The sequence below is a fragment of the Bacteriovorax sp. PP10 genome (genome assembly GCF_035013165.1).
GTDB lineage: Bacteria > Bdellovibrionota > Bacteriovoracia > Bacteriovoracales > Bacteriovoracaceae > Bacteriovorax > Bacteriovorax antarcticus.
Map to the genome: position 1 here is coordinate 519,044 of NZ_JAYGJQ010000001.1, position 230,686 is coordinate 749,729.

Below are 230,686 nucleotides of genomic sequence, written 5' to 3' on the forward strand. Positions count from 1 at the left end.
TGGAAGCAACTGGAGTGACGCCAGGTGGATCAGCTCCATCAATTACCTATACGGGAAATTACAGAATGAAGAGTGGAGTCGGGGGAGCGCAGACTTTCTCTTTAACTCCATCTTGCGGATCAACGACTAATTATTACTATTCCATCAGAGGAACAAATGCCTCAGCAAAAATATCGAATGTCGTGAGCACTCCGGCCTGGTCTTTCTGGGAACCGACATGTATGGGAACTGGACTTGCGATGTGGTTGGATGCAATGGAGACAAGTACGATCACGGTCGCAACAGGTGTTTCGAATTGGACGGATAAATCTACTAACGGAAGAACTGTGACTCAACCTACAGCTGGAAGACAGCCGGCCTACTCATTAACAGCATTCGGAACTGGCCTTCCAGGTGTCACATTCGATGGTGTTCAAAATACAACCAACGGAGACACTCTTACTCGTGCTTCTTTTATCTACGCTCAAGGTGGAGCAACGGTATTTTCAGTTTTAAAAGCAGCAAGTAATCCTGCCAGTAGATTTGTTTTTGGAGAAGGTGGAACTTCAGCAAATACAACTTATGCTCCTTTTGCCACCACAACTTCTAATACACTTTCAGGTCAAATTATTAATACGGCAGGAGCAACTGAACTTCCTCTTCCTGCAAGTACTGGAACATTATTTGATGGCTCTATTAAGATTGGAGCGATTGAAGATGCAGGGAATTCTTATGCATCTTATGTGAATGGATTATCTGCAGTCGCAGCGACAGGCTATACAAGAGGAGCTTCAACAATCACTCAATTTCGTTTAGGTGCCAGATATAGAAATGCTGATGTGGGATGGATGAGCGGAACGCTGGGAGAGTTTATTGTCACCAATGGTGTTGCGAGCACGCTCAATAGACAGCGCCTTGAAGGATACTCTGCTCACAAGTGGGGAGTAAGTACTAACTTACCGGCAGGACATCCTTATCTTACGACTCCTCCTTAATCTTACCCGACTAAAACATTTGTCCAAGAGGTTATCCTTACCGCATAGGAAGTCGTCTCGTATTAAGCTAAAATTGTCCTATGAAAAAGATCCTATTCACTCTGACATTTTTCATTTTCTCTCAAAATTCATTTGCCATTGATTTTGAAGATGCCATATTTCCTGAACTCGCAACAAGCGGGCGTGCACTTGCTATGGGAAATGCTTTCATCTCTAAAGTCGATGATTCATCGGCCGTGTTTTACAATCCAGCAGGATTGGGAACAGTCAGAAACACTCACTTTCATATTTCAAATTTTCAACTAGAAGCGAATAAAGGAATTTTATCATCAGGTGCTGGTGGAAAAGTTACAGACGCTTTTGGAAATATCACTAAGATGTTTTCTCTTGATGGAACCAGAGAAGTTTTAAATAAACACGTTGGAACCATTGCTCATTCTCGCTTTCAAATGTTACCAAACTTTACAACAAGATATTTCAGCGCTGGTTATTTACTGGCAAAACGCACTCGCGCCGTAGTGGAAGATGAGTCGGTTACAGGTTTTGAATACGCTGACAGATTAGATCACGGTCCATACGCAGCTCTGAATATTTCACTTTTTGGTGGTGTATTTAAAGCGGGAATTTCTACAATCTTTTTAAATAGAAGTGAAATTATCGGCGTAGCAGATCCGGCCGCAACACTGACAGTGAGTGATAGCTCATATAAAAAAGGTCGCGCTTTTATTTCAACGGTTGGAGGAAAAATCACTCTACCAATAGTCTTCCTTCCAACATTTTCAGCGACTATGCACAATGCTTTCGACCAAGAGTTTGGTAGTGGAAGAGGAGCAGGGGCACCGGATAAAATCAAACGAAGTGTCGATATTGGTTTTTCAGTGACTCCACAAATGGGAAATGCGAGCAGAATCCATTTTGAAGTTAACTATAAAGATTTATCAAAAGAATTTGAAAACGTTTCTTCGAAAAGAAGAATTCTTGTTGGTGCTGAAATCGATTTATCACGTGTCTTTTTTATCCGCGCTGGATATGGAGATGCATTCGGATCATTCGGTTTGGGTGTGAAAACAAAAAAACTAGAATTCGATATGACGACCTACGCAGTTGATACGACAACTGACAAGATCAGAGGTTCTGAGGATCGTCGTTTTGTCTTAGGTGTATCGAGCGGTTTCTAATCCAAATTTTCAGTACTTACTCATGCGCTCTGCGTATAAAAACACCCCCAAATTTAGACATTCAGGACAGTTTTAGGTACAGTCGTAAGACTTATTTTATAATTATTAGGAAGGACAGAATGTTGGGAAAAACATCTAAATCAAAGGGACCAGAAAAAGCAAAAGGATCATCTACAAATCCGATTGCAAAAAAACTGGAACTCGCAAAGAAATACAATTTAGGTAAAAAAGAAATGCTTGAGATGCTCTCAAACATTTATACATCAAGAAAAACTGACGACGCCGAAATTTCAATGAAGAAGCAATCAAAAGCATTCTTCCAAATTTCTGGTGCTGGCCATGAAGGAATTTTAACTGCAGCGGCAATGGTATTAAAACCAAAGCACGACTGGTTCTTACCTTACTACCGTGACCGCGCTCTATGCTTAGGTCTTGGAGTCACTCCATATGAAATGTTATGTCAGGCCAATGGAAACATGGGAGATACAGCTTCATACGGACGTATGATGCCAGCTCACTGGGGTAACAAGCCACTAAACATCGTGAACAAATCATCTTGTACTGGAACTCAGTTCCTACAAGCTTGTGGTCTTGCTGAAGCGGGTATCTGGTTTAAGAAACTAAGAGACGAGCATAAAGTAGACGTATCTGGAATGGACTTTCATGATGACGAAATCGTTTACGTTTCTACTGGAGACGGGACAATCGCTCAAGGTGAATTCTGGGAAGGGATGACTACTGCATGTGTAAATAATCTTCCAGTTCTATTCATGGTTGAAGATAACGGATTTGCGATTTCAACTCCGACTTCTGTTCAATACCCTGAAGGATCAATTTCAAAAACTCTGGCAAACTTTCCGGGTTTAAAAATCTTTAACTGTGATGGATGCTGCCCGATCGATTCGTATGCAACGATGACAGAAGCTGCAAAATATATTCGTACGACTAGAAAGCCTGCTCTTGTTCACGCAACTGTAACAAGACCATACTCTCACTCACTGTCTGACGATCATGGTATGTACAGAACGAAAGCTGAACTTGCTGAAGAAGGATTAAGAGATGTTTTCAATGCATTCCCAAAATTCTTAATTGAAGCAGGAGTCATTACTGAAACTGAGCGAGCAGACTTACTTAAAAAAGTATCTGCTGATCTTAAAACAGCAATGGATAAAGCGATCACAACTGAATGGCCGGCACTAGATACGGTTATGGATCACCTATATTCTGAAGAAGTAGACATGACTGGATCTAACTTTGAAACAGCGGCTGACTTCACTGGAAAAGATGACGTTCCAATGGCCTCTTCAATTAACAAAGTTCTTCGTACTGAATTTCATAAGAACCCACTTCTAAGAATGTGGGGAGAAGACGTTGCAGACTTTTTTGATAAAGCAAGACTGGATAACCCTGAACTAAAAGGGAAGGGCGGAGTTTTCAAACTTACAGCAAACGTTCAACGTGAATCAAAAGACGGACAAGTATTCAACTCACCACTTGCTGAAGCCAACATCATTGGTCGCGCAATCGGTATGGCCATTCGTGGAATCAAGCCAGTTGTTGAAATCCAATTCTTCGATTACATCTGGACAGCTTATATGCAACTTAAAAACGAAATGGCGACACTTCGTTATAGATCAGGTGGAGACTTCAAGTGTCCGATGGTCGTTCGTGTTCCAATCGGTGGTTATTTAAAAGGTGGAGCGATTTATCACTCTCAGTCTGGTGAATCACTATTTACTCACGTTCCAGGTATCCGCGTAGCATTCCCATCTAACTCAGCAGACGCTGCTGGATTATTAAGAACAGCTATTAAGGGTGATGACCCGGTTATGTTCTTAGAACACAAACATTTATACTACCAAGGTTACAACCGTGCCGCTGATCCAGGGGATGAGTACATGATTCCTTTTGGTAAAGCTCGCATTGCTCGTGAAGGGAAAGATGCAACGATTGTTGCTTGGGGAGCTCTTGTTCAGAAATCTATTGAAGCCGCTAAGAAATTAGAAGCTCAAACTGGAAAAACTGTAGAAGTTATCGACCTAAGAACTCTTGCACCATACGATTTCGAAGCGATCAAAAAATCGATTTCAAAAACATCTCGCCTGATGATTGCTCATGAAGAACACAAAACTTCAGGGTTTGGTGGAGAGATCACTGCTAGAGTTAACGAAGAGTGCTTCGAGCTTTTAGACGCTCCAATCTTAAGAGTAGGGGCCCTGGACGTTCACTGTGCTTATAACCCGGCCCTTGAAGACTTGATTTTACCTCAGGTAAGTCATGTGGAAGAAGTTCTGGCCAAGTTATTAAGCTACTAATTTCTGCTAATTCGCTATTTAAAAGTTAGATAAGATTAAGGTCCTCGAAAGAGGGCCTTTTTTTTTGCTTTAACTCGAAAAAGATTATAGTTTGACCCCAATTATCCAACGGACTATGGGAGTCTCTATGATCGTTAAATGTTTAAGTATTCTTGCTGCTGTCTTTGCTATGAGCACATCTCACGCAACAGTTACACCGAGTGATGGAAGAGTAGATATCTGGCCGACAATTCCTTTTACAAGAGGTGCTGATCTTTGCCGTTACACTGATGCTTACGGGCAGACTCGCATGCAAAATTTAAATCAAATGATGAAGCTTGCTAGCGGACGTGATTCAGCTGGTGCTGGAGCTTTAATTGCTTTCAATGAGCTTTACGAAAAGAATATGGCCCTTGCAACTCAGACTTCTTTTGAAGTGACTCTCGAGGCCACTCTAAAATCATACACTGACAGCTACTTCAGAAATCTTCAACCAAAAGTTAAAAAGCTTAGTTTCACTGGAACAAATGATATTTTATCAGTCATTCGTACTGCCCAAGCGGGAACAATTCCAGAGCTTGATAGAGCAACTCTTAATCGTATCGACTATGTTGCTTACGGAACATATGCCTTAGCTCCAAATTGCCAGGGTGATGTGCAAGTGACTCTTCAATTAGTTGGTCTTGATGGCCAGACTGAATCATTCGTAGCAACTGGAAGGGTTGATACGGTCATGAGTCAGATCGCTTCAGAAATTTTTGTTCGTTTTCAACGTACTCAATTCCCTTCAGCTGTTAAGGTTGGAGCTAATTGGTTAACTCTAGTTGGTGGATTCAATAATTCTGTTGATCACGCACCAACAAGTAAGATTGCCGAAGAAGCGTGCTCGACTTTAGATGCTCGTCTTCCTACTTCAAGTGAACTTGAAATCTTAAATGTGTACGGTGACTGGTCAGGTGGAGTAAGTCTGAATAATAAAGTGTGGGCATTAAGCGATGGTTACGTATATGTTCCTTACATGAGAAATCCTTCGCCGGTAAGAAGACAAACTGAAATGACTCTTTCAGATGATGTCCTTTACTATTGTGTAAAATAATTTTAAGTCACAGATTTTTTTTAATGGGGTCTTAATCATGACCCCATTTTTTTGCCACAACTCGAATCACTTTTCATAGGTAATCACATTTTTTCTAGATGATATTTTTTAGATAAGAAAAAAATTATTTTAGTGTTTTTTGAAATAAAATATTCAAATAAACTTTTCAAAAGTTAAGATATTTCCATCAATGTAAATACTAAATATTTAGTTCGAGAATCTCTTATTTCTCCAATGAGAATCGTTATTCTGCAACACGAGCATGTTTGCAACAAAATCACACGTGAGTATTCATAATTTGTATTCAAGACATGCTCAAATCTTTTGCAAATCTTAACCTTAAGACTCTTCAAGTGAGCTTAATATAATATTAATTTTGTATTCGCCTATGAATAAGTTAATATTTGCGTACATTGAATTAGTTTATTGGAGTTTTCCTTGGGTCACATTCTCATCATCGAAGACGAAGAAAATGCTAGAAGCTTTCTTCGTGATAACATTTCTTGCTACGGCAACGTTTCTACTATCAGCACACATGAAGAAGTGGATAGCGAAATCTTAAAACGCAAATACGATTTAATCATTGCTGATTATTATTTAAGAGATAAGAACTGCTTTCAGTTTCTTTCAGAGTACCGCTACCACCTTGGCCCGGTTCCACTTATTTTAGTTTCAGGAAGACCATCTGTAGAAATGCTTTCGGAAGCTCTAGAAGAAAAAATCTATGCTTTTATTCAAAAGCCGATTGATATCCAAAAACTAAAACGCAAGATAGAAACATTTTATACATTCAATCCTGATTTCGAATTAAGCGGACACAAGTTCGTTTTATTCCAAGATGAATGGAGTGTGAAAGTTGATGAAGAGTTAATCGAGTTGACTGAAACAGAATTTAAAATTCTAAGATACTGCCTTGAAAGAGAGAATCAGGTTATTGATCGTCAGGAGCTGATTCTTTATCTATGGGGGAATTCAAAATCTTCCCGTAATAAATTAGATACACATTTAACAAACCTAAAAAACAAAGTGCAGTTCGTTAAAGAACATTTGCAAACAATCCCCAGAGTCGGGTTCAAGCTCAAATAATGGAAGCCAACTTTAAGTACCGTAAGGCATTTTTAATCATTGCCTACGGTGTTCTCCTACAGTCTTTAATTCTTCCTTACATCGAAATTTCTGCTCTCGATGACGCTCAATTTAGACAGTACATTGTATGTAAAGGCTTGATCATGGCCTTCTATATTTTTTCAATTTTTTGTCTGCACACGAAAAGACTGCCTCGTTACTGGGTGGCATTTTTTCACATTGGTTGTTTCAGTTACACGCTTATTGGCCAGTATTTTAATCCAGGTTATCACTACGCTGTTATGCAGTTTATGTTTGTGACAGCTATTATCTTTGAAGGGTTTCCAGTCATGGCAACACTCCTGATGGTTGCTTATATTGTCGAATATGCCATGCTGCCGTTTTCTCATTCAATATTTCCGGCCTATCAGTTCTTTCATGTGAATGTTTATAATGCGCTTATTTCAACATGGATTGCTTGCGTAGCTCTTGAGCGTTATGTGAATCGTGTGAAGTATAAAAAGGGGTTTTTAGACCGCAAGCTACGTTATAAAGGGATCAAGACCGATCTTTTTTTACATGACCTTAAAAACAATCTACAGCCGCTTGTATCGCTTTATCCGGACCAGGAAGACTTTAGAAAAATCGTTAAAACGATTCAGGACTTTAACTCGTTTAACGATGAGGAAGATATTTTGTTTTCTGAAGTAGTAAACAGGACGAAAGAAAAATTTAATATCCAGGGTGAAGTGACTTTTACTGGTAGCGAAGATTTTTTTATTGATCAATTGGACCTGCAGACTATTCTTTGCAACCTGATGACAAACTCTCATAAAGCAGCAGCTGCAAAAAAAATAGAACTTGAAATGCATATTAGAAATAAGTTCAGTGGCTTTAGTTATGAAGATAATGCCGGTGGAATGACTGATGAGCAGTATAAATTTTTTAGTCAGAAAGACTTTAAGCCTTATTCGGGTCATGAGAAAAATGGTCTGGGGCTTTTATTGATTAAGAAGCTTGTGGAACATCAGGAAGGAAAATTTTTTATTAAAAAAATTCCCAATGGGACGCGCTTTGAAATTACTTATTAGAAACAGTTGATCGAATGAAACTCGTTACCGTCCTGAACATAACTCAATAAACAATTCTCTTTCGTTTTCTTTCCGTTATTCACATTGCGGATTCTCGTTTTAGCAGAAACTAAAATGTACTCAGCACTTTCAGAGTGCACAAATTCCATTCTATCGATTTTTGTAAGCTCCCACTCACCACCAGCCTGGTAGTAGCTTGCGATATCTTCTTCGACGCTAGAGTAAAGTTCTTTTCCAGCAGTAGCAGCGGCTTCAGCATCAGTTGTATTGCTAAGAATGAGAAGACACGCAAGAAAGTAAGCTAATAATTTCATAAGATCTCTCTAGGACTAGTGGAGTTTGTGACGTCGTATTTGTACTGAGTTTCGGCCTACCGGTCAAGGTAGATTGGTGAAATTGTGTATTAATTTTATAAGCACTGTTTAGTTCGGAGAGTAAATGACCGGATTCATGGCCGTGTTGGTGTGCAGAAACAATAGCAGGCAAAATCCAATATATTTTCTAGTAGAGGCCTTGTGAAACATGAGCATCCAGATGGCCAGAATTAGAAAGATTGAGGAGCTGGTGAAGCTGCCGTTTAGAAGCTTTGAGGTGACCTGGATACTACTTATATAGAGCTTTAAAATAGGTTCGACCCAGTTGATTGGGATGAGCCAAAAAGTAAGAAGAAACAAAACAAAAACAGGGAAGAGAAACGTAAAAAGAAAACTTCCAAAAAGACCACATGGAATAGATAGTAATGAAACTTTGTCTCCCATAAAAAGAGCGAGAATAAGTTGAGTAGAAAATAGTCCTAAAATTAAAATGATCTTAGAGTTATGTCTCAATGAAAAAAAAGTTCCTAAAAAAGCGAAGCTGAAAATAAATCCTAATGGTGAAGCTTTGTATTGCCCGAAAATAAAAGACAAAATAAAAGTTAAAAAAAAGATGATCTCCAATGAGATTTTCATTTTTGATAAGAATTTAATTTGAAATAAAAGTCGCAAAATTCCCAGTCTTTTTAAGGCCTCAAAATTTGGAAAAAAGAAGACAGAAGAAACGATACCGGCCTTCGTGAAATAACGAATCCATTTAATTTTGATCTTCTTCAAAAAGAAAGCGACAAAAACAAAGAGCGCAGAAAAGTGAATTCCAGAAGGGGATAAAAGAAAACTAAGGTTGAGTTTCTTAAAAGCTTTTTTAGTATATGGAGAAATTCCATTTTTATTTCCCGTAATGAAACTAAAAAGAATATTAGCATTTTCAGGTTTTTTGAAATGATCTTTGATGGTTGATTTATACCTGGCCAGGAAAAGGGGAGTTGCCTTGGGTGCAACAGGCGTCTTTTGAAGACCAAGCTGCATGGTTATTCCCAGTAAAAAGGCCGTAATAAAGCTGACAAAAAGGAAGAATTTCATACTCTAACTACTTGAAAACTAAGATGCCTTACAAAAGACTTAACTCTTTGAGACTACAGGGGTAAAAGGGTTACGATGAGTTAAATTTGAAGGGACTATCGTCACTTTTTGAAAGGTATTTATGAGTTTACAGACACTAGGTTTTGAATCGGACTACGCACGTTTTTTTGCAGAAGATGATTTGCAAGGAAACGCTTTTTACTTAAATCAGCTCCCAACAGATGAAGTTGAGTGCATTTTAAAAATTAAAAGTGATGTGCGCTTATCTGGCCTTCCATATTTCGTTGGTGCCTTTAATTATCTTGGTGCCAAATTAGATTACAAAAATTTCGAACAATACGAAGGAAAGAATTATAAAAAAGGTGAAGTGATTACTTTCAAACTTCCTTTTGCCATTGCTTTAAGTGGGGAGCGCATTGCTCTTAACCTTCTTCAGCAATCAACACGCATTTCAACTTTCACAGAAAAGTTCGTGGCGATCGCTGCTAACAAAAATACAAAAATCCTAGATACAAGAAAAACAACTCCAGGGCTTCGCCAACTGGAGAAATATGCAGTGAGAGTAGGTGGGGCACATAATCACCGTTTCTCTCAGTCAGATGCATGGATGATTAAAGACAACCACAAAACATTTTTTGGTGGTTTAGAAGGTGCATGGAAGTATTTTCAGTCAATGCAGACATTTTATCAAAACATCATTGTTGAGATTCATTCACTTGAAGAATTGAAACTTGCTTTTGATTTAGGTGTGAAGAACATTATGCTGGATAATTTTTCACAAGATGATCTTCGTAGTGCCATTGCTATGAAAAAACCTGGCGTGACTTATGAAGTTTCAGGTGGCGTAAAGCTGGAAACATTAAACGACTTTTTACTAGATGGTATTGATGTCATCAGTATCGGGGCCCTGACTCATAGTGCGCCTCATATCGATCTCTCGATGAAAATCAGGCCGGTGGGATAAAATGAACTTTGAATTTGATGTATTAATTATTGGAACGGGAATCGCAGGACTTTCGGCCGCAGCAGGCCTTGCTGAGCGCGGACTAAAAGTTGGTATCGTCACTCGTGAAAAAGATCCATCAACAACTAATACTGTGTGGGCGCAGGGTGGAATCATCTACGCTAAAGGTTCTGAAGAATCTTTGGTAGAAGATATTATGAAAGCAAGTTCGGGAACATCTTCACGTGAGGCCGCAAAACTTGTTGCCTACGAATCAAGTTCTATCCTGGAAGATTTATTAATTCACAAAGCGCATTCAAACTTTGAGCGCGATGAAAGTGGAGAACTTCTTTTCACTAAAGAAGCTGCTCACTCGATGCCAAGAATTCTTTACCGTGGAGACTACACAGGTAAAGATATTCAGATCACTCTTCTAAATTATTTAAGAGACAATTTTAAGAATGTCACATTTTTTACCTCTCATACAGCAATCGATCTTCTGACAGCTCTTCACCATGGTGTGACGATTCAGCAGAGATACGAAGAAAATAAAGTTTTAGGTGCCTACGTTTTCAATCAAGAAACTCATTCAGTTGAAAAAATCCTGGCGAAATATACTATTTTAGCTACAGGTGGAATCGGTGCTCTTTATCTTCACCATACAAACTCTGAAGGAGCTCGTGGTGATGGTCATGCAATGGCAAAGAGAGCTGGAGCTGTTTTAACAGATCTAGAATTTATTCAATTTCACCCGACAAGTTTTTACGGTGGAGCGACTCATAGACGCTTCCTTGTTAGTGAAGCTGTTCGTGGAGAAGGTGGATTACTGATTAACTCTCAAGGTGTTCGTTTCATGGCGAAGTACCATCCGGATATGGAGCTTGCTCCTCGTGATGTTGTGGCCCGCGCGATTGCTGAAGAAATTATTGAAACAAGAAGTGACTGCGTTTATCTAGATATCACTCATAAAGACCCAGAGTGGATTAAAAATCGTTTCCCGACAATTTACAAACACTGCCTAGAGCATGGTGTAGATATGTCGAAAGAGCGCATTCCTGTCGTACCTGCTGCTCATTATACATGTGGTGGAGTGAAGACTGATCTTAAAGGGCAAACGACGCTTAAAAATCTTTACGCTGTTGGGGAAGTTGCTTGTACGGGACTTCACGGTGCCAACCGTCTGGCATCTACATCTCTTCTGGAAGGAATGACATTCGGTCACTTTGCCGCTTTAGATATTTTGAAAAATGTGGATAAAGAGACAATATATTCAAGTGATAAAATTAAAGACTGGATTGATGGAACTGAAGAAGTTGATAACGCTTTAATTCACCAGGATTGGATGACATTAAAACAAACAATGTGGAACTATGTGGGATTAACGAGATCAAAAGATCGCCTATCTCGCGCAGAGGCCATGTTCAATGAATTATCTGATGAGATTAACCGCTTCTATAAAGATGCTAAGTTAGTTGATAGTTTAATTGGTTTAAGGAATGCTGTTGAAGTTGGGCATCAGGTGCTTTTAGCTTCGAGAAGAAATACTCAATCAGTTGGATGTTTTTACAGAAAGTCGTAAGTGTAAAAAAAGAATGAGCTCCGGTAAACCAGAGCTCAGTGGTAGGGTTGTGACCCTTATAATCTCGCAATCCTTTGCAAAATTAAAAGTATAAAGATATTTCCCTCTGCAATTCATTGATGAAAGTAGAGATCCGTGAGGGAGGTCCGTGATAGCTCTCTCTTATATAAAATCATTATTTAAAATTTTAATTAAAGGCTGCTTAGAGATAAAAACTCAGCTAAGCATGTAATCGTGTGGCTTCCAGTCCCAGATGATTCGAAAGCCACGTTATCTTTGATGTCGTTCGAGCTTAAGTCTGAATCCTTCATACTGCTCATTCCCCAAATGCAATTTTCCCAAGATGTCTGTTCAAAATTGCAATCTGTAAATCGTGAGAATTTGAACTTGCAATTAATAAACAGGCAGTTAATAAAGATGCAATTCTCGATTTCAGTCCCGAAAAAAGTACAGTTATCGAAGATAACGTCTTCGTAAACCATTTCCGAAAGCTTGCTTCCTGAGATCGTTGCATCTTGATAAGTTACTGAAAGAACAGTCTTATTTTCAAGTGTCTGATATGACGTCTCACCTAATTTTTCTTCAAGCTCTGTGTACAAGTCGTTGATAAAATAAGTAAGTGTTTGCATATTGGACCCTTTGTTTAAAGACTTCCCCGTGCTCTTTCCTGGTCTCAGAATAGCTTAGTTGACCATTTGCGTCAAGGAATAAAATTGCATCAAGATATTTTTTTGCAATCCGATAATGCTTTTAGGGATTTACGACAAAGGAAAATTGCATGGCAGAATTCAGAAGATCGAAAGTTGAGATGTTTCTAGGGGTTACACGAAAGTACATGCAAGTGCGAGGTGCAATGTCGCAAAAAGAGCTGGCAGAACAGACCGACGTAGGGATCTCTACAATGAGCCGTTTCCTCTCGCAGAAGTCGACCGAGTTAAACCCTCAGCTCATTGCTAAAATCACTGCAAAACTCAATATACCTCTCCATGAAATGATTGATTTTGTCGAAGAGGACTTTGCTGACCGTTTTATTAGATTGGTGAAGTTCTATAAAGACGAGTTGAATGAAGATGAAGTGACTCCCGAAGAGATCACCGATTCAGCACCTGATGTGGCCACGCAAAAGAGTGAGAACAAAACGACCACTACTGAGAGAAGGCTTACAGCAGAAGAGCGCAGAGAAGAAACCAGAGAGATCATTAAAGAAGAAAAAACTTCTTCTAAAGATCGAGCAGATAAAAGTATTAGAGAAAAACTTGAAAGCCTTACTCCAAGACAGAGAGCTTTTATGACAGAGTTTTTAAATTTAAAATTAGAAGAGCGAGACTTGATCGTCGATCTTGGGAACAATATGTTTCAGTACTTCAAAATGAAAGGTATGGATTTATGATTAAACTCACGACAGCGTTTTTAACTCTATGTTTGATTCCAACGCTGACGTGGGCGACTCCGCAAAAAATTGAAATGATTTTTTTATCTCCCGCAAAAGTTTCAATGCTCCTTGAGCAGTTAGATAAAATGGATACAACGAAGATGTCGAAGTATGTTGCTCAGGCAGATATGGAGCATTGTGTGCCGATGGGAGATGGATGTTTCCATCCGCAGTACGGTTATATGGAAAAGAAACCCGATAAAAAACCAGATGCAAAAGAAATTGCAGAACGCAATGAAGAAAAAGCAGTAGAGCTTAAGAACTTTAATGCGCTTGAAACGAACATGGTTAATTGTGATAAGAACAATTACTTTGATATTTTTTGTGGCAAAGAAAAACCAAATGCAGCTCCAGCTGAAATCGAAGTCTGGTTTGATGTTTCATCATCACTGAAGACGGTTGATTACAATAAAGACCCGGATCATTGTGCAAGAAGATCGTTTATCGAGAAAGTGCAATTGGCGTGTAAGAGTAAAGTGAATGTTTCCGTTTACAATACTTCTATTAAACAAGTCGGGGAGAACTCGAGTGTTTGTATGGCCTATGGGATGAATGATCAGGCGAGAATTTTGCGTTGGATGAAAGATTCGAAAGCTAAACATTTATTGATTGTGACAGATATTGATGAAATGTCGGCGGAAATGAGAACTTTCTTGGAAAGCAATGGCGCAAAGATGATAGGCGATGGCGTTAAAGCATTTACTGCGAATGATCTGATTGACTATGCGAAGGAATTTACTAAAATGTGCAGATAATGGCACATACACTTTTTTCAAATCTCATTACGTGGTCCGAGTCTCAATATTCTCATCTACCATGGCGAGAGAAGAGAACTCTTTATAAAACTCTAGTTTCAGAAATCATGCTTCAGCAGACAACTGTTGGAACGGTGTTAAATCACTTTGAAAGATTTCTCGTTGAGTATCCAACTATTTTTGATCTGGCGAAATCTACTGAAGAGCAGGTTTGCATTTCATGGAAAGGCCTGGGGTATTATAGACGAGCAAGAAGTTTAAGAAATGTTGCTATTCAAGTTGTCGAAGAATTCAAAGGACAAATTCCAACTAACATTGATGACCTGCAAACTCTAAAAGGTATCGGGCCTTATACGGCCAATGCTATTGTCGCAATTGGTGCTGATAAAAAAGCTTTAGCAGTGGATGCGAATTTAGAAAGAGTGTTGGCACGCTTTTATGGTGTGGATGTAGAGAAAGGTCCGAAACTTCAAAAGAGATTGTGGAGTGACTTTGCTCATAAGAAAATTATGGCCGAGATGGATGGGCTCTCAGCTCGAGCGATTAACGAAGCCATGATGGATCTGGGAAGAATTATTTGTCAGGCGAGAAAGGCCTCATGTGTTCTTTGTCCGCTTGCTCCTAAGTGTAAAGCAAAAGCGAGTGGTGATCCGCTTCAGTATCCAGTTGAAGGGGCCAAAAAAGAGTCAGAAGAACTATTCATTAGGACTCTAAGAGTTGTCGTGAAAGAAAAAAAGAAAATTCTGGTTTATCAAAAAGGTGCAAAGGAATGGCTTTCCGGACAATGGGAATTGCCCACATTCATTCTTGAGACCAATGATGAGAAGTTAAAGCAGTACCCCCATATCAAAATTAAACAAAATTATGAGAAACTACCGTATGTAAAAACGGGAATCACTAAATACGATATTCATAACTACATTCTGGAAATGTCTTTGGAAGAATTTGAAAAGATGACTAAAAAGATCGAGATTGTGTATGAGTTCAAAACTAATGATGAAAAGCTCAATATGTCGACGGCCACACAGAAAGTTTTCAAAATACTCAATAAAGCAAAATAACTTTTTACAATACTTCGAACTTACATCAACTGTGGACTTATCTGATTTTGTATTGTGCCGATAAGCAGATATGACTCAAATTCTAATCATTGAAAATGATGAAACATTAAGAAAGATCATTAAGTTGAACTTAGCCAAAACTCTTGGTTCAGACGTTGTTGAAATGAGTTCTTCGAAAGAAGCTATCGAGCTTTTAAAGATCTTGCCGGAAATGGATTTAATTATCTGTCGCGAGATCATTAAAAACGATAGTGCCGGATTTAATCTTGCTCAGTATCTCATCAGCGAAAAATTAAAAACTCCATTGTTAGTTGTTGGAAATAACGTTTCAATTTATAAGCACTCATTCCAGGTCGAAGGGAATGCAGATTGGAGAGCTATTGTTGAAAAAGTGAATCAGATTTTGAAAGTCGGAGGATCGGACGCTTTTGCCAAGCTTCCAGAATATGTCCCTGTCAGTATTTATTACTTCATGAACATTAATACGATTATGTCTGGCTGTGATGTGTTCATCAGAGTTAAGAAAAATGACAATGAATTTCAATATGTAAAACGTCTTCATGCCGGGGACCACTTTAGCAGAGAAGATATTCTTAGGTATTATGAAACAGGACTTCATGAGTTCTTTATCGCTAAAGAAAATTTCACACAGTTTGTAAATTTTGTTACGAAAGATTTAATAAAAAAATTAAGTGATCAAACGATCTCTGGCAGCAAGAGAATCATTCTTTCTTCTGATGCTTATAGAGTCACTCAAGAACGTATCAATTCCATTGGTGTTGATGAGCATACAGTAAAGCTGGTAGAGGAGAGTATTGCTTCAATGACAGCTCTTCTAAAAGAGCAGAATATTCTGGCGACATTTCTAAAAGCACTTAAGGCAAACGAGTGTTCGTACGCTTATGCTCATTCTTATTTGTGTTGCTTGATTCTTCATCGAATCATTTCTAAGTTTGATTGGCAGTCACCTCAAATTAGAGAGAAGCTGGCCTACATTGCTTACTTTCATGATATTTCACTTAACGGATCGGATCTGACAGAAATAAATGCGCTGGAAGATTTTAATAAAACTGAATTAAGAGATGAAGAAAGAAAAAGAGTTGAAAGTCATGCGCTGGAGTCTGCAAAAGTGGTGAGTAAGTTTGATAACATCCCTCCTGGGGTTGATACGATTATTAAAGAACATCATGGATCTAGAACAGGGATAGGGTTTGTCGAGAACTATAGCGCGACTCTGATGCCTTTAAGTATGATGTTTATTGTGACTGAGAGTTTTGTGGATGAACTTCTAAAAGTAGGAGGGAGCCCGAATTCTGCTGATATGAAAAATATCTTTTCTAAACTTCAATTGCGATTTAATAAATCGACTTATGGGCAGACATTAACCGCACTTCAAAACATGGTCACGGCGACGAAGAAGACTTAAAGGAAAAAACCGAGAAGAGGTTTAAGCCGGATCCTGTATTAAATCATCATTCATCTAGGCCATTAGTTACCCAATGGCTCGAGCACTCTACCCGCTTAGCATCGGAAGTGGTCCTTCCTAGTCGACCGTGTTACCGGGAAACGCCTAAGCCTATTTGAGCTTGCACCACGTAGAGTTTACCTGGTTTCACTACAGCATTACCTGTACATACTTTCTGTTGCACTTGTCCTCACCTCGCGATGGGCGGACGTTATCCGCTACGTTACCATGTGGTGTCCGGACTTTCCTCCCGTCTCGATATTGCTATCAAGGCCAGCGATGATCTCCTCTTCTCGGAATAGCGGTTATCTATTTTTATGGAAGTTTCGTCAAGAGATGTGAAATTTTAATCTGCCAGAAATGGGAAATTAACTTTATTCGGGTAGAAACCCTGAAGGTTTTTGAAGACATTTTTAGCGTAATTCACTTTAGCTTCGCCCTCTTCACCATTATAGATTTGAAGTGCTCTGAAATAGATTTCGCTCGTAGGAAGATTAACTTCTTCACCATCGGCGCGATTATTTTTAGTGTCTACGAAGGCCACATATGTTTTTAAAAGAATGGCCCCGTAAGTAATGGCCGTAGGAATGTCTCTTTTAATTTCTTCTTTAAGTTGTCTGTAAAATTCAGGATCTGTTTCCGGCAATTCAACTCGAACCCATAAATCTACCCAGCTAGGATCGATGCAGCTTCTGATTTTTGAATTGAAATAAAGTATAGCGTTTTCAGTCGCAGCTTCGCGCCCGCGGAAACCAAGTTGATCGTTAACTTCTTTGAGTCCACTTGACGTGAATTGAGTTAATCCCGCAGCGTTTGTCTGGCTGACAGCATCTTTGTTGAATGAAGATTCTTTTTGAATCAGACCTGTAAGAATCCATGGATCAATTTTAAAACAATCTGAGACTTTTAAAATATGGTGAGCGATTTCTAAGGCCTGGGCCTTTGGAATTTTGTAATTGATTTTTACAATGTGAGAGGCCAGAGAGTGTTTTTCTGGAGTGAGTTTCATTAAAGTGAAATCTTTAATAACCGTTTCACCAGGAAGGCGATAACCCTTATCAATACTCTCTTCAGCAAAAGCTGAAAGAGTGACTAGGGAAAACATAAATAGGGCTACTTTGGCGTAAATCATTCAGGCTATCTACAGAAAAACGCAGCCTAGTACTAGAGGGTGTATAATTTATACTTAATAAATACGGGCCGTATCGGGGATAAGCAGGCGAGAGCACGATGGGCAGGTCTCCAGACTTCTTCCTTCGTCCAGAGAATGGGCCAGAACGGAATCCACCTGCATGTGGCAGGCCGTGCATTTGCGGTCGATTAAAAAGCTTACAGCGGCCTTAGGAGCGAAGCGCTTTTCCAGGTCGAGATAAAGAGTTTTTAAACTGGGATGACATAAGTCAGTCAGAGAATCGATACGCTTTTTACGGTTTTCGATGATGACTTCTTCTTTGGCGATATTTTCTTTTACTTCTTTTTTTATTTCTTCAAGCGTGTTCACTGAGCCTTTCATGAACTCATTATTTTCTTGAATGAGAGCAAGAAACTCTTCGCTTTTTTCTAAGTTTTCGAAGTATAGCATTTCTAATCTTTCAATTTCATCTTTAACAATTTTTATTTGATTCTCGAAGGCAATTTGCTCTTTTTCGGTAACTGCAAGAGACAATTGTGAAGTTAATTTCGAAAGACGCAGCTGCAAATCTTCAATTTGATTTTGTGACTCGGTAAGCTTTAAACTTTTTTCTTCTAAGGTTAAATTTTCATTCAGCACCAGGGTCTTTTTACGACGCTCTTCTAAGTCGGATATTCTCTTGTTTTCACTGGAGATTCGCAGGGAATTTTGCTGATTTTCCTTCTTAAGGGCTTCAATTTCGATTAAATGCCTAAAGCTGTCGAGGAACATGACCGATCCTTCCTTGTTAATGCCTAGTGCTTTTGAGTATAATGGTGATCATATGCGTGGAAATAGCTTTGGTAAAATGTTTTCTTTAACGAGCTTTGGTGAGTCTCACGGACCTGCCATGGGTGTTGTTATTGACGGAGTTCCCGGAGGACTAAGTGTCTCTCTTGAAGATCTTCAAAGAGAACTCGACCGACGTGCACCTGGAAAAATTGCTGGAACTACTTCAAGAAATGAAGATGATAAAGCAGTGATTCTCTCAGGGGTGTTTGAAGGGAAGAGCTTGGGCACACCAATCGCAATTATAGTTCATAATACAAATCAAAAAAGTTCTGATTATGACAAAATAAAAACTGAATCTCGTCCCGGACATGCCGATAAAACCACGATCCTGAAATACGGGATTCGTGATCATCGTGGAGGCGGACGCTCTTCAGGAAGAGAAACACTTTCTCGAGTTGTGGCCGGATACTTCGCAGGATTAATTATCCCGCAGGTAAAAGTTAAAGCTTATGTAAGTTTACTCGGACCGTTCGAGTATAAAAATATTTTACAAGACTTGGATTCTGATTTATCACCATATTCTTTTCCTGAGGTGAAAAGAAATGATGAGATCAAAACTTACCTTGAAGATTTAAAAACTCAAGGGGAGTCAGTTGGTGGAAGAGTTCGCATTGTTGTGGATAATTCTCCAGTGGGATTAGGTGAGCCGGCCTTTGATAAATTGAAAGCTGATTTTGCAAAAGCTCTTCTTTCAATTGGTGCAGTGGTTTCTTTTTCATATGGGCTAGGTGAAGACATGGCCACGATGAAGGGAAGTGAGGTTTCAAGCACTCCAAACGCTTTTGGCGGAATGGAAGGTGGGATTTCAAACGGTGAGCGCATGGTGATGACTATCACTTTTAAGCCAACATCTACTGTTGGTGATAAAGCAAAAGAGGGTCGTCATGATCCGTGTATTATCCCGAGAGCAATTCCTGTCGTGGAAGCGATGGTGAAAGTTGTTTTAGCGGATCATTTTTTAAGACAAAACGCATATCAAGTTAAATAAAAATATAAAGAGAAAAAAAGAGTGGGCATGAAGACAGAAATTAAGCACGTAGAGCTAGAGAACATTATTTCAGAAATCAACAAGCTTCAAACTGATACGGTATTAGTGATTGCTGATCACCAGGTATGGAGTCTTTACTCAAAAGATTTACTGTTAGAGCAAATCGAAAACAAGAAAGTCCTTTTCTGGAAAGCTGCTGATGGTGAGAAAGTAAAAAATATTACTGACTTCCAGAATGCAATGGAGTTTTTCTTAGATAAGGGTATTCATAGAAATGCTCATTTAGTTGTTATCGGTGGTGGAGCTACATCTGACTTCGGTGGATTTGTTGCTTCAACAATTCTTCGTGGTATTCCTTGGAGTATCGTTCCGACAACTCTGTTATCGATGGTAGACGCTAGTATCGGTGGTAAAGTTGCCATCAACTCTAAGTCTGGAAAAAACCTGATTGGTGCTTTCCACCTTCCAACAAATGTTTGGATCTGTCCTAAATTTATTGAAACACTTCCTGCTGTTGAAAAAAACAGTGGTATGGGTGAAGTTTTAAAATACAGTTTCCTTGATTATTCAATCTACGATCTGGTTATCAGAAAAGCAGAAATGTCTCAGATCATCGATGCCTGTGCAAAGTTCAAAGAGAAACTTGTTACTGAAGACTTAAAAGAAATAGGGATCAGAAAGATTTTAAATCTTGGTCACTCTTTTGGTCACGCAGTTGAGTTCATCTACAATATCCCTCACGGTGAAGCTGTGATGTGGGGAACGGCCCTTCTGTTTAAACTTTTTGGTACAGAAAAAAACCTGAACGATATTGCTGCTCTTAAAAAAGCATTAGAAATCCCAGGGGATCACGCACCATGGTTCAATAAGGAATTCCCAATTGATAAAATCATGATGTACTTATCAAAAGATAAAAAAATCAGTGCGCTAAGCTCACTTGATATGGTTATCATCAAAGACATCGGTAATGCTGAAATTGAAACGAAGTCTTTCGATGAAATTCAAGCGACATTGGAAGCAAATAAAGATGAACTTAGAAAATTCACCATTTAAGGTTCAGCCTCTTTTAACTTTCGATAAAGAAATTACTATTCCTACCAGTAAGTCTCACTCTAATCGCGCTCTTATTTTAGGCGCGGTTAGAGGAGAGAATTTCAAAGTCCGCAATCTTTCTGATTCTACTGACGTTACAAATCTTTTAAATGCTTTTAAAAAAATTGGATTGAAAATTGAGCAATCAGGTTCAACTGTAACTTTTTTAAATTCGTTTCCTGATTGTGAAAAAGACTCTGTTGGCAATGTGATCGAGCTTCACACTGGTGACGGTGGAACGACAAATAGATTCCTGATCGCACTTTTATCTCGTGGAAAAAAAGAATACCAAATTTTTCCGACAGAGAAGATGAGTGAGAGGCCAATAGAAGATCTTATTAACCCTTTAAAGAAGTTAAGTGTGAACATTGTTCACAACGTGTCGGGGGATTCTAAAACCCCTTGGATTACGCTAAAAGGGCCCGCTTCAATGTACAATACAACGAAGCTGGAGATTGACTGCAAAAAGAGTACGCAGTTTGCTTCGGCCATGATGCTGGCGTTTTCTAAAATTCCACTGCAGTTTGAGTTCATTAATCTGCATGCTTCAGAAGCTTATTTAAAAATGACTTCGATGGTGATTAAAAAATCCCTGGAAAGTAATTCATATACTATTCCTGTTGATTTCAGCTCTCTTGGTTATCCTGCTGCTCTTGCCGCTTTAATGGGACGAGTGCTTATTACCAATTGTCATGAACTTGATATGTATCAGGCCGATTCTGTTTTTATTGAAGTATTAAAAACAAGTGGAGCAACGTGTTCGTTTACAGCAAATGGATTGGAAATAAAAAAAGGTGATAAGTTAAACCCGGTTACTTTTGATGTCTCAACTGCGCCTGATTTATTCCCAACACTGGCATTTTTTGCAGCCCATGTAGATGGTGTGAACCATTTTTCTAATATGGAGATTCTGAAATTTAAAGAAAGTGATCGCCTTCAAGAAATGACGAATTTAATGAAGACGTTTGGTGTAGAAATGCACTATTCCCCAATAGAAGACGTATTAACTATCACTGGATCGAGTCAAAAGAAATACCAACAGAGTACTATTAAACCAGCTCGTGATCATCGAATTGTCATGGCCGCAGCGCTTTTTATGACAAAAAATGCCGGGGGCGAACTCTTCGAAACTGACTGTGTTGAAAAGTCCTTTCCAAAATTTTTTACGTTGTTAAAATAGACCTAAGAGGTCTATATGAAAAAATTAATCCTTATTGCTACTCTTCTCATTTCATCAAATATTTTTGCCAAAGAAGTTGTGACCAACTGGTACGACATGGAAGTCTATCAACGCTATACACTTAGACAAGATATCGTATTTGAAAATGGAATGAGTTTTAAGGCCGGTGAACAGTTTGATATGTTCGATTTTATTTCAGGTGGTGTTCCTAATGCTTATTTTGGATTACACCAGGTCAACTGTAAGGATCCATACCTAACAGCAGGGTTATCGATTGTTGAAGTTCCGACAAAACCGAAAATTCAAAAAATTGGAGCTGAATTAGTTGAAGGATGTAACCTTGAGCTTTACGTCGAGCTAAGAGACTTTTTCAAAGACAGCATCTTCACTGTAAACGAATAAATTATTTTTGGATTTGAGCTTTCATTAAACGTGCGAGCTCAAATACATCCGTACATCTGAAATAATCATTGCCCACGCCACGACCGATTGGTTTTAACTTCGAAGTGATGATTCTTCCACCTTCTAAAACATCTTCAGAAATATGCACGCGGACAACTTCACCGGTAATGATCTGGCCAGAACCTGGTTGGTCTCCATAGTTAAGTCTGTCGCGGAAAATGCATTCGAAGTGAATGCGGCTTTCTTTCACTCTTTTTGCTTTAATTTTATCTGAAGCAATAGGAGTCAGTCCTGAAAGAACAAACTCATCTTCACCGTATGGAAGCTCAGTTGAGCACATGTTAACTTGCTCAAGAATGTCTTCACTCAAAATATTAATAACAAATTCTTTTTCGCGTAAGATATTGCGGGTTGTATCTTTGATTTCACCAGTACTTGATCTAATCATTGGAGAAAAAGCGATGATCATAGGACTTGCTGAAACGGCAGTAAAAAATGAGAAAGGTGCAAGATTGTTTGATCCGTCTTCATTTAAAGTTGACACAACTGCTATTGGGCGAGGCAGGATTGATCCAATTAGAATTTTATAGTTGTCGGCAAACGCACCATCAGTATCAAACGATTTCATTGTCACTCTAAACCTCAATTTTTAAATAATCCTAATACAACTCTAACAAAGTTCTACCAGATATATAACAGTCAATTGTGAAATCCTTGTGATTTAATCTTATTAATATCTTACAAGGGATGTTCAGTTGTTGGATCTAGAAACAAAGTTTCTTTCGTCTTACGTTAATCAGATTCGATTAGAGGGTCTTGATTTTCTCGAGCAACTAGTCGAAATCGACTCTCAAACTCAAAATATTGAAGGTGTGAACCGCGTTCAGAAATTACTGGCCGCGAGACTCTCGCATTTGGGCTTTGAATGCACTTTTGTACCAAATCTTGAGATGCAGACAGGGGATTTACTTTACGCCGTTAAAAAAGGAATGAGCTCCGATCAGATCAGCTTTATTGGCCATGCTGATACAGTTTGCTCACCGGGAAAAGAGCTGCGATTTGAAATTAATTTTAATTCTCAGACTGTGACAGGACCTGGAATTGGAGATGATAAAGGCAGTCTGGTCATGGCGCTTCAGTCATTGGAAGCATTCTTAACAAAAAATCCAGAACATCATTTCACTTATGTTTTTATTTCATCGCCATGTGAAGAGACAGGATCAATTGGTTTTCATCCACTTTTTAAAGAAGTTGGTGAGAAGTCGGTTGCTGTTTTAGGACTGGAGCCTGCTTTATACAATGGATCGCTGATCACTTCGAGAAACGGCAACCGCTGGTACAAAATAAATATCATTGGAAAATCAAGTCATGCTGGAAGATTTGGTGAGCCATTTATCAATGCTGCTCACCATGCAGCGGAGTTTATTTATAAACTCAATCCACTAAACGACATTCAAAATAAAGTGAAAGTGAATGTTGGTTCAATGACTGGTGGAATGGACCGCTATAACGTTATTTGTGAATCAGTAGAAATCAAATTAGACGCAAGATTTCCTACTTTAGAAAAGAGAGAAGACATTGATCAGGCAATTAAGAGTTTGATTGATAATTCTTCGGTTAATTGTTTTTATACGGGCGATTCATGTAAGACAACGATTGAAATTGTCGATGATTGCCCGCCTCTTCCATTGCAAGATCAACTTCATCCTTTAGTCGGTCGTTACCTGAATATCATTTCTCAACTTGAGGAAACAGAATGTCTTGCTGAGCACTCTGGTGGAGCAGCAGATATTAATTACTTTTCTCGTCCGGGACTTATTTACATTGATGGATTGGGGCCAAAGACAAAAGGGATGCATACTTCGAATGAAGTGATGGATCTTAAGAGTTTTTACTCCCGCCAATACGCTTTAACAGAAGTCTTAGAATTCTTAAATAAAGAACCAACATTCTTAACAGGGGCCGTATATGACTGCTAGTTATCAGATTGCTTGTATTAATTCTGACCACAAGTTACATGATGAATGGATGCTTTATATTTCTCCAAGATTCTTAACTTACACACCCAAACATCCACTTTTCATCAAGACTCAAAATTACACTTTAAAAACGGCCAATCATATTTCTGAACTCGTTGAGTTGTTCAGAATGAGGCACCATATTTTCTTTAATGAAACTGGAATCACTGATGACCATAATCTTGACCTGGATCAATTTGATTCTCTTTGTGACCATTTGGTTATCCGCTCAAATGAGACGGGAGAGATCTGTGGAACTTACAGAATGCTCTCAAGTGAGCATACTTCAAAATTTTACTCACAAGGTGAATTTAGTCTTGATACATTTTTAAATGCTCCAGGTGTGAAATTAGAGCTTGGAAGAGCGTGCATTCATCCTCAACATAGAAATGGTGCGGTGATTGATCTTCTTTGGAAGGGAATCGGCGAGTATGCAAAGAAAACAAATGCTTCATATTTATTCGGTTGTAGCAGCATTATGACAGTCTCTCCTGTTATGGCCAAGGCCATCTTTAAAACAATGACAAATAACCAAATGACGTCGGAAGAGTTTGGAATCAGACCGAGATCAAAATATAAGATGAGTTTCTCTAAGGTAACTGGTGAAGATCTTTTCGAAGAGAAGTTCCTGATGGGGCAAATTCCATCGTTGTTACGCAGCTATATTAATGCAGGTGCAAGAGTTTTTGGGAAACCGGCCTTAGATAAAGAGTTTCAATGTATCGATTTTTTTACTATACTTAATCTCAAAGAACTTAGTTCTTCTTATGAGAAGAGATATTTTAAAAAACTGGATACTTAATGTCCCAAGTCCGACTATTGATTCGAACGTTCATTTTTGGAGCAGCTATTGTCTGCTACTTAATCGTATCTAGTTTGGTACTGCTGTTTTGTGGATTTAATTTCAATCGTGCGCGTCCATTTTTGACTCAATTAATTTCTGTAACATGTAAATTAGGTCTAAAGATTTTTAATATTAAAGTTAGAAAGAATTTTGCTCCAATTGATTTTGATTCTAATTATTTGATTGTTTCAAATCATCTTTCTTATCTGGATATTTTAATTATCAGCTCATACATGCCAACGTGTTTTGTCACTTCTAAAGAAATGAAAGAAACTCCATTTCTAGGACAACTATGTCTGTTAGGTGGATGTTTATTTGTTGAGAGAAGAAGCAAAGCGGGGATTATGGGAGAAGTCAAAGAGCTCTCAGACGCTCTTGATGATGGTCTTAACATTGTGATCTTTCCTGAGGCCACAAGTACCAATGGTGAGTCGGTTATTCGCTTTAGACGTCCACTTTTTCAAGCGGCCATTAACTCACACTCAAAAGTCCTTCCGGTTTGCCTGAACTACAGAACCCTTGATGGTGAAAAGTTAACTATAAAAAATCGCGATAAAGTTTTCTGGTATGGAGATATGGGATTTTTAGGTCATGCACTCGCATTGTTTAAACATAAAAACATTGTGGCCGAGTTTACGATTATGCAGAGTTTGAAAGCGACAGATTATGCAGATAAAAATGAATTAAGCGATGCCTGTTACAAACTGGTGAGTGATGAGTTTGAAGTCATCACTCACGCCGTCTAAATTATAGCCAAGATTTCCAGTAGTTTTTATTTTCGTTATTGCTGAACCATTCACTTGGGATCAGTGGTCTTTTAGCATCAATCATCACCGCAAATTCATCGGTACGAGTCTTGGCTACGCTGTTTTTAAAAGCTTTCGGGTGTGGCCCGTGGTGAATCCCTTGTGGGTGGAAAGTAAGAGCTCCTGCATCGATATTATCGCGCGAGAAGAAGTTTCCTTGGTGATAGAAAAGCACTTCATCAAAATCAATATTTGAATGATAGAAAGGAACTTTAAGAGCGCCAGTTTCATGTTCTTCTAATGGTCTTTCAACAAATGAGCAGATAACAAAGTTCTTCGCGACATAAGTCGTGTGCACACTTGGTGGCATATGGTAGCGATGGCTTGTCACCGGACAGAAATCATAAATTGAAAGTTTAGTCGGGTAGACTGAACCTTTCCATCCTGAAACCGTTAGCGGGTTATGTGGATAAGTCACAGTTGTGATTTTTCCCAGGCGCTTGATTTCAACTTTGTATTCTTTTTTATCTTGTTCACTTCCATGAGCAGCTTCTGGAGTGACGATTGCTGTTTGATCGTAAAGAGCGTTTGGCCCAAGCATTCCACGATCAGGTTGCTCAAATTCAGATCTTGATTCAACTTTTAGAATTTTTGTTTCAGTCGTCAGGTACAATTTATAAGTTGTCCCGCGAGGGATGATAATATAGTCACCTTTAGTGTATTCAAGTGGGCCGTATGATGTTTCAATTCGTCCTGTCCCATCGTGAATAAAGAACAACTCGTCAAAGTCTGCACTTCTATAAAAATTCTCAAATGATTTAGTGTAAAAACCAATATTGATAACAAGGTCATCGTTAGAAAGAATTGGCTCGAACTTGTTTCTTTTTAAATTGTCGTTAAACATCGGAGGTTGGCACTGAGGTTTCAGGTCGCCTTCAATATTCGTCCATGTCACAGGCGCGATGGCGTGATATAAATGAGAAACTCTACCGAAGAACCCATTTCTTCCATGCTCTTCTTCGAAGTGACCTTCGGGAATTTTTACGTGAGCTTGTTTTGTAAAAAGTCCTGATGATTTAAAACTTTCCATATAAATCCTCTTTTATGATTTAGCTTTGTTTCCAACTTTATTAATTAACTTTCCGATCTGTTCAATTTCCAGCTCGATGATGTCACCTGACTTAATCCACTGATCAAGTTCAAGTCCACAACCAGTTCCAACAGTTCCTGACCCGAAGAAGTCCCCAGCTAAAACCCATTCATCGCGAGAAGTATGCTCAAGCATTTGTCCCCAAGTGAAGTGTGCATCTCCAGAGCGTCCTCTCGACCATTCTTTGCCGTTAATTTTTGCTGTCATTAGTAGATCAGGATCAACAGAATCAAATTCATCAGCAGTCACGATCACAGGCCCCATGACAGAGCAGAAGTCTTTTGCTTTTGCAGGCCCCAGGCGAACAGTCATTTCTTTTCTTTGAATGTCGCGAGCTGAAACATCATTTAAAATAGTGAAACCAAAAATATGTTTATGAGCGTCTTTAGCTTTGATGTTGTATCCATCAAGACCAACAACCATTCCCAATTCTAATTCATAATCTAATTGATCAGTGTATGACGGCCAAAGAATTTCTTCTTCGTGTCCGATAAATCCAGCAGTCGCTCCTTTGTAATACACAGGAAACTCAAACCAAGCTGGAGGAATAGGCTCATTTCTTTTTTTGAATCCCGTTGCCACATGTTTTTCATGAACAAAGAAATCGCGGTATGTTTCGATTTTATCAAGTGGTGTCGTCAGGGAAATGTGTTTTGATCTCTCGATTAAATAGCGAGTGCCATCCTTCATTTCAAAAGTTCCGCACTTCTCTAAAAACAACATTAATCCCCAGGCTTCGTGAAGAATCTCTAATGGATTTTCTCTTAAGCGAAGAAGTTGATGAAGTGAAGAAGGGCAGTGAGCATTAGCACGTTCGCGAGCATTGAAGCGGCCTTCTCTTTCGAAGTCGCAAGCAAAGGCAAAGTTAGGATCTAAGATAGAATTGTCACTTACGAGAATCCCTAAACGTTTTTCAGTTCCAAGAGCGTGACGGTGTAAGTAGGTTACGATCTTCATGACTTTGGTCTCCCGAAACGTTTGTTGTATTCAGGAAGAATATCTTCCATTGCTTTGAAGAAGTGACTCATTTCACTTTTCTTACCAAGAGACACGCGAACATAATCCGGCATTTCATTAGCTTTAAGCTGGCGAATAATCACTCCGTGATCAAGAAGTTTATCAAACATATATGTTGAAGCTTCATTTGATCCGGTTTTAAAAGCGATAAAATTTGCAACCGATTTAATTGGATTGAATTCATGTTTCGTTAAGAACTCAAAAGTTTCTTTATAGCGGCGTTGATTGTTAAGAATCGTTCTTCTTAAATGTGGTTTATCGTGAATAGCACCTGCTGCTCCCATTTGAGCAATCAGCCCTGGCTCGAAAGGAAGTTTTACTTTGGAAAGGTTGGCAATTAAGTCTTCATGTCCAAATCCATAACCAATGCGAATTCCAGCAAGGCCATAAGCTTTAGAAAAAGTTCTAAGAGTTAAAACGTTGTCGTAACGATAGTCCATTGAGTTTGGATAATCTTCTTTACCTGCAGCGAATTCAAAATACGCTTCATCAAGAATAACGAGAACGTGATTCGGAACATGGGCCATTAAAACATCAAATTCTTTTTTAGTGATGTAAGTCCCAGTTGGATTATTTGGATTGCAGATATAAATAACTTTCGTCTTTTCAGTGATGCTGTTTTTCAGTCCTTCAACATCAAAGCGGTAGTCTTTTGTTAGTGGGACAGTTTTTAGAGTGGCCCCCACACTGCGGATAATAATGCTAAACCCGATAAAAGAGTTCTGGCATGTTAAAACTTCTTGCCCTGGTTGGATAAAGGCACGGGCAATATAGGCCATGATTCCTTCAGAGCCATTTCCAAGAATAATGTTTTCATGCTTAAGTTTATAGAGTTTTGAAAGAGACTTCTTTAACATGTAAGCGTTCATATCAGGGTAGCGATGCACATCCCATAGGGCATTAGTCATTGCTTTAATAGCAAATGGTGATGGCCCAAGTGGATTTTCATTACTCGCGAGCTTAGAAACACGAGTTAAACCCTTTTCACGAGTTAACTCATCAATAGGCTTTCCAGCTTGATAGACGGTTAGGTTACGAACATAGTCAGGTACTAGCGTTTGAATTTGATCAGAAATTTCCGACATAACAATATTTCCATAAAAATGTAGAATAGATTCTTAAGAAGATTAAGATAACAACTTTCTCACACACAGGCAAAAAATGAGTCAATTTGATCAGTCCCATTTGGAAGTTATAGAGCAGGGGATCCTTCTCTTTAATGTCCAGAAATACTGGGAATGTCACGAAGACTTAGAGCACCATTGGCTGGAAGAGCCGGGACCCTTACGAAATGTATATTGGGCAGTGATTCAAGTGGCCGCAGCGATGATTCATTTTCGCGAAAGTAACCTCGTGGGTGCCCGTGGTCTGATCTATAAAGCAAAACAAAAATTCGATCGTTGTGAGCAATTCAATGTTGAAAGTGATCTTCTGCGCTCCGAGCTTTCATGGACAGAATTGAAGGCGCTAGTGAGAGCTGTTCCCGCTGAGCCCGTATTAAGTGATTTTGAAAAATTATATGCGTTTCGTTTTAAGGACCCAAGTTTATGGACATGGAAGTTAAAAAACTCTTAGTTAAATTCCCTAGAGTCAAAGAAGATGTGATGCAGTGTCTGCCTTTCATCGTCACTCTGAGTGAAGAATTTCCCAAAGCGGAAATCAATATTATTGTCGAAGAGGGCTGCTCTTTGATTTTAACTTTTTTACCTTTCAAGGTGAAAGTGTTCGAGCGCCCTGCAACCAAACTTAGTTTAATTGAAACTCATCACTACTGTGCGAATATGCACGATATTTTTAACATAGATTTATTTTTAGATTTAGAAGGCTCGCTTAATTCTGCTTTTATGGGATTTAACTTCAGAGCAAAAGAACGAGTTGGTTTTGAAATTAAGTGGAATAAATACCTACTTACGAAAAAATTTCCAGAGCCAACGAATCTTTCAGTGGAAAAGAAAGCGATGAGACTTTTAGAACTTTTTTTAGGCAAAGACCTAAAAGATGTTCGTATCGCAAAAAATAGAGAAACAGGACAGCCCATTTCAAATATTGAAAAACTTTTCCAAGAACCAGAGCCACCAAAATTTATCATGATTATGTTGGATAATTTCGCCAACGTTTCAAAGCAAATTGATACATGGAAATACTTCTTCGATAGTTTCCAGAAACAAAAATTCGTTATCTGGAGCTTAGAAGACGAAGACGTTATTTCTGATTTGTTCGCTAGCATTGACTTAGGTCACAATGATTTATTCATGCAGCGAGGATCGAATATCAAAGAGATGATTTATCTTTTTACAAAAGTAAAAGGAGTGATCGTGAATAACATATGGGCCGAAGGTCTATGCAACTATGTTGCAGTAGACACTTTGTCTTTCTTTGATAAAAAAGACAAATGGCCGAGTTACGATTTTTTTAAATACCGCCCACAAAGAATACTCTTCACACATGAAGCACCAATAAAATACTTTGTCATGGATGAAGTAAGAGAGATGTATGAGATGAATCAGGTCGTCGATCAGATCCACCTCAACTTTAAGTTATAGGAGTTACTATGAAAAAGTTATTATTAATTTCTGCGATTTTACCAATGAGTGTTTTTGCTGTTGATACAAAAGACCGCTTGAGCATTACACCAATCATCGGATTAGAGCGTGTTCAGAAATTTCAACCTACAACTTCTATGAAGACTCGTGCCATTTATGGTGTGACTGTTATTTATAAATTTCCTATCAGTGCACTTGAGACTGAATACACTCATGCTCAGGATACGAGCTCTGATAGCGTTAATAATACTGAATATAAAGACAGTGAAGATAAACTGCGTTTAGGTTTACGTGGATCTTTTACGATGACCAATTTTATGAGTTCATATCTTCGTGGAGGAGCTCAGTATAGAAAAAATAAAACGACTAAGACGGTGAACGCGACGACGACAACTGAAGATACTCAAAGTAAGGTTCAGCCCTATGTCGGAACAGGTGTGAGTTTAAGTTTAGGAAGATTTCTGTCAGTGTCTGCCAACATTCTTGTGACTTACACACCAACAGATGATCCTAATTTAAAAGATTATGAACTTCAGCCTTCTTTAGGATTGAATCTAAAATTCTAAGCATCCTTTTTAATCTCTTCTTCCTGGGATTCACGCATCCCTTGCTTGAAATTTTTGATGGCCTCTCCCATGCCTTTACCAAGCTCGGGAAGTTTTTTACCACCGAAAAACAAGATTGCTACACCAGCGATAAGAAGAGCTTCTGTAAAACCGATTCCCATATTCATTCTCCGGTTAAATTAATTAAGGAATTTGCCATTCTGGAGTGATACATAAAGTGAGGAATACATTCCTCCACTGATCTATAGCAGATGTTTCAGCATCGGCGACACAAATTAAAGCATTGGTTGTGTCTTCAGAAATGGGATCAGTTGGATAAAATAAATTATGAGCATTTATGAAATCCTGTTTGAATGGGTAAGGGATACTGGCCGTAGAGATGCTTTGATCTCCAGTAGCATTTCTGATCGCATTTAAAATGAAGGTATTGGATTTAGCAATGTCTTCACACACGCGGATTGTTGTGGCCAATCGTATTGGGTTCAAAGGCCCTATGACATCGGTATTTGGAGTCGTATTGGCCGCTATGAGCGCATAACCCTCAGGAGAAGTATTGATGACTTTAGAACTTGTAAGATCATCTCTAACCAAATCGTAATTATCGAAATTCCCACCGAATACAGTATTAAGGGAATTTATAGAGTAGGCCGTTCCCAGGACTGATGATCCAAAAACTTTGCTTAAAACAGAAAGAACGTAATACCTCTCTGCAAAACGAATATTGACATTTTTAGAGGCAAGCCATCTTCCATTCGCAGTTGAAGATTTTGCTTCAATATTTTTTTCAAGAGTCGCAATGTCACAAGTTCTAGTTGGACGTATTGTTTTGTTAGTGATTAATGGAATTGAAATATATGAAAAATTATTTCCATCTATTTCACTTGTAGTTGTACTGCTTCCGACAACTGAGAGACCACTATAGACTCCATCGACTAAAGAGCCATCGGCCAGAGTTTTAACCACTTTCTTTTCAATGTAAGTCTTTCCTGCTTTAAGGTAAGCATTCACTGTAATTTCAGACCTGATTCCATTTGAAAAAGAGATAGAGCTCTTTGGCCCAAAATCACTAATGGCTTCGGTAAAGACAAGTTTGTTGGCATCTATCACATAGGTACGGTCTTTGACTGCGAATGTATTATCGGCCTTTGAAAGTGTTTTTGTTTTTTGAACGATCGTTGAAACACCATCTTTATACGCACCCGTTGTTGTTATTGTCGTTTCAATTTTATTGATCTCAGTTGTTTTAGACACCGGTAAATCGGTTAAAGCAATGGCACCTTTTGTATTAACACCTGTATTTAAATTCAGATTATGAATCTGATTTAAATTGAAAGTCAGCCCATCAACGCCTGTGAATAAAACTTTCTCTTCTAATTTTAAAATCTTATTTTTTACTGACGCAATAAAAGTAGTGCTTGCTTTGTATTTATCCTTGGCCATTTCTGTTGTTAAATTTTTTATCGAGTCAATTGATTCAGCAGTAATGTTCTTGGAGTCTTTCTCCGCAATTGTTAAATTTGATTCAACTTTACCTGGCATTAAGACTTTAAGAGAAGTTGCACTTCTAGTCGTCGTAGTTGTTGTATACGTTGTAATCTTTTGATCAATCGTTGCATCAGCAGTTTTTATTTGTTTACTTGCTTCTTTCACGATTTCTTTTTCAGCAAGACATTCATAATCAATCGACTTGATCCATTCTTTTAACGTGGCAAGATCAGTTTCAGAAACTGCTGGCATTGAGCCACCATAATTAGATAATTTAGTTAAAATCAAAGATTTTTTTAATTCCAGTGGATTAATAAGATTGCCTTCATTCATGACTCCCTTTTTTTCTAACATTTCTTCAGTCGAAGAATAATTTAAAAGAGCGTACCCTTTCGATGAAGAGTTATGACAACTTAAACACGAGTTGCTATTTAGAACTTCTTTTGCTTTTTTAAAATGTTCGTTGATGACAGTAGGATTCTTGAGCTGCCAGCCATTTCCGCAAGTGGCAGGATTGATTTTTACAACTTGTTCTGATTCGAGAGCATCGGGTGACTCCACATCCGGAGAAACTCCAGAAGCAGGGGTTCTGTTTGTGCTTTCATTGACCTTGAATGCAAGATCACTCTCTTTTTGAGACTGCATACATCCAACAAGTAGAAAACAAATCAGAATAGAATGTGTGAAAAATATATTTTTCATTTTCAATTCCCTAAGCTGCATTTTTAGGTTTATCTTTTGGGATCATAACTGTTTTGTTTGCCCCAAGTGTAACAAGAGATGAATCGTTTTGCGCAGGTGTAGGCAAATCAAAAATAGAGCAAATGGTAGAGGCCACATTTCCTAAATTAATTTTTCGATTACCAAGGGCACTATTGTCAGCTGCATCCCCCCAGGTCCCACGTGAGGATGAGTTCTGAGAGATGTTTCCTACAACCAGAGTCTGCTTAATTCTTCCGGAAAAAATACTAGTCGCACATCCGCTGAAACCATGGTCAGCTCCACTACCATCAACTCTTGGAATGCGATTAAAATCAGTCGTTGTGTGAATTAAGGTCTGGTCATAAATATTTTTAGCTTTCAAGACAGTCATAAATTCATGAAGGCATGTTGCATAGGCATGAAAATGGCGTGTGAACAAAATAAGTGCAGGGAAAGCTCCAGTTGTGTGAGCGTCTGAACTTAAAGCTCTAGGCTTAGATGCACTTTCAAACAGGTCATACTTTTGAGTTGCTGGATTGAATGAATTGTAATTCATAATATCGAAATTATTCCAAAAACCAAGATTGGCGACAACGGATGAACTTAAATTTTTTGTAATTAAAAATTCGGCCAGAGCAAATGCGTGGGCAAATGCCGGGTTTGGTAAAATATTCTCAAAACCAATGCGGATGTCCCCGGTTTGTGCTGTCGCTTGTACTCCTGGATTATTCTCACTAATCAGAACATTAAAGCGACTATCACCGGCCTTTGCATAGATCGGTGCTGTCGTTACGCCAGGAAGAGGCATCTTTGATGCTGCGATGATGAGGGCCTGGTACTTATCATAAAGAACCTGATAGTCAGCATCAATCGTGGCAAAGTCACTTGATAAAAGCTCCATCGCATTATCACGGTTGGCCTTAATCGCACTCATGTAAGGTGAGTTTGTCCCTTGAGTTTTTTGAATTGATTTTATAGCAGCTTCAATAGTTCTTTGGGCCATATCGCGGCGATTGAAACTTTTTGGATTTGTTGTTTTAAATGAGTTGAAAGAAGAACTTAATACCTTTAAATCTGTTCGATAATTAAATGGTATGATGGCCTTGTTTTTAGCTGAACGGTGCTCAAAATTATTAGCACTTGTAGCAGCTGGAATTGGAGTTTCACCAGTGTCAGCAAAGAGACCGCTATAAGTCAGTCCTCCAGGAACCGGACTATTTTGTCTTAACAAATTAAATTCGTGCCCATCAAGACCCTGGTCTACGCCTCTAATAAAAAGACCACTGGATGCAAGTTCATTTAATTTTCCCACTCCACCATTACTAAGAGGAATAGAGTAGCTCCATAAAAGAGGCAGATAAAAATCTCCCATTTTTGTATGAGCATATTCTCCAATTGGATTATTATCGCTTCCCATTCTCATGGATGTAATAACTTGCTTATTGGCCACATAAGGATCATTTCCATTCGGTGCAATGGGAAGATCAAAATACCATCTGGGAATTCCACCTGAAGTTGTAAAATTCACGTAGCGAAAGTCAGAGAGCATGCCTGGAGCGGCCTGGGCCGAGCCAACAAAACTTTCGACAATTTGATCAACCATACGCTCTTGCACTAAGCTCATTGCACAGACCGCACCTAGCCCCTTAAGGAGATCTCTTCGCGAAAATAAATCTTTTTTATCACTCATAAAAGCATGCCTTGTTAATCTAGTTTTCCTGGTGTTATGTAGAGCGGAGAAGCAATGATTTCTTCAATTAGTTTATTTAAACTCTGGTGCTTCTTTAAATTTTTTCCTAACTTGATAACTAAATTTCTATACTGAATTTCATCTGCAGAGTCAGTGACAGGAGACATCGGATCGTTGTAATCACGAATGTCAACGTTGACTCCGGTTAAGAATCGATAATATCTGCTGGCAGCGCAAACATAGAGATCGTCTAGTTCACTGATGGCCTGTCCAACTTCTTCGGTACCTGTATACTGCTTATTTATAAAAGCACCTTCAAATGTTCTAAAAACTAAGTTAGCAGTTGCTGGGCGCTTGTAAAAATTTAAGTCACTGTCACTTTTTTCCAGAAATGTTTCAGGAGCTTCAGTGGCAGGATAATTATAAGTGAGTATCGTGTGTACGTTTGTTGCTCCAGTTTGAAGATCAGTTCCAGTTCTAAGAACACTCTTATTTCTTACGGCACCGGCCAGTCCATCAATTGAAAAATGGCATTGCAAACATGAGTTTCCATTTCTAAAAGGTAAATCAGATGAAGGCATCTTTTGTCTTAAAAAAGCGACATCGGAACTGCGAATAACCGGTATCTCTCTGCAAAGTACATCTTTGTAAATATATTTACTCCATCTTCTATAAGTGGCCGCACCACCATTTGTTTTTACACGCAGGTTGCGTCCCTGATTAAGCATAAAAAATGGATTAGATCCGAGAACTCCACCACCACTTGGAAGTTTGTATTCAATATTGCTTTGTTTTAAATCTACAAGATAAGGAATTTCGTCAGAGTTCATTGGCCTGATACCAATTATATTTCCAACTTCAATTCTTTCAGAAGGTGTCCACGGCAAGCGTTCCTGAGCAGGTCCGAGATACTCATATTTAGAAAAAACTGAACGGGAGTAAACATTGTTACTAGGATTTGATCTGATGGCCTCAAAAGCATTTTCAGATGTAACAATTGTTGAATAAGGAACATTCGTATTGAATAAGGCATTAGTCATTAACAATGCAGGTTCACCAGAATAGAATAAGTCATATGTTCCACGATAAGATCCGTTCAGATTGGTAGCGGCATCTGCCCAGTTATGATTTGAAAACCAGCTCATGTGAAATTTTTGAAACGTACTTAGGATTTGCATTCCTTCAAGATCATTATCACCACTTGCATTTGTCTTGATACGTCCTGATGTATTAAGCGCCGCTTTTTTTAGAAGATCCATACAGGCCTGCACACCAGTCATTTTTTTAGTTTTGATTAGTGCAATTCTAGGATCGTTGTAAGGGATAGCAGCTCTTGTGAATTGAGCGTAACAACGGTTATAACGTTTTAATTCGACATCGAAAGAGTAAGTAGGAGCTGAGCAAGAAACTAATTTTTTATTAGCATCTCTCTGTTCTACATAACCAGTAATACAACCACAGCCATCGGTCATCGCTGGATTGACTTGAGAAAAATTTGCAGTACATGTAATCACGACTTGCTTGCGACATTCAGTAAGAGCTCCGGCCGTCGTTCTAATATCATCATATCCAGTTGAGCAGTTGCAGCCGTCACTTTTTGTATAATCAATTTTAGAATTTGTCAGAGGACAGCTTAACTTAACCTGATCGATCCATAGCTTTAAAGCAGACAGATCTTTTTCGGATAATTTAATTGAGGCCATTGCGGTTGGTGTATTAGAAGTGAATACCGTTAATAAACGTGAATTCGCACTGTTTCCTGGAACGATCAGAGTTGAATTAATCCATCCAAGAGTTGTTGTATGATTAAGCTTTGTATTTGATGGAGATGAGTGACATGCAAGACAGCTATTATTAATAATGGGAGCTACTGTTGGAAGTTTAGAGTCTGTTACAGTTGCTGTTACTTCTGACAATAATAGAAACATAAAACTCAAAGTTAAGAAAAAGTAGCGAGTCTGTCGTTTCATAAAAACCAATCCCATTTTGAAGCATTCCGTAGAGTTATCGGTTATGTCTAACTATAATAAAGTAAAACGCTGTATTTTTTTTGGAATAATGGATAGTTGAATACTTAGGTCAGACTCTCGAGATTTTCAGTGCCGTATCTTTGTGGATGATAAAAAAATCAGATAAAAACTATTTCTTTTTGTTTAAAAAATAACTATCGGCTATCATAAAAGTGTATACAAATTAGCCACTTAATTAAGGAAATCCATGAAGATAGGAAACCGCCGAAAGGTCTTTCTCATTAATCCACGACTGCAATATAGTTTCTTAGGATTTTCGCTATTAATGTCCTTAGTAAGTATTGCCGTTTTTTACCTGGCAACACTTTATCTTTTTTGGAATTTTGAACAAACAGGTTATTCCGTAGGGATACCTGAAGGACATATTTTCTTTAGATTCATTGCTGATCAAAGATCGCTGATGAATACAATCTTATTAATTGCTGCTCCTATTATCACTCTGGTGACTTGCTATATTGGAATCAAACTTTCACATCGTGTGGCAGGGCCGATTTATAGAATGACAAAACATCTCGAAGAATTAAATGAGAAGGGTGAGATTAAAGAAGTAAAATTCCGAGAGAATGATTATTTTCTAGAGCTGCAAAATGAATTTAATAAATTTATTAAGGGTAGTGAAAAATAATGAAAATAATATTCTTATTTATTTTCAGCTTAACTTTAGTTTCTTGCGTGAAGAAAAAGATGGTCCAGAGAACTACCAATGAATATACAAAAGAAGAATTGGTAGTCATTGAATTCGCCACCAGAATGGAAGAGCAGGAACACAAATATGAAGACTATCACAAAACTGAAAAATGAAAAGGCCGACGTAATGTCGGCCTTTTTTTTGGTGTGTGCTATGAGGAGACTTCTTATCTGAAGTTGATAGCTATTCTATCAATATCAATCATCCCCATTCTAACTGATAAACTTAGTTCAATTAATTTTGCGTAATTTAGTGAGCTCAATCTGATCACTTGCATACCTGGAGTTACCATTGAGTTCGCTCCACAGTTAACAGTTGGGTATGGCCCTGAGTTCAGTACTTGCTGACATAATTTTAAATTTACTCCGTAGTCACTTCCTCTTAAAAAGATTTCAACTGAATCAACAATTCTATCTTCATGTCTTCTATCGATTCTCATTAGTGCTGTTAAGTTAACTCCACTTGTATCGTAAATTCTTTGGTTGATTGATTGTTCAATTCTTCTTTCTAATATTGGCCCTGGTCCTGGACCTGGGATTGATCCACCTTTTTCAAATTCAAGAGTCACTTCTTCAACGACCAGGTATCCTCTGAATTGAAGTCTTAGACCTTGGATTTCTCTTCCAATTCTTTGTCCGCTTAAATCAAAAGTTAGGCGAGTCGAAGATGTTCCAATTGATTGCGCTTGCCCTGAACCTTGATCGTTAATTAAAAGTTGCCCTTGTGCGTATCCGCTTTGAGATCTTGCTAGTACAGAAATTCTTCTAACAGCTTGCCCTTGTCTTTCTATTCCAAGATTAAAATTTCTAAAAAGATTTAACCCACCTTCTTGATTGATAACTTCATTGAACTGTTGTCTAACAACTTCAGTTTGTGGCTGAGATGGTATCCCAGGGCCAGGGTTAACAGGACCGCTATTTTGAACAAGACCAAAGACAACTTTCTCAACATAAAATCTTCCTCTCATCTCAAGTTCTAATGTTCTTAAACCTTGATTGATTGAGTTTGCAAATGGATCAACTGCAAAAGTGTAGCGGGCCATTTGGCGTGCGATGATTCTTGGTTGTTCTGAGGATTGTTGATTAACTAGTAGTCTTGCTTGTCCATTTCCTGCTTCTGTTGAAGCCGTGATTGTGACTTCTTTTATGCGTTGACCTTGAAGTTGAGAGCGAGTGTAGGCGTCTTGTAAAAGATCTAAGCGTGCTTGTCCTTCGAAGTAGCGGCCAACTTGAAGTTCTACGTCACGGATGCTGCCTTGATTTCCCCAAGGGTCTTGTTGATCGCGTGGAGTTGTTGGGCGTGTATTCCAGGGATCGCGTTCAGGAGCTCTTTCTCCGCGTGCATGTAATGATGTTGAAAGAACGAGCAGTGTTGAAAGCACTAGTCTTTTGAAATTCATTTTTCCCCCTCAGAAAAAAGCCGGAAGAACACCAGCATAAACTGAGTTGCAAAGGGGATGCCTAGTGATTTGGTCGGAATTGGAATCGGATTGACACTTTTTATCGGGTTTTCGAATAAAATGGTGTCATTATGGCAATAGCATTTTTAAGGATTTCGATACTCCGCAATCCCAAACAATAAATTCTGAGCATAAGAAAAAATAACAGAATTTCTTCCTTCATGATAATAAAGAGAGCTTCCAGCACAAGTCATACTCGCTAGCGGAAGAGGTAAGTTTGTTTCAACCCCAGAAGTCACATTCTTCTTATACAGCTTCCCATCAGTCCCGCAGTAATAAATCATCGGGTTGATACCATCATTGAAAATATCAAATGAAGTGATGGTACTTGAAGTCGTTGTTGCATAAAGTGACAATGTACTACTGCCACTGGCCGGCATTGAGTAAATCTTATTAGTACTTTTCGTTGTCACTTTCCAAGTAGAGTCATGCGTATCAAATGGAACTCTTGTTAACATAAGATTGCTTTGAATAACTCTCAAGTTAAAAGATAAACCGTCACAAGTATTTAACTGGGTTGCAGTAACAGGATCCCAGCACAAGCGTAAATCTGATGCCGGTGTTGAAGTATCACTTGGTGGGCCATAAATACGAGACGTAGCTAAAGCGCTAGTGTCGTATAATACAAAGATTGCAGAAGAGACGAATGGAGTCGTGGTGTATCCTCTGTATCCAAAGATCTTATTATCAGCAGGATTAATTCCCAGAAGATTTGCTGAAACTCCGCCCCCGCTAATTACATTTTGTTGCCATAGTCCTGTATTTAAATCGACATAGGCCGGAGCCGCAGCTTGTCGCCCGAAATATAAACGATTGTTTAAATCATCGACTTGGATCATGCATGAGTTACTCCATCCGCAAGAATCTGTTAGTGGTTGAGTTGTTGCTGCTGAACCGAAGGCAAAAGTACCAGCAGCTGAGTTTCCTGCAACATGAGTTACACTTCCACCATTTAAAGAAAACTTAGTGATTTTTCTTTCGTTCGTATTCATAACGTAAACATCGTCACCATTAAGAGCGAATGAATTTAAGAGTGAGAAGCGAGAAGATAGCGGCGAATACCCAGTACCAAAATCTCTTCTTTGACCGAATAGAGTTTGTATCTTTCCGTTTGCATCGACATAACGGACGACACCCATATCCATTACATATAAAGTTCCGAATGAATTTACGAAGGCACTCATGAAAATACCATTGCAAGAAAGAGCTGGAGTACCATCTGCACATCGGCCAGGGTTTCCTGATCCCAAAACTGTCACCCAAGCATTGGTGGCCTTGTCATATTTTTTGATGGTTGTTCGACCATGCCACAAACCATAGATTTGACCATTTAATCCTGAGAAAAGGTCAGTTCCCCAGTTCGTCGTTGGGGGATGAGGAGATGTGCTTGTACCTGTGGCAGGGTTAAGACTGGCAACAGCTGATGCGGCACTGACTTGGCTTCCGCAAGCAGCATTTGTTGTCTGACCAAAGCGTGAAATGATTTTTTCAACGACACTCGTTGAAATATTAAATGCAATAGCACGTTCTCGGACAGCACAATAGGTAACATCAAAATTAGGATCTTCTGAGCCAACACTTGTAGCACCAAGTCCGTTAAAAGTTGAAACATAATGAACTAGGTTGTCTGAGTAGTCGTAATAGGAAAGAACTCTACCGTTAAAGAAATATAATCTTCCGTTTGGTGTTGCTACTGCTGGCGACAATCCACCACTTAGAGTAACAGCAGTCGGGCTAAGAGTGTGGTTCGTTGCACTACTTAAAGTTGCTCCTCCACCCAGTAATGTCGTTATTTTCCATGGAGTTGAGTGCAGATCAACTTTTCTTATTCTGTCGCTATTAAAAATAAGTAAATTGTCTTGATGATCAAGACTCAAATAACTTTTACTTTTTATTGTTGCATTAAAAACTGATCCACCATCACCAGTGTCAGCTCCCGTTTTTTTCACTAAGAAATTAACAGCTCCACTTATTGGATCAACATAGAGAATTGAATCATCGAAAGCAGAACGAATAAAAGCAAAACCATTTTTTGTGACAGCTAATTGTCTGTCGTCAAAATAATCATTGTAGCCAGCTTCTTCATATGAGGTAAAGATAGCAGAAACCGCCGATCCGCCAATTCCATGATTTGTATTTCCTGCGAGGAAATTAACAGCATTGGTATTAAGAGGATTTGAAACTGATGATGAATCATTATCACCATCATTGGCGATGATTTTAAATCTTAGAAAACTACTTGATGGAGAAGCGTTAGTTAATTGATAACAACCAGAGTAACCAGCATGAACAGTACATCCACCATTCGCGCCATTGGTTAAGTTGCTTGTAACATCAACAAAAACTGAATCATTCGTAGTGTATTGAATTTTAATAGCATTGGCCGGAAGTGCAACGTTGTCACTTGCATACCACTGTATGTAAATAGTCGATCCAAGAGGTGCAACTTGTTCTTCTGGAAGCGTTGGGATTGAAGGAGCATCAACATTAACGGCCAATACATTTGAAATAGTCGGTGCAGGGTTTGAAGTATAATCTAGTGTTAGAAGATCAACTCCATTTGTACCGTTACCCGAATTTGATAAAGTGGAAATCTGGTTTGATTCATCACGTACGAACCCATTAACCGTATACGTTCCAGTAATCGTCCCTAACTGAAGTGGGAAATCTGTAATCGTGATATTTTTTGCATTTGAAAGACCTGCAATGGAATCTAGGCTCACCCAGCAAGTGTCATTCGCTGCAGGTTGAGCATTATTGTTAACTCTAAAACAAACTGAAGTTAATTTTGTAAACGCATCACTTGCCGTCATTGAAACAAGCACGTTTCGATTTGAAATAGTTGTGACATTATTTGCAATTGTGATTGTGTTCACTGATGGTGGAGCTGAATCAACAGTAAAATTATTCGATACTAAAGTCCTGACGTTTCCAGCTTTATCAGTCGCTGTAAGTTTTAAAGTGACAGTGTCACTGTTAATGCTTGGAATGGCCCAAGAGTAAGCTCCACTATTGGCAACATTACTAACTAGTGCGGTATAGTTTGATCCATCAATTGAATAAGCAATTGAAATCGGCGTAGTTGTGATATTCGTATCACTCGCTGACCATGTAATATTTTGAGTGGCCCCACCTTGATAAAATCCACTCGTATTGAAGCTGGTTAAAGCTAACGTTGGCAGAGTTGTATCTAAAAACATTGTCACATTTGCTGACGCAGAAATATTTCCTGCAAGATCGCGAGTAAAGGCATAGATCGTTTTTGTGCCATCAGCGGCCCCGGTTGTAAATGATTTGGTTGCACTACATGCTTCCCAATTAGGATTTACAAGTGTTGGAGTGCTTGCGGTTTCAGTGTAGAGAATCTGTTGGTAGTCAGCAATACATGTAGTACTAATTGCCACCACGTTAGAAGTCGTGAACTGAGCACTTGTTCTGGCAATTGTTGGTGCAGTAGGAGCAGTACTATCTATAGTGAAAGTTGTCGAATAAACCGTTGATGTGTTTCCAGTTGTGGCATTATCAATGGCCTCTAATTTTAACTTTGCAGTAGCTGTATTGTGAGCTGGAGCTGTCCACGTATAAGAAGTTGCACTTGTCGCAAGATTATTGACTAGAGAGTAAGTCGCTCCATCATTAGCATAATACAATTTTAATGAAGAGAGTCCGTTGATATCTGTTTTTGTAAAACTCAAGGCAACGCTATCTCCGCCTTTGTATAAAGAGGCCAGAGTTGTTGATAAGTTTAGGGTAGGGTTAGTCGTATCATAAATCATTGAAGCAGCAGTTGATAATGAAATGTTTCCAACCGCATCTTTAGAATAAACGTAAAGATCGTGATTCCCCTGAAGAACCGGGCCAATCAAAGTGTAAGTCATAGCTCCTGCACCAGTCCCACAGGTTTGCCAATTGGCGTCCCCGGCAGATGGCGCAAGAAAAGATTCACTGATGAGAATACTTGGACGATCCAGGCAACTTGCAACAGTAAATGAAACTGTTGTTGAGCTGCTGATACTAGCACTGGCAAGACTTGAAGCTGGGGCACCTGGAGCAGCTGTATCTAAAGTCATTGTCACATTTGTAGAGCTTGAAATATTTCCGGCCGAATCTTTCGTAAATGCATAAATTGTTTTTAGGCCATCGCCTGTCGTTGTCGTAAAGTTTTTTGTCGCATTACAAGTCTCCCATGCAGAATCAGGTATTGCTGGTGTCGTCGCAGTTTGTGAGTAAAGAATTTTATCATAGTCTGCATTACAAATAGCGCTGATCGCTACAATGTTTGAGTTTGAACTAGCACTACTTGTTCTGGAAATAGTTAGGGAGGAAGGTGCAGTTGAATCGATAGCAAATTGATGTGAATAAACAGTTGTCACTGAAGTTGTTAAGTCAGTAGCTACCAATTTGAATATCGCATTTGTTGTATCAATAGCTGGAACACTCCAGCTATATGATGTATCCGTAAGATTTAAGTTTGAAAGTAATGAATACGATGTTCCGCCATTTGATGAAAAATACAGATCTAATGAGCTTAATCCAACTCCGGCATCGCTACCACTTAATGAAATATTTTGAGTAATCCCACCGCGAATAATAGTCGGTGAAAAGCTTAAATTTGCAACTGGAGGTAGAGTATCCAGAACAACATTGAGTGTTTTTGCACTTGAAATAGTTCCTTCACTATCCATGGCCCAAAGATAAAGAGTTCTATTTCCATCAGCTGATGAAAAAGTCACACTTTCAGTTTGAGTTCCTGAAGTCGTACATTCGATATTAAATTGCATTACACTTGGGGCCGCTGGAGTATCAGTAACAGCTAAATGAGAAAATGAATTACAATTAGCAAGTGATACACCTGTCGCAATATTTACTAAAAGTGTATTCGAGTTAACCGGTGACGGATTACTCGCATTTAAACTCCAGTTCGGAGGAGTTGGTAAAACGTTATTATTAACAGAGACAGAAAGTGTTTTAGAGTAAAAAGGCTTAGTCGTATCAATGTTGCCTGACCCATCATTTTTCCCAACATAGACATCAATCTGATGGGTCCCCTGACTATCGGCCGTAGGATTATAGGTCCATGAGCTGCTTGCAGATTTTACAACACCATCAAGCTTCCACTTATAGGCAAAACTATAATTAGGATCAATGTGAAATGTTTGAAGGGTAAAAGTCGATGGCTGCAATTCATTTAGGTTCAAATAGGATTGGGCCATGGACACTTCAGGTTTTGAATCCTGAATCGTCATAGGAGAAACACCAAAAATCTGAACGAATTTATCTACGTTTATTGAATCAGTTGTTAAAGAAGCGATAGCACTCGTTGGATTAGAGCCGCCTACAGAGTTAATTAATGACTCTATCGACTTTCTATCGGCTTCATTTAGCTTATTAAGAACTAAGCTATTGGCATTAACAACTTCAGCAATAACAGTTGTTCTGGCATCAATGTTTTGAGAGTTATCATTGTTAGTGATTGGTCTCTTATAGACATCACCATTACAACCTTCGGCCTTAACAACATATTGAACCGTTGAGGCCAGGGTTTCTAAACCTAGAGCTTTTAAATCAAAAGTATACCTGGCGTCTGCACCAATTAATTGAGTTGCGATTGGAGTGCTATCATCAAGGGACCCGTCAGCTTTGATCACAAATAATTTTGCATAAACCGGTTCTGCACATGATGTAGCGACAGCACTTGAAAAAATATAATTAGAGTAAGTTGAATCTTGTGAAATTAAACCAGCGAAAGGAGAAATGACCCCAGAGATTAAACTTTTTGTTGAGAATGATTTTGATGAAATAGATAAACTAGACCCAATCTTGAATTCACAAGATGAAAATAAAATTAATAAAGTTATTAATAATAAATGTTTAATCCACTTCTCCCTATCATTTACGCCTGACCTTAATCATCGGCTGAGTCGGGGAATTATTAATTGCTAGAAGGGGAAATATTAAAAGAATGCATTCTCTTGAACATTTAAGGCGCAAAAAGTGGTGCTGTTTTTCTTGTGGTGCTTTTTAATTACCAGAGGATTGCCAATGATAATGGTCTTCTTATAAACAAAAAAAGGGCCTTCTAAATAAGAAGGCCCTAAGAGTTATTTTCTAAAAATCTCAAATGTATTAACCGGCCTATCTTCATCCAGGTAATAACGATGCCCACCCAAAATCCCAATTGTTCTATTATCCATCTTAAACACTTGTGAGAATCCTTTGCTTTCTTTCAAGTATCTCCCAGTATGTCTCCAAGTCTGATCCTCAAAACTAAACCCATAAATATGCGACACATATTCATAATTCATTTCACCAGTCTTAAACATCCCACCAAAAACAAATAGCTCATCACCAATTGTTTCAGCAGCAGGAGCAAACGTAGCAAAAGGAAGTTTCGGAAGTTCAGTAGCAATCCCAGTCTTCGGATCCATCAACGTCACATTAGAAATAAGTTCAAAGTGGCTAGACCCAACTCCAAGACCACCAACTAAAAGAATCTGATCTTTATATTCAACACCAGTAAACGCACGTCTTAATGGAAGTGGCATCTGGTAAGGAGCAACCGACACAGTTTCAGTTTTTAAATCAAATACATCAACTGAAGAATGAAATGTTCCTTCAAAATCATTCGGCGCTTTAGGAGTTGCGTCCCATCCACCAACCAGATAAACCTTATCACCAACAGTCGCAGCGATGTTAGATGAACGAGGCTTGCTTAGTTTACCAATCGTCGTCCATGTGTTCGTGCGAACATCATAACGATCAATCGTATCAATCGATTTCCAAGCAGGTTTTGTTCCTTCGTTGTAAGCAAATCCACCGAAAGCATAAATATAGTTTCCGTGGGCCGCTAGTGTATAACCATGTGCCTTCGCTGGACGAGGAGCAAGCTCTTTCCAGTTATTAATTCTCTTATCATAGACGTTGAAATTATCCGTGAAAGACTCTTTCGGGTAAGTGTGTTCTGGCCCTTGATGTCCACCACACATGTAAAGCAGACCATCGTGAAGAATCGTTCCAAAAGATGATCTCATCGGTTCCATAAATGGAGCACGAACACCTTGAGTGAAAATTGTCTCTCCAGAAAATTGAGGTGCATAATCATCAGCGTTCGCAACCGCAGTTAAGCGAACCCATTCATCATTATCTAATTGGTAAAGTTGAAAGTTACCTGATTTGCTTGAAGCAAATACAATCTCATTGTTTGGCATATATGTTGGTGCCATTTCATCTGCAGAATCATCCATAGTTTTACGTGTGACTTTTCCTGACTGACGATTGTATTCGTAAATATCCCAAGACCCGGCTACTTTAGAAGAAAAAGCAATTCGTGTTTCATCAAAAGAAAGAGCTGGACTCATCCCTTGAGCAATCACAGTTTTTTTATCTTCAAGGCGATCGAATAAAACAACTTCGCGATTACCATTGATATTTCTTTGGTAAACAACAAAATTTCCATCTGAAGATGGGCGAGGGAAGTAAGCTTCATCTGCAGATAATGCTGTCGCAGAAAACTTCAATGTTGTGATGTCACCATTTGTGCGAAGAAGATTTGTTCTAAATTTACTTGGCTCAAAGTAGAAAACTTTATTTTTAGGAGATGGAGCAGAAAAGAAAATAAACTGACCGTTGCGAGAGTACTTAGGATGAAGAATCATTCCTTGTAAACCATCGGCCTGCCATCTTTCAGTCTTCTTCGTTTCAAGATTCATCGTTACCAGATAAAGATCTTGAGAACCTTGATCTGTAATTTTTCCTTCAACGTACACAACATTTTTTCCATCTGGAGAAATGTCTGGATATAAATGCATTAAATCACCCGAAGTGATTTGTGTTGTCACTCCGTCGTTATTTTTATGCATGATATGTTTTTGTGAATCCGATTCGCGCATGAAAACCATGTCGGCCATGGATGCGCTTGAGACAATTATTAATGTCAGAGCTGCGATCAATTTCATTTTTAAAACCCCTTTTAAAAAGATAAAATGCGAGAAGCTTTCGAAATCTTAGTATGAGTATGTTTGATTAATCAAACTTTTTTATTTGGACAAAGTGTTAGCTGAGGAATAGGATGTTTTTATGACAAAGATCAACTTCACAAAATTCAATGCAACAGGAAACGATTTCATCGTCATCGATAATCGCGACCTGATTTATAAAGCAGAAGATAAAAGCAAATGGGCCGCACTGTGTTCACTGAAAACAGGAATTGGTGCCGATGGAGTTTTACTTTTAGAAAAGAGCTCTACTGTTGATTTCAAAATGCGTTATATAAATGCAGACGGTGGCGAAGTTGAAATGTGTGGGAATGGTGCTCGTGCCATTACAGCATTTGCTAATGAAGTCTTAGATTCAAAAAAAGAAACATATAAATTTGAAACAATGAATGGTGTGTATGAATGCTCGCTTGATGCGAAGTATGGCTACCGTTTAAAAATGACTGAGCTTTATGATGTGGGAAAGATCGAGTTAAAAGATCTCGACTCAAAAGTTCACGCAAAAAAATCATTCTACATGAACACAGGTGTTCCTCACGCTGTGTTTGAAATCGAAAAAATTAAAGAATACCCAGTCTACGATAATGGCCGCATGGTCCGTTACGATGAACGCTTCCCTAAAGGCTCTAATGCCAATTTTTACGAAGTCACATCAGCAAACCATATCAAGATCAGGACATACGAACGAGGCGTAGAAAACGAAACGTTATCGTGTGGTACAGGTGCTACGGCAACTGCACTGGTCGCTGCAAAATTTTATGGTTGGAAAGATGAAGTTGTTTTAGAAACAATGGGTGGAATCTTAGCTGTGAAATTTTCTGAAGATTTAAAAGACATCTATCTTTGTGGAAAAGTCGAAAAAATATTTACGGGAACAACTCTGTAGTCATCCCCGTAAACTTATTCTTATTAAAAGTTATTAGCAACTGAAGCGATCATTCTAAGTTTGTTTTGAACTTTACCATCGTAAGCATTCTTGAACTTTTTAGTTCTTGAGTGGTAAGTCGCGTACCATTTAGAGTCTTTTTTCTCATGACGCTTTTTTAAGATTGAAAGAATTTTCCCCATCTTATTAAGAGCGTATGCTTCGTCTTTCTTTAAAAGCTTCTTATCAATTTTACCAAGACCTAAACGATTAAATTCAACATCCCAAACCTTAGTGTTGATCTGAGCAAGTGAAAGGTCCCCTGAAACAGAAACAGCTGCATTGTTAAAATCACTTTCTGTAGAGATGATCGCAATCATTAGTTTTGGATCAACAGCATACTTTCTAGAAGCCTGGTAAAGAGAAAGTGCAACTTGCTTTCTTTTCTTCTCGTTCATTTTTGGTTGAACTACCTTAATCATCTCAGCGATTACAGAAGTGTTGTACTTATAGATCTCTGCTTTAGTGAACGATTTCGGCATTACATTCGTTGAAATCATTGAAAGGATCAGAGTAAGAATAATTGTTTTTGTTGTTTTCATTTTAAGCCCCCGCTTACCCTTTAAAGTGCATTGTTTGGGCCAAAAACTATAAGGTAAGTACTTGAAAAACGAGAAGAAAATCGACCAAACCATGGCCACTGTTGAACATTTTGACAGGCCCTGAAATGTTTACTTGGGCTTACCCGCTTGGCCTTAAAAAGGCCTACGATAGAGCTATCTATCTAAACTTTGGAGCACTCTATGAAAAACAAATCGTTACTATCGTTGCTGGTATTTTCATCACTTATCCTCCCTACAATGGTAAATGCTGGATTAGTTAACGAGAGAGTTAAGCTTCAGGGGAATTTATCCATCAAGGGTAGTGAGACCATTACAATAGCTAAGGGGTCTTCAAAAGGTATCCAGCTGAATAGAGGTCTAGTTGATATTCAAATGGAAACACTAGAGAACCCAATTTCAATGCTTATGCCTCGTTTGTATATCGAACAAAATGGACAGACACTGTCGATAAAAGTTCCACCGTCTAAATACTTGAATGCTGATGAGTTTGAATTATCAGCTGATTCTTCAGGGCTTAACTACGATATCTTAATGGAAAAAGAGATATCTAACAGTGATAGTTTTCAGAAGACCGAAGATCAGGGATGTACCTACTATAAAAACGATAGCAGCAGAATTCAATTCGGAGTTCAGAAGGTTCTGAACACTTATGTTGATGTGAAGGAAACGTATAAACTTACGCTTAGTAAGGACAAAGTCGTAGGTGCTAAAATTACTTCGACAAAGTCACACATGGAAAAATTACACACAAAATTAATTGATATTTGCAAATAGCTTTTTTCGCAACACTTATGTTAGAACTCCTCAAATTCAAAAACTGAGGAGTTTTACATGAAAGCACTTATCGCATCGATCGCTCTTTTCTCTTCTCTAGCAGCAATGTCAGCAGAAACAGTTACAGGTCCACTAAAAGTTTGGTCTGATAAAAAAGACGTAGTGGTAGTTCAAATTCAAGGTCCAGCTGCTCAATTACTTTTCAATAAACTAACAAACGCTATTGAACAAACTGTTCAAACAGGAAGCCTAACAAAAACAGTTAGAGTTGGACGTGATGTAACTTGTGAAACACAAGCGGCATTCGTTGTTAACTATTCTTGTACTGTGAAAGTTGATAGCACAGGTGCTGTAGTTAAATAATTTAAGTCAAAAAAAAGCCTCCGTAATGGAGGCTTTTTTATTTTAGAATTCTTTAAAGTAGTTCACTCGTCCAATCCCATCGCTATTAATGATCTTGTTTACGACTCCAGAGTTTTTATACTTCTGTTTCATCTCAACTAGTTTTTCAGGCTCAATCGGGCAAACAGCGTGGCCTTGACTATCCACATACCCTCGTCTGATAACAGACGCTCTAAACTTCTTAATCGCCTTTGTACCAGCGAATTTAGAACAATTGATACTTTCGTCCATCGAAGCGTCGATGTAGTTTTTAAAGTCGATTGGGTTCTTCTCGTTCACTGCCCATTTTTTATTCTGGCAAACAACGTAAGGTCCCAGGTTTTGGTCAGCACCTAAAATATCATCATTTTTCTGAAGCATGTGATTCCAAAATCTCATACCGTTGAAATTAGCTGAAAGGTCACCGTACGAAAAAACACCAGTGGCAAAAACGTTTCCACCGAGGATCGTTTTCTCCATGGCACCACCGTAATTTAAAACGATCTTAATATTTCTTCCTTTCGTATAGTGCTTAGTGAAGTAATCAAACCCCATACCAAACATATGCTCGAATTTATCAACACCAATGGCCTGGTCACCAATTAGAATCACTGGGCTTAAAGCAAGTGGGCTAGTCGCCGCACTCTTTTTCCCAAGCAGGTATCCATCGGGCACTTCCCAATTTTCATAAACTGATTTTTTAATGGGAAGAGAATAGATAGGCACAGCACTCTTATAAAGAATGTCTTTGGTTAATTCACCTGAACTATGGTTAGCGAAAACTTTTCTTAATTCAGTATAAAGGGCCTCTTCATTACAACCGCTGCCCGCCAGATTGTTAATGGATGTCTTTAAGTATTTGTTGGCAAGAGTGTTTACCTGTTCGCTAGCGTCCACTAATGGAAGCTGACGGGCGGTAAAATTATCCGATTCCGCGGCAAACGAGTTGTGAGTAAGCACTAATAGAGCTGTTAAAATTGTTGTTTTCATAATGCGAAATCATAGCAGATGCTGAAATTCTAGCTACTAGGCCTGTAGAAAGTTCAGGGTGAGGGATTTAGTAGGAGATAGGAAACAATTTTACCGCTTGGTAGAGTTTCTAAACGTGATAAATTATTAGCATGGATAGTTTATTCTTAAGAGCATACCAAGGCCTCTACCGTTTTGTGGCCAAGGATAGAATTGCAAAAAAAGATCTCCCCGAGAGATACATTCACACTCATTTAGTGTGCGTACTTGCGACTGGAATTTTAATGTGGGCCTATGCTTTTGTGGCCTACTTCACTATCTCAGATCCTACTCCCGCTATCGTAGGCCTTGTGGCCAGTATTATTCACGCACTTTCTCCATTGCTTTATCGTTTGAACAATAATCGTTTCCTGAATTCTAATATCTTTATTGGCGCTGGAATTGTTCACCAATCAACCTTTGGGTATTTCTGTGGAGGATTTCACAGCAATATTATTGTGTGGTTTGGGATATTGCCTTTACTCGCAGGACTTATCTGCGGACGCAGAGGGATTATTACCTGGCTTACGATTGGAACGCTTGTCTTGATTGGATTTCTATTACTTGAAGTTATGGGAATCAATGCTCCTTACTTAATTTCTCCTACTGGCCTTTTAATTTCTCAGGCCCTGGTCACATTCGGATGGATTTTCACTAGTGCTATCGTTATCTGGTTTTTCCTTATTTCTGTTGAAGCTCACCAAAAAGAAATTGAAAAAAAGAAAGAGGGAATTCAAAATCTTATTTGTGTTATTACCCATGATATTTCAACTCCGATTTCCGTTATCATAGGGCGCTCGAGCATGCTGAAGAAGTTCGAACTTCCAGAAGAGGCGAGTGTATCCATCAATAAAATTATTGTCGCGACTACTAATATGACAACGATTGTGAATAACGTGAGAAATCTTTATGCAATGGAGTTAGGGAAAAGTGCTATTCCCATTGAATGTATTAATTTAAACCGACTAATGCCAATGCTTCAGGATAATTTTGCAGAAAAATTGGAAGCAAAAAGAATTAAGTTCATTGTAAATAATGAAGTAGGTGAGTTAGAGATTAAGGCGAATGCTGATTTATTACTGCATCAGATTCTTGGAAACCTGCTTTCCAATGCGATTAAGTTTTCTCCTGAAGGCAGTGAAATTCACATTACAATAAAATTGAAAGATAAAAACGTCGTCATTGCGATTACTGACTCAGGAATTGGAATTCCTACAGATTTAATTCCACGCCTTTTTGAAATGCACTCTGCAACTTCCAGGACGGGAACTTCTGGAGAGAAGGGAACTGGTTTTGGGTTGCCGATAGTGAAAGCTTATGTCGAAAAACTGGATGGGAAAATTTCAGTATTTTCTAAGACACTAGAAGATGCCGGATCAAAACATGGGACAACTTTTGAGTTGGAGTTCTTAACTTAATTGTTTAATGAATTTCTTAAACTTAAAAATTCTCTTATAGAAGTAACGAGCAATTCTATCAATCCATGAATTTTTAGAAGTCACAATCATGTCTCTATTTGACCTGATAAAGGTAACGATAAACTTCACCTCGTCTTTATCTAGTCCATTTCTTTCAAAAATTTCTTGAAACCGATCTACGACTGTTTCGAATTCATACTCAGTGACCTTCATATGTTTATGAACAATCTGGATATTTCCACCTTTGTACATTGGAGGACCACCAATGGCCTGGCATAAAAACTGAGCTTGCAACATTGAGAGTTTTCTCAGGTCTACACCAAAGAAGTGGTAGCTGATTTCGATATGATCAAAAAGTTCGATGTAGAGTTGGTAGATGGTGTTGTGAAAGAAATCAAAGCCACCGTATTTCTCGTAAATTGTTATGTTACTCATAAACAAATTTTAGCAGGTATGGCGAAAAATCAAACTAGGCAAAAAAAAAGGCTTCCCGAAGGAAGCCTTATTATTTTTTAAAGAACGTTACATCTTTTAGCTGCATCAACTGCATCGTCGTGTCCGAATGCTTTAGCATCATTTAACATTGCTGTTACTTCTGCTTTCGTTAATTGCATGTAGATATCGCTGTTGTAAGCTTGAAGAGAGTCAGCAACACACTGAGCTTCTTTATCAGTTAATTGTTGAGCTTGTGGTCTGCTTGCCACCATTACTGCATCGTCATGCCCGTAAGCATTTTCATTTTTAATCATGCTATCAATTTCAGATTTTGAAAGAGACATATAAACGTCACTGTTGATTGCTTGAAGTGACTCAGAAATGTATTGGTAGTTAAGTTCAGATGCGTTTGCTTGAGTCCCAAGAATTACTGTACAAAGAGATGTGAAAATTAATGCTTTCATTGATTGCTCCTTAAGTGGTGACTTATGCGCAATATAGCAGGAATTCCCCAAAAGAGATTGTCAGGTTTAAGTTATTTGTAAAAGTTATAGCAGAGGAGGATGCCTATTCTTTGGCATCAATCTTAAGGTCTAACGTTGAACATTGGGCCAAGGGATAAGTCTTTTCTTTAAAAGCTCGCATTAAGTGTTGAACTTCACGATCAACTGTCGACATGTAGCGAGGCCCACGGCAGCTATAGGTTCCGGACGTTGAAGCGACCGGTGCAACAAAAGACTCATCGCCAAGCATCGGTTTGATATCGGCCATGTCTTCTTCGGTCCAGCTAGTGATGGCCGAAGGCTCAACCATAATGGCGTCACAGCAGTTCTTTTTTAACAGTCTGATGATTTGAATGGGTTTTAATTTGGAGAGTCTTTTAGCAGTAATGACTTCAGTAAATCCAGCTGGAGAGCTGTTATAGAAATCTTCTCTTCTTCTGTCTTCAAGAGTTCCGCAACTAGTAAGCGCCACAAGAGAAATGAGAAATAATACTTTTATCACTTTTATTTTTTACCTTTTAATTCTTCAGTGAGAGCTTTGATGTGTTCAGAAAAACCTTGGACGGCAGTTCCGTAACCAACTTTATTATCTCCACCTAATTGCATAGCAATGGCATTTAATTTTAAATTCAAGCTTGCAAGCATGAAGATTTGCTTGGGATCTTCCAGGTCACTTCCCTTGGCCTTTTCAGTTTCATCGTAAAGATAATTGGAAATCACGTTTAATGAATCGAATAAATTTTTCTCTGCTCGTTTAGAAAGTGGCTGATCACTAAGAGTTGTCGACTCCAGGCATTTATCAAAATTATCAACATCTCTTATGGCCGTCATAATTTCTTTAGGAGTGTTTTGTTTTGCCAGGTATTCTTCCATACTCATGCATCTGAAGTAAGAAGTAGAAAAATCACAATTAGCACTTGGGTCCATTTCATTTTTGCGGCACTTGGGATCTTTAGGGACTGTGTAAACATCCATCATAATATTGGTTGAAAGAATCATGTAAGGATTTTCTTTTGCTAAACCATTTTTTGAATAAACAAGATTATCAGAAATATAAATGAAGCCATGGTATTCACCTTGGTCGACTCCTGAAGTTTTTCTAATAGCACCAACGTCCCCTGGAATTTTAGGTTCACCATTTTTTATCTGGCGGCAAAGGGGAGAAGACATATAAAAGGCCATCTCTTCGTTTGTCGTATGACGAAGCGCTGGAAGAATATTTTTCATGACTAGGGCAAGGTTCCAGCAATTAGGCCCATTGTACTTAGGTGAAACGCCACCATATTTTATCACGTGATCAGGAAGACAATCAGTGACATCATAACTACATCGATTATTTTTTTGAACAGGACTTTGGAAATTCACTGGACATGATTTTTTTTCATGTGAGTTTTTTGTCCATTGATCAAGGACCTTCGTATTTTTGATTAATTCATCACAAGATTCGTGTGACAAAAGTAATCTATTGTTTGCATCTCTCTCCATCTGCAACTCAGCTAGACTGAGCTGACTATAAAGAGAAACTAATAAAAATAATAATAGTCTTTTCATTTATAAACTATATCACAAGGAGGACTGTTGGTATTTTTTGCCCGGCCAATTTAGAACTTATAAGCTACATCTACAAAGGGAGTTGAAGAAGTTGAGTCAGGGAAAAAGAAAATTTTTCCACCAACTGTTGCCAGCCATTTTTCTTGAACAATACTTATTCCAAAATCCATTTCATGATAGACGAAGTTTGACTCACTTGAAGGAACTGAAATCAGGTCGTCTTTATCATCTGATGAGAGGCCAGCGAAATCCCAGTGAACATAACTGATTTTATAAGCACCAAAAACTTCAAAGACATCGTCCCTGTAAGAAACAATTGGTCCCAGGTAAGCAGATTTGCTGTCACCAGCTCCTGTCCCATAACCAGCTCCAAAAATGGCAGCAGATGAAACACCTTTCTCGCCTTTATTTTCAATGCTGTATTTTCCGAATACGTGGGCCACAGTGCCCATTTGACTTTCAAGTCCCACACCCAGATCGAAGCGATCATTGATTCCTCGTTCGTACTTTACTCCTACGACTGGAAAACTTCCTGTGACCTGATTGTTATCAGTCCCGAGAGTTCTCGCAGTTGTTGCCGTGTTCATTGGGGCAACAGAGCACCCAGCAAGGATGGCGATAAGAGAAATAAGCAGGATTGAAGATTTCATAATGATCCTAGTTAGGGCGTAAGAAGTTTATAATTAAGATATTAAAGTAATTTGGTTGGAACTCAATGAATTATTGAAGGCAATGACCGAGAAGAAAGATCAACTTAAAAGCGAACTTCTCCCATAGAAGAACTTACTTTGTTCTTTTTGAGGTCAATCATCATGAAGCTTATGTCTTTGGCCTTTTTATCAAGGATGACTTCGCTTTCTAGTAATAAAGAATTTTGCAGAATGATTTTTAAACTTTTCATGTCGTAAGACACCCGGCGAGAGTAGAACTTTCCAACCAGTTTTCCCATTTTCCAAACTTCGACATCAGCATCAAAGAATCTATCAGCAAAATAAATCTTTTGGTTGCACATGGCCGCTGAGCTGATTTTAACATTAACTTTGTTGGGAAGTGTAAGCATAACAGTGGCCCCTTCGATAGAGTAAGGACAGCTCTCTGCTGCACTTACTCCAAAAGAAAGAACTGAAAGAATAATCAATAAAAGCCACTGTATGTTTTTCATATAATTATTTAATTACCGTTTTAAATTTAGAAATTAAGTCACCATTTGGAATGATTCCACCAAAAGTCTGATCTGCAACATCTACAGCTCTTCCTTTTGAATCAAATTTTGTAGGTAATAACTCTTGAAGACTTGAAACTCTCGAGTCGATTAGACCTCTAAGGTTTACATCAACTAAAACTTCTTCATTGTTTGCATCGTATCCAATTAGTACCGATTTAGGGCCAACAACGAACATTAAAAGTTCATTGATTTTATCTGCACTAGCTTCAGTCACACATACGTTAGAAGCAAGGTTCTCTTTTCTGTCTTCAGCACCACATACTTCTTTTGAGATTTTTGAAAAATCGATTAGATCATTCATCACTTCTTCAGTGTGATCAAAAATGTCTTTTAAATCTTCTTTTGATCCATCAATTTTAAAAAGATTTGGTTGAGTTCTAATTGCTGCAATAATTTGTTTATCAGTTTTTGCTGAAGTGGACTTAATTTTTGCTGCGACTTCTTCAAATCCAGTCAGACCGATTGAAGAGGCGATAGTTAAGGCATTTTTTTGAGATTTTAAAATAATCTTTAAGGCCTTGATGTCGTAGTTATCAACAACAAATTGCTTGTTAGAGACTGTTGAAGCATGCTCAACTTCTCTTTCGATGGCAGCGTCGTCCATCGTTCCTCTCGATTCTGAAGTTGTGACAGAGTAAGAACGTGATATATCGAGGTAACTCAATACTGTCTTTTCTGCTTTAATATTCTCAAGCTTCTTAATTGAAGCGCCAAGTTCTTGAACATATTCCTGACGAATAAATTTACGAAGATCTTCAGCGTTTTTAGCAGATGCCTTTCCAGCAGGCATCACTAATGCCAACTCAGTAAATTCTTGAACATTCATCTTCGCAAGTTTTTCTTTTGAAGCATTAATATCCGTCTTTGCCTCTTTTTGAAGTAGATCTCCAAAACGATTTAAGAATCCTTTCGTAGTTAGTAATGGGCTTAAAACAGAACTATAGATATTGGCCTTACCATCATGAGCATTTAATTCTAAAGATTTTTTGAACATTGCCTGAGCGTGAATAATCCCTTCAGGTTTCGATAAAAGGATCTCGCCAATGCGTGAGTACATTTCTGCAGCTTCAGCTTTCTTTCCTAATTCTTCTAGTTTATTGGCCTCTGTCTTAGATAGCGGCGCTTTTTTTCCATCAGGCTCACTACAACCAGTTACTAATAGTCCTAATGAAGAAAGTACAAGAAGGTTAAGAACCATTGTCGATTTTTTAGTCACTTTAGGATCCTTTGTAGAGTATTTGGCCATACTAAATTATTAAGTTGTTAAACTTGTTCATATACTTTTGTTTAACAGTTAATAGTGCAAAGGGGTGGCCAGAAGTGGTTTGGGAAATGGCCCTGAGCAAACTTATTTAATGAGTTAGATCATATACATATCAAGTATTAGTTCTAAGATGAGTCTAAATAACATTTTACCAGGTATGAGAAAAATGAAAGTTAAGAATTTATGGATAGGACTCTTTACAGTAATTTTCTTATCATTTGTTGTATTATTGTATTATGGGAAAGAGATTTATTTTAATGCTCCTCCTGTTCCAAATAAAATCATCACATCCAACGATAAGGTACTCTTCACCAAATCTGATATTCAGTACGGACAAAATATCTGGCAGGCGATGGGTGGTCAGGAAGTTGGATCTATTTGGGGGCATGGAGCTTATGTAGCACCTGATTGGTCAGCCGACTGGCTTCATAGAGAAGCTATTTTTATTCTCGATTTATGGGCACAAAGAGAATTTCACACTACTTATATTTCTTTGAACGAAGAACAAAAAGCTATCCTTCAAACACGCCTGGCCTTGGAACTAAGAAAAAATTCTCTCGATAATAATGGGGACATGCATGTCAGTGCAGATAGAGCATTGGCAATTGAGTCTGTAGAGTCTCATTATGTATCGCTCTTTAGTGATGACCCGGCCTTACATGAATTGAGAGAGGCTTATGCATTACCTAAAAATATTATTTCAGATAAAGAAAAAATCAAAAAACTAACGAAGTTTTTCTTCTGGAGCTCATGGGCAGCTTCTACTAATCGTCCTGGTGATAATATCTCTTATACCAATAACTGGCCTCATGAAAAACTAGTCAATAATGTCCCGACCAGTTCTTTAATTATCTGGACTGGTGTCAGTGTCATTGTCTTACTAATGGGGATCGGTCTTCTGGCCTATTATTATGCTCATGAAGAAAAAAATGAATTCACAGAGGAAACCCTTCCTGCCGTAGATCCGTTTTTGAATCTCACACAAACACCTTCCATGAAAGCAACTTTGAAGTATTTCTGGATCGTTACTGCATTAATGGTTTTTCAGATTATCATGGGAATCGTCACAGCACATTTTGGTGTTGAGGGAACGGGATTCTATGGTTTTCCTCTTGCTGATTATCTTCCATATGCGGTCACACGTACATGGCACATTCAAGTTGGTATTTTTTGGATAGCGACTTCATGGCTTGCAACAGGTCTCTATATTGCTCCAGCTATTTCAGGGTATGAACCAAAATTTCAAAGATTGGGCGTTAACTTTCTTTTTATAAGTCTTTTGATCATTGTAGTGGGTTCATCTACCGGAGAGTATCTGGGTGTAATGGAAAAAATGGGTGTTGATGTAAACTTTTGGTTTGGTCATCAAGGTCTGGAATATGTCGATCTTGGAAGATTCTGGCAAATATATTTATTCATCGGCCTGTGGCTTTGGTTTGCTCTCGTTTTAAGGGCCATTCTTCCTGCAATCAAAAAAGATGCAGATGGAAAAAATCTTTTAATCCTATTTCTAATCTCATGTGGTGCCATTGCTCTATTTTACGGAGCAGGACTGATGTGGGGGAAACATACAAATTTAGCTATCATCGAATACTGGCGCTGGTGGGTTGTGCATCTTTGGGTAGAAGGATTTTTCGAAGTTTTCGCTACCGTTGTCATCGCTTTTTTATTCGTGAGAATGAAGATCCTGCGCGCCTCAATGGCCACTGCAACAGTTTTATTTTCTACGATTGTTTTTTTATTTGGCGGAATACTTGGAACTTTTCACCATCTTTATTTTTCAGGAACACCTATTGGAGTTTTAGCAATTGGATCAGCGTTCAGTGCACTTGAAGTTGTTCCATTAGTTTTAATCGGTTTTGAAGCTTATCAAAACGTAAGGCTGAGCAGGTCTACAAACTGGCTTAAAGATTATAAGTGGCCGATCTATTGTTTTATCTCGGTAGCTTTTTGGAACTTTTTAGGTGCAGGAATTTTCGGTTTTGTTATCAATCCTCCGATCGCTCTTTATTATATGCAAGGATTAAATACTACACCTCTTCACGGGCACACAGCTTTGTTTGGTGTGTATGGGATGCTTGGAATAGGGCTGATGTTATTTTGTCTTAAAACAATGGGCTTTAAGGCCAATTGGGAAAGTAAGTTACTTGGTTCATCTTTATGGATGATCAATATTGGTCTATTCCTGATGGCCTTTTTAAGTCTATTGCCAGTAGGAATGTTGCAGACCATTGCCAGTGTTGAACATGGATTATGGTACGCTCGTTCAGCAGAATTTATGCAAACTGATTTAATGAATACACTTAGATGGTTGCGCGTGCCTGGAGATACAATTTTTGGAATTGGTGCGTGCACGCTGGCCTATTTTATCACGACACTTAGAAGGTCGTAGTAAGGATAGATATGTTTGACGATTCTTTTAAAAAATATATTGATGAGCCTTACAGAGTTCTATTCCCCTTAGGAGTTCTATTTCTCCTATGGGGAGTGCTTATCTGGTTGCCACAGATATTTAGTGCAGATTCTTATCCAATACTTGCTCATCGCTATTTAATGCTCAATGGGTTTAGTGCTTCTTTTATTGCTGGTTTTCTCATGACGGCAGTTCCTAAGTTTTCTCAAACAAAAACTGCAAACATCTATGAAGTTTTATCGTTTATAGTCGTCACATTGATAGGTTTAGCTTTTGCTTATGCAGACAAAGAAAATATCACATTTATTTTATCGTCATTGCAGGCCACTTTAATAATCCTGTTTTTATTCAGCAGGATTATTCATAGAAAGGTGAATCCACCTTATTCATTCATTTTTATTTTTGCAGGTCTCGCCCTATGGATAGTCTCAGGAATTATGAGTGTTGTTTCAGACAGTGAAATTTATAAGATACTTCATTATGAAGGCTCGATTGCAGCTATCATTTTGGGAGTCGGAAGCAGATTAATTCCCGGCATTCTCGGACACGTTGAAATCGTCCAGACTCAAAGAAAAAAGTATGAGAACGAAAAACCTTTTCTTCTCACTGTACCGTTACATTTTTTTATGATGATTTTGGTTTATATCGTGAGCTATTTTTTAAGTGAACCTTTGGGGATTTATCTTAGAACTCTAATCGTTGCTGGTATTGGATTTTATTATTGGAAGCTCACCACACTACCAAAAAATAAAAGCGCCTTAACCTGGTGTATATGGATGTCATGTTGGTTAATCGTATGTAGCTTCGTCCTGAAGGCGTTTTGGGTTCAAGGCTTCATTCATGCTAGTCATGCATTCTTTTTCAGCGGAATCCTATTGCTGACCATTCTTATTGCAACGAGAGTTTTGCAGTCTCATGGCCCGAAAAACAATCAACTTGAAGATTCTAAAGTTTTGTATTTTGTTACTGCTATGATCATTCTCGCTGGTGCAACCAGAGTCAGTGCTTTTTTAATGCCAGAGCATTATCTCCGTCATTTAGGTTATAGCTCTTTCATCGTTACAATTGCTGTATGCGTTTGGAGTTTTAAATATTTGAGATATGTGAAAACAAAAGTTTAAAAAGACTTTCTAGGGAAATTCTTTTCTACCAAATTAAACTTAGGCCTTACCTGCATAATATGTTTTTTAGGATTCACAGCGATTGAATGAATGAAGTCCATTAACCACTTCGCTTCAGAACCAGTATTGGTCGCATAATTTTCACCAGTCCATCCGTACCAGTCCCAACATCCATTCGGGTTATAAGGAAAATTATTTTCTGTAATCCATGTTTGCGGAAAAAGAATCATAAGATCATTTTCTTCGGCGTAGTCGGCATAACCAGAATCGAGAACAAACTTTAACAGGCCATAGTTATTTGTCTTGTCTTCAATCACCGGCAAGAATGGAAAAATCGCCGTTTTTTTGGATCTCATACTCACCATTTTATATAAGAGTACTTGGTTTTGATATTGAGTTTGAAAATCGTCGTTAAAACTATCAGTCATCTTGCAACCATGAAGGGCCACATGCATATGGCAGCTTTTTGGATTAGCAAGGCACTTGTCGTTTGCATAGAGGTAGCCATAAGGCGCGATACTTGGAACTGGTGTTACCCAATCAGTTTCTTTTTTTGATAAATTCAAAAAGTTAGTTGTTTGATCAACGACATATATATGGCTCTTATTTATTTCAGTGCGAATCATTTTATCGTCAAAGAGATGGGCCAGTAAGATTGAAGCAAGATTTAAATCACAAGAAGCGATATAGGGAACCTTCGATTGATTACAATCAATCCCATCTTGGCGATCTGTAGGGAAGTTATGACTTCCTTTTCCTGTTAGAGTCGCAATGTTGGATTCCTTCACTCCCACAGACAAATAGTAACTTTTTAAACGCTCCTGCATTTGAACTTTAACAGTAGAATCAGACTGACCTTGATAAATAAAAACTTTTTGATCACTTAAATGTGAAAGAGGATCGACGAGTTTCTTTTCTGCATTGGCCTTTAAATAGTTATTAGGAAGAGAGGCCTCTTCAGGACTTTCCATGCAAATTGAGGATTGATAGAGAGGATTACCTTTTTGTGGAACAAACCAAGGAGGAGTTCCAATCGGTCTAAAGAGAAAAAGATTTCCCGTACCAATTGTTGAAGCGTCTTTTTTTATTTGTTTCGGCAGGTAGTCCTGGGCGCAGTAATAAAAGCCGCCGGCAACAGTTCCCACTCCACTAAACTGAGAAGAAAAAATAGTGGCCATCTGATTGGCCATGAAGCCACCAGACGAGATTCCTGAAATCGTGTATTTGATTTGGTCATTAGAGTGACTTGAAAGTGAAAAACTTAAAGTAACTAGAATGGTAAAAAATATTTTCTTCATTGAATGCTCCCTAATTGCTGCGAACAGTAGCGCAACTGAGGGTGAATCACCAGAAATAAGAATGGGCCGAGTTGGGGTTTTGATCGGGTATAGGGAAATAAAAAAGCCTCGTTAAAAACGAGGCTTTTTTGAATGGTGGGTCAAACAAGACTTGAACTTGTGACCACCCGGTTATGAGCCGGGAGCTCTAACCAACTGAGCTATTGACCCTTTAATTCAAGCATCAGTTATATCGTCAAAATATTTTCTTTTCAACGATAAAGTGATTGTGTGGATACCACTCATCCTTTAAGATTTTAAAATGAGAATTTTAATTGCTTTGATGTTCGTTGCATTCACTGGTGTTGCTGAGGCCAAAATTGGTCTTAAAGTAAGTCTTATTTATAAAAAAGGGATCGGAAAGGGTTTCTTTTTATCCACAGAACAGCACTCGATTCAATCAGTTGATGAAAAAGAGCATGTATTAATTCAGATGAAAAACGGCATCAAGGCCGATATTTCTGCCTTCTATGTTCAAAGTGTTCATGAGTACGGCCCATCGGGATTCGTGAGAATCAAAGGTGACCTTTATAACGTGAATGGCAAAATTGTTAAAACTTTCAATGAGCCGAACCTGGATATCTATTTAGGTCAGAGCAAATCAATAAGCCACATTGAACGCAACGAAGAGCAAATCGAAATCATCATCACTCCAGTATCACTATGAGCAAAGACCGCGTAGACAAAATGTTGGTAGAAGCGAAGCTGACTGCAACGAGGTCACAAGCGCTACTGCTGATTGAAGAAGGCGTGGTTTTCTATCAAAATAAATTAGTCGAAAAAGCATCTCAACAAGTAACCGCCGAGGGTTTGGAAGTGCGAAAAGAAATACAGTATGTATCTCGTGGGGCCCACAAAATTGAAGGAGCATTAGCTCGCTTTCAAGTGGACGTTAAAGATCTGGTTGTCGCTGACGTAGGAGCTTCAACAGGTGGATTCACTGACTACGTTTTAAGAAATGGAGCAACTAAGGTTTACTGCCTTGATGTTGGTCATGATCAGCTGGCCCAGTCTCTCAGAGAAGACCCTCGTGTGGAAAATCACGAAGGCGTAAATATCAAGTTTCCATTCGAGATTAAAGAAAAAGTAGACCTGGCCGTAGTCGACCTATCTTTCATTTCTTTAAAGCTCGTTCTCAAAAATATTTTTGATCTGGTTAAACCAAAAGGAAAAATCGTCGCACTTCTAAAGCCACAATTTGAAGTTGGTCAGAGTGGATTAGATGGTAATGGAATCGTGAAAAGTGAAGGGCACAGACTCGTCATGCTTCATGAAATTAAAGAATGGTGTAAAGCTCAGGGATTTGTTTTAGTTGATCAATGTGAATCACCGATCCTTGGGAAAAATGGAAATAAGGAATACTTTTTCTATTTCGATAAGGGACGTTCATAATGAAATATCTTTGTATCTTCTGCGGATCTGCTGCAGGGAAAACTTCAAAATACGTAGAGCTTGGATCTAAGATCGGAGAGCTGCTTGTAAAAAATAATGTAGGCCTGGTTTACGGTGGAGCTTCCATCGGACTCATGGGTGCCATCGCTGACAGCGTTTTAAAAAATGGTGGAAAAGTTATTGGTGTGATCCCGCAAGCGTTAGTGGATTATGAAGTGGCCCATAGTGGACTGTCACAATTGCACGTCGTAGATAATATGCACCAAAGAAAACAGCTGATGTATGACAATGCCGATGCTTTTTTAAGTCTGCCAGGTGGTATGGGAACGCTGGATGAAATGTTCGAAGTCCTGACTTGGACTCAATTAAAATACCATCAAAAACCCAGCTACATCTTTAACTTCGAAGGTTTTTATGACTCACTGCTGTCATATTTAAGGCACTCGAATGCGGAAGGATTCATCAAGGGCGAACATTTAGATCTACTTCAGGAAATAAAAGACCTGAATGCGCTAGAAAAACTTCTTTTGCAAGGCATATAAAATTGCCAAGTTTTTTTAAATGCCCTATAATTTCAGACTCAAAGAATATTTTTTTCCTAAGGTCTAAGGCGGGAGAGTCATGACAAGATTGATCGTTTTTTTAAGTGTAATTACAGCATTGGTATTAGCACTTGTTCTTTTTTCATACAAATCTCTTCCCGTATCAAATGATAAATTCAATCTTCATGCGACTACAGAGTCTTATGAAAAACAAGAACACCTTGTTGAAACTCTACTAGCTCCAAAAGAAAAAGTTGTAGAAGTAGAAGTTGAAGTAAAAGAATACGCACCAGTTGTAGATTTAAATACTCCTCAACTAGTTGCTGGTCACAAATTATTCACTCAGTGTATTTCTTGTCACGGTAAAGGTGGAGAAGGGAAAACTTCTCAAAAAGCTCCTTTCATCGGTGGACAGTTCGACTGGTATATCGAGAAACAACTTACAGATATGAAAGCTGGAACTCGTGTAAACGCAGTTATGAATCCAATCCTAAAAGGTCTTAACCCTCAAGACATCAAAGATCTTGCAGCTTACGTTTCTCGTCTTCCATGGAAAAAACCTGTAGAAGGTGCTCCAGCGGAAGCAGCAGCAGCTCACTAAGATGCCTTTATATTCCTTCCAGGGAATTAAGCCTCAATTCGATAAAACTGTTTTCATCGCTCCCAGTGCGGACGTGATTGGAAAAGTTATTCTCGGTGAAAATGTAAACATTTGGTATCAATGTGTGGCCCGTGGGGATGTTAACTACATTCGCATTGGGAAAAACACTAACGTTCAAGATCTAACGATGCTTCACGTGACGAAAGACTTCGCGCTTACGATTGGTGAGAACGTGAGTATCGGCCATAGTGTCACTCTTCATGGATGTACGATCGGTAACAGTTGTTTGATCGGTATGGGAGCTATCATTATGGATGGCGCTGAGATCGGTGAGAACTGTGTTGTTGCTGGTGGAAGTGTGGTGCCGCCTGGGAAGAAGTATCCTCCGCATAGTATGATCATGGGGAATCCTGCGGTGGTTAAACGTGAGTTAACTCCGGAAGAGAGATTGCAGTATGGGAATCATTATAAGGCGTATGTGCTTTATAAAGATGAGTACCTGGATCCGAATCAAGTTAAGCTTTTGTAGGGCTTTATAAAACCGCACCATTTTTAATATATAAAGAATACCCATTCTTACCAGTGAATTTGATAAGCTGTTAATATCCCTCCTATATGAAAACTCCACAAATTTTACTGATCTTATGCAGTCTTGCCCTTGCGTTTAACGTGAGCGCGAAGACCGTTTGTTCAATGACATTTAACTCTGTCGATGAAAAGCAATTATTCAGTAAACACTTATCACCAATTGGATATGAGCAGGTAGAGCTGGTTCCAGACAGCAAAGACCCAAACTGGTTTAAGAAAGCATGCGCGAGTGATGTGAGTTGTGACATCCTGGTTGTCTCAGGACATTTCGGTGGACTCTTTTTTGGAGAGAGTGCTTCAACGATTTCACTGGCCGAATTAATCAGCGCCAAAGAAAAATCTCTTTGCCCCAATATTCTAGATAAACCAAAATCTGTTTTTCTTATGGGGTGTAACACTCTTGCTTCAAAATCTCCTGATCACCGAAGTGTGAATGATTATTTATATATTTTAGTCGGTGACGGATTCCCACTGAACTTAGCAGAGGAAGTGGCCGCTTCAAGGTATTTGGATTTTGGTCAGAGCATGAGTGAGTTCATGACATCCATTTTTAATAAATCACAAATGGTCGTAGGGTTTGATAGTACTGGTCCCTTAGGTGCTCAGGCCGCTCCGAGACTGGAGAGAGCTTTTAAAGAGACTTCTCTTGCTGATAAAAATACAACGGGGATTTCCAAGACAGCTATTCTTACTGCTTTCAAAGGAACTAATTTAAGAGTGGTCACTCCGACGATTAAAAAAGCGGATCTTGATAGGACAGAAGCGCTTTCTGGGAATAATCCAGCTGCTTTACTTGCGTGGAAAAACATTCTGGCAAACCAGAATATTTCAAAGCACTATGACTTCATTATTAAGAATAAAACTAACCCTCAGTTAAAAAAAGTATTGAGTGAAGATCTTGTTTTAGGAAAATCTGTTTACACGAAAATGTTAAAGATTTACCAATCAGCAACTGGCCTTAGTTCAATTCAGGTCAACGTGATTGAATTTTTAAAATATCACAATCTGGTAGATCATTATATTTATCAGGATGCGCTGATTTATATTGGATCAAATCTTTTAGTGCGCGAACTCGATTACATTAGCGCTGATCAGTTATGTACTCTACTAAGAGAGCATAGAGACCTGGACTTACTATCAAAATTCACTGATGCCCAAAATAATAAAATTGAGTACAGCTCTTATGGAAATTACCTGCGTAAATGCTCAGGGATTATTCCTCAAAAAACAACTTACTCAAAGTCTTATCATTGCCTGATGAATGAAACGACTTATGATTGGGCGTGCTTGACAGAGAATCAACCAGACCTGGATATTGATTCGTGTGCACTGGCAAAAAGCAGAAATCCAGACATCGAAAATGGCGACAACATGATGTGGTACTGCTACTCAAAAATGATCGATCAAGGACGCCTAAACAAAGCAAGTTGCCTTGAGCTTACACACCACTTTTCTATACTGGGAAATCAGTTGAAGATGAATTGGAACTGCATGAACAGACTGTCTTATTAATAGACAGGCCGTTAAGTAATTAATCAACACCTTAGCGTAAGGCCTTGAAATCCTCTCCCTGAAAGAGGCATCCATCTTGCTTTAGTTAGACTTGAATTTCTATGTTCAAGTTTGAAGAGGGTAGTCATGGTTAATATAATCATCTCTTTTGTTATCGCAATTATCGCAGCAGTAACTCCGTGGACGGCGTTCTCGGCCGATATTGACCTTGCGAGAGCTGATCAGTTGATCAAGAAGTATAATGCCGTTTATGAGCGCCCAAAATCATGTCCTTTAGAATCAAAGAAATTCTCTGATCTTATTGCTAAGACAGAAGCGATTAAAGACGTCTTAAAAGGAAACTGCTTAAAGAGCGAAGATAGTAAGATGAGTGAAGTGCTTGATTCAATCAAATCGCTTCAAGACAGCTTAAAAGAAAATGCAGTCATCACAAATAGCCCGACTTTGTCTGAGGTTGTGAGCGATACTGATCAGAAATCAAATGCCATTAGTGGGCTTAAGTTTTCAGCGGTGTTTTCGAACATCAATAACATGATCAAAAAGAACCAATGTAATATGGAAGATGGGCGCGTTCTTGAAACGGCAGCTGATCTTATCTATAACTCAACTCAGTTGGGAGTATTATCAGGTAACGCTGTTGGATTAATCGTGGCCGGTGGTGGATTTCTTATTTCATCAGCACTTCGTTTAATTGATATGATTATTAAACAACGTTTTGATTTTGAAAAACCAGCAGACCGCCAGACATTCGTAAAACTAAACTGTTCATTTTATGAAATTAGAAGAGAGCTTGATACTCAAGGCGCTCTTGATATGGAAAACAGCTTAACTCGCGATGATTACCGCGACACTAAAGCTTTAGCTGACGAATTAACACTTGAATTAAAGAAACTTGAAACTGATAAAGTGAATATCTCTAAGGCCAATGCGGAAATTGACCGCACAACTTTCGCTGATAATGTTGGTGACTTAACTGAATTAAAGAAGACATTAACAAAAATTCAAAAATACCTGCAACCTGGATTAAATCAGGCGCTTGATATCCCAACTGAAACACAAAAGCTTCTGATGATTTCTCAATTGGCCCAAGACTACGACCTGCTGGTTGGGCAAATTAAAATCTATAAAGAATTAAATATCAGCTCAATTCCTATGCTGGATGATTTATTTATTCAGGAAATGAAGAAGTTTGATTCTCTGGATATCGCGGGCTTTACAGAGGCGATGAATATCTCAGGTAAAGACTTCAATGAGAATCACCGTGCAAAAATCCTTTTCCATATTATTAGAATTGGAAACGATATTACGGCAAAAGAACAAAAAGTTTTAGGTAAAGGCGAAAAACAAAAGGCCATTCTGGCTTCAGGGATGGAAAAGAAAAAAGATGAATACCTTTCACGTTTAGTGGAACTAAGAAAGATTGAAACTCGTCTTGGAAACCTGGTAGCTCCAAAAGAGTACTCTGGCCTTGATGATGGATCAGATAATATGGTGGCGATTATTGATAACCACAATAAGATTACTTCCCAGCTTTACGGAGAGTGGGGAGATAAATTCTTAAAGTACACGACGACGAAAAGCTTTGAAGAAGTGACAACATTTAATGAAAGACTATTCTCATTCAATACAAAATACGCTTCTATTTTAAAAGATGGAAAACTGGATAAGATTAAAACAAGTTACTTTTGTCAGGATGCTCAGAAGCTTAGATTGATGTTTAAGCATGCTGATAGCGTTGTTCAGGAAGGATACGACTTTATTGCAACCAATAAAGACCTGATCTATTCAGACGTAAAAAACTATTACAATGGAACACTTAACGAAGAAGAAGATCTAACGTCGGGTGGATCGGTTGAGAAAGTTCAACGCCATTATAAGTCAGTTCTTTTTGCCTTGAAAAAAATCAAGGGAGATGAAGTGGCGAAAGAAGATTCAAAAAGATACCTGGAGAAAACTTTATTTGGTAACTACTTCATTGGGAGATCAATGGTGGAAGTGACGAGATCAAAAGGGCGCGCAAAAAACATCCAGGATGTTTATGAGCAGTTTGCTTGTCAAAAAAGTTTATCAGCTGATATCGAATTCTAAGTTTTGAAGTGAGATTTAGCAATTTCTTCACCTTCGTGCAGGCGTTTTGCTATTTCAAGAGCAACGAGATCAAATTTTTCCTTGGTGATTGAGTCATCAATAAAAAATGGTTCGCCTAAAGCGATCACAACACGACTAAAAGGTTTTGGGATTCTAAACTGATCCCAGCTTTTTTTGATAACCCAGAATCTGTCTGTATAAGGTGACATGGGAAGAATCGCACATTGAGCAAGACGAGCGAGTTCAATAACTCCAGGTTTAACAACATAAGCAGGACCTTTCGGGCCATCAACTGTTAAAGCACCAGGGATACCACTCTTAACATTCTTAACCATTTCGATTAGTGCTTTTTTCCCACCGCGAGTGGAACTTCCGCGCGAAGGTTTATGACCTAACTTTTCACAAGTCACGGCCACGATCTCTCCATCTTTTGATTCAGAAATAATCATCGTGTACTGTTCATCACCGTGAGCAAGGATTCCCGGGATCAGATTTTGATGCCAGATCGCGAAGACAAAAGCTCCTTTAGGATGATAAGCACGTGCCTTTTTTTTGTTATCCAAACCAACAAACTCATATCTGTAAGTCAGATTGATTAAACGGATAAAATAGTAAATCAGATAAGAGATGAATTTTATTTTCATAGTGTGTTTCTAAACCATCCAGTAAGAGAAAATCTCTCACTTTCTGTTGGGAGTACTTCATGATAAATTTGATTGCTTAAAAAGCAAACAAAACTTCCGGGTTTTGGTGTGATAACTTGTTCAATGACATCGGGTTTTTCGCGGTTATAGATAACCAGCTCTCCGCCCTTTTGAGGTTCATTCAGATAGAGAATACTGCTTATAACTCGTGCTTTGCTTCCCGTGTGCTGATCTAAATGCTTTTTATAAAATCCGGCCGCGCTATATTGAGCAAAGTGGCATTCGTATTCTTTTAATCCCAGATAAAGTTCTTGATTCAGAGTTTTCATCAGGTCATTCATTTGCGTTAGGTAATTTTTTTGAGCTGCTGTAGCGCTTTCTTCCTCAATCCAGACGATTGAATCAGATCTGATGCTAGTGGCCTCTTGTTTTTTGTCGCCTTTGCCAATTTGTGCCTGTTTCCACTCTAAATGGCGTGCCTCAGCTAATAACTCTAGGCAGAAATTCTGCTCCAGAAAATCCTCTTGATGAAACCATCCTTTTTCAACAAGCATCTCTATGAGCATTTCTTTTTTCATATGGTGAAAGCTATCTTATAATTTTTTAGTTTTCAATCAGATTGATGTTATTAGGTACTATTAAAGGAGTTGTTTTTGGAAGCACAAGTGTCTTGGTGGATAGGATTTCACGTTTTTGTTTTGGCCATGCTGGCCCTCGATTTAGGTGTGTTTCATAAAAAGAATCACGATGTCTCAGTTAAAGAATCGCTGATCTGGACAGGTGTATGGATTACTCTAGCGATGATTTTCAATTATGGTGTTTATCACTTTATTGGAGAGCGCGAGTCTTATGAATTCTTAACGGCCTATGTTTTAGAAAAAAGTTTAAGTGTGGATAACATTTTTGTTATGACATTAATTTTTACTTACTTCAAAGTAGAACCAAAATACCAACACCGCGTTTTATTCTGGGGGATCTTAGGGGCCCTGGTGATGAGAATCCTGTTTATCGTCGGTGGAGTCGCGCTTATTCATCATTTCCATTTCATTTTATACTTCTTCGGAGCATTCCTGGTTTATACCGGAATTAAAATGCTGGTCTCTGGTGGAGATGAGGAAATGAATCCTGAAGAGGGATTCATTTATAGAATGGGGAAAAAGTATTTCCGCATGACTGAGAAATTTGAAGGGGAGAAGTTTTTTGTTATAAAAAACGGTATTCGCCACATGACTCCGTTATTTTTAGTTCTTTTAATTATTGAATCAACTGATTTAATTTTCGCAGTCGACTCAATCCCAGCAACATTATCAGTCACAAAAAATGCTTTCATCGCTTACACGTCAAACATTTTTGCGATCCTGGGATTAAGATCACTGTACTTCGCCTTTGCAGGTGTCGTTCAGCTCTTCAGATTCCTATCGTATGCATTGTCAGTGGTATTGATTTTCATTGGGGTAAAGATGCTGATAGAGGCGTGGTACATTATCCCTACGTCATATTCCCTGGCCTTCGTATTGGGAATCATTGCTCTATCAGTTCTATTGTCAGTGGCCATTCCAGAAAAAGATAAAAAAGAAAATTAAATATTCTTCATCAGTTTAGAGGCAATTGGGTTATCGATCGTTCTTTTTGAACCGATAATCCAATACTCTTCTTTAATGTTCGGCAACGTTGCAATCTTATAAAGCGTCCCGTTTTGAACCAAGTCCTGAGCTGCAATATCCGGCAGTGCTGCTAGGCCTGCTCCCTGGGCCGCAAAAATCTTCATTAAAGCTGTATCTTGAGTTTCAAGTTCATTGATGATTTTGATTTTTTTTGATTCAAAGAAAAAATCCAGGTCATGGCGAAGTTTCGAATGGTGAGTGGGAAGAATCATGGGTTTTCCAATCAGCGATTTTGGAAAGTTAGTTTTACAATCTAAAAATTCTTTCGCTCCATAAATTGAAACAGAAGCTTTCACGAACGATTTAGAGTTCATGTTTTTATCTTTAGAAATATCCCCAGAGTAGTTAGAGATAAAGCAGTCAATATTGCGGGATAGAAGTTCATTCGTTAATTCTTCCTGATCTCCTTCCACAATACTTACGAAACAGTCGCCATAACTTCTGGCCTTCTGAGCAATCTCCCAGACGATTTGTTTTGGAACGCTATCAAGAGCTCCAAGACGAAATAATGTTTTGCTGTTTGAGTAAGTTTTTTCTTCGATAACTTGTAGTAGTTCTTGTCCAAGATGGCCGATCTCATTGGCGTATTTTAAAACAACTTTTCCAGCATCAGTTAGAATCAGTTTTCTGTTTTTTCTCTCAAACAATTCGATATCGAGTTGTTCTTCAAGTTGTTTCAACTGAGCACTCAGTGCAGGTTGTCCGATAAGAAGTTTTTCAGAAGCTTTCGAAATACTGCCTTCGTTGGCAATTTCTTTGAAGTAGATCAGATGGTGATAATTAAGCCATTTCATAATATCTCCTAGTTACCTCACTAGTATAATAAGTTATTCGTAAAAAACGAACTATTATTGCTTAAATATCAATTTTATTAAAACGACGCTATGGACTAATATGACGGTATCTAATAGTCCAGGGAGGATGTATGAGAGAGCTTTCTGTAAAAGATTTAAATATACTGAACGTATCAAGTAAAGGTCCGATGATTTCACTTTACTTGTCTAAAGATATGTCGATTTTAGACAACAAGACGATGGAAGAAAGATGGAAAGAGCTTTTGCTTAAAGCAGAGTTCTATTTATTAAAAGATTACACTCGCTCTTATGTTGATCAATTTATGAAAACACTATGGGAGAAAAGTTATCTTGATAAACTTGAAGCACTCGATCGCGGTGTGGTTGTTTTCCACTCTGAAGAAGGCTTCGAAGGCGACACAGGTTTTATCCGCGTGCAGTCTTCAATCTCAGACTTAATCATTGTGGCAGATAGTTTCCATATTAAGCCACTTATCAGAATCAAAAATAACGTAAGAGGATTTTTCATCGTAACGATGAGTTCACGCGCTATCAATGTCCTGATTGAAAACAGCGGACACCTGATCAAACTTGATTCATACAGAAATGAGCCGGGGATTGATGGAACAAATAAAAAGGATTCGAAAGACTTCTTTTTAAATGCATCTCAAGAGTTAAATAAGCTCTTCACTGCTTACCGCCTGCCGATTATCTTGGCCGGTGTAAAAGATCACATTGGACATATGAAAAAGCTCTTGAACCAATCAATGTTAATGGGTGAATCTATTGTAGGAAACGTCGAAAAAATGAAATCGGCCGAACTGCAGGAGAAGGTTTATAAAATCCTTGCTCCTTATTATGAGCAGCAAGAGCTTGGCGCTTTAAGTGAGCTTGAAATCGCCATGAGCAGAGACCGTGCGGTGACTTATCTTGAAGATATTGCTATCAGCGCAGTTTACGGTAAAATTCAGAAGCTCTTTGTTGTCGAAAACAGATACGTCTGGGGTTCGATTAATAAACAAACAGGTGAAATTTTTATTACACCAAGACAAGTTAATGCTCACGACGACGATGTTTTAGATGATCTTTGCCAATTGGTGCTCTCAAAAGGCGGAGAAGTGGTCGTTGTAAAAGAGATTAATAATTTCAAAGGACACTACGCGGTTGCCATTGTATCCGATAGATCTCATCTTTATGAAGCAGAGATTGATGACGAGGCAGTTCAGGCAGCTGTAATGTAAAAGAATAGGCAGTTTTATAATAGGCAAGTTTTTAGGAGTAGAAGAGAATGTTTGCAGTGCACTCAGTTTGGGAATGGTTAGCGTTTTTCGCTATTATTGGTTTTATGTTGGTACTCGATTTGGGTGTGTTTCATAAGAAGTCTCATAAAGTTTCGATTAAAGAATCTTTAGCGTGGACCGGAGTATGGATCTCACTTGCGATGCTCTTCAATGCGTGGGTCTATTACAAAATGGGTCACCAGAAGGGGATTGAGTTTTTTACCGGCTACATTATAGAGAAGGCGTTAAGTGTGGATAACATTTTTGTTATCTCTTTAATTTTTACTTACTTCAGAGTTCCGGCCCAATACCAACACAGAGTTTTATTCTGGGGGGTTTTAGGGGCGTTGTTCTTTAGAATTATCTTCATCTACGCGGGTGTTGCTCTTATCGCCAAATTCAACTGGATGATTTACGTATTCGGAGTCTTTCTTGTATACACAGGTATCAAGATGCTTAAAGACGAAGAAAAGCACGTGGAAGTTGAAGCGAATCCGATGATTAAGTTCGTTAAGAGATTTTGGAAAATTTCTCCAAACTTTGACGGTGAAAACTTTAGAACAACAATTAACGGAGTAACTCATTTCACTCCGCTATTTTTAGTTCTCGTGATGATTGAAACAACAGACATTATCTTTGCAGTTGACTCAATCCCGGCGATCTTAGCGATTACTCCGGATCCATATATTGTTTTTACGTCTAACGTATTTGCGATTTTAGGTTTGAGATCTCTCTACTTCGCGCTTAACGGAATTATGGAAATGTTCGAATACATCAACTACGCTTTATCAGGGATCCTGGTTTTCGTAGGGATCAAGATGATTGTGGCGGGCTGGTATCATATCCCAACAATTATTTCGATTAGCGTCATCTTAGGTCTACTGATTCTGTCGGTTGTTGCGTCGATTTACTTTCCACGTAAACATAAGAAGTTACCCAAAGCTCCGGTATAAATTACCCTATTATTAAATATCCCGAGTTTGATTAGAATCATAAGATCAAACTCGGGGGACTTTATGAAATCGATTAGACTATCACTGTGTATCTTATTTCTTTCATTCATGTCTTTCACCGCAAGATCAGAAGTTAATCTCAATATTAAAATCGCACAAGTCATTGGTTCAAAAACTATTGAAACAGTGAAAACTATTTCAGCAAATTACAATCAAGACATCGTGATTATGCAGGAAGGATTGAAGAATAAAATCGTCATCAATCTTAAGAAGTTTAAAAATGTTCTGGTAAACGGATCAAAAATCAATCCAGTTCAAATTGATATGAAGATGGTAGACGCTGCTAAGAAAATTATTGGAAAACCACAAACGATTACATCGTTTTATAATAATGAAGCTCAGTTTAATGTTCAAAATAGTGCGACATCAGATAGTGGTGCTATGAATTTGTCTTTGAACTTCCAGGAAATCTAGTTAATCAATCCCTTTAAGAAATTTTCAAAGCGATCGAACACTGAGTTGTTTAGTCTTGCTGGTTCGTTCTTGCAGATCTTTATTGAATAACAGTTTTCATCGCGGGCAATATCGTCAATGAAGTCCATTAGGACGACATAGGCCGAAATGCCTTGGTGATGCATTTCCTTAATCTCCAGGACTTTTCCCAGACTCGGACATGGTGTGATTTTGTAGCTGATAGTTCCAATGCAGTCGTCGTTCTTGAAAATTCCAACGAGCTTTAACTTTTGATGATTCTGATACAAGTCGTGCTTGAGTGTGTACTCATAAAACGACAGAGGGTATTCTCTTTGATTGAGAATTCCATACGCCTTTTCAAAGTCTTCCTTGACTGTGATTAATCGAATATCCATATATACATTCCATCCTAGGGGATACTGGAAAATTTACAAGCGGATTTGAGCATCGAGATTAAAAAGAAACAAATTAGTCGGAAATAATTAAATAACCTGGACTGTTTTTTTCGAAATACTTGCTGCTGTCGAGCGGAGTTTTCTAATACTTGCAATGAGTTCAGTCATAGTGTCAGTCGATCGTCTCATTCTCTCCAGAGCAGACGCTATGTCTTTAGGGGGAGAGTCCTGAAGGGATTCAATAGTCATCGACAGAATTTGTAGGGGATTAGACAAGTCGTGAGTGATTCTTTTTAAATTACTGTCGTTTGATTCACGCAGTTCTGCGATTAAAGACTCATAGTTTTGAATCAGCTCATAAGCGTGATCCAACTCTTTTTTGAGCTGCAGATTTTTTTCTCGTAATCCATTTGTGCTAAGTAAGTTGTCCATTATTTGATTATATATGAGGCCCATATTTTTCGCGCTCGGGTAAGAACTTCCATCAGCTTAAGTAAGGTTTAGGATACTTCTTTCCCTAGCTCAAAACCGATGATTTCATTCATAATTGAGTGGAATATTGATACAAAATAAATGAGAATATTAAGAACTTCTCAATAGGAAGATTTATGGAAGCTCCTTACATTATTGGTGTTGCTGGCGGTAGCGGGTCTGGAAAAACGTTCTTTGCCAGAGAGTTACAAAAAATCTTAGGTGACGCCCAATGCACCATTTTATATCAAGACAATTATTACATCGATCAGTCACACCGCTTTGATGGCGATGGTGGATCAGTTAACTTTGATCATCCCGAGAGTTTAGATTTTGCATTGCTGGCGAAGGATCTTTCCGCTTTAAAAAAAGGGAAGTCTATCAAAGTTCCTATTTATGATTTTGCGACTCATACGAGAAAAAAAGAAACATTGGACTGCCATCCTAAAAAAATTATTTTAGTCGATGGAATTTTAATTCTTGATTCTGCTCTCGTCAGAGAAGAATTAGATGAAGCAATCTTTTTCGATACACCCGAAGAGTTGAGATTCAAGCGTCGCCTTGAACGCGATGTTCACGAACGTGGAAGAACGGCCGAAGGTGTAAAAAAGCAATTCGACTTACAAGTTAAACCGATGCATAACCAATTTGTAGAACCATCTAAAAGTTATGCTCAAACAATAGTCAAAGATTTTGGTGACTATCACGAAGCGATAGAGTTTTTTACCAAAAAATTGACATAGAATTTCTTTAGGACACATTGATCATGAAATTAAAATTAGGTCTAGTTTTAGGGCTGTTAATTATTAGCACCTCTGTCTTTGCATCAACTCACATTCTTTTTTTAGGTGACTCTCTCTCTGAAGGTATTGGCCTTGATGAAGAGCAGTCTTTCCCAAGACTTGTCGAAAGAAACTTAAAAGCTAAAAAGCATGATGTGATTGTCACGAATGGTGGAGTGAGTGGATCGACATCAGCGAGTGGTCTGACAAGACTTAAATGGCATTTAAAAAAACCAACAGATATTTTAGTTTTAGAGCTTGGGGCCAATGATGGTCTTCGTGGTTTAAAACTTGAAGAGACAAAAAAGAATCTCGTCGCAATTATCAAAATGGCAAAAGAGAAAAAAGTGAAAGTTTTATTACTTGGACTTTTAATGCCACCAAATTATGGAAAGAAATACACTGATGAGTTCGAAGCAATGTACAAAAAAATTGCATCAACTGAAAAAGTTCCTTTTCATCCTTTCATTTTAAAAGATGTGGCCGGTAAGGCCGAGTTAAATATGCCAGATGGAGTTCACCCGAATGCAAAAGGGCAAGAGCTGGTTGCAAAAACTGTAACTGAGTTCGTGGAGAAAAATTTATGAAAATATCAGTAAAAAATCTTAATAAGCATTTCCTTCAGGGAAAAAATACCATTAACGTTTTAAACGATGTGAACCTAGAGATTAAAAGTGGTGAAATTATCGCTCTTTTAGGTAAATCGGGAAGTGGTAAAACGACAATGCTCTCAATGCTGGCGGGCCTCGATCGTCCGGATCAAGGAAGCATCATCGTTGATGATCAGGACCTGACAAAACTTTCTGAAGAAGCATTATGTGAATACCGTGCTAAAAAATTAGGAATCGTTTTTCAACAATTCCATTTGATCCCGCACTTAACTGCTTTTGAAAACGTTTTATTATCTTTTGAAATTAATGGCCATGAAGATAAAGAGACGGCCATGAAGTGGCTGGAGATGGTGGGATTAAAAGACCGCGCTGATCATTACCCGGCCATGTTATCGGGGGGAGAGCAGCAACGTGTGGCCATTGCACGCGCACTTTCATTTGGACCACCAGTACTTCTAGCAGATGAACCAACTGGAAACCTGGATGTTGAAACAGGAAAGAGCATTATTGATATTCTTTTCAAGATGGTACGCGAAAAGAAAATAACTATGATTCTTGTAACTCACGATGATGAGTTAGCAGCTAAGGCAGATCGCATTGTTCGTCTGATAGGTGGAAAATGCCATTCTTAAAATTCTTCTGGAAAGATTTTAAATCTGACCGCGCGTTTAACTGGTTTTATGTTCTATGTTTAACTTTGGGAATCATCGGTCTTTTATTAGTTGAGTCCTTCAAAGTTGGTATTGAAGAGAAGATTGCCAAAAACGCTAAAAACTTTATTGCTTCCGATTTATCTATTTCAACCAGGCGTGCTCTTGAGCCATCAGAAATAAAAAATATCGAAGGCTTCCTTGTCGAAAAAAAATATCCCTATGCCAGATGGACTGAAACTTATTCACTAGTCATGAAAGTCCATAAAGATAAGAGTGAAACTTTATCAAAGCTTGCTGACTTAAACTTTGTGAGCACTGAGTTTCCTTATTATGGAAGTGTGGTTTTAGAAGACCAGGGAAGAAAAGGCCCGGGGGACTGGAATCCCATTCACGAAACACCAACTGCCTGGATGAGCCGCGATTTATCGTGGGAGTTAGGAATTAAAGTCGGTGATGAAATTAAAGTTGGTGAGGCCATCTTTAAAGTCGGAGGAATTATTTTGCAGGATCAATTCTCTTCTTTTAGAGGATTCAATCTTGCTCCCAAGATTTTTCTTTCATACAACTTCCTTCCACAAACGGATTTAATTAAATTTGGTTCAACGGCGACTTATAGTTATGCCATAAAGTTACCTTCTGATATTCCTGCAAAGGCCGTTCAAAAAGAATTAAGAAAATTAGTGATTGATAAGAGTGTGAAGATCGCAGGACCGGAAGAATCAAGTCAGCAGATCTCAAGATCCTTAGGACTTCTAAGTGACTATTTAAGTTTAATCACATTGATGACTTATCTTCTGAGTTTAGTAGGGCTGTATTATTTCACTCAGCACTTTCTGTCGAAGAAGCTTAAAACATTTTCCATCTATAAAGCAATGGGGATTAAAACGTCATTTCTTTTCCGAGTGAATTTTGCTCATCTCATTCTTTTAACATTTGTTTCAGTCTTAATTTCTACAGGGCTTGTGACAATCGCACTTCCTTATATTGAAGGATTTTTCTCGAAGCTTGTTGGTGAAGAGCTGATCTTCAGATTAAGTGCACTGTCGTTACTGCGTATTCTTGGATTATCTTTTGGTGGAAGTTTATTAGCTTTGGGCCCTCTATTCTGGGGAGCTATGCAAACTCCAGTGGCCACAGTCTTTCAGGATCTACCATCAGAGCTAAAACGCATTAAGCTTTATTACTTTCTCCCGCTCTTGATTTATATCATTATTTTGGCAATCCTATTGGCCAATTCATTTAAGGTCGGATCAATTTTCTTAGGAGCTCTAGGTTTAATTATTATCCTGGCAGCAGTCTGCTTTAAAGTGTTCACTTACTTGTTAGATCGTTTTTCAGGCAGCATGAAGCTCGTCAATCGCCATGCTTCAAGGACATTGAGCCGTTACTTCACTTCATCATTCACAATCTTCATTTGTTTATTGATGGGGATGACTCTCACAACATTCATTTTTCAATTAGAGAGTTCACTTCGTCAGGAGTTCACTCAAACTTATGGCGATAGAAGACCAGATCTTTTCATCTTTGATTTACAAGACACACAAGCAGAGGAATTCGAGGCCATCACAAAGTCTGAAGGATGGAATCGCACGATATTTGCACCAATGATCAGAGCAAGACTCATTAAAATCAATGGTGAGCCATTAGCTAAAAGAGATGCTCCTGAAGGAGATCAGAATTTCCAGACTCGCGAAGATGACAATTCAGAACGCACGAGAAATCGCGGAGTCAATTTAAGTTACCGCTCAGAACTATCGTGGTCAGAAACTTTAGTAGCAGGGAAATTTAACGGAGAGAAATGTAATCCCGAAATCGCTCCATGTGAAATTTCACTAGAGCAAACTTATGCCAGACGTTTAGGAGCAGAGCTTGGTGACAAACTCATCTTTGATGTCAGTGGAATTGAAGTTGAAGGGATTGTGACAAGTTTTAGAACAGTGAAGTGGACAAGTTTTGAACCTAACTTCTTTATTCTTTTCCAACCAGGGATTTTAGAAGAAGCTCCTAAAACTTACTTATCTTCAATCAAAGTGAAATCAATCGAAGAAAGAAGAAGAGTCTTCTCAAAAATGGCAGAGACTTTTCCAAGTGTTTCGATGCTGGAAGTTTCAGAGCTGGTAAGAAAGATCACAACCATTTTTGATTTAATGGCGATTGCGATTAAATTTATTTCATTTTTATCGCTCTTTGTGGCCTTAGTTGTTTTAGTAGCAGTTAGTTTTAATCATCTTGAATTACGAAAAAGAGAGATGAGTTTATTCTATATGCTTGGGCTCGATACTGAATCCATCAAGAAAATTTATAGCAGAGAGTTTAGCTTCCTTATTACTTTGTGTTTTATTCTCTCAATTTCTTTTGGCTCGGCATTAACAGTAGTCATTATGAAAAAGGTCTTTAATACAGAGGCCGTTTTAAGAATGGGATTCGTCGCTCCTATGATGGCCGGACTAGGTTTCATTTTATTTACCATTGTGGCCCTTCGAGTCCGCAAGCTAGTAAAGAATAAGAACCTTTTTTAAGACTTGTTCATCCAATTAACACTTTGATAAGATCACGATATGACAAACTTTATCGTGATCTTCATTTGCCTTATTGCCGGAATCCTTTGTAAAAGACTTCGTCAATTCCCTCATCAAACTCCACAAGCATTCAATGCTTTTATTGTCTACATTACACTTCCAGCTCTCGTCTTTTCACAAGTGCCACGCATGCTGGTTAATTTAGATTTTAGTGGAAACTGGTGGCTGCCGGTTTCAATGGCATGGATTTGTTTTGTGTTTTCTTATTTCATTTTTTCTTTCATCGGAAAAAAGCTGCAATGGAGAGACGCTACAATCGGGGCCTTGATATTAACAGCAGGTTTAGGAAATACATCATTCGTTGGGATCCCACTTCTTGAAGCTCTCATTGGTAAAGAAGCAGTTCCGGTTGGAATTCTTATCGATCAAGCGGGAAGCTTCCTGGTTCTCTCAACATTGGGAATTGTTGTGGCCGCACTTTATTCAGGTGCTAAGATCACTCCGGCCTTTATAGGAAAGAGAGTTTTTACTTTCCCTCCCTTCATCGCTTTATTACTTACGATTGTCTGGTTTATTTTCTTCGGAAGAGCAAACCCAACAAGCTTAGATGCCATTTACCCTTCAATGGAAAAAATCGCAGCGACACTTGTGCCTCTGGCATTATTCTCCGTAGGCTACCAATTGCATTTTGACCTGGCCGTTTTCAAAAAACGCTGGATTCCTCTAACTCTAGGTTTGGTTTTTAAATTACTAATCTTCCCGGCCTTCTTCGCATTCTTTTACCTGAAACTTTTAGGAGGCAATGACCTTGCCACTCACGTTGTCGTTTTAGAATCGGCCATGGCCACTATGATTACAGCAGCAGTTGTCGCCAATGAATTCAATCTTGATAGTGAGATATCCAACCTGATGGTAGGCGTGAGCATTCCGCTGTCTCTCATTACAGTACCATTATGGAAGTATTTTTTAGGTTTTTAGATATTAACGAAGCGCTGATAAATTTCTGGAAGCTCTTTTAAGATAACCGGCTTCAATTCAATGTCAGCGTTTGAAATAGTTTCTTCTAAAAGTTCATACGTTAAGATTTTTTGGTACTCATTTGAAATGGGTGCATAACTTAAATGCCATCTCTCAGGAGCAATCCCACCTAAATCGTGAGCGTAGGGTCTAAAAAATCTAAAATGCTTTAAATTATCATCCAGCCATAAGTGAAAATCAGCAAAGACTCCACCGGGTTGTGATTCCTGTGGCACCAATTGCACTTTATAGCCCTCAGGCATGCGACTGCTGTCATAAACATCCATATCACTACCCCAGTGATGGCGACTCGCTCCTGGAAGCGCAGACCATCTTAAAATCGCATAGACGACTTCAGTAGGCGATAGCGTATCGTAATCGAGAGGGACACCATAAGAGTCTAGTAGTGGCCTTAACCCTTTTGCTTTAGCATTCCAGATATTCAACTGCTGATCAAAACCTCTAAAAGCACTGGCCAGTTTTAAAGAAAATCCAGCTGCGGCCGCTTCATCTCGCATTGTTCTTAGTGAAGATAATACTTCCTTATGAACCAAAAGATTACTTTCTTCATCTAAAACTAAATGTTCTTGAGTCTTGCCGGTGATGATGTCTTTCATACTTAAACCTTGGTATTTAATTGCCCGCATGCTGCTAGTATATCATCACCTTTAGTGGTTCTGATAAGTGCCGGCAAATTATAAGTTCCAATTATTTTCTGGAACTCCAAAATACTCGAGTCTAATGGACGCTGATACTCAGACCCTGGAAACGGGTTAAAAGGGATCAAGTTAATGATGGCCATTTTCCCCATTAAGAACGCTCCAGTGGCGTGGGCGTCTTCAGGAGTGTCGTTAAAGTCTTTAATAAGTAGGTACTCGTAAATGACATACTGTTTTCTCGCTAGAGGAATCGTGTCGATGTAATCCATGACTTCCTGAAGCGGGTAACGTTGATTGATCGGGATAAGCTTATTTCTTTTTTCTTCAAAAACAGAGTGAAGTGATAAGGCCAGGTTTACCCCAGGCATTTCTTCATTCCAGCGTTTTAGTCCTGGAAGATACCCAGCTGTTGAAACAGTAATTTTTTGGACACCCAAACTCATTCCATGCTGAGAGAGGAAAATCTCACTCGCTTTTTTAACAGCATCAAAATTGTGAAGGGGTTCGCCTTGCCCCATATAAACGATATTTTTTAACTGGTGATCATCTGGACGATTTTCTTTCAGCCAGTTCCAGGCAAGAATGAATTGCCCGATAATTTCATCAGTTGATAAATGTCTCTTCAGGCCCTGAGTTCCTGTAAAACAAAACGAACACTTCATCGCACATCCAACCTGAGTTGAAAGACAGATCGTGTATTTGCTTTGAAAAGGAATCAGAACTGATTCAACTCGCTGGCCATCTTTAAGTTTCACAAGCAACTTTACAGTCTGATCAGTCGACTCATGAACGAGTTCAATTTCAGGAAGTGTGAAATCAAAATTTGTCGTAATAAATTCACGAGCTGCTTTTGAAAGATTGTGGTGATCACAAGCTTCAATTTTCTTTTCTTTGTAATGATGGCGATAAAGGAGTGAAGCACTCGCAGGATTAACAGCATTATTCTTCAATAGATCCTGAAGATCTTCAAAATTGTGCTGATAAAAAGACGTTTTAGTGTTCATTAAAGTTTTGTGACATCGACAACAATTAAGGATTTTTCATAATCCTCAAGAATCGTACACTGCTCACCCAAATCAAGTTTATAGAGTTTCTCTGCATCCTTATCATAAATAAACCTGAAATCACATTCGGCCTTTAAGATAATTGATTCATTTTGAGAGAGCTTAACAACTGAAATCAAGGATTTTGCGTAGCTTCGGTCTGTCATGACGTTAAAGTCGCGGCAAGGGCCGTTGACTAATGTGCAGTTGACTGGAGTTTCGCCCTGAAAATAGATTGGGGTTTGATCATCAGTAAGAGTTGTATTCAGACCTTCTAAATGAAACCCGTTTCCTTTAATGAGCATTAAAATGCGGTCAATGTTAGGGAAAGAAGAGAAGGGGCCATCGCTATTTACCGAGGCACAAGAAATTCGAAATAAAAAAGATTCACCGGCAGGAATACGAAAGAGTTCTGTCGTTACTCCACCACCATTTTTCCATGGCATTTCCAGAAAATCTTTTTTAGTTAAAGTTAGAATAAATTATCCGCGGTTTTTCATCGTTAAACCTTTTAAGAAATTTCGAAGCAATTGATCTCCGCATTCGCGGTAGTTCACATGATCTTTTTTTCTTAATAGGGCAGAGAGTTCCGAGCGGCCAACACTGAAGCCAGCTGTTTTTAAAACGTCGTGCATATCATCTTCTTTTAGAGCGAATGCCACGCGAAGTTTTTTCAAAACAACATTGTTAGAAAGAGGAAGTTCAAAAGGAACTGGTGGGCGAGACTCATCTTTGCCACGCTTATAATAAACCAGACCGTCTAAGAAGTGGGCCATAACTTCATCGCTACACTTGATGTAGCCTTCGTCTTCTTCGTTTAATAAATAAGCTTTAATCTCGTCCAGAGGAACGGTGATATCAGCAAGCTTCATGATCTCCACGAGCTTGGCGTCGCTTACGTCTAAGAGAAAGCGGATGCTGCGAAGATAGTCATTATTAGTCATATAGATTCCAGATTAAGGGGGTAAAGCTGTTGCATTATAGTGGCTTTGAAACGGTCTGGGGACTAGTTTCGGGAGGAACTATTACCTTTTTACATGAAATTTCCTTTTAGGTTGTGGTTTTTTTGCCAAATGTTACCGTCTGTCCATATTTTAAACACCCCAACGAACGGAGCTAGTTTATGAAGTCAAAAACTCTTGTGCTTGCATGTGCCCTAACGGCAGCCTCTTTCAGCTTTAATGCTTTTTCTCAGGATTCTGCAGTATGTGCTGATCCATTACAAAAAATTTGTAAGGATACAGAGGGACTTCGCGCTCAAAGAGAAGTTTATATCAGTAAGCTAAAATCAGAGATCGCTGCTGAGGCTGACAGAAATGCAGCTCCAAAAATCGAAGAAATGAAAAAGAAGATTTCTAGAATTCACTTCATTAAACGTGCTATTGAAAGTTTCAAAATTAAAAACCGTGAGACAATGGCCTCTGCTAAAAAGAGAATTGGCGATATCGAAACAGTTGTAACAAATCCAGCAAATGTAGCTCTACTTAAAAGCTATATGAGACAAGCAATCGACGAAAGTCATTTCAACGATGCTACAAAAGAAAACTTTAAGGCCATTCAAAGTACAGTTCTTATTGGTAACTTTGCAGACTTTATTGAAAGATCAGGTCTTGAAGACGATGCTCTAGGACAATTATTAGGAAGCCCATGTGGAGCTGACGGAATGGTTGCTAACGCATTCGCGACGACAATTAAAGATCAAAGATACGTTTTAATTTGCCCAGGATTCTTAATTGCTCTTTCTCAAACTGCTTCTCCGAAAGAAAGATTAAACAGTGTTCTTCAAGCAGTTTCTCATGAAATGGGTCACCATATCGATAACTCTCAAGTAGGTAACGAGCTTTATAAGCCATACCTTTCATGTCTATCTGAAAACTATGTTGATAAATTCAACAGCACAGATGAAGATAAAAAATACTGTAAGAAAACTGCAAAAGATGCAGCAGACTGTAACTTGAAGATTACAACTAGCCACGCTGGTGAATTGATTGCAGACGCTTGGGGTATTAAAGTTTTAAACATCCACGCAAGAACAGAAGCTATGTCAATTCCTCAAGCTGATTCAATGTTAACAAGCAGCTGGGCAAGTTTATGTAACACTGGTGACGAAGGTATTCACCCAACTGGTGACTTCAGAATCGGGACATTACTAAGAACTAACCCTGATATCTCTGATTACCTGTCATGTAACAACTCGTCTATTACTAGACCAGCTTGTGCACTTGAAGGCGCTGTTAACCTTTAATAATGGCTTTCTAATTAAGTTTGATTTAGAATCTCCAGTGATATGAAGAGTGTCACTGGAGATTTTTTTTATGTTTGCTCAATACAATATTTCCGCGATCCTTATCTGTGCCGTCCTTAATATGGTCCTTGGCTTTATCTGGTATGGACTTATTTTTAGTAAGGCCTTTATTCAACTGATGGGCATCGGCCCTGATCACATGAGTGATCCGGCCTCTCAAAAAGCAGCAGTCCATGGCTATTTCGCTTCATTTTTTTCTTCTATTTTAATGGCCGTTATTTTGAGTTATCTCATCATTTTTAGCCATTCAACAACTGCGCTAGAAGGTTTGAAATTAGGACTTCTTTCGTGGCTTGGATTTACCCTGACAACGATGCTTCCAAATCATTATTTTTCAATGAAACCTTTAAAACTCGCATTAATTAATATCTCTTATCCCATGGTCGGATTATCATTAATGGGTATGATCCTGGCATTCTGGAGAAAGTAATGAGAATTCTTATTTTAATTTTAGCTATTTCTGTTGTTAGTTTTTCTTGCACGAAGAAGGTTGAAAAGCCTGCAGTGACTATCGGTCACTATTCAAAGCAAGTTGTTCAGATCACAGAAGTCATTACCAAACTGATGAATGAGCCTGATGTGAAAGTTATGAACTTTATGGCCGACGGAGTAGAATCAACACGCGCAATCAGTTGCGATGCTGTTGGTGAAGAATGTAATGCTTATTATGAATTCATTAATAAGATTGTCGATCTGACAAAAGATGGAGAATTAAGTGCGAAAGACCGCGAGATCTTAGTTCAATATCAACAGCGCGTGTTCACTGAACTTAAAAAGAGCGATATAAAAATTCAACAAGAATGGAAGGATTATATTAACTCAGGCAATAAAGACTAAGGTTTTTTTAGTCTTACTAGAACCATGCTGGTCGATAACTCTCTTCCCAGAATCAGTTGAAGCCAGCGCCATCCCTTAATCGGTTTGCAATAAAGATCTTCAATAACAAAACCACTATTTTTAAAAAGCCTTTCAAAGCTTGCTATTGATAATTTATTCAGGCCACCGGCCACTTCGTGAAAATGAGTTGCGCCATCATGATAGTATTGGTTTCTCCAGCGAACCAGAGCTTTTTCGGTAAAGATTAAATGGGCCCAGGGAAAGACTGAGAAGGCATGCCCACCATAAGGGTGATACCATGTAGGTCCAAAGCTGATATAGGCCTCTCCACCTGAATGAAGGCAATTAAACATGATCTTTAACATCTCTGCGGGATGATCAAAATGTTCAAAAGCATCGATTGAAATAACCATATCTGCTTTTGATGTTAGGTCAGTCGGTAGAGTTGTCTCAAATGAGCAATTGTCGAGTTGAATTCGCTTTCGATTGTTTTGAACAAGCTCATCGCGGATCTCAAGTCCCAGAGCAAGTTTAGCTCCCCAGCGTGCCATTGTTTCTGTATCACCACCATGTCCACAGCCAAAATCTACGACAAATTTTCCGGCTACTTTTTTAGGAAAACTATCAGTGAAAATTTTATCGAGTGATAAACGATTTTCCGACACAGGTGCAGCAGTATCGATTTGATAAAACTTTTTTAGAAAAAAAAACTGAATGCTAGAAACCATGTTGTACATCCGACTAGTTTATAGGGTTTTGTAAAATTGAAAAAGAAATTTAAAGGTATTAATTAAAAAATCTAATCCTTTCTTTGAGTTAAGTTTATAAGTGTGCCGTTATTAACACAAAGACCCGGTGGAGAAATCACCGGGTCTATTGTGGGCCAATTTTCTATTGATAATGAGTTCTAATAAAAGAACGTTATTACATCACTTCTTGATACTTCCGAAGGCGTATCCTCCATGGCCATGTCCAGATATATTTTACATCTATCTAAATACTCATCTGTTAAGTCCATTAGCTTAGATTCTGGAATTATTTTTTCCGCCATTGGAAACATCACCTGTTCCTCTTCTTTTAAATGGTTTTTTAATAAACTAGTCAGGACTCTCATTTTAGAGTCTATTTCTTCTGACCAGGAAACTTCAGCACCCATTTGTTTTAACTCGTCGACGAGTTCATAAGCTATTTCATGTTCGTCTTTTCCATGTAGTCCTTCCATGCGAACTTCTTTATTCGTGGAGTCTTGAAGGGTGCTATAAAAAACTTCTTCTTCTGCTTTGGCATGCATATTGAAAATGGGAAAAAATAAAGTGGCCGTTGCCTGCTTGTCTTTAGCAGGTGTTTCTGAATTCATAAGAATGGAGATATATTCTTTAAGGTATTTGTGATGATTTTCGAGTATTGGAATGATGCTTGTTTCATCATCTTCTTCATCAAGAGATATTCGCAGTTGTTTTAGAGTCTCTTTTTCGTAAGTCATGAAGAAGTCCTTTGTTATCCGAATCTGTTTTTCAAATTCACTTAGTAATACTGCAATTTCAAAACCAAAGGAGTTGAATGTATTTCCAATATGTATTCAAATGCTCTCGGGGAATATTTGGACTACTCGGGGGAAAAAAGTTTTTTACTCAAGAAAAACTTTAGAAAAAAATCACCCTAAGAAAAAACACTTAGGGTGACAAAAAATTAGTATTTAACTGCCAGAAATGAGCTTAGACCCCAGCGTTTTAAAATGGAATCACTTGGATTATAACTTGGTAATTTTCTTTCAAATAAAGTTCGAATTTGTTCGAGGGAAAGATCAGTTCCTTCAATGTTGATAATGTTTGAGTTTAAACTATCCAACCAGTTTTTCAGAAGTCCAGGATACATTGGGTCGAACGCTCTCACTAAATCCTCAACCTCATTAAACTTAATTAAAAATTTTGCATCACGATTTGGAGTGCTCCAGTCTTCATAGGCCTGAGTCCCAGGTCTGCAGTCATGACTTCTACAATATTCATAACCATCACGGACAATTTTAATTCTGATATAGGTATAGTTAACTAAATCAGTAATACCAGTTGTGACCAAACTATTCGGGTCATAGTCTTTATGGACACGACTTAAAACGAATTGAATAAAAGACATGTATTGCTTTTGCAAAGTAGAATCAAATTGTTCTTCTGAATACCTTGAATCGTTTGTCTTAGCGTTTAATGTCCATGAATTTCTATTCACCACCGGCCATCTAAAGGCCATGATTTCTCGCACTCCTCTTATTGGCCAGGCCTGATCAACAAAAGCTTCCTTATAGAGTGGACGAACTTCTCTGGGAGCAGTTGAAGAGAAAGTAAAAATAGGAAGGCTTGTTGGATCATCATAATAATTTTGCGTGATGGTTCTCATGTGCCCTGAACCATTTGTCTGGCTTACAATAAACGATCCGGCCTGCAATCCTTTTTGAGTGACCGCAACTCGAAAGCCATCTGTATTCATAATTGTTCTGGTGCTGGTCATATCCATGACATAATTTAGGGCGGCCATGAATAATCTATCATCATACCAGTTGGCCGATGTCGGTAGATCTTCCCATTGTTTTCTCATCGAAAAATGCCCGAAGAGTGATCCTGTGTCAGAAACAGTGTTTGCGACAGGAAGGGAGTAGATGCGGGCAAAAATCCAGCGATAACCAATCACAGCATCAGCGCAATCAGTGGGGATATTATATCTTATATAGAAATCATCGGTTATTTCTGACTTCAACCAATCAGCATATTTTTTTTCCCATTCATCATTCCATGAACTTGTCGCAGTCCAGAGCTCTTTATTTTTTTTCGTATCTACTAACGTATCAACCGGCCATGATTCAAGTTTTTTGACTGAAGTGAAATCAGAATAATTTTTTTGAATATACTCTCTTGCTTCTTCAACGTTTTTAAATGGATAAGCAGAAATTTTATCCTGGTAATCGCCAAAGTCCTGGCGATAAAATTTAACCTGAATACTGTCGTCATCGTCATCAATGGTTACAAAATGGCGGGAGTGAGAATTACTTTTCACCCAGGTTTCATGTGCTGAAACATTGTGAATAAAGAGGAAAAATATGAAGCAGACTAAAAAAGTAGGGACAAATTTATTCATTAAGCACCTCTATGGTTAACGTTTGTTAATCAACAACTTGAATGTTGAAACTAACGTTCACTTTGCAAGAGCAAAACCGTTTTAAAATGAAGAAATACTTAATTACTTTTTTCTTCCGACGCCAAAGTAAGCAGTGGTTGCAAGCTTCATCGTATTACTTGAATAAGTTGAGTTTAAATGTTGAATAATTTTTTCGTTAATCGAATTCCACTCTTCAGGAGAGTGTTTGATTTTTAATAAAGCAATCGGTGCTCCACCTTCAGACATTAATTTCCAAAACATATTAGGAGTAATTTCTGGAAGATCCATTGTGACTTCGTGAATAATCACTGATTGAAAACCAGCAGCTTCCATTTCAATTTTAAAGAGCTCGGGATTTTCTAATGTACCTGAATTAGCACGAGGTGAAGGAGCATCAGGGAGAGCGGCCTTAACGGCAGCACTTGTTGCTTGCATGAGCGTCGATTTTTCAAGGGGGGCCCAGCTTGAAACAATGGCAAGGCCATTTGGTTTTAAAACACGATAAAGTTCTTTGAAGCCTTTTATACGATCAGGGAAAAACATTAGTCCAAAAAGAGAGAAGGCGTCGTTAAAGGTATTGTCTTTGAAAGGAAGATTCTGTCCGTCGCCATAAGTGATCTCAACATTTTGAATTTCTCTTTTATTCAGTCTTGCTCGCAAGTCAGAAAGCATGTCCGTTGAAAAATCCAATGCGTGAACATTGTTAACCAGGTTGGCCATCATACAAGTCAGGATACCTGTTCCGCAGGCCACATCAAGAACACTGGAAGATTTATCAGCAGGCAAAATTTCTAATGCCTTCTTTGCAAAAGGGGTCATTACCCAATCGGCCATCTCTCCGTAATTTTCTGCGACTAAATTCCATGGTTCTGAATTTGATAAAGGATTATTTGATGTAGACATAAAAACCTCAAGGTTATTAATAACTATGAGCTTCTGAAGAGAATTCATCAAGTAAAAAGTTTTAGATTAATTCCCTAGGAGAAATTAATAAGCTTATATAAAATATGCTGATGAAATTCTTAAAATATACTCTTTTTGCATTGCCAGTTCTTTTTTGTGGGCTTGCTATTTTTCTGGTGCACAAAGAATTGATGACCATTTCTTTTCATTCCTTACATAGTGAAATTGCCGATTGGTCTAGTTATAAAATTGAAATTGCTCTGCTTCTTACATTTGTAAACTTTGTTGTGCTAAGCGGATATGACTGGATAGGGTTAAAGACAATTAAGGCACAACTTGGTTGGTTGAAAACTTTTAAGATTTCTTTCTTTGCTTACTCACTAAGCAATCTGGTCGGTCATTCACTCATCTCAGGTGCTTCGTTACGTTTAAGATACTATTCGCGAGAAGGATTAGAATTAAGACAGATTAGTCATATCTCTTTGCAAAATACGATTTCATTCTGGTTGGGGTTTTTGACTCTTGGTGGAGTTGGATTAATTATTTATCCAAATGATGCGAGTGCAATAGGGCTTAGTATTCAGTTGATAGATGTCATTGGATTCTTATTACTCATCCCGGTCATTTGTTATATGGGGGCCAGTTGGTTTTATGCAGAAAAAGAATTTACATTTGGTAAGCATATTGCCATTTCAATTCCTACAACCAAAGAAGCTTTGGGATTTCTGTCGCTGTCTGTGCTTGATCTGACTTTATGTTCACTGGTGATGTATTTTTTGTTACCACCCGATGCCAATATTCAGTTTACTCATTTCCTTGTTTTATTTGTGACTGCTCAGCTGGCCGGGTTAATTAGTCAGGTGCCAGGTGGATTAGGGGTTTTTGATAGTGTGCTCCTTAAGTTATTAGTTCCATTTGCTCCTGCTCATGAACTGTTAACATCATTTGTCCTATTTAGAATCATATACTATTTCATTCCATTTTTTTTAACTCTGGCCGGAGTGGCAACAGATGAAATGATTTTAAAAAGAGAGCATACGAAAAAAGCGACAGCTATTATCAGGACGATGCTTTCTCCCATCATTGCTCAACTTTTAGCAATTGCGACATTCATCAGCGGAATTGTTTTACTTTTTTCGAGCGTATTCCCGGCCATTGCTTCAAGAACACATAATCTTCATAAGGTTGTTCCTTTATTTGTTATGGAACTCTCACATTGGGCTTCATCAATCACAGGGTTATTCTTATTATTTCTTTCTTTTAAGTTGTGGGGAAAAAATAAAAAAGCCCTGCATATGGTGCAGATTCTCTTAATCGTTGGAATCATCACTTCTTTATTGAAGGGCTTTGATTATGAGGAGGCCATTCTTCTAAGTGTGATTCTTGCTTTCTCATTATTTACTAAAGATGCCTTTTATAGAACATCACCACCACGTTTTATTGATAATACAAACTTCCAAATAATCATCATCCTTGGAATTCTATTACTGAGTATGTATGCCGGTCTGTTTGCCTATCAGGAAATTCCTTATTCAGATGCACTTTGGTTTAAGTTCCACTCGCGTGGTAATGCTGAACGATTTCTGCGCTCGACATTAACCTTATTTACGATTTTTATTTTTATTGCTGTTCGCACTTATTTAAAATCAGATAAGCATGTTGATGAGCCACTGATGACTCCAGAAGAAGAAGGAGTTATTGAAGAAATTCTAAAAAATGTAACCGAGACAGATGCTCAATTAGTATGGACTAAAGATAAGCACATCATGATTTCTGAAGATAAGAAGGCCTTTATCATGTACGGCATTCAATCTGATTCATGGGTTGTTTTAGGTGATGCATACGGCGAGCCAGCTTCCAGAAAAAAATTAATGCATGATTTTATCGTCAAGGCAGACCTTCAAGGGGCCAAGCCTGTTTTTTATCAATTAAGTGAAAGATCCCTCGGGCAGGCGCTAGAAGAAGGACTACAAATTTTCAAATTAGGCGAAGAAGCACACATCGACTTAACGACATTTTCTCTGGAAGGCAGTTCAAGAAAAAGTCTTCGCAATAATGAAAAGCGTGGAGAAAAAGAAGGGCTAAGTTTTAGAATCGTTCCGAAGAGTGAAGTGCCTGCGATCATGAATCGTTTAAAAGAAATTTCTGATATCTGGATGAAAGACAAAAATGCGAAAGAAAAAGGATTCTCTCTAGGTTTTTTTAGAGAGGATTATATCAAGCATTTTCCATGTGCCATTATAGAAAAAGATGGAAAGATTATGGCCTTTGCTAATTTATGGTTAGGAGCAGGCAATGAAATTAGTATCGATCTAATGAGATACGACACAGCTTCACCTCATGGGATTATGGATTATCTTTTTGTGAAAATTCTTCTGTGGGGCCAAAGTGAAAACTTTAAAAGCTTCAACTTTGGAATGGCGCCATTGTCCGGGCTTCGCTCAAATCCATGGGCCCCATTATGGTACAAACTAGGCTCTTTCATTTATAGACATGGAGAACATTTTTATAACTTCCAGGGTCTTCACGATTATAAGGCCAAGTATGATCCACAATGGAAGATGAGATTTATTGCTTCTTATGGGGGATTATCATTCTTAAGAACACTAACAGATGTGACTTTCTTGATTGGCGGTGGCGCACTTGGAGTATTAGGATTAAAAAAGGATAAGTAATGAAAATGTTTTTACTATTAATTTGTCTCCTATTTTCTACTGTGACTTTTGCTAAAACAGAAACATTTAATGCCGGACGATTTGGTAAGGTCACAATCTATGGTGCTGAAAAAGATTCACCTTCGCAGTTCATACTTTTTCTCTCTGGTGATGGGGGATGGAACGCTGGTGTTGTCGATATGGCCAATAGTCTGGAAGCACCTGATACAGTGGTCGTTGGAATCAGCACTCCTGCTTACTTTAAAAATTTATTAAAGAGTAAAGAGAAGTGTCATTACGTTGCAGCTGATCTGGAATCTTTGAGTCATTTGATCCAAATGAAATTCAATTTCAAAGAATATGTTATCCCAACATTAGTTGGTTACTCATCTGGAGCAAGTTTAGTTTACGGTGTACTTGCCCAAGCGCCATCGAATACTTTTAAAGGAGCGATCTCTTTAGGTTTCTGCCCGGATATAGAGGCCGATAAACCTTTATGTAAAGGGAGTGGGTTGGAATCAACTGTTCTGAAAAAAAATAAAGACTTTCTCATGAAGCCTTATGAGAAACTAAAACAACCATGGGTTGTTCTTCATGGGAATATTGATCAGGTTTGTTCATTTGCTGAACAAAAAAAATTCACTGAAGGATTACCTAATACGACTTTTGTAGAACTCAATAAAGTAGGACATGGCTTTAGCGTTCAAAAAAATTGGATGCCTCAATTTAAAGAGGCCTTTACTAAAATTATTGATCTTGATCGCCCCAAAGCAAAAAATCCAGCTATTCAGGATTTGCCAGTTGAAGAAATGGAAGTGGAAGGAAAATCAAATAGTACTTTGGTGGTTATTCTTTCTGGAGATGGAGGATGGGCAAGTCTTGATAAAGATCTTGCAGGTGCCTTCAACGAACAAGGCTACAGTGTTGTTGGTTTAAATTCATTGAAATATTTTTGGAAACCTAAAACAGAAGATGATATTGGCCGAGACCTGAATCGCATCGGTGTTCATTACATGAAAGAATGGAAAAAAAGTAAAATCCTATGGGTTGGTTACTCTATGGGAGCAGATGCTCTTCCATTTGGACTTAATAGAGTTTCTGATGAAGTAAAAAAGCAAAGTTTGGCTTCGATCTATATTGGCCTATCAAGAAATGCAGAATTTGAATTTAACTTTTCAAACTGGTTAACGACTGGTGCATCCGAAGATGGCAAGCCTACCAAACCAGAAATTATAAAACTTTCCAGTAGTGCATCCTCTTTAAAAAATATTTGTATCTTTGGAACTGAAGAAGATGATAGTGGGTGTGAAGTCTTAAAGGAAAACATCAAAGTTATTGAACTTCCAGGTGGCCACCATTTTGGTGGAGACTATGATAAAATCGCCGCACTTATTTTAAAGAGCATCTAGATAGTTTAGTATTATTAATCACTTATTGTGTGATTTGACGATATTTCCTATTGCGGATAATATATATCCACAATAGGAGGTGCATAATGAAAGCACGCATGAATTATTACCCACAATTTACTGAAGCCTTTTCTAAACTAAACGACGTCGAAGGAATGCTTCAAAACTCAACTCTGGATAAGCACCTGATCCATTTAGTGAAAATTCGCGCTTCACAAATCAATAACTGTCATTTCTGTATTGATCTGCATGTGAAACAAGCAAGAAAAGATGAAGAAAGAGAAATGAGACTTCACCATTTATCTACATGGCATGAATCAACTCTTTTTACTGATAAAGAAAAAGCAGCATTGAATTGGACTGAGGTTCTTACTAAACTTAGTTCGAATGATGTGAGTGATGAACTTTATCTGGCGACAAGACAACATTTTAACGAAAAAGAGATTACAGAATTAACAATGTCCGTAGCGCTAATTAATATGTGGAATCGTTTCGGTGTGAGTTTCAAATCAGTAGCAGGATCAATGGATAAAGCTCTTGGTGTGGAGAATGTTAAACTATGATTCTTGGTAATCAAGTTGAATGGGCACTTCACTGTATGACAGTGCTTGGAAGGATGCCGGAAGGAGTGCAGGTTTCTGCAAAACTTCTGGCAGAGTTTCATGGTGTTCCCAAAGAGTATTTATCAAAGGCCATGCAAGCTCTTGCGGCCGCAGGTCTGGTCAATACCACGCCAGGTCCTAAAGGTGGTTATAGTTTATCTCGAGCCCCTTCAAAAATTACGATGCTTGATATTGTTGAAGCTGTAGAAGGCAAAAAAGTGACTTTTAATTGCCAGGAAATCAGAGGCAATATCCCATGCAAAGGTAAACCTGCAAAACCAACTTCTGTTTGTACAATCGCCAGTGTGATGTATAAGGCCGACAATGCATGGAGAGATGTTTTAAGAAAGCAAAAACTCTCTGACATGATAAGCTCTGTCATTGAAGTGGTTCCAGAAGATGCTTTGGAATATTCTAATAATTGGTTGTTTGAAAAAAATTAAACTTATTGGACAAAGTATTCGAACTGGAACAAGATCAAAGCAGTTATTTCTACCAAGGATTAAGTATGCTTTATATTCTTCTTGTCTGGATTTTGTCTGCTCTCGCTTTACTCATTACATCTAAGCTTGTTAAAGGATTTGAAATCAAAGATTTCAAAGCGGCCTTGATAGCGAGTTTAGTGATCGGATTGTTAAACGCTGTTCTTCGTCCTATTCTGTTATTTCTTACTCTTCCGATCAATATCCTAACTTTAGGACTCTTCACTTTCGTAGTGAATGCCATCGTTTTAAGATTAGCGGCCGGAATGATGTCGAGTTTTAAGATCGCCGATTGGATGACTGCTATTATCGGAGCATTTGTTCTTGTAATCGTTCAGATCCTGATGAACATATTCGTCACTTTCTAGCCAACTTGAACTCAATTTGATTTTGTGTTATAAAAAAGGAACAGGTGCTTCGAAGGTGCCTGCTCCCGTCCAAGAGAACCTCACTTCGAATTTCTCCTCTCATACATTTAATCTTTTGGTTACCAATCACGGGAAGGTAACAATGCCAAAGGAGTATTTGTTATGTCACGTTCTAGTATCGAATCGTTAAAAATCAGGGCCAAGCTTCTGCAGAAGTCCAAAAAGAAATCCGGAAAAGAAATTCAATTAAAAGATGCGCTTCAAATTGTGGCGAAGGCAAGAGGCTTTGAATCATGGCGAGAGCTCAATGCGAATTTCGAGGAAACCGATTTATTTAATCCAGCTCATTGGAGCGCACAGTGGAAAGTCTGGTACAACACTGTTGATGAAGCTCGCACCAATTTAAAAGCGTCAGAGTTTCTTCTGCCTTATCACAAACAATTTTTTATCTGTGATGTTCACTACATTCAAGCTTTGGGAATTTCACCAGAGGATAGTGACTTAAACGCGATAGGAAATGACTGGACAATTCCACAGAATAAAAACGCGTGGGAAAGAGTTGTGCAGAAAATTCGTGAAGCTCAAAAGACAAAGTAAAAAAATGGCCCGGATAAAAGCGGGCCTATTATTAGTGGCTGGAAGTTCTGATTAAGGACTATATTGAAACTAAGTAGGGAGAAGCTGGTCGTTTTTTTTCCCTCATTTATTTGTTTAATCTTCCGAAAAGAGAGTTAATCGGAGATTAAAATGAAATATACATTTGCACCAAAAACTCACTTAGATGCTTTCTCATTTTTTATGCAAGTGCCATTTTATAGTATGTGGGATGTTTTTTATAAAAAGGATCTGGTGTTTAGTGGAGATGAAGTTACATCAATTGAATTAAATTTAAATGAAAGTCCGACATATAGAATGTTTTACAATGCAAAAAGTTTTCATGGTTACATAGATATTAGAGAAAAATTCATTAGAGATGATTTTATGAATGTCGAAGTGAAGACTGTGAATAAAAACTTTCAGGCGATTTGCCAGGAATCGCTAAAAGAAGGATGGGATTTAACATTTCACCGTAATTCACCAGTGCTTTGGGTTGTTGCCACATCAATTATAGTGACATTCTTTTATTGGCTATTTTCAGTTCCATTTAATTTTTTAAATCCAGAAATCGTAGGCAATACTTTATGTGATCTCAATTGCGTAAACACTGCCTGGAAAAAAGTCATGACTATTTATATGAGTATGAGCGTTTCGATGGCCTGTTTATTTGTCACGGCCTATCTGATTCTTTTCAGAGCGAAGTTGTATAAAGAAGCAAGATTTTATAGATCAATTCAAACATCAGCAATTCTCGTTTTTACTGTTTCATCTTTCAGAATGGCCGCTGACGTAAAAAAAGTTTTCACTCAGGAGTTTTCGACTCAGGTTCAGATGGTTTATCAACCTCAGAATTTCAAAACGACTGCTGAAAGAGGGATTGCTTCGCAGAAGGGATTTGATAAAGTTGACTAATTTTATCTCCAATCATTAATCTTTTAAATTTTTTCACCATTTCCTGAGAATCTGATTAAAATAGAGACACTACTAATCGTTTCAAAGGAATGAATCATGCAAATGGAAAAAGACACAATTATCGATTACTTAATTTCTTCTGGTGCAGAAGTAGATACAAATAGCCTTACAAGTCTTTCACTTATGGATCTTATTGATATGCTAGTAGACCACGCTAGCGAAACAGATCTTGATTACGAAATTCTTTCTACAGCTTTCGCAAGCAGAGTTCACCCAGATCGTTTCGAACAATTTCATGAAGCAGTAATGAGCCAATATGAATCAATTCAAGACGGACAAGAAATCCCAGAATCGACATTAGATAGAATCGCAGTTCAATACAGATAATAAAAGAAGGCCCGCTTTTCGCGGGCCTTTTTACTTTTTAGTCTTGGAAGTCAGCTGGTTCAGAAAACTCTTCAATATAAGAGCCATTTTTATTCACAAGAAAGTTCTCGTAGATATATCCCTTGTAGTCTTGTAAACATTCATTAAATTCTCTATCTGCTTCTTCTTCACTTACTTCATCGTTATATTCGCATGAATCAGTAAAGGCAGCGTCAGCGCGAACAGTACCGTAGAAACCAACAAGCTCAGATCCTTTATAGATAACTCTGATTGATTCAACATCTAGAGTTGGATCTCCTAGAAGATTGTATGGGCCTTCTAAAACCGTATCACCCCAGATGTTTGCAAGTTCTTCTGAAACTGCTTCCATTTTTTTAAGGATAGTTGCTTTTTGAGCAGCTGGAAGTTTTGCTTCTGAAAAAGATTTTTCATTATAATTTCCAGATTCATACAGGTCGTTAACTTGAGAGTTTGTTAAAGCGAAGGCGTTGATTGAAGAGATAAGAAGAAGAGTAGCGATGATCGATTTCATATGTAGTCCTGGTTAAGTTGAGGCGTTATATGGGAAATGGTGAGTGGATTCAAGATTTATAAAGGGATGGTGTTTATCTAATAATTAGAATGAAGGTCCAGATGATATCGATTATGTGATATTGATTGTTTAGCTTGGAAGTATTGTTGAGAAATTTGCTTTTTCAACTAATATTCATCTGCCTTATTCCGATAATTTAAGTCTATGAAATGCTTTAATGGCCTCCATTTTTTAATCCTGTTTTTATCTCTTTTTGGGATGGAAAAGATTCATGCGCAAACTCCTTACACTCTTGATGATGTAAGAGGTGAGAGCAAAGCATGTGAGCAATCGCTGGAAGAAAATAATCTAAAACCAATCTGCCAGATTCCTGAGAAAAATAGCTACAACAGTTTAGATAAGAATGTTGAAGACATTGATATTCATCTCGCAACAGATGAAATCAAACGTGAAGTGCTCACGATGGCAGAGTCACAGGTGACTCTTTCATTAGGCCTTCTTCAAAAAATGGGAATCAAAGATAATAACTCAGTACTAAGTGATCGTTTAAAAAAATTAGAAAGTAGTGGAATCAAGGCGACTCGTTCATCGCAGGAGTTGAATCCAGAATTATTGGATAAGTATTTTATAGCAAGTCTTCGTTACTATGATCTTAAGCGCCGAAAAGAGAATTTTGGATTGAGTGAGATTGATAAAAAGAAGATTGATGAGAGAGTAAAACTTATGGAAGTCCGCTATCCATTAATTACTCAACACAATTTTATGAAGCTTAAGGAGTTTGCTCTTCCTAGATTAAATGAAAAACAAGCCTTCACTCAAGAAACAAGTGACGACTCAAGGTTGTTGGATAATTTTTTATTCAATGATACTCCCGCGAAGTTGTCTGACATCAGCACATCAGAGCTTTCGTCGAAATCTTTAGCAGTCAGTGGGATAAGAGGATTTAAACCTGCTACTGAAGGGACAAAAGAAGAAATAAGAACTCACTTGAAAGATGATTTACAAAAATCACTGGCGAGTCAGTTAGGTGCTTTATCAAAGATAGACTCTTTCAGAGAGTGCGAAATTTTAACACTCCACTCACAATCGGCCCAGAGAGCGATCAATTCATCAGTAGCTCCAGATAAAGTTTTCAAAAAATTATGTGAATGTAGAAAAGCAAATCCACCTATAGATGACTCGACAATTATGGGAATGGGAGTGGCCTCTATGGGAGGGCTTCTATTATGTATTACGCCAACAGGAATAGGACAAGTTATCGGATGCCCTACAGCGGTTGTTGCTGGATGGGGTGCATCGGGAGCAGCGGCCGTTAATTTTGCGGACTCACTTGGAAAATATAATGATCTAAATGATCAAGGAAATGTTGTAGCTGCTCTAACAAAAAATGAAGTGAATCAAAAAGAACTTGAGCTTATCAGAGGGAAAGAGTCTGAACTTGTTAAAGATATGACCACACAACAAATGACAGGGCTTATTGGTTTTGGTGTAGGGCATGTTGGATTTAGTGGGCTTTCTCAAATCTATAAAAAAAGTAAACTTGCACTCTCTTTAAAGAAATTAAATGCTGGTCAACAAGCTCGCATGGAAAAAGCTGTAGCTAAGCTAGATCCAGAAGAGCAGATAAAAGCATTTGTGGTTCTTGATAAGTTAGATGATGAAAGCCGTGAGGTGCTTCTCGCTAATCCTGAAATCTTGTTAAAGGAATTAAAGAAAGGAGGACGTTGTGAATTATAAAGTTTTTCTTTTCATTTTTCTTTTTAACTCTTATGCCAGTGCAGAATCTATCTTAGATGCTGCCATCAGAAATACTGACGAGCAATCTCTAGATGGAAGGATGGAGAATCTTGAGCAAAAAATAAAGAACAACACAAGCACTTCGATGCAGGCAATTACAGAGCGAACTCAGTTGGCAGCGGAGTTAGAGAATCTTCGCCAGATAAGGGCCCGCAATCTTCTAACAAAGGCCATAGAGGGAACAGATGTAGCTTCTATGTCAGCAGAACAAGTTGATGGAAATTCGATGCGTCTTCAAAGGACGAAAATGAATTCAGGTTCACCTGTACTGGATAAAATTGCTAATCAAACAATTAAAGAATCAAATCCTGCAATCATGGGATGGGATCTTCATAAAGATCGCCCATTTGTTTTATACCGTGATGTAGACCCAGCAGATGTTTATGTCGCAAAAGAGCTGGGTGCTGGTGATAAGAAGGTCTTGGTTTATAAAAAGAAAGATTTGCGTGGAAGAGAAATTTTTCTCACGCTCGATGGAAAGAATTCCAATGCGATCATTCAAGGAAAACTTTTCACTAAAGAAGAAGTCATCATTCGTGATGAAGCAGGCAATCTGGTTAAGGCCTATCCTAAGGCGATTTACGCTGATGGAACGATTGAGGTTAAGGATCAGCATGGTATTACGACCAGAAGAGCGCAAGGTGCTTATCACTTAAGTAATGATATTGAGAAAGTTTCAAAAACAAACATCAAAACTTATTCAGGTAATGAAGTCTCTGTCTTTGGTGGGCAGGATGAAAGTAAGTTGTCTGATAAAGAAAAGAAAGCTGTTGAAGCTCTTCGAAAAGCATTCTGTAATCTGTAATTACTTGATTCATTCACTCCGATAAGGCACTTATCAGTCTAATAATTCATTCACATTAATTATCCAAAAGTTAAAAAATTGTATTATTTTAACTATTAAGTTAAAAATTAATCTTCTATTTTTATTTAAGACATCAAAATAATTTGATCTCATGGATGAGAAAAGGGGAAATATGAAAGGATTAATTTTAGTAGCTACAGTTTTTATCGCGAATTCGAATCTCGCTTCAGCAAGAACATCAGTAGACACTGCTGTGACTATTTATAATACCTCAAGTGGGGGTGCCGAACAATCAACGATTGTTTTGAGACAGGCCAAGCAAAAAATTAATTTAATTTCATGCTGGAGACCATATGAAGGAGCAGCTAATGATGCTGTTGCTGCAAAGAAGTTTTATGATGATGCATTCAAGACGATTAACGGAAATGTTTATTGTTATAATTTAGATAATGAAGTGAGATATTTTTATTCTAAGAAAAAAATAGAAGGTGAAGACAATCAAGTCAGATATGTCTATACCGAGAATGGACTTTCAAGTAAAGCAACGTCAGATGGTTCATTAGGAAATGGATTTTCTACTTACACTGTTGATGCTAATGATGACTATGGACAAGATTCAAGTAACGACGATGTTTTATTAATGTCAGCTTTTATCATGCACACAAAGTTAGAAAATCCAGTCATCAATACTGAAAGAGTTACATATAAACTGGCCGGTCGATCGATGATTAAACTTCCGGAGATGAAGTAATGAAAAGAATATTACACATTTCAATTTTTATTTTTTTTACGATGATCAGCAATGCTTTCTCTAAAGAAACTGGTTTAACAATTTACAATTCAACTAGCAATGATCCAGATGAATATAAAACTGTTTATATTGTTTTAAGACAAGCTCCTAAAAAAATAGAACTATACGTGTGTTATGGAAAGTACACTGGTGATATGAATGATTCATATACAGCCGAAAAATACTTTAAAAAGACAGTATCATCTAAAAAATGCTTTGATGTTAAAGCGACTAAAAGCAAAATTGTAGCAGCAAATAATAATGTCAGATATATCTATAGCTCTATGCATGTTATGGATTTAACCGGAAGCTATCCTAATAGCCCACCTGGGTTTATAACATCAGCTACAACTTATACTATTGATGCTAACGATGACTTAGGTAAAGCATCTGGAAGCGAAAATATCATGATGCTAAATACATATATTAAACATGATAATTTAGACAATCCTACAATTGCTTCAAATAGATTTACATATAATATTTCTGCGAACGTAATTATTCAATTTCCAGAGATTAAAAAATAATGACTGTTAATATTTATACTTACAGTAATTACAGGGAATATCTTAAAGACTTTTATAGCTTTAAGAAGCAGGAAAAAGATGGATTTACCTATGCACGCTTTTCTGAAGCGGCAAAATTAGGTTCTCCAAATTATTTTAAACTAATTGCCGATGGTGAGAAAAATCTTACCTCGGCAAATATCATAAAGTTTACTGCGGCCTTGAAATTATCCGACTTAGAAAGTGATTACTTTGAAGCGCTGGTTAATTTTAATCAAGCAAAAGACTTTATGGAAAAAGAGTATTACCAAAAAAGGCTTGAGCGAATTAAGGGAATGACCAGCGGTAATTTTTCCAGCCAAAAAAATCTGGAAGAAGCTGAGTTTGAGAGTATCAGTAACTGGACTTACCATGCAGTCATGATTCTAACGAACCTAGCTGACTTCAGAGAAAGTCCAAAGTGGATTGCGGCTAAATTGTATGGGCTTGTGACAGAAGATGAAGCGGCCTCAATATTAGACCGTCTGATGACTTTGGGACTTTTGAAATACGATGAAAATGGAAAAGTTGTTCAAAGCTTTAAACAGTTAAAAACAAATCCTGAATTGAAGAAAATTGGGGCACGTCTTTTTTATGAAGGAATGTTCAAAAGAGCGATTGAGTCTTTTCGCCTGAATAAACCAGATGAGCGCGAACTTGGAGCTTACATGGTTGGGATTTCAGAAGATCAATTACCGGAAATAAGAAGACGCGTGCGCGAATTTCTTGCGGAGATAAACACTCTCGCATTGGAAAATCCAAAACCTGAAAGAGTTTACTCTTTTATGTTTGCTGGAATTCCATTGAGCTCAAACGAAGAAGTAAAAGGGGACAGACCATGGCATTAAGTAAATTACTAATTTCTCTTTTTACTGTGATGATGATTTCAAACTCTTGGGCGGGCAATGGATCGTCTGGAGTAGGGACGGCGGTTATTGTTCCAGGTTATGGAGCATTAAACTTTAAAGGCAGCGTTGAAAACGTTAATAACGTTATTATAGATTCTCAAACGAAAGAAGAGTTGATTCAAGTGACGAAAGTAAATAGAAGCGAAATTAATTTTTCTTCATTGTCGCCTTCAAATTTTGGAAGGGCCAAGGGATTTGAATTTATTCCAAAAATTTTAGGACAAGAAAATCGTTGGGTTTTATGTAAAAAAGGGCAAGATGAATGTTATAAACTTGTACCAATATCTAAGACGAATAAAAAAATTCCATCTATCCTAGGGTCTTTAATCGAGATGCCTTAAAACAAAAAGGCCCGGATTAACCGGGCCTTTTTATTAATTCATTGATTGTTTTATTTCATTATCATAATCAATTATCGAGTACGAATCAGCTACTGGAGCTCTAGACTTAATTCCAGAGTCTTTCAGATCATTCATATCAATAGAGGCTTCGTTAGTTTTTTCAGCAGCAATGTTAATCGTTTTTAATAGCTGTTGATCTTCTCCGGCCATTCTCTCTTCAAGTGTAGGCTCGATTGTAATATCAGGAAGTGTTCCCACACCTTCTAAGAATGTTTTGCTAACGGCAGTTAGGCCTTGAGCAACAGAGTATCTAAAATTTAATCCAGAAAATGGAAGTTCGAAAACATGCGGAGTTCCTGTACCGCCACCAGTTCCTTCACCTACAATTGTAGCTAGCTTGTTTTCTTTTAAAGCGGAAACAAAAGTATCACACGCACTAAAGCAGAACGCTGAAGTTAAAGCGTAAACTTTACCTTTGTAAGCTGATTCTTGAGGAAAGACAGTTACTGGAGCAAATGGTGTGAATTCATCACCTTCGTTGTATTCAGCATCCAATAGAACATATCCTCTGTCGGCAAGAAGAAGATCGCTGATTCTTATGTTTGCATGGTAGCGAATGATTGGTGTTGTTGTTAACCATCCAAGGATACTGCTTCCACTTTGATTTCCTCCGCCATTCTCTCTTACGTCTATGATAAGAGCTTTCGTATGAGAAAGAAGTTTCATTGTGCGAGTCAGTAGTGTGGCCATGTCTGCACCTGAAAAGCTGTCAACTTTAAGGTATCCGATATTGTTCGGAAGAATTTGTGCCTGCATAAGCGTAGAGTAGTCAATTTTAGATTCAGCAGTCGCAGCCGTTGCTTTAACCGGCAATGTAATATTTCTTGGAAGCTCAGTAGTTAAAGTTTGTCCTTTAAATGTGTATTCCATCTTTACTGACGAGCGCTCTTCATCTCTTGTCTTCATCATACTAAAAAGCATGTTGGCAGCACCACGTCTTCTCATTCGAGACGTACTTCCACTCATGTATTTTTCCAGTTCATTGATTCTCTCAATTGCATCCTGGCCGTTAATTTTTGTAACGATTGCACCTACTGGAAGCTTCTTTGTCGCTACAGCAGTTTTAGAAATAATAAGAGACTCGTGATCAGTTCCTGGAGCAAGAAGCTCTAGTCTCAAGGGAACTTTATAACTTTCAAGATCTGTTAGATCATCGCCCCACATAACGTTTACGTGACCGTCTTGAAGACTTCCTGCCCACTTTTGAAGAACAAGATAGTATTCATAAACTGTAGTAGTGTCAGTGATCGTCGCTTTTAAATTTTTAGCGATACTATCGAAGTCATTTTGAGTTGCTGCTTTTTTTAAATCCCAGTAGCAATAAATTTTCTTACCAGTATAAACAACTAAATCAAATTCTTTACGAAGACCAAGGCAGTTCTCTGACTTACAGTCTTCAGTTATGTTACTTACAAAATTTCCAGCAACTATTGATGTCTCTTTTGAAGGTGTTGATTCTTTCATCCCGCAACCAGCAAGTGACATAAGAAGAATAAGAGCGATACTTTGTGTTTTCATAATGATCCTTTAGTGTTTGGGACATTATATAGAGATTGCAGCTTCACAGAGAAAAGCAGGTAAGAAATACAGATCTTTTCCAATGAAAAGAACCTCGATTTTACAGTATCTTAGGACCTTTGGGGCAGCCTAAATAAGATAGACTTTATTTTCATCTGCAAATTGCCTACATTTTTCAATAGAGTTATAATCAATTATGGCAATTGAGCCAACTGACGAGGTGAACCGTACCAGGAGAGTAAAGACGGGTCTTAGGAGTTTCTATGTCTACGACTGTGTCTTGGATTTTTCTTGTCATCGCTGGTCTTCTTGAAATCTGTTGGGCCATTGGCCTGAAATACACAGAAGGTTTCACAAAACTTATCCCTAGCATTTTTACCCTTATCACTCTTGCTTTAAGCATGTTCATGCTCGCAAAAGCAGCGCAGATAATACCTATTGGAACTGCTTATGGAATTTGGGTTGGAATTGGAGCACTTGGAGCTGCTATACTGGGAATAATTTTGTTTCAGGAATCAGCATCTCCATCACGAATTTTCTTTCTAATACTATTGCTTGTAGCGATTATTGGATTGAAGTTAACATCAAAATAAAATTTGAAAGTCCGGAAAGGTTAAATTTCCGGACTAATCTTCTAAAAAATTTTAGGTACTCTAATTAACTGATGTAACGTTTCAATGGCCTGCATACGATATACTGGTTTGATAAAAATAGTCACACTCATAGCACTGACAATCATGTAAATAATTTTGATTCCTTTCGTCTCCAACATATCAATCATCTTTTCCAAAAGCTCAGGCTTTGTTGACCCCTGACAAGTCGCTGTTACAGAGCAAAGGCTTTCATTGAGATAAGATTGATTTCCTAATTCACTGGCAATTGGGCCAAGGCTTTCAACTGGTGCAGTCATGAATAAATCAATTCCACCTTCGGCCCTTTCGGTGTGAAGTAATTGAGGAAAAGGAATATTCTTGGTTTTCAAAAAACTTTTTAGCCATTCAATAGATTCAGATAAGGTTTCAAGCGATGAGTGAACTCTTAAAACATGTGCATGAGAATTAAGGCACATAACTTTAGCATCTTCGATCATTTTTGTATCCTCCACTATTGTACCGATTTGATTTGTATGAGCAGGTCCTACGTAAAGTGGGACATTATACTTTTTAGCAATTTCTACCGAGCGGTATTGTAAAACTTTGGCCCCCCAAAATGTCATATCTAGTAGCTGGTCATAACTTAAATTGGTTATAGGTTCTGCTTCTTTAATAAGCTGAGGGTCTGCAGAATAGATCGCTGGAAAGTCTTTTAGTATTTCACATCGTTCTGCTTGAAGATGGGCAGCGATGGCGAGTGCTGTGGTATCAGATCCACCTCTCCCTAAGGTTGTTACATCACCACTTGTTCCGACTCCTTGAAAGCCTGCCAAGATAACAACTTTTCCACTTTGAAGTGAGTCTTCAATGCGCACGCTTTCAATAAACTGGATAGTCGCGTTCAAATGGTTTTCATCAGTGATGATTCCTGCCTGTGCACCGTTAAAGCTTATAGCGGGACAACCCAGATTATTAAGTGCGATAGCAAGAAGAGAGGCAGAAATAATCTCTCCAGTGCTAAGAAGAACTCCAAGCTCTCTTGGATCAGGATGCTGAGAGAGATCATATGATTGCCAGATAAGGGAATCCGTTGTTTTTCCCATTGCACTTACAATAACAATGATATTTTTTTGAGTTTGTTTTAATTCGTGAATTCGATTAGCGACAAGTTTAATTTTACCAAGGTCGGAGAGAGTTGCCCCTCCAAACTTTTGAACGATCAGTTCCATGCAATGCCTCATCTTGTGATGATTATGTTATGAATATAGATATTTCGCATTCTTGGAAGGAAGTAAATCGTGTTTCAAAAGTTTTACTTTATCTTTATAACTTTGAAGGAGGTTTTTATTCTTTCTTTATTTGCACTTTTTCATTACTGACATATACAAGAATCTATTTTTAATCCATAATAAGAAAAGGTATCAGTTCATGCCACCCCCCTTCAAATGGGAAAGCACCTAAGTGTCGAATACAAGCGATAGACCTCATAAACCTAAAATTATGGTTTAAGCAGAAGAAGGGAATGTTTTTAAAACCACAATTGGAGGTTTCAGATGAAATTGTCAGCACCCATTCATGTCCTAAAAGCAGAAGCTCAGCTTCTAAAAAAAGAAAAATCAATTACCAACACCGAAGCCCTGGATCTCATTGCAAAGAGAGAAGGTTTTGATTCGTGGTCATTACTTCAGTCTAAAAAAGATGACATGTTTCCCAAGTCATATAATGAAATCCTGGGGTTTTTTAATCCAGGAGATATCGTTCTTATTGGAGCGAGACCTTCCAAAGGAAAAACTTCTTTTACTATTGGATTATTTGTTCAAGCTATTCAAAAGAAGGCCGCGAAAAACTTTTGCTTTTCATTATCGGAAGTCCATAAGGATATTGCTAAAAGAATGGCCGTTTATGATGAATCGTTAGGCGAGAACAATGCCTACTTTGAATTAGATTATTCAAACGATATCAGTGCTGATTACATTATTGAGAAAACAAAAAAATCTATCTCTAAAGGATCACTCATCGTTATTGATTATCTTCAACTGCTTGATGAAAAAAGATCTAATCCGCCATTGCAAGTTCAAGTTGAAAAATTAAAACTTTATGCAAAAGAAAAAGAATGCGTAGTAGTTTTTATTTCTCAGCTAGACAGAGAGCTGGAAAATAGAGCAGATAAAAAACCTACGATGGGTGATATCAGATTACCTAATCCTTTGGAGCTTAAGTTTTTTAATAAAATTATGTTCCTTCATAAAGAAGATGATAAATCATCAGTTGCTGATGTTCTTTTCTATCGTCCTAAGGAATTTAGTTTCAAGGTTGGATGGGATTCTTCTTCTTCGAAGTTATATTCGATATAACATTAAAAAGAATGGCCCGGAAATCGGGCCATTCTTATTTAAAAGTTAAACAGGTTCGTTATTTATTCTTTTCGAAACGATATAGTTAAAAAAGATTGCCACTATCGGAAATAGACAAAATCCAAACAGAAGTGTCTTTGAAATATAAGAATACTCTTCAATTGTCTGAGCATGAGAAATCCCATTAAAATTTACAATCGCTCCGGCCAATGCCGCACCTAAAGAAGTAAAAAATAATTGTGATGTCGTCACACTTGCTGAGGCCAGCTCTTTTTCTTCTTCGGGAATGGCCATAAATAATCTTGTAACCAGATAGGGATATCCCATTCCGATTCCAAATCCTAAAAATAGCAACCCAGCACCGATAAAGATCAGTGATGAAGTCGCATGAGGCAGAAAATAACTTAGAGTTATAGAGCCAAAAAGCATAATCAGTGGACTTGCTAGGACAATGCGACTGATGTCTTCTTTCTTAGTGAGTCCGGAAAAGAACATGGAAGCGATTGACCAGCCAGCGGCCATTAGGGCAGCAATATATCCAGAAGCAAAAGGTGTCTGAAGGTGAATTTTTTGCAGGAAGAGTGGAATAAAAACTTCAGACTGCATCCCAATAACAAGAAATGCCATGGCTGCGTAGATAGTAAAAATTGGTGAACCTAGTTTAAAAGAGTTTGTAGGCAGTACTCTTGAAGCTGAGGGCCCTCGTTCTAGAAAGGCCAAAGTTCCAAAAAGTAGAGCACAGATTAAAATTCCTAAAATGTTTTTTGTAGGATTTTCATCAAGACTGCTGATTGAAACTGTTAAAACAGAAAGCACTAGAAGTATAAGTCTTACAAAAGGAATTTTAGAAGAGACTCCTGAAGTATTTTCCTGATCAAATTTTTTCAAAACAATATTCGTTAAAAAAGAATAAAGAACAGTTAGGACAACAACCGATCCAAAAGCAGCTCTCCACACACCGAACTCAGCAAATAATCCTCCAATTGCAGGACCTGTCAGTGTGGCCACTCCCCACATGGCTGAAATAAGTGCCATGGCCCTCGGCCATAATTTAGGTTCAAAAAGTAATCGGATCATTGCATACGCTAAAGCAAAAAGAAGTCCTCCACCAAAACCTTGAATGGTTCTTCCAATAAGCATGATGATCATAGAAGGAGCAAGACAACAAAGTAGTGAACCTGTTCCGAAAAATAGTAGGGCAGTGTTAAATGCTTTTTTAGGTGAAGATTTTGCCAGGAGTTTAGATGAGAGTGCTGAACCTAAAATAGAGGCCACGATATAAAGAACCGTGTTGAGTGAGTAGTACTGAATTCCGCCAATGTCTTTAACGATGGTAGGGAGAATTGAGATCGTGATGTAGACATCAATAGCATGAAGACCGACACCTCCAGCTAGAGCAATGGAGCTATATTTATTTTTACCTTTGAGGAACTGTCCCCAACCAACTGAATCTGTATCCTGGCCCATATCGTTTCCTGCGTTGATAGTTTTTATTTAGACAAGTTTTTACTTGTTTAAGTAAAATAGAGCGGCCCCGTAGATTTTGCAAGTTAAAACTTGTATAATGAATTTATGATAGAAAACGAAAAATCAGAATCACGAATTCTACTGCTTTTAAAAACAGAGGGTGCTCAATCAATTGAAGACATCTCAAAAATTCTTTTAATTAGTAAAGAAGCCGTCCGCCTTCAAATGTTAAAGTTGGGAGCGAAGGGCGAGATTCAATCAGAGCTTGTAAAAAATAAAGTAGGGCGACCTACAAAGAGATGGGTGTTAACTGATAAGGCCTATCGCTTTTTTCACGATGCCCATGCTGAACTGACTGTTCAAATGATCTCAACGATTAAAGAAGAGTTAGGAGAAGATGTTATGGAGAAATTAATTTTCTCCAGAGAGAAATCGACTAAACAAAGATATGAAGTTGAACTAAAAAAAGCCAAATCACTTAAAGATAAAATTAAAAGACTGGCGGAACTCAGAAGCATTGATGGTTATATGGCCTCTTTCGAAAAAGTTCCAGGTGGATATCTGCTTTCAGAAAATCATTGTCCCATTTGTTTTGCTGCCTCTGCATGTCAGGGGTTTTGTCGTTCTGAACTTGAATTGTTTAAAGATCTTTTGGGTGAAGGATTCACTATCGAGCGACAATCACATATTCTGGCGGGAGCGAAGTCTTGTGTTTACAAGATTACAGAAGCGTAGATAAGAAGGCCCCAGAGTTCATCTGAGGCCTGATAGCATTTAATTATTAGTGATTGTTCCACTGAGCTGCAAGTTCTGTTGCAGTACCGTAGAAAACGTTTACATCCATATCTGCTTTTGTTCCTGGGACATTATATAAGCATGATCCAGTCGTTGAGCAATTGATCTCACTTGAGAATTGCCATAAGAAATAATTTGACCAGATTCCAGTAGGGAAATCCGTCACGCTTGATTTAAATCTCGCGTACCAAAGTTTTGATTGTTGGAATAGAGGATTGCCTTTAACTTTTGAATTAAGGGTCTGAGTTACAGAGTGGTTAGCATAGACCACCGGGATGCGGCCGGTTTTTTCATAAACGTAGTCCATGAAAACGACTGCTTCATTAATACTCATAAAACTTCCAGAGCTCGTATCTTCTAAATCAAGAATCATTAATGTGTTTGGTTCATCTTTAATTAACGAAAGAAAAAGATCGGCCTGAGCAATTGTATTACCTGGTCTTCCTAAGTGATAAGCTCCCCATAGGTAACCGCGCTCAAGTGCAATCTTTTTACGGGCGATATACTGACTATCTACTTTTGTTCCAATACTTGATCTATGGATAACTGCAGCGACCTTTGTATCAGTTGCCATTTTATTCCAGTCAATAGAGTTACCTTCGTAGGCATCGATAACAATCGAAGTATTACTCTTATTCCACGGACTCAAGAATGAGGATGTGTTCCCTGTTGTTGGAGGTTTAACAACGGGTGGAGTAACCACTGGAGGTGTAACAACCGGAGGAGTTACGACTGGAGGAGTGACAACTGGAGGAGTTGTCGGTGTAGTCGGCCTTTTTGATCCGAGTGCATACAGATCAGAAGAGCTAAAAAAATTTACTAGAATAAATAAAATTAGAAAATAATTACGTGAGCGTACATGCTTCATCCTGAAGTTCCTTTGTAGAAGTTTTAGAAATTCATCTTTCGATTCGTATGCAATCGAATGCAAGGAAGACGTGCCAACTTGTAATATCTAAACGGCACTTTCAGGATGAAACATTAAATAATTTTATAAAAAAGCGGAGTCGAAACGACTTTATAAATTGAACCGTGTATTGGTATCGGGGATAAAATTTCACTGTGTAAAAGAGTACGAGACAGATTTTTTTATTGGTGAAAGAAAGTGAAAATGAATGTTGCAAATAAAATCAAATGGATTTTTAAACTAATATTACAATTAGATACAATCCAAAAAATTGAATTATGACTTTTTTAAAGAGGTCAGTTTTCAAGGGTGAAATGGGTTGAGATATTGTTGTAGGGCCTATCAAATACAAAAAGGGTCAGATATAATTTGACTACTTTTTAGACAGTTCACAATACCAAATATTTCAAATAAAGGAATTATTGAAGACGTTTATAGAACTGTAAGCAGCTTGGGGATTAAATAAGGCCGGATTGAATTAATTTTTTTTAAAAGAAACAACCCAGGTAGTGCAGGGTTGTTTCTTGTAAATTTTTACTTAATTGAACATGTAAAAGTTTGTTCGATTTCTAAACCATCAGCATCACGGCCTAGGCTTGTACCTTTACAGTCAACAGATTTCACTTTTATTGAGTTACTATCATTTTCAGTAACTAGTTTTCCAGTTAAATCGATTAGTGTTCTACGAAGAGAACCGATGTGTCCGTTGTCATCGTTTTTTACTGTAACAGATTTCCCTTCAGGGGAAACAAAAGTACAAGAAGTGCGGTAACCTTCTCTATCAGTTTCTTCTACGAAGGCCTTTACACATTTTGTGTTCGGGATAGATGCATAACAAGTTCCCATAGCACAATCTAAACCACCGATATCTCCAAGTTCTTCTGAAAGACCAGCGATTTGGTTATAAAGAGCTTCTGCGCGAGTCCCTTTAATTTCTAAAGCAAATGCTGATTGAGTGATAATAAGTAATGCTGTCACGATAAGTAATTTCATAAGTTCTCCAATTAAGTATTGTTAAATATTTTTAGTAACTGTGGTCATTAGAAATAATCATTTTTACTTTGCCAGCGCCTCTTTTCGAGTCAAGTGTCCCAGAAACTGAGTTGTCAGCATTTTTGATTTTTCTTGAGCCAAAAGATTCTTTGTCACCTGTTAAAACCAGGTCATCGTTTTGAAGTTGTTTTAAATCAATATTAAGAGTGAATGTGGCATCAAATTGGCTAAATGGACCTAGATCAAAAACTTCTCTGGCCTTTTTTCCTTCAAATAAAAACAGAACTTGAAATCTTGTATTTGATTCCCAAGTATCAAGACCACAGTTTCTTCCTGCGATCATGTAATCATATCCTTCATTTGAATATTGATTAAGTTGCTCTTGATTTAAGTATTTGTTTGTAAAAGCTTCATCAAGATCCATTTTTACGTAAGCTTCATTCGTATCACCACACTGAACTTTAGTATTTCCTGCGAATGCATTAGAAGCAAAAAGAGCAGCAAATATACAAAGAGATAAAATCTTTTTCATAAATTCTCCTATAAACGATTAATAGTTAGACTGTCGCGAATATAGGTGAATAGCTTAGTGAGCGTAATAAAGATTGAAAGATTTACAGGAAAGGAAGGTTCATTTGTGTTGTAGAAAAAAGATTAAGAAACATTAATTAGTATTCCCCCCAGAGAGCATTTTTATTTTTTTCGGAGAGATTAGATCTATATGGAGAAAGGAGACGTGATTATAACCGTTTGTATAATTTAAAATAAGAAAGACTTTATTCAGACTGTTCGAGAACCAATTTCGTAATCTGCTCATGAAGATGGTCATACTTTTTCTTGGTCATGTTCTTTTTCAAAGCAGGCCCAAGCTTTTTTGCTAACTCTATATTCTTAATGGATAGAATATGATGAACAGATATCTCAAATAGCAGTACTTTTCCCAAATTATTTTGTCCGGTTGCAAAGTTAGAGGTGACCGGACTCACAAAATCAACTCTATCTTTATTTAAAAGAGAGAGAAGCTGTTTTTCATTATTAACGAGGATTGGGGATTTAGCGTCGATGAAAAATTTCTCTGTGGCAAAAGAACCACGTATGTAACTGATTCTTCCTCTTTTAATTTCCTCAATAGTAGGAGCTTTTTTAAATTTTCCTTTCAAATAGTAGGCATAACCCTTTAAGGTAAAATAGGGAGGATTTACGATTACAAGATTATATTTTTGCGCAACATCTTTTGACCTTGCAAGTTCACCATCAAGTCTGCCATTAATTAATTCCGTCATACTGCGAGCGAGAGGCAAGTCGCTAAAAATCACTTCATACCCGATGTCATTATAAGATTCTTTTAATAAGTCTTTCATGAAGCCAAGGCCACTTGACCATTTGTCAGGAACACTAATGATGACTTTATTTTCTGCTGAGAAAATACTTAAAGAAAATATAGCAAAAATAAAAATACTGATAATTTTCTTCATTATTAATCCTGATGAGACGCATTCCATATTATCTTACATAATAGATAATTTGATTAGCACTGCACTAGGCGTTGGATAAAGAGTTGATATGGTAACCTTCTTTAAAAATCCAATTGAAAGACAAATTGTCCCATAATAATTGATAAAAATTAATTAAATCTCATCAATAGATTGGCACCTCACTTGCTTTAGCTCTAAATATTATTATCTTCAATCAATGATTGAAATGAGTAATGAAAGATCTACTACGATCATAGTACCGTTTTCCATTGATCCGCTTAAGGATTTTTTTCAAAAATAGTTTATTAAAATTAAATGGACCAATCAGAATGAGTAGTAAAAAAACAATATTAAGTCTCACTCCTAATCCTTCACTTGATCTGGGAGGTACTGTAACCAATTCAAAGCTCAATGAAAAAAATTATGTATTTAACGAAACAAGATTTGCGGGAGGCAATGCCATTAATGCTTCCAGGATACTTTCTAGATTAAAAATTCCTGTCATCGCTTCGGGGTTTCTGGGAGGTCCTACTGGAGTAGAAATCTTAAATCTTTTAAGTGCAGAAAAATTAAAAAATAATTTTATTAAAATTAATAATAACTCACGAACATGCGTAACTATTTCCAATGATCTTGATCACAATCAAGTCCGTTTTAACTTCCCTGGGCCATTGATTAAATCTAATGAAAAAAATAAAATGCTGGATTTATTAAATGATTATCAAAATATATCTTTAATTCTTATTGGAGGTTCTCTTCCGCCAGGAGTTAAAAGCAGGGATATACTTAAGTTTATGAATTTAGCTAAAAAGAAAAATATAAAGTGTATTGTCGATTGCCCTGGACCCATTTTAGAAAAGATTATTAAAGGCAGGCCATTAATGATTAAACCAAATCTTACAGAGTTTCAGCAGTTAATGAAAACTAAGGTTAAAAGTATTAGTAGCGTTGAGAGATTGGCAAAAGAATTATTACAGTACGTCCAATATGTTTGCGTCTCTTCAGTAGAAGGAGGGACACTTCTTGTAACAAAAGATCATTCATATTTTGGAAAAATACCTCATGTTAAAATTAATTCGACTGTTGGGGCCGGTGACTCAATGGTAGGCGCAATAGCCAGAGAGTTTTTTAAAAATAACTCTGATCCTGGTGATCTATTAAGATGGGGGCTGGCCGCTTCTGCCGCAACACTTTTACAAAAAGGTACACAGCTGGGAAGTGCTCGAGATATTGAAAGGCTTTATAAAAAATGTGTTGTTCATCAATTAGATTAGATTTTTGCTTTAATTAAATTAAGTCCCGATTATGCCGTCTACAATTTTGATTTTTTTAGATGCTCTTTCACCAAACTCTTTGTCGTGGGTGACGTATATAATGGTAGTTCCATATTGTTGATTAAATTTTTCGAATAAATCTAAAATCATTTTTGCATTGATACTATCTAGATTTCCTGTAGGCTCATCGGCGAATAAGTATTTAGGTTGCATGATTAATGCTCTGGCGATGGCCACTCTTTGCTGTTCTCCACCTGATAAGTTTGCTGGCAATCGATCTGCTTTTTCAGCTATACCGACTTGAGACAATAACTCTCTTGCGAAGAGTTCTTTTTGTAGTAATTGATTCGATTTCCTTGCAGGTAGAAGTATGTTTTCAATTGCTGAGAGTTCATTAAGTAAATAATGAAATTGAAAAACAAAACCAATTTCTTTATTTCTCAGTTCATGTATTTTTTTTATATCCATGGTTTTTACATCTATGCCATCATACAAAACGCTACCGTCAAAAGAGCGATCCAAGGTAGAAAGCAAATATAAAAGTGTAGACTTGCCTGAACCTGATCTTCCCATCATGGAAATGAAATCACCGTCATTAATTGTTAATTCAATTCCTTTAATGACTGGATCGCTTGTTGGTTCAAACCTTTTAAAAATTGACTTAGCTTGGATCATTATTGGCCTCCTGAACGTATGATATCCATAGGCTCAAGTTTTCCAGCTGCACGGGCGGGTAATATAGACGAAAATACAGTTGCTCCAAGAGCAATTCCAAATGCCTTTACATAAATTAAGTAGTCATAAGAGATAATCATTCTACCGGAACTTGATCCTATTCTTCCTGGGTCAATTTCAATTTTGCTCATTAGCCAGCTAATAATACCACCAAGAATCAATCCAGTTATTCCGCCGATGATACCAAGGATTAACCCTTGGTTAAAAAATAATTGAATGATATCTGAAGGCGTAAACCCCATAGATCTTAAGATGGCCACGTCTCTCTTTTTTTGTGTTACAAGAATTGATAAAATATTATAAATACCAAAACTAGCTACAACAATAATTGAAATCGTCATGGAATTTCTGACAATGTTTTGAGTTTTAAAAACAGATAAAATACTTGCGGATGACTCTTGCCATGCAAGAACTTTTTCATTGGAAGTATTTTTCCAAATCATTGCCTTTTCTTGGGCCATGTTTGGATCCAGAATTTTCACTGCGATATCTGTTATTTCACTTGGAGTTCCACGTAGTTTTTGAGTATCACTCAAAGATGAAAAGGCAGTTCCCTCATCTATAATGCGTGAGCCTGTCTCAAAGATGCCTACAACTTTAAATGGCTGAGGGGCTCCTTTACCTGAAGATATTAAAACTGTTTCAGATAATCTTGCTCCAAGTTTTTCTAGTAGTAGTTTTCCAATAATAAGATGATTACCTGAATTTCCAATATCCTTAAAGTCTCCAGCTATCATATATTGTTTAATGTTGCTCATCTTCTCTTGTTTTACGGGATCTGCACCTATTAAACGTCCTGATTGAGTCACACGAACTCGGTTAAAAATGACGTTTAAATTCACTTGAGGAACAAAGGATAAAACATCCGGATCTGCATCTAGTTTATTGAACCACCCGATAGGATATTCAATTTTGACAGCATCTTTTCTTCCTGAAGGAGGAATACTCCAAAAGACATGAGATGATTCACTGAAACTGTTGAGGGCTTTAGCTGTTAATAATTCTTCTCTGGCAGAGATTCGAATATGAGCGTCGTTATTAACTAGTTGATCCATTAATTTCGTTTGAAAACCTAACATCATTCCTGAAATAGCAACGTAGGCCGCTGTTCCAATGACAATTCCTAAAAGTATTAACAAACTTTGTTTTTTTCTACTGAATAAGTGCTTAAGGCTTAAAAACATCATGGCAAAATTATTTCATCATCTAGTTCAAGTTTGGGAGAAAGTATTTCGGCCTTTTCAAGATCGGCCAAACCAACTTGAACAGGAAATTTAATTTTTTTACTATGACGTTTTATTATAATATTCCCGTTCACAATGGCAGGAGTTGGTACTAAAAGAGCATCCTTCTTGCGAGCTATTTCAATCGCCACATCAGCAGTCATTCCCGGTAGCACACCTTCAGGCCATTCAAGTAATTCAACTTTTGCAATAAATTGATCACCGGCCGTGAAGATGGAAGTAATTTTTCCTGGAAGTTTTTTATTACGAAAAAATTCAAAACTAACTTCTGCATTTAAGTTAGGACGAATTCTCATGATGGCCTGTTGTTCAAGTGAAACTGTAAGATAAAGTTTTTTTAAGTTAACGACAGATAATATTGTCGTTTGAGGAAAAATATTTTCTTTAACTGAAAAAGGTATATCAGTAACTCTACCATTGAAAGGCGAGTAGATGACGGCACCCTGATCAGTTTTTAATAATTTTTGTCCTTTTTTAATATCCTGTCCCTCAATCACATAGAATTCAACGACTGAACTAGTAACTGCAACTTTGGCAGAAAAACTCTCTTCTGATTTTACAGTTCCGAGACCATAAACAGCTTCGACAATATCACCTCGAGTGGGAGTAATGAGTTGCTTATTACAAGAACAGATGAAGAAGATTAAAAATAGTTGAAAAATTTTTTGCATATTAAGATGAGTGTATAACACTTACTATAAAATTTTTATGATATATGTTGCTCTTTAGAAAAGCTTAAGTGTTCAGCGAGTTAGTATTAAAGAGTGCTTTTATCACGCGTTCCATGGATGAAAACCCTTACTTACTTCAATACGGTATGAACTTGCAGCGACTCTGAGTCTCTATAATTCTCTCCAGTTTGTATCGAAATTCAGGTTGCGTTGGCAACGAGAGTTTACCCTACATATTTATCTTCTTGCGCCATGGCAAAAAAATGTAGTAATGTTGCTGAAAATAATATTTGTAAACCCGAAATACAGTAAGATTCCGAGAACAATTTTTTTAAATAATTTGAGTCTTAATAATAACCTTACCAAAGGTTTATTGATTTTATGAAAAGCAGTGAAAACAGTACGCACAGAAGGTCAGTTTTTAAACAAGAAAATTTTGGAAAACTTAATAAAATTGTAATTAGTTTTTGTTAATATAAAATAACTAAAAAAATAGATGAGGATCGTAGTGTTTAAATCCCTTAAGATCAGTACGGTGGTCATATTATTATTTAGCATTAGTTTTTTCAGCAATGCTACTACTGTCGAAGAAAAAGACAATGTCCCTTATACCTACCGTGTATCCCTCTCCGATGCTCCTTCCTTAAATATTGTAACAAAAATCTGGGCAAAAATTGGCTCACGTTCAGGATATCAATTTACAGTTTTTGTTTTACCGGCCGAGCGAAGCTTGATATCTGTCAACAAGGGAGAGATGGATATAGAGCATACACGACTTGAGACTCTTGATTTGAAGAATTATCCCAACTTGATAAGAACAAAAGAATATATGTATACCATCAAGACCTATGCCTATGTCCTGAAAAAATCACTTATTCATATCAATAACTGGAACGATCTTTTAGATAAGGACATATCGATTTGTTACCAGCTAGGCTATAAAGACATTGAGCAGAATCTACAAAAAAAGTCTCATCGATTAAAACTAAATCCAGTTAACGATGCGAAACAATGCTTAGGTATGCTTAAACTAAATAGAGTAGATCTCGTTTTGAGCACTGATGTTTTACCTATAGAGTTGTTCCAAAAGAAATTGGAAATTGAAGCCCCAGAAGTTCGGATCGCAGGCACGCTTTCAGAATCCAAATTCTATCCCTATTTTAATCAAAAACATAAAAACATTATTCCTAAAATCGACAAAATAATTCTGCAGTTAAGGAAAGAGAATTTTTTCCAAAATTTAATTAACGGGAAAAGCAAATAGGCGATATTTGAAATACGGGAATTTTTCATCCTGAAAATAAAAAAGGGGAGAATTGCTTCTCCCCCCAAATTCAAGTTTGTTAGACCTTGGGTATTTTTAACGTCAAAAACCCTATGAAAATGAATAAAGATTAATGAATAGAAAAAAACTCCTAATTTTTGTTTTAATAATTATTGTTGCTCTTAGCTTGATTAGTGTAAGCAAAAGATTGTCTTCAGTGGACAACATGAAAATATCACCGGGATTGAGCGACCAGAATAATTTATCATTTGCAATAAAGAGTTCGCATAAAACTACTACTAATATTCACAATAAAAATTCTATTCAAAATGAACTAATCAACACAATAAACACTAAAGAAATTGTTGAGTCTCAAATACCTTGGGAGGAGCTTCATGAGAAATGGCTTGAAGAATTAAAAGGCTTTCTAATTTCTATAAGTGATAAAGATGGGCAAAGAATGTTTAATGAATACTTAGAAGCTCGTAAAAATTATCTTAAAGAAGATACGAGATTAGGAGAAAAGTATCAACAAATTCATTCTTCTAAAATTTTCGACCGTAAAAAGGAAGATCAGTTAGCAGTAGAATCTGCAGAAGTTTTTGATAAAGCGACTGAAGTGAATAAGAAAATTTTTGGTCAGTATTATTCTTCTGTAAAAAAGATCCATAAAGAATTTGAGGACAGTATTCAGGTTTACTCACGAGATATGCCAATTAGCTTGGATTTCGGATTTGGTGAATAAAGATTAAACTAGAATTTTAGACAAAAAAAAGCCCCAGAAGGTTAACCCGGGGCTTTAATATGATTACTTCTTGCGAAGGTCGTCACTTACATAAATAGATACGAAAAATGGGGTGGCATGTGTCGGCGAGGGCAATCATATACAAAACCGTATCTTTATCACGGAAAAAAAAGGGAGGATTTCTCCTCCCCAAGCCTTAGAGTAAGTCCCTTAACGACTTTAAAATTATTGTTAGTAATTTTAAAATCAGGATTAATAACTCTAATACTTTCAAAACCTTGAGCATCCGTGCCTCCAAAGAAGGGCCTTCATTGGCCTTGGAGCTCTCGGCTTGAATAAGTTTATAATTATGCTAAGATTTCTTATTCCCCAAGCCAGGTTTGTTAGACCTATTTGGAGTTTCAAAACCTTAAAACCCCTCTTATCATGAGGGGTTTTTTATTGGTGCAGGTTCCTGCAATGTTCATTAGATTTTTTCAGAGTTGAAACACAAAAAGTTTGTGATCAAGGTTTGGGTGTTAACCATTAGGATTATAGACAATAATTATTTTAGATGATAAAAATTTTGAATGAAAAACTTAATACTATTCATTTCACTGTTGTTTTCAATTCCTGCATTCGCGCATTGGAGTGACCATTCTGTGCAAAGTGAGCCGCGAGAGTGCTTCAACAGTACCGACTTAGAAGATTTTAAGACGAGATGGACAATTTCTTCTATTATAGAATTTCAAATGGGACACGTATTTTGCAAAACAGCGATGTCTGACGAAAGTGACAAATGCGCAGCTCAATATGCAATGACAAGCAACAATGTCATAGAGCTATTATCGAGCTACCATCAAGGAACCGAATCTTGTAGTTTACAAATTATCGAAAGCTGTAGTTCATGGTGTGTATCATTTATAGAAGATGAAGAGTTCTGTCGTTCGAAGTGTCAGCTTCCTAATTTTCATCCTGCTCTTTAAATCCCTAATTCTCGAATCAATTTCTGATCATTAAAATTAAGAAATTATAATCGCCTCGACACTGTCGGGGCTTTTTTATTTTTGCAGTATAAAAATTGAAATTAGAATTTTAGACAAAAAAAAGCCCCAGAAGGTTAACCCGGGGCTTTAATATGATTACTTCTTGCGAAGGTTTTCACTGAAATAAATGTCACGAAAAATGGGGTGGATGATGGGGCTCGAACCCACGACACCTAGAATCACAATCTAGTGCTCTACCGACTGAACTACACCCACCATATTTCGTAAGCACATTTATAGGGTCAGATCACTTTTCCGTCAATGAAAATGTTGCCATATCACGTACTTCCTATAGTTTTTACCGGTTTGTTTTTGACTCTTTAGTAATTGTGCTATTAAATAAAAGTAATGACATTTTGCTTATTTAGGACGGTAAATATGAAGAATTTAAAAGGATTATCACTTTTAACACTAACGCTCTCTATGGTTTTAGGATCTAGTGCAGCATTTGGTTACGGAATGGGTATTTCAACATTTCCATTAGCAGAAGACAAAAAAGTTCTTTCAGCTGAAGTGACTGGTATTGTTTCAGACGGTGGTGGTTTAGGTCTTCAGGCCCGTTATACACAAAAATTAAATCAACTTTCATCAGTTGATGCTGGTGTTGGTATTTCTGGTGGTGAACGCTCAGCTCGTTTATTTGCTGGATACGATTATGAACTATTTCCAGATTACGATATTCAACCACGTACATCTATTAAAGCATTCGTAGAAAACTCAAAAGAATTCGGAACAAGAAGAAACATCATTGGTATCGCTCCATCTGTTTCAAAAGGTTTCAGTTTCTGGGGTAACGAAGCGTTCCCATACTTATCTCTTCCTTACGGAATTAGCTTAGATGGAAAAAGAAACCAATATGAGACTACATTAAGTGCAAACATCGGTATTTCTGGTGTGATCGCTAGTGACTACTTACTTACAACTAAACCAGTAACTGCAAACGCTGAAATGATTATCGGTCTTAAAGACTCTTTCACAGCAGTGTTTTTCGGTGTTGGTTACCCAATCGAATAATAACTAAATGTATAAAATTATTTTTTCTGATTTTGATGGGACTCTAACTTACAAAGAAAGTTTGAGTCCCATTTTTTTTGATGTGCTCTCACTTCTGGAGAGTAAAAAAACTCCACTCGTGATTGTCACGGGCCGCTCCCTTTCATGGGGACATTTTCTTTTAACTCACTTTCCATTTTTAACTGATGTTATCGTTGAAGGTGGCGGAGCGATCGTTTCTAGAAACGGGAAGTTTATTACTGAAGAGTGTTTGATTTCTCCTCTAGAAGTAAAACGCCTGGCCGACTTCTGCTCTGAGTTTACTGCTAAATTCCCAAATACTCCTTTATCAGTTGATTCTTTTGGTAGAAAAACGGATAGAGCGATTGAATTACATGATCTTCAGGATGGGACTTTGTTTCATCACATCGAAGACTTCCTTCGTGAAAAGAAGATCAACTTCTCAACTTCTAATGTCCACCTGAACTTCTGGTGTGGAGAAATGTCGAAATATAAAGCTGTTCAGCACTTTTTAAAATTGAAAGGGATGAACTCTGACGACGGCGTTTTCTTCGGCGACTCTCTTAACGATCAGACGATGTTTAAGTCATTTAAAAACTCTGTTGGCGTAGCAAATATCTCTGCTGTGATTGATCGTCTGGAATTCAAACCGACGACGATTCTTACAGGGGATGATAACGTCGGGCCTTGGGGTGTATTTAATTATTTGAAAAAAACACTCTAATCAATCGTGTTTTTCGATTATTAAAATATTTTATTCTTCGTTAGCATGAGTAATGAAGAACACATCCAACATTAAATATAAAAGCTCGGCCTCTTTTTTGTATCAAAAGTTTTTGAGCATTGATAAACGCATGAGACTCAATATTGTGATCGGTGTGAGTTTAGTTACGATTGTGGTTGTCACCGGTGTTGTCCTGGCGATGATTAGCTTGATTCAATTTGGTGGAAGTCTGATTGACGACGCTTTAGGTGAAGGAAAGCAGGAAGTCTTAAAATCATTTCAAAACGAGAAGATTCAAAAAAACGTGGAGAAGATCATTCTCCACGTTGATAAAACTTTATAATTTAGAGCTTTAGTTCTTTATCAATAGTTGATTTTAAATCATTGTAGCTAAGATTCATTAACATTTTTCCATTGATGAAGAATGTTGGTGTTCCTTTTACTCCCAGAAGTTTTCCGTCTGTAATATCCTGAGCAAGAGCTGCTTTGAAAGTGATGTCTTCGTATGACTTGTTGAATTCAACTAAATCAAGTTTCAATTCTTTTGCAAAACCTTCAAAGATTGAATTAACTGGTTTGTCCTGGTGAGACCACTCAGCTTGTCTTTCTAAAAGAATCGAATACATTTCCCAATACTTTCCTTGTTTACCAGCACCTTCAAGAGCAAGTGCCGCTGGGAATGAGTTTCCATGGAATAACATATAACGAGCAATCAGGTGAACATCTTTAGGGTATTCAGCAAGAACCTTTTGAAGAATAGGGTGGAAAGCTGCACAGCCTTCACATTCAGGATCGAAGAATTCTACAATTGAAACTTTTGCAGCAGCTGATCCTTTCATGTAATTGCCTTCGCGAAGAAGATTACCTTGAGGAGTTGAAAGAGCTAAGTCTTCCTCAACTGGGGCGTCTTTTTTATTAAAGAAAGCGAGTAGGCCTCCAAAAATAACTAGAGCAATCAGAGGGAAGATGACGAGTTTAATATCCTTTTTCATTAAGTATCCTTTTTAGTGTTTCTATAAAATATTAATAAGCAAATAAGCGTGATTGTAAGGCTCACGTAGGCCATCAGTGGAATCGTGATGAATCCCAGGTACTCAATCTGTTTAGCAGTACAAGATACGCCACTTGTGCAAGCAGTGATCGCTTGCGGGATGATCTTGTAGTAAAGCAGGTTGTGGTACAGAGAAATAATCCAACCAATCACAACTAAAGGCAGAGCGTACCAGACAACATTTTTATCTTTCTTCAAGAATCCTACGGCCAGGATGAAACTCATTGGAAAAATACAAATGCGTTGGGCCCAGCATAGAGTGCAGGGAGGAAGCATCATATAGTTTGAAAAAAACATTGATCCGGTAAAAGAAACAATATTTACGATCCACGCGAAATAAATCAACGTGAAAGGGTCTTTTGATTTCATAAAAGTCCTTTAATTAGTTAGAAAGAAAAAATGTATTAAGCTAGAAAAGCAGGCGGGCGATCGAATGTAACGACCACATTGATGCTGGTAACGTTGATAGGTTTGAAAAATATTTCACCGAGAAAAGTCGGAATGAGAACGACGTTAGTAAGAAGAGCTGTTGTATCGTAAAGTGTTTCTGGTTGAGCGGAACAAGTCGCACATTGAGCTGAAGAGTCGTGTTGCTCTTCACAATAGAATGTCCCCTGGTCACGAGAAAATTGTAGTGACACAGTTAGAACGATCGATAAGATTGAGCAAAGGATAAGGAACTTCTTCATTTAGAAGCTATTGTAGTATTTTTTCACTGTTAATTGAATCTTTTCTTCCAGATCAGGAATTTTAAATTCAGTGTGCGTTGTTATCCAACCAGCAAGATCAGTCGGGATTTTTGTAATGAAAAGTTTTTCAGCTCCTCTATAAGGAATTTTTAATGCGATAGCATGTAAAGCATGACGAGGTAACTCCATTATATCGTGATCTTCTTCTGTTGCTACCATGTCTTTGAAACGTTGAAACATTTCATAACTGCCAAGATAGAGTTTATCACCTATTAAAGGGAATCCATGGGCCTTAGCGTGCACTCTGATTTGGTGCTGCCTTCCTGTTTGTGGACAAGCAATTCCAATTACATAATTTTCATTTTTAGCAATAATATAGAAAAACGTGCGGGCATGTTTTCCTTCATTTGAATTTTCAGGATAAGACTGCACAACAATGCGCTTTAGTCCTTCATCAGGATTTCCCATGCGCTCATTGGCAATAAAATAGTCTTCGTGTTTAAACTCAGGGCCTATTCTCGCTACAAATAAATAGCATTTCTTTACGTCGTCATCTTCAAAACGCTCCATCATCTCAGTGGCCATCTTGGGATTTTTTCCGAGCATCAGGATTCCGGAAGTCTCGCGGTCAATTCTGTGAAGAGAGTGGATCGTGTGGTTGTACTTCATTTCAAAGAATACTGTCGCACAGTTAAACAAATGTCTTCCGGCCGGGTGAGTGGACATGAAGGCAGGTTTAGAGATAACCAGAAGGTCGTTGTCTTCATACACAATATCCGGAGTGGTTTGCAGCTCAAGCTTTTGACCTTTCCAGTATTCGTCTTCGTATTTACTTTTATAAAAACGGATGATGATTTCATCTTTGTGATGAATCGGGCTCGATGGTTTATGAACACCAGGGCGCCCGACAATCGTGATTTCTTTTTCTTTGATTTTCTTTTTGATGATCTCTCTTGAAAAAGATTCAAGGTAGACACCAAGGAATTGATCGAGCCTCATGCCGTCGTGCTCTTCGTCCGCCATATGGCGGACTTCGAACACGTCATCACGGTAAATTTTATGAATAACAGTCATGAGAAATCTTTTTAGTTAGTAACGTTCTTTAATGAGAAATTTCACTAAAGACATCGCTGCACCTTCTGTATATCCAACGCGAGCTTCTAGGTTTGCTAGCACAGACTTAATCTGTTTTCTGTTTTCGTCAGATAGAGGAGAGCTTTGTCCCGGCCCCATTGTATTAGCATACTCTGCTTCAAAAAAGACCATATTTCGTGAAATGTTTTGAATAACTTTCTTCTGCTCGCTTCTGAAAGACTCTTGCAGACTGTTCACTAAGTCTGGGAATACTTCTGTATAAACCAGGGACTTTCCGCGGTTATCAAGAGAGTAAGCACCAAGCTTAGAAAGCAACTGAGAGCGGTATGTTTTTGAATCTTCTTTCAGGCCGATAGCTGCTTCAAATTCTTTAATGAAGAAATCATCAGGATCAACATATTTACCAAGAGCGGTATTTTTAATTTTCTCACCCTTGTTTAATGCATTGATATTTTCAATGTAACGACGGATGTAGTCTTCGTATGAACGGTCATCTACCAGACCCAGTGCCGATCTTAACTCACGATCAAAGATATTTAGGTTGTGCTCTTTGATTAATTCAAGGAAGCGCCCTGGATTATGATAATCAGCCTGAGGGGCCATGTTTAAGAAATCGTACTCACTCTTCTTTTGGATTAAGTGTTGTAGGTATTCTAAAACTTCCACAAACGTTACATTTTTATGAAGTGAAGAAAGTTTGTAAATAACATGTTTTACATCTCTTGGTGATAAACCAAATTTCCCTTCGTATAAACTGTCGTTGATGTACTCATTAGCAATATCATCAAAACCTTGTTTTAAGATTTGTTTTGATTCGATATCTAATTTTTCTGGAAGTTCAACTCCAGCAAGGTATAGAGCTTTTTCTAACGGATTAAGGTTAGTCGCGATATTTGCTAACTTTTTGTCATTGTAATTTTTCGTCTGGCAAACGCGCAGGCGGGTTAAAACAGCAAAGAAGCAAAGAGCATTTAGTGCATGAGGTGAAAATTGTGAGCGGTCTCCAATCCCATCAACTTGTTCAGCATAAATTTTCTCTTCATGTTTCACATCGAGAAGGTAAGGAACAGTGATGAAGTTAAAGCGGCCTTTGAATGAATTGAAATCCGGGTGCTGCTTGAAAGCTGCAAGGTGGATTTCATTTGATGTACCGATGAAGAAAATATCAAGCTCAGTTAAAATACCCTGAAGATTGATTGATCCTGTTTCCATCGTCATCAATAAGTATTTATATGCATCAAGCGGGCGCTTTAATAAATCTGAATACTCTAGAACACCACGGTTCGCGAGAACTGCTTCACCTTGAAGTGAAAATAAATTCAGTGATTGAAGGCTTGGCGGAAGACTTTGAAGTCTTTTATCCATTGTGATTTGTTGCATGCGAGCATCAACATGGATTTGAGGTTCAATTGTCACAGCAGCAGTCGAGTAGCGTTTACTGATTGCAAATCTTTCTACGCGGATGTGTTTTAAAACTTCAGCGTGTTTTCCTTTGTAGTTCTTTAAAAGAGCGTCGTAGATCATACGGTTTCTTTTTGAAAGATCCCCTCGGTATAGATAAGACTTACGAACAGAGGCCAGAAGTCTGGCGTCTCCCTTAAGTGCTTCTTCAATAAGTTTTTGACGGTGCTCTTTTGGAACGAGTAAAAGAGGGTGATCTTTTAACTCAGAAGGCATGATCGCAGAAATTTCTTTATCTTCAAGATAAGCGTAACTTCCGTGCTGGCTTTCTCTAACTGTACTATTTAATCCCAGAGATCCTTTTACATAATTATCTAAAGGAAAAATCCAGCTGAAGCTAAATAGTTTTCCGCTTTCAGTTTCTGAATACTCTTCCATTCCTTTAATAATTTTATTAACGATTGATGATTTAGATGAACCGTTAGGCCCGATCAAAAGAATAAATTTATTATTAAATCCTTCTTCGCTGAAGTTCACCAGGTTTTGATAAAGTGATTGCTGCACTTTAATCTGTCCGTGAACAGCAGGAGAGTCAGGGTGTTTCATTTGAAATAATTTAAATGATCCGTCTGCGTTGACACCGTAGTGGTTGAGCATATCGCGGATATATTCAAACGTTGGTCTACTTTCAAGCTTAGGGTTCTTTTCGAAAATAGTCATATAGTCTGAAAACGATAATGTTTCCAAAGTAGCGTCAGGTTGTTCAGAAGCTTGATTAATCCAATCTTGGTAGCTCATATGTGTATTTCCTTTGAGAGCATTGTTAGTTATATTGTAATCTCTTATGAAAAATTACAAAAGATTCATTGTTCCAGTGTTAGTTTGTGCCGTTCTTTTTGCGGGCGCAGGCATCGCTTTTTTCTATAAGGGCCGCACGCAGGCACTAAAACCCGATCAATTTGTTCAGGAAAAGGCTTCTTTCATGCGTTTATTTCAAAACTCTTCAGAGATTCACAGAATGTGGACTGAAGGTGAAGAGTCGAGAGAATGGTCGCTGATTAAGTCAGCTTGCTTAAAACATTTAGGGATAACATCAAAGTTTGATGAATCACTTTTGAGATGCAGTCCAATTCTGCTTCAGTGTCATGCTCTGTTTTCTAAAAATTTAAATTACAAATTTGTGAACTTTGAAGAATTTGATAATTCATCTTATCGTTACATGACGAAATCGAATACGTCATACACTGGTTTAAGAGATCCGGGAGCGACGGTTACGATCGAAGACCTGCAAACAAAAAAGCGCATGGATATTTTTTTAGCAGATCAATGCCAGGAAGTTTACCTGGAGCAAAGAGCTTATGCTTATGGCGAGCCAGTTGATCCAAAAGATGGTGAAGACTATCGTTTTGATAATTACAACCGCCACCTTTATTTAGACATTCACCTGACGACCAACGCTGAAGTTAATGACTGGTTAAAATTTGGAAACCCTGATTTCACTCGTGGATTAAAAGCAAAAACAGGAAATGATCTTTTTTTACCAGCGACAGACCTAAATTATTCACAAATTGAAAATTTTTGTTCGTTTAAAGGCAAACAAGTTATGCTGGCCCACTTTTTTGATGCCGCTACTTTTTTACCAATGGATTTAACCGATAAAATTCCAAAGAGAAATCTTCGTTCGCCTTATTACTGGACGAAAAAAACCAGTGACTACAAGTCAGACTGTAATTTGATTTATTCAAAAGACTGCCTTGCTAAAAAAACATACCAGCTTAATTCAATCGGCCCGACATGGGCAGGATTACAGGATTCAATGGGCGGAGTTTTTGAAGTGTTCAGAAACCCGATAGATCCGGAAAGTAACTTACGTGCTTCTTCATTTTATTTTGATTCAAAATCTTCATGGCATAAACTTGGCTTCCGCGCCGGATGGAACGGAGAAGGTTTTGATTTAAGGGATTTCGACTTCAGAGGATTAAATCCTTTTGTAGCGATTGATAAATTTCAAGTAGGATTTCGTTGTATGAGAGAGGTGATGCAATGAAATTAATTCTTTGTTGTTTATTGCTAGTTACTTCATGCATGAGCACGAATCAGACTGCCATGACGATTCCTGAAATAGATTTGAAGCTTACACAAGAATGGATTTATGCCACTTCTACTGGTGACCTGAAATACAATAATGAAGTAATCACTCGCCCTCCAGGTTTCGAACAATTGGTCATGAGTCTGACTATTCCAAGTGCCGGCGGCCTTGTCGATAAAAAGCACTGCCTTTATTATCAGGTTCCTTATAAAGAAAAAGTCGGACGCATTAGAGTTCAGGAGACTAAAAACCAGACTGAGTGCCCAGAGGCGACAACTGACGATAAATTTTTTGTCTCACTTGATGGCGTTGATAATTTCAAAGTAGCAGTAGCGAACTATAAAATCGTCATGAGTTTTGACTACAATAAGAAAAAAACTGAGATCTCAATTCCTACTCCTAATATCGAATTAGGATTAGTTCACGAAAAATACCAGGCCCTTTCTGAAAAACGCTTAATTAGCGGGCTTAGACTTTTAAGACTAAGCGAAGACAGTTTTGATTTCGCCAGCAATAAGTACCTGGGACAGCTTTCAGATCGTTTCGCTAGAGGAACAGCTATCAGATGTCAGCAGGTCAACAAAGACTGTCAAACAGTCGGAGAGAACCGCTGCGAACAATGTCGATATGGTTGGTATGAAGTCGTCGATTTCCAATGCCCACAAGGTGGATCAAAATTTTGCGGACAAAATCATTGTGGTGAAAAAAATGAACCTGCTTGTCCACGTGGAATCAAAGTCGTCGATCCACTAGATGCAGGAATTTGCCAGAGTGACCTGGAGCCTGTGTCTAACGCCGATAAAATCTTAGTCTGCCAGTGAGTTAATGAAGTTAGGTGGAAGTCTTTCCATCACTTCGTTAATGTCTGCACCAATTGTGTGAACAATAACAAAAGAGCGTAGTGGACTTGCAGGATTTGCATCAACTGAAGCATCTTTTAGTGCTGATTTCCTGGCGCGAAGAACGGCCAGAACATAATCACTTACTAAAAATTTATCCATTGAAAATTTCTTGTCGATTTTTTTGTCTGATAAACCAATCAACGCCACACCTTCATGAATGATGTAGGGATTAATATTGGCCTTCTTAATGAAATTGTCTTCGTTAAGATCAACCACAGAGCTGTTTAAAAACTGCTGAGGGTATTTATCAAAAGAGATATCCTGAGAGTCCGCGATGATGAAGTCTTCAATCGTAAGATTCACAACGTCCACACCTTTACCAAGAAGAGATTGAAGCGTGGCCTCGTTCTGCTCTTTTGTCGCATTGGCCTTTAAGATATGCCCGGTATGAACAATGAAAACATTATCAGATATTTTTGCTGCTACTTCTGATCTTGATTCAATTTTATCAGTTAAATAAAGTGGGAAGGTTAAGTCGTGGTTTTTAACCAGTCCAGAGCTCGCCGTTGAAATAGAAACAGAGTTTCTTTTTTGAGCGCTTGAACATGAAGCAAGCATAACCAGAGAGGCCAGTAGTAGTAGTGAAAAATGGTTTCTCATCATTAAAAGCTCGCAACCTTTGTAAGTTTAGCATACGCCTTAGAAAGTGCGTCTGTTAGAAGATCATAGTTTTCATGAGGAGAGTTCATGCAAAGACTGATTCGAACCACACCGCGACCTACATCATCAGTGACACCCATTGCTCTAAGCACTTTAGATGTGACCGGCATGTTGTCTGAGCATGCAGATGAAGTTGTAACGAAAATGTCCTGTGATTCAAGTTCGATTTGCACCGCTTGTCCGTGAATTCCTGGATAAGAAATATAAGTTGTCGTTGCAAGACGTGGAGCATTTTCTCCAAGAATGACAACTGCAGGGAAAGCTTTTTTCATTTTAGCTTCGAACTCTGTACGTTTTTTAGCAAGAGCTTCAAGATTAACGAAAGCGGCGTCGATTGCAGTTAAAGCAACGGCCATAGTCTCATTACCTAGATAGTTTTGAGTTCCACCACGGTGTCCTTTTTCCTGACCACCACCAATGATAAGTGGAGTGATGCCTTCTGGATTTTTTGCCAGAAGAATTCCTGTTCCAGTCAGTGCCCCAAATTTGTGGCCTGATGTCACAGCGTAATCGAAATTTGATTCTTTAAAGTTGAATGGAGTTTTTCCAATGAACTGTGTTGTATCGCAAAGAAATGGAATTCCGTTATCTACACAAAGAGAATTGATTTCTTTGTAAGGTTGGATAACTCCCGTTTCATTGTTTGCGGCCATAACTGAAATAAGAGCGATGTTATTTTTGTTTTGTCCGATCCATTGTTTTAGGACTTCTACATCAACAACTCCGTCACCGTTGACTGGAAGAACTTTTACTTCAAACCCACGCTCTTGTGCGTAGTAGTTTGCTGTATTGATAATTGCCGAGTGCTCGATTCCAGAAATGATAATTATTTTCTTTTTTACTTCGCGGCCTAAAACACTGTGAAAAACAGTTGAGATTCCTTCTGTTGCTCCAGAGTTGAAAATCACCTGATCGAAATCTGCACCTAGAATTTTGGCACAAACCGCGCGAGCGTTTTCCATTCCCATTAATGTTTTTGCTCCAAGATAGTGAATGGCATTCGGGTTAGCGAATGGCCCTTTTTCAAGTCTCTTGATCAGATACTCTTTTACTTGTAAGCAAAGAGGAGCACTTCCATTATAATCAGCGTAAATCATATTTCTTACCTATTTTATAGCGAGCATTCTATCAAGCGCTAAGAGAGAAGAGCGCGCGACATCTTCTGGCACACTAATAATATTTATTGGTTTATTCTCTTTTATCGCACGGAAACTGGCAAGTAACCAACGAGGTCTTACGCGATACATAGTTGTACATAAGCACTGGTATGGCGAAAGAGAAACGATGGTTTTGTCAGGAAACCAAGCAGCAAGTCTGTTTACCAAATTGATTTCTGTTCCTACTGCAAATTTACTTCCTGCAGGAGATTTTTCAATTTTGTCGATGATGTATGAAGTCGAGCCATTGTCATCAGCAGCTTGAACAACATCAAACGGACACTCAGGGTGAACGATAACTGTCATTGAAGGATCTTTTTTCTTGATAGCAAGAACCTGGTCTTTAGTGAAACCTTGGTGCACAGAACAGAATCCGTACCAAAGAATAACTTTTGCTTTTGCAATTTGTTCTGAAGTTAAACCACCGTTCAACATATTTGGATTGTAGATCACCATGTCTTCTAGTGGGATTCCCATTTTAAAACAAGTGTTACGACCTAAGTGTTGATCAGGGAAAAATAAAAGTTTCTGACCTTGATTTAAGGCCCATGAAATAACTTTCTCTGCATTTGATGAAGTACAGATACTTCCACCATTATCACCAACGAAAGCTTTTAATGTCGCCGCACAGTTGATGTACGTAACAGGAATCACTTTTTCAGTTGTCGATTTTTGAATGAAGTTCCATGCTTTATCGATTTCAGATCTTCTTGCCATATCGGCCATCGAGCATCCTGCTTTTAAATCCGGCAGAATCACTTTTTGGTTAGGGCCTGTCAGCATGTCTGCTGTTTCGGCCATGAAGTGCACTCCACAAAAAATAATATACTCAATGTCTTGCTTAGCAGCTTCGCGAGCAAGTTGAAGAGAGTCCCCAGTGATATCAGCAAAAGCGATAACATCGTCTTGTTGATAATGGTGACCTAAAACCACAACGCGGTCTTTTAGTTCTTCTTTTATTTTTTTGAGTTCAACTAGAACCTGATCATCACTGAGTTCTTCCTCAGTGATGGTCGGTTTATAATTGTCATCTTTTTCGTCAGAAAATAAATCTAACATATCTTTCCTTAAATAACGGGGAAGCCTGCTTGAGTCCAAGCGAGAATTCCGCCTTCAACATTATTTAAATCGCTATAGCCTTGCGAAAGTAAAAACATACAAGCATTCATGCTGCGTTTTCCACTTCTACATTGAACAACGATTTTTGCATCTTTTTCAGTTAACACTGCTTCATATCTTTGTTGAAACTCAGATAGTGGAAGTAGGGCAGCACCTTCGATGTGTCCTTCTTGCCATTCCTCAAGTTCACGGCAGTCGATGAAATAAAATTTTTCATCACTATCCAATTTTGCTTTTAATTCTTGAACATCCATTTCTTTAATCATTGCGTTTTTCCTAATTAAAATTTCGCAACTAGTGCAGTCGTTAGAAGTGTATCTGTTTTAGTTGTCGCAGTAGCTGCTGGTAGATGATCATATCTTAGCAGATAAGCACTCTTAATGGAAAATACACTGGTAAGAGCGGCAGATACTGAAAGCTCTGTATTGATTTGGTAATCTTTTCCTTCTTTCATATTTGGAACGTATTCAAGGAAATACTTAGTTGAAACACTTGGGTTCCATTTCTTTTCTAATTCTGTGTAAGCACGAAGAGAATTTTTGTAATCATGAGAACCATTGTTTAGTTTCTCATTTGTATAACGGTAACCGGCTTCAGCCAGCCAGTAGAACATTTCTTCTTTGATGATATTGTATTTAGCACCGATGTCAGTTAGTTGACGAAGATAGTAACCTGCAAATTTATCGCTTTCGAAACCTTGTGCAACGAATAGAGAAAATTTGTCGTTTAATATGCGCTCATAACGAAGCCCACCGAAAATATAACGCGCACTTTCATCGTTGTTTGAATAAGAGTTTAAATATCTAGCGTCAAATTTTAAAACATTGTCGTCAAATTTATATGAGTTTGCTTGTTTGGCGTTGTAGTTTTTTGATTTTGTATTTCCTGCGGCCACTGCGATACCGGCCTCAGATTCATTGGTAAAATCAGCAGCGATTGCTGTCTGTAACATTGTGGCCATCAGGGCGAAAACGATCCATTTCATGAACTACCTCTTATGTGTAAAATATTTATAAATTGGGCCCCAATTATGTCTCCCATACACCCAAAAAAGTCTAGTGAAATAGGGCTTGTCGATTAAATGCTTTTCATGCAATTCTCTAAATAGATTCCAACTAACATATAAGGAGAAGATCATGTTAAAAGAATTTAAAAGCTTCGCTATGAAAGGAAACGTGGTCGACTTGGCGGTGGGGGTCATTATTGGGGCTTCTTTCGGAGCAATTGTGAAATCTTTGGTTGATGACATCATCATGCCACCAATCGGGTTCCTTCTTGGTAACGTTGATTTTTCAAATTTATTTGTCGTGATTAAAGAAGGAGCGAAAGTTCCAGGTCCATATACAACTCTTGCTGAAGCTAATGCTGCTGGTGCGGTTTTAATTAAGTACGGGGCATTCGCTAACACTGTCGTGAGTTTCTTAATTGTTGCTTTCGCCGTTTTCATTTTAGTAAATCAACTTCAGAAACTTAAAAAAGAAGAACCAGCAGCGCCAGCTCTTCCAAGTGATGAAGTTAAATTATTAGGTGAGATTCGCGATCTTTTAAAGAAATAATTTAAAGAGCAGCGTTGCCCAAAAGGCTTTCACTAAATTCCAGGATCAGGAGTTGGTTCACACTGTCATTGAGTGGAGTCAGCCCTGTTGCCTGGTTTGTTTTCCCATTAACCTGAAAATCATTATCGTAAATAATCGCCAGACGTTTGTTATCAATTAAAGCAAGTCCTTCGACTTTTTCGACATTGTTAAATGGCGTCTTCTTTAAATCAGCAATTAAAGTTTTCTTTACCAGTTGGTCAGATTCACCAAGAGTGATGCGGTAAATGTATTTCTGACTGTGCTCTCCGGTTTTTCCATTTTGCTCGATCACTAAAAAGTTTCGAGCATTCAAGGCCACTATGTCGCCAATCTTATCGTTTCCTTTTTCGAACATGTAAAAGTATTCGGCCGATGTTTTCATCGTCTCTAAATCCACTTCTACAATACGCGAGAACTCACCATCTTTTGCTGGCTGCTCTTTTGGAAGTGGGCTTTGCAGGATTCCGTAAAGTTTATTTTCTACTTTTGAGACGCCTTCAAATCCACGGTTGGTTTTTCTTTCACTATACATTCTTGGAAGCTCATTACTTGGAGTCAGTCTTCTAAGAAGTTTTCCGTCCTCACTGAAATGAACCAGAGAAGGAGCGTATTCATCGGCCATCCACCATCCGCCTTCTCCATCAGGAGTCAGGCCTTCGATGTCGAGACCCTGCTGATCTACAGAGTAGTAAAGTCCAAAAATGTCAGTTGGGTTTTCTTCAAGTCTGGTATTTGGCAGACCCGTTAGGGGAGCTCCATCTTTTTTCTTTAATTTGATTTCGGCCGCGACACTTAATTCTTTCGTTTTCAGGTCTACTTTTAAAAAAACAACTGTCGGAGAAAACTCGGGTAGTAGAAATGGTCTGTCGATTCCATTTAATTCTCCGTTGGGCCCTCTGTCTGTGACAGTTTGAAACATGAGTGCGCCTTCTTTTTCTTCAACAAACTGCAATCCGGAAAAACCACCAAGCTTAATTTTTTGTCCTGATAAAGTGGTTCCAATAAAAGGAGTATTAGTCATTTTAAATAGAGTGGAAGTTGTTGACTGCGCTTTTTCTGGTGAAGAAGTCGATGTTGTTGAACATCCCATCATCAAAAGGCCAAGCGTAGAGGCAAGAAAGATTGATTTCATTTTTTTCTCGATAAAGAAAGTTATCCCATAACGATACTTGAAGACTGACTTTTTTAAAAGTCAGTTAAAAGTCGCCCCTATGTATTTCGATAGGGGCATTTTTTCTTTGACATCTTGTAACAGGAACCTCAAGATTTTATCTGAGCTATAAAAAAACAGGAGTGATTCATGGAAGTTATCACGATCGGCAATAACAAGGGTGGCGTTGGTAAAACAATGCAGTGCTACCAATTAGCTTGTTATCTTGCAAATAAAGGTCACAAAGTTCTCGTTATCGATCTGGATTCTCAGGCGAACCTAAGTTCAACATTCGGTGTGCAAATTCAAAGAACATTAGTTCCAGAATGGCTAATCGGTGATGTTGGTATTGAAGATGTAATCGTTAAGCCAGAAATGAGCGGTAAACTTTATAAAAACATCAGACTTATCCCGGCAAGTCGCCACTTATCTAACCTTTCAAAGCTACTTATCCTTTCAGAAGGTGAGATTAGAAAAGAAGCGGGAAGAAAAGAGCGTCTTCTTAGAAAAAGATTATTAGATGCAAATTTAGATTTCGACTATGTTGTAATCGATACACCACCAATGCTTGGTGATGAATTGATTATGTCTCTTGTAGCTTCAAATCGCGTTTTAATTCCTACTCAAGCTCAAGATTATTCAATCGACGGTCTTGAAGAGTTAATGGACACGTTTGAAATCATCAAAGAAACAGAAAATCCAACTCTAGAGTTCTCAATTATTCCATCGATGGTTAACCCTCGTAGAAAAATTGAAAAAGTAAGAATGGAAGAGTTATCTCAGTCTTTCAACATCACTCCAATGGTTAGAAACATGGTTCAATTGCAAGAGTCAATCTCTACAAGAAGACCAGTTTGTATTATGGGAGCGAAGTCTGCTGGACGCCGTGACTACGAAGAACTTTGGAAATCATTAAATTTATAATTTATTCTGTATAAAGAAGTAATTATTCATAAGGATGTGGAGAATTATATATGTCGAAGACATTTGCTGCCCGCGTATCTAAAAAAGAAAGAAACACAATCGACCTGTCTGAAAAAGTAGGTCGCGATATTTTTAAAGTTTCAGACGACCGTCTTCTTCAAGGAGCGAAGTTAACTGAAATTCAAATGAAAGAAATCGTTGTTAAAGAACAAGTTAGAACTAAGTTCAACGACGACTCTATTAAAGACCTGGCAAAAAACATTGAAGTAAACGGGCTGATTCAACCACTTGTTCTTCACCAGGACAAAAATGGTAAATACAGACTGATTTGCGGTGAGAGACGTTACCGCGCTCTTACTTTCAATAAAGCTATCGCTGCTCCTTGTTTTGTTTTAGAAAATAAAACAGAAGAAGAATTGATGGCGATCCAGTTCTCTGAAAACTCTTCAAGAGAAGAACTTCACTACGTTGATAAAGCAGATGGTATTTTAAACTACCAAATCGCGACAGAAGCGAGTGAGAGAAAAATTCAAGCGGCACTTGGGATTTCAAAATCTGAAGTTCACCGTTCTCTTCTAATTGCAAAGATGCCTCATAACATGAAAGAAGCTGCCAAGAAGCACGATATTGAAAAATACGTTCTGCTTGAGTGGGATGCTATGAATAAGGGATCTCTAAAGTCTGACGTAGAGAAAAAAATCCTTGCTGGTGGAATCACGAAGAGAGCAGAACTTGCCCGAATCATTTCATCTGGTGGATTAGTAAAAGCTGGAAAGAAAATTTCAACGAAAGCTGCTCTTCCAAAAGGTGTGAGTGCGAATGCATTTTTAAAAGCTATGACTTCTAAAACAAAGGACTTGAATCTTGACAAAAAGACTCAGGAACTTTTAAGAACTCTGGTTGAAGAAACAAAAGAAATGATGGATCAATAGTCAGTATTATCAGGAAAATGGAATCATTATGGTTCTATTTTCCTGCATATCTAAACAACGCCTTTCCCACTTAAGACCCTAACTAAAATAACCGATAAGACAATGAATTCTATTTGGGGAAGCCGATATGAAATGTCATTTTGTTCTATTCGTTTGTTTGCTGAGTTCAGCATCTTTAAGGGCCGATATTGTTAAAATCAATATTGATTCCGGTCTTTATTTAAAGGTCAATTCTGATCAATGGAATTATCAATATGTAAAAGCAATGAAGGCCATCACTCCTCATATTGTTGAAAGCAAATCCCGCAAAGATTTAAAAGTCATTGTTCAAAAAGAAACTCATACGGATGAAGTGGGAGATAGAAAAACATTTGTCGCAGAGAAATGCAAAGCGGCCAATAAATTTTATCAGGATTCAAAACAAGGATCTGCCAAAAATATTCAAATCAAAAATACCGATGTTTGTCTGATTCAAATGTCTAAAGGCAATAACGAAGACAATTTTCAAATTATCTATCCTGTTCGATTTTCTAAAAATGCTTATGAATTAATGTCATTTGCCTGGAAAGAAAAAGGAAAAAGTTCTTTAGATGAAGTGAGTAAGTTGGTTGGAGATAATTTATGAAATTCATTTATTCTCTTTTAATTGTAACTTTTGTTTTAAATCCAGTTTTGGCACAAGACTACACTGATTACTATTCACAAGGGTGGATGGGAATAGGTGGCGGTATGGGCGGCATGGGCGGTGGCGCTGCTCCAGGCGGTTATAATTTTCAAACCAATGGACAAAACTCAGTCCCGGTCTTTGATGTCAACATGGACCCTACGACTGTCACTTCTTATAAAACGGTAAAAGTAAATTCTAAGTGTCCGCTGCTTACGACAACTTCACAGGATGATCAGGATCTTTTTTCTGACCTGAGAAGTTTTTTAAGTACGGCTTCAAAGAATCCTAAATGTTCATTGGCCCAGGACCCTATGATGAATGCCATGGGGAGAAATAATGTGACGATGCTGGAAAATTTATTAAATGGTGGAACTGGTTCCCCAATGAATGGATCTGTTATCTCTGGCTCGAGTGTAAAATGTTATTCGGCCAATGTTGAGTTGATTGGACAAAGAAATCTTGCCTATTATTACTCTGAAAAAAATATGGCCCAAGGGGGAATGACTCCTTTCAGTAGCTGTATCGATCTTAGAGATGAAATGTATGAGAGTGCAAGTTTAGAAAAAAAGCGTGAATGTATTGCTAAAAAATATGATGAAGCGATTGAAGAAAATAAAGTCGTTTGTCGTGAGATGGTAGCTCCGCAAGCTGTGCAAAAACAAGTTAACCAGGGTCTTGTTGGAATAGAGCAGTTATTAAATCAGGCCCTGGCCAATAAAGAAGAATGTGGTTTTAAATCACAGGATCTTTTTAAAGTGACGATGAATACTTTTTTGAAAGCAAGTTCACTCTCTGTTGTTGGCCCATGGGGAGCAGCTGCAGGATTTGGAGCTGAGTTAGTAGGAAATTTATTAGATAAACTTTTTCCAAGTGACTCTCAGAAAGCAGCTGATTTAATGGCCGAAATTTTAAATGAAGAAACGTTCGAACAAAATGCTTGTTTGTATTACAACATTCAACAAAAAATGTACTGTGAAGAGCGTCCCATTGAAATTGCGACACCAAATCCAAGCTGTCAAAATATCGCTGTTAGTTCTGATCTTTTAAGCCTTTTACAAAAATATAAAGATATTAAAAAAGTGACTGATACTTATAACGATTCACCAAAGCCAACTGGTGGTTTTAATGCCTTTCCAGGAACTGCAGCTCCAACTGAATCAAATCTATCTCCTGCAATGGAGAATGCTTTATTAGAACATTATGATGACCTGGCCAAATATGCACTGGCCAATGAAGCAGACCTGCAAGAGCGAATTAACTCTCTACCGAAAATGCAAAGATCGAGAGAGAAATTGAAGTTAGATAAATTCATGAATACTGTGAAAGCTTATCAAGCTTATGATCCATCTAGTGATGTAAGTGGACAGGAAGGAAAGAAAATTATCGGCGATCTTTCGGGTATGTTTATGAGTAAAAATCCCGAGGTTCAATTAGATCTTTCAATGTTTATTGTGAGAACAACTCCGGGGACAAAATTAGAAAGCATCAGACAAAGAAGTATTGCCAATACTGTTGAACAAATGATGGCAGCAAAAGGTAGTGGTTCTCAACCGGAATCCAGCCGAACAATGGCCCGTTATAATAAGTATAAAGTGGGAATGGGAAATATTGCCAAAGCGAAATTCGAATCCCGCCTGGATAAACAATTTAATGAATTCCAAACGCAAGTGAAGTTTGTTAACTCTCAAGACAGAGGTATCGTTAAAGATGCAGTCGCAGAAGGACAACTTCGAAATCTCATCAGGCACTGTTCATTACTACAAGAAATTTATGATCCAGGATTGGAAGGTAAGATGCCGGCCGCTTGTCAGAAGTTATCATGTAGTACAAATAAGCTTGGGTGGTTTAAACCTGAAAAGAATAAAGCAAACCTATCTTCTTTCAAACAGCAGTACTGCGATAAAAGTTTAACGTTCCAAAAAACGGAAGATGACTACATCAAGGAATTGAAAGACCCGAATGGTGCGAAGATTTGCGGGACTAAAGTAGAGAACTTCTTTTAAAGTACTAGAGTAATAGTTAATCATTATAATAGGGGATGGGTCACGCTTCATCCCTTTTCGAGGGCCTCGAAAACCCCAATGCTTCTCGTTACTTAAGTCGCATTTTGCCTGACCTCAACAGCAAATTGTCCAAGTTTTAGTCATTAAAATATTCCTAATACATAGATCAAAAAAACATTCAAATGTTCTCAACGGGTTAACCTCAGCAGACCCTTATTTTCCCCCTTCGTTACTTTGGCACAACCCTTGCGATAATAATTGTAGATAACAGTAAATGACCTCTTTAAAAAGGCCAAGCTTATGAAAACTATGATTATGATGAACGCGAAAAACTTACACGACTGCCTAAAATTTAGACAGTCAATGTGTGCATTGTTTGCAACATTAACATTCTCATATGCTGGGGTAATCCACTCGGAAGATTCAAAAACTGAGAAAGCAAAAACATATAAAGTAGAAAGAAAACCAGCAGCAGTTGATGAAGAAGTTTTAACTGTTCCATTATCTAGTGATGAAAGTTTTTTCACGAACGATAATATGTTTGCTGAAGATGATGCTGGAGTTATGAAAGATATGAAAGCATCTCTTCATGGTTGGGAAACAACTGAAGAGTACGCACGTGTATGGAATCTTCAGGACACTGGTTTATACAACACGCCGACAACATCACAAAAAGCTAAATACATTTCTAAGAAAATGTTGAGATACGCTGATAAGAGATTTTCAGGTGAAATGAGAAGAGCAGACGAAGGATCAACTCTGCACTCAATGAGTAAAGTGGAAAAAAATCTACGTCCCAATGCTGCCGTCAACGTATCAAAAAACTTTGGTTTCAAGTTTAAGGCCCGCGTTCTTCAAGGGAAGGCCATCGTAGATGTTAAGAACCCATGGGTCGAATGCAATGCGACTGTTGGAGTAAACGGTAAAGCAAAATTAATTACACGCAAAGAGTTTAAAGAAGTAGGGATGGCATCTGGTGCCGAATTCTCTGTAAATGACTCAACTTTTTTAACTTACATCGACCAGCAAGTAACGGATAACGTGAAGGCACGTATCTCAAATACGAGCGGAGTTGACGCGGATAGCAGACTGGAGATGATGGCCAGCTTTCCATTCAATCTTTAATTCCAAAAATTTTCGAAACTCTAGCAATCTCAAAAATTGGAGAGTAAGCTAAGACCACTATTTTTTATGAATCGGAGGTCTTTAATGAGTTTATTCGACGCGCCCTTATTTCAAGATGCTATTAAGCAACTAGAAGATGCGGCCAAAATTATGAATCTTGATCCCAACGTGGCCGAGAGATTAAAATACCCAAAACGTGCATTACAAGTTTCTGTACCTATTCGTCTTGATGATGGAACAGTTAAAACTTTTATCGGATATAGAGTTCAACACAATCTTACACTAGGCCCAGGGAAAGGTGGGATTCGCTACCATCCAGGAGTGGATCTTTCTGAGACAGCAGGGCTTGCCATGCTTATGACATTTAAATGTGCACTTGTTGGTCTGCCATATGGTGGAGCAAAGGGTGGTATCTGTGTTGATCCAACACAACTTTCTCGTCAAGAGCTTCAAGCTCTAACAAGAAGATACGCTACAGAAATTAACATGATCATCGGACCTCATATCGATATCCCAGCTCCAGATATTGGAACTGATGGACAGACTATGGCGTGGTTCATGGATACATACTCTCAAATTAAAGGTTACACAGACGGCGCAGTCGTTACTGGTAAACCTCTTGAGATCGGTGGATCAAAAGGACGTGCTGAATCTACAGGTAAAGGAGTTGCATTCTGTGTAAACTTCGCTGCTGAAAAAATCGGTATGACAATCAACCAAAAAACAACTGTAGCAATTCACGGTTTCGGTAAAGTTGGTATCCCAGCTGCTTACGATCTTAGTGCTCAAGGTGCAAAAATCGTAGCGGTATCAGACGTGTCTGGTGGTGTTTACGATGTTAACGGATTAGATATTGCTAAGTGTGAACTTTGGATTAAAGAAAATAAAGTTCTAAAAGGTATGCCAGGAACAAAACACATCACTAACGATGAGCTATTTGCTCTAGACGTTGATGTTCTAATTCCAGCTGCAATTGATGGTGTTATCACAAAAGAAAACGCTCATGTTGTAAAAGCAAAAATTATCGCTGAAGGTGCTAACGGTCCTTTAACAAAAGAAGCTGTAGATATCGTAACAGCTAAAGGTGCATTCCTGATTCCAGACGTTCTATGTAACGCTGGTGGGGTTATCGTATCTTACTTTGAATGGGTTCAAGGTCTTCAGTCGTTCTTCTGGGATTTAGATGAAGTTAACAAGAAACTTCACTCAATTCTTAAAGACGCTTTTGAAAACGTTTACGCAACTTCAAAAGAATTCAACTGTAATATGAAATCAGCTGCGCTTGTAGCTGCGATCAGAAGACTTGAAAAAGCAATGAAGTTACGTGGTCTTTGGCCGTCGTAATTCTTATAAAAAAAGCCACCTTAGGGTGGCTTTTTTTTGGTCTACTCTTTAACAACAACCCAAGACATTGAACTAGATCTCGATGTGGCGACTTGATAATTCCCAATCAATTCTAAGGTATGCGTTCCAGCAGGCAAAGGAAGAATACAAACTGGAGCAGCATCAAATATCACTGTCGAAGTTTCACCTTCAAACGAATAATCTGAACTACAAATAACATTATTAACTTTCAAAGTTCCTCTTACTCCAGCATTTAGATTAGGAGAACCTGGGGCCGAAGGCATGTGAACCCATCCAGTAAACATAAGTACACCTGGAGCAGTGGTTGTGATTGTCTCTGTATATTGAATGGCAGTTCCTAAATCATGAGTCCCTGATACTAAGACTCCACCGCCACTTCCAGATGTTGAACAACTTTTAATTGTAGAAAGTCCTGAAGCGTCTGTATCAAAGACTACGTTAATCGATTTTTTTATTTCATTAAATGCTTTCACATTTCCCATGTTGGATTTTTTTCCCGCAATCACTAATTGGGCCGTAAATGACTGAGCTACTCCTGCTGGCCAGTTTATTCCTGCCGTGTAGTCAGGCATTGAAAAAGTAATTTTTTCAATTTCTGTTTTTCCAAATAAGGCACCACCAAAAAATTTCTTAGTTGTGCGATCGCCGTCCTGATTCGCACCCCAAAGTTCAACACCAGCTTTAGGAGTGTCTTTAATAGTGCTACCGTTAAAAGTGAATCCCGCTAAACTTGCCTTGCAACTGTTACTATTGTTAATCAGAAAAGTGACTTCATCTTTAATAGAGGAGTAGTCAGCAAAATTCATGACATCAACCTGGCCCTTGCTGCTACTTTTCATAACCTGCATAACAACCATTCCCAGACCTGCGACCAGTCCTAGTGCCACCATAATTTCGACTAAGCTAAAGCCAGATTTTTTTGAAGAGTTCATATAAAAGTCCCATTTGTAGGTCGTAAGTTTCTAGAATTATTGTACTCGATAATGGAATATTTTAAAGATGTTTTTTATTTAGAGGAGCTAGAAGTGTTGTAATTTTTTCAATTTCCCTCACCGTAAATAAAAAAACTGTTAAAAGAGCTCATTCAAACTTTTTAGGAGACACCAATGAAATCATTAATTCTTTTCGCTCTATTAACAATGAGCTCACTATCTTTTGCTCAATCATCATTTATCGACGCAAGAGAAGACCTTGCAGTATTAGGTCTTGTCGTAACTCAGTATTCAACTTACTCAGAAACATCTGGCCTTGAAGCAAAGGTTGTAGAGCTTCTTGTTGGTGACGGAATGAATGCGACTCGTATGGCATTAGTGGTAGCTGATGGAATGGGAACAAGTCACGTTTTCGAACTTCCAGAAATGATGTACGAAGTGAAGAAGGTTGAATTCGTAGGATTAGACTTAATCAAAGTTACTTATATTCAAGAAACTTTTGATGCTGATGAAAATACAATCAAAGTTGAAAAATCAATTAAGGTTCAAGCTCTAAGATTCAAAGATGGATCTCTTTCTGATTCAATTAAAGTTTTAGAATAATATCAGACTAAATAACTTCGAAAAGGGCACGAAAGGTGCCCTTTTTTCTTTCTATCTTCTATTTGGATTAATAATATAATTTGAAATATGAAGACAAAAATAATTTTATCTCTCTTCCTTTTCTCAACTCTAGTAAATGCAGCCATTATAAAACACGAAGCTCTTAGGCCAACTTTTCAGGAATATTCATTCCGAGAAGTATGTGAAAAATTAGGCGCAAAGAATTTTGAATTGATTGAAGCTAAATCGATGAATGAAATTGATTGTATGGGAAAAGTTTTTGCGGCCATTGAGTTTTGTAAGGCCAAGTTTCCAGCTGACAATGCTCTTACCAGAGCAATCGTCGATGAGCAGACTAAGACTGTTAAGTGTGAACATAGCAATAGTGTGATGTTGTCAGTATCCTGTGATGCAAGAGATGCAAAATACTGTCTGGACCCGCAAAAAGGTTGTGAAGATCTCAAAGGGATCTATGCTGTGAAGTTAGAAACAGCTCATTATTCATTTCTAGAAAAGAAAAATGAAAAAAATATCAATTGCTATTTCTCAAAAGCTATCGGGGATGACTTGAATGAAATTCTTTAGTTTAATCTTGTGCATTTTATTTGCTTTTAATGTGAGTGCCAGTGGATTTCTTCCAATTGCTAATATTGTAAAGATTCATGGGGAAGCTTTCATCAATAAAGAAGTTGTTGCCGAGGGAGCGGAAGTTGCTCAGGGAATGGAAATTAAAATTCCTAAAAAAGGCGACTACATCATTGTAAAATTTCAAAACGGTCACAAAGTTAGATTTACAGAAGCGACAGTTAAAGTAGAGGAGCTAACTGAAAAAATCACTCTACTTACTTTAATTAAAGGACAAGTTCATACTTTCGTTAACAAACTTACCAAAGATGAAAAGTTTTCAGTGAAAACAAAATACGCATCGTTTGCTGTGCGCGGGACTAAGTTTGGTGTGAGTATTGATGATAAGAAAAAGCAGGCCTACTTATGTGTTTGCGAAGGCGTGGTGAACACGACTCAAAATAAAATGTCTGTCGATGTTAAAAAGGATGAAGATATTTGGGTTGGCCTTAATGCAAAAAAGCTAATTGTAAAACAGTCCACAGCACAGATGCAAAATATGACCAGTCAGATTATCGACGAAATGGATCAACTCTAGCTTAGTATTTCTTTCCGATATATTTCGGGTTAAGCATATTTTCTACCGAGAAGATTTCATCTAATTGAGCTTGAGTTAAAAGTTTTTTCTCAAGAACCACCTGACTGACAAATTTCCCAGTGCGAGCACACTCTTTACCAATTTCATCACAAGCTTCATGTCCTAAAACCGGATCTAGATAAGTCACGATTGCAATACTGTTCATTACGTTGGCAAGACAGATCGCTGGATTGGCAGTGATACCATCCACGCATTTGCCCTTAAGAGTTTTAGCAGCGTTCGTTAACAGATTAACTGATTCAAAAATAGAAGAAGCAATAACCGGCTCCATGACGTTTAACTGTAATTGCCCAGCTTCACTCGCCATCGTAATTGTTAAGTCGTTACCGATAACTTTAAAACAAACCTGGTTCACAACTTCCGGGATAACCGGGTTAACTTTAGCTGGCATGATACTCGATCCAGCTTGAAGTTCAGGAAGATTGATTTCTTTGAAACCAGCGCGTGGCCCTGAAGAAAGCAAGCGAAGATCATTACAAATTTTAGAAAGTTTTACGGCCGTTCTCTTTAATGCTCCAGAGATCATAACGTAAGCACCACAATCTGATGTGGCCTCAATTAAATCTTCTGAAACGCTGAAGTCTAATCCAGTGACTAGTTTTAATTTCTCAGTAGCAAGTTGCGAATAACCTGGAGGAGTGTTGATTCCTGTTCCAATAGCCGTTGCACCAAGGTTTACTTCAAGAATTAATTCTTTAATTCGTGGAAGGATTTTAATTTCTTCTTTGATCAGCGTCGCGAAGGCATGGAACTCTTGTCCCAGTGACATCGGAACAGCATCTTGAAGTTGAGTGCGTCCCATTTTAATCACGTCTTTGAATTCAACTGATTTTTGTGAGAAAGCTTCGCGGAGAGTTTCAAGGGCCTCTGTCAGCATTGAAATTTGTTGGTACAAAGCAATTCTGAAAGCTGTCGGGTAAGCATCGTTAGTCGACTGGCATTTATTCACATGATCGTTCGGGTGAATGATATGGTAGCTACCTTTTTTCTCTCCCATTAATTCAAGAGCAAGGTTAGCGATAACTTCGTTTGCGTTCATGTTGATCGAAGTCCCGGCACCACCTTGATAAACATCAGAAGGGAATTGATCAAAACATCTGTTATGGATGATGATTTCATCACAAGCGCGTACAATAAGTGCTGCAATTTTTGGATCAATCGTTCCCAGTTCACCGTTAGCTAGAGCACATGCTTTTTTTGTGTAAGCAAGAGCTTTGACCATCGTGTGGTTGTCACCAATTTTCCCCGTAGAGATTTTAAAGTTTTCGATCGCACGTTGAGTGTGAACTCCGTAATAAGCATCGGCCGGAATTTCCAGGTTACCTAGAAGGTCATGCTCAATTCTTACGTTTGTGTTTGTGCTCATATGCTTATCCTTTTCTGGTGGGCGACCCGTCAAAAAATGACTTGGGACATCCCTTCATCTTTAAAATTTTGATCCCTTAGAATGATCTTACTAAAACTTTTTTGCAAGGGGGGACGCAGGAGATTTTTTATGAACATGAGAACAAAAAGCTTATACCCTTTCGCCGGACAGTACTGCCCTGTGGATATTTTTGGTTATGCCTCAAATGGGATTCCGGGAATTGAAATAGTTGGACTGGGAAAGTACTCCCGCTCAATGAAAGAAAAATTTATTTACCTTTCTCGTGAAAGAAAGCTGCGTTTTCCTTTGAAGCGATTCGTTTTATGCATCGAAGGAGAAGTGGAAGGGAAAAAATTCAAAGAAGAAGAGTACCGTTACCTGGAACTTCCCTTGTTATTGATGCTTTGGAGCCTTACTGGGCATCTTCCTCTCGGACATCTTGAGGATTGCTTTGCTTCAGGAAAAATATCGGTAGAAGGGGAGGTCTCGGCGTTGCTTCTCAATAACCAGGAGCAAGAAAATCTTAACGAAATCTTTAAACTTGATGATGACCAAGTATTAAAAATAATTGCACCAGAAAAGACGGCAGTCTTTTCTGATTACTATCATCTTCCGTTGGAAGCTCTTTTTGCATCGTTAATTAAAAGTTAATTAAATTGAAAGAGAAGTCAGTAACTCGACTTCACTTACATCAAATTCGTTTTTCTTTCTTAAACAAGTCGACAATGGCGCCATCACAACTTTGCCTTGTAGGAAAACCGTCGCAGTCGCTTTCTCTCCGTTAGCTAATGCCTTCACAGCACAATGACCCATTTGAGAAGCAATTAAACGGTCAGTTGGAGTTGGATTTCCACCACGCTGAATGTGTCCCAGAATACAAACGTGAGCTTCTAATTGGAACTGCTCTTTAAGACTTTTTTGAATAAGATATCCGATACCTGGTTCTTCGCCTTCGGCAGCGATAATAATTGAAGATGTTTTTCCACGTTTAATCCCGCGGTCAATATCTCCAGCAATCTTTTGATAATCAATTGTCGCTGTTGGCAGAACAACGTTTTCAGCTCCTGTGCAAATCCCAACTTTAAGGGCGATCGCAGGAGATTTTCTTCCCATAACTTCAACAATAAATGTTCTAGCATGAGAATTTGCTGTGTCTCTGATTTTATCCACGGCATCGACTGCGTTTTGAACGGCAGTATCAAATCCGATTGTGTAATCAGTTCCACTGATGTCGTTGTCAATTGTTCCTGGAATCCCGCAAATAGGGAATCCATGCTCTTCGTGAAGCTTCATCGCTCCGTTATAAGATCCATCTCCACCGATAACAACTAAAGCGTCGATACCGTGGCTTCTTAAAATTCTTGCAGCTTTCGCTCTTCCTTCCGGAGTTCTGAATTCTTTCGAGCGAGATGTTTGTAAAACAGTTCCACCGTGCTGAAGAATATTTCCTACTGAAGAAACGCTTAGCTCTCTGATGTTATTTTCTAAAAGTCCTTCGTATCCTTTTTGAATCCCAAAAATGTTCAGGCCTTCGCCGATAGCTGTTCTTACAACCGCGCGGATCGCACAGTTCATTCCCGGGCTATCTCCACCACTACATAAGACGGCAATTGTTTTGATTGAAGTATTACTCATAAAAAATCCTTATTTAAAAACACTCACACCTTCAAACAGAGGTGGATTAGCAATTCCCATAATATTTAAAATAGTCGGAGCAACATTTCTTAGGGCCATAGGTCCATCGTTCATCTCTAACTTTTCATTCTTTAATCTTGGATCAACTACAATAAATGGTACCACGGATTCTGTATGCGATGTATGCATATCACCATTTTCATAAACCATTTGCTCTGAATTCCCGTGATCGGCCGTAATCAGCATCGTCACACCTTCAGCTGCACATTTTTTCACCAGGCGACCCACGACAACATCCAATGCTTCAATCGCTTTAATCGCAGCAGGGAAATTACCTGTGTGCCCAACCATATCTGAGTTGGCAAAGTTTACAACGTATAAACTAATTGAATGATCGGCCAGGGCCTCTTCAAGTTTGTCGCATACCAGATAGGCACTCATTTCTGGTTTTTCATCATATGTTGCTACATCTTTAGGAGATGAAATTAAAACTTGTTGCTCGCCCGGAAACGGATGTTTATCACCACCGTTGAAAAAGAAAGTCACGTGAGCGTATTTTTCTGTTTCAGCGATTTTTAATTGTTTTAACCCTAATTCTGAAATGTACTCACAAAGAGTTCCTTTCAGTTTTTCTTTGTTAAAAAGAATAGGAAGTTTAACCCAGTCTTCAATGTAAGGAGTCATGCACAGGAAGTATCCTGGACGTACACTTACGAAGAAATCATTAAATTTAATATCAGTAAGTGCTAATGAAATTTGAATAGCACGGTCTGGTCTATAGTTAAAAAATAAGACAGCATCTTCAGCTGTCATAGCTAAGGACTTATCAAACATTACCGGATGAATAAATTCATCGTAACGTTCCTGAGCGTACTCACTCTTGATATAATCTACCGGAGACAGATCAGTCTGATCTCCCTGACCGATAAAACATTTGTAACAAGCTTCGATTTTTTCCCAACGACGATCGCGGTCCATCCCAATCGAGCGCCCTTGCATTGAAGCGAACTTCAATCCTGGAATCGCTAAGGCCTCTTCAACAAACTTCACACCAGTGTCTCTTGCCGTATCTCTTCCATCCATAAAAGCATGAAGGATGATTTCGATATTCTCTGCGTGGAAAATTTTTGCCAATTCTTTTAAGTGATTGATGTGTGAGTGAACACCACCATTAGATAATAGTCCCATCAAGTGAATGCGGTTCGAATGAGCTTTGGCCCATATCTTGATATTTTTAATTTCTTCCATATCTTTAAGCGTATCAAGCTCGATTGCTTCGTTGATACGAACAAGATCCTGGCGAACCGATCTTCCGGCACCAAGATTCATGTGACCAACTTCAGAATTCCCTGCAACACCTTTTGGAAGACCAACAAGAATCCCACCGGGCTCAATTGTCGTCATCGGATAAGTCGCCATTACAGAATCGATATGTGGCTTTTTTGCGTGCATGATAGCGTTCTTGAAATCTTTTGGTGTGATTCCATAACCATCAAGGATACAAAGAAGAACTCTTTTATTTAAACCGTGGATTGATTTCATTTGTTTTCACCTTTTGATAATAATCAGAAAGAATGACAGCACTTGCGACTGAAACATTCAAACTTTCAACATTGTCTGTTCCGGGAATTTTTATTGTCGTACCAGTTTGCATCAGGTCTTTTGATAAACCAGTTGCTTCTTCACCGAATACCACTACAGCTTTTTTCTCCCACACTAAATCGTAAAGAGAGCTTTTTGCATGTGATGAAGTTGTAATGACCTGGTATTTATTTTTAGCTAGTAGAGCGATTGATTTTTTAAAATCTTTGGTTTCAAAAATTTCTACGAACTCTGATCCACCTTCCGATGTACGAATTGATGAAGCAGATTCTGCAATCTTTTTATCAGAAACTAAAATGGCATCAGCACCGAAGTGAGCTGCATTTCTTAGAATCGCACCAATGTTGTGTGGGTTCGCTACATTCTCAAGAGCGATGATTAAGGACTTCTCGTTTTTCATTGAAAGGTAAGTTTCAAGCGGACGGCTCGCAGCTTTTTTAATCAGCATGCAAATGTCTTCGTGGTGAGTGGCCTTCGTCATCTTCTCAAGCTCAGAGCGCTCGACAATGTGATATGCTTTTTTGTTTTGAGCACAGTATTTGGTGACGTGTGGGAACCTCTTCATCATCTCTTTGGTTAAAAAGAGCTGGATGATGTCCTCCGGGCGGTTTTTAAAAACGGCCAGGCATGCATTTTCACCATAAATTCTAATTTCGACGGTCTGAGACCCATTAATTTTTTTACTCATAATCCCGCCTATGGTATCAATTTTCGTACATATGGGCCAAATCAATTTAGAAAAGACATTAACAGGATACCTTGCACCAAAAGACTTCGAGGCCGATCTCAAAATCGAGCTTGGTTTGATGGGAATTGAGATACTTTCTCAACACGGAAGACTGTTTATCTGTGCAGGAGAGGCGCAAGATGTCGTCTTTGCTCAAGATACATGGCTTCGAGTAGAAATACTCCCATACACTTCAATCAATCATGCTGCGGAGCTCTTGAAATCGAAGGCCCGTCGCTGGTCACATTACTCAATAAATAACCATAGAAGGGCCGAACTCATTTTAGATAAGGTGCCTTCTGCCAAAATAAAAAGATACGACTTTCTGGAAGAAATTCCAAAAACAACGATTGGCTGTTTCGCTCTTTTGTCTGAAGCAGAAATGATCCTGACTCCTGAGACGACTTGTCCGCTGCCTTTTGGTGAAATCGAATTCAACGAAGATAAAATCAATCCTCCTTCACGCGCTTACTTAAAACTTTGGGAACTCTTCACACTTTACGGTTACAAGCCAGAAGCAGGAATGAAGACGATCGATGTTGGAAGTTGCCCTGGTGGATGGACGTGGGTTCTTCAGACTGTTGGAACAAATGTTGTGAGTGTTGATAAAGCACCACTTGATCCAAAAATTGCGGCCCTTCCTAATATCGAATTTAAACAAGAAAGTGCTTTTGGTTTAAGACCTCAGCACGTGGGACACCTTGATTGGTTTTTCTCAGATATTATCTGTTACCCGGATAAACTTTTAGAACTTGTGAACCGCTGGAGAGAGTCTGGTCTGGTTGATAATTTCGCCTGCACAATTAAATTTCAAAAGCCGACTGACTTTGAAACGCTTTTTAAATTTAAAGCGATTCCTGGATCGAGAGTTGTGCATCTTTCATGTAATAAACACGAAGTGACTTGGATTAATACAAAGGAATCAAAATGAAGAATTTCCACAAGAACCTGAACATCGCTTTTATCGGTGGGATCATTGGCGTTGCGCTTATGACTTTTGTAGGTCCATGGATTGTTAAACAACTTGTCACAGCACCAGTAAATTTTGGAGTTAACTGCGAGCCAGATGTTATGTACTCAATGCAAAAGCTAGTTCTTTGTCAGATTATTGGATTAGTTTTAGGAATCATCATTACTTTCTATTTAAGATATAAAATCTTTGGTGGTAAAACTCAACCACCGGCGCAAACAAATGCTTAAGACTATTTCATCAAATATCCCAAAAGTTTCTGGCGAGTGTGTACGTTTATTTCATGGAAGAGGAAAGAAGTGGCCCGAGTTCGAGCACCTTTCAATTGACCTTTATCCACCCGCTGTTTTAATTACGACTTATAAAGAAATTGATGAAGCTGAGAAAGCTTCGCTAGTGGAAACATTAAAGTCAGTACCAGGTCTGCAGTTTGAATCTATTCTACTGCAAAAAAGATACGGCAAAGGCGAGGACGTTGAAGTCCTTTCAGGAACTGCAGTCGGTGAAACTCACGCTGTGGAAAAGTCCGAAAAATACCTGGTGAATTTAAAAAACGCTAAGAACATTGGCTTCTTTTTAGATATGGCCATCGGACGAGAATACGTACGCAACAACTCACAAGGAAAAAGCGTACTAAATCTTTTCTCATATACATGCTCACTTTCAGTCGCTGCCCTTAAAGGTGGAGCTACTCAGGTTGTAAATGTTGATACGAGTAAACCGGCGCTAAATGTTGGTGAAAGAAACCATCTATTAAATGGCATTGATAAGAGAGCTGTTAAGTTTCTTCCTCATGATATTATGAAATCTTTTGGAGCGATCGCTCGCAAAGGGCCATATGACTTAATCATTATTGATCCTCCGACTAATCAAGGCGACAGCTTTAAAGCTGAGCGCGATTATCATAAAATTATCAGAAGACTTCATACGATGACTGCTAAAGACGGGATTGTGATGGCGTGTTTGAATTCACCTCATCTTGATAGTCAGTTTTTAATTAGTGCGTTTGAAGAGCATGCTAATCAGTTTACCTTTCAAGATAAGTTCTACTCGAGCTTTAGTGAGATGGAAGATGATCAGGAGAAAGGGTTGAAGATTCTTATATTTAAGAAGAACTAGCCCAAGAAGGTTTTGATAAAAAGGCCAAGCATTGAAGTGAAGATTAGACCAAAGCCCCACATTAGCAAGGTATTCATACGGTCTAGTCTTTGATCAAACTTCTTTTCAAGTTTATCAAAACGAGTATCAATTTTTTTGAACTCTTCTCTAAATTCAACATCCATATGATGAAAATGATTTGTCTGAGCTTTAAGAGTTAAGATCAGCATGTCTTCAGTCGTGACTTTTTCCTTATCCATCTTAGATAAGATTTCCTGACTTTTTTGCTGTAGCCAGTGATCGAATAATTGATTTTCAAACATGCGTGCGCTCATTGGTTAAGTTTAACATAAAATCAGTATTCATGTCTCGACACAGTTATCGTCGGATAAGCTATTGATTCAAGAAAGACTCGATTTCGAAAGCTTAAGAAAAGTAAAATCTAATTCTCAAAATTTTTTAAGAAAAAAATCTACCACCTTGATTTCAGTTAAACCTAATTTATACTAATGTGAAGCACATTCATTTATTTAGGAATCCGTTTGAATGAAATTTCTTCTTAAACCCTCTCTCTATACTCTATTTTTAACCCTTGTAAGTTTTGAGCTTTATGCCAAAACTGGAGGTAGTGGGAGAGGTGAAGTTGGGCCATCCAAGCTTTTAATCTCTATATGTGCTTTGGTGGTATGTATGGTTTTGAATGCATACATGAATTACAGAATTGCGAAAAGAACAAAAAAAGTTCAAAAAGCACTTCAAAGAATGAAAGAGCATGAACCAGAATGGGATGAGGAAAAACTCATTAAGTTTTCTAAGGATCGGTTTATGTATATTCAGAATTTAAAAGGAATGCATAAACTGGAAGGTTTGAGAGAAGTTCTAGCTTACAAATTCTATCTAGGTTGGGAAAAGGAAATTGAAAAACAAATAAAAAAAAGCGAAAGATATTCATTTTCGGAGCTGGAAATCCTGGATGCTTTCATTGTAGATTTCAAAAACTATTTAAATGATAACAATGATATCTTCACAGTTTGTTTTGATGCTGTTGCAAATGATCAAACACTTCGCAAAGGGAAGGTTGTTCTAGAGAATTATTCTGATTTTAGAGAATTCTGGACTTTTAGAAAACAGGCCGGAGAATGGAAGCTTTTCGAAATTACTCAAGCAAATGGTTGGGAGAAGTTTATTGACGGAAAATTAGTTTTCGAGAAACTTAAGAAAAAACACAACACGCACTGATGTTGTGATCCCCACTAAACAAAGTGAGCTGACCTCGCTCCTTAATAGTGTTACCAGCATTCAGATTTCAGGTACTCTCTACTATATACAAGTGTCGGGTGCCTTTAGATACCCAATACAGGCCAACCCATCAGCAATCCAATCAACGTCATACACAGAATATTTATATCAAGCGATCTAGCTAATCTTTCACACTTGCTTAAATCGTCTAAAGTTTAGGCAGGTGTTTGTAGAATGTTCACACACTTTCAGGATCTTCTTCCTAACCCCTAAAAAACATTACTCACATCTTTGGCACGACTGTTGCTTTTATACTACCAAACGATTTAATCACACACGCCTTTAGGGAGGACGTTATGAAGAAATTATTATTATCACTTATGGTATTAGCTACTCTTGCTTCTTGTGGAAAAGACAACAAAGTTTCATCTGGCTCAACAAGCCTTGTAAACGTTTCGAACCCACTTGTAACAAGCAATCCTTATGCACAAGAACTTGTAACGAGAATCAATAACCCGGCAGCTGGTTTCGGTGAAGGTCTGATTTACTCTTCAGCATCATCTAACCAAACTTGTGGAACGAAATGGGGATTCATTAACTACTGTTATGGATCTTCAGGATCTACATCGACTACTACTGGTTTAACTTGGAATGCACTAGCAGCTCAAAGACCAACTGTTGTTTACCAATACAGCACAGGTAGAACAGTAAGACACTCTGATGTAAGCATTGCAACTAAGCAAGCTGAGTTAATTGCGCTGCTAAACAGTGCATCTAACATTCAGGTCGCTGGTACTTTATACTACATCCAAGTATCTGGTGCTTACTACGTAATCGATACAAGATACCCAATCCAGGCTAACCCATCTGCAGTAAGCAATGGTTACCAGACTGAGTATTTCTACCAAGCTATCTAGTTAATAAAAACATTCACAGAAAATATTCGAGGGCCATTGATGGCCCTCTTTTTTTGTCTAAAATCGTCTAAAGTTTAGACACCTGTTTGTAAAATGTTCACACACTTCATTGGGAAAACCTCTAACTCTGCTGAATGCTTGAATGCCTTATTGGCACGACTGTTGCTCTTACTAATACATACGAATTGAAAATCGATTACGCCTTTAGGGAGGACGTTATGAGAAATTTATTATTATCACTTATGGTTTTAGCTTCATTAGTTTCATGTGGAAAAGATAAGTCGTCAGGAGCAGTTGGTTCTTCAAGCAGTGCCATCACACTTAACGACCAAGTTGCAGTTCAGTTAGGAACTATTATTGATAACAGCACAAATTATTTTCCAACACCATCTCCAACTGCAAGATATACATTTGCAACAACATCACCAACAACAGCATCAAATAACTGTGAATTGAAGACTGGTTGGCTTGGAATTAAATACTACTATTGTTCATCTTCTAACAATAGCTCGAATAATAACTCAAGCTATGGAACTCCTATTTTAGCAAGTGGAGTTGATTTGGCCGCAAAAAGAAATGAACTGAAAGCTTACATTAATAGCTCATATGCTGGAGCAATTTATAACACTGGTGCTACTTATTACATTAGAACAACTTCTGGTGTGATTTACACAATTGACACTAGATACCCAATCCAAGTTAACCCAGTTTCTGTTCAACAGGTTAATGGACAGGTTACTTATTTGTACAACGTAGCTTACTAGTCCTAAAAAACTTTTTAGATCAAGATTTATTAAAAATAAAATGAAGAGGACCATCTGGTCCTCTTTTTTTTTGTCAACTTTGGATTATAATGATTGTAATTCAAATTCATAAATCAAGGATGGTTTAGCGTGGCTCAGTTCAAAACAGACCTAAAAGATATCTATTTCAACCTTTTTAACGTTCTTAAGATTCAACAAACTCCAGGCATCGTTGAAAATGATATGAAAGACATCATCAACGAGTGCAATAAGTTCATCGAAAAAGAAGTTTACCCGACAAGAACTCTAGGCGATCACGAAGGTGTGTCACTAGCTAACGGAAAAGTAACTGCTCCAAAATCATTCCAAGCACCGATGAAAAAATATTATGAAAACGGATGGCACGCAATTGGGTACCCGGAAGATATTGGTGGTATGCCAGTTCCACATCCAGTGTCACTTGCTTGTCAGTCAATCATGAACGGAGCAAACGTTGCTTTTTCTATGTACCCGGGACTTTCTCGTGGAGCAATGGATGTAATTTTAAAAGTAGGGACTCAGGAACAAAAAGATACATACGTGCCAAACATGATCAGTGGATTATGGGGTGGGACAATGTGTTTAACTGAACCGGGAGCGGGAAGTGATGTTGGTGCAGTTATCTCAACAGCAACTCCAGCAGGATCTAATGTTTATAAAATTAAAGGTATCAAGATTTTTATCTCTTCTGGAGATAACGACTTATATGAAAACGTTGTTCACTTAGTTTTAGCTAAAACTCCTGGAGCTCCAGCTGGAACAAAAGGTCTTTCTCTTTTCATCGTTCCAAAGATTCGTCTTGATGGAAAAACAAACGATGTTGTTTGTACAAAAATCGAAGAGAAAATGGGGATCCACGGTCAAGCGACTTGTGAAATGACTTTTGGATCTAAAGGAGAATGCGAAGGTGTTCTTATTGGAAAAGAATTCGAAGGTATGACGAATATGTTCATCCTTATGAACGAAGCTCGCCTTCTTTGTGGTGTTCAAGGTGAAGCACAGGCCAATATGGTTTATATGCTAACTGAGCAATACGCGAGAGAGAGATCACAGTTCGGAAAAGAAATCATCACTCTTCCAGATGTTAAGAGAACTCTTTTAAAGATGAGATCAATGTCTCGTGCGATGAGAAGTTTAATTCTTTACACTGGTGACCAGTTCGATAAAGCTCACGCAGGTGACGCTCAAGCAGAAGCTGAAATCGCATTCCTTACTCCAATCTGTAAATCATACTGCTCTGATGAAGGCTTCAACGTTGCTGTTGATGCAATCCAGACTCACGGTGGATACGGATTTTGTTCTGAATACGGAATTGAGCAATTTGCCCGCGACCTAAAAATTGCTTCAATCTATGAAGGGACTAACGCTATTCAGGCGATGGACTTCACGATGAGAAAAGTTTTAAAAGATAACGCGAAAACATTCATGGGAATTGGAGCGAAGATCCAAAAAACTATGGCCCGTAAAGAAGCGGCCGAGTTCCCGGAAGAAGTAGCAGTGCTTGGAAAAAATCTTCAGAAGGCACAAGAGATTCTTGCGAACTTCGGAGCGTTAGCAAAAGCTAATAACTTTGATGCGATCCTTTTTAACTCGCAAGCATTTTTAAATTTCTCTGCGAACTTAGTTGTGTCTTGGTTATTACTTGAAGGTGCGTGTGAAGCAGTTGCAGCAACTCCATCAGCTCAAGGACAAGAAGATAAAGACTATTACCAGAGCAAAAAAGTCGACTTTAGATTCTTCGTTCAGCAGCAACTTGTTAGAAATGCAGGTATCGCTCAAACGATATTGAATTTCAAAGAAGACTTATCGCAATTGAATGTTTGATCCCTTTAGTGTTACACTAGGCTTGATTATACTTTTAAAATTGAGCTAAAAATGGACATTCAGAAAATAAGCGAAGAGATCAAACTCTTCTCGTCATCTACTCATGGCAGTAGTGACTATGATAAAGATGAATACTTTATCATGAGCGAAGACCGTAAAGACTTCGCGCCCTTTAAATACTTACAAAAAAGATTACCAGAGACAAAAGACATCTACTCGCTTCTGCGAGTAGGTTTTGTCTATGATTCATTTGAACTTTCAAATAATGAAAATTTTCAAATTTGGTATGAGAAGCAATTCTCAAGAAAGCTTCTTAAAAAAGACGCTAAGAAAATTTCTATCGTTTATGTTCCAAACAATAAATCTATCCTGGATCAAATCGGGCTTATCAATAAGTCATATGAAATCCTGGCCTTTGAACAGATTCTTCTTAACGGAAAAAATCTTCCAACTCAATTAGGTGAATGGTACGCAAAATGTATCTTCGGTCTGAAACAAGTGAAGTCGACATCACAACGTGGTTTCGATTTCGTCATGGGTGAAGGTAAGAGAGTTGAGATTCAAGTTGAGTGGAGTGATGCTTCATCTCCTAAAGGTGTAAAGATTAAGAAGACGCTTGTCGATCTTTCTGACTATTGCATCATCATCTACGTGGCAAAGAATTTCATGATCAGAGAAGTTTGTTTTCTTGATTCAGAATACATCTCGAGAAAATTCTCGAATAAAGGTCACACGATTTTCTTAAAAGACTCTGATGTATCGTCGTACTTCTTTTCAAAGTCTTCAAAGCACTTTGATAAGATCATTAACCCGATTACATTTTTGAAGTATGCTTCGCCGAATTTGGCGATGAAGTTGTCTGAAAAGTTAAGCTCGCAATAGCGGGCAAAAAAAATGCAGCCGCAGCTGCATTTTTACTATTTAATTTTTAAGAGTTTTGCCCGCTACTGATTATTTAAGTTTGTAGTCTCTGTAGAGTTTGAGAGCAGCAAAGAAAAAGCTCACGATTAAAAGATGAAACTCGTGCCCTGGAAAAAAGTACGAAAGACAAAAGAATACGAAAGAGCAAAGCATCAGGCCTGTATCAATTTTATCTTCTAATAAGTTCATAAAAATCCCAAAATAAAAAAGGCCCCTATTGGGGCCTTTTATTTTTTATCTAATAAAGTTCATATTTCAGTAAGCGACATTCTAAACTTCCGTTATAAAACGTATGTCTTGAAGCAGTCCCAAGAGAAATACATTTTCTCAGCATTGGGTTCGATGTGAAAACGTAAGCTCTGAATCCTTTAAAGTTATGTTTTAAGTTCTCACCATAATCTTTATAAAGTTGCTTCAACTCTTCTTCTTCACCCATACGCTCTCCATAAGGAGGGTTACAGATAACGATTCCCGGAGGATCATCCATCGGTGTGATTTTGGTAGCATCACGCTTATTTAACGTAACAATTTGTTGATCGATCATAGCATTGTGTAAATGGATACGAGTAGTTTCCATCGCACGTTCTGTAATATCAAATCCAAAAAATTGTCTTGATTGAAGTTCGTTAAGAGCAGCAAGTGAATGGTTATAAATCGCCATCGCTTTTTCTTCGAATATTCTCACAGCTTTTCTATCTACTGTGAACCATGGGTGTTTAATGAAATCGAAAACCGGAACTTTCTTTTCAATAAACTGTCTGATCTTTAAGTATGTAGGGGCCACTTTTGCTTTCATAAGAATCGCTTCAATTAAAAGCGTTCCTGTTCCACACATTGAATCAGTAAAAATATCTTTTTCTGGATCAAAGTCAGTTGTTAAAATAATGGCAGCAGCAAGGTTCTCTCTAAGCGGAGCTTTAAGAGACTCTTCTCTGTAACCACGATTAGAAATAGGCTCTCCACACATATCAACTAAGATACGAGCGTTGTATAAATCTGTTCCTTGTTTTCTTTCTACGCGAAGAAGGAAAGTGATGTCTGGTCTTCCAGTGTCAACACTTGGTCTTTCTCCGAATTTCTCTCTGAAGTTATCAGCGATCGCATCTTTTAAAAGTTGCGAGAAGATAATTGAGTTAGAGAAGTTCTCTTTTGTTTCGCGGTCAAATAGTGTGTTGATTTTGAAAGTTTGGTTAACAGTGAAAACTTTATCCCACCATTTTTCTTTCGCGCGAGCGTAAAGATCTTTCTCACTTGCGATTGTATAAACTTGAAGCTCTTTGAAAACTCTTGAAGCGACACGAGATTGTAATAAAACATCTAGTGCTTGTTCAATTTCAGCTTTGAAAGCAACTCCACCTTTTTCAACTTCAATTCTTGTGATCCCAAGATCTCTGATTTCTTTTTCAAGAAGATGCTCAACTTCACGCGGGCATGAAGCAAAGAATGTTGCTTGATCGAACTCTTTAACACCTTCAGCATTAACTTTCGGTCTTGGAGTGTCTTTTACGTCACTATGTTTTTTAGGTTCGCGTTTTTCGCGGTCTAATCTTTCTTTTCTGTAGTCTTTTTTGAAGCCATCTTTTTTTGGCGGGAACTTACTCATCTTGGTCTTTCCTTAATTTAATTCTTTTCTCATCTCGAAATAGTGAAGCGCACGCACCAACAAATCCTGATAAGAGTCTTTCATCAGTGGGTTGAGATCTCTCTCGTAGAATCTTTTGATTCGCCATAGTGAAATTGAAAGGAGGCCTAGGGTAATCGCTTGATCCAAGAATTTCTTTTCATTCGGTGTGAGTGCTCTGACTGATTCATACCCTACAAGATATGAGTTGACCAGCGGAGTTATAACTCGGCCCTTCTCTAAACAAGTCCCTGATATTGAGATCCCCAGATCGAGGATGTATTCGCCGATTCCGGCCTGCTCAAAGTCCAGCACAGTGCTGATTTTGTTATGATCGAAGAGGGTATTGTCGTAATAAAGGTCCCCGTGGATGATGCCTGTTTCAAAGTTAGCGTTCATGAAGCCTGAAAGGCTATCCGGGTAAAGGGTCTCAAAAGAGGCCTTAAAGTCAGGAGGACAGCCCGGTGTTTGGATATAGTCTAATATTTCTTTAGGGCCAAAACCCACTGCTTCATGAGGGCGTAATTTCGCTAAGCATTTTGGGTCGTGTTTAATGTTGTGCAGTTCGGCCATTGCTCTACCAACTTCTTGGCAAGTGTAGTCAGAAGGTCCTGGTGGAATTCCTTCAACGAATGGATACAACACGCCAAAATATTGAGCGTAATTATAAATGAAACCACCCGATGAAAGTGGAAATGGTTTTAGTGAATACGGATAATTTTTTTCTTTTAAATACACCAGAATCGCTTGCTCATCAGCGAGCTGCGCCTGGTTTTTATCATTGGAGATTTTAAGTAAAACAACTTCGTCTTCCAAATCAACGCGGTAGTTTGAATTAGATATTCCTAGAGACAGCGGCGTGCATTTGACAACATTAGTCCGACCGTAGAGCTTCAATATTTCTTGTGCTTCTTCCAGCGTTATTTGTGTGTAACTTGCCATACCTAAATTACCTTGTGAGCTTTGTTCTTGAGTGCTATAGTGACCCAGTAAATTCTATTATAAAATCAAAAAACCACTAGGGGGAATTATGGCCTTTACAGATTATAAAGTAAAAGATATGTCGCTGGCAGAATGGGGACGTAAAGAAATCGAAATCGCTGAAGTAGAAATGCCGGGACTAATGGCACTTCGTGCAGAATTCGGAAAACAAAAACCACTTAAAGGAGCAAGAATTGCTGGATGTCTACACATGACAATCCAAACTGCAGTTCTTATCGAAACACTTGTTGAACTTGGTGCGGAAGTACGTTGGTCATCATGTAATATTTTTTCAACTCAAGACCAAGCTGCTGCTGCAATCGCTGCTGCAGGAATTCCGGTTTTTGCTTGGAAAGGAATGACAGAAAAAGAATTCGACTGGTGTATTGAACAAACTCTTAAATGGGCAGACGGTTCAGCACTTAACATGATCCTTGATGACGGTGGTGATTTAACTGTTATGGTTCACGATAGATTTCCTGAACTACTAAAAGAAATCAAAGGTCTTTCAGAAGAAACAACTACAGGTGTTCATAGACTTTACGATATGGTGAAGAAGGGACAACTTAAAGTTCCAGCTATCAACATCAACGATTCAACAACAAAATCAAAATTCGACAACCTATACGGATGCCGCGAATCTCTAGTTGACTCTGTAAAAAGAGCAACTGACGTAATGATCGCTGGTAAAGTTTGTGTTGTTGCTGGTTACGGTGACGTTGGTAAAGGATCTGCAGGATCTTTCAAAGGATTAGGCGGACGAGTTATCATCACTGAAATCGATCCAATTTGCGCTCTTCAAGCGGCAATGGAAGGTTACCAGGTAATGAAAATGGAAGACGCTGCAAAGCTTGGAGACATTTTCGTAACAGCTACTGGATGCCGTGATGTTATCACTGGTAAGCACATGGAAATGATGAAAGATGGAGCAATCGTTGCTAACATCGGTCACTTCGACCTTGAAATCGAAGTTGCTTACTTAAATAAGACTGGTAAAAAAATCAACATTAAGCCTCAAGTTGATCAATACGTAATGCCATCAGGAAAGAAACTAATCGTTCTTGCTGAAGGACGTCTTGTTAACCTTGGATGCGGAACTGGTCACCCTTCTTTCGTAATGTCTAACTCGTTCACAAACCAAGTTATGGCACAAATGGAATTATGGGCTAACCACGCAAATTACAAATGTGAAGTTTACGTTCTACCAAAACACTTAGATGAAAAAGTAGCTCGTCTTCACTTAGCAAAAATTGGTGTTGTTCTTGATACTCTTACATCTGCTCAGTCTGAGTACCTAGGTGTAAAAGCTGAAGGTCCATACAAACCAGACCACTACAGATACTAAGAAATATAATGATGAAAAAAATTGCACTTGGTTCAGACCACGCAGCATATGAAATGAAGGAGACGGTTAAACGTCTCCTTCTATCTCAAAACTTCGAAGTCATCGATGTCGGGACTCACTCATGCGATAGAGTTGATTATCCAGACTACGCAAAGTTAGTAAGTCATGAAGTCGTCACACAAAACATTCAAGGTATTCTTCTTTGTGGATCGGGAATTGGTGTCTCTATAGTTGCCAATCGTTTTAAAGGAATCAGAGCTGCTCTTTGCAGAACTCCTGAAGACGCAGAAATGGCCCGCAAGCATAACGACGCTAACGTTTTGTGCTTAGGCGCTAGATTCAATACTGAAGAAGAAATCAAAAAAATCATATCGAGCTGGTTTGAAAATAGTTTTGAAGGTGGCAGACACACTGATCGCCTGAATAAATTTTCTGATCTAGGAGAAGACTGTTGAAATTTTTTGAGAAGCTAATGTACCCAATACTTGTTGTATTGATATTTTTCTATATGTTCTACGCACGCACTAATCCAATCTATTTTGAAACGGTTCTTGCTCGTGAAGGTGGCCCACTTCAGTGGCTCATTATCTGTACATTACTTTTTGCTTCAGCAATGTGCTTTTATCGTGCCAGCATTCTTAAGCCTTTTAGAGGCGGAGTATTTGCTGCATGCTCAATTGTTTCAGGATTTGTATTCTTAGTATTTGCGATGGATGAACTTTCTTGGGGCCAGGTTATCTTTAATTACCAGACTCCAGAATTTATCGCCGTTAGAAATTCAATGGGGGAGATGAACCTTCGCCACTTGGTTGTTGCCGGATTTGAATTCACTGATGTTGTTTTCACTCTAGGGATTAAAGTTTTAGCGACACTTTATTTTATCGTGCTGCCATTCTTCTACTCTCGCCTGGATAAAATTAAAAACTTCGTGAATCGTTTTGCGATTCCACTTCCACGCTACACTCAAACGGCCGCATACGCTGTTGCTGCTATTTTGATGAGCTTTATCCCATCAACTCTAAGACATATTGTCTTTGAATTTGTGTTTTATTGGATTTTAGTTCTGATGATGTACAACCCGTTAAACGATGAAGTTTTCTCTCGTAAAACGCTGGTTCGCTAGTTTAGAGTTCCCATCATTTTTTTGAATCTTAGATAGATGAATACCTTCACGGCCTCGACCATGATTCCGCTATTCATTTTAGAGACACCTAACATTCTTTGATAAAAGATGATCGGGACTTCAACAACTTTGAGTCCCAGTGAATGCACTTTATAATTCATTTCAAATTGAAAAACATAGCCTTTAGACACGACGTTTTCCATGTTGATCTTTTCTAGTGTCGTTCGACGAAAGGCCTTGAAGCCTCCGGACATATCTTTAATTTTCATTCCAGTAAAAGTCCTGAACATGAAAGAGGCGATATAAGAAAGCGCCAGGCGATGCACCGGCCAGTCCTTCGTTCTGATTTTATTTTCACTGTAACGAGAGCCGATCGCCAGATCTGACTTGATAAGGGCATTCAGTAGATTTTTGATATCAGAGGGGTCGTGAGAGAAGTCACAATCCATTTGAGCGATATACTCGAAGTCGCGCATCAGTGCCCAGTTAAAGCCTGCCAGGTAAGCCGTTCCCAGACCTAGTTTTCCCTCGCGTTTAAGCAAAAAAAGGTTGGGGTTCTTGTCTTGTAGCCCCTCGACCACTTTCGCGGTGTGATCGGGCGAATTATCGTCGATAATGAGGATTGAGATATCAGGGTATAAATGGAATAAGCGCTCGATCATTGAATGAACATTGAGCGCTTCATTGTAAGTTGGAATGATAACTACAGACTGATCGAACACGTGAGTCCTTTAGTTGCTAGAGTCAATTTCCAGAAGTCTTCTTCCTGACGTCTGGTAGCGAAGAGAAATAATCTCAAATAAAGGAGTATCATTTTCTTTTCTGATCTGTCCGTTTTGTCTCGCTTGCCCTTCTGCTTTTTGAGCGAATTCTAAAATTTTTGAATTGGCCGGAGCTTTTTGTCCCGGTTTTAATTTTGCTAAAATTTCTTCAGCTCCATTTGATCCAGCTGCCTTCACTGCACCTTTGTAACCAAGTCCATTTCCACCTGAGAAATCGACAATATTAGATCCTCTTCCAGGGGCCGCAGAAGCAAGTGTAACACCGTTTGTTGCTCCTGAAATTTTTCCCATCGCAGAGTTAAATGCACTTGGGCTCACTTGTCCCTGTGCCATAAGTGAAGCGACGTTGGCAGGAATTCCTTTGGCAACCATTGAGTCTGCCATCGCTTTTTGATCTTTAGTTAAGTTTCCATTGTTATCAAGTTTCGTTGAAACATCACGTAGGCCTTTTTTCGCTATCGCGGAAGTTGCATCAGTAGAAGTTGTATTGATTGTACTTCCTAATAATTCTCCACGAGCAAGAGCGCGTACTGCTGTAAAAGGAGCATTAGAATATCCTAAACCACCCAGGTCCAGATTTCCTTCACCCTGAGTTTGAAGATAAGTATCAAAACATGTATTCGTTTTTTCACAAGCACAAGTCGCATCGATTTTTAAATGATCATCTGTACAAGCAATTCGATATGAAGTGGCCGCGATCGCTTTTTTACTCAACCCTTTTGCACAATAAGTTGGATCATTTTCTGTTGTTGGTTGAGAGCAGTAACAAAGATTATCCGTGACCGGATTACAATCTCCTTTACCTGGAAGTGAGTTCGCAATCTTTCTCGTTTTATCTGCGTATTCTTTATTGGCCCCTACTTCACTTTGATAAAAAGCTCCAAGTAAAGTGGCCGCACCCATTTTAATGACGAGGTTTTTATCTATTGCCCATCCATTAGGTAATGCTGCATTGACGGCGTAGCAAGCTGCTCCACCAAACCATCCGGCCGCTTGTATTTGGGCCATTTTCGCTCGAGAGTCGTGGCTTTTTGCAGCTTTTAATAACGAGTCTCTTTGAGCAGTGTCACCATTTCCAATTTCATCACCAGAGAGTTCTTTACTCTTGGCCATTTGAACTGCAGTGGCCACACCTTCTGTGACAGTTGGAATGTACTTACAGTAGTCGGTAACTTTATCTTCTTCAGCTGATGTTTCAGATTTTTTATCAGTTGATGCGGTATTAGAATTTTCAGTAGTAGAAGTATTATCGTTTGCTGTTGAATTAGCATTTGCTTCTGCAGAAGCTGTTTTTGCATCGGCCGCAGTTTTTTTTGCAACTTCTGCTTTAGAAGAAATTTTTCCCATGCTGTCTCCAGCAATGGCCCCAAAAAGAGCATAGGCCTGAGCAACAGCTTTCACCATATTCGTATCGACACCTAAAAATTTATGGCTGGCAGCTTCACCATTACAAATAGCTGCATCTTTTCCAGAACAGTTTTGAGTGATGATCTGATTGGCCAAACCCTGGTGAATATAATTGTCTTTAAGCTGAACTTCCTGATCGGTAAGATTCGCTCCAGTCGTGGGAGTCGCTTGTCCTGTTCCGACAGCATGGATTTGCTGAGTCGAGGCCCCTGGATCCTTAGCATTAACTGCTTCTCGTGAAGCTCGCGCATTTTCTAATAACTTTGCGTTTGTATCAGTTTCGTTGGTCGTTGTAGTAATCGACCACGCCACTCCAGGATGAATGGTCAAAAGCGAGATTATCAGAGCTAGATTTAAGGTTTTCATATGTGTTTATTTTAACCCATTGTCATAGTTTGAACCCTCGGCAAAAAAGGATCTATTTATGGGCCTTATAAAAACATAGGTTTATAGGGGTAAAATGAGGCCCGATAGGCACAGTTAAGTGCCTTGTTTTGTAGGCTTTTTGCCTAATTGACTCTACGGTGTTTGATTGATACAAATTTGAGTATGATGACAAAAACACCTGATCCAAAAGACAATCACGAAAATGACCTATCTCACTCAATGGTTCACTACCTTCTGACGATTCACAAATTGAAAGAAAATAGAGGATTCGCTAGAGTGACTGACATTGCAAAAGATTTAGATCTTACAAAAGGATCTGTGTCGACAATGTTGAACAATCTAAAAAAGAAAGGACTGATTCAGGAAGAAGACGAATGTAAATTTGTTGTTCTAACAGATCTAGGTCACGACGAAGTTCACCGTATTTTATCATCAAGAACTCTTCTGTTTTATTTCCTTAGAGACTTCGTTGGAGTTGATGAGAAAACAGCTGAATTCGATTCATGTCAGATGGAACATTTAATGAGCTCGCAAACGAGTGAAAGGTTTTTTAACTTCATGAAGACTCTTGCTTGTTCATGTGAAGACATGGCAAAAAATGGTCAGTTACCAAAGTCATTCCAGTTTAAAACGACATTAGATTTATGTTCGTACACTTCTGCTGACGATTTTATGCACAATCAAAAAGGCGACAGCCATTTACCGACTGATAAGTAGTCTTCTATTTATTGTTTTAAGTTTCCCGTCTTACGCCTCTGAAGATTTGGTTAGTTATTGTTTCGAACAAACGACCAATCTGAAAGAGGCACAACAAAATCTAGCATTCCTCTTATTGCCCAAAGAAAAAGTCTTCCCACGCCCCGAACAAAATTGCTTCGATGTTTTGACATCGACCGATAGATCAAAGCTATTAGAGAAATTCCTTTCAAAGAGGTACACTTTAATAAGTGAGCCAGGGATGCCCTCTGTTGCTGAAAGTATTCAGGCACAACAGTGTCAGCTGGAACTTAAGACAACGAAAACTAAAGAAATTAATACTAGAGATTTTCGTTTAGGAAGAGCGAGTAGTGCGAGAGCGGGGACGCGTTCAACGCAGGAAGTTTCAACTTCTCAAATATTACTTGGCTCAGGCAAACCTGGAACACTTGAGCTTGAGGGCAGATCGCTTTATATTGAATGTAGAAAAACCGAGTCGGGTATTTATCAACTCATTTTTTCTTATAGCGAAATATACCGCATGAAAGTCAGCAGCGAAGTGAATGTGAAAAAGGGAGAGTCTGTTCAGATTGCCCAAATCACCAATGATCTTGCCTCAAAAAGTAAAACCTTGGGCCTCCCGCAATCATTGTATAGGGACGTTGAAGGACAAGAAAATATAAGTTACGAGTTAAAAGTTAATTAGGAGAAGATATGAACGTTTTATTAAAAAAATTCACAACACCATTTGAAACAGTGCCTTTCAATGAAATTAAACCAGAAGATTTTCTTCCAGCAGTAAAAGAAGCAATCGCTACAGCAAAAGGAAGAATCGCTGCGATTAAAGCTAATACAGCTCCAGAAACTTTTGAAAATGTTATGGAAGCTCTTGAAGCAGCAAGCCCTGAAGTGGATTTAATCTCAGGAATTTTCTTCAACCTGCACTCAGCAGAAACAAACGATAAAATCCAAGAGATCGCAAAAGAATTCTCACCACTACTGACAGATTTTGGAAACGACATCAGCTTAGATGCTGATCTATTCAAGAAAATCAAAAAAGTTTGGGATCACAAAGATAACTTCAATCTAACAGCTGAACAAAAAATGCTTTTAGAAAAAAGCTATAAGAGTTTCGTAAGAAATGGGGCCCTTTTAAATGATGCTCAAAAAGAAAAGATGAGAGAGATCTCTTCAAGACTTTCGACATTAGGTCTTCAATTCGGTGATCATATTCTTAAGGAAACTAACGAGTATGTAATGTTAGTTGATAATAAGGAGGATTTAAAAGGTCTTCCAGAAGATGTCGCTGAAGCTGCAGCGACAACAGCAAAAGAAAAAGGCCACGAAGGTAAGTGGGCGTTCACGCTTCAATACCCAAGTGTGATTCCATTTTTAACTCACGCTTCTAACCGCGAGCTACGTAAAAAATTATGGCTGGCAAATTCTACAAAAGGATTTAAAGACGGCGAAACTGATAACAAAGCAATCATTAAAGAGATCGCATCTCTTAGACACCAAAAAGCTAATCTTTTAGGTTACGAGTCTCACGCTCACTTCGTACTAGAAGAGAGAATGGCCTCTAACCCAAAAACAGTTTTTGAGTTCATCGAAAACATTGTTAACCACGCGACTCCTGCAGCGATCAAAGAAACGGAAGAGCTAAGAGCTTATGCTAAGAAGCTTGATGGAGTTGAAGACTTGCAAAAGTGGGATACTGGTTATTACGCTGAAAAACTAAAAAACGAAAAGTTCCAAGTTAACGACGAAATGCTTCGTCCATACTTTAAACTTGAAAATGTTATTGATGGAGTTTTCCAGGTAGCAAAAAATCTTTACGGACTAACTTTTCAACAACGTTTTGACATTCCTGTGTACCACGAAGATGTTAAAACTTACGACGTTCTTGATGAAAATGGAAAACACGTTTCAGTATTTTACGCTGACTTCCACCCAAGAGCAGGTAAAAGAGGCGGAGCTTGGATGACAAGTTTCAGAGGACAAAAAGTAGATCAAGGTGTTCAGGTTCGTCCACACGTTGCTATCGTTTGTAACTTCACAAAACCAACGGCAACAAAGCCATCACTTTTAGGTTTCGATGAAGTGACAACTCTGTTCCACGAATTCGGTCACGCTCTTCACGGAATGCTAGCTGATACAAAATACGAAAGCCTTTCAGGAACAAACGTATTCTGGGATTTCGTTGAACTTCCATCACAAATTCTAGAAAACTGGGCATACGAAAAAGAGTGTCTTGACCTTTTTGCTGAGCACTTTGAAACGAAAGAAAAAATCCCAGCTGAGCTTATCAAAAAGATTAAAGATTCTTCTAGCTTCCTTGAAGGTAGAGCGACTTTAAGACAATTAAGTTTTGCAACTGTAGATATGGCATGGCATTCGGCTAACCCTGCTTCAATTACTGATATCGAAGCTTTCGAATCAAACAGCATGGGGAAAATGGATTTCCTTCCAGCGGTTCAAGGGACAAGTATTTCTACTGCGTTCTCACACATTTTTGCTGGTGGATACTCTGCAGGTTACTACTCTTATAAATGGGCAGAAGTTTTAGATGCTGACGCTTTTGAATTCTTTAAAGAGAAAGGGATCTTCAATCGTGAAGTCGCTAAGAAATTCAGAGACAACGTTCTATCTAAAGGCGGAAGCCAACACCCGATGGATTTATATGTTGCTTTCAGAGGGCAAAAGCCTAATCCGGATGCTTTATTGAGAAGAGCTGGCCTACTACATAAATAATTAAAAATCTAAAGGCCCCATAGGTTTATGGGGCCTTTAGTTCTCTTAATGCTTCATAGATCTTTTATCAATTTCTTTTATAAGCTCAATTTTTTCTAGAATTTCTTTTTTTCTACCAGTCATATCGCATTTCACAGCGACTTTGTAATGATAGCAATTTCTTTTTTCCGGAACCCATTTAGAAAAAGTTCCCGCTCCCTTTTGTCTTACGCGAGTTCCTTTTGATTCAGAGATAACACTTATTTCATTACCATCTACTTTGATGATCTCTCCACCCATTGACTGGCAGTTATTGACAACATCGTTATCTACAAATGCCTTCATATCTTCAAACGATAGTTTGTCTACTTGAGCACTTGCCAGTAAGGCCACATACCATCCGCTCGTTTTCTCTTCACCATCACAGATTGCTCTTGCGTCGTTTGCATCTTTATCTTTTGGATCAGCTCCAATTTCGTTAGATAGATCTACGATGACCTTTTCGCCTTCAGTGTTTACTTTTCCACCTGGAGTTAGACTGCCAGGAGTGTAATGTGGTTCTAGTGAAAAATAACCAACACCATTTTTAGTGTATGAAGAATCAAGATAGAAAATTGAGAAATCGTTTACTTCAGAGGATGTTTGACGGTATGTCTTTGGTGAGTTGTTCATAGTTGAACAACTTGAAACTGCTAAAGTTAACAAGAGCAATGTTGTGTATTTCATAAGTCTCCACTGAGTGATTTTTAGATCTAACAGCTTATCGTCCAATCTAATCGATTTATAAGTAATATATTGCTTCGAGTAGTTTATTCATGCACTTAGCTGTGTTTATACTGATGATTGTGACATTGTCGTTTGTCTTTCTGCAACGAAGCCGTCTCCACTAAATTTCGATGAAGTGCCACCTCTGTTCCATGAATTTGGACTGGCGATGGATACTCTACCTTTCATCTTCTGATACCCAGTTCTCATTTTTTTCTCATTTTATAAAATGCAATCCCGGATTTCATAAACTTACTGATCATTGCTTATCTGCCTTAATTGCACATTGATAGATCAGGAGCAATCAATGAAGAAACTAAGAAAACATACCCAGCTAAGTTTATTAAACCCTAAGCGAGCAGGAAGGCCTGCCATTCACGATTCAGGAATCCGTCACACTAAAAGATTCAGGTTGAAAAAACCAAGCTCTCTTCATCTCACTATTAAGGTTAGAGAGAATAAGGCAGATATCCAAAATAAAAGAATTCTGAAGGCCCTTCATAATGCGATTAGGAGGGCAAGGTTGAAGGGATTGAAAATCGTTCATTATACGTTGGAGTATAATCATGTTCATTTGTTAGTGGAGAGTATGGATAATAAGATTCTGCACAAGGGGATGCAGGCCTTTGGGATTACAATTGCTAAGGCCATTAATAAAATTAAGAGAACGAAAGGTGCAGTTTATAAAAATCGTTATCACTTGAGAGTGATTGATTCGCCAAGACAGTTAAAGAATGTTCTTCATTATATTTTTAGTAATGGGATTAAGCATAAGAGGACTAAGTCCCAGATTGATCTATTTAATTCAATGATTGCTGAAGAAAAATTAAATATTTTATACCCGAAAGAAGCAAAAAAGATTTGGGCAGATATTCAAAAAAGTGAGTTTTTAAAGGTCTTCCAAATAGATCTCTATAGGGTTTTGAGTCCGGGAGAGATCTATTTTAAAAGTATAAGTTATCTGACTTGACGTTCAACTAGGGTATTGTAGGCGGCTTCGTATTCAGAAATGATTCGTTTTGTGATCGCTTCGACTGTTTCAATTGCATGAGAAAATTCAATTGAAGGACCAGCAACCCAAACGGTTTTATAAGTCGCTGCGAATGCGGCTTTTTCTACAGCTTTCATTCCTTTATAGTAAGTCAGCATTTTGGCATATTTTTTAATCGATTTATTGTGGTTCAAAAAAGATTCAACAAAATTTTGTTCAGTTCCAATCTTTTTTACATAAGGAGTATTGATAACAGAACATGGGCTTCCTGAAATTTTTGTCGTCATAACGATGTCAGCAGCACCAAAATCAACCACTGCTTGTTTGTATTCTTTTGAAACACCAGATTCTACTGTTGCGATATAAGGAGATCCGATTGAAACACCTTCTGCACCTAGGGCCATAACTGAAAGAAGTCCTGCTCCTGTTCCTACACCACCAGCTGAAATAACTGGAAGCTTTGTTGCTTTCATAAGCATGGGAACAAGGATTGAAGGAGAGATGTTTCCAGCATGTCCGCCGGCACCTGAGTTAACTGCAATCAAAGCATCGGCCCCCAGACTTTCAACTTTTTTCGCGTATTCAACTTCAACAACGTCACAAAGAATTTTTACGCCTAATGGCTTAAGTGCATTGATAACCGCTTCTGGCGACCCAAGTGAAGTGATCACGAATGCTGGTGGATACTTTTTTAAAACTTCCAAATGGTCATTCAAGTGAACATTTGACTTATTTACTATGAGATTAATTCCGAATTTCCCGTTACATTGCGTGCGAAGATCTGACATGGCAGCTTCAAATTCGGCCGGAGTGCGGTAGTTCAGAGAGGGAATGCATCCAATGAAGCCATTTTTATAAGCTTCAATCAGCATTTTATTATTCGATACAAGGAACATGGGAGCGAGAATAATTGGGTACTTAATATCAAAAGTTTTAGTGATCCAAGTTGAAATCATACGATCCTCTTAAGGGGTTTTGCGGTGGGGGTGTCAAAATAATGATAAGAAGTAAGAGAAGAAAAGGATAGAAAATTAGACAAAAGCTACTAAAAGTACCAAACTTTTCTTAATCAAGGATGATTACCGACTAAAGGATTAGATTATGAAAAGTTTTAAAATGGTATCTTTGGCAGTGGCAATGACTGCTATCCCGACTCTTACTACAACAACAGCGTTCGCTGCTGAAAAACAAGTCTACATTTCAATTGATAGAGATGCTCTTAACTTCTCTGAGAAGACATTCGGAAACCGCGTTGAGGAAATTAGTACTCAAGACGGAATCAGTATTATCAAGATCGATGAAGAAGCGATTCCATGGCTTTCAATGTTGATGCATAAAAACTTCAACCGTTGTGGTGGATTCATGCAACATGATGATGAAGCTGATGCGATGGAGCTACTAGCTTCTCAATCAGGTGCTCAATTATTTGCTAAGAACAACACATTTGCTGATTACTCACTTACTCAAGAAGCGATTGTTAAGCCTCTTATTAATGAAGTGAAAGCAGAAAACATTCTAGCGACGATCACTAAACTTTCTTCATTTAAAAATCGTTACTACAAAGGTGAATTTGGAAAAGCATCAGCTGCTTTCATCAAAGAAACTTGGACTGCTCTTGTAAAAAACAGAACAGATGCAACCGTTGAATATTTCCCTCACTCAGCTTGGGATCAACCATCAATTATTCTAACGCTTAAGGGCAAGTCTGATGAGACAATCGTTTTAGGCGGTCACCAGGATTCAATCAATGGGTCTTTTGGTGGAGCAGCAGCAACAGCGCCAGGTGCTGATGACAATGCTTCAGGAATTTCAACAATCACTGAAGTTATCAGAATCCTAGCTGACAGCTCATACCAACCAGAAAAGACAATTAAGTTTATGGCCTATGCAGCAGAAGAAGTTGGTCTATTAGGATCAAAAGAAATTGCAAAAAGCTTTAAGACAAAAGGTGTAAATGTTATTGGTGTAATGCAACTTGATATGACGAACTTCCAGGGAACAAAAGACTTAGATATCGTTATGATGAGAGATTATACTAACGAGCAACAAAACGCTTTCGTTGGAACAATCATTGATAAATATGTCCCAGGTATCAAATGGGGATATGACAAATGTGGATACGGATGTTCTGACCACGCTTCATGGAACGCACAAGGTTATCCAGCTTCTATGCCATTCGAAGCAAGAATGAATGATATGAACCATAACATTCACACTGCAAGAGACACTTTGAGTGTTTCTGGTGGAAACGCTAGCCATGCTGCAAAGTTTGCAAAAATGGCAGTAGCTTTCGTCGTAGAATTAGACCGATAAGACTGTTAGTGATATGATCAGTCGTGAACTACTAAAAAGGAATTTTTATTGAGCACGACTGATTTTCCCGCCCTTCCAGATTATCAAGGAATTCGAAACCTTCTTGATACTGAACGCAAGACCCTCATCAAAATCCATTCTTTCGCAGAAAACGACGACTATCTTCGTACAAATGAAGATGCGGAAATTGTTTTAAACTTCGTTGAAAAAACTCAAACAGCACTTTGGAATGTTTTTAAAACATATCCATCGCTGGTTTCAATCTTCAATACTGAATACGTAAACTTTTACGAATTCCTGCAAAGAGAAAATGTCGTTTCGACAATCTTCGTTGATGACTGCTTAATGCCTGAAAAAGAAATTTTCTTCTTCGGTCAGGATGGGGGACTTGTTCCTGCTGTTCTAGATTTGCATTATGCTGTTTTAAAGAAGTGGGTTGATGGTAAAGAAGTTAACCACGTTGAAACGCAAAAACTTGTTAAAGAAAATTTCAACCTTGAACTTAAAACTTCAAACCTGACTTGTCAGTGTGTGGCCTGTCTTGCTGATTACAGAACTCGCGTTCGTGAAGTGATCTTTGAAGAATGTTCTGCCGCTATTACAGAAACAAAAACTAAGATCGAAGAGCAAATTGCTTCACAAAAAGGTGATGCAATTGCTGACGTAACTGTTATCTACCAAAACATGTTGAGATCCCTTGATAAGAAATTTCAACAAGCACAGTTTCGTTTAAAGAAATCGTCTCTAAATCGTCTTGAATCACAAATTAAAGTGATGACGGAAGAAACATTCACATACCCAAGCGGGCTTGCTAAAGATCACGCTAATAACCTGATCCTTTACTTCCACCGCCATTTATCTGAAGAAGGTCTTTCTCCTGACTTAGTCAGCGATGAAGAGTACCACCGCTTTTTTAAACAACTTTCAAGCAACATCTGGAGACATGAAAAGTACCTGGTTGCTGAATTCAAAAAATTAATTAAATCTATTTTAGTTCTGAAGAGAAAAGATATTTCATCGAACATTCTTCAGGAGTATTTAGGACAGTTCTGGATTCACTCGCACGCGAGAAAAATCCCCCGCAAGATTATTTACCATATGGGGCCTACAAACTCTGGTAAAACTTATCACGCGATCCAAGCTCTAGCTGGCGCTCAAAAAGGCTGCTACCTTGCCCCACTTAGACTTCTAGCTGCCGAGCTTTACGATACGTTAAATGCCAAGGGTGCGAAGACGACTTTACTAACAGGTGAAGAAGTTATCGAAGTTGAAGGTGCAACTCACTATTCATCAACAATCGAGATGGCAAAACTAAACGAAGAGTTTACTTGCGCAGTTATCGATGAAATTCAAATGATCACTGATAAGCAAAGAGGATGGGCGTGGACACGTGCTCTTGTTAACCTTCATGCTTACGAAGTTCATATTTGTGGTGATGGATCAGTATTAAATTTAATTAAGCAGATTACTGAGCTTTGTGGAGATGAACTCGAAGTCAGAAACTATACACGTATGACTGAGTTAGTGGTGGAAGATAAACCTATAACACTTGCTCAACTTCAAAAGAGTGATGCTCTTATCGTTTTTTCTCGTAGAAACGCTCTTAAGTATAAGTACGATCTAGAACAAGTTGGTTTTAAAGTGTCGATCATCTACGGGATGTTATCTCCGGAAGTTCGCCGCGAGCAGGCCCGCAAGTTTGATAAAGGTTTAACTGACGTTATCGTTAGTACAGATGCCATCTCAATGGGTATGAACTTACCGATTAAGAGAATTGTATTTTCGACATTAACAAAACATATCAACTCACAAGAGTATCCGATTACTGCAAGTGAGATTAAGCAGATCGCCGGTCGAGCAGGACGTTTCCAACGCTTCCCTGTCGGTGGTGTTACATGTCTTCAAAAAGTTGAAGATGGTATTGCTGAAATTTCAGACGCATTAACATCGACTCTAGATCAACAAACTCAAAGTATGGTTGGTCCGGATTTAGATATTTTTACAAAAGTTAACAATGCACTATCTAGTAACAATCTTCCAATTCTAAGATTGTCTGAGTTCTTAAGACTCTTCAACACAATGACTTTCACGAAGCCATTTTACTGTGTAGAGCTTAAGGAAATGATCGAGCTTGCTGAAACGGTAGAAGATATCGACAGCAACAATGTTTTATCTTCAGCTGAGATTTTTGGTTTTGCCTGCGCTCCAGTTAACTTAGGTTTATTAGAGCACGTTCAATACTACGTATGGATGCTAAAGAAATACGTAACAGCTGATATTATTAAAAACGAACACATCAACTTCGCTTCAAACGAAATTGATTATCTTGAAACGACTATTAAGTGTGTTGAGTTATACCAATGGTTAGCTCGTCACTTTAACGGCAAAAACTTCGAGTTCGATGAAAAAGATCTTTTAGAAAACAAACTGGCAGCAGTTGATAAACTAAATATTCTACTGTCGGATAAGATCACGCCGTCATGTTCTTCATGTGGGGCCAAACTTCCAGATACAGCGAAATTCGCCATCTGTGAAGAGTGTTTCCAACAAAGACGTTTTACAAGAAGACCACCTATGAATAGAAGAGGTCCTCCTGGAAAAGGCGGCGATAGACCATCGCACTTAGCTTCTGCTGTTGGATCAACGAAAGAAAACTTCCGCCAAGGGAAACCTTCTAAGAAGAGAAAATTCGCTGGAAAGCCTAAGAAGTAGTTATGCACTATCGTGAATATGCCAGACAAATTCTCGAAGGAGAGTCTTTAGAAGATAAACTTCTATCTTCTAAAGACCTCGAGTTCGATGATGTACTCATTCTCTACGAACTTCCAAAAAATCCTGGAAGAACCAACAGACTAGAATTCAATAACGAACAAGTGAAATTCCCTCGTAATACGAGCTTTCACCTGGAAGAAAAAAGAGGCCTTGCTCTTCATTTTTTTGCAAACCATGAGCTGCTTGCAATCGAAATGATGGCCGCAGCTCTACTGATGTATCCCAATACTCCCATGGCCTTTAAGAAAGGTTTAATCAAAACCATTCAGGACGAGCAAAAGCATTTAAAGATGTATATCGCCCGTATGAAAGAGTTTGGAATTGAGTTAGGGGATTTCCCTCTGAATGATTTCTTCTGGCGCTCAATGGAGAAAATGGATACTCCTACGAAGTTTTACGCAGCGATGGCCATGTCATTTGAAGCGGCCAACTTAGACTTCGCTCAATTTTACGAACAAGGCTTCAGGGCCGTTGAAGATTTTAAGACTGCCGATATCATGCGCGTGGTTTTAGAAGATGAAATCTCTCACGTCGCCCTTGGTGCTCACTGGTTAAATCAGTGGAGAGGGAATATGGATTTATGGAATTACTATAAATCTAATCTTCCGGGAGTTATGACTCCAGCAAGGGCGAAGGGAATTCACTTTGATAAAGAAATCAGACTTAAAGCAGGATTAGATCAATCGTTTATCACAAGCCTTGATGAATTCCGTGATGAGTTTAAAGTCACTAACCGCAGAAACTGGTAATGAAAACTTATAAAGTCGATCTCGACTACGAATCCTTTTTATTTGATCCCAACTACACAGAAGACTCAGTCTCAAATCTGAAAATCATCAGAGAGTTTGAGTATATATTTTTCTTAGTGAATCAGGAAAACTGCATTCTAAAGAACGCTCGCGATTATGAGAAAAATTATTTAAATAAACTAAAAGGTTTAGATTTTGTAATTCCACAGCTAGATCCCAGAGCAAAAAATACTGAGAGCTGGTGGGGGAATCGCCATAGTTATTCAATCGAGCAGAATTTAAATTCGAAGATTACTTCGGCTGAACTTGGAAAGAAAAATAACTGGGGATTTTATAAAGGTGCTTTAGCTAAATCGAGCGAAGAAGTCGAAGCGCATATCAAACAATTCCCCGAGTATAAAAATTGGATTATTAAACGTCCTCATAGTTTTAGTGGAATTGGCCATTACCAATTTAATTCAGAAAATATCAATAAGTTCATTATGAATAAAATCATTTTGGGCGAAGTCTTAGTAGAACCTCTTTATAAAAGAGTCTTTGATATCGGAACGACTTTTGTCGTTAAAGATGGAATCATCGAGCGCCAATTCATGGTGGAAAATATCAATTCTGCCAATGGTGGATTCAAAGGTGGAGTAGGTGCCAGCACTCTTGATAAGTTCAAAAAATATATCCTGGAAAAATACTCATACTCACTGGATGAACTAGAGCAAATCACAAAAGAGATTGCAACTAATTATCTGGATATGGGAGCTATCAATAATATTCAAATCGACTCATTCATTTACGAAGAAGATGGTGTTCTAAAACTTTATCCATTAGTAGAAGTGAATTATAGAAAGACGATGGGATTAGTGATTCAAACTCTTGCTGACAAATACCCTGACTGCTCAACTGTTGAGTGGGTCATCAGAACGAAAAAAGAAATTGATGAAGATAAAGAATTTTATACTAGAAGTGAGCTTGTAAGGCTTTCACCAGACGGCACTCACTTCCAGACTTATTTAAAGAGAAACTTGTAATTCAGATTGAACGTATTTTTTGTAAAGCTTGTTAGTTAACTCACCAGCTTCTTCCAGCGATCTTCCGTAAATCACGATTCCATCTTCATGGCCGTGCATACAAAAAACACCAGCATCTTTATTAGAAATGCATTTCATTGTAGCGTGGGCCATTTCGACAGTCCCATAAGGAATGCTGGCACAAGTTTTATCAGATCCATCAGCAAGCATCTGGAGCCAGATTTCATTTGAGTGAATATGAAAAACGGCCTTGATGTTTGAGTTAGCTGCATAAATCGCCGCATGAGTAAGAGCTTCACTTGAAGCTTCAATTGAACCCATCATTTTTATTTTTAAACGGTCAACTTCGTAATCTAAAACGCGAGTGTAGTGAGTCCCGTCTAAATCAGAGTATTTTCCGGTTTGAGTTCCAGTGATCACAAATTGTGGATGAGAGCATTCAGTGAATTCTGAATAATCCTGAACGACTGACATATTTCCAAAACCAACTTTGGCCTCTGGATACTCACCAATTAAGTTCATTTGGTAGAGTTTTTTTCTCCAGTACTCCAAATTTTGGAATTCTGATGCTGCTAAACCGTCACAAGGGGAAAAATTTGACCGGTCGTACTTGATTACTCCGTCATCTATGACTTTCATAAAAATCCTTTATAATTAACTATATGTTTGAAAAACTTATCACAGATTTAAAAAAGAGTCTTCCCGAGTCGCTACGCAAAAAATTAGGCGGAGCAGAAATGGACGATGATGAACTTCAGGAAGAAGAAGGCGAATCAGAAGATTCTGATGCGGCGTCTTCATCTGATGAGGAGAAAAAGAAAAAACGTAACAGCATGATTATTAAAGTAATAATCATTCTGGGAATTGGATACTACGTAGTAGATGAATATGTTTTAAAAACAAGTGAGCCAACGGTCGAAGAACTTTTGGCCAAAGCTCCAAAAAGAAAAAGACCAAAACCAGTGAAACCAGCGGCGGCCGACGCAACTGCAACAACTGCTGATGCTGGAACTGCAACAACAACTCCAGAGACAACTCCAGAAACAGATCCCAATGCAACGACGACAGCACCAGATGTAAATGTCGATGCCTCTTCAGGGATTGCAACGAGTACAGCTGAAGTTCCACCAATTGAAAATGTAAACGTACTTGATAAATCAGCAGAGACATCAACAACAACAACATCGACTCCAACGAGTGAACCAGAGTCACCTCCACTTGTAACGGAAACGAGAGTAGGTGAATCGAATGTTGATCAGAAATTAGATCAGCTGGTAGATAACGTTGAACAAACAGCACCGACGAGTCCGATTGAAGAAATTAAAATTCCTTCTCATACTGAATCACCAACTTCGAGTGAATCAAGTGCACCTTCAATGGCCTCAAAAATTGTCGAAGGGATTACTGAGACTCCACCACCGGCCTATGATCAACTTGGTAGAGGATTAGTTTATAACTGCAAAGATAAATACTGGGCATGCCTTGATAAGCCAGCTTATGTAACTTGTAACAAGAACATGAAGTGGAATAAATCGAAAGGTAATGCTGCTGAATGTGCTGTATCCAACATCTACGGCTCAGAAGAAGACTGTGCTAAAGTTCAAAAATATAATGTGAGTACAAACGCTTCGACAGATATCTGTAATTAAGCAGCGTCTTTTTTGAAATCACCATTGATAACTGAAAGAGTGAAGGTGTCTTCATTCTTACTTTGTTCCTTAGTCATACAACTAATAAACTTTTCAACAATCATTGAATCAAATTGAGTCCCGGCAAATTCACGAAGCTCAGCGAAGGCCACTTCAAAAGGCATTCCTTTACGGTATGGTCTTGTTGATGTCATCGCATCGAATGTGTCGGCGATAAGAATAATTCTAGAGAAGAGTGGAATATCTTCGCCTTTTAATCCTTCCGGATATCCACGACCGTCATAACGTTCATGGTGGTATTTAGCATTGGTGGCCATCTTAGAAAAAATAGGAAAGTCCTGAAGAATCTCAAAGGATTTTGTTGGGTGAAGTTTCATTTCAAGAAACTCTTCATCAGTTAAGCGTGATGGTTTTTTTAAAACAGCATCTGGTACACCGATTTTTCCCAGGTCATGAAATAGAGCAGAGACTTCAAGTTCGTAAATTTCGTCTGCTGATAAATTCATTTCCTTACCAACTGAAACGCATAAATACGCCACTCGCAATGAGTGTCCCCACGTATAGTCATCTTTACACTTAAGAGCACTAAGTAGAGTTTTAATTGATAGTTCGAAATATTCTTTTCTAATTTGTTTAATTGAAGGAGTGTTTTTAATAGCGGATTCAATAGCACGTGACTGCTCTAAAGCAATATTTTCTGCTTTCAATTTTTCATCACGCTTCTCTTTCAAAGCTGATAATTGATATACGTTGTTCTTCTTCGTCATGTTCGCTATTTCCACGTAGAAAGGCCAAAAGGATAGGCCTCTTTCATTTAGTATCGGTCACCTTTGACTTCAACTTTAGAAAGATTGCGAACTTGACCAATTTACAAGGGGATAAAAAAAGATGGCCTTGTTTACCCTGCCCACCTAAGTAGGCAGAACTTTTTTAAATATCTCTTTTTCCCTCCCTATTTTAGAATAGTAGGATCAAGGAGACAGAATGCGAGAGATGGAATGTGTACGACAAAATCCGGCCCAGGATGAGTATTTAAAGAGACTGCTGAAAGAAGCAGGCCTAACGGCTAAGTTTATTTCATGGGAGGATTCAAAAATCTCTAGCAACTCACCATTGTTATTAATGGTGGATGAAGATCATGTAGATGCTCTGATTGAAATCGCCGAAGAGCGCGATTTAAAATTAATCGTAGGGTTAAATGCCAGAAGAGAATTTAAATTAGTTTCTCAGTTGAAAAATCACTTCGATAAAATTTTTGGTTTCATCGATATGTCTCAGGAGATTGATTACAATACTCCTATTTTAAAAAACTATGTAAACATGAATTTTTCAGCGAGTGCAGTAAGTTTAGGTAAACTAGCTTCTGACTTAGATAAAATCCATGAGTTCACAAAAAGTGAATTGTTTAGAGTAAAAGATCTTCACGATAGACTTGTGAAAGTAAGAGTCGACACATTAAAAGGTGTCACTGTTACCAGTAAATTTATGGCCGGAGAAAAAAGCGGTGGTGAATTCTTCGATATGATTCAAACGGATCACAATTTTCTTTTCATCCAGGCCGGAAGTGATAGTTATATTCTTTCTTCACTTATTTTAAATGAAATGGAAGTCTTGAAACTTTCTCTTCCTACAACAAGTGTAAAAGCTCAGAGTGAACACTTTGAAAAAATGATTAAGCACCATGCTTCTGAAACAGGAGCTGAACTCAATTATTGCATCATCAATGTTGATACCAAAACATTGCAAGCTGATTGTCAGTTTCAGGGGAAAGGGTATCTGTACTATCAAAACGACCTGCTTGATTTTTCTCAACCTGTCAGACTAAAGATGAAGCCTTCGGATAAGTTCTATTTGCTGTCACATGGGGCGCTTAAAAATCTTACTGAGCTTAATCCCAATCTTTCAGTTAAAAATTTCTACAAAGAAAATGCAGATAAGAACACTCGTGATCTTATCAATGAATTCTTTTTTGAAGTCTCAAGAAATAAGACCGGGAATTTTTTGATTTATGATGCATTAATGACGGTGATTGAGGTTGAACAAAAAACTCTTTATCAACTTTAATTATTAGTGAGAATGAATGGTGAAGGGTAGATTCCATAGATTAACAAATACACTTGAAAAGGTTAGATGTTTTACCCTATGTGTTTCTATCCTGATACCTTCCCTGCCACTTTCTTTTGCGCAGGCAGCACAAGTTGATTCCCGTGATCAATTGATTCATGCGACTGGACTGCTTTTAACAACTCCCGGTAATGCTGAAGTCGCAAAAAACGTCCTTTCAAAAACCAAAGAAATGTTACGTGATCATGCTACTGATTTTAAATCACCAGAAAATCAAGAAGCGTTGAGGTTATCTGCTCAGGCCTTGAATGTTCATAAAATAAAATCCCTTTTTGATAAATGTATTAACAGTAATTCGCGTGCAAAAGACTTAAGCCAAAGAGTCGTTGAATCTGCAAGTCAGGCGAAACTAGAAATTGACCCTTGCCGCTTTTTTAAGAATCCCACTGAATTAAAAACTCTGGATAAATTTGACCAACAACTTGCAAAACATATGGAAAGCCGAGTGCAAGAGCTGGCACTGGTTCAGAGTCAAAAAAACTTCGCCAGAACATACGCTTACTGGGAAAGAAGAATAGATAATGGGACGGAAACTCAAACACTAAGTGATGTATGTAAAAAAATAGACTGTAGTTTCAAAGAAAAAAAGAATTTGAAAAATGCAGAAGATGAATTTTTAAGTCGCTGGCCTCAAAGTGAAAGAAAAAAGAACCCCGAAGATATCGCTAAAATTCTCAATGAAAAACTAAAGATTGCTCCGGAAAAACGTGACCTCAAGTCACAAGATGAATTACTTCTTTTTACAAAAACTCTAAAAGATAAAAAAGTGATTAGTAAAAAAGATGTCCTGGACGCTCAGACAGAAGTGAAGGGTTTATTAGAAGGCCAGATTCAATCAGTTCGAAATATGAACTTAAAAGAACTCGTGAAAACTAATCCAGCAGCACTGGGAAAAGTTTTATTAGAGAGGCCTGAGCTGACGGCCATTATCTGCAATACCATCAATCAAATTGCTGAAACAGAAGAAGATGAAGCGACATGGAACAAAGTTTATCTTTGGGGTGGGATTATCGTTGGTGGAGCTCTGTTAGTTACAGGAATTGGAGCAGGTGTCGGTGCTGTCGTTTTAAGTGGGACTGCAATGGCCGGAACATTAGTTACGGTCGCCACAGCTTCTGCCATTGCCGGTACGGCCATTGGGGTAGGAGACACGCTTTATTCCGGTAATAAATCCATTCAGGCCAGCAATGAAGCTTTGGCCTTAAGAGCAAGTTTAATCAGTCGCAATGGTGATAAGCAAACAAGTGTCGAGGCCGATGAAAAAATGGAAGAGGCATGGAGTGAACTTACTTCAGCAGGGATTGGAGCTGTCAGCATCATTCCTTTTGGGACCATTTGGAAAGTCATGAACAAGACGGCCCAGGTTTCAAGAGTAGGAAGTCTTGCTAAAGTTGAAAGCATGGCCATGAAAGATAAAACAGAGGCCATTAAAAGTTTAGGAAAAACGATTCGCGAACTCAATGACCCGCAAATGGAAAAGATTTTAATCAACGCCAGATCACAAGTGACAGATGAAGAGTATGGATCTTTCCTGGGACAATTATCTCAGCTCAATCCAGATCAGCGCCTTTTGGTCATGACTCGCATGAAGGCCCATCCTGAGAAAGTAAGCGAGGCCATTAGAAAAGGTGCGGAAAATGGTAAGGAGCTTTGCCAATGAAAAATAAAATTTTTTTCCTGATCGCTCTTTCACTTTTTTCATTCAAGTGTTTTTCATTTGATAATTACTACAAGATGCTTGGTGTTCCCGAAAACGCCAGCGCTGAAGATATCAAAAAAGGTTATCGTAAGATGGCGATGAAATATCATCCTGATAGAAATGCAGGAAGTATTGTCGCGGGAGAAATTTTTAAGAAAGTTCAAGGTGCTTATGAAGTGCTATCTGATTCATCAAAAAGAGCAGCATTTGATAAACAATTGCGAATGCAACCAAAGGCACAACCTAAAGCTGCTGCTGCCAAAGAAGCGCCAACAAGTACTGCGAGTAAGGCACAAAAGTACACTTGGGAAAGTTTTGATGAAAAACCAAATGTAAAACCACAACCAAAACAACAAGAAAAAGCGAAAGAGCAAACAGCAGAAGCTAGACCAGAGGCCAAAACAGAAACGAGGCCAGAGCCTAAGGCGGAAGCAAGAGCAGAAGTAAAACCTACTCCTGAAGCCCCTGTAACAGATGTAAAGACAGCATCTAAGGTCGAAGCATCAGTCTTAAATCCTGTGCCTGAAAAAGCACCAGTTCGTAATCCAAAACTTGATTTGTACAAGACAGCTCCAAGTTGTAGTAAAGGTTTTCTTGGAACGGTAATCGATACTCTCATTTAATCAGTAAGTATGACTTATTGTAATGTCGCATTTATGACCATTAAAGCGGCCACTTTCTCCATTCTTTGCTCAACCTATAGTTTTATAACCAATCGAAAGTCTTCATATATACAGCTATTAAATTAGAACTTCGACCCTAAATATATATTTACTTATAAATAGATATTTTTAACCGATGAACAACTATGAAAATAAGCTTAAAAATTCTTCTCATAATTGTAACCATCCTGGCACTCGCTTCGTGTTCAGCGAAAAAAACTGCGAATCAAAAATTCAGTTTTAAGGTTGCTGCGCTTCAAACAGGACTTGCACTAAATGGTGGAAGTTTTGTTCGCGCGATTAATGCTTCATCAAGCACACTGATAAAATTAGATGCAAATGACTCTGCTGAATTTGAACAAGGAGTTTGGGAATTTCAAACTGTGAGTTTTGAAGGACCAAGCGCTTATGCTGGAAGAAGATTTTGTGGAAGAGTCGTTGGAGTTAATTTAAATGAAGCTCAAAAAGATATCGCTTTAAATATTTCAGAAGCTAATTGTTATGTAGAACCATTTTTATCTTTAATGACTCTGATTAATACTAGTTTTAATGCCACTAATTTCCTTACGATCTCGGCGATCTCTCCAAAGTCAGGGGCCGTTGCCGGTGGAGCAACTGTTACGATTACAGGCTCAGGATTTGTAAATGGACCAGTTGTTAATATCGGTGGAAATATTTGTACAGGAGTTTCTGTAACAAATAGTACAACGCTTACATGTATGCTTCCTTCTCATGCTCTTGGAGCAGTGACCGTTACTGTAACGAATCCCGATTCACAAACAACAAGTGCAGCTAATTTTTTTACTTATAAAGTCAGACCCTCTATTACAAATCTTACTCCCTCTACAGGTCCAATCGCAGGTGGAACGTCTGTTACGATTACGGGGACAGGTTTTGTGGCCGGAGCAACTGTTACATTCGGTGGAAATCAATGTTCAGTCCCGATTGCGACAAGCTCAACTAGCATCACATGTACGACTCCTTCTTTTCCAGCTGGCCCGGTTGATGTGATTGTGACAAATCCAGATAATCAAATCAGTACTGCAATCACGTTTACTTATTTACCAGTGCCTATGATTAGTAGTATTACACCAAACTATGGTTCAACTAGTGGTGGAACAAGTATCACTATTTCTGGAACTGGATTTACATCTGTTTCAAGTTTAACTATTGGCGGTTCTGTATGTAACACCGTCGTTGTGGTGAATCCGAACCAAATAACTTGTACAACCATTGCTCATGCAGCTGGATTATTCGATACCATAATTACAAGTAACGATGGGCAAACATCAACTTTTGCCAGCTCCTTTACTTTTAATCCTCCTCCAGCTGTATCAAGTCTTGATAAAAACTCCGGCCCATTGGCAGGAGGACAATTAATTACGATAAATGGTTCTGGATTTGTAAATGGAACTGCTGTTGAAATTGGTGGAATACCATGTGTTGGAATAAGTTTCATTAATTCTACGACTCTAACATGTACGCCGGCATCGAATAGTGCTGGTCCAAAAACATTAATCGTCACGAATCCTGATACTCAATTTAATAGCTACCCAAATTTTTACATTTATAAGCCACCATTCGTATCGACATGGCAAACCGATGCTCCAAGTGAAAGTATCACTCTTCCTTTGGTTGGAGGTCTTAACTACAACTTCATCGTCGATTGGGGTGATGGTTCACCAAACAACTCAGTTACCGCTTATACGACACCGACTCATACATATGCTAATGCCGGAACTTATACTGTGACTATCAATGGAACTTTAGAAGGCTGGAGTTTTGCCAACACTGGTTCAAAATTAAATATTAAGAGTGTTGTAGATCTTGGTGATATGGGATGGAAAAATTTAAGTTTAGCATTCTATGGATGTACTAATTTAACATCTTTCGCTGGTGGGGTTACTACAAATGTAACGGACATGAGTGGAATGTTTAAAGGGGCAACTTCGCTAACAAATTTAAATGTCTCATCATTCAATACAACGAACGTTACAAATATGAATAATATGTTTTATGGCCTTTCATCACTGGCTACAATAAATCTATCAGGATTTAATACTTCGAATGTCACTAATATGTCGTATATGTTTTACGGTTCAACGTATCTAACTTCGGTAAATGTTTCTTCATTTAATACTTCTAATGTAACAAATATGTCCTTTATGTTTGGACATACAAATATTTTACCATCCCTGAGTGTGGCCAATTTCAATACTTCAAATGTTACAGACATGACAAATATGTTTGAGCAGGCTTCACAATTAACAAGTTTAGATTTATCAAATTTTGATACTACGAATGTTACAAGCATGTCGAACATGTTTAATAATGCTTACTCTATGACGACTTTAAATGTTTCAAGTTTTAATACAGCTAACGTGACAACTATGTTTCAAATGTTTGCCAATATGGGACAGTTGACAAGTCTGAATGTTGGAAGTTTTAATACTGCGAAAGTGACAACTATGCAGGGGATGTTTGATGGCGCTTCAAAAGTAACAACTCTTAATCTATCAAATTTTAATACTTCATTAGTAACAAATATGTCTCGCATGTTTTACGGTACGGCCTACTTAACAAGTTTAAATACTACTGGATGGGATCTTGGTTTAGCGCCAACAAGTGTAGATATCTTCACTAATAAAAACCCAGGACTGGTTGTCTCTTGTGATATCGGTGGAACACCTGGAACGGGAACATTCTTTGCTTTAGCGTGTGCTCCATAAAAAAAGGCTCCCGAAGGAGCCTTTAAAATTATACAGCTTTAAAAGCTTCTTCTAAATCTTCAATTAAATCCTGAACGTGCTCAATCCCAACCGATAATCTAATTAAGTTATCAGTAAGACCAATTGATTCACGAACCTTCTTCGGAACAGAAGCGTGAGTCATGATCGCCGGATGCTCAATTAAACTCTCAACACCACCAAGACTTTCAGCAAGAGCAAAAAGTTTAACAGTAGATAAGAACTTATTTGATTTTTTAATGTCGCCCTTTAAGAAGAAAGTAATCATCCCGCCAAATCCAAGCATTTGCTTTTCAGCAATCTCGTATTGTGGATGTGACTTAAGACCAGGATAAACAACTCTCTCAACTTTTGGATGATTTTCTAAATACTCAGCAATGATCATCGCGTTCTTCGCGTGAGCTTCCATTCTTACTGCAAGAGTTTTTAATCCTCTTAGCACAAGCCATGAATCAAACGGTGAGTGGCAAGGGCCAATCGAGTTGTGAAGTGTGAAGAGTTTCTTTCTCGCTTCATCATCATTCATCATAATACATCCACCAACCGCATCACTGTGGCCGTTAAGATATTTCGTCATCGAGTGAAGAACAAAGTCAGCTCCAAGAACTAAAGGGTTCTGGAAGTATGGACTCATGAAAGTGTTATCAACAACAACCAGTGCTTTTGCTTTTTTAGCAATTTCAGATACTGCTACGATATCAGTAATTTTTAAAAGTGGGTTCGTTGGAGTTTCAAGCCAGATCATTGCCGGTTTGAATTCTTTCACGGCTTTTTCTACAGCTTTAGCATTCGTCGTATCGATGAATTTAAAGTTGTGCATATCCTGGAAGATCGTTGTGAACAGGCGGTAAGTTCCACCGTAAACATCGTCACCACAAATAATGTTTGATCCCGCTGGAAGATAATGCATTAAAAGCATTTCTGCTGATAATCCAGAAGCTGTCACCACACAGTGCTTAGCTTGCTCTAGAGACGCCAGACACTCTTCTAAGCGTGTACGAGTAGGGTTGTGAGAACGTGTGTACTCATAACCTTTGTGGACACCAGGAGCAGACTGAACGTAAGTCGATGTCTGGTAAATTGGAGGCATGATTGCTCCAGTTACCGGATCCGGTTCTCCACCAACGTGGATTGTTCTTGTCGCGATATCATGGCCAGAGTTTTTAAATCTTACCTTAGCAGCTGCCTTTGGAGCTATTTTTGGTGCAGCTTTTGCTGGAGCTTTTTTTGCGGGGGCTTTTTTTGTTGTAACTTTTTTTGCCATAACTTCCTACATGTTCTCGCGTTTAGCGATGTAATTTAAAATATCAATATTTGTCAGTAGATTAACCGGTTGCCCTTTATCAGTTACGATTACAACATCTTTTTTAAGAAGTGAATCAGCAACGTTTGCTAAAAGATCGTTAATATCTACAACTTTGTATTTGTTTGTGTAAGCAAGAGACACTGAATCACTAAGCGAGAATTCCCCGTTAAATAGTGGCTTCAATAATCCTGTTTCACTCAATACACCTTTAATCACACCTTCTGCGATAACTGGAAGTTGAGAAACACTTTTTTGCTCCATCACTTTTACAGCTTCACCGATTGTTGCGTGGTCAGTAATCGAGATCACTTGATTGTTCACTTTTCCAAGGTCAACCAGTAGGTCTTTAATGATTACGTTGAAAGATGAATCGATATACCCTTTTGACATCATCCACTCATCGTTGAAGATCTTCGATGTGTATCTGTTTCCTGAGTCAGGAAGGATAACGAGAATTTTCTTTGGTTCTTTTAGAGTCTTTGCGTATTTAAGTGCGCCAACAACAGCTGATCCACCAGATCCACCAGTGTAAATCCCTTCTTGTTTTAATAGAGCACGTGCCATAAGGAATGATTCCTTATCACCAACAACGACCCAATCATCAATCACTTTAAAGTCATAGTTTTCTGGAATGAAGTCTTCTCCGATTCCTTCTACAACGTATGAGCGAGCTCCTGACATATCACCTGTGCGCGCGAACTGAGCAACAATTGACCCTTCAACGTCAACACCAACTGTCGTCAGTTTTGGCATTTTTGTTTTTAGGTAAGTTGAAATACCAGTAATCGTTCCACCAGTACCAACACCGGCCATAAATACATCGAAGTCACCTTTAGTTTGTTCGAAAATTTCCGGGCCTGTAGTTGCGATGTGAGTTTCACGGTTCCAAAGGTTGTCGTATTGATTCACGTAGTACGAATTAGGAATTGTTTCAGCAAGACGTTTTGAAACTGAGTAGTACGATCTAGGATCGTCCGGCTCAACATCAGTCGGGCACACAACAACTTTTGCACCAAATGATTTTAAGTTGTTCACTTTTTCAACTGATTGTTTATCGGCCATAACGAAAATACATTTGTATCCGTGTACAGCTGCCCACATCGCCAGACCTACACCAGTGTTACCCGATGTTCCTTCGATGATTGTTCCACCTGGTTTTAGTTTCCCAGCGGCAATCGCTCTATCCATGATAAATCCACCGATACGATCTTTAGAAGATCCACCTGGGTTCATGTATTCAAGCTTAACGTAAATTTCTGAATCTACACCTGTCGTTACTTTGTTAAGTTTAACGATCGGGGTCCATCCAATGGCATCAATGATGTCTTTCTTCGCACCTGTCATCATAAAATATTCTCCTTAAAGTACTTCTTTAATTTCGTAAGCTGAAGCAACTGTTGCAAGTCTTGCAACGACTGAGTACATTGCTTCTTTCGTCGTGTGATCTTCTGGGCTTTCTACCACGTCACCCATACATAATTTTCTAAAAACCATTCCACGGCTGTTAAGATTTCCTAGGTCATCTTTTTCACCGTTAACTCTCATGAAGCCTCCAATACTTTTTCCATCAATAAGATAGATCGTAATTTCAGCTGGCATGTCATCGTACTTAATAATTGTCTCAACACCTTCTTGAACTAGAAGCGAAGTGAACTTGATACTATTTTTACCAATGTCCATTTTGTTTCTGGTTTTTCTGTTCATGTTGATGATCTCTTCACCAGAAGACACTACGGAAATTCCCATCCCGTAAGTTCCTTGCGAAGCTTTAACGAAAACTTTTGAACCAGGTTTAAGTTGGCCGATAACTTCATCAACCGCACTTCCAAGTTTTTCTAATCCACTTTTTTGTTCGAAGTCGACATCTTCTACACCTTTGAATTTCGCCTGAATAAGATCCGGGTTAATTCCAAAGTGAGCACAGAATTCATCGGCCACTTTTTTATAATAAGAAAAGTGAATATTTTTTTGTCTTCTAAACCATCCAATTTTCGGAGTAGGAGAGATCGGAGTTTTAATTTCCGCCCAATCAATTGGCCATGGATTTGATTGATCATTGTTACAAATGATTTGATCCATCTTTTCGCCGTTAACAATCAATTCACCGTTTTCGATCGTCGCCTTGCAAATCACCACGTGAAATCCAGAGTGAGATGTAAGCGCCAGACAGTCTTGTCCTTCACCAAACAGTGCCGGATCAAAACTTAAGAAGCGGACTTTGTAACCAGCATCTTCAATTAATTTTCCTAACGTACTTAAGTGATCCAGGTACATTAAGTTTTTTGTATTTGATTCAGGAAAAATCCCGATCATTTTTGCATTAGGATTAATGCGCTTAAGTCGCTCACTTGTAACTTTGATTGCATCTCTTAAGTCCGCAGCACATAGATTGTTAAATCCAGCAGGGTACATATTGTGATCAACGGGAGCGTATTTAAATTTACTCTCGCGGACATCAACACTTGAGTAAAATGGAATAGGTAAGTCTTTTGCAAGATTTTCGATATAAGAATTTACATCGTCCCAGTTGCGACAAATAAAATTTTCTAATTCTTCTTTAGTAGTAATTTTAATTTCCATGAAAACCTTTTTAGTGGTTTAGTCCTTAAATTGTAGGGCCAAACCTTTAACGTGCTCAAGTGGCGACGGGTTGTTTATTTCATGGAATTTTAGTACGTTTCGGAAGTTTTTACTAGCAAACTCGGTAAGGTTCGCCTCTCTTAAAACTAATCCAGTCTTAAGTCTGTAAAGTGGAGTATTTAAGGCAGGCTGCCAGGCATTCAAATAAGGCGTAAGGCACTTGTTGATAACCAGAAAAAAGTCATTATGAATGAAATGTTCGGCCTGATTTTTTAGTCCCTGTGCTTCATCAATCTTTTGTTGTTCAACTGAAGTCACTAGAAACCAGTTAGAAAAGTTTTCATTCTTAAGCTGTTTTTGAAAATCAAGAGCATTGAGAAATGAGTCACGGCTTTTATAAAGCGCTAGAACAGCATCAATAAACTCCATAACAAAATCTGCACCTGTGACATCTTCCAGGTAACTCAAAAGCTTCTTAACCCCGGTAGAGATCATCAGAGTGAAGATATTCTTACTCTTTGACCCACCATGAATACTTCTTCCCAGGTATTCAAAAATTTCCAGAAATGATTTATCAAAAAAATTCTTAATTTTTTCCGATGATTCAAGGAAATCAATAAAGTGTTTTCCAGGTGGAGTATCGAGAATAATAGTATCGTATACGTTGCGTTCCAGTTGATACTGAACTTCAATGATCGACATAATCTCATTCATCCCGCCATAAGGACGAGAGAGCGTTTTGATAATGGTTGATTCAAATTCTTTTTCCAGCCCTTTTTTTATAGCGATTCTCTTCAGTGTTGCCCCTGGAGACATCAGCATGGCATCAAAGGTTTGGTTTTTATCACCATCAAATAAATCGAGACTGATGGTATTGACGGCACCGTCATCCACATCAGGAAGATTTAATATTTGTTTTAATCTTTTGGCCGGATCAATCGTCACTAAAAGAACACGACGACCTTCGCGAGCGAGGCTAACAGCTCTTGCCGTAGCAACAGTTGTTTTACCAACACCACCGGTACCGCAGAAGAGTTCAACTTTTTTATTAGGAATATTAATCATACAAACTCCGACATAAACGGAGTCAGTTTTTTTATAATTTCAGGCTGAGTGTTCTCATCAACATGAGGAAGAGCAGGTGTCGTTCCGATAATTTCTTTTTCAAGAGAGATTTTCTTGGCGAGAAAGTCGGGAAGATCCGCTTCATCAATTTGATTATTTTTTAAATATTTTAAAAAAGAGTCATTCACGATAATGCCGACATTGAGATCAGGGCCAGTAGAATTATGATCAAGTTCCACTTTTAAATCTTTTGCTTCATTCATCGCAAGCTCTGTAGCGAGTGTTACGATGATTGTTTTTAAAAAGCCAGGAGAGGCCAAAAAGTTATGCATTCTCTCAATATCTTTTACGATAAGCCCTGCACGAAAAATCTTCTTAAAATTCGAAGACGACTCAAACATCGTCAGTGCATGCCCAGAGGCCGGAGAATCAAGTACGATAATAAGTTCCGGATCTTTTTCCAGCTCATCAATAATATTACCAAGTAAAATCATATGGCCCAGACCTGGCACCATCTGGAAAATCGATTTAAAAAAATGCGTCTTCATAATCCATGAAGCGATCGTCGTCGATTTTAATTTTCTGGCAATATAAGTTTCAGCACTCGAGAAGAGTTCGATATCAAGGACTGGAAGACTAAGTTCCTTCCATAAACTTCTCTCGGGATCCTGATAAAAAGAATTGTATTTTGGTTTAAGCCCTTGGTGCTCAAGATGTTTAGTCATGGCCATCGCAAGAGAAGTTTTTCCTACGCCGCCTTTACCAGTAAAAATGTAGAGTCTCTTTGCAGGTGAGCTCATGATTAATTAAACGTGTACATGCCCATGATCAGAAGTTTCATATAAGAACCTTCCAAGTCTGGTGCATTTTCTTGTCTAACATCGAACGGGTCGTGATAGTGAGCGATAACACCAACTGTGAACTCGTCATTAAGCCTTAACTCAACTCCGCCACCAAGGTTCATACCAAACACTAGCTGCTCACGAGTTTCTGTTCTCACGCCACCAACTGTGCGGTGAGCTTGAGGAAGATAAAAACCAAATCCACCTAAAAAGAAAGGTGAGAAGGCATCAAATTGGAAAACCTTTGCTTTAATCGCCAGGGCCAATCCTTTAACAGTGACGTCTTGATTTAAGTAAGAGTGTTTTGACCAGTGAAGGTTGGCCATGAAGTCGAAAGAGTAACTCGCAGAATAATTATAATAAAGATCCGGCGTAATTTTATCTGTTCCTTCATCATGAAAATCAGAACGCAAAAATGTTTGCCCAAGTCCAAGACCAATAGAGTGTTTACGGATCGCACCAGGAATTCTTAATTCGCTGCCGCCGCTTGGAATGTCATTGTTAACTTTTTTTGCCGTCGATTCAGACGTCAGTTGATGCATGTTAGGCTTCATCTGCTTTTCTTGTGAAGAAGCGTCAGAAACAAAAACACCCGTCATTAAGACGGGTGCTATAAGAACTATTTTTAAAATTTTGTTTAGCATTAAGAACCTTTATAAAAAAGAATGATCTAATGCTAGTAATTTTAGTTTAAAGTAGTTGTAGTTTCAATAGCAGAGTTTTCATTGTTCATGAATGGTGCTTTGAACTCAGATACTTCCCCACCAAGCTTCTTTTCAAGAGCTTTGATGTGACCAGTAAATGTTCCTTCTTCTGAGCGAATTACGCGCTTTAGAAGCTCTACATCACCAGCTCTAGTTGATTTTTTCTCTTGATCAAATAGAAGTTGGATTTGAGTAATGTAAGTGATGTCATTTTTAGTTTTGTTGTCGATAACTTGAATTTCGTTACCTTCACGGATGATTTGCGCGATCTCTTCTAGAGTCACGTAACAGCTCTGGTGAGTGTCATAAAGTTTGCGGTTTTGGTAACGCTTAATGATTCTTACGTCGCTCATACTAATTTCCCCTATTGTAACGATGATTCTTTTCGAATCCTCTGAATATTGGTTCTAAGGCTTTATGCCGTAAACTTTCTATCATAAAAAAAAAGTGCTGCACTCGGTTTTCCCTAATAAAGTACTTTTTTCACTTCGCCCTGAAGAGGACTTCTTTTTCTTTAATTACAGGAGGTTAGTCTGTCCTTAAGGAAAAATGGTGCCTCTCTCAGGCTTAGCGAGCCAAGAAATAGCAACATTGAATTGATGCTGTCAAACATTTTCCCAAACAATTTTTAATGTTTGTCGCAGATTTTTTAATAATGCAATTAAATCAACTATAAGAAACATAGCGAAAAAATGGCCGGTTTCCTCTGGAAATTCAGTTTTAGTTAAAGCTTGCCCCCAGAAGTTCGAAAAAGATTTGAGGGAAATCATTTCCTTAAAGTCTGCCTCGGATGGCCTATGCGCATATTAAAATTTTCGCTTCTTTCTATCCTTCTCACTTTCATCTCATGTGCTCAGATGACTGTGCATAAAGATGTCGTGCCTAAAGCAATCGCATTTAATCCCGGTGCAGAATTGGGAATCAAAGGCGAGCAGCTTCAAGACATGGTGGAAAGCGCCAAAAAAGCAGGTGGGGCCGCTCCGGAATACCTCGCGACAGATTTATTCATTAAAGGAAACGACGCTTCGATGAGGGGAGACTTTCAGACTGCTGGAAGAATCTTCAAACTTGTTTCGGAACTTCAGCCAGAAGATATGTATGTAAAGAGAAAGTACGCTTTTGAACTTATCCGCATGGGTGAGTTAAAAGACGCGGAAAAAATCCTTGAGTCAGTATTTAAAAAATCAGACATGAAAGATGAGACCGTTGGTCTTATATTGGGAAGTGTTTATAGTTCTCTGGAAAAGCCTAAAGAAGCACGTTTAACTTATTCGCGCTTACTTGCCGTGAATCCTGAGTCAGAAGAAGCTTGTCTTTACCTGGCACGTTCATATGCAGCTGAAAAACTCTATAAAGAAGCTCACGGATTACTTGCTGGATGTGAAAAGAAAGCAACGGACAATCCAGTGTTCTCATTTTTTAGAGGAAGAGTGGAGTACGATAGAGGAAATAAAGCTCAGGCAAAAGTTTTCTTCCAGAAGTCTCTTGATATCGATGGAACTTACTCACAAGCGGCGCTTGCCCTTGGTGCTCTTTATGAAGAAAAAGAAAACTTCACAGCAGCTCTAAAGATCTACAAAGACTTTGTTGCTGATGAAAATAATAGCTCAAACACTCAGGTGCTTTCTCGCCTGGTGACGATCATGTTCTCACTGGAAAAAAATGCAGAAGTCATTCCATACGCTGAAACATTGGTGTCATTGGATGCAACAGACTTAAACCTTAAAGTCAGACTTGGTTTATTGTACTCAGATATTGAACGCTATGATGACGCCTCTAAATTATTTAAAGATGTTTTGGAAGTTGTTCCAGAATCGGACAAAGTTTTATACTACCTTGGTGCCTTAAATCAGCAGACAAATAATCCAGCTGACGCTATTGGATACTTTAAAAGAATTCCTGTATCAAGCCCGCTTTTTGGTGATGCTGGATTGCAAGTTGGACAAGTGATGAGTGCTCAGGCGAGAGAAGATTTCGTACAGGGTAAAACTGATACAATGGTATCGTTTAATGGTTTTATTGATGGGCGTGTAAAAGAGAATCCAGAAATGCAGATGGAGCTTAAAATGCTTCAGGCCGCTTTTTTTGAAGACACTTTCCAATACAAAAATGCGATTACAACTCTTAATACAGTTAAAGATCTTAAAGGATTTACGGAAAGTCATAGTTACTATCTGGCCTCTTTGCTGGAAAAAGACGGACAGTTCGGTGAAGCCCGCCACCTGGTTCAAGTGATTGTAGATAAAGATCCCAACAATGCTCACGCACTTAACTTTTTAGGTTATTCATATTTAGAAAGAAACGAAAAACTTGATGTTGCTTTCGAGTATATTTCAAAAGCTGTTTCATTGAGACCGGAGGACGGTTATATTAGAGACTCTCTTGCTTGGTATTTTTATCAAACAGGAAAGTTTAACGAGGCCCTTGCTGAATCGAAAAAAGCGAGTGAATTAGTTAAGGGAGATCCGACGATTACGAAGCACCTCGGAATGATTTATCAACGTCTTCGCGCTTATGATAAAGCGAAGATTTATTTAACTGAAGCGCTGAAGAATGCACAAGTTCAATCAGAAAGAGATGATGTATTAAAATTATTAGAAGATGTGGAAAAAGGAAGATTACCGGCAGCTGTAGCAAATCCGTAGGACTACTACTTCTACTTTTAATCTTTGTTACTTCATGTGCAACTCCGTCAGCTAAATCAATCGCCGACTCGGCCGCTGAATTCCAGAAAATCTGTGTGGAAGGAAGTGGCCGTGGTCGTATCGAACTGCAAACTACAAAATACACTTTCACTTACGAATCTCAATTCGACCGCAGGGGAAATAAGTTTGATCTTGTTTTAGATTTTCCTGTCGTTGGAGAAAAGGCCCTTTATATTTCTCTGGACCCGGAAGAGATGAACAGAACCATTAAGTCTTCTGAGATAACAGAAATGTTAAATCAGCAATTGGAAGGCAATCCAAATAAAAAAAGAATAGCAAAAGCGGTCGAAGAGTTCTTCGTTTTTGCTTCCGACTTCATGCGCTTTAAAGCTGCAAAAACTTACCCTAAACATTATTCGTCATCTTTTGTTGATGGCCATTTTGTTTTGGAGAGGAACACAAATTCTTATCGATTTGCTGTTGATAACTTCTCATCTAATGAAAATTTCTATGAAAGAACCGTCTTTAAAATCTTCATCAAAGACCTTTCACCCAATGCCATTTTGACACTGTTTTTAGTACCTCAATCCTGCGAAAAGTAAGTGTTGTGACGCATTAAAAAAAGTTCCCAAAAAGCATGACAAATGCACATCGTTATAGATATAAATAAAAGTCCGACAATTCTAATTTGTTAATCGAGGTTTTTTAATGAAAATGCGAAACATCCTATTGGCAATGACTCTAGTCATCGCTTCAATTTTATCTGGTTGTGCAAAGAAACAAGATGCAAGCGAACGTGTTCTTAACATCGTTAGCCCTGCAGAGATCAAAGGTTTCGATCCAATCATGGCAGACGATCTTTACTCAGGTAGAGAAATTGGAAAGATCTACGAAAGTCTTCTTGCTTACCACTGGTTAAAAGTTCCATACGAACTAATTCCTAACCTTGCTGAAACAATGCCAGAGATTTCAAAAGACGGAATCACTTATACTTTCAAAATTAGAAAAGGTGTTTTATTCCAAGACGACGCTGCTTTCCCTAACGGAAAGGGTAGAGAGCTTGAAGCATCGGACTTCGTTTATTCAATTAAGCGTTTAGCTGATTCAAAAAGCCAAGCTAATGGTTGGTGGATTCTTGATGGAAAACTAAAAGGTTTAAATGAATGGCGTGATAAAAACGCAAACCTTCCAGTAACTAACTACGATGAAGAAGTTGAAGGTCTAAAAGCTTTAGATAAATACACTCTTCAATTCAAACTAGCGAAGCCGTTCCCGCAATTCCTTTACGCTCTTGCAATGGGATTCACGTCAGCAGTTTCAAAAGAAGTTGTAGCTAAATACGGTAAAGAGTTTATCAATCACCCGGTTGGAACTGGACCATATGTTCTTCCAAAATTCGATCAAGGGAAGAGAATCACTTATACAAAGAACCCAACGTTCAGAGAAAAATTCTACCCATCTGATGCATCACCAGAGTACAAAGATTATCTAGCTGACGCTGGAAAAAGACTTCCTCTAGTAGATAAGATCGTTGTTCACGTTATGGTTGAATCTCAACCAGGTTGGTTAAAATTCAACAAAGGTGAGCTTGATTACTACAGCATTCCAAAAGATAACTTTGCTTCAGCAATTAAAGACAACAAGCTTTCAGCTGACCTAGAAGCAAAAGGAATTATTCTTTCAATCACTCCACTTCTTGACCTTACGTACACAGGTTTCAACTTCGATAACAAGTTATTCCAAAACACGAAATTAAGAAGAGCTATGGCGCTTGCTTTTGATGAAAACAAGAGTAACGAACTTTTCTACAACAACACATCTTTCTCAGCTCAAGGTGCAATTCCACCAGGGATTGCTGGAAATGTTAAAGACTACAAAAATCCATACAAGGGACCAAACCTAGACGCTGCTAAAAAAATGCTAGCTGAAGCTGGATACCCAGAAGGAAAAGGACTACCGGAAATTACTTACGATATTCCTGATTCAACAACATCTCGTCAGTCAGGTGAATTCTTCCAAAAACAAATGGAACAAATTGGAATCAAAATTAAGATTTCAGCTTCTCCATGGCCGGAATTCCAAGCGAAGTTAAAGAAAAGAGGCGGACAAATGTTCGGTCTAGCGTGGGGAGCAGATTATCCAGATGGAGAAAACTTCTTACAACTTTTCTACGGACCTAACTCTAGCCCAGGGTCTAACAGTACTAACTACAATAACCCTGTATTCAATAAGCAATTTGAAACAGCTGTTATGATGCAAGATTCTCCAGCAAGAACTGCTCTTTATGAAAAACTTAACCAGTTTTTAGCTGAAGAAGTTGTTGTTATTTTCAACATGCACAGACAATCGTATACGGTTCAACAAGGATGGCTAAGAAATTACCATTCAAGTGATCTTAACCACGATGCGTACCAATATTTAAATGTTGATACTGCTAAGAAAGAAGAGTTAATTAAGAAGTTCTAATCTCAATAGGTTTTATTAAAATGAATTTGTATTCTTATGTTTTACGCAGACTCCTTTATACCATCCCAGTATTACTGGGAGTTTGCTTTATTATTTTTATTATCTTTAACGTTGTTGCTCCGGACCCGGCGTTCACACTTCTTGGAAGACACGCGACTGTTGAACAGATCGCTCAGCTTCACAAAGAATTGGGAATGGACCGTCCTTTAGTTGAGCAATACCTGGCAACTGTTAAATCAGCCTTCACATTTGATTTTGGATACTCATGGTCTTCAAAACAACAAATCTCTGAGATGATTAAAGCAGGCGCAGGACCGTCACTAACACTGACTGTGCCACTTTTTGTGATTGGATTCATTCTTTCAATTTCAATTGCTCTATTAGTATCTTTCTATCGTGGAAAGTTTATCGACAAAGCAGTGCTTTTGATTTCGATTGGAACAATGAGTATTCCAGGTCTAGCTTACATTCTTTTTGGGCAATACTTTTTTGCTTACAAGCTTGGATGGTTTGAGATTTCTGGATACGAACCTGGTTTTCCTAACTTCGTTCCATACATCATTCTTCCGATTCTTATCTACCTTACGTTCAGCTGGGGACCAGATACAAGGTTTTACCGTTCAGTTATCCTTGATGAAGTTTATCAGGACTACGTTCGTACAGCGCGTGCTAAAGGTGTAGGTGAACTTTCAATCATGTTCAAACACGTTTTAAAAAATGCGATGATTCCAATTCTTACTTATATCGTTATCCAGATTCCATTTCTGTTTTTAGGTCTTCTATTAGCAGAGGCGTTTTTCGGGATTCCTGGTTTAGGTGGGATGACAATCAAAGCAATTAACACAAGTGACTTCCCGGTTATCAAAGCGATGACTATTTTAAGTGCACTTGGATTTATCATTTTCGGGGTTATTACTGATGTTCTTTACACAGTAGTTGATCCTCGTATGAAGTTGAAATAGGTAAAAAAGAATGACGACAGCAACGAATACCGCAGAAATGGTGGTAACACCTCCAACTATTAAGCAGTCAAAGTCCCTTTGGTCACACGCGCTTAGTACAATTTTAAAAGACAAACTTGCATGTACTGCTTTGATTGTCGTTCTTATTTACTTCCTGATCGCACTCTTAACTTTTATGGGTGTTATCGCTAGTAACTGGGGCGCTGAAATTGGCCCTTCATATGCACCTCCAAGTGCAGATTATCTTTTTGGGACAGACATCTTCGGAAGAAGTGTTTTCTTGAAAATGATCAAAGGTGCTGAGACAGCTATCGCTATTGGATTAGCGACTTCAATCATCTCACTTGTTATTGGTACGGCAATGGGAGCTATCGCTGGATACTTCGGCGGGCTTATTGATGAAGCGATCGTATGGTTTTATACGACTTTCTCATCTATCCCATTCATCATGCTTTTAATTTCTATCGCCTTCATTATGGGGAAAGGAACGACTACAGTATTTATCTCTCTTGGGGTAACGAGCTGGGTTTCTCTTTGCCGTATTGTTCGTGGTGAAGTTATGAAGCACAAAGAGCGTGAATACTCACAAGCGGCAAGTGCGCTTGGAGCAGGTCACACGAGAAAGATCTTCAAGCACATCCTGCCGAACATCTCTCACGTTTTAATCATTAACTTTTCACTTACATTTGAATCAGCGATCAAAGCTGAAGTAATTCTTTCCTACTTAGGTCTTGGAGTTCAAGGTCGCCCAAGTTGGGGTACAATGATTGACGACTCAAAGTTAGAACTTGCTCGTGGAGTTTGGTGGCAATTAGGTGCTGCAACTCTGGCAATGTTCTTTATTGTACTTGCATTTAACATTTTAGGAGACGCTCTTCGTGATGCTCTCGATCCAAAGTTAAAAGGGAAATAAGATGTCTGAAAAAGTCTTAGAAGTAAAAGATCTTGTCGTTGAGTTTAAAACTGATCGCGGAACAATTAAGGCCGTTAACGGTGTTAATTTTGACGTATTCAAGGGAAAAACTGTTGGGATCGTAGGAGAGTCGGGGTCAGGTAAATCTGTTTCTGCTCTAGCTATCATGGGACTTATTCCAAATCCTCCAGGTCGCATTGCCAGTGGACAAATTCTTTTCAACGGAAAGAGTTTGGTGAACATGGAAGCAAGCGAGATGAGAAAAATCCGCGGTAACAAAATCGCGATGATTTTCCAGGAGCCGATGACTTCACTAAATCCGGTTTTCACAATTGGAAATCAGATTGAAGAAGTAATCGAACTTCACCAGCCTCAATTATCAAGAAAAGAAAGAGAAGCAAAAGCTGTAGATATGTTACGCCTTGTTGGTATCCCATCTCCTGAAAAGAGAGTGAAGGAATACCCTCACCAGTTATCTGGTGGGATGAGACAAAGGGTCATGATCGCGATTGCTCTTTCATGTGAGCCAGATGTTCTTATCGCTGATGAGCCGACAACTGCTCTGGATGTAACAATCCAAGCTCAGATTTTAGAGCTGATGAAAAAACTTCAAAAAGAACTGGGAATGGGGATCATCCTTATTACTCACGACCTTGGTGTCGTTGCTGAAACATGTGACACAGTTGCAGTTATGTACTGTGGTCAGATCGTTGAAACAGCAGACGTTAAAACATTATTCAATCACCCAAGACACCCGTATACGAAAGGATTGATGAACTCAATTCCATCTTTCGATTCAACTAGTGGACACAGAAAAGAGCGACTTCAAACAATTGAAGGAATGGTTCCGTCGCTATTTGATTTACCATCAGGATGTAATTTTCAAGATCGTTGTGTAAACGTGACTGAGCATTGCCGTGGTTCTCAAGGTGAGCCACTGTTAAGAGATATGGAAGCTGGTCACAAGGCTGCCTGTTTCAATCCACTTCAACAATTTGAAGGAAAAGGTCTATGAGCGAATATTTAATTGAAGTAAAAAATCTTTGTAAAACGTTTCCTATTAAAGGTGGCCTTCTAGGTCGCGAAGTTGGAGCGGTTAGAGCTGTAAACGACGTAAGTTTCAAAATCAAAAGAGGGGAAACTCTTGGTCTGGTTGGAGAGTCTGGATGTGGGAAAACTACATTAGGTCGCTCTATCCTAAGATTGATTGAGCCAACTTCTGGAGAGATTATCTTCGATGGAAAAAACATCGTTGATTGTTCACCAAGTGAGATGAGAGCGATCAGAAGAAAAATGCAGATCATTTTTCAAGATCCATACGCTTCATTAAACCCACGTATGACGATTGGTGATATCCTGGCCGAGCCAATGGACATTCACGAACTTCATACAAGTAAAGAAGCGAGAAAAGCTCGTCTTCTTCAACTTCTACATCAAGTTCAACTTCCCGCAGACGCGCTTAACAAATACCCACATGAGTTCTCAGGTGGACAAAGACAACGTATCTGTATCGCAAGAGCTCTAGCTGTTGAGCCAGAATTCATCGTTTGTGATGAGCCGGTTTCTGCTCTGGATGTTTCTGTTCAGGCCCAGGTTGTAAATCTTCTTATGGATTTACAAAAAGAATTAGGCCTTACTTTCTTATTTATTGCCCACGATTTAAAAGTTGTTGAGTATATTTCTAACCGCGTAGCGGTTATGTACCTTGGAAATATGGTTGAAGTTGCCGAGTCGAGTGAACTTTATGGGGGAGCAAAGCACCCTTATACTAAAGCTCTTTTCTCAGCTATCCCTCATCCGTCAACTAATGGCCGTAAGGATAGAATCATTCTTGAAGGGGACATTCCAAGTCCGATGAATCCACCAAAAGGATGTCATTTCAATCCAAGATGCTGGAATGCTACAGATGTTTGCCGTGAAACTTTCCCGGGACAAACTCACCACTCAAGTACTCACATGTACCGTTGCTACCATCCAAACACTAAGTAAGAATTAACTTGATCAATACTTAATTAGAAGGCCCCAGTAATGGGGCCTTTTTTATTTGAGGTTGTCTTAAATGCGTTCAACTAAATTTCAATTTTTCCGAAGAGATAAGTGGGAAAGCTCCTGAAAAATAAGGAATTGTGTGAAATTTACTTTTGCTCACATTAAAGATGAAATCTTGTCACCAGGAAATATTTTTTGGAAAAAAAATAGTGGTGCTGATATTTTAATTTCCAAAAAAGGCGACGTCTTAAATCATCAGCTCATCCAAAAACTTTTTGGAGCAGACTGCGATCTTTTCATCGTCGATGGAATTGATTTCGATCTTCACGATGTCATGTTCTCTCTTTATGTAAAATACAGTGAAGAACTCTTCATGAGAGATAAGATAAAATTCAGAGATGAGCTTATTGAAAATCTTCGTTTGGAGTTTGTAGAACAACCTAAAACCCAATTTGAATTCAATCAGCTTGCATGGAAGTTTTTTTCTAAGTTTACCAATGAAGACAAAAAAATCTTTATCGAAAAAGACAGCTCACTTTTCAAAAGACATTTGAATGTGGCCAGCTCATATACTTTTTGCGCTTTCTTACTTGGTTATTATGAACCAGCGTTTTTAAGCAATCTCTTTACGATGACTCTTAAAAACCTAATGGCCTTAGGTGACAGCATTCACGTGATGAGCTTAAAAGAGAAAATTGAATACCTAAGAATGCAGGATAGTTTTAATACTGAAGATTTTAAAAACGTAATCGATCTTGGAAGTGATGATCAAATTTCAAAGACAATGATCTGTGAGCGTTATGATGGCTCTGGAATAAAACACATCAACAGCAGAGAGATGAGCGATCTGGAGATTATCCTGGTGGCCTTAAACCGCAGTTATGGATTTGATGAAACGGAACACACTAATATCCTCAATGAAATTGTGAGTGGAGAAATCAAGTGTGTGGATAGAATTTTAAAAATGTTACAAAGAGTTTTAGTAAAGAGGACTGAAGTATCAGTTGCCTCAATATAGGATGATCGTTTGACTAGTACCTTGATTAAAAAAATTCTCGTCTCAGCGGAGCTTGCTAGCTCTGAGATGGGCGTATTTTTTCAAGAGCTAGGTTTTGAGCTTCATCAAAAGTACGTTGAGGGATGTGAGTACCTCTTTATTGTCGATAGTGCTTGCCCTGAATTGCCAACATACCCGCGTCTGCAAATCAGCGACAGTCTTAATCCTAAATTTGCTCCATATGTGAGAGCGCGAATTTCAAAAGAAATGTTTGAAAGTGTCCAGGGGAAAAAACTCCTGACTTCGTATTTTCACGATGCTTTAGAGTTCGATCTGGTTGATAGATACTCAAAAGATTTCAAAGATATTTACACTGTTAAAATTCACGATTATCTTAACCTTGGCTTTTTCGTCGATACAATTATCGTTGAGGCCTATAAAGCGCAATTTGATATCGAGGCCTTGAGAAGTTATCTGAATACGGCCTTGAATTTTGCTTTTAAGAAAGTTGAGATGAGTAAAGAGGCCATGCCGATAGATGTTTCCTACTCTCACAATGGTGAAGCTTTCACTGTGCAAATCTCACTTTATACCGACAAATTCAAAGGTAAGTCAGAGTTCGGTGACAACTTTTCTGAACTAACTGCTGATACTAATTATTTTGATTCAACTTACTTCCATAAGAAAAAGAAACTGACTCTCTCAAGTTTGTTTTATAAAAATACAGACCTGAATAAAGCGAAGTCTTATTTCTTTACAGAAGTAGCGAGTCGCTCAGCTGAGATTGAAGAACCTGAAGCAGACTTGCACTCAGGCTTAGTTCTCAAAGATAAGGTCAACTACGAAACTGCTCCAGTGGCCGAGATGGATCCGGAAAAGAGATTTTCTCTCGCTAGAAAATTTGCTCTTTTCATTAGGAACTATCGCAAAAATGAAGAGTCTCCAATTCCGATTAGTAAATTGGAAGTTAACGACGTTATCAATTACCTGGGTTATTACCCACGTCAGGAAGCTTTACAAGACGTTGATGAAGAAATTAAAAACTTCATTTTTAAACTTCTCAAAGATGACAACCTATTCAATGGTATTGATGAAACTGTTCAAAGAATTGCCAATACAAATCTAGATTCTCAAATGAGTGAAATCCAGAAAGTTTTGGGCGAAAAATCATTGAGTGATATTGAAGATATCATGTTGATCAAAGGCGGAGAGAGCGAGCAAAGCACTTCTAGTCTTATCAAAGGATGGGCGGAGAGTTCATCTGATTTCCAAAGAATAAGTGGTCAAGAAAGCGGGATGTCTGACAATGATCGCTGGGAAGTCCGCAAACTTCAACTGAATGTAAAAATCCAGGATGAAGTCACAAGAGTCAATGCTGAAGGCCGAAACATCGTCCAGGACGATATCGTTCGAGTGATGGCAAAAGAACTTGATGCCAAAGAACAAGATGTAAAAAATGTAGTGGGCGGCATCGTTGAAGAAGTTGTTTCAACAGAAGTACTAAATACAAGCAGACTTGAAGAAGAATTTGCTAAAAAGATTCTAAATACTCAGTCAAATGCTGACCTGGTTAAGGAGAAATTAGAATCACAAATTTCCCGCATGAAAAAAATCATGGATCAGTTAAAGCGAGAGATCATTAAACTACAGGCAGAAAATACGAGTCGCGGCGGAGAAGGAAATCCATCTCTTGATACTCAGAATATTGAAGCTGCTAAATTGAAAATGGCACTTGGGCGTACTATGGATGCTCTAAAGGCCAAAGAGCGCATGAATGAAAAAGTTAAGGCAGATGCCGAACTGGCCTTAAAACATAAAGATCTAAAGATTGATTTCCTTGAGCAAAGAATCGAGGAAGTGAAAGCAGAATTTTCTAGAAGTCGCGAATTTGCCAATGAAGAAAAGTTGGAAAAACTTGAAGTCGACAACAAGACTCTTCAATCCAGACTTGATCTGGCCAATAAGAAAGTTAATATTATCAGTGATAATATCAATAACCGTGATGCCGAAGCACAAGTCAAACGTGATAAAGAGCTTGATTCGGTGAGAAGCAATCTGGACCTGGCCCAGTCAGTGATTGATAGCTTAAAGAGCGAAAAAATCAAACTTGAAATCCGCGTGAGTGAAGACAGAGAGACGATCAGAAAATTTAAAGAAGAAAAAGGTGGAGTTAGAAACGATGAAGAAAAAGATGGAATCATCCAGGTTCTAACCGCTGATAGAAAGGCACTGGAGGAAAAATTCAGAGCACAGGCCATTGAGCTTAAGAAAGTGGAGCAGAAGCTAAAATACACACTCTCACAGCTTGAGTCCTCTAATAAGAAGAAGGCCGCTGCAAACCCAGGTCAGAAGACCGCAGAGACCTATGCTAAGCAATTGGACCAGCTGAGTTCACGAATGTCGGAAGTCTCGGCCGAAGTTGGCGAAAAACGCCGTGAAATCGTCAAACTTAAACAAGAAAATTCGATGATGAGCACCAAGATCACTGAGCTTGAAAAGAAATTGGCATTTTTAGATAAAAAAGTCGCTTAATCCTAATTTTTCCCTTGTCAGCTTTATAGTTTTTGGTTAAAAATATGGACTCAAATCGACGCCCTGCTGGTGAAATTGGCAGACACGCCAGACTTAGGATCTGGTGCGCAAGCGTGGGGGTTCAAGTCCCTCGCAGGGCACCATTTGATTTGAAAATTCAAGAAAACAGATAACCCAACTCGATTGGGTTTTTTTGCGCCCGAAATTCTAAAAAAAAGGCCTGATCATTGATCAGGCCTTTTAAGTTTTACAGTAAAATTTTAAACTAGTGCGACTCTTGTGTTGGATCTGCTTTTGGTTCAGCAATCTCAACATACACAAATTGACCAATAAGGTTAGCAGCAGGAGCGATCACATAAGTTCCATCGTTTTCAGAAACGTCTGCACAGTTATCAATCGCAAGACCATCTTTATGAACAGCAACTGAAGCTTGTTCAGCAGCTACTTTAAAAGAATAAGTGATGAAAGTTGCGGCCGCAGGGTTTTTAACTTTTGCTCTTAATAGAATTAAAAATTCAGAAGAGTTATCACCAGCAGTGCACGTCGTTTTTTCTGGATTAGAGTAAGCGTATGTCCACGGATTGCGCATTGTCTGAGTCGTTAAAGCAATAACCTGAAAATCTGACCTTGAAAGGTTTCTTCCAAGAACCTGTTTGATAACCTGGTTAAGACCAGTGTTTTTATCATTTGCTTGAGTGTAAAATTTTTCAGTTACTGAGTCAGTAAGTGATTCATTAACAGGCAGACCTGCATGCGCTAGAGTTGTCGTTAATAATCCTAATGCCAGAATTGTGAAGAGTGATTTCATAAGAGTGCCTCTTGATTGTTTGAGGCACTCTACCTCGAATTAGAGTTGGGAGAGCAGTTACTGAATATTTTATAGGTACGGGTTACGAGTTCGGGCGTTTTAACCAGCCTCTTTTATAGACCCATATAAAAATTACAAGCGAAATGGATAACATCAGGATAAGGACATACTGGTAGCCGTGCGGATGACGAAGCTCGGGCATGTACTCAAAGTTCATCCCATAAACTCCCGCCAGGAAATTGAGGGGTAAAAAGAAAATAGAGAAGACGGTCAGGACGCGCATGACTTCATTGGTTTTTTGCGCAGCTAAAGAGATATGTAAGTTTAATAGACCCGTCACATTTTCCAGCACATCTTCAGTATAGAACAAATTTCTTTCAATATTTTCACGAAGACCTTGAAAATCTCTCCAAACAAAGTCTGGCCTGTTTTGAAGGGCCCCGAGGATATCCAAAGAAAACTTTAAGATTTTTCTAATCGCTGAAGCTTTTCTTTTTAAAAAATACCCTTCGCGAACGATGTCTTTATTTTTTGAATTTTCAAAAATATTTTCTTCAAAAATTTCAACTCGATTTTCCAGAGTTGTAAGCGGCACATCGAACGTCATCAAAGACGATGTAATTATTCGTTTAATCAAATCTTTAAGCGTGAAATTTTTCTCTGCTGATTCGATACGCAATTCTTCTAGGAATAAATGATCAAGTCTATGAATACTCATTACTAAATCATCTGTAATAATCAAAGTGATCTTTGTAGTTAAATCCTGGATGTTAACAGCATTTGTTTTTGAAGGATCTATAACCCTTAGATAGATTACTGCAGCCGAATCAAGTAGTTCGTACTTAGGTAGATGCTCAGGATCAAGAGCATTTATAAGAATGCGATTCGGAATATTTAATTCTTGCGCGAGATGATTTAAGTCGCTTCGCTTGGGACCAGTGAGATCAATCCAGCGAAAATTTTGTAATTGATGTTCAGATTTCTTCATAAAATTATTATGACATTAAGATCAAACTAAGCAAAAGTTTTGTTTAGCTTAAATTGACCAAATCGAGAATTGATTTCATAATCACTTTTATGGAACAAACAATTTTAGACATTTCTTCAGATCCCGTTTACCAAGAACTTTTGACGAACTACCCACAGTTCTCAGCAGAAGCGATCGAAACAATATTACAATTTAATAAAGTTTCATCGATCATCAACATGAGAAAGGAAGCTGTTCTTAATGAACACGGACTAACTCATGGAAGATTTCATCTTCTGATGCTGCTCAAAAGACAAGAACCTAGGCACTGTCTTTCGCCTTCAGAACTCGCAAAGAGAACTGGAGTAACGAGAGGGACAATGACTCAGTTTATTGATGCTATCGAAAAAGATGGCTTCGTAAGAAGAGTTGAAGATCCTAAAGACAGAAGAGGGATGCTTGTTGAGTTGACTGAAAAAGGGGAGGCAAAGCTTAAAACACTACTGCCGATTCACATTCAGCATCTGGCAAACTACACTAAAGTTTTGAATTCAGAAGAAAGAATGATGATGATTCAAATCATGCTGAAAATGGCGAGTACATTCAAGCCTATGCATGAAACAGTGAAAGAGACGCAGACTGACGAAGTTCACGAAGCTGCTATTTCATAAGTCATTCTAGTAAACGCTCTGTAACGACTAAGTGGCCTGCTACTTGGTCGTTACAACTCACGCCGGTCTTTATATAAAGACGGGTAGGCGGAATTTACCGCATCACTTTGAATAAGATTCAAGATCTGTACAAGCTCATACATGTGAATGTTCATCTGCAATCAATCTTCTTTTCATAATTATTCCCAATGAAATTATTCTTCCACGATTAATAAGTTGTGCGTTTCCGTAATACGCGATTCAACAAATGTTCAAGTTGTTGGTTCAGTTTTGTGTGAAGAAAACATCATAAATCATCGGCAGAAATATCCTTTTGACACTTCTTTGGACGCTTTTTGGCGTTACCGTATAAACTATAAGCACCATCTAACTTAGTCGTTGAGTAAACTCTGACGTTTAGTTGGAATAATTTTTGGCATAATCCGTGCTTTATTAAATGCAGAATCGGTTTAAGAAATAGACCAGATAAATAAAAAAAACGCTAACACACAAACAGGAGTTCACATGAAGAAGCTTTTAATCGCAACTACTCTTTTAACTTTAACGACGACTGCATTTGCTGTTCCAAACCCTCAAGTTGGTACTTTATTACTTCAAGGTATTGTTGCTAAGAAAGTTTCTATTACAGTAACTCCAGAAGCAGTCGCTTCTGCGCTTGTACTTGAAACATCACAAACAGATTTAAAAGTAGCAACAGCTGTAGAGCAATCAAACTCTAAAGCAGGATATAAAGTAACTGTAATTTCAGCTAATTTAGGAAAGCTAAAGAGAACAGATGGTTCAGAAGTTTTCGCTTATACACTTAAATACGGTGGAGCAGCTGTAGGTCTATCAACATCATCAGGATCAGTTGTAACAGACTCTTCTTCAGCATCAGTTGTTAACGTATCAAAAGACCTGGCAATTTCGTACGCAGGAGCAGCAGCTGAAACGATGGTAGAAGGTACATACGCTGATACATTAACTATTAATATCGCTTCTAAGTAATTTTTTAGATAATAAGAAATCAGGCCTGCTCATGAATGAGCAGGCCTTTTAAACTTTCAGGGATGATGAAAAAATTTATTGCTTCAATTTTATTTTTTACTCTAACAACTCCAGCTTTTTCAGCAACGAGTGGATTCTTCCTTTTGAGAACTCAAGTTCCTAGAAGAGTAAGCATTAGCATCACACCTGTCTCAGTAGCTTCGGCCCTTGATCTCTCAACAACTCAAACAAATTTAAAAGTAGCGAATGCGACCGCCATGTCGAATTCGAGAACTGGTTTTAAAGTCACATTTACCAGTGCGAACTTAGGTAAGTTAAAAAGAGTAACAGGAGCAGAGGTTTTTCCTTACACTATGAAAGTTGGTGGACTAGATGTCGGGTTAACAACGTCATCGGGAACGACCTTCAATCTTGATCAATCAGCACCAATGACAATCTCTCGTGACATCACTATTTCGTATACTGGAAAACCAGCAGAAGCGATGATTGAAGGTACCTATCTTGATACAGTTACATTAACGATTGCGGCAAGATAAGGCCTCGTTTTAATACCTGTTAAAGTTTGTCAGGTATTGCTCCGATACGCTCCTATATGAGAGTATTAATCGTAATGTTTTTAGCGGCCGTTTCTTCACCTCACAGCTATGCTGGTGATCGAACGAATCTGGTGCTTCGAGCTTATGTTCCACCAGCAATTAATACACGTGTTACGCAAACTCAATTAAGTTCATCCAAAAGTCTTGTCACGTTTTCCAGCCATATTAATTCGAGGCATTTGCGAGAGAGTCAGAAGTTTGAAGTGGAAGGTCTTGATCAGGCCGGAATCGAAGGACATATCAAGCTCGTCGCAGGAAATGATCGAACAATTCAGTACGATCTTTTAATTAATCATCTAAGTACAGCTCTCCTTACAAGCAAGCCTATTTTCTTAAAGATTTCTGCAAATTAATTTTGTGGAAAAACCATTTACTCTGTAGAATAGAATGAACTTCAAAAAGGCGGTTTCAAGGAATGAAGCGCAATATTTTATTCGTCATTTTCAGCTTCTTTATTAGCTTAAATTCTTATGCATTTAAATTCTCTCCTATGTCGACAGCGATAGGAATAGCTCCCAGTAAAAACTCTACATTGTTTTACCTGGAAAATGATTCTGATCAGCCGATAGCTGTGACAACATCACTTCTAAAGCGTGAGATGAATGTGGAAGGAGTAGAGGCCAATAAAAAAATCGATGGTGAGCTTATGGTTTATCCATCACAGCTTATTATTCCACCAAATGAAAAGAGATCAGTTAAAGTGACATGGACAGGAAAGACTGTACCGACTACTGAGCTTAATTATCGTCTGGTGGCCGAGCAACTTCCTATCGACCTTGATAAAAATAAAAAGCAAAAAGCGAGTATCAAAGTTTTACTGAGATATGTGGCAGCTCTTTATGTTCAAGCTGAAGATTATAATCCTGATGTGACTTTTAAGAAAATGGATGTGGATGATAAAAACGTGTCTTTTCTTCTGGTAAATTCAGGAAAACAACATCAAATTCTTGCCAACATGACGATGAAGATTTCAGGAAAGAAAGATATCGATTTAAGTTCAGAAGATCTTAAAGGTATGACAGGAGAAAATATTTTCGCATTATCAGAGAGAGTTTTTCGTTTCCCAAAAAATGGAAAATTTAAAGATATCCAGGCCACTGATAAGGTGAAGATTAGTTTTGATAAAGATTAATTTTAAACCTGCCATTGTTAGTCTGTGTGTGCTTGTGGGTGTTTCTCAGCGTGCACTTGCGCAGACTTCTTCAGAAGACTTATTTAAAAAAGTATTTGGAAAATCAAGTAACGACGAAAAGAGTGCTCTTATCGATGCTTCTCTTGGAGACTTTTTTATAGGTGAAGTCGGTGTCATCCTCGTTGGCGAAAAAATTATTAAAATTTCGTCTTCCGACTTAAAACGAATTCTAAATGATAAAATCCGTGAAACTCAACTGGTAAAATATAATTTAGGCGAGGGGGATGTCGCTCCTGAAGCATTGCCTTTTAAAGTTATGTACCATCCTTCTGAGCTTAGAATTTCGATTATAATTCCACCAGAAGACTTAAGACCAAGTGATGCCAATGTCTATGACGATTTAATACCCTATTACTCGAGAAAGGCCATTGAGCCAGCTCCTTTTTCAATGGGCCTTAATTATAAGCTTGAGCAGACATTTAATAAAAAAACTAATCAGGATAATGCATTCTCTGCACAGACCGATGCCTTTTTAAATATTAAAAAAGTCGCATTTGAAAATCAGATGCAATACCTATCAACTCGTCAGGACAATAAATGGGGGAGACAAGCAACCCGTGCGATATTTGATCGTCCTAATCGCATGCAACGAGTTGAAGTCGGTGATGTTAATTTCCCAATCGTGGGCTATCAACAGTCTTTTCAAATTGGTGGAGTTTCTTTCTATCGAGATTTTTCTTTAAATCCTTATCGTGTAGTCAATCCGACTTCTTCTTTTGAATATCGAATTGATTCAAGATCACTGGTAAAAACTTATGTGAATAATATTCTGTTAAAAACAGAATACATGAACGCCGGATCATATTCGGTCAAAGACATTCCGTTAAATAATGGGATTAATAAAATACTCATTGAAGTAGTAGACGAATTTGGAGTAACAAAAACATTTGTCTTTAATGAATCAGGTTCCCTTGATTTACTTGCTGAGGGGGTAAGCCGTTACGCTTTGTCCTCAGGTTATTATTCGACTGATAAAGATGGTAATAAAGAATATGAGGATGAAAGAGGTCCTATTACATCTGGATTCTATCAGCACGGTTTTAATAAGCATTGGACTGCGAGTGCTTATGCTCAGGGAAATAAAAAATATACAATGCTTGGAACCAACCATATCCTGGCCTCAAGATTTGGTAACTTTTCAGTTGATCTAGCTGGAAATAAAAATGACTTCAATACTGGTGCGGTGACACAAGCGACTTATCAGTTAAATCTTTTTGGTGCTTATTGGTATGATAGTCATACGTTAACAACCAAGCTTGAATACAGAACGAAGTACTTTAATGAATCTGAAGTCACTGAAAATTTTAAGAATCGTTTTGATGTCACGGCGACCACTTCTTATAGTGTGCCTTTATTCGAAAGATTTAATGTGGCCGTAGGTGCTACATATCAGCATCCAACTTTTGTTGAAAATGCCAGACTTGCTTACAATGGAAGTTTAACGACGAAAATTTTTGAATCGAGCTCGCTTACTGCCTATGCAGGAAGATCAAGAGATGAATTTAAAACGTGGTCTAATCAGATTTATTTTTTCTTTAACATGACTTTCGGGGAGAGTTCGACATTTGCTTCGGCCTTCTACGATAAAGAGTCACAAACAAAACGCTTAACTGTTATCAGAGATACTGGTGCAAAATACAACGACCTGAAAGTGTCGGCTTCAGTTGATGATAATGCCAGCTCAAAAAATGGATCACTGGATCTTCAATACAACACAGTCCTTGCTGATGTCGGTGTGAGAGAAGACGTTAGTAAAAATAACGGACAATCTGAAGGAATAAAAACCAGTGTACGCTTTCTGAGTTCATTTGCTTATGTTCATAATGGAGAAGATTCGGCCTTTGCTATTGGAAGACCAATCTCAAACAGTTTTGTTATTTTCAAACCTAATAAGGATTGGAGTGGACAAAAGTTTGGAGTTCAAACATCAAGTGGTGTGAACGATGCAGGAACTGGTCTCTTTGGAGAAGCAATTATTTCTGGTTTGACTCCTTACCAGTATAGAAGGCTACAGCTTGACCCTAGTCGTTTAGATCCAGGTTATATTCTAGGTCAGGAAAGTTTTGTCGTTTACCCAAGAAAAGACAGTGGTCACTTATTCGTGATCGGAAAATCGGGACTCTTAGTTTTAAGAGGACGAATCCTAGACAAGTCTCAAAAACCACAGGCCTTGAAGGTTGGCTTCTGGACTTCTTTGAGTGGAAAAAGCACAGCGTTCTTTACCGACCGCGAAGGTGAGTTCTTTATTGAAGGTGTTGAGGCCTCAGTGGGAACAATTCAAATTGATGATGAAAACTTCAGACCAGCAAGACTTGACTTGAGTCGTGAGAAGCAGGGTATAGTTGAAATTGGAAATATTATTCTCCCTGAAGGAGAGAGTGCTCAATGAAAATAAAATATCTATTCTTTATTTTGTTCTTCACCAGCGGAATTGTTTTAGCTGATTGTGGATTAGAGATAACTGCACCAGTTCTTACGTATGGAGTGGGTGATGCCAATCCTGTAGTGCCAGCGCAAGTGACCATTGAAAGAACTAAATCTGGAAACGATCGTTGTTCTAATTACTATTTAGCTTTTACTTATGGATGGTCAAATAATTATAACCGCCGCGGACTTAATTTAAGCAATGGTCGATTGATCTATTACAACCTTTATAAAAATGCCAATGCAACAAATGTTTTAAGAGGACCGAATGATATCACTTCCAACAATGATATTTTATTTGGAACCATTGCTAAGGATGAAACTAAAACATTGAATTATTATTTTCAATTAGCTCCTATCGATGCCAGTGAGCCGCCTTACGCTGGAACATATTATGATAACGTTCAGGTGCAGGGTTACACCGGTACTTATACCAACATCAATGCTTATGAAGGTATGGGAAATCTTCAAATTTATATAAACGTCTCTAAGTTCACTTCACTTTCTCTAGTCGACACTGGTGGTGCTTATGACGGTTCTCAAACTTCAAAAACATTAGACTTTGGTGAACTCTCAGAAAATGAAGAATTAGGTTTTGATGTCCGTATTGTAAGTAATGCTGGTTATATTCTAAAGGTGTCTTCGGCCAATAATGGAATTTTAAACCGCATTGGTGGAACGGGAATTAAATCACAAATCAGCTATGACTTTTATTCAAGTGGCACAAAAAGAACTCTGACTTCATCTGCTTCCTCTCCGGTAACAATTGCAACGGCGACTGGCAGAACGGCCTCGGGTGGAGCTCAGGTCCCTATAAGAGTCGTTATCAAGTCAGTTCTAGATAAAGACCCCGGAACTTATCAGGATTACGTTACATTATCGGTAATTAGCAATGACTAATCGCTAAAATCACTCAGATTCTCCTTTTTAGAACGCCCAAAATTGTCTAGAATTAGAGCGAGCGTTTTGAGAAGGATTTTATGTCTAAAAAAATTTGTTTAACTGGCGTAAAGCCAACGGGAAAAGTCCACCTGGGTAATTATATCGGGGCGATTAAACCTGCCATTGAAATGTCCAATTCTGGTGATTACGATTCATACTATTTCATCGCAGACTACCACTCACTGATTGGTGTGCACGATGCAAAGCTGATGAGACAATATATTTATGATGTAGCGGCCACATGGCTTGCGATGGGACTTGATCCAAAAAAAGTCACGCTTTATAAACAAAGTGATGTTCCTGAAATTTTAGAATTAAACTGGATCGTGAATTGTTTTACCAGCAAAGGTTTAATGAATAGAGCACACGCTTACAAAGCGATGGTGCAGGAAAATGAATTAGAGAAACGCGACAGAGATGTCGGTGTGAATATGGGACTCTACTCTTATCCGATTCTCATGGCCTGCGATATTATGATTCTCAATGCAGACGTGGTTCCGGTAGGAGCAGATCAGCTTCAGCATATTGAGATTGCCCGCGATATCGCTCACTCATTTAACAACACTTATGTGAAAGACTACGAAAAATACAGACTGTACCTGGAAAAAAATCCGGAAGTGCGTCTGGATAAATCAAAAATAAAACTCACTCCTCCACAAGCAATCATCAGAGAAGACGGAAAGCTTCTGACTGGTCTCGATGGAAGAAAGATGAGTAAGAGTTACAATAATCACATTCCACTTTTTTCTACTGAAAATGAATTAAAGAAATTAATCAACAGAATCACGACAGATTCAAGTGATCCAACATCACCGAAAAATCCTGATGAGTCTTTGATTTTTGAGTTCTATCAAGAGTTCGCAACAAAAGATCAAGCAGACGCTCTTCGCGCCTGGTACCTTCGTGGTATCGGTTGGGGAGAAGCGAAGATGGAATTATTAAACGTATTAAATAATATGCTTAAAGAGCCGCGTGAAAAATACGCTGAGCTTATGAGCGATACTAAAAAAATTGATCTAATCCTGGAAGAAGGAGCGAGCAGAGTTCGCCCAAAAGCTCAGGCCTTGATCAAAGATATTAAACAGACCGTTGGTGTACTTTAAGAGGAGAACACTATGAAGTTTCTAGGATGGATTTTATTTCTTGCAGTTAACACACAAGCTTTCGCTCAAGGCGTAGTCATTGAACCTGCACCACTGAGTGTTGAAGATAATGGCACAAGAAAAATCATCGAAAGAAAAGAAGGTGAAACTCCAGCAGCTGAAAATCCAAAAGATGTCGTTGCTCCTCCTCCAGCTGAAGCACTAGTCATTCCTAATGATGATGTGATCAATCCTCCTGCAGGATCAAAGAAAGAAACACCAAAGAAGACTGCTAAAGCTTCTAAACCAGCTCCTAAAGCTGAAGTTAAACCAGTGGCCGTAGAAGTGATTCCTGCCATTACTCCAGTTGCTGAAAAACCAGCACCGCCAGTGAATCCAATCGACGGACAGTTAAAACTTGATGGCCCGGCAGTTCCTAAAAAGAAATTAGTAGAAGTCGAAATTCAAAATACAGTGGTGGTGCCAGACGCGAATCAACCTCCAACAAATATTGAAATCGTTGCTATTGGATACGTAGAAAACCCACTTAAAAAATACCTACAATTTTCATTCGGATACATGAACTCACGTTACGAAAAAATTCATTCGTCACTGGATAATGGATCGACGATGACATCGTTTAAATTCGTAGCTGACATGACTCAAAAATGGCAGTCAGGTTTTGCTGTTGAAATTTTAGCTGATACCAGCGGACAAACAACTCCGGATAATATTCGTGTTGTTCAATACAGGCTTTTCGTCGACCACCATGCACCTCTTTTTTACAGAGGAGCAATGAGGCTTGATTGGGTAGGCGGATTATCATTTTCAATCGGTGATTTCGGGATCAGAAGACGTTATTTGAACGGGCTGGGTCAAGAAGTGAGCGTGAAGTTGAAAGACGGAATTATCGTAGGATTGATCCCTGCAGCGGGTCTTAGAATTTTCTTAATCGGACAAAATAGTTTCGATCTGATGGTTGAATACCACCAATATTTCGGAAATCCTCAGAAGTATATCGGGGGCTTAGCTATCTCTCCACGTCTAAGCTTTGAATTTTAATATTTTTTACACTGTGGGCCACTATTAGCTGGTCGAACCGTGATTTATGTCGTAGAAGGACTCTAACATTAAAAAAATGTTTCTTTCTCGATGAAGCTTTTCTGGCGTCTAATGGTTCAGGTTTCATTTAAAGCAATTTTCGGGAATTGAAACCACATTCAGACGAGGTATTAAGTGACATTTCAAGAATTGCCACTACGTGAGTCATTGATCAAAGCGATCACTGAGAGAGGATACGTAGAACCCACAGAAATTCAAATGCAAGCTATTCCAGCTTTAGCTACAACAGACACAGACTTTGTTGGGCAAGCTCAAACAGGTACAGGTAAAACTGCTGCTTTCGTTCTTCCACTTTTACATAAAGTTGATAGCAACAGCCGTGACGTTCAAGCTCTAATTCTTACTCCAACGAGAGAACTAGCTAACCAAATTACTGAAGAGATCAAAAAATTCTCTACATACGAGAGAACAAAATCTCTTGCAGTATACGGTGGTATTTCTTTAGAAGGACAAATTAAAGGTCTACGTCGTGACCGCCCACAAATCGTTGTTGGTACTCCAGGACGTGTATTAGATCTAATCGAAAGAGGTGTTCTAATCCTTGATAACGCTAAATTTGCTGTTCTAGATGAAGCAGATGAAATGTTAGACATGGGATTCATCGACGACGTAAAACACATTTTATCAAAACTTGGTGAAACTAAAAAAACTTGGATGTTCTCGGCTACTATGCCAGCTCCAATTTTATCTCTAATCAAAACTTACCTTAAAGATCCTTTAGTTGTTAAAGTTCAAAAGAAAACGTCAACAAACGAATCAATTGAACAAAAACACTACGTAGTTCGTCACTCTCACATGAGTGAAGCTATCTGTAGAATCCTTGATTCTCTAGATGATTACTACGGAATGATTTTCTGTCGTACGAAAGTTGATGCTAAGACTTTAGCTGATGAATTGAATGCTCGTGGATATCCATCAGATTCAATGCATGGAGATATGTCTCAACAGCAACGTGATATCACTATGAAGAACTTCAAAATGAAGAAGATCAACATGCTGGTATGTACTGACGTAGCTGCTCGCGGGATCGACGTAGACAACCTTACTCACGTAATCAACTACGGTCTTCCACAAGATATCGAATCATACGTTCACCGTATCGGTAGAACTGGACGTGCTGGTCTAACTGGAGTTGCAATCACTCTTGTTGAGCCAAGTGAGCGTTACAGACTTCGTATGGTTGAAAACAATACGAAAGCTCGCATTGTTCAAGCTACTCTTCCAACTCCAAAAGAATTGAAAGAAGTAATGGTAAGAAAAGAACTTAAAAAATTCGATGCTATTATTGAAACTCTTCCTAAATTAGAAGCAGACGCAGTTTTCACAGAAAAATTCGCTGATCTTGAAAAAGAAGATTTATTAAAAGTTATGTACAACCATATCTTTAAGTCACAAATTTCTCGTTACGATCATGCACCTTCTCTTGAAATTCAAGAGAGACGTCCAGAGCCTCGTAACAATGATGCTCGTGGTTCTGATAATCGCGACTTCAACAGAAATGATCGTGGTGATTCTCGTGATAGAGGAGCTCCATCAGCTCGTGGAACAGGAACATCTACAGGTAACATGAGATTTTTCGTTAACATCGGAAAAGACCATGGTCTAAACCTGAAGTCACTTCTTGGTTCAGTTGCTGGAATGGTTAATGTTGATGAACGCCTAATCAGAAACGTAGATATGAAAGAGACTTTCTCTTTCCTTGAAGTTCCAGAGCAATTTGGTGAAGTATTATTAAAAGTAACGAATCCAATGATCAGTGAACGTAACGTTCGTTTCGAACTTACTCGTTCAGCTCCAATGAGCCGCCCTTCATACGGTGGTGGAGATAGAGATCGTCGTCCGTCTTTCAGAAGTGGAAGTGGAAACAGAAACTCTAGTGGTGGTGCTGGTGGTGGATACCGCAGTGAACGTCCTCAAGGTGACAGACCTGAAGGCGGAGCACCTCGTGAAAGATCTTTCCGTTCTTAATTAATTATCTATAATAGAACCATCTATTAATAAGCACTCCTTCGGGAGTGCTTTTTTTGGCAAACTCTTAAAACTAAGAAATAAAAATGCAGCTTTGGCTGCACTTTTTTTGCCAAAATTATTTTTGGGACTTCAATTATGTCATCAAACAAAACTCTTATCTTTACTGGTGGTGGATCTGGCGGACACGTGATGCCAGGCTTAACAATTCTAAAAAAAATAAATCAAAAAGATGAGTTTGATATTCACTACATCGGTGGGATTGCGAGCATCGAGCGCGAGTTAGTTTCTGATTACAAATTAACTTATCATCCAATCCATACCGGAAAACTTAGAAGATATATTTCTGTCGAAAACCTAAAAGACATCAGCCGCGTTTTTTTAGGTCTCTATGATTCATTTAAAGTGCTTTGGAAATTTAATAGAAAAAACACACTGGTTTTTTCGACTGGTGGATTTGTTTCTGTGCCGGTTGTTCTGGCCGCAAAACTTCAAAGAAAGAAAGTCTTCATTCACGAACAAACAAGCCGAGTGGGGCTTGCTAATAAGATCTGCTCAATCTTTGCTGATAGAGTGTTCATTAGTTTTGAAGATTCATTCAAATACTTCGATGAAAATAAAACCTACTTCTCTGGATACCCCTTAAGAGAGCAGTGTTATAGCGACGAAATTGGGCCGGTAAAAATTCAGGGGAGATTAATTAATGAGTCAACCAAACCAATTCTCTTCATCACTGGCGGGGGAAATGGCTCGCAGTTAATCAATAAATTGATTGAAAAGAACTTCCAGTTTCTGACTGAGAGATACATGGTTATCCATCAGACCGGTAAAACGTTCTTTAACGAGTATAATAAGCTCAAGAATGAGGATTATATCCCAATGGCATTCATTGGTCAGGAGATGATCGATCTCTTTAAATTGGCGACTGTGACGGTTTCAAGATCTGGCGCGGGGACAGTGTGCGAATTAATCGCAGTGGGGAAGAAGTCCATCTATGTGCCGTTAAGAATCGCTCAAAAAAATGAACAGTTTTTTAATGCCCTTGAGGCCCATAAAAAACTTGGCTCGATCATCATAGAAGAGAAAGAGCTGAGCGATAAAAGTTTCCTAGCGGCATTGGATGAAATCGGTATGGATAATCCAATGACTAAAATTCAAAAGCAGAACGGCCTCCAATTTCTCGTAGAAGAAATTGAAAAGGCCTTCTAACCTATACGTAAAATATAACCACGTGATTTAATCGTTCTAATGTACTTAGAAAATGGCATAAGCTTCTTTCTAAGGTTCGATAAGTGAGTATCGATGTTTTGGTTTTGAACATGGATGTTCGGCCAAAGAAGATTTGTAATGTACTCACGAGAAAAAACCTTATTAGGATTCTTAGCAAGAAGATGGATTAGTTTAAACTCGATTGGAGTTAACTGAATTTTTTCTTCGCCAATTTCTGCCATCTGCATTTCGCAATGAAGCTTGAAACCATCGAATGAAATGATTTCAGATTCTGCCATCTGAGATTGTTTTGTACTAATCTTGTTCTTGATACGAGCAACTAGTTCTCTTAGAGAAACTGGCTTCACGATAAAGTCATCTGCACCAAGGTTTAAGCCTTTAATGATTGACTCTTCTGATGGGTCTCCACTCAAGAAGATTACAGGAAGATCAGGGTGAGAAATTTTAAACTTTTCGTACAACTCAAAACCATTCATCGTCGGCATGTGCAGATCGAGAATGATAAGATCTGTTTCAGTTTTCCCTAAGAAACTTAAAAGATCGATTGGGTTTTGGATTAGTTCAAGATTAAATGTAGGGGAAAGAAGTTCATTGTAACTTCTTAAATTATCCTTAACATCATCTACAATCGTAACGTGCATTTTTCTCTCCATATAATCTGTTGCTCCTCATAATTATAGTTTACAACATTCCTATTAGATTTAGCTTAAACGAAAAGGCTAATATCTTGAGGTATGATAATCATCTATATGTTTTTATTGTGTCAAGTAGAAATGTTTATGTGAAAAATCTAACAAAAATGACGATAGTTTGAGGCGTTCCATGGATAAGGGTGCGATATTGTTTTGGTCGCTACTTATTTGCCAAGTAGGCCATTTGTCAGACCTTGATCTAGTGGATTGATGAAGTACATGTTCAATAGGGCCTTAGAAAAGTCGGAATTACCAACCTTTGGGAAGCTTTTTCCGGCGAAATTAAGGACTGCGCCATCAGGTAAGAAGGTAATAATCATACGCTCTCCCTTTTTGATGTCGCTTAAGTTTGAATTGAACGTTTCAAGGGTTGGAAGCAAAATCTTGTACGTTTCTTTATTAGCGCCTTCGAAGGCTTCCAAATAAGTTTTCTTTAAATCCTTCACGTCTACATCACGCACAAAGTGCATAATAATTTGTTTTGGAGTCTCAGTTTGTAAAAATTCTGCGGCATTTGTGTGTTTTTCTGAAAGATACAAAGCACCGTAATAAACTTTAATTTTAAGGAAAGTAGCTTTTCTAATTCCCACTCCATTAAGCACTAGATCTTTTCCGGCCACGTTTAGCTTGTCTTCAAAGTTGATTGAATCAACTGTTAAAGCGTTTGCTGACACTGCCGTTACGATCATCATGATTAGGAAGAAAATTTTCATGCTACTTTCCTTAGTATTATAAAATTAAATTCTACTTATGTTCTCTTAACTGAACGCTTGTTTCCGTTAAGCTCTTTCTTTCTGATACGAATTGATTGAGGAGTGATTTCTACCCATTCATCGTTATCGATCCAGTCTAGTGCCCACTCAAGAGTTCTGTTAACAATTGGAGGTAGGATTGGTTGCTCATCTTTTCCAGCAGTACGAACTGAAGTTAAATGCTTCTCACGAACGCAGTTAAGAACAAGATCGTTTGGACGAGTAGCTTCACCGATAACCATACCTTCGTAAGTCATCTCTCCTGGCTTAACAAATTGTTTCCCAGAAGATAGTAGGTTGTAAAGAGCGTAAGGAGTCATTTTACCAGCTCTATCAGATACTAGAGCTCCGTTTTGTCTTCCTAGCATATCTCCTGTGTATGGTTTGTATCCCATGAACTCAGAAGACATTAATCCAGCACCACGTGTATCAGTTAAGAAAATCCCACGGTATCCAATTAGACCTCTTGAAGGAATAACGAAAACCATACGAGTTCTTGTTTCTCCAAGTGGCATCATGTTTTCCATAATCCCTTTTCTTGTAGAAAGTCTTTCAGTGATTGCTCCAGTTGATTCATTTGGAATATCTAGAACTACTTTTTCGAATGGTTCTAATTTTTCACCGTTTTCATCAGTTTGGAAAAGTACTTGAGGACGACCAACCATTAACTCGAAACCTTTACGACGTAATTGTTCGAATACGATTGCTAGCTGAAGTTCTCCACGTCCCTTAAGGATGAAAACTTTTGGATCGTCTGTTCCTTCGTATTGAAGAGCAACGTTTGTTTTAATTGAGTCTTGTAGGAATTCTTCAAGTTTTCTTGAAGTAAGGTATTCACCTTCTTGTCCTGACATTGGAGATGTTGAAACTGAAACCTGAACCCCTACAGTAGGTGGTTCAACAGTGATACGTGGAAGAGGTTCGATCTTAGATGTTGATACGATTGTATCCCCAATCTTAGCTCCATCATAACCAGCAACGATTACGATCTCTCCAGCGTCAGCTGATTCAACTTCAGTAATTGCTAGAGCAGAGAATTCCTGAATAGCTGTAATTTTTGAAGCTTTGTTTTTCTTTTCTACGTCGCAAAGAGTGTAACTTACACCTTTTTTGATCGATCCTCTTTGAATACGACCGATAGCTAGAGGTCCTAGGTATGGTGAGTATGAAAGGTTTGTTACAAGAAGTTGAAGTTCCGGCCCTTCTGAAATACGTGGAGAAGGGAAGAAGTCAGAAACCATTAAATCAAGAATTGGATTAATGTCTGTTCTTACAACTTTTGGATCGTGAGTTGCCCAACCAGCGCGAGCTGATGAGTAAAGAATAGGAATATCTAAATCGAAGTCTTCAATGTTTAACATAGAAGCAAGTTCTAGGAATAGTTCTTCGATTTCGTGCTTAACTTCTTCAATACGTTCATCGGGTCTATCGATCTTGTTGATAACAACAGCGATCTTTAATCTTTGCTCCATTGCTTTTGTAAGAACGAAACGAGTTTGAGGAAGAGGTCCTTCTGAAGCATCAACTAGAAGAATAATACCATCAACCATCATCAGAGATCTTTCAACTTCACCACCGAAGTCGGCGTGGCCTGGAGTATCCAGAAGGTTGATTTTTGTATCTTGCCAAACAAGCGCACAGTTTTTTGCTGTAATTGTGATTCCGCGCTCTTTTTCAATCTCTCCAGAGTCCATTACTCTGTCTGTTATCTCAGCGCGAGCGTCGAATGTACCTGATTGTCTTAAAAGGCAGTCGACCATTGTAGTTTTACCATGGTCGACGTGAGCGACTACGGCAATGTTTTTTAGTTTAGAGTAATTCTTAGACATACGAACGATTCCTTGGTTAGAACGTGGTCAAAATATATAGTGAATTTTGGGAGACTTTAGCATAAGATCCCCGCTATAGCGAGAACACAATGATACAAGCAAAAAATTTATCGAAGCACTTCGGTGCTCAAGACCTATTTGATAAGGTTAGTTTCCAACTCGGTCCACGCGAGCGCGTTGGTCTTGTCGGAAGAAACGGATCAGGTAAATCGACCCTTTTTAAACTAATTCTCGGAGAGTTATCCGCCGATTCTGGAGAACTGTCGATCCCTAAAGGATATAGACTCGGTGCTCTTGAGCAGCACATCCACTTCACAAAACCTACTGTACTTGAAGAATGTGTTCAGGTTTTGAACCCCGACGATTTTTTAGAACACGAAGCCGAAAAAATACTTTTTGGTTTAGGTTTTTCTGACGAAGATTTGCAAAAAGATCCAAAGAGTTTTTCGGGCGGTTATCAGATTAGAATTAACCTTACGAAAGTACTACTTCAAGCTCCCAATTTATTACTTCTGGATGAGCCTACCAACTACCTGGATATTGTTTCGATGAGATGGTTGAAAGGTTTTCTAAAAACTTTTCCAGGCGAAATTATGATTATTACCCATGATCGTGAGTTCATGGATGATGTTGTGACTCATACAATGGGACTTCACCGTCAGCAGTTGAAAAAAATTAAAGGTGATACGGCGAAATTTTACGAACAGATTATTCAAGATGAAGAAATGTACGAAAAAACGCGTGGTAACTTAGATAAAAAAAGAAAAGAGATGGAAGCCTTTGTTGAGAGATTTAAAGCGAAAGCTTCTAAAGCTGCTCAGGCCCAGTCGCGTATGAAAGCTCTGGAAAAAATGAGCACAATGGATAAGCTGGAAAATGTTGATTCATTGGGATTCAGATTCAGGTTTTTAGAGTGCCCGGGAAAGCAGATTGCTGAAGTGAAGAATTTAAGTTTCCACTACCCGGATAAAAAAGACGGGACACTTTTTCATGGTGTTAGTTTTCCTATCAATCGTGAAGATAGAATCGGGATCATTGGGAAAAACGGAAAAGGAAAGTCGACACTACTGAATGTTATTGGTGGAAACCTGCAGGCGATTACAGGAAAAGTGAGCTTTCACCCCTCTGCAAAAGTGGGACATTTCGGTCAGACGAACATCAATCGTTTGAATATGGAAAATACAATTGCTGAAGAAATTCAGGAAGAAAATATGGACCTGACAATCTCTGGTGTCCGCAATATTTGCGGGACAATGATGTTTGAAGGGGATCTTGCTAAAAAGAAAATTAAAGTTTTATCAGGGGGAGAGCGTGCCCGCGTTTTACTGGGAAAAATCCTGGCAAAACCAGCTAACTTACTTCTTCTCGATGAGCCTACCAACCACTTGGATATGGAATCAATTGAATCTTTAACAGAAGAAATTGGAAACTTTCCAGGGGCCGTTGTTATCGTTACCCACAGTGAGATTATGCTGAGAAATCTTGCGACGAAGTTAATTATTTTCCACAATGGAAATGCTGAATTCTTCAATGGAACTTACGATGACTTCCTGGCGAAAATTGGATGGGAGTCTGAAGAGACAAAACCTAACAAGACACTTAAGCGCAAGATGACTGAAAAAGAAATTAAGCAAAGAAAATCAGAGATCGTTATTGAGCGCGCGAAATTTACCAAGCCAATCAATGAAGAGATCGTGCAGTTAGAAGCTGAAATCGGCAAGAATGAAGACCTGTTAAAACGTATTAGTGGTGAGCTTGAAAAAGCGACGATGAATAATGATACGGCGAAATTAACGGACTACGCTCACGCAGTTGGAAAGCTTAATCATATGATCGATTCGCTGTTTGAAAAGCTTACAAACGCCAATGACAGTTTAGAATTCATTCAGAAAAAATACGATACTGAACTTGAGTCTCTCGATTCATAATCACTAAGTCTCCATAAATTCAATCATTCAAATAGTTAGCATATCGAAGTGGCATAAATTCATGCCACTTTCTCATACCCTTCATCCCAAAACCCCTTGATTCCATGCTTTTTCCAGCTCAGTGATAAAATATATTTAAGTTTTAACGGATAGGTTTTTAAGGGAAGTATATGATCTTAAGAGTCTTCACATTATTGCTCCTTACGGTTTGTTTAACTTCATGTGGAAGTAAAAAAGGATCTGTTCCTGTGAAGTTAAAAATCCTTCAAAGTGGTATCACTAATGGTGTAGCAGCACTTGATGGTGGTGTCTTAATCATGGGAAAAAGTGAAGATGGGGCCAACTCATTTAGAGTGGGTGTAGCGAGTTCAAATAGTGACCTGACGTTAGATTTAGCAAAAGGAAGATGGGAATTTGCAGCTGTGGGATGGGTTGGAGACTCAGGAGTTTTAACAGGAACTAACTCGTGTGCTTATACTGGATTTGTGGACTTAAGAGATACGAATTCGACAGTTACTTTTAATTTCTCTAAAGCTCGTTGTGCAGATACTTTTAATGGAAGACCATTCTCAGAACATTTAAATTCGTCTGTAACAGGACAGTTTTTACAATTATATCCAGTGCCTTGCTATCAAGCTACAGCTGGAAATTTAAATTCAACCAATTGTCCGACTACACCTTCGATTGGAAACTATCCAAGTAATTTATTAAGTTTCAAAGTTGTTTATGAAGGTGAACAAAAAGGACAAGTGGCAGGCTTCGCTTCACCGCTTGTATCAAAATGTTTTGAAGTTTTTAAGGCACCTTATCCATATATACCAATGACATCGACTGCTACTGATAGTCCGTTAGGTTTTAGTCTTCAGTTTTTTACTGATAATGCTTGTACAGGAATTCCTGTGACGTATAACTTCAAAAACGGTGCTCTGTTAAATAATCTTCCGATGCCAAACGTGTTCACACCGTATTCAACTTACTACAGTTATTTTTTCTTTAATCCAGGCGCACTTCACGATGTGAGAGTGCCAGATAGTTCAGCTGCGAATTTGAGTTTTGCGGGACAATACGTGAACAGCAGTTGGTACATTAATACGACGACTTCAGCATTCAATATTACTTCACACCCGGTATCCGCAACAGAGATGTGCTTAACTGAAACTGGGACCTGTTCAAGTGGCGACTGGATTCCTGTTGCTACAAATGGAGTTTTCAATTTTACAGCTGGTGATGGTGTTAAGACGGTTAAATTATTTCATAGAAATGTGAATGGGATTGTTTCTACAACCTACGCTCAGTCTGCAATGAATGTTGTTTTGACGCCGTTAATGTTGTCGACCCCAATAGAAAACATTCAAGCTGGTTATATCAATCTGGGTTGGACACTTGCGTCAGTCATTGGAAATGACTTAATTATGTCCTCTCGTTTAAAAATATGTGACACTTCAGCTTGTGGTGTTATTTATTTTGACCAGGTAGATGTACCTAATGTCCTAGCAGGAACCGTCCAGATTCTTCCTTCAGCACTTATTTCAAGTATACCTGCTTTAAGTACTTGTTACGCGAAGCTTGAAGTAACGGATATCTTTGGAATACCTGTTTATGTCACATGGCCCGCTTTATCTGTGACGTCAGGACTATTAAAACCATAATTAGTGCCGCAATTAAGACTTAAATCAACATTCTAATTCTTGTAATACGCCTATGAGAATGCTATTTTCAAGGCCTCAAAATTCACTCTATTTGCAAGAGAAACTATTATGTTGAATGACAACTTTACCTACGCGTTTTCAAACGAAGCTCAAAACGAAATTTACGATTTCATCAAAGAACTTCACCAATACGAACTGATTCAGGATGCCCGCACATTAGCTGCAGATGACTGTCCAACTTTTATCAAAGAAGTTGAAGAGATTAGAAACGAACTTGAAAATGGAAAACGAATTGTTATCGTCAGACCATTTGTCGATCTTCACAATAAATATACAATTCAAGAACAAAGAACGATCAGCTGGTTGCTTGGAAACGTTCTTGGTGATCCATTAGTTCAAAACGAAGCAGGCGATAAAGTTATTTGTGTATTCGATCGCGACCGCAACAACACAATGACTAAAGGTGCTCGTTATCACCAGACTCGTGAAGGTGGAACAATTCATACTGATAACGTTAACGTTCCATACCACTGGGAATACCTTGTTTTAAGCTGTATCAGTCCAGCAATGTCTGGTGGAGAAAATATTCTTGTTAATGCTTTAACGGTTTATAAAATTCTGAAAGAAAAGCATCCGGATGTTATCGCAATTTTAGAAAAGAATTTCTACTGGGAACAACGTGGTGTAGCTGATGCTACTTACGAAGCTCCAATTATTACATACAATAAAAAAGGTGAGCCAATGTTTCGTCACCTTCGTCCGTATATGGAGTCAGCTCATAGAAAAGTTGGAGTGCCTCTTACAGACGAACAAATGTACGCCATCGATACACTGGATTCAGTCATCGAGCACTCGGACAATCAATACCGCCATACATTTAAGGCCGGTGAAATTCTTTTAACTTATGATTCACAAGTTCTTCATGGAAGAACATGTTTCTCTGATGAAATGAATGCCGTTACAATTTTTGATTTTAAAAAAGAACACAATAAACCATTAAAGCGCACCATGGATCGTCTGTGGGCAATGAAGAGACAAAAATTATGTCTAGTTTAACAGCACTTATTTTAGCAGCGGGATACGGTTCACGTATTGCTGACGTTACATTAAATCCAAAGAGCATGCTTCCAATCAATGAAAAATCATTGATGGACTGGCATTTTGATAGCCTGGCGCAAGTCGGGATTAAAGATGTCGTGGTGGTAACTGGATACAAAAGAGAAGTTCTTGAAGAGTATCTTGAAAAATTTAAAAGCAACTTCAATGTAGATTTCGCTGTGAACGACGACTACAAAGTTAAAGGGAATACTTATTCACTTTTCTTTGGACTAGAAAAAGTTGAAACAGATTTCTTATTGTTTGATGCTGACCTTATTTATGAAACAGAAATTCTTCGTGCATTCGTTGAAGATAGAAACCCTAACCAGATTCTGGTCGGAGAGAGTTCAATTGACGATATCGAATGTGCAAAGACGATGATTGATCAGGACGGATTCGTTCGTATGACAATTGATAAACGTGCAGTGACTGCAGAAGAGCGTGCTAAATATAAATTTGCTGGTGAAGCGATTGGTATTTTGAAGTTCTCTAAAGAATACCGTGATGACATGTTCAATGAGTGTAAGAAGTTTCTTGCTGATGAAAAAAACATCTCAAAAAACTGGGAACATGTCATGAATGAATTCCTTCATACACATGATATGGGAATTCACCAATCAGTTAGCAATAAATGGGTAGAGATCGATAATCGTGAAGATTACGAACGTGCTCAGAAACTTTTTAAGGATAACTAATGAGCTGGCTTTCAGAATATAGAAGTTCATTAAAGAACGTTCACGCTGAAGAATTTTTAGATGTCTATTTTTTTAGACCGATAGCTTTTGTTATCGTGAAGTCGTTTTATTCTCTTCCACTGACGCCAAATAATTATTCATTTATGTCTTTTGCTTCTGGAATGATTTCAGCAGCATTTTTCTACCAGGGATTATTTGCCTGGGGAGCTTTTTTCTTTTTCCTATTCGCTGTTCTTGACTGCTGTGATGGTATGCAAGCTCGCATGAAGAAAAACGGTTCAGAGTTCGGGCGCTTTGTTGATGGTTTAGTAGACTATGTTTCAAATGCTGCTTGTTACATCGCCCTTGGATTTGGAGTTGTGAAAGCAATGCCAATGACGGGAAGTATTCCAACTGTGTATCTGGTTATTGCGGCCGGAGTAAGTAAGGCACTTCACTCAATTACATATGATCACTACCTGATGGAGTATATTTCATACGACAAAGGTGACGGTGGATTTGTTCAAAGAGAGATCGAAGAAATTCGTGAAAAAATCAGAGTGACTAAGGCAGATCCAAATGGATCAAAACGTCGTTTGTTAATTCTTAAAATCTATCTTGGATTTACAAGTCTTCAGGCCGGAAACGAAGGACGCGAATTAAAGTATAATTCAAAAGAATACACTAAAAGAAATTTCCGCTCGATTCAGATGTGGGGCCTTATTGGACCTGCATGGCATATTACATTTTTAATTCTGGCGTTTTTATTTAATCACCCAGAGTGGCTTTTTGGTTACGCAATTATTTTTGGAAATATCTGGATGCTTCTAATGTTAGTTGTTCAACAAAGAATCAACCGAGGACTAATTTCTTCTAGGTTGGTGGCATGATCGCATTACCCCTAGGATTTTTAATTGGCTTCCTGATGTGCATTCCGGTTGGGCCAATTAATGTGTGGGTAGTGAACACGCTAATTAAACATAACTTCCGCTCAGCTTTTTCGATCGCTGTTGGTGGATCGATTATGGATTTTGTTTATTTCATGGTGATCCTGACGGGATTATCATTTTTCACTTTTTCTCATCAGACATCTTTAGTTTTAAAAATAGTCGGTGTGCTCTTCTTATTCCTTTTTGGTTTAAAAGAAATCATAGCTAAAGAAAAAGGAATGGAGATCTCGGAAGAGGAAAATAAGAAGAAGCCGCATGCTGCGAGTTTCTTTTTACTTGGTGTTTTAATTTACACTTCAAACCCGACATTAATTGCAACGATGTCTGGTTTAGCAGCGGTTATTAAGTCATGGCATGCTTTTGACTTTAATTTCCTGAACTATTTCTTGCTTTCTTTAGGCGTAGGAGTAGGGTCTGCAAGCTGGTTTTATTTTCTGTTGAAGATGGTTCAACGTTACCAAAACCGTATACCGAAAAAGTTTTTTTATCATTTCGGCCGGGCATCCGGTGTCTTGATTGTTCTCTTTAGTTTAATTATGGCCTTTAATGTTTATAAGGAAGTCTACCTATGAAAAACCTAACTACGAAAAAGTCTACGCAACTGCGAGCTATGCTTCAGTCAAATGAACTTGAATTCTTAATGGAAGCTCACAATGGTATCTCAGCAAAAATTGCTGAAGAAGCTGGATTCAAAGGAATTTGGGGATCAGGATTATCAATCTCTGCTTCTCTTGGTGTAAGAGATAATAACGAAGCTTCTTGGACTCAGGTTCTGGACGTTGTTGAATATATGAGTGACGCTACAAGAATTCCTATTCTTCTGGACGGTGACACTGGATACGGAAACTTTAACAACATGAGAAGATTAGTTATGAAACTTGAGCAACGTGGAGTTGCCGGGGTTTGTATCGAAGATAAAATTTTCCCAAAAACAAATTCATTTCTACGTACAGAAGCTCAACCGCTTGCTGACATTGAAGAATTTTGTGGAAAAATCAAAGCTGGTCAAGACACTAAGTTAGACGATGACTTCAACATCATCGCTCGCGTAGAAGCTCTAATCGCTGGATGGGGATTACAAGAAGCAGTTAAGAGAGCAGACGCTTACAGAAAAGCGGGAGCTAACGCTATTCTTATGCACTCAAAGATTTCAAAGCCAGATGAAATTCTAGCTTTCATGAAAGAATGGGGAGAGAGATCAAAAGAATGTCCGGTTGTTATCGTTCCAACTAAATACTACGCAACTCCAACAAATGTTTTCAGAGAAGCAGGTGTATCGACTGTAATCTGGGCCAACCACCAAATGAGAATGGCCGTAACAGCTATGCAAAATGTAACTAAGACAATCTTTGAAGAACAATCTTTAATGAACGTTGAAGATAAAATCGTTTCAGTTGCAGAATTATTCCGCCTTCAAAATGATAAAGAACTTGAAGCAGCTGAAAAATTATACCTAACAGTAGCAGACGCTGACGCTCCAAGAGTTATTCTTCTAGCAGCATCTCGTGGTGCTGAATTAAAAGAATTAACAGAAGACCGTCCCAAAGTACTTATCGATATCAACGGGAAGCCGTTAATTGAGCAATCAATCAACAACTTCTACGCTCACGATATTAAAGATATCTCGATCGTTACTGGATATAAAAAAGAAGCATTTAAATTCCCGAACATCAAGTACGTGAACAATGAAAACTTTGAAACAACAAGTGAACTTTCGTCATTATTCCTTGCTAGTAAACAGATCGCTGATAACGCAATCATCTCTTACGGTGACATTCTTTACAGAAAATACATCCTTTCTCGTCTATTAGAAGAAAAAGGGGATATTACAATTGTTGTCGATGCAACAATCAACAACCGTACAGCTGATTACAAAGGTGACTTCGTTCTTTGTTCTAGAAACCACAGCACAAGCTTCAATGAAGCTCCTGCTGAATTGAAAGGAATTAAATTCGGAACTGCTACTGAAAATAAAGAAGCAAGCGGTGAGTGGATTGGTCTTGTTAAGACAAATAAAGTTGGATCTGAAGTTTTATCAAAAGCTCTTGCTGAGCTTTCAACAACTCCAGACTTCAATAAGCTGAAGCTTCCAGATTTAATGAACCACCTTCTATCTAAGAAAGTAAAAATCAATGTTATGTACATTGAT

The 230,686-nt window shown here is 38.3% G+C and carries 225 protein-coding genes, 3 tRNA genes and 1 other RNA gene (2 of these 229 cut by a window edge); 137 read left to right on the forward strand and 92 right to left on the reverse strand.

Annotated elements, in window-relative coordinates; translation table 11 throughout:
* The 6 genes from SHI21_RS02495 to SHI21_RS02520 all read left to right on the forward strand — a co-directional run.
* Window positions 1–974 carry the end of a beta strand repeat-containing protein gene (locus SHI21_RS02495; RefSeq protein WP_323574537.1) on the forward strand. Its footprint begins 2,812 nt before the window's first position, so 974 of the gene's 3,786 nt are visible here — the last part of the coding sequence; its start codon lies off the left edge, out of view; its stop codon occupies window positions 972–974.
* 80 nt (window positions 975–1,054) lie between these two features.
* Window positions 1,055–2,152, forward strand: a complete 1,098-nt coding sequence (locus tag SHI21_RS02500; RefSeq protein WP_323574538.1) for a hypothetical protein — start codon at window positions 1,055–1,057, stop codon at window positions 2,150–2,152.
* A 119-nt stretch (window positions 2,153–2,271) separates the two neighbouring features.
* Window positions 2,272–4,467, forward strand: coding sequence for an alpha-ketoacid dehydrogenase subunit alpha/beta (locus tag SHI21_RS02505; protein WP_323574539.1), 2,196 nt, complete (start codon window positions 2,272–2,274; stop codon window positions 4,465–4,467).
* Between the two features lie 127 nt (window positions 4,468–4,594).
* Window positions 4,595–5,542 carry a hypothetical protein gene (locus tag SHI21_RS02510; RefSeq protein ID WP_323574540.1) on the forward strand — a complete coding sequence of 316 codons (948 nt, stop codon included), beginning with the start codon at window positions 4,595–4,597 and terminating at the stop codon, window positions 5,540–5,542.
* A 438-nt stretch (window positions 5,543–5,980) separates the two neighbouring features.
* Complete coding sequence (locus tag SHI21_RS02515; protein ID WP_323574541.1) at window positions 5,981–6,628, forward strand: response regulator transcription factor; 648 nt, start codon at window positions 5,981–5,983, stop codon at window positions 6,626–6,628.
* Window positions 6,628–7,698: an ATP-binding protein gene (locus SHI21_RS02520; RefSeq protein WP_323574542.1), complete on the forward strand. Its 1,071-nt coding sequence runs from the start codon at window positions 6,628–6,630 to the stop codon at window positions 7,696–7,698. The genes SHI21_RS02515 and SHI21_RS02520 overlap by 1 nt, the downstream gene beginning before the upstream one ends.
* On the opposite strand, the gene SHI21_RS02525 is transcribed toward SHI21_RS02520, so the two are convergent.
* Window positions 7,695–8,012, reverse strand: coding sequence for a hypothetical protein (locus SHI21_RS02525; protein ID WP_323574543.1), 318 nt, complete (start codon window positions 8,010–8,012; stop codon window positions 7,695–7,697). The genes SHI21_RS02520 and SHI21_RS02525 overlap by 4 nt on opposite strands.
* A gap of 108 nt (window positions 8,013–8,120) precedes the next feature.
* Entirely contained in the window at window positions 8,121–9,095 is a 975-nt protein-coding gene (locus SHI21_RS02530) for a hypothetical protein (RefSeq protein WP_323574544.1), read from the reverse strand.
* 121 nt (window positions 9,096–9,216) lie between these two features.
* Between SHI21_RS02530 and nadC the strand changes: the two genes are divergently transcribed.
* Together nadC and nadB are read left to right on the forward strand one after the other, a co-directional pair.
* Complete coding sequence (nadC, locus tag SHI21_RS02535; protein ID WP_323574545.1) at window positions 9,217–10,059, forward strand: carboxylating nicotinate-nucleotide diphosphorylase; 843 nt, start codon at window positions 9,217–9,219, stop codon at window positions 10,057–10,059.
* Window position 10,060: 1 nt separating this feature from the next.
* Window positions 10,061–11,617: an L-aspartate oxidase gene (nadB, locus tag SHI21_RS02540; protein WP_323574546.1), complete on the forward strand. Its 1,557-nt coding sequence runs from the start codon at window positions 10,061–10,063 to the stop codon at window positions 11,615–11,617.
* Between the two features lie 191 nt (window positions 11,618–11,808).
* Here nadB and SHI21_RS02545 read toward each other — a convergent pair whose 3' ends face one another.
* Complete coding sequence (locus SHI21_RS02545; RefSeq protein WP_323574547.1) at window positions 11,809–12,246, reverse strand: pentapeptide repeat-containing protein; 438 nt, start codon at window positions 12,244–12,246, stop codon at window positions 11,809–11,811.
* Window positions 12,247–12,395: 149 nt separating this feature from the next.
* Here SHI21_RS02545 and SHI21_RS02550 point away from each other — a divergent pair, with 149 nt between their 5' ends.
* The 4 genes from SHI21_RS02550 to SHI21_RS02565 all read left to right on the forward strand — a co-directional run bounded on the left by SHI21_RS02550 (window position 12,396) and on the right by SHI21_RS02565 (window position 16,291).
* Window positions 12,396–13,007, forward strand: coding sequence for a helix-turn-helix domain-containing protein (locus SHI21_RS02550; RefSeq protein ID WP_323574548.1), 612 nt, complete (start codon window positions 12,396–12,398; stop codon window positions 13,005–13,007).
* A complete protein-coding gene (locus SHI21_RS02555; RefSeq protein ID WP_323574549.1) occupies window positions 13,004–13,804 on the forward strand; it encodes a hypothetical protein in 801 nt (266 codons plus the stop codon). Before SHI21_RS02550 ends, SHI21_RS02555 begins: the two co-directional genes overlap by 4 nt.
* On the forward strand, window positions 13,804–14,865 hold the full coding sequence (locus SHI21_RS02560) for an A/G-specific adenine glycosylase (protein ID WP_323574550.1): 1,062 nt from the start codon (window positions 13,804–13,806) through the stop codon (window positions 14,863–14,865). The genes SHI21_RS02555 and SHI21_RS02560 overlap by 1 nt, the downstream gene beginning before the upstream one ends.
* A 70-nt stretch (window positions 14,866–14,935) precedes the next feature.
* Window positions 14,936–16,291: a response regulator gene (locus SHI21_RS02565; protein WP_323574551.1), complete on the forward strand. Its 1,356-nt coding sequence runs from the start codon at window positions 14,936–14,938 to the stop codon at window positions 16,289–16,291.
* Window positions 16,292–16,297: 6 nt separating this feature from the next.
* Here SHI21_RS02565 and rnpB read toward each other — a convergent pair.
* The 3 genes from rnpB to SHI21_RS02580 all read right to left on the reverse strand — a co-directional run bounded on the left by rnpB (window position 16,298) and on the right by SHI21_RS02580 (window position 18,233).
* An RNA gene (gene rnpB, locus SHI21_RS02570) (RNase P RNA component class A) lies at window positions 16,298–16,626 on the reverse strand.
* Window positions 16,627–16,676: 50 nt separating this feature from the next.
* Window positions 16,677–17,435 carry a transglycosylase SLT domain-containing protein gene (locus SHI21_RS02575; protein ID WP_323574552.1) on the reverse strand — a complete coding sequence of 253 codons (759 nt, stop codon included), beginning with the start codon at window positions 17,433–17,435 and terminating at the stop codon, window positions 16,677–16,679.
* A gap of 81 nt (window positions 17,436–17,516) precedes the next feature.
* Entirely contained in the window at window positions 17,517–18,233 is a 717-nt protein-coding gene (locus SHI21_RS02580) for a zinc ribbon domain-containing protein (RefSeq protein ID WP_323574553.1), read from the reverse strand.
* 52 nt (window positions 18,234–18,285) lie between these two features.
* Here SHI21_RS02580 and aroC point away from each other — a divergent pair, with 52 nt between their 5' ends.
* The 4 genes from aroC to SHI21_RS02600 are packed head-to-tail and all read left to right on the forward strand — an operon-like array spanning window position 18,286 to window position 21,955.
* Complete coding sequence (gene aroC, locus SHI21_RS02585) at window positions 18,286–19,281, forward strand: chorismate synthase (RefSeq protein WP_323574554.1); 996 nt, start codon at window positions 18,286–18,288, stop codon at window positions 19,279–19,281.
* Window positions 19,282–19,308: 27 nt separating this feature from the next.
* The gene (locus SHI21_RS02590) at window positions 19,309–20,334 is read left to right on the forward strand and encodes a 3-dehydroquinate synthase (RefSeq protein ID WP_323574555.1); all 1,026 of its coding nucleotides are present in this window, start codon (window positions 19,309–19,311) and stop codon (window positions 20,332–20,334) included.
* Window positions 20,309–21,553: a hypothetical protein gene (locus SHI21_RS02595; RefSeq protein ID WP_323574556.1), complete on the forward strand. Its 1,245-nt coding sequence runs from the start codon at window positions 20,309–20,311 to the stop codon at window positions 21,551–21,553. The genes SHI21_RS02590 and SHI21_RS02595 overlap by 26 nt, the downstream gene beginning before the upstream one ends.
* A gap of 15 nt (window positions 21,554–21,568) precedes the next feature.
* Window positions 21,569–21,955 (forward strand): hypothetical protein, encoded by a 387-nt coding sequence (locus SHI21_RS02600; protein WP_323574557.1) that lies wholly within the window; start codon window positions 21,569–21,571, stop codon window positions 21,953–21,955.
* 1 nt (window position 21,956) lies between these two features.
* Here SHI21_RS02600 and SHI21_RS02605 read toward each other — a convergent pair whose 3' ends face one another.
* Window positions 21,957–22,583: a flavin reductase family protein gene (locus SHI21_RS02605; RefSeq protein WP_323574558.1), complete on the reverse strand. Its 627-nt coding sequence runs from the start codon at window positions 22,581–22,583 to the stop codon at window positions 21,957–21,959.
* Between the two features lie 127 nt (window positions 22,584–22,710).
* Between SHI21_RS02605 and SHI21_RS02610 the strand changes: the two genes are divergently transcribed.
* From SHI21_RS02610 to SHI21_RS02620, 3 genes are read left to right on the forward strand one after another with little or no spacing between them, the layout of a single operon-like run.
* Window positions 22,711–23,934, forward strand: coding sequence for a M20/M25/M40 family metallo-hydrolase (locus SHI21_RS02610; protein ID WP_323574559.1), 1,224 nt, complete (start codon window positions 22,711–22,713; stop codon window positions 23,932–23,934).
* The gene (locus SHI21_RS02615; RefSeq protein WP_323574560.1) at window positions 23,924–24,775 is read left to right on the forward strand and encodes a GNAT family N-acetyltransferase; all 852 of its coding nucleotides are present in this window, start codon (window positions 23,924–23,926) and stop codon (window positions 24,773–24,775) included. Before SHI21_RS02610 ends, SHI21_RS02615 begins: the two co-directional genes overlap by 11 nt.
* Window positions 24,775–25,563, forward strand: coding sequence for a lysophospholipid acyltransferase family protein (locus SHI21_RS02620; protein ID WP_323574561.1), 789 nt, complete (start codon window positions 24,775–24,777; stop codon window positions 25,561–25,563). The genes SHI21_RS02615 and SHI21_RS02620 overlap by 1 nt, the downstream gene beginning before the upstream one ends.
* Window position 25,564: 1 nt before the next feature.
* Here the strand turns inward: SHI21_RS02620 and SHI21_RS02625 are convergent, their stop codons facing one another.
* From SHI21_RS02625 to hisC, 3 genes are read right to left on the reverse strand one after another with little or no spacing between them, the layout of a single operon-like run.
* Entirely contained in the window at window positions 25,565–26,653 is a 1,089-nt protein-coding gene (locus tag SHI21_RS02625) for a homogentisate 1,2-dioxygenase (protein ID WP_323574562.1), read from the reverse strand.
* 12 nt (window positions 26,654–26,665) lie between these two features.
* Window positions 26,666–27,670 carry a fumarylacetoacetate hydrolase family protein gene (locus SHI21_RS02630; protein ID WP_323574563.1) on the reverse strand — a complete coding sequence of 335 codons (1,005 nt, stop codon included), beginning with the start codon at window positions 27,668–27,670 and terminating at the stop codon, window positions 26,666–26,668.
* A complete protein-coding gene (gene hisC, locus SHI21_RS02635; protein ID WP_323574564.1) occupies window positions 27,667–28,815 on the reverse strand; it encodes a histidinol-phosphate transaminase in 1,149 nt (382 codons plus the stop codon). Before hisC ends, SHI21_RS02630 begins: the two co-directional genes overlap by 4 nt.
* 76 nt (window positions 28,816–28,891) lie before the next feature.
* Between hisC and SHI21_RS02640 the strand changes: the two genes are divergently transcribed.
* The 3 genes from SHI21_RS02640 to SHI21_RS02650 are packed head-to-tail and all read left to right on the forward strand — an operon-like array spanning window position 28,892 to window position 30,839.
* Window positions 28,892–29,305, forward strand: coding sequence for a DUF309 domain-containing protein (locus SHI21_RS02640; protein ID WP_323574565.1), 414 nt, complete (start codon window positions 28,892–28,894; stop codon window positions 29,303–29,305).
* Window positions 29,278–30,273 (forward strand): glycosyltransferase family 9 protein, encoded by a 996-nt coding sequence (locus SHI21_RS02645; RefSeq protein ID WP_323574566.1) that lies wholly within the window; start codon window positions 29,278–29,280, stop codon window positions 30,271–30,273. Before SHI21_RS02640 ends, SHI21_RS02645 begins: the two co-directional genes overlap by 28 nt.
* Before the next feature lie 8 nt (window positions 30,274–30,281).
* Window positions 30,282–30,839 carry an outer membrane beta-barrel protein gene (locus SHI21_RS02650; protein WP_323574567.1) on the forward strand — a complete coding sequence of 186 codons (558 nt, stop codon included), beginning with the start codon at window positions 30,282–30,284 and terminating at the stop codon, window positions 30,837–30,839.
* Here the strand turns inward: SHI21_RS02650 and SHI21_RS02655 are convergent.
* From SHI21_RS02655 to SHI21_RS02670, 4 genes are all read right to left on the reverse strand, one after another.
* A complete protein-coding gene (locus SHI21_RS02655) occupies window positions 30,836–31,000 on the reverse strand; it encodes a twin-arginine translocase TatA/TatE family subunit (RefSeq protein WP_323574568.1) in 165 nt (54 codons plus the stop codon). The genes SHI21_RS02650 and SHI21_RS02655 overlap by 4 nt on opposite strands.
* A gap of 22 nt (window positions 31,001–31,022) precedes the next feature.
* Window positions 31,023–33,026: a hypothetical protein gene (locus SHI21_RS02660; protein ID WP_323574569.1), complete on the reverse strand. Its 2,004-nt coding sequence runs from the start codon at window positions 33,024–33,026 to the stop codon at window positions 31,023–31,025.
* A gap of 10 nt (window positions 33,027–33,036) precedes the next feature.
* Complete coding sequence (locus tag SHI21_RS02665) at window positions 33,037–34,650, reverse strand: hypothetical protein (RefSeq protein ID WP_323574570.1); 1,614 nt, start codon at window positions 34,648–34,650, stop codon at window positions 33,037–33,039.
* An 80-nt stretch (window positions 34,651–34,730) separates the two neighbouring features.
* The gene (locus tag SHI21_RS02670; RefSeq protein ID WP_323574571.1) at window positions 34,731–36,686 is read right to left on the reverse strand and encodes a hypothetical protein; all 1,956 of its coding nucleotides are present in this window, start codon (window positions 36,684–36,686) and stop codon (window positions 34,731–34,733) included.
* A 325-nt stretch (window positions 36,687–37,011) separates the two neighbouring features.
* Between SHI21_RS02670 and SHI21_RS02675 the strand changes: the two genes are divergently transcribed.
* Together SHI21_RS02675 and SHI21_RS02680 are read left to right on the forward strand one after the other, a co-directional pair.
* Window positions 37,012–37,371: a hypothetical protein gene (locus SHI21_RS02675; protein ID WP_323574572.1), complete on the forward strand. Its 360-nt coding sequence runs from the start codon at window positions 37,012–37,014 to the stop codon at window positions 37,369–37,371.
* Window positions 37,371–37,547, forward strand: coding sequence for a hypothetical protein (locus SHI21_RS02680; protein ID WP_323574573.1), 177 nt, complete (start codon window positions 37,371–37,373; stop codon window positions 37,545–37,547). The genes SHI21_RS02675 and SHI21_RS02680 overlap by 1 nt, the downstream gene beginning before the upstream one ends.
* A 53-nt stretch (window positions 37,548–37,600) precedes the next feature.
* Here the strand turns inward: SHI21_RS02680 and SHI21_RS02685 are convergent, their stop codons facing one another.
* The 3 genes from SHI21_RS02685 to SHI21_RS02695 all read right to left on the reverse strand — a co-directional run bounded on the left by SHI21_RS02685 (window position 37,601) and on the right by SHI21_RS02695 (window position 46,848).
* The gene (locus tag SHI21_RS02685; protein WP_323574574.1) at window positions 37,601–38,833 is read right to left on the reverse strand and encodes a hypothetical protein; all 1,233 of its coding nucleotides are present in this window, start codon (window positions 38,831–38,833) and stop codon (window positions 37,601–37,603) included.
* 146 nt (window positions 38,834–38,979) lie between these two features.
* Window positions 38,980–44,541, reverse strand: coding sequence for a hypothetical protein (locus SHI21_RS02690; RefSeq protein WP_323574575.1), 5,562 nt, complete (start codon window positions 44,539–44,541; stop codon window positions 38,980–38,982).
* Window positions 44,542–44,994: 453 nt separating this feature from the next.
* Window positions 44,995–46,848, reverse strand: coding sequence for a Kelch repeat-containing protein (locus SHI21_RS02695; protein WP_323574576.1), 1,854 nt, complete (start codon window positions 46,846–46,848; stop codon window positions 44,995–44,997).
* Window positions 46,849–46,969: 121 nt separating this feature from the next.
* Between SHI21_RS02695 and dapF the strand changes: the two genes are divergently transcribed.
* Window positions 46,970–47,773 (forward strand): diaminopimelate epimerase, encoded by an 804-nt coding sequence (gene dapF / locus SHI21_RS02700; protein WP_323574577.1) that lies wholly within the window; start codon window positions 46,970–46,972, stop codon window positions 47,771–47,773.
* A 23-nt stretch (window positions 47,774–47,796) separates the two neighbouring features.
* On the opposite strand, the gene SHI21_RS02705 is transcribed toward dapF, so the two are convergent.
* Window positions 47,797–48,354 carry a transglycosylase SLT domain-containing protein gene (locus SHI21_RS02705; protein ID WP_323574578.1) on the reverse strand — a complete coding sequence of 186 codons (558 nt, stop codon included), beginning with the start codon at window positions 48,352–48,354 and terminating at the stop codon, window positions 47,797–47,799.
* 201 nt (window positions 48,355–48,555) lie between these two features.
* Between SHI21_RS02705 and SHI21_RS02710 the strand changes: the two genes are divergently transcribed.
* Both SHI21_RS02710 and SHI21_RS02715 read left to right on the forward strand, forming a co-directional pair.
* Entirely contained in the window at window positions 48,556–49,149 is a 594-nt protein-coding gene (locus tag SHI21_RS02710) for a hypothetical protein (RefSeq protein WP_323574579.1), read from the forward strand.
* Window positions 49,150–49,206: 57 nt separating this feature from the next.
* On the forward strand, window positions 49,207–49,512 hold the full coding sequence (locus SHI21_RS02715; RefSeq protein WP_323574580.1) for a hypothetical protein: 306 nt from the start codon (window positions 49,207–49,209) through the stop codon (window positions 49,510–49,512).
* 42 nt (window positions 49,513–49,554) lie between these two features.
* On the opposite strand, the gene SHI21_RS02720 is transcribed toward SHI21_RS02715, so the two are convergent.
* On the reverse strand, window positions 49,555–50,520 hold the full coding sequence (locus tag SHI21_RS02720) for a hypothetical protein (protein WP_323574581.1): 966 nt from the start codon (window positions 50,518–50,520) through the stop codon (window positions 49,555–49,557).
* A 131-nt stretch (window positions 50,521–50,651) separates the two neighbouring features.
* Here SHI21_RS02720 and SHI21_RS02725 point away from each other — a divergent pair, with 131 nt between their 5' ends.
* A complete protein-coding gene (locus SHI21_RS02725) occupies window positions 50,652–51,956 on the forward strand; it encodes a sensor histidine kinase (RefSeq protein WP_323574582.1) in 1,305 nt (434 codons plus the stop codon).
* On the opposite strand, the gene SHI21_RS02730 is transcribed toward SHI21_RS02725, so the two are convergent.
* The 7 genes from SHI21_RS02730 to SHI21_RS02760 all read right to left on the reverse strand — a co-directional run bounded on the left by SHI21_RS02730 (window position 51,948) and on the right by SHI21_RS02760 (window position 56,886).
* Window positions 51,948–52,391 (reverse strand): group I truncated hemoglobin, encoded by a 444-nt coding sequence (locus SHI21_RS02730; RefSeq protein WP_323574583.1) that lies wholly within the window; start codon window positions 52,389–52,391, stop codon window positions 51,948–51,950. The two genes, SHI21_RS02725 and SHI21_RS02730, sit on opposite strands and share 9 nt — an antisense overlap.
* Before the next feature lie 77 nt (window positions 52,392–52,468).
* Window positions 52,469–52,855, reverse strand: a complete 387-nt coding sequence (locus SHI21_RS02735; RefSeq protein ID WP_323574584.1) for a hypothetical protein — start codon at window positions 52,853–52,855, stop codon at window positions 52,469–52,471.
* Between the two features lie 103 nt (window positions 52,856–52,958).
* Window positions 52,959–53,396: a hypothetical protein gene (locus tag SHI21_RS02740; RefSeq protein WP_323574585.1), complete on the reverse strand. Its 438-nt coding sequence runs from the start codon at window positions 53,394–53,396 to the stop codon at window positions 52,959–52,961.
* A 2-nt stretch (window positions 53,397–53,398) separates the two neighbouring features.
* Window positions 53,399–54,445, reverse strand: a complete 1,047-nt coding sequence (locus tag SHI21_RS02745; RefSeq protein ID WP_323574586.1) for a hypothetical protein — start codon at window positions 54,443–54,445, stop codon at window positions 53,399–53,401.
* Window positions 54,446–54,495: 50 nt separating this feature from the next.
* The gene (locus SHI21_RS02750; RefSeq protein ID WP_323574587.1) at window positions 54,496–55,095 is read right to left on the reverse strand and encodes a hypothetical protein; all 600 of its coding nucleotides are present in this window, start codon (window positions 55,093–55,095) and stop codon (window positions 54,496–54,498) included.
* A 104-nt stretch (window positions 55,096–55,199) separates the two neighbouring features.
* The gene (locus tag SHI21_RS02755) at window positions 55,200–55,607 is read right to left on the reverse strand and encodes a hypothetical protein (RefSeq protein ID WP_323574588.1); all 408 of its coding nucleotides are present in this window, start codon (window positions 55,605–55,607) and stop codon (window positions 55,200–55,202) included.
* Between the two features lie 4 nt (window positions 55,608–55,611).
* Window positions 55,612–56,886, reverse strand: a complete 1,275-nt coding sequence (locus SHI21_RS02760; RefSeq protein ID WP_323574589.1) for a hypothetical protein — start codon at window positions 56,884–56,886, stop codon at window positions 55,612–55,614.
* A gap of 214 nt (window positions 56,887–57,100) precedes the next feature.
* Between SHI21_RS02760 and SHI21_RS02765 the strand changes: the two genes are divergently transcribed.
* Both SHI21_RS02765 and SHI21_RS02770 read left to right on the forward strand, forming a co-directional pair.
* Window positions 57,101–59,326 carry a nitric-oxide reductase large subunit gene (locus SHI21_RS02765; protein ID WP_323574590.1) on the forward strand — a complete coding sequence of 742 codons (2,226 nt, stop codon included), beginning with the start codon at window positions 57,101–57,103 and terminating at the stop codon, window positions 59,324–59,326.
* An 11-nt stretch (window positions 59,327–59,337) separates the two neighbouring features.
* Window positions 59,338–60,468, forward strand: coding sequence for an NnrS family protein (locus SHI21_RS02770; protein ID WP_323574591.1), 1,131 nt, complete (start codon window positions 59,338–59,340; stop codon window positions 60,466–60,468).
* Here SHI21_RS02770 and SHI21_RS02775 read toward each other — a convergent pair.
* A complete protein-coding gene (locus tag SHI21_RS02775) occupies window positions 60,465–61,766 on the reverse strand; it encodes a hypothetical protein (protein WP_323574592.1) in 1,302 nt (433 codons plus the stop codon). The two genes, SHI21_RS02770 and SHI21_RS02775, sit on opposite strands and share 4 nt — an antisense overlap.
* A gap of 133 nt (window positions 61,767–61,899) precedes the next feature.
* Window positions 61,900–61,976 (reverse strand) — tRNA-Ile (locus SHI21_RS02780).
* Between the two features lie 91 nt (window positions 61,977–62,067).
* Here SHI21_RS02780 and SHI21_RS02785 point away from each other — a divergent pair.
* The 7 genes from SHI21_RS02785 to SHI21_RS02815 all read left to right on the forward strand — a co-directional run bounded on the left by SHI21_RS02785 (window position 62,068) and on the right by SHI21_RS02815 (window position 68,528).
* The gene (locus tag SHI21_RS02785) at window positions 62,068–62,472 is read left to right on the forward strand and encodes a hypothetical protein (RefSeq protein ID WP_323574593.1); all 405 of its coding nucleotides are present in this window, start codon (window positions 62,068–62,070) and stop codon (window positions 62,470–62,472) included.
* Window positions 62,469–63,197, forward strand: a complete 729-nt coding sequence (locus SHI21_RS02790) for a TlyA family RNA methyltransferase (RefSeq protein WP_323574594.1) — start codon at window positions 62,469–62,471, stop codon at window positions 63,195–63,197. The genes SHI21_RS02785 and SHI21_RS02790 overlap by 4 nt, the downstream gene beginning before the upstream one ends.
* Window positions 63,197–63,739 (forward strand): LOG family protein, encoded by a 543-nt coding sequence (locus tag SHI21_RS02795; protein WP_323574595.1) that lies wholly within the window; start codon window positions 63,197–63,199, stop codon window positions 63,737–63,739. The genes SHI21_RS02790 and SHI21_RS02795 overlap by 1 nt, the downstream gene beginning before the upstream one ends.
* A 79-nt stretch (window positions 63,740–63,818) precedes the next feature.
* On the forward strand, window positions 63,819–64,340 hold the full coding sequence (locus SHI21_RS02800) for a c-type cytochrome (RefSeq protein ID WP_323574596.1): 522 nt from the start codon (window positions 63,819–63,821) through the stop codon (window positions 64,338–64,340).
* A gap of 1 nt (window position 64,341) precedes the next feature.
* Entirely contained in the window at window positions 64,342–64,869 is a 528-nt protein-coding gene (locus tag SHI21_RS02805) for a gamma carbonic anhydrase family protein (RefSeq protein WP_323574597.1), read from the forward strand.
* A gap of 86 nt (window positions 64,870–64,955) precedes the next feature.
* Window positions 64,956–66,440 (forward strand): hypothetical protein, encoded by a 1,485-nt coding sequence (locus SHI21_RS02810; RefSeq protein WP_323574598.1) that lies wholly within the window; start codon window positions 64,956–64,958, stop codon window positions 66,438–66,440.
* Window positions 66,441–66,566: 126 nt separating this feature from the next.
* On the forward strand, window positions 66,567–68,528 hold the full coding sequence (locus SHI21_RS02815) for a hypothetical protein (protein ID WP_323574599.1): 1,962 nt from the start codon (window positions 66,567–66,569) through the stop codon (window positions 68,526–68,528).
* Here SHI21_RS02815 and SHI21_RS02820 read toward each other — a convergent pair.
* Entirely contained in the window at window positions 68,525–69,172 is a 648-nt protein-coding gene (locus tag SHI21_RS02820) for a lysophospholipid acyltransferase family protein (RefSeq protein WP_323574600.1), read from the reverse strand. The two genes, SHI21_RS02815 and SHI21_RS02820, sit on opposite strands and share 4 nt — an antisense overlap.
* Window positions 69,169–69,750: a 2OG-Fe(II) oxygenase gene (locus SHI21_RS02825; protein ID WP_323574601.1), complete on the reverse strand. Its 582-nt coding sequence runs from the start codon at window positions 69,748–69,750 to the stop codon at window positions 69,169–69,171. The genes SHI21_RS02820 and SHI21_RS02825 overlap by 4 nt, the downstream gene beginning before the upstream one ends.
* A gap of 75 nt (window positions 69,751–69,825) precedes the next feature.
* Between SHI21_RS02825 and SHI21_RS02830 the strand changes: the two genes are divergently transcribed.
* Complete coding sequence (locus SHI21_RS02830) at window positions 69,826–70,755, forward strand: TerC family protein (protein WP_323574602.1); 930 nt, start codon at window positions 69,826–69,828, stop codon at window positions 70,753–70,755.
* Here the strand turns inward: SHI21_RS02830 and SHI21_RS02835 are convergent.
* Window positions 70,752–71,630, reverse strand: a complete 879-nt coding sequence (locus SHI21_RS02835; protein WP_323574603.1) for a LysR family transcriptional regulator — start codon at window positions 71,628–71,630, stop codon at window positions 70,752–70,754. The genes SHI21_RS02830 and SHI21_RS02835 overlap by 4 nt on opposite strands.
* A 131-nt stretch (window positions 71,631–71,761) precedes the next feature.
* Between SHI21_RS02835 and SHI21_RS02840 the strand changes: the two genes are divergently transcribed.
* The 3 genes from SHI21_RS02840 to SHI21_RS02850 all read left to right on the forward strand — a co-directional run bounded on the left by SHI21_RS02840 (window position 71,762) and on the right by SHI21_RS02850 (window position 74,337).
* Window positions 71,762–72,871 carry a baeRF3 domain-containing protein gene (locus SHI21_RS02840; protein WP_323574604.1) on the forward strand — a complete coding sequence of 370 codons (1,110 nt, stop codon included), beginning with the start codon at window positions 71,762–71,764 and terminating at the stop codon, window positions 72,869–72,871.
* A gap of 47 nt (window positions 72,872–72,918) precedes the next feature.
* On the forward strand, window positions 72,919–73,863 hold the full coding sequence (locus tag SHI21_RS02845; RefSeq protein ID WP_323574605.1) for a TerC family protein: 945 nt from the start codon (window positions 72,919–72,921) through the stop codon (window positions 73,861–73,863).
* A 63-nt stretch (window positions 73,864–73,926) separates the two neighbouring features.
* Window positions 73,927–74,337, forward strand: a complete 411-nt coding sequence (locus SHI21_RS02850; protein ID WP_323574606.1) for a hypothetical protein — start codon at window positions 73,927–73,929, stop codon at window positions 74,335–74,337.
* Here SHI21_RS02850 and SHI21_RS02855 read toward each other — a convergent pair.
* Together SHI21_RS02855 and SHI21_RS02860 are read right to left on the reverse strand one after the other, a co-directional pair.
* Window positions 74,334–74,732: a hypothetical protein gene (locus SHI21_RS02855; RefSeq protein WP_323574607.1), complete on the reverse strand. Its 399-nt coding sequence runs from the start codon at window positions 74,730–74,732 to the stop codon at window positions 74,334–74,336. The genes SHI21_RS02850 and SHI21_RS02855 overlap by 4 nt on opposite strands.
* Before the next feature lie 87 nt (window positions 74,733–74,819).
* Window positions 74,820–75,164 carry a histidine kinase dimerization/phospho-acceptor domain-containing protein gene (locus SHI21_RS02860; protein ID WP_323574608.1) on the reverse strand — a complete coding sequence of 115 codons (345 nt, stop codon included), beginning with the start codon at window positions 75,162–75,164 and terminating at the stop codon, window positions 74,820–74,822.
* Between the two features lie 176 nt (window positions 75,165–75,340).
* Between SHI21_RS02860 and udk the strand changes: the two genes are divergently transcribed.
* The 5 genes from udk to SHI21_RS02885 are packed head-to-tail and all read left to right on the forward strand — an operon-like array spanning window position 75,341 to window position 80,746.
* On the forward strand, window positions 75,341–75,946 hold the full coding sequence (gene udk, locus SHI21_RS02865; protein WP_323574609.1) for a uridine kinase: 606 nt from the start codon (window positions 75,341–75,343) through the stop codon (window positions 75,944–75,946).
* Window positions 75,947–75,969: 23 nt separating this feature from the next.
* Window positions 75,970–76,572, forward strand: a complete 603-nt coding sequence (locus SHI21_RS02870) for an arylesterase (protein ID WP_323574610.1) — start codon at window positions 75,970–75,972, stop codon at window positions 76,570–76,572.
* The gene (locus SHI21_RS02875; RefSeq protein WP_323574611.1) at window positions 76,569–77,228 is read left to right on the forward strand and encodes an ABC transporter ATP-binding protein; all 660 of its coding nucleotides are present in this window, start codon (window positions 76,569–76,571) and stop codon (window positions 77,226–77,228) included. The genes SHI21_RS02870 and SHI21_RS02875 overlap by 4 nt, the downstream gene beginning before the upstream one ends.
* A complete protein-coding gene (locus SHI21_RS02880) occupies window positions 77,216–79,768 on the forward strand; it encodes an ABC transporter permease (RefSeq protein ID WP_323574612.1) in 2,553 nt (850 codons plus the stop codon). Before SHI21_RS02875 ends, SHI21_RS02880 begins: the two co-directional genes overlap by 13 nt.
* 39 nt (window positions 79,769–79,807) lie before the next feature.
* Window positions 79,808–80,746: an AEC family transporter gene (locus tag SHI21_RS02885; RefSeq protein ID WP_323574613.1), complete on the forward strand. Its 939-nt coding sequence runs from the start codon at window positions 79,808–79,810 to the stop codon at window positions 80,744–80,746.
* Here the strand turns inward: SHI21_RS02885 and SHI21_RS02890 are convergent.
* From SHI21_RS02890 to SHI21_RS02905, 4 genes are read right to left on the reverse strand one after another with little or no spacing between them, the layout of a single operon-like run.
* Window positions 80,743–81,432: a M15 family metallopeptidase gene (locus SHI21_RS02890; RefSeq protein ID WP_323574614.1), complete on the reverse strand. Its 690-nt coding sequence runs from the start codon at window positions 81,430–81,432 to the stop codon at window positions 80,743–80,745. The two genes, SHI21_RS02885 and SHI21_RS02890, sit on opposite strands and share 4 nt — an antisense overlap.
* Window positions 81,405–82,448: a 23S rRNA (adenine(2503)-C(2))-methyltransferase RlmN gene (rlmN, locus tag SHI21_RS02895; RefSeq protein WP_323574615.1), complete on the reverse strand. Its 1,044-nt coding sequence runs from the start codon at window positions 82,446–82,448 to the stop codon at window positions 81,405–81,407. Before rlmN ends, SHI21_RS02890 begins: the two co-directional genes overlap by 28 nt.
* Window positions 82,448–82,966, reverse strand: a complete 519-nt coding sequence (locus SHI21_RS02900; protein WP_323576256.1) for a HutD/Ves family protein — start codon at window positions 82,964–82,966, stop codon at window positions 82,448–82,450. Before SHI21_RS02900 ends, rlmN begins: the two co-directional genes overlap by 1 nt.
* 3 nt (window positions 82,967–82,969) lie before the next feature.
* On the reverse strand, window positions 82,970–83,431 hold the full coding sequence (locus SHI21_RS02905) for a YehS family protein (RefSeq protein WP_323574616.1): 462 nt from the start codon (window positions 83,429–83,431) through the stop codon (window positions 82,970–82,972).
* A gap of 179 nt (window positions 83,432–83,610) precedes the next feature.
* Here SHI21_RS02905 and SHI21_RS02910 point away from each other — a divergent pair, with 179 nt between their 5' ends.
* The 3 genes from SHI21_RS02910 to SHI21_RS02920 all read left to right on the forward strand — a co-directional run bounded on the left by SHI21_RS02910 (window position 83,611) and on the right by SHI21_RS02920 (window position 85,629).
* Window positions 83,611–84,732 carry a hypothetical protein gene (locus tag SHI21_RS02910; protein ID WP_323574617.1) on the forward strand — a complete coding sequence of 374 codons (1,122 nt, stop codon included), beginning with the start codon at window positions 83,611–83,613 and terminating at the stop codon, window positions 84,730–84,732.
* Between the two features lie 70 nt (window positions 84,733–84,802).
* Window positions 84,803–85,222, forward strand: coding sequence for a DUF1761 domain-containing protein (locus tag SHI21_RS02915; protein ID WP_323574618.1), 420 nt, complete (start codon window positions 84,803–84,805; stop codon window positions 85,220–85,222).
* Complete coding sequence (locus SHI21_RS02920; RefSeq protein WP_323574619.1) at window positions 85,222–85,629, forward strand: hypothetical protein; 408 nt, start codon at window positions 85,222–85,224, stop codon at window positions 85,627–85,629. The genes SHI21_RS02915 and SHI21_RS02920 overlap by 1 nt, the downstream gene beginning before the upstream one ends.
* On the opposite strand, the gene SHI21_RS02925 is transcribed toward SHI21_RS02920, so the two are convergent.
* The 4 genes from SHI21_RS02925 to SHI21_RS02940 form a co-directional block, all read right to left on the reverse strand.
* On the reverse strand, window positions 85,626–86,357 hold the full coding sequence (locus tag SHI21_RS02925; RefSeq protein WP_323574620.1) for a class I SAM-dependent methyltransferase: 732 nt from the start codon (window positions 86,355–86,357) through the stop codon (window positions 85,626–85,628). The two genes, SHI21_RS02920 and SHI21_RS02925, sit on opposite strands and share 4 nt — an antisense overlap.
* Window positions 86,358–86,536: 179 nt before the next feature.
* A complete protein-coding gene (locus SHI21_RS02930) occupies window positions 86,537–87,112 on the reverse strand; it encodes a hemerythrin domain-containing protein (protein ID WP_323574621.1) in 576 nt (191 codons plus the stop codon).
* A 206-nt stretch (window positions 87,113–87,318) separates the two neighbouring features.
* Entirely contained in the window at window positions 87,319–88,755 is a 1,437-nt protein-coding gene (locus tag SHI21_RS02935) for a hypothetical protein (protein ID WP_323574622.1), read from the reverse strand.
* 102 nt (window positions 88,756–88,857) lie between these two features.
* Complete coding sequence (locus SHI21_RS02940) at window positions 88,858–89,679, reverse strand: class I SAM-dependent methyltransferase (protein WP_323574623.1); 822 nt, start codon at window positions 89,677–89,679, stop codon at window positions 88,858–88,860.
* Window positions 89,680–89,789: 110 nt separating this feature from the next.
* Here SHI21_RS02940 and mprF point away from each other — a divergent pair, with 110 nt between their 5' ends.
* The 8 genes from mprF to SHI21_RS02980 all read left to right on the forward strand — a co-directional run bounded on the left by mprF (window position 89,790) and on the right by SHI21_RS02980 (window position 97,090).
* Window positions 89,790–92,354 (forward strand): bifunctional lysylphosphatidylglycerol flippase/synthetase MprF, encoded by a 2,565-nt coding sequence (gene mprF, locus SHI21_RS02945; RefSeq protein WP_323574624.1) that lies wholly within the window; start codon window positions 89,790–89,792, stop codon window positions 92,352–92,354.
* On the forward strand, window positions 92,354–93,742 hold the full coding sequence (locus SHI21_RS02950) for an AcvB/VirJ family lysyl-phosphatidylglycerol hydrolase (RefSeq protein ID WP_323574625.1): 1,389 nt from the start codon (window positions 92,354–92,356) through the stop codon (window positions 93,740–93,742). The genes mprF and SHI21_RS02950 overlap by 1 nt, the downstream gene beginning before the upstream one ends.
* Window positions 93,743–93,828: 86 nt before the next feature.
* Window positions 93,829–94,305, forward strand: a complete 477-nt coding sequence (locus SHI21_RS02955; protein WP_323574626.1) for a carboxymuconolactone decarboxylase family protein — start codon at window positions 93,829–93,831, stop codon at window positions 94,303–94,305.
* Window positions 94,302–94,787, forward strand: a complete 486-nt coding sequence (locus tag SHI21_RS02960) for an RrF2 family transcriptional regulator (protein WP_323574627.1) — start codon at window positions 94,302–94,304, stop codon at window positions 94,785–94,787. The genes SHI21_RS02955 and SHI21_RS02960 overlap by 4 nt, the downstream gene beginning before the upstream one ends.
* A gap of 65 nt (window positions 94,788–94,852) precedes the next feature.
* Window positions 94,853–95,194, forward strand: a complete 342-nt coding sequence (locus tag SHI21_RS02965; RefSeq protein WP_323574628.1) for a phage holin family protein — start codon at window positions 94,853–94,855, stop codon at window positions 95,192–95,194.
* A 162-nt stretch (window positions 95,195–95,356) separates the two neighbouring features.
* Complete coding sequence (locus SHI21_RS02970; protein ID WP_323574629.1) at window positions 95,357–95,791, forward strand: glyoxalase superfamily protein; 435 nt, start codon at window positions 95,357–95,359, stop codon at window positions 95,789–95,791.
* Window positions 95,792–95,941: 150 nt separating this feature from the next.
* Complete coding sequence (locus SHI21_RS02975) at window positions 95,942–96,703, forward strand: hypothetical protein (RefSeq protein WP_323574630.1); 762 nt, start codon at window positions 95,942–95,944, stop codon at window positions 96,701–96,703.
* Window positions 96,704–96,799: 96 nt separating this feature from the next.
* Window positions 96,800–97,090, forward strand: a complete 291-nt coding sequence (locus SHI21_RS02980; protein WP_323574631.1) for a hypothetical protein — start codon at window positions 96,800–96,802, stop codon at window positions 97,088–97,090.
* 37 nt (window positions 97,091–97,127) lie between these two features.
* Here the strand turns inward: SHI21_RS02980 and SHI21_RS02985 are convergent, their stop codons facing one another.
* Complete coding sequence (locus tag SHI21_RS02985; protein WP_323574632.1) at window positions 97,128–97,622, reverse strand: hypothetical protein; 495 nt, start codon at window positions 97,620–97,622, stop codon at window positions 97,128–97,130.
* Between the two features lie 204 nt (window positions 97,623–97,826).
* Here SHI21_RS02985 and SHI21_RS02990 point away from each other — a divergent pair, with 204 nt between their 5' ends.
* The 6 genes from SHI21_RS02990 to SHI21_RS03015 all read left to right on the forward strand — a co-directional run bounded on the left by SHI21_RS02990 (window position 97,827) and on the right by SHI21_RS03015 (window position 102,808).
* Entirely contained in the window at window positions 97,827–99,359 is a 1,533-nt protein-coding gene (locus tag SHI21_RS02990) for a hypothetical protein (protein WP_323574633.1), read from the forward strand.
* Window positions 99,349–100,224 (forward strand): hypothetical protein, encoded by an 876-nt coding sequence (locus SHI21_RS02995; protein WP_323574634.1) that lies wholly within the window; start codon window positions 99,349–99,351, stop codon window positions 100,222–100,224. Before SHI21_RS02990 ends, SHI21_RS02995 begins: the two co-directional genes overlap by 11 nt.
* A 172-nt stretch (window positions 100,225–100,396) precedes the next feature.
* A complete protein-coding gene (locus SHI21_RS03000; protein WP_323574635.1) occupies window positions 100,397–100,975 on the forward strand; it encodes a hypothetical protein in 579 nt (192 codons plus the stop codon).
* Window positions 100,975–101,541, forward strand: a complete 567-nt coding sequence (locus SHI21_RS03005) for a hypothetical protein (RefSeq protein WP_323574636.1) — start codon at window positions 100,975–100,977, stop codon at window positions 101,539–101,541. Before SHI21_RS03000 ends, SHI21_RS03005 begins: the two co-directional genes overlap by 1 nt.
* Window positions 101,541–102,407, forward strand: a complete 867-nt coding sequence (locus SHI21_RS03010) for a TIGR02147 family protein (RefSeq protein ID WP_323574637.1) — start codon at window positions 101,541–101,543, stop codon at window positions 102,405–102,407. The genes SHI21_RS03005 and SHI21_RS03010 overlap by 1 nt, the downstream gene beginning before the upstream one ends.
* On the forward strand, window positions 102,398–102,808 hold the full coding sequence (locus SHI21_RS03015; protein ID WP_323574638.1) for a hypothetical protein: 411 nt from the start codon (window positions 102,398–102,400) through the stop codon (window positions 102,806–102,808). Before SHI21_RS03010 ends, SHI21_RS03015 begins: the two co-directional genes overlap by 10 nt.
* A gap of 33 nt (window positions 102,809–102,841) precedes the next feature.
* Here SHI21_RS03015 and SHI21_RS03020 read toward each other — a convergent pair whose 3' ends face one another.
* Complete coding sequence (locus SHI21_RS03020; RefSeq protein ID WP_323574639.1) at window positions 102,842–104,386, reverse strand: S41 family peptidase; 1,545 nt, start codon at window positions 104,384–104,386, stop codon at window positions 102,842–102,844.
* A gap of 263 nt (window positions 104,387–104,649) precedes the next feature.
* Between SHI21_RS03020 and sugE the strand changes: the two genes are divergently transcribed.
* Entirely contained in the window at window positions 104,650–104,979 is a 330-nt protein-coding gene (gene sugE / locus SHI21_RS03025; protein ID WP_323574640.1) for a quaternary ammonium compound efflux SMR transporter SugE, read from the forward strand.
* A 41-nt stretch (window positions 104,980–105,020) separates the two neighbouring features.
* Here sugE and SHI21_RS03030 read toward each other — a convergent pair whose 3' ends face one another.
* Window positions 105,021–106,208 (reverse strand): aspartate kinase, encoded by a 1,188-nt coding sequence (locus SHI21_RS03030; RefSeq protein ID WP_323574641.1) that lies wholly within the window; start codon window positions 106,206–106,208, stop codon window positions 105,021–105,023.
* A 324-nt stretch (window positions 106,209–106,532) separates the two neighbouring features.
* On the opposite strand from SHI21_RS03030, the gene SHI21_RS03035 reads away from it, so the two are divergent.
* On the forward strand, window positions 106,533–107,333 hold the full coding sequence (locus tag SHI21_RS03035; protein WP_323574642.1) for a DNA helicase: 801 nt from the start codon (window positions 106,533–106,535) through the stop codon (window positions 107,331–107,333).
* 45 nt (window positions 107,334–107,378) lie between these two features.
* On the opposite strand, the gene SHI21_RS03040 is transcribed toward SHI21_RS03035, so the two are convergent.
* Window positions 107,379–108,800 carry an MFS transporter gene (locus tag SHI21_RS03040; protein WP_323574643.1) on the reverse strand — a complete coding sequence of 474 codons (1,422 nt, stop codon included), beginning with the start codon at window positions 108,798–108,800 and terminating at the stop codon, window positions 107,379–107,381.
* Window positions 108,801–108,905: 105 nt separating this feature from the next.
* Between SHI21_RS03040 and SHI21_RS03045 the strand changes: the two genes are divergently transcribed.
* Window positions 108,906–109,535 (forward strand): helix-turn-helix transcriptional regulator, encoded by a 630-nt coding sequence (locus SHI21_RS03045; protein WP_323574644.1) that lies wholly within the window; start codon window positions 108,906–108,908, stop codon window positions 109,533–109,535.
* A 46-nt stretch (window positions 109,536–109,581) separates the two neighbouring features.
* Here the strand turns inward: SHI21_RS03045 and SHI21_RS03050 are convergent, their stop codons facing one another.
* From SHI21_RS03050 to SHI21_RS03065, 4 genes are all read right to left on the reverse strand, one after another.
* A complete protein-coding gene (locus SHI21_RS03050) occupies window positions 109,582–110,463 on the reverse strand; it encodes a glycoside hydrolase family 25 protein (protein ID WP_323574645.1) in 882 nt (293 codons plus the stop codon).
* A 573-nt stretch (window positions 110,464–111,036) separates the two neighbouring features.
* A complete protein-coding gene (locus SHI21_RS03055) occupies window positions 111,037–111,495 on the reverse strand; it encodes a hypothetical protein (protein ID WP_323574646.1) in 459 nt (152 codons plus the stop codon).
* Between the two features lie 31 nt (window positions 111,496–111,526).
* Window positions 111,527–112,027 (reverse strand): hypothetical protein, encoded by a 501-nt coding sequence (locus SHI21_RS03060; RefSeq protein ID WP_323574647.1) that lies wholly within the window; start codon window positions 112,025–112,027, stop codon window positions 111,527–111,529.
* 244 nt (window positions 112,028–112,271) lie between these two features.
* On the reverse strand, window positions 112,272–112,970 hold the full coding sequence (locus SHI21_RS03065) for a transporter substrate-binding domain-containing protein (RefSeq protein ID WP_323574648.1): 699 nt from the start codon (window positions 112,968–112,970) through the stop codon (window positions 112,272–112,274).
* 329 nt (window positions 112,971–113,299) lie between these two features.
* Here SHI21_RS03065 and SHI21_RS03070 point away from each other — a divergent pair, with 329 nt between their 5' ends.
* The gene (locus tag SHI21_RS03070) at window positions 113,300–114,244 is read left to right on the forward strand and encodes a 1-phosphofructokinase family hexose kinase (RefSeq protein ID WP_323574649.1); all 945 of its coding nucleotides are present in this window, start codon (window positions 113,300–113,302) and stop codon (window positions 114,242–114,244) included.
* An 18-nt stretch (window positions 114,245–114,262) separates the two neighbouring features.
* Here the strand turns inward: SHI21_RS03070 and SHI21_RS03075 are convergent, their stop codons facing one another.
* Genes SHI21_RS03075 through SHI21_RS03085 form a run of 3 tightly spaced genes read right to left on the reverse strand, consistent with a single transcriptional unit; the run spans window position 114,263 to window position 116,894 of the window.
* A complete protein-coding gene (locus tag SHI21_RS03075) occupies window positions 114,263–114,919 on the reverse strand; it encodes an ABC transporter ATP-binding protein (RefSeq protein ID WP_323574650.1) in 657 nt (218 codons plus the stop codon).
* Window positions 114,919–116,166, reverse strand: coding sequence for an ABC transporter permease (locus SHI21_RS03080; protein ID WP_323574651.1), 1,248 nt, complete (start codon window positions 116,164–116,166; stop codon window positions 114,919–114,921). Before SHI21_RS03080 ends, SHI21_RS03075 begins: the two co-directional genes overlap by 1 nt.
* On the reverse strand, window positions 116,163–116,894 hold the full coding sequence (locus SHI21_RS03085; RefSeq protein WP_323574652.1) for an efflux RND transporter periplasmic adaptor subunit: 732 nt from the start codon (window positions 116,892–116,894) through the stop codon (window positions 116,163–116,165). The genes SHI21_RS03080 and SHI21_RS03085 overlap by 4 nt, the downstream gene beginning before the upstream one ends.
* Before the next feature lie 508 nt (window positions 116,895–117,402).
* Here SHI21_RS03085 and SHI21_RS03090 point away from each other — a divergent pair.
* On the forward strand, window positions 117,403–118,158 hold the full coding sequence (locus tag SHI21_RS03090) for a substrate-binding periplasmic protein (RefSeq protein ID WP_323574653.1): 756 nt from the start codon (window positions 117,403–117,405) through the stop codon (window positions 118,156–118,158).
* Window positions 118,159–118,291: 133 nt separating this feature from the next.
* Window positions 118,292–118,903, forward strand: a complete 612-nt coding sequence (locus SHI21_RS03095; RefSeq protein WP_323574654.1) for a hypothetical protein — start codon at window positions 118,292–118,294, stop codon at window positions 118,901–118,903.
* Between the two features lie 1,165 nt (window positions 118,904–120,068).
* On the opposite strand, the gene SHI21_RS03100 is transcribed toward SHI21_RS03095, so the two are convergent.
* Window positions 120,069–120,144 (reverse strand) — tRNA-His (locus SHI21_RS03100).
* 162 nt (window positions 120,145–120,306) lie between these two features.
* Between SHI21_RS03100 and SHI21_RS03105 the strand changes: the two genes are divergently transcribed.
* From SHI21_RS03105 to SHI21_RS03115, 3 genes are read left to right on the forward strand one after another with little or no spacing between them, the layout of a single operon-like run.
* Complete coding sequence (locus SHI21_RS03105) at window positions 120,307–120,942, forward strand: hypothetical protein (RefSeq protein ID WP_323574655.1); 636 nt, start codon at window positions 120,307–120,309, stop codon at window positions 120,940–120,942.
* Between the two features lie 7 nt (window positions 120,943–120,949).
* Window positions 120,950–121,666, forward strand: a complete 717-nt coding sequence (locus tag SHI21_RS03110) for an HAD family hydrolase (protein ID WP_323574656.1) — start codon at window positions 120,950–120,952, stop codon at window positions 121,664–121,666.
* Between the two features lie 52 nt (window positions 121,667–121,718).
* On the forward strand, window positions 121,719–122,009 hold the full coding sequence (locus tag SHI21_RS03115) for a hypothetical protein (RefSeq protein WP_323574657.1): 291 nt from the start codon (window positions 121,719–121,721) through the stop codon (window positions 122,007–122,009).
* 1 nt (window position 122,010) lies between these two features.
* Here SHI21_RS03115 and SHI21_RS03120 read toward each other — a convergent pair whose 3' ends face one another.
* Genes SHI21_RS03120 through SHI21_RS03140 form a run of 5 tightly spaced genes read right to left on the reverse strand, consistent with a single transcriptional unit; the run spans window position 122,011 to window position 126,700 of the window.
* Complete coding sequence (locus tag SHI21_RS03120; RefSeq protein ID WP_323574658.1) at window positions 122,011–122,658, reverse strand: DsbA family protein; 648 nt, start codon at window positions 122,656–122,658, stop codon at window positions 122,011–122,013.
* Window positions 122,658–123,086, reverse strand: coding sequence for a disulfide bond formation protein B (locus SHI21_RS03125; RefSeq protein WP_323574659.1), 429 nt, complete (start codon window positions 123,084–123,086; stop codon window positions 122,658–122,660). The genes SHI21_RS03120 and SHI21_RS03125 overlap by 1 nt, the downstream gene beginning before the upstream one ends.
* A gap of 35 nt (window positions 123,087–123,121) precedes the next feature.
* Window positions 123,122–123,406: a hypothetical protein gene (locus SHI21_RS03130; protein ID WP_323574660.1), complete on the reverse strand. Its 285-nt coding sequence runs from the start codon at window positions 123,404–123,406 to the stop codon at window positions 123,122–123,124.
* Window positions 123,407–124,480 (reverse strand): RluA family pseudouridine synthase, encoded by a 1,074-nt coding sequence (locus SHI21_RS03135; protein ID WP_323574661.1) that lies wholly within the window; start codon window positions 124,478–124,480, stop codon window positions 123,407–123,409. It lies immediately after the preceding gene.
* A 15-nt stretch (window positions 124,481–124,495) separates the two neighbouring features.
* Window positions 124,496–126,700 carry a hypothetical protein gene (locus tag SHI21_RS03140; RefSeq protein WP_323574662.1) on the reverse strand — a complete coding sequence of 735 codons (2,205 nt, stop codon included), beginning with the start codon at window positions 126,698–126,700 and terminating at the stop codon, window positions 124,496–124,498.
* Window positions 126,701–126,746: 46 nt separating this feature from the next.
* On the opposite strand from SHI21_RS03140, the gene SHI21_RS03145 reads away from it, so the two are divergent.
* Complete coding sequence (locus SHI21_RS03145) at window positions 126,747–127,949, forward strand: hypothetical protein (protein WP_323574663.1); 1,203 nt, start codon at window positions 126,747–126,749, stop codon at window positions 127,947–127,949.
* The gene (locus SHI21_RS03150; protein WP_323574664.1) at window positions 127,946–128,812 is read left to right on the forward strand and encodes a hypothetical protein; all 867 of its coding nucleotides are present in this window, start codon (window positions 127,946–127,948) and stop codon (window positions 128,810–128,812) included. The genes SHI21_RS03145 and SHI21_RS03150 overlap by 4 nt, the downstream gene beginning before the upstream one ends.
* On the opposite strand, the gene SHI21_RS03155 is transcribed toward SHI21_RS03150, so the two are convergent.
* From SHI21_RS03155 to SHI21_RS03175, 5 genes are read right to left on the reverse strand one after another with little or no spacing between them, the layout of a single operon-like run.
* Window positions 128,798–129,496 carry a hypothetical protein gene (locus tag SHI21_RS03155; RefSeq protein WP_323574665.1) on the reverse strand — a complete coding sequence of 233 codons (699 nt, stop codon included), beginning with the start codon at window positions 129,494–129,496 and terminating at the stop codon, window positions 128,798–128,800. The genes SHI21_RS03150 and SHI21_RS03155 overlap by 15 nt on opposite strands.
* Window positions 129,496–130,650: a cysteine desulfurase family protein gene (locus SHI21_RS03160; protein WP_323574666.1), complete on the reverse strand. Its 1,155-nt coding sequence runs from the start codon at window positions 130,648–130,650 to the stop codon at window positions 129,496–129,498. Before SHI21_RS03160 ends, SHI21_RS03155 begins: the two co-directional genes overlap by 1 nt.
* A gap of 9 nt (window positions 130,651–130,659) precedes the next feature.
* Window positions 130,660–131,769, reverse strand: coding sequence for a quinolinate synthase NadA (gene nadA, locus SHI21_RS03165; RefSeq protein WP_323574667.1), 1,110 nt, complete (start codon window positions 131,767–131,769; stop codon window positions 130,660–130,662).
* Between the two features lie 8 nt (window positions 131,770–131,777).
* Complete coding sequence (locus SHI21_RS03170) at window positions 131,778–132,095, reverse strand: rhodanese-like domain-containing protein (RefSeq protein ID WP_323574668.1); 318 nt, start codon at window positions 132,093–132,095, stop codon at window positions 131,778–131,780.
* A gap of 14 nt (window positions 132,096–132,109) precedes the next feature.
* A complete protein-coding gene (locus SHI21_RS03175) occupies window positions 132,110–132,814 on the reverse strand; it encodes a DUF481 domain-containing protein (RefSeq protein WP_323574669.1) in 705 nt (234 codons plus the stop codon).
* Between the two features lie 151 nt (window positions 132,815–132,965).
* On the opposite strand from SHI21_RS03175, the gene mscL reads away from it, so the two are divergent.
* Window positions 132,966–133,385, forward strand: a complete 420-nt coding sequence (gene mscL, locus SHI21_RS03180; protein WP_323574670.1) for a large conductance mechanosensitive channel protein MscL — start codon at window positions 132,966–132,968, stop codon at window positions 133,383–133,385.
* A 1-nt stretch (window position 133,386) separates the two neighbouring features.
* On the opposite strand, the gene SHI21_RS03185 is transcribed toward mscL, so the two are convergent.
* Window positions 133,387–134,538: an esterase-like activity of phytase family protein gene (locus SHI21_RS03185; RefSeq protein ID WP_323574671.1), complete on the reverse strand. Its 1,152-nt coding sequence runs from the start codon at window positions 134,536–134,538 to the stop codon at window positions 133,387–133,389.
* 168 nt (window positions 134,539–134,706) lie between these two features.
* Here SHI21_RS03185 and SHI21_RS03190 point away from each other — a divergent pair, with 168 nt between their 5' ends.
* The 6 genes from SHI21_RS03190 (at window position 134,707) to SHI21_RS03215 (ending at window position 141,551) form a co-directional block, all read left to right on the forward strand.
* Window positions 134,707–135,480, forward strand: coding sequence for a ParA family protein (locus tag SHI21_RS03190; RefSeq protein ID WP_323574672.1), 774 nt, complete (start codon window positions 134,707–134,709; stop codon window positions 135,478–135,480).
* 50 nt (window positions 135,481–135,530) lie between these two features.
* Entirely contained in the window at window positions 135,531–136,412 is an 882-nt protein-coding gene (locus tag SHI21_RS03195; protein ID WP_323574673.1) for a ParB/RepB/Spo0J family partition protein, read from the forward strand.
* Between the two features lie 127 nt (window positions 136,413–136,539).
* Window positions 136,540–137,037, forward strand: coding sequence for a hypothetical protein (locus SHI21_RS03200; RefSeq protein WP_323574674.1), 498 nt, complete (start codon window positions 136,540–136,542; stop codon window positions 137,035–137,037).
* On the forward strand, window positions 137,034–139,082 hold the full coding sequence (locus SHI21_RS03205) for a hypothetical protein (protein ID WP_323574675.1): 2,049 nt from the start codon (window positions 137,034–137,036) through the stop codon (window positions 139,080–139,082). Before SHI21_RS03200 ends, SHI21_RS03205 begins: the two co-directional genes overlap by 4 nt.
* Window positions 139,083–139,382: 300 nt before the next feature.
* Window positions 139,383–140,207: a hypothetical protein gene (locus SHI21_RS03210; RefSeq protein ID WP_323574676.1), complete on the forward strand. Its 825-nt coding sequence runs from the start codon at window positions 139,383–139,385 to the stop codon at window positions 140,205–140,207.
* 84 nt (window positions 140,208–140,291) lie between these two features.
* A complete protein-coding gene (locus SHI21_RS03215) occupies window positions 140,292–141,551 on the forward strand; it encodes a Glu/Leu/Phe/Val family dehydrogenase (protein ID WP_323574677.1) in 1,260 nt (419 codons plus the stop codon).
* Between the two features lie 41 nt (window positions 141,552–141,592).
* Here SHI21_RS03215 and SHI21_RS03220 read toward each other — a convergent pair whose 3' ends face one another.
* Window positions 141,593–142,504 (reverse strand): type II secretion system protein, encoded by a 912-nt coding sequence (locus SHI21_RS03220; protein ID WP_323574678.1) that lies wholly within the window; start codon window positions 142,502–142,504, stop codon window positions 141,593–141,595.
* Between the two features lie 174 nt (window positions 142,505–142,678).
* Here SHI21_RS03220 and SHI21_RS03225 point away from each other — a divergent pair, with 174 nt between their 5' ends.
* The 3 genes from SHI21_RS03225 to SHI21_RS03235 all read left to right on the forward strand — a co-directional run bounded on the left by SHI21_RS03225 (window position 142,679) and on the right by SHI21_RS03235 (window position 144,269).
* On the forward strand, window positions 142,679–143,107 hold the full coding sequence (locus SHI21_RS03225; protein ID WP_323574679.1) for a hypothetical protein: 429 nt from the start codon (window positions 142,679–142,681) through the stop codon (window positions 143,105–143,107).
* Between the two features lie 87 nt (window positions 143,108–143,194).
* Window positions 143,195–143,692 (forward strand): hypothetical protein, encoded by a 498-nt coding sequence (locus SHI21_RS03230; RefSeq protein WP_323574680.1) that lies wholly within the window; start codon window positions 143,195–143,197, stop codon window positions 143,690–143,692.
* On the forward strand, window positions 143,679–144,269 hold the full coding sequence (locus SHI21_RS03235; protein WP_323574681.1) for a FecR domain-containing protein: 591 nt from the start codon (window positions 143,679–143,681) through the stop codon (window positions 144,267–144,269). The genes SHI21_RS03230 and SHI21_RS03235 overlap by 14 nt, the downstream gene beginning before the upstream one ends.
* A gap of 1 nt (window position 144,270) precedes the next feature.
* Here the strand turns inward: SHI21_RS03235 and aspA are convergent, their stop codons facing one another.
* Window positions 144,271–145,695 carry an aspartate ammonia-lyase gene (gene aspA / locus SHI21_RS03240; RefSeq protein WP_323574682.1) on the reverse strand — a complete coding sequence of 475 codons (1,425 nt, stop codon included), beginning with the start codon at window positions 145,693–145,695 and terminating at the stop codon, window positions 144,271–144,273.
* 129 nt (window positions 145,696–145,824) lie between these two features.
* On the opposite strand from aspA, the gene SHI21_RS03245 reads away from it, so the two are divergent.
* Window positions 145,825–146,346, forward strand: a complete 522-nt coding sequence (locus SHI21_RS03245) for a hypothetical protein (RefSeq protein WP_323574683.1) — start codon at window positions 145,825–145,827, stop codon at window positions 146,344–146,346.
* On the opposite strand, the gene pfkA is transcribed toward SHI21_RS03245, so the two are convergent.
* The 3 genes from pfkA to SHI21_RS03260 are packed head-to-tail and all read right to left on the reverse strand — an operon-like array spanning window position 146,347 to window position 149,620.
* Window positions 146,347–147,330 (reverse strand): 6-phosphofructokinase, encoded by a 984-nt coding sequence (gene pfkA, locus SHI21_RS03250; RefSeq protein ID WP_323574684.1) that lies wholly within the window; start codon window positions 147,328–147,330, stop codon window positions 146,347–146,349.
* A gap of 9 nt (window positions 147,331–147,339) precedes the next feature.
* Complete coding sequence (gene gpmI, locus SHI21_RS03255; protein ID WP_323574685.1) at window positions 147,340–148,872, reverse strand: 2,3-bisphosphoglycerate-independent phosphoglycerate mutase; 1,533 nt, start codon at window positions 148,870–148,872, stop codon at window positions 147,340–147,342.
* Window positions 148,847–149,620: a TrmH family RNA methyltransferase gene (locus SHI21_RS03260; protein WP_323574686.1), complete on the reverse strand. Its 774-nt coding sequence runs from the start codon at window positions 149,618–149,620 to the stop codon at window positions 148,847–148,849. Before SHI21_RS03260 ends, gpmI begins: the two co-directional genes overlap by 26 nt.
* Before the next feature lie 10 nt (window positions 149,621–149,630).
* Between SHI21_RS03260 and SHI21_RS03265 the strand changes: the two genes are divergently transcribed.
* The 3 genes from SHI21_RS03265 to SHI21_RS03275 are packed head-to-tail and all read left to right on the forward strand — an operon-like array spanning window position 149,631 to window position 151,748.
* Window positions 149,631–150,590, forward strand: a complete 960-nt coding sequence (locus tag SHI21_RS03265) for an SAM-dependent methyltransferase (protein WP_323574687.1) — start codon at window positions 149,631–149,633, stop codon at window positions 150,588–150,590.
* A complete protein-coding gene (locus SHI21_RS03270) occupies window positions 150,587–150,859 on the forward strand; it encodes a hypothetical protein (protein ID WP_323574688.1) in 273 nt (90 codons plus the stop codon). Before SHI21_RS03265 ends, SHI21_RS03270 begins: the two co-directional genes overlap by 4 nt.
* Window positions 150,852–151,748, forward strand: coding sequence for a class I SAM-dependent methyltransferase (locus SHI21_RS03275; protein WP_323574689.1), 897 nt, complete (start codon window positions 150,852–150,854; stop codon window positions 151,746–151,748). Before SHI21_RS03270 ends, SHI21_RS03275 begins: the two co-directional genes overlap by 8 nt.
* On the opposite strand, the gene SHI21_RS03280 is transcribed toward SHI21_RS03275, so the two are convergent.
* Window positions 151,745–152,062, reverse strand: coding sequence for a hypothetical protein (locus SHI21_RS03280; protein WP_323574690.1), 318 nt, complete (start codon window positions 152,060–152,062; stop codon window positions 151,745–151,747). The two genes, SHI21_RS03275 and SHI21_RS03280, sit on opposite strands and share 4 nt — an antisense overlap.
* A gap of 355 nt (window positions 152,063–152,417) precedes the next feature.
* Between SHI21_RS03280 and SHI21_RS03285 the strand changes: the two genes are divergently transcribed.
* From SHI21_RS03285 to SHI21_RS03305, 5 genes are all read left to right on the forward strand, one after another.
* Window positions 152,418–152,966: a TIM44-like domain-containing protein gene (locus SHI21_RS03285; RefSeq protein WP_323574691.1), complete on the forward strand. Its 549-nt coding sequence runs from the start codon at window positions 152,418–152,420 to the stop codon at window positions 152,964–152,966.
* A gap of 356 nt (window positions 152,967–153,322) precedes the next feature.
* Entirely contained in the window at window positions 153,323–153,883 is a 561-nt protein-coding gene (locus tag SHI21_RS03290; protein WP_323574692.1) for a hypothetical protein, read from the forward strand.
* Window positions 153,884–154,101: 218 nt separating this feature from the next.
* Complete coding sequence (locus SHI21_RS03295; protein WP_323574693.1) at window positions 154,102–154,647, forward strand: hypothetical protein; 546 nt, start codon at window positions 154,102–154,104, stop codon at window positions 154,645–154,647.
* A 129-nt stretch (window positions 154,648–154,776) separates the two neighbouring features.
* Window positions 154,777–156,489 (forward strand): acyl-CoA dehydrogenase, encoded by a 1,713-nt coding sequence (locus tag SHI21_RS03300; protein WP_323574694.1) that lies wholly within the window; start codon window positions 154,777–154,779, stop codon window positions 156,487–156,489.
* 51 nt (window positions 156,490–156,540) lie between these two features.
* Entirely contained in the window at window positions 156,541–157,371 is an 831-nt protein-coding gene (locus SHI21_RS03305; protein WP_323574695.1) for a hypothetical protein, read from the forward strand.
* A 69-nt stretch (window positions 157,372–157,440) separates the two neighbouring features.
* Here the strand turns inward: SHI21_RS03305 and SHI21_RS03310 are convergent, their stop codons facing one another.
* From SHI21_RS03310 to SHI21_RS03320, 3 genes are read right to left on the reverse strand one after another with little or no spacing between them, the layout of a single operon-like run.
* The gene (locus tag SHI21_RS03310; RefSeq protein ID WP_323574696.1) at window positions 157,441–157,599 is read right to left on the reverse strand and encodes a hypothetical protein; all 159 of its coding nucleotides are present in this window, start codon (window positions 157,597–157,599) and stop codon (window positions 157,441–157,443) included.
* Between the two features lie 49 nt (window positions 157,600–157,648).
* Window positions 157,649–159,013 (reverse strand): THUMP domain-containing class I SAM-dependent RNA methyltransferase, encoded by a 1,365-nt coding sequence (locus tag SHI21_RS03315; RefSeq protein ID WP_323574697.1) that lies wholly within the window; start codon window positions 159,011–159,013, stop codon window positions 157,649–157,651.
* Between the two features lie 12 nt (window positions 159,014–159,025).
* Window positions 159,026–159,973 carry a phosphotransferase gene (locus SHI21_RS03320; RefSeq protein ID WP_323574698.1) on the reverse strand — a complete coding sequence of 316 codons (948 nt, stop codon included), beginning with the start codon at window positions 159,971–159,973 and terminating at the stop codon, window positions 159,026–159,028.
* Between the two features lie 88 nt (window positions 159,974–160,061).
* Between SHI21_RS03320 and ahcY the strand changes: the two genes are divergently transcribed.
* From ahcY to SHI21_RS03335, 3 genes are read left to right on the forward strand one after another with little or no spacing between them, the layout of a single operon-like run.
* Window positions 160,062–161,357: an adenosylhomocysteinase gene (ahcY, locus tag SHI21_RS03325; RefSeq protein WP_323574699.1), complete on the forward strand. Its 1,296-nt coding sequence runs from the start codon at window positions 160,062–160,064 to the stop codon at window positions 161,355–161,357.
* An 8-nt stretch (window positions 161,358–161,365) separates the two neighbouring features.
* Window positions 161,366–161,812: a ribose 5-phosphate isomerase B gene (gene rpiB / locus SHI21_RS03330; protein WP_323574700.1), complete on the forward strand. Its 447-nt coding sequence runs from the start codon at window positions 161,366–161,368 to the stop codon at window positions 161,810–161,812.
* Window positions 161,809–162,480: a hypothetical protein gene (locus SHI21_RS03335; RefSeq protein ID WP_323574701.1), complete on the forward strand. Its 672-nt coding sequence runs from the start codon at window positions 161,809–161,811 to the stop codon at window positions 162,478–162,480. Before rpiB ends, SHI21_RS03335 begins: the two co-directional genes overlap by 4 nt.
* Here SHI21_RS03335 and SHI21_RS03340 read toward each other — a convergent pair.
* Both SHI21_RS03340 and SHI21_RS03345 read right to left on the reverse strand, forming a co-directional pair.
* Entirely contained in the window at window positions 162,477–163,202 is a 726-nt protein-coding gene (locus SHI21_RS03340; RefSeq protein WP_323574702.1) for a polyprenol monophosphomannose synthase, read from the reverse strand. The genes SHI21_RS03335 and SHI21_RS03340 overlap by 4 nt on opposite strands.
* A 9-nt stretch (window positions 163,203–163,211) precedes the next feature.
* The gene (locus SHI21_RS03345) at window positions 163,212–165,035 is read right to left on the reverse strand and encodes a hypothetical protein (protein WP_323574703.1); all 1,824 of its coding nucleotides are present in this window, start codon (window positions 165,033–165,035) and stop codon (window positions 163,212–163,214) included.
* 183 nt (window positions 165,036–165,218) lie between these two features.
* Here SHI21_RS03345 and SHI21_RS03350 point away from each other — a divergent pair, with 183 nt between their 5' ends.
* From SHI21_RS03350 to SHI21_RS03360, 3 genes are all read left to right on the forward strand, one after another.
* Window positions 165,219–165,773, forward strand: a complete 555-nt coding sequence (locus tag SHI21_RS03350) for a metal-dependent transcriptional regulator (protein WP_323574704.1) — start codon at window positions 165,219–165,221, stop codon at window positions 165,771–165,773.
* 241 nt (window positions 165,774–166,014) lie between these two features.
* Window positions 166,015–166,458: a hypothetical protein gene (locus SHI21_RS03355; protein ID WP_323574705.1), complete on the forward strand. Its 444-nt coding sequence runs from the start codon at window positions 166,015–166,017 to the stop codon at window positions 166,456–166,458.
* Between the two features lie 8 nt (window positions 166,459–166,466).
* Window positions 166,467–168,503, forward strand: a complete 2,037-nt coding sequence (locus SHI21_RS03360) for a M3 family metallopeptidase (RefSeq protein ID WP_323574706.1) — start codon at window positions 166,467–166,469, stop codon at window positions 168,501–168,503.
* A gap of 45 nt (window positions 168,504–168,548) precedes the next feature.
* Here the strand turns inward: SHI21_RS03360 and SHI21_RS03365 are convergent, their stop codons facing one another.
* Window positions 168,549–169,208 carry a hypothetical protein gene (locus SHI21_RS03365; RefSeq protein ID WP_323574707.1) on the reverse strand — a complete coding sequence of 220 codons (660 nt, stop codon included), beginning with the start codon at window positions 169,206–169,208 and terminating at the stop codon, window positions 168,549–168,551.
* A 105-nt stretch (window positions 169,209–169,313) separates the two neighbouring features.
* Window positions 169,314–169,457 carry a hypothetical protein gene (locus SHI21_RS03370; RefSeq protein WP_323574708.1) on the reverse strand — a complete coding sequence of 48 codons (144 nt, stop codon included), beginning with the start codon at window positions 169,455–169,457 and terminating at the stop codon, window positions 169,314–169,316.
* Between the two features lie 97 nt (window positions 169,458–169,554).
* On the opposite strand from SHI21_RS03370, the gene SHI21_RS03375 reads away from it, so the two are divergent.
* Window positions 169,555–170,217 (forward strand): transposase, encoded by a 663-nt coding sequence (locus SHI21_RS03375; protein WP_323574709.1) that lies wholly within the window; start codon window positions 169,555–169,557, stop codon window positions 170,215–170,217.
* Here SHI21_RS03375 and SHI21_RS03380 read toward each other — a convergent pair.
* Window positions 170,205–171,194: an NAD(P)H-dependent flavin oxidoreductase gene (locus tag SHI21_RS03380; protein ID WP_323574710.1), complete on the reverse strand. Its 990-nt coding sequence runs from the start codon at window positions 171,192–171,194 to the stop codon at window positions 170,205–170,207. The genes SHI21_RS03375 and SHI21_RS03380 overlap by 13 nt on opposite strands.
* A gap of 145 nt (window positions 171,195–171,339) precedes the next feature.
* On the opposite strand from SHI21_RS03380, the gene SHI21_RS03385 reads away from it, so the two are divergent.
* From SHI21_RS03385 to SHI21_RS03400, 4 genes are read left to right on the forward strand one after another with little or no spacing between them, the layout of a single operon-like run.
* Window positions 171,340–172,551 (forward strand): M20/M25/M40 family metallo-hydrolase, encoded by a 1,212-nt coding sequence (locus SHI21_RS03385; protein ID WP_323574711.1) that lies wholly within the window; start codon window positions 171,340–171,342, stop codon window positions 172,549–172,551.
* Window positions 172,552–172,599: 48 nt separating this feature from the next.
* Window positions 172,600–175,263 carry a helicase-related protein gene (locus tag SHI21_RS03390; RefSeq protein WP_323574712.1) on the forward strand — a complete coding sequence of 888 codons (2,664 nt, stop codon included), beginning with the start codon at window positions 172,600–172,602 and terminating at the stop codon, window positions 175,261–175,263.
* 2 nt (window positions 175,264–175,265) lie between these two features.
* On the forward strand, window positions 175,266–176,072 hold the full coding sequence (locus SHI21_RS03395) for a ferritin-like domain-containing protein (RefSeq protein WP_323574713.1): 807 nt from the start codon (window positions 175,266–175,268) through the stop codon (window positions 176,070–176,072).
* Window positions 176,072–177,094, forward strand: a complete 1,023-nt coding sequence (locus tag SHI21_RS03400; RefSeq protein ID WP_323574714.1) for a hypothetical protein — start codon at window positions 176,072–176,074, stop codon at window positions 177,092–177,094. Before SHI21_RS03395 ends, SHI21_RS03400 begins: the two co-directional genes overlap by 1 nt.
* Here the strand turns inward: SHI21_RS03400 and SHI21_RS03405 are convergent.
* Window positions 177,077–177,733: a class II aldolase/adducin family protein gene (locus tag SHI21_RS03405; RefSeq protein ID WP_323574715.1), complete on the reverse strand. Its 657-nt coding sequence runs from the start codon at window positions 177,731–177,733 to the stop codon at window positions 177,077–177,079. The genes SHI21_RS03400 and SHI21_RS03405 overlap by 18 nt on opposite strands.
* Window positions 177,734–177,756: 23 nt before the next feature.
* Here SHI21_RS03405 and SHI21_RS03410 point away from each other — a divergent pair, with 23 nt between their 5' ends.
* Complete coding sequence (locus SHI21_RS03410) at window positions 177,757–178,743, forward strand: hypothetical protein (protein ID WP_323574716.1); 987 nt, start codon at window positions 177,757–177,759, stop codon at window positions 178,741–178,743.
* Here the strand turns inward: SHI21_RS03410 and SHI21_RS03415 are convergent.
* A complete protein-coding gene (locus SHI21_RS03415; RefSeq protein WP_323574717.1) occupies window positions 178,740–179,510 on the reverse strand; it encodes an HD-GYP domain-containing protein in 771 nt (256 codons plus the stop codon). The genes SHI21_RS03410 and SHI21_RS03415 overlap by 4 nt on opposite strands.
* A gap of 226 nt (window positions 179,511–179,736) precedes the next feature.
* On the opposite strand from SHI21_RS03415, the gene SHI21_RS03420 reads away from it, so the two are divergent.
* The 4 genes from SHI21_RS03420 (at window position 179,737) to SHI21_RS03435 (ending at window position 185,957) form a co-directional block, all read left to right on the forward strand.
* On the forward strand, window positions 179,737–180,807 hold the full coding sequence (locus SHI21_RS03420; RefSeq protein ID WP_323574718.1) for a hypothetical protein: 1,071 nt from the start codon (window positions 179,737–179,739) through the stop codon (window positions 180,805–180,807).
* A gap of 16 nt (window positions 180,808–180,823) precedes the next feature.
* Entirely contained in the window at window positions 180,824–182,527 is a 1,704-nt protein-coding gene (locus SHI21_RS03425) for a hypothetical protein (RefSeq protein WP_323574719.1), read from the forward strand.
* Window positions 182,524–183,189, forward strand: a complete 666-nt coding sequence (locus SHI21_RS03430) for a DnaJ domain-containing protein (protein WP_323574720.1) — start codon at window positions 182,524–182,526, stop codon at window positions 183,187–183,189. Before SHI21_RS03425 ends, SHI21_RS03430 begins: the two co-directional genes overlap by 4 nt.
* A 185-nt stretch (window positions 183,190–183,374) precedes the next feature.
* On the forward strand, window positions 183,375–185,957 hold the full coding sequence (locus tag SHI21_RS03435; protein ID WP_323574721.1) for an IPT/TIG domain-containing protein: 2,583 nt from the start codon (window positions 183,375–183,377) through the stop codon (window positions 185,955–185,957).
* A gap of 28 nt (window positions 185,958–185,985) precedes the next feature.
* On the opposite strand, the gene SHI21_RS03440 is transcribed toward SHI21_RS03435, so the two are convergent.
* The 7 genes from SHI21_RS03440 to SHI21_RS03470 are packed head-to-tail and all read right to left on the reverse strand — an operon-like array spanning window position 185,986 to window position 192,825.
* The gene (locus tag SHI21_RS03440; RefSeq protein ID WP_323574722.1) at window positions 185,986–187,239 is read right to left on the reverse strand and encodes a trans-sulfuration enzyme family protein; all 1,254 of its coding nucleotides are present in this window, start codon (window positions 187,237–187,239) and stop codon (window positions 185,986–185,988) included.
* Window positions 187,240–187,245: 6 nt separating this feature from the next.
* The gene (locus SHI21_RS03445) at window positions 187,246–188,628 is read right to left on the reverse strand and encodes a pyridoxal-phosphate dependent enzyme (protein WP_323574723.1); all 1,383 of its coding nucleotides are present in this window, start codon (window positions 188,626–188,628) and stop codon (window positions 187,246–187,248) included.
* Between the two features lie 12 nt (window positions 188,629–188,640).
* Entirely contained in the window at window positions 188,641–189,861 is a 1,221-nt protein-coding gene (locus SHI21_RS03450) for a glutamate--cysteine ligase (RefSeq protein WP_323574724.1), read from the reverse strand.
* 18 nt (window positions 189,862–189,879) lie between these two features.
* Window positions 189,880–190,926: an ArsA family ATPase gene (locus SHI21_RS03455; protein ID WP_323574725.1), complete on the reverse strand. Its 1,047-nt coding sequence runs from the start codon at window positions 190,924–190,926 to the stop codon at window positions 189,880–189,882.
* On the reverse strand, window positions 190,923–191,726 hold the full coding sequence (locus SHI21_RS03460) for an ArsA family ATPase (RefSeq protein ID WP_323574726.1): 804 nt from the start codon (window positions 191,724–191,726) through the stop codon (window positions 190,923–190,925). The genes SHI21_RS03455 and SHI21_RS03460 overlap by 4 nt, the downstream gene beginning before the upstream one ends.
* A gap of 2 nt (window positions 191,727–191,728) precedes the next feature.
* The gene (locus SHI21_RS03465) at window positions 191,729–192,412 is read right to left on the reverse strand and encodes a hypothetical protein (RefSeq protein WP_323574727.1); all 684 of its coding nucleotides are present in this window, start codon (window positions 192,410–192,412) and stop codon (window positions 191,729–191,731) included.
* Between the two features lie 41 nt (window positions 192,413–192,453).
* On the reverse strand, window positions 192,454–192,825 hold the full coding sequence (locus SHI21_RS03470; protein WP_102244914.1) for a polyhydroxyalkanoate synthesis regulator DNA-binding domain-containing protein: 372 nt from the start codon (window positions 192,823–192,825) through the stop codon (window positions 192,454–192,456).
* Window positions 192,826–193,269: 444 nt separating this feature from the next.
* On the opposite strand from SHI21_RS03470, the gene SHI21_RS03475 reads away from it, so the two are divergent.
* The 10 genes from SHI21_RS03475 (at window position 193,270) to SHI21_RS03520 (ending at window position 205,119) form a co-directional block, all read left to right on the forward strand.
* On the forward strand, window positions 193,270–195,117 hold the full coding sequence (locus SHI21_RS03475; RefSeq protein WP_323574728.1) for a tetratricopeptide repeat protein: 1,848 nt from the start codon (window positions 193,270–193,272) through the stop codon (window positions 195,115–195,117).
* A 95-nt stretch (window positions 195,118–195,212) separates the two neighbouring features.
* Window positions 195,213–195,719: a hypothetical protein gene (locus SHI21_RS03480; RefSeq protein WP_323574729.1), complete on the forward strand. Its 507-nt coding sequence runs from the start codon at window positions 195,213–195,215 to the stop codon at window positions 195,717–195,719.
* Between the two features lie 106 nt (window positions 195,720–195,825).
* On the forward strand, window positions 195,826–197,583 hold the full coding sequence (locus SHI21_RS03485) for an ABC transporter substrate-binding protein (protein ID WP_323574730.1): 1,758 nt from the start codon (window positions 195,826–195,828) through the stop codon (window positions 197,581–197,583).
* 20 nt (window positions 197,584–197,603) lie between these two features.
* Complete coding sequence (locus tag SHI21_RS03490; RefSeq protein WP_323574731.1) at window positions 197,604–198,545, forward strand: ABC transporter permease; 942 nt, start codon at window positions 197,604–197,606, stop codon at window positions 198,543–198,545.
* A gap of 10 nt (window positions 198,546–198,555) precedes the next feature.
* Window positions 198,556–199,458, forward strand: a complete 903-nt coding sequence (locus SHI21_RS03495; protein WP_323574732.1) for an ABC transporter permease — start codon at window positions 198,556–198,558, stop codon at window positions 199,456–199,458.
* A 1-nt stretch (window position 199,459) separates the two neighbouring features.
* Window positions 199,460–200,473 (forward strand): ABC transporter ATP-binding protein, encoded by a 1,014-nt coding sequence (locus SHI21_RS03500; RefSeq protein WP_323574733.1) that lies wholly within the window; start codon window positions 199,460–199,462, stop codon window positions 200,471–200,473.
* Window positions 200,470–201,447 carry an ABC transporter ATP-binding protein gene (locus SHI21_RS03505; RefSeq protein ID WP_323574734.1) on the forward strand — a complete coding sequence of 326 codons (978 nt, stop codon included), beginning with the start codon at window positions 200,470–200,472 and terminating at the stop codon, window positions 201,445–201,447. Before SHI21_RS03500 ends, SHI21_RS03505 begins: the two co-directional genes overlap by 4 nt.
* A 139-nt stretch (window positions 201,448–201,586) precedes the next feature.
* Window positions 201,587–202,465, forward strand: coding sequence for a hypothetical protein (locus tag SHI21_RS03510; protein WP_323574735.1), 879 nt, complete (start codon window positions 201,587–201,589; stop codon window positions 202,463–202,465).
* 9 nt (window positions 202,466–202,474) lie between these two features.
* Window positions 202,475–204,976, forward strand: coding sequence for a hypothetical protein (locus tag SHI21_RS03515; RefSeq protein ID WP_323574736.1), 2,502 nt, complete (start codon window positions 202,475–202,477; stop codon window positions 204,974–204,976).
* Between the two features lie 60 nt (window positions 204,977–205,036).
* Window positions 205,037–205,119 (forward strand) — tRNA-Leu (locus tag SHI21_RS03520).
* A gap of 122 nt (window positions 205,120–205,241) precedes the next feature.
* Here the strand turns inward: SHI21_RS03520 and SHI21_RS03525 are convergent.
* Window positions 205,242–205,784: a hypothetical protein gene (locus tag SHI21_RS03525; protein ID WP_323574737.1), complete on the reverse strand. Its 543-nt coding sequence runs from the start codon at window positions 205,782–205,784 to the stop codon at window positions 205,242–205,244.
* Window positions 205,785–205,866: 82 nt separating this feature from the next.
* On the reverse strand, window positions 205,867–206,772 hold the full coding sequence (locus SHI21_RS03530; RefSeq protein ID WP_323574738.1) for a CorA family divalent cation transporter: 906 nt from the start codon (window positions 206,770–206,772) through the stop codon (window positions 205,867–205,869).
* 89 nt (window positions 206,773–206,861) lie between these two features.
* On the opposite strand from SHI21_RS03530, the gene SHI21_RS03535 reads away from it, so the two are divergent.
* The 11 genes from SHI21_RS03535 to SHI21_RS03585 all read left to right on the forward strand — a co-directional run bounded on the left by SHI21_RS03535 (window position 206,862) and on the right by SHI21_RS03585 (window position 218,944).
* The gene (locus SHI21_RS03535) at window positions 206,862–207,422 is read left to right on the forward strand and encodes a MarR family winged helix-turn-helix transcriptional regulator (protein WP_323574739.1); all 561 of its coding nucleotides are present in this window, start codon (window positions 206,862–206,864) and stop codon (window positions 207,420–207,422) included.
* A 504-nt stretch (window positions 207,423–207,926) separates the two neighbouring features.
* Window positions 207,927–208,409, forward strand: coding sequence for a fimbrial protein (locus SHI21_RS03540; protein WP_323574740.1), 483 nt, complete (start codon window positions 207,927–207,929; stop codon window positions 208,407–208,409).
* Window positions 208,410–208,471: 62 nt separating this feature from the next.
* Window positions 208,472–208,945, forward strand: a complete 474-nt coding sequence (locus SHI21_RS03545) for a fimbrial protein (protein ID WP_323574741.1) — start codon at window positions 208,472–208,474, stop codon at window positions 208,943–208,945.
* Between the two features lie 56 nt (window positions 208,946–209,001).
* Complete coding sequence (locus SHI21_RS03550; RefSeq protein ID WP_323574742.1) at window positions 209,002–209,358, forward strand: hypothetical protein; 357 nt, start codon at window positions 209,002–209,004, stop codon at window positions 209,356–209,358.
* 62 nt (window positions 209,359–209,420) lie between these two features.
* The gene (locus SHI21_RS03555; protein WP_323574743.1) at window positions 209,421–210,137 is read left to right on the forward strand and encodes a fimbrial biogenesis chaperone; all 717 of its coding nucleotides are present in this window, start codon (window positions 209,421–209,423) and stop codon (window positions 210,135–210,137) included.
* A complete protein-coding gene (locus SHI21_RS03560) occupies window positions 210,124–212,586 on the forward strand; it encodes a fimbria/pilus outer membrane usher protein (protein ID WP_323574744.1) in 2,463 nt (820 codons plus the stop codon). Before SHI21_RS03555 ends, SHI21_RS03560 begins: the two co-directional genes overlap by 14 nt.
* Window positions 212,583–213,521, forward strand: coding sequence for a spore coat protein U domain-containing protein (locus tag SHI21_RS03565; protein WP_323574745.1), 939 nt, complete (start codon window positions 212,583–212,585; stop codon window positions 213,519–213,521). The genes SHI21_RS03560 and SHI21_RS03565 overlap by 4 nt, the downstream gene beginning before the upstream one ends.
* An 80-nt stretch (window positions 213,522–213,601) precedes the next feature.
* Window positions 213,602–214,666, forward strand: coding sequence for a tryptophan--tRNA ligase (trpS, locus tag SHI21_RS03570; RefSeq protein ID WP_323574746.1), 1,065 nt, complete (start codon window positions 213,602–213,604; stop codon window positions 214,664–214,666).
* A 12-nt stretch (window positions 214,667–214,678) separates the two neighbouring features.
* A complete protein-coding gene (locus SHI21_RS03575; RefSeq protein ID WP_323574747.1) occupies window positions 214,679–215,707 on the forward strand; it encodes a hypothetical protein in 1,029 nt (342 codons plus the stop codon).
* 174 nt (window positions 215,708–215,881) lie between these two features.
* Window positions 215,882–217,735 carry a DEAD/DEAH box helicase gene (locus tag SHI21_RS03580; RefSeq protein ID WP_323574748.1) on the forward strand — a complete coding sequence of 618 codons (1,854 nt, stop codon included), beginning with the start codon at window positions 215,882–215,884 and terminating at the stop codon, window positions 217,733–217,735.
* A gap of 138 nt (window positions 217,736–217,873) precedes the next feature.
* Window positions 217,874–218,944 (forward strand): UDP-N-acetylglucosamine--N-acetylmuramyl-(pentapeptide) pyrophosphoryl-undecaprenol N-acetylglucosamine transferase, encoded by a 1,071-nt coding sequence (locus SHI21_RS03585; protein ID WP_323574749.1) that lies wholly within the window; start codon window positions 217,874–217,876, stop codon window positions 218,942–218,944.
* Here SHI21_RS03585 and SHI21_RS03590 read toward each other — a convergent pair.
* The 3 genes from SHI21_RS03590 to typA form a co-directional block, all read right to left on the reverse strand.
* On the reverse strand, window positions 218,941–219,606 hold the full coding sequence (locus tag SHI21_RS03590; protein WP_323574750.1) for a response regulator transcription factor: 666 nt from the start codon (window positions 219,604–219,606) through the stop codon (window positions 218,941–218,943). The genes SHI21_RS03585 and SHI21_RS03590 overlap by 4 nt on opposite strands.
* A 215-nt stretch (window positions 219,607–219,821) precedes the next feature.
* Window positions 219,822–220,370 (reverse strand): chalcone isomerase family protein, encoded by a 549-nt coding sequence (locus SHI21_RS03595; RefSeq protein ID WP_323574751.1) that lies wholly within the window; start codon window positions 220,368–220,370, stop codon window positions 219,822–219,824.
* Between the two features lie 35 nt (window positions 220,371–220,405).
* On the reverse strand, window positions 220,406–222,238 hold the full coding sequence (gene typA, locus SHI21_RS03600) for a translational GTPase TypA (RefSeq protein WP_323574752.1): 1,833 nt from the start codon (window positions 222,236–222,238) through the stop codon (window positions 220,406–220,408).
* Window positions 222,239–222,327: 89 nt separating this feature from the next.
* On the opposite strand from typA, the gene SHI21_RS03605 reads away from it, so the two are divergent.
* The 7 genes from SHI21_RS03605 to aepX all read left to right on the forward strand — a co-directional run.
* A complete protein-coding gene (locus SHI21_RS03605; protein WP_323574753.1) occupies window positions 222,328–224,166 on the forward strand; it encodes an ABC-F family ATP-binding cassette domain-containing protein in 1,839 nt (612 codons plus the stop codon).
* A 170-nt stretch (window positions 224,167–224,336) separates the two neighbouring features.
* Window positions 224,337–225,815: a hypothetical protein gene (locus SHI21_RS03610; RefSeq protein ID WP_323574754.1), complete on the forward strand. Its 1,479-nt coding sequence runs from the start codon at window positions 224,337–224,339 to the stop codon at window positions 225,813–225,815.
* A gap of 108 nt (window positions 225,816–225,923) precedes the next feature.
* Complete coding sequence (locus tag SHI21_RS03615; RefSeq protein WP_323574755.1) at window positions 225,924–226,871, forward strand: TauD/TfdA family dioxygenase; 948 nt, start codon at window positions 225,924–225,926, stop codon at window positions 226,869–226,871.
* Window positions 226,859–227,608, forward strand: a complete 750-nt coding sequence (locus tag SHI21_RS03620; protein WP_323574756.1) for a phosphocholine cytidylyltransferase family protein — start codon at window positions 226,859–226,861, stop codon at window positions 227,606–227,608. Before SHI21_RS03615 ends, SHI21_RS03620 begins: the two co-directional genes overlap by 13 nt.
* Window positions 227,608–228,477 (forward strand): CDP-alcohol phosphatidyltransferase family protein, encoded by an 870-nt coding sequence (locus tag SHI21_RS03625; protein WP_323574757.1) that lies wholly within the window; start codon window positions 227,608–227,610, stop codon window positions 228,475–228,477. The genes SHI21_RS03620 and SHI21_RS03625 overlap by 1 nt, the downstream gene beginning before the upstream one ends.
* On the forward strand, window positions 228,474–229,109 hold the full coding sequence (locus SHI21_RS03630) for a LysE family translocator (RefSeq protein WP_323574758.1): 636 nt from the start codon (window positions 228,474–228,476) through the stop codon (window positions 229,107–229,109). The genes SHI21_RS03625 and SHI21_RS03630 overlap by 4 nt, the downstream gene beginning before the upstream one ends.
* Window positions 229,106–230,686, forward strand: the 5' portion of a protein-coding gene (aepX, locus tag SHI21_RS03635; RefSeq protein WP_323574759.1) for a phosphoenolpyruvate mutase. It continues 57 nt past the right edge of the window; the window shows 1,581 of its 1,638 coding nt (coding positions 1–1,581); the start codon lies at window positions 229,106–229,108; its stop codon lies off the right edge, out of view. The genes SHI21_RS03630 and aepX overlap by 4 nt, the downstream gene beginning before the upstream one ends.

Bases quoted from the DNA above. Each gene is read 5' to 3' on its own strand.
- SHI21_RS02795 (WP_323574595.1), top strand. From the start codon at position 63,197: ATGAAATATCTTTGTATCTTCTGCGGATCTGCTGCAGGGAAAACTTCA.
- SHI21_RS03595 (WP_323574751.1), bottom strand. From the start codon at position 220,370: ATGAAAATTTTCTTCCTAATCATGATGATCGTAACGGCAGTGTCAGCA.
- SHI21_RS03460 (WP_323574726.1), bottom strand. From the start codon at position 191,726: ATGAGCTCACCTGCAAAGAGACTCTACATTTTTACTGGTAAAGGCGGC.
- SHI21_RS03555 (WP_323574743.1), top strand. From the start codon at position 209,421: ATGAAGCGCAATATTTTATTCGTCATTTTCAGCTTCTTTATTAGCTTA.
- SHI21_RS03420 (WP_323574718.1), top strand. From the start codon at position 179,737: ATGGAATGTGTACGACAAAATCCGGCCCAGGATGAGTATTTAAAGAGA.
- SHI21_RS02525 (WP_323574543.1), bottom strand. From the start codon at position 8,012: ATGAAATTATTAGCTTACTTTCTTGCGTGTCTTCTCATTCTTAGCAAT.
- SHI21_RS03065 (WP_323574648.1), bottom strand. From the start codon at position 112,970: ATGAAGAAAATTATCAGTATTTTTATTTTTGCTATATTTTCTTTAAGT.
- SHI21_RS03270 (WP_323574688.1), top strand. From the start codon at position 150,587: ATGAAGAATTTCCACAAGAACCTGAACATCGCTTTTATCGGTGGGATC.
- SHI21_RS02590 (WP_323574555.1), top strand. From the start codon at position 19,309: ATGAAGACAGAAATTAAGCACGTAGAGCTAGAGAACATTATTTCAGAA.
- SHI21_RS02860 (WP_323574608.1), bottom strand. From the start codon at position 75,164: ATGGACAACTTACTTAGCACAAATGGATTACGAGAAAAAAATCTGCAG.
- SHI21_RS03400 (WP_323574714.1), top strand. From the start codon at position 176,072: ATGAAAACTTATAAAGTCGATCTCGACTACGAATCCTTTTTATTTGAT.
- SHI21_RS02965 (WP_323574628.1), top strand. From the start codon at position 94,853: ATGCTTTATATTCTTCTTGTCTGGATTTTGTCTGCTCTCGCTTTACTC.
- SHI21_RS02785 (WP_323574593.1), top strand. From the start codon at position 62,068: ATGAGAATTTTAATTGCTTTGATGTTCGTTGCATTCACTGGTGTTGCT.
- udk (WP_323574609.1), top strand. From the start codon at position 75,341: ATGGAAGCTCCTTACATTATTGGTGTTGCTGGCGGTAGCGGGTCTGGA.
- SHI21_RS03205 (WP_323574675.1), top strand. From the start codon at position 137,034: ATGAAATTCATTTATTCTCTTTTAATTGTAACTTTTGTTTTAAATCCA.
- SHI21_RS03490 (WP_323574731.1), top strand. From the start codon at position 197,604: ATGAATTTGTATTCTTATGTTTTACGCAGACTCCTTTATACCATCCCA.
- SHI21_RS03170 (WP_323574668.1), bottom strand. From the start codon at position 132,095: ATGATTAAAGAAATGGATGTTCAAGAATTAAAAGCAAAATTGGATAGT.
- SHI21_RS02680 (WP_323574573.1), top strand. From the start codon at position 37,371: ATGAAAATAATATTCTTATTTATTTTCAGCTTAACTTTAGTTTCTTGC.
- SHI21_RS02665 (WP_323574570.1), bottom strand. From the start codon at position 34,650: ATGAGCTTAGTGCAAGAGCGTATGGTTGATCAAATTGTCGAAAGTTTT.
- SHI21_RS03185 (WP_323574671.1), bottom strand. From the start codon at position 134,538: ATGAAATCAATCTTTCTTGCCTCTACGCTTGGCCTTTTGATGATGGGA.
- SHI21_RS03350 (WP_323574704.1), top strand. From the start codon at position 165,219: ATGATGACAAAAACACCTGATCCAAAAGACAATCACGAAAATGACCTA.
- SHI21_RS02930 (WP_323574621.1), bottom strand. From the start codon at position 87,112: ATGACTTACGAAAAAGAGACTCTAAAACAACTGCGAATATCTCTTGAT.
- SHI21_RS02600 (WP_323574557.1), top strand. From the start codon at position 21,569: ATGAAAAAATTAATCCTTATTGCTACTCTTCTCATTTCATCAAATATT.
- typA (WP_323574752.1), bottom strand. From the start codon at position 222,238: ATGTCTAAGAATTACTCTAAACTAAAAAACATTGCCGTAGTCGCTCAC.
- SHI21_RS02990 (WP_323574633.1), top strand. From the start codon at position 97,827: ATGAAATGCTTTAATGGCCTCCATTTTTTAATCCTGTTTTTATCTCTT.
- SHI21_RS03530 (WP_323574738.1), bottom strand. From the start codon at position 206,772: ATGAAGAAATCTGAACATCAATTACAAAATTTTCGCTGGATTGATCTC.
- SHI21_RS02615 (WP_323574560.1), top strand. From the start codon at position 23,924: ATGACTGCTAGTTATCAGATTGCTTGTATTAATTCTGACCACAAGTTA.
- SHI21_RS02655 (WP_323574568.1), bottom strand. From the start codon at position 31,000: ATGGGAATCGGTTTTACAGAAGCTCTTCTTATCGCTGGTGTAGCAATC.
- SHI21_RS02770 (WP_323574591.1), top strand. From the start codon at position 59,338: ATGTTTGACGATTCTTTTAAAAAATATATTGATGAGCCTTACAGAGTT.
- SHI21_RS02695 (WP_323574576.1), bottom strand. From the start codon at position 46,848: ATGAAATTGATCGCAGCTCTGACATTAATAATTGTCTCAAGCGCATCC.
- SHI21_RS03370 (WP_323574708.1), bottom strand. From the start codon at position 169,457: ATGAGAACTGGGTATCAGAAGATGAAAGGTAGAGTATCCATCGCCAGT.
- SHI21_RS02505 (WP_323574539.1), top strand. From the start codon at position 2,272: ATGTTGGGAAAAACATCTAAATCAAAGGGACCAGAAAAAGCAAAAGGA.
- SHI21_RS02940 (WP_323574623.1), bottom strand. From the start codon at position 89,679: ATGTCTACATCAAATAATCCTTTATCAAATTCAGAACCATGGAATTTA.
- SHI21_RS03220 (WP_323574678.1), bottom strand. From the start codon at position 142,504: ATGAACTCTTCAAAAAAATCTGGCTTTAGCTTAGTCGAAATTATGGTG.
- SHI21_RS02985 (WP_323574632.1), bottom strand. From the start codon at position 97,622: ATGAAATCGATCATCGCTACTCTTCTTCTTATCTCTTCAATCAACGCC.
- SHI21_RS03120 (WP_323574658.1), bottom strand. From the start codon at position 122,658: ATGAAAAAGGATATTAAACTCGTCATCTTCCCTCTGATTGCTCTAGTT.
- SHI21_RS03020 (WP_323574639.1), bottom strand. From the start codon at position 104,386: ATGAAAACACAAAGTATCGCTCTTATTCTTCTTATGTCACTTGCTGGT.
- SHI21_RS03485 (WP_323574730.1), top strand. From the start codon at position 195,826: ATGAAAATGCGAAACATCCTATTGGCAATGACTCTAGTCATCGCTTCA.
- SHI21_RS02775 (WP_323574592.1), bottom strand. From the start codon at position 61,766: ATGAAGAAAATATTTTTTACCATTCTAGTTACTTTAAGTTTTTCACTT.
- SHI21_RS03450 (WP_323574724.1), bottom strand. From the start codon at position 189,861: ATGGAAATTAAAATTACTACTAAAGAAGAATTAGAAAATTTTATTTGT.
- gpmI (WP_323574685.1), bottom strand. From the start codon at position 148,872: ATGAAATCAATCCACGGTTTAAATAAAAGAGTTCTTCTTTGTATCCTT.
- SHI21_RS02625 (WP_323574562.1), bottom strand. From the start codon at position 26,653: ATGGAAAGTTTTAAATCATCAGGACTTTTTACAAAACAAGCTCACGTA.
- SHI21_RS03105 (WP_323574655.1), top strand. From the start codon at position 120,307: ATGAAGAATTTAAAAGGATTATCACTTTTAACACTAACGCTCTCTATG.
- SHI21_RS03275 (WP_323574689.1), top strand. From the start codon at position 150,852: ATGCTTAAGACTATTTCATCAAATATCCCAAAAGTTTCTGGCGAGTGT.
- SHI21_RS03095 (WP_323574654.1), top strand. From the start codon at position 118,292: ATGAATAGAAAAAAACTCCTAATTTTTGTTTTAATAATTATTGTTGCT.
- SHI21_RS02800 (WP_323574596.1), top strand. From the start codon at position 63,819: ATGACAAGATTGATCGTTTTTTTAAGTGTAATTACAGCATTGGTATTA.
- SHI21_RS02605 (WP_323574558.1), bottom strand. From the start codon at position 22,583: ATGAAATCGTTTGATACTGATGGTGCGTTTGCCGACAACTATAAAATT.
- SHI21_RS02805 (WP_323574597.1), top strand. From the start codon at position 64,342: ATGCCTTTATATTCCTTCCAGGGAATTAAGCCTCAATTCGATAAAACT.
- SHI21_RS03125 (WP_323574659.1), bottom strand. From the start codon at position 123,086: ATGAAATCAAAAGACCCTTTCACGTTGATTTATTTCGCGTGGATCGTA.
- SHI21_RS03465 (WP_323574727.1), bottom strand. From the start codon at position 192,412: ATGCTAAACAAAATTTTAAAAATAGTTCTTATAGCACCCGTCTTAATG.
- SHI21_RS03425 (WP_323574719.1), top strand. From the start codon at position 180,824: ATGGTGAAGGGTAGATTCCATAGATTAACAAATACACTTGAAAAGGTT.
- SHI21_RS03455 (WP_323574725.1), bottom strand. From the start codon at position 190,926: ATGATTAATATTCCTAATAAAAAAGTTGAACTCTTCTGCGGTACCGGT.
- SHI21_RS03155 (WP_323574665.1), bottom strand. From the start codon at position 129,496: ATGATGAGAAACCATTTTTCACTACTACTACTGGCCTCTCTGGTTATG.
- SHI21_RS02845 (WP_323574605.1), top strand. From the start codon at position 72,919: ATGTTTGCAGTGCACTCAGTTTGGGAATGGTTAGCGTTTTTCGCTATT.
- SHI21_RS03305 (WP_323574695.1), top strand. From the start codon at position 156,541: ATGGACATTCAGAAAATAAGCGAAGAGATCAAACTCTTCTCGTCATCT.
- aspA (WP_323574682.1), bottom strand. From the start codon at position 145,695: ATGAGCACAAACACAAACGTAAGAATTGAGCATGACCTTCTAGGTAAC.
- SHI21_RS02790 (WP_323574594.1), top strand. From the start codon at position 62,469: ATGAGCAAAGACCGCGTAGACAAAATGTTGGTAGAAGCGAAGCTGACT.
- SHI21_RS03500 (WP_323574733.1), top strand. From the start codon at position 199,460: ATGTCTGAAAAAGTCTTAGAAGTAAAAGATCTTGTCGTTGAGTTTAAA.
- SHI21_RS03355 (WP_323574705.1), top strand. From the start codon at position 166,015: ATGCCCTCTGTTGCTGAAAGTATTCAGGCACAACAGTGTCAGCTGGAA.
- SHI21_RS03310 (WP_323574696.1), bottom strand. From the start codon at position 157,599: ATGAACTTATTAGAAGATAAAATTGATACAGGCCTGATGCTTTGCTCT.
- SHI21_RS03505 (WP_323574734.1), top strand. From the start codon at position 200,470: ATGAGCGAATATTTAATTGAAGTAAAAAATCTTTGTAAAACGTTTCCT.
- SHI21_RS03140 (WP_323574662.1), bottom strand. From the start codon at position 126,700: ATGAGCTACCAAGATTGGATTAATCAAGCTTCTGAACAACCTGACGCT.
- SHI21_RS02875 (WP_323574611.1), top strand. From the start codon at position 76,569: ATGAAAATATCAGTAAAAAATCTTAATAAGCATTTCCTTCAGGGAAAA.
- SHI21_RS02950 (WP_323574625.1), top strand. From the start codon at position 92,354: ATGAAAATGTTTTTACTATTAATTTGTCTCCTATTTTCTACTGTGACT.
- SHI21_RS03145 (WP_323574663.1), top strand. From the start codon at position 126,747: ATGAAAAATTACAAAAGATTCATTGTTCCAGTGTTAGTTTGTGCCGTT.
- SHI21_RS03200 (WP_323574674.1), top strand. From the start codon at position 136,540: ATGAAATGTCATTTTGTTCTATTCGTTTGTTTGCTGAGTTCAGCATCT.
- SHI21_RS03015 (WP_323574638.1), top strand. From the start codon at position 102,398: ATGGCATTAAGTAAATTACTAATTTCTCTTTTTACTGTGATGATGATT.
- hisC (WP_323574564.1), bottom strand. From the start codon at position 28,815: ATGTCGGAAATTTCTGATCAAATTCAAACGCTAGTACCTGACTATGTT.
- SHI21_RS02555 (WP_323574549.1), top strand. From the start codon at position 13,004: ATGATTAAACTCACGACAGCGTTTTTAACTCTATGTTTGATTCCAACG.
- SHI21_RS02725 (WP_323574582.1), top strand. From the start codon at position 50,652: ATGGATAGTTTATTCTTAAGAGCATACCAAGGCCTCTACCGTTTTGTG.
- SHI21_RS03265 (WP_323574687.1), top strand. From the start codon at position 149,631: ATGGTATCAATTTTCGTACATATGGGCCAAATCAATTTAGAAAAGACA.
- SHI21_RS03610 (WP_323574754.1), top strand. From the start codon at position 224,337: ATGATCTTAAGAGTCTTCACATTATTGCTCCTTACGGTTTGTTTAACT.
- SHI21_RS03085 (WP_323574652.1), bottom strand. From the start codon at position 116,894: ATGCAAAAAATTTTTCAACTATTTTTAATCTTCTTCATCTGTTCTTGT.
- SHI21_RS02550 (WP_323574548.1), top strand. From the start codon at position 12,396: ATGGCAGAATTCAGAAGATCGAAAGTTGAGATGTTTCTAGGGGTTACA.
- trpS (WP_323574746.1), top strand. From the start codon at position 213,602: ATGTCTAAAAAAATTTGTTTAACTGGCGTAAAGCCAACGGGAAAAGTC.
- SHI21_RS03590 (WP_323574750.1), bottom strand. From the start codon at position 219,606: ATGCACGTTACGATTGTAGATGATGTTAAGGATAATTTAAGAAGTTAC.
- SHI21_RS03440 (WP_323574722.1), bottom strand. From the start codon at position 187,239: ATGGCAAAAAAAGTTACAACAAAAAAAGCCCCCGCAAAAAAAGCTCCA.
- SHI21_RS02565 (WP_323574551.1), top strand. From the start codon at position 14,936: ATGACTCAAATTCTAATCATTGAAAATGATGAAACATTAAGAAAGATC.
- SHI21_RS02645 (WP_323574566.1), top strand. From the start codon at position 29,278: ATGGACATGGAAGTTAAAAAACTCTTAGTTAAATTCCCTAGAGTCAAA.
- SHI21_RS03260 (WP_323574686.1), bottom strand. From the start codon at position 149,620: ATGAGTAAAAAAATTAATGGGTCTCAGACCGTCGAAATTAGAATTTAT.
- SHI21_RS03115 (WP_323574657.1), top strand. From the start codon at position 121,719: ATGAAGAACACATCCAACATTAAATATAAAAGCTCGGCCTCTTTTTTG.
- SHI21_RS03495 (WP_323574732.1), top strand. From the start codon at position 198,556: ATGACGACAGCAACGAATACCGCAGAAATGGTGGTAACACCTCCAACT.
- SHI21_RS03110 (WP_323574656.1), top strand. From the start codon at position 120,950: ATGTATAAAATTATTTTTTCTGATTTTGATGGGACTCTAACTTACAAA.
- SHI21_RS02620 (WP_323574561.1), top strand. From the start codon at position 24,775: ATGTCCCAAGTCCGACTATTGATTCGAACGTTCATTTTTGGAGCAGCT.
- SHI21_RS03060 (WP_323574647.1), bottom strand. From the start codon at position 112,027: ATGAAAAAGATTTTATCTCTTTGTATATTTGCTGCTCTTTTTGCTTCT.
- SHI21_RS03475 (WP_323574728.1), top strand. From the start codon at position 193,270: ATGCGCATATTAAAATTTTCGCTTCTTTCTATCCTTCTCACTTTCATC.
- SHI21_RS02750 (WP_323574587.1), bottom strand. From the start codon at position 55,095: ATGAAATCTTCAATCCTGCTTATTTCTCTTATCGCCATCCTTGCTGGG.
- SHI21_RS03285 (WP_323574691.1), top strand. From the start codon at position 152,418: ATGGTTTTGAATGCATACATGAATTACAGAATTGCGAAAAGAACAAAA.
- SHI21_RS03075 (WP_323574650.1), bottom strand. From the start codon at position 114,919: ATGATCCAAGCTAAGTCAATTTTTAAAAGGTTTGAACCAACAAGCGAT.
- SHI21_RS03040 (WP_323574643.1), bottom strand. From the start codon at position 108,800: ATGGGCCAGGATACAGATTCAGTTGGTTGGGGACAGTTCCTCAAAGGT.
- dapF (WP_323574577.1), top strand. From the start codon at position 46,970: ATGACAAAGATCAACTTCACAAAATTCAATGCAACAGGAAACGATTTC.
- SHI21_RS02890 (WP_323574614.1), bottom strand. From the start codon at position 81,432: ATGCGGGCAATTAAATACCAAGGTTTAAGTATGAAAGACATCATCACC.
- SHI21_RS02630 (WP_323574563.1), bottom strand. From the start codon at position 27,670: ATGAAGATCGTAACCTACTTACACCGTCACGCTCTTGGAACTGAAAAA.
- SHI21_RS03620 (WP_323574756.1), top strand. From the start codon at position 226,859: ATGTCTAGTTTAACAGCACTTATTTTAGCAGCGGGATACGGTTCACGT.
- SHI21_RS03630 (WP_323574758.1), top strand. From the start codon at position 228,474: ATGATCGCATTACCCCTAGGATTTTTAATTGGCTTCCTGATGTGCATT.
- SHI21_RS02925 (WP_323574620.1), bottom strand. From the start codon at position 86,357: ATGGTTTCTAGCATTCAGTTTTTTTTTCTAAAAAAGTTTTATCAAATC.
- SHI21_RS02765 (WP_323574590.1), top strand. From the start codon at position 57,101: ATGAAAGTTAAGAATTTATGGATAGGACTCTTTACAGTAATTTTCTTA.
- SHI21_RS03365 (WP_323574707.1), bottom strand. From the start codon at position 169,208: ATGAAATACACAACATTGCTCTTGTTAACTTTAGCAGTTTCAAGTTGT.
- SHI21_RS03550 (WP_323574742.1), top strand. From the start codon at position 209,002: ATGAGAGTATTAATCGTAATGTTTTTAGCGGCCGTTTCTTCACCTCAC.
- SHI21_RS02840 (WP_323574604.1), top strand. From the start codon at position 71,762: ATGAGAGAGCTTTCTGTAAAAGATTTAAATATACTGAACGTATCAAGT.
- SHI21_RS02825 (WP_323574601.1), bottom strand. From the start codon at position 69,750: ATGAAAAAAGAAATGCTCATAGAGATGCTTGTTGAAAAAGGATGGTTT.
- SHI21_RS03545 (WP_323574741.1), top strand. From the start codon at position 208,472: ATGATGAAAAAATTTATTGCTTCAATTTTATTTTTTACTCTAACAACT.
- SHI21_RS02850 (WP_323574606.1), top strand. From the start codon at position 73,927: ATGAAATCGATTAGACTATCACTGTGTATCTTATTTCTTTCATTCATG.
- SHI21_RS02980 (WP_323574631.1), top strand. From the start codon at position 96,800: ATGCAAATGGAAAAAGACACAATTATCGATTACTTAATTTCTTCTGGT.
- SHI21_RS03000 (WP_323574635.1), top strand. From the start codon at position 100,397: ATGAAAGGATTAATTTTAGTAGCTACAGTTTTTATCGCGAATTCGAAT.
- SHI21_RS02735 (WP_323574584.1), bottom strand. From the start codon at position 52,855: ATGAAAGCATTAATTTTCACATCTCTTTGTACAGTAATTCTTGGGACT.
- SHI21_RS03280 (WP_323574690.1), bottom strand. From the start codon at position 152,062: ATGAGCGCACGCATGTTTGAAAATCAATTATTCGATCACTGGCTACAG.
- SHI21_RS02745 (WP_323574586.1), bottom strand. From the start codon at position 54,445: ATGAAAAGACTATTATTATTTTTATTAGTTTCTCTTTATAGTCAGCTC.
- sugE (WP_323574640.1), top strand. From the start codon at position 104,650: ATGTCTACGACTGTGTCTTGGATTTTTCTTGTCATCGCTGGTCTTCTT.
- SHI21_RS03430 (WP_323574720.1), top strand. From the start codon at position 182,524: ATGAAAAATAAAATTTTTTTCCTGATCGCTCTTTCACTTTTTTCATTC.
- SHI21_RS03605 (WP_323574753.1), top strand. From the start codon at position 222,328: ATGATACAAGCAAAAAATTTATCGAAGCACTTCGGTGCTCAAGACCTA.
- SHI21_RS03160 (WP_323574666.1), bottom strand. From the start codon at position 130,650: ATGATTTACGCTGATTATAATGGAAGTGCTCCTCTTTGCTTACAAGTA.
- ahcY (WP_323574699.1), top strand. From the start codon at position 160,062: ATGGCCTTTACAGATTATAAAGTAAAAGATATGTCGCTGGCAGAATGG.
- aroC (WP_323574554.1), top strand. From the start codon at position 18,286: ATGCGTGGAAATAGCTTTGGTAAAATGTTTTCTTTAACGAGCTTTGGT.
- pfkA (WP_323574684.1), bottom strand. From the start codon at position 147,330: ATGAGTAATACTTCAATCAAAACAATTGCCGTCTTATGTAGTGGTGGA.
- SHI21_RS03135 (WP_323574661.1), bottom strand. From the start codon at position 124,480: ATGACTGTTATTCATAAAATTTACCGTGATGACGTGTTCGAAGTCCGC.
- SHI21_RS03070 (WP_323574649.1), top strand. From the start codon at position 113,300: ATGAGTAGTAAAAAAACAATATTAAGTCTCACTCCTAATCCTTCACTT.
- SHI21_RS03615 (WP_323574755.1), top strand. From the start codon at position 225,924: ATGTTGAATGACAACTTTACCTACGCGTTTTCAAACGAAGCTCAAAAC.
- SHI21_RS02675 (WP_323574572.1), top strand. From the start codon at position 37,012: ATGTCCTTAGTAAGTATTGCCGTTTTTTACCTGGCAACACTTTATCTT.
- SHI21_RS02870 (WP_323574610.1), top strand. From the start codon at position 75,970: ATGAAATTAAAATTAGGTCTAGTTTTAGGGCTGTTAATTATTAGCACC.
- SHI21_RS03320 (WP_323574698.1), bottom strand. From the start codon at position 159,973: ATGGCAAGTTACACACAAATAACGCTGGAAGAAGCACAAGAAATATTG.
- SHI21_RS03625 (WP_323574757.1), top strand. From the start codon at position 227,608: ATGAGCTGGCTTTCAGAATATAGAAGTTCATTAAAGAACGTTCACGCT.
- SHI21_RS03575 (WP_323574747.1), top strand. From the start codon at position 214,679: ATGAAGTTTCTAGGATGGATTTTATTTCTTGCAGTTAACACACAAGCT.
- SHI21_RS03315 (WP_323574697.1), bottom strand. From the start codon at position 159,013: ATGAGTAAGTTCCCGCCAAAAAAAGATGGCTTCAAAAAAGACTACAGA.
- SHI21_RS03290 (WP_323574692.1), top strand. From the start codon at position 153,323: ATGAAGAAATTATTATTATCACTTATGGTATTAGCTACTCTTGCTTCT.
- SHI21_RS03375 (WP_323574709.1), top strand. From the start codon at position 169,555: ATGAAGAAACTAAGAAAACATACCCAGCTAAGTTTATTAAACCCTAAG.
- SHI21_RS02670 (WP_323574571.1), bottom strand. From the start codon at position 36,686: ATGAAACGACAGACTCGCTACTTTTTCTTAACTTTGAGTTTTATGTTT.
- SHI21_RS02520 (WP_323574542.1), top strand. From the start codon at position 6,628: ATGGAAGCCAACTTTAAGTACCGTAAGGCATTTTTAATCATTGCCTAC.
- nadB (WP_323574546.1), top strand. From the start codon at position 10,061: ATGAACTTTGAATTTGATGTATTAATTATTGGAACGGGAATCGCAGGA.
- SHI21_RS03470 (WP_102244914.1), bottom strand. From the start codon at position 192,825: ATGAGCGACGTAAGAATCATTAAGCGTTACCAAAACCGCAAACTTTAT.
- nadC (WP_323574545.1), top strand. From the start codon at position 9,217: ATGAGTTTACAGACACTAGGTTTTGAATCGGACTACGCACGTTTTTTT.
- SHI21_RS03540 (WP_323574740.1), top strand. From the start codon at position 207,927: ATGAAGAAGCTTTTAATCGCAACTACTCTTTTAACTTTAACGACGACT.
- SHI21_RS03445 (WP_323574723.1), bottom strand. From the start codon at position 188,628: ATGATGACAGGTGCGAAGAAAGACATCATTGATGCCATTGGATGGACC.
- SHI21_RS03215 (WP_323574677.1), top strand. From the start codon at position 140,292: ATGAGTTTATTCGACGCGCCCTTATTTCAAGATGCTATTAAGCAACTA.
- SHI21_RS02545 (WP_323574547.1), bottom strand. From the start codon at position 12,246: ATGCAAACACTTACTTATTTTATCAACGACTTGTACACAGAGCTTGAA.
- mprF (WP_323574624.1), top strand. From the start codon at position 89,790: ATGAAATTCTTAAAATATACTCTTTTTGCATTGCCAGTTCTTTTTTGT.
- SHI21_RS03295 (WP_323574693.1), top strand. From the start codon at position 154,102: ATGAGAAATTTATTATTATCACTTATGGTTTTAGCTTCATTAGTTTCA.
- SHI21_RS03195 (WP_323574673.1), top strand. From the start codon at position 135,531: ATGTCGAAGACATTTGCTGCCCGCGTATCTAAAAAAGAAAGAAACACA.
- SHI21_RS03395 (WP_323574713.1), top strand. From the start codon at position 175,266: ATGCACTATCGTGAATATGCCAGACAAATTCTCGAAGGAGAGTCTTTA.
- SHI21_RS02880 (WP_323574612.1), top strand. From the start codon at position 77,216: ATGCCATTCTTAAAATTCTTCTGGAAAGATTTTAAATCTGACCGCGCG.
- rlmN (WP_323574615.1), bottom strand. From the start codon at position 82,448: ATGAACACTAAAACGTCTTTTTATCAGCACAATTTTGAAGATCTTCAG.
- rpiB (WP_323574700.1), top strand. From the start codon at position 161,366: ATGATGAAAAAAATTGCACTTGGTTCAGACCACGCAGCATATGAAATG.
- SHI21_RS02755 (WP_323574588.1), bottom strand. From the start codon at position 55,607: ATGAAAAACATACAGTGGCTTTTATTGATTATTCTTTCAGTTCTTTCT.
- SHI21_RS03050 (WP_323574645.1), bottom strand. From the start codon at position 110,463: ATGAAGCATGTACGCTCACGTAATTATTTTCTAATTTTATTTATTCTA.
- SHI21_RS03410 (WP_323574716.1), top strand. From the start codon at position 177,757: ATGTTTGAAAAACTTATCACAGATTTAAAAAAGAGTCTTCCCGAGTCG.
- SHI21_RS02530 (WP_323574544.1), bottom strand. From the start codon at position 9,095: ATGAAATTCTTCCTTTTTGTCAGCTTTATTACGGCCTTTTTACTGGGA.
- SHI21_RS02920 (WP_323574619.1), top strand. From the start codon at position 85,222: ATGAGAATTCTTATTTTAATTTTAGCTATTTCTGTTGTTAGTTTTTCT.
- SHI21_RS03150 (WP_323574664.1), top strand. From the start codon at position 127,946: ATGAAATTAATTCTTTGTTGTTTATTGCTAGTTACTTCATGCATGAGC.
- SHI21_RS03005 (WP_323574636.1), top strand. From the start codon at position 100,975: ATGAAAAGAATATTACACATTTCAATTTTTATTTTTTTTACGATGATC.
- SHI21_RS03245 (WP_323574683.1), top strand. From the start codon at position 145,825: ATGAACATGAGAACAAAAAGCTTATACCCTTTCGCCGGACAGTACTGC.
- SHI21_RS03385 (WP_323574711.1), top strand. From the start codon at position 171,340: ATGAAAAGTTTTAAAATGGTATCTTTGGCAGTGGCAATGACTGCTATC.
- SHI21_RS03525 (WP_323574737.1), bottom strand. From the start codon at position 205,784: ATGAAATCACTCTTCACAATTCTGGCATTAGGATTATTAACGACAACT.
- mscL (WP_323574670.1), top strand. From the start codon at position 132,966: ATGTTAAAAGAATTTAAAAGCTTCGCTATGAAAGGAAACGTGGTCGAC.
- SHI21_RS02730 (WP_323574583.1), bottom strand. From the start codon at position 52,391: ATGAGTAACATAACAATTTACGAGAAATACGGTGGCTTTGATTTCTTT.
- SHI21_RS02660 (WP_323574569.1), bottom strand. From the start codon at position 33,026: ATGAAAAATATATTTTTCACACATTCTATTCTGATTTGTTTTCTACTT.
- SHI21_RS03210 (WP_323574676.1), top strand. From the start codon at position 139,383: ATGAAAACTATGATTATGATGAACGCGAAAAACTTACACGACTGCCTA.
- SHI21_RS03035 (WP_323574642.1), top strand. From the start codon at position 106,533: ATGAAATTGTCAGCACCCATTCATGTCCTAAAAGCAGAAGCTCAGCTT.
- SHI21_RS02705 (WP_323574578.1), bottom strand. From the start codon at position 48,354: ATGAAAACAACAAAAACAATTATTCTTACTCTGATCCTTTCAATGATT.
- SHI21_RS02910 (WP_323574617.1), top strand. From the start codon at position 83,611: ATGAAGTCAAAAACTCTTGTGCTTGCATGTGCCCTAACGGCAGCCTCT.
- SHI21_RS02820 (WP_323574600.1), bottom strand. From the start codon at position 69,172: ATGAAAATAAAATTCATCTCTTATCTGATTTACTATTTTATCCGTTTA.
- SHI21_RS02575 (WP_323574552.1), bottom strand. From the start codon at position 17,435: ATGTTTTCCCTAGTCACTCTTTCAGCTTTTGCTGAAGAGAGTATTGAT.
- SHI21_RS03565 (WP_323574745.1), top strand. From the start codon at position 212,583: ATGAAAATAAAATATCTATTCTTTATTTTGTTCTTCACCAGCGGAATT.
- SHI21_RS02500 (WP_323574538.1), top strand. From the start codon at position 1,055: ATGAAAAAGATCCTATTCACTCTGACATTTTTCATTTTCTCTCAAAAT.
- SHI21_RS02710 (WP_323574579.1), top strand. From the start codon at position 48,556: ATGAAAAACAAATCGTTACTATCGTTGCTGGTATTTTCATCACTTATC.
- SHI21_RS03045 (WP_323574644.1), top strand. From the start codon at position 108,906: ATGATAGAAAACGAAAAATCAGAATCACGAATTCTACTGCTTTTAAAA.
- SHI21_RS02510 (WP_323574540.1), top strand. From the start codon at position 4,595: ATGATCGTTAAATGTTTAAGTATTCTTGCTGCTGTCTTTGCTATGAGC.
- SHI21_RS02580 (WP_323574553.1), bottom strand. From the start codon at position 18,233: ATGTTCCTCGACAGCTTTAGGCATTTAATCGAAATTGAAGCCCTTAAG.
- SHI21_RS03585 (WP_323574749.1), top strand. From the start codon at position 217,874: ATGTCATCAAACAAAACTCTTATCTTTACTGGTGGTGGATCTGGCGGA.
- SHI21_RS02815 (WP_323574599.1), top strand. From the start codon at position 66,567: ATGGTTAATATAATCATCTCTTTTGTTATCGCAATTATCGCAGCAGTA.
- SHI21_RS03405 (WP_323574715.1), bottom strand. From the start codon at position 177,733: ATGAAAGTCATAGATGACGGAGTAATCAAGTACGACCGGTCAAATTTT.
- SHI21_RS03190 (WP_323574672.1), top strand. From the start codon at position 134,707: ATGGAAGTTATCACGATCGGCAATAACAAGGGTGGCGTTGGTAAAACA.
- SHI21_RS02960 (WP_323574627.1), top strand. From the start codon at position 94,302: ATGATTCTTGGTAATCAAGTTGAATGGGCACTTCACTGTATGACAGTG.
- SHI21_RS03230 (WP_323574680.1), top strand. From the start codon at position 143,195: ATGAAGACAAAAATAATTTTATCTCTCTTCCTTTTCTCAACTCTAGTA.
- SHI21_RS03225 (WP_323574679.1), top strand. From the start codon at position 142,679: ATGAAATCATTAATTCTTTTCGCTCTATTAACAATGAGCTCACTATCT.
- SHI21_RS02835 (WP_323574603.1), bottom strand. From the start codon at position 71,630: ATGAAATGGCTTAATTATCACCATCTGATCTACTTCAAAGAAATTGCC.
- SHI21_RS02595 (WP_323574556.1), top strand. From the start codon at position 20,309: ATGAACTTAGAAAATTCACCATTTAAGGTTCAGCCTCTTTTAACTTTC.
- SHI21_RS02915 (WP_323574618.1), top strand. From the start codon at position 84,803: ATGTTTGCTCAATACAATATTTCCGCGATCCTTATCTGTGCCGTCCTT.
- SHI21_RS03435 (WP_323574721.1), top strand. From the start codon at position 183,375: ATGAAAATAAGCTTAAAAATTCTTCTCATAATTGTAACCATCCTGGCA.
- SHI21_RS02560 (WP_323574550.1), top strand. From the start codon at position 13,804: ATGGCACATACACTTTTTTCAAATCTCATTACGTGGTCCGAGTCTCAA.
- SHI21_RS02650 (WP_323574567.1), top strand. From the start codon at position 30,282: ATGAAAAAGTTATTATTAATTTCTGCGATTTTACCAATGAGTGTTTTT.
- SHI21_RS02685 (WP_323574574.1), bottom strand. From the start codon at position 38,833: ATGAATTTCAAAAGACTAGTGCTTTCAACACTGCTCGTTCTTTCAACA.
- SHI21_RS03030 (WP_323574641.1), bottom strand. From the start codon at position 106,208: ATGGAACTGATCGTTCAAAAGTTTGGAGGGGCAACTCTCTCCGACCTT.
- SHI21_RS03130 (WP_323574660.1), bottom strand. From the start codon at position 123,406: ATGAAGAAGTTCCTTATCCTTTGCTCAATCTTATCGATCGTTCTAACT.
- SHI21_RS03415 (WP_323574717.1), bottom strand. From the start codon at position 179,510: ATGACGAAGAAGAACAACGTATATCAATTATCAGCTTTGAAAGAGAAG.
- SHI21_RS02720 (WP_323574581.1), bottom strand. From the start codon at position 50,520: ATGAAAACAACAATTTTAACAGCTCTATTAGTGCTTACTCACAACTCG.
- SHI21_RS03175 (WP_323574669.1), bottom strand. From the start codon at position 132,814: ATGAAATGGATCGTTTTCGCCCTGATGGCCACAATGTTACAGACAGCA.
- SHI21_RS02905 (WP_323574616.1), bottom strand. From the start codon at position 83,431: ATGACTAATAATGACTATCTTCGCAGCATCCGCTTTCTCTTAGACGTA.
- SHI21_RS02970 (WP_323574629.1), top strand. From the start codon at position 95,357: ATGTCACGTTCTAGTATCGAATCGTTAAAAATCAGGGCCAAGCTTCTG.
- SHI21_RS02855 (WP_323574607.1), bottom strand. From the start codon at position 74,732: ATGGATATTCGATTAATCACAGTCAAGGAAGACTTTGAAAAGGCGTAT.
- SHI21_RS02640 (WP_323574565.1), top strand. From the start codon at position 28,892: ATGAGTCAATTTGATCAGTCCCATTTGGAAGTTATAGAGCAGGGGATC.
- SHI21_RS03345 (WP_323574703.1), bottom strand. From the start codon at position 165,035: ATGAAAACCTTAAATCTAGCTCTGATAATCTCGCTTTTGACCATTCAT.
- SHI21_RS03010 (WP_323574637.1), top strand. From the start codon at position 101,541: ATGACTGTTAATATTTATACTTACAGTAATTACAGGGAATATCTTAAA.
- SHI21_RS02715 (WP_323574580.1), top strand. From the start codon at position 49,207: ATGAAAGCACTTATCGCATCGATCGCTCTTTTCTCTTCTCTAGCAGCA.
- SHI21_RS03080 (WP_323574651.1), bottom strand. From the start codon at position 116,166: ATGATGTTTTTAAGCCTTAAGCACTTATTCAGTAGAAAAAAACAAAGT.
- SHI21_RS03380 (WP_323574710.1), bottom strand. From the start codon at position 171,194: ATGATTTCAACTTGGATCACTAAAACTTTTGATATTAAGTACCCAATT.
- SHI21_RS02810 (WP_323574598.1), top strand. From the start codon at position 64,956: ATGAAAACTCCACAAATTTTACTGATCTTATGCAGTCTTGCCCTTGCG.
- nadA (WP_323574667.1), bottom strand. From the start codon at position 131,769: ATGTTAGATTTATTTTCTGACGAAAAAGATGACAATTATAAACCGACC.
- SHI21_RS03235 (WP_323574681.1), top strand. From the start codon at position 143,679: ATGAAATTCTTTAGTTTAATCTTGTGCATTTTATTTGCTTTTAATGTG.
- SHI21_RS02975 (WP_323574630.1), top strand. From the start codon at position 95,942: ATGAAATATACATTTGCACCAAAAACTCACTTAGATGCTTTCTCATTT.
- SHI21_RS02935 (WP_323574622.1), bottom strand. From the start codon at position 88,755: ATGAATAAATTTGTCCCTACTTTTTTAGTCTGCTTCATATTTTTCCTC.
- SHI21_RS03055 (WP_323574646.1), bottom strand. From the start codon at position 111,495: ATGAAATTACTTATCGTGACAGCATTACTTATTATCACTCAATCAGCA.
- SHI21_RS02885 (WP_323574613.1), top strand. From the start codon at position 79,808: ATGACAAACTTTATCGTGATCTTCATTTGCCTTATTGCCGGAATCCTT.
- SHI21_RS03535 (WP_323574739.1), top strand. From the start codon at position 206,862: ATGGAACAAACAATTTTAGACATTTCTTCAGATCCCGTTTACCAAGAA.
- SHI21_RS03360 (WP_323574706.1), top strand. From the start codon at position 166,467: ATGAACGTTTTATTAAAAAAATTCACAACACCATTTGAAACAGTGCCT.
- SHI21_RS02955 (WP_323574626.1), top strand. From the start codon at position 93,829: ATGAAAGCACGCATGAATTATTACCCACAATTTACTGAAGCCTTTTCT.